We start from the raw sequence: 230686 nt of genomic DNA, 5'->3' as shown, positions 1-230686 counted from the left end.
TCCTGCTCGGGCTCTCCGTGCCGCCCTTCTCCACGACGTCGATGACCGTGCTCCAGGAGACCGTCGAGCCGGAGCGCCAGGGCCGGGTGTTCGGGTTCGTCGGCATCGTCATGGCCGTCTCGATGCCGCTCGGCATGGTCGTGTTCGGCCCGCTCGCGGACCGCTTCTCCGTCGAGTCGCTGCTCGTGGTCTCCGGCGTCCTCATGTTCGTCGTCGTGACCGTCGCCGTCGCGCTGCCCTCGGGACGGCGGGCGATGCGCGCCGCCGCCCAGCCCGGCTGACGGCAGGCAGACGGCGAGCTCGGCACCCGCGGTCGGGAACGGCAGTCGGTGCTACCGATCTCGACCTCGGGTGCCGAGCTCGGTCGGAGGTGCCGATCTCGGGACGCTCGTGCCGACCCCGGCCGGTCGCCGGGGTGGGACGCGCAGGTCAGTCGACGATCTCGCAGATGGCGGTGCCCGAGCTGACGCTCGCGCCCGCGGTCGCCGAGAGCGAACGGACGGTGCCGGCGCGGTGGGCGAGGAGGGGCTGCTCCATCTTCATCGCCTCGAGCACGACGACGAGGTCGCCCTCGGCGACCTGGGTGCCGTCGGCCACGGCGACCTTGACGATGGTGCCCTGCATGGGCGAGGCGAGCGTCGTGCCCGAGCCGCCGCCGTTGGACTTCGCGGCGCTGCGACGCGCGGGGCGTCGGGCGGCGTTGGCGGTGCGGGCACGCCCGGCGGCCATGCCGAGCCCGGCGGGCAGCACGACCTCGAGCCGCTTGCCGCCGACCTCGACGACGACGCGCTCGGTCGCGAGCGGCTCGTCGTCCTCGTCCGCGGGCGCCGCGGGAGCGGGCGCGAGCGTGGCGAGCCGGTCGGCGAACTCGGTCTCGATCCACCGGGTGTGCACGCGGAACGGCTCGTCGTCGGTGGGGACGAACGCCTCGGCGTCGAGCACGGCCCGGTGGAACGGGACGACGGTCGGGATGCCCTCGACCTCGAGCTCGCGCAGGGCGCGGCGGGCGCGCTGGACGGCCTGCTCGCGCGTGGCGCCGGTGACGACGAGCTTGGCGATCATCGAGTCGAACGCGCCGGAGATGGTGTCGCCCTCGACGACGCCGGAGTCGACGCGCACGCCCGGTCCGGACGGGAAGCGCAGGCGCGTGATGCGCCCCGGGGCGGGGAGGAAGTTGGCCGCCGGGTCCTCGCCGTTGATGCGGAACTCGATCGAGTGGCCGCGCACCTGCGTGGAGGTGTACCCGAGCGGCTCCCCGGCGGCGATGCGCAGCTGCTCGCGCACGAGGTCGATGCCGGTGACCTCCTCGGAGACGGGGTGCTCGACCTGCAGGCGGGTGTTGACCTCGAGGAAGGAGATGGTGCCGTCGGCGCCGACGAGGAACTCGCACGTCCCGGCGCCCACGTACCCGGCCTCCCGGAGGATGGACTCGGACGCCTTGTACAGCTCGGCCTCCTGCGCGGCGCTGAGGAACGGCGCGGGCGCCTCCTCGACGAGCTTCTGGTGGCGACGCTGGAGCGAGCAGTCGCGCGTGGACACGACGACGACCGTGCCGTGCTCGTCGGCCAGGCACTGGGTCTCGACGTGCCGGGGGGTGTCGAGGTACCGCTCGACGAAGCACTCGCCGCGCCCGAACGCCGCGGTCGCCTCGCGGACGGCGGACTCGTAGAGCTCGTCGATCTCGTCGGTGGTGCGTGCGACCTTGAGGCCGCGGCCGCCGCCGCCGAACGCCGCCTTGATCGCGATGGGCAGCCCGTGCTCGGCCGCGAACGCGTGGACCTCGCTCGCGTCGGCGACCGGGTCGGGCGTGCCGGGCACGAGGGGGGCGCCCGCACGGTGCGCGATGTGGCGGGCGCTGACCTTGTCGCCGAGCGCGTCGATCGCGGCGGGCGGCGGGCCGATCCAGACGAGCCCGGCGTCGAGCACGGCCTGCGCGAACTCGGCGTTCTCGGCGAGGAAGCCGTACCCGGGGTGCACGGCGTCGGCGCCGGAGCGGCGCGCGACGTCGAGGAGCTTCGCGATGTCGAGGTAGGTCTCGGCCGCGCGCGTGCCGCCGAGCGCGAACGCCTCGTCGGCGAGGTGCACGTGCAGGGCCTGGCGGTCGGGGTCGGCGTAGACCGCGACGGACGCGATGCCGGCGTCGGCGCACGCGCGCACGATCCGGACGGCGATCTCGCCACGGTTGGCGACGAGGACCTTGCTCAGGGGGCGGGTGGGGTTCGCGGGCACGGCTCACGGTAACGCGTGCGCACGGCGCGGTTCACGCTCCTGCGCGCGGTACCGGACAAGATTGGAGAACAAACCAAGCCGCGCCGAGGGCGGTTGTCGGAAACCTCCATAGCGGCCCGTCCCTGGGCTCCGAGAGGTGCGCGGCGTTGTCCGGCCTCGACAACGGGCGCCGCGCAGCGCGTCAGGCGCGCAGCGCGTGCCAGGCCACGCCGACCTCGCGCAGGAGCGACCGCACGAGCGGCAGGCTGATCCCGACGACGCCGTGGTGGTCGCCCTCGATCCGCTCGACGTACGGGCCGCCGAGGCCGTCGACCGTGAAGGCGCCGGCCACGTGGAGCGGCTCGCCGGTGGCGACGTACGCGTCGATCTCGTCGTCGGCGAGGTCGGCGAAGTGCACGACGGTCGAGCTCGTCGCGCCGACGGCGGCGCCCGTCCCCCCGGCGTCGGCCGGGCGCAGGTCCACGAGCCAGTGCCCGGTGTGCAGGACGCCGGCGCGGCCGCGCATGGCGCGCCAGCGGGCGCGCGCGTCGTCCGCGTCGGCGGGCTTGCCGAGCACCTCGCCGTCGAGCTCGAGCATCGAGTCGCACCCGACGAGCAGCGCGGCGTCGTCCTCCGGCGTCCCTGCGGCGGCCGGGTCGAGCGTGCGCACGACCTCCTCCGCCTTGGCGCGCGCGAGCACCAGCACGGCCTCGACGGGCGCGAGCCCGCCGCGCTCCGCGGCGGCGTCGCGCAGCACGGCGTCCTCGTCGACCCCGGACACGCGCACGAGCGGGTCGACGCCGGCCGCGCGGAGCGTCGCGAGGCGGGCGGGGGAGCGGGAGGCGAGGAGCAGTCGGAGCACCCGCGCAGACTACCCGGCGCGCCTCGCTGCCCCGGCTACGCGAGGAGCAGCGCGGCGACGAGGAGCACGACGGGCGAGCCGACCGTCGTGACGAGGATCGTGTCGCGCGCGAGGATCTCGCCGCGCCCGAACCGCGCCGCGTAGTTGTAGACGTTCTGCGCGGTGGGCAGCGCGGCGAGCGTCACCGCCGAGGCGACGGCCGCGTCGTCGAGCCCGAGCACGAGCCGGGCGACGACGAACGCGACCACCGGCATGACGACGAGCTTGGCGGCGCTCGCGACGCCCACGGCCGCGCGCGGCTCTCCGCGCCGCAGCGGGCGCGTGCCGTGCAGCGACATGCCGAACGCGAGCAGGATCATGGGGATCGCGGCCCCGCCGAGGATGTCGAGCGGGGCCATGACCGCGACCGGCGGCGTCCAGCCGCTCACGGAGACGACGGCGCCCGCGAGCGACCCGAGGATGATCGGGTTGCGCACGGGCTGGGCGAGGACGAGCCGCCACGACGCCCGTCCGCTCGTCGTCACGTCGAGCACGAGCAGCGTGACGGGCGCGAGCACGAGGAGCTGGAGCAGGATCACCGGCACGACGGCCGTCGCGTCGCCCAGCACGTAGACCGCGACGGGCAGGCCGATGTTGTTCGCGTTCACGTAGCCGGAGCCGACGGCGCCGACCGTCGCCTCGGGGGCGGGCAGCCGCAGCCAGAGCCGGTCGACGACGACGAACACGCCGGCCGTGACGACGGCGGACGTCGCGGCCACCGCGAGGGGCGCCTGGAACAGCGCGCCGACGTCGGCCCGGGCGAGGACGGTGAACAGCAGCGCCGGGCTCGCGACGAAGAACCCGACACGGTTGAGCGCCGTCCGCGCGTCGGGGCCCCCGATGCCCAGGCGCGCGGTGACGTACCCGGCGGCCACGACGACGGCGATGACGGCGAAGCCGGTGAGGACGGCGCCCACGGGTCAGGACGCCCGGACGCCGGCCGGCCCGGGACGGCGCGCCGCCGTCCCGGGCCGGTCGTGCGCGGGGGTCACGACGAGAGCGCGGCGCGCAGCACGTCGAGGCCCACCGAGCCGAGGTTGAGCGCACGCTCGTGGAACGCCTTCGCGTCGAACTGCTCGCCGCGCGACTGCGCCGCGGCGCGCGCGTCGTCGCGCGTGGCCTCCCACAGACGCTGCCCGACCTTGTACGACGGCGCCTGCCCCGGCCAGCCGAGGTAGCGGTCGAGCTCGAACCGCACGAACGAGTCGGGCATGTTGACGTTGGCGCGCAGGAACGCGAGCGCCTTGTCGGCGTCCCACGTGCCGCCGCCCCACTCCTGCGGCGCGGGGAGCCCGAGGTGCACGCCGATGTCGAGCACGACGCGCGCGGCACGCATGCGCTGCGCGTCGAGCATGCCGAGGCGGTCGCCGTCGTCGTCGAGGAACCCGAGGTCCGCCATGAGGCGCTCCGCGTACAGGGCCCAGCCCTCGCCGTGGCCCGAGACCCAGCACGCGAGGCGGCGCCACGTGTTGAGCGTCGCGCGCGCGTAGACGGCCTGGCCGCACTGCAGGTGGTGGCCGGGGACGCCCTCGTGGTAGACGGTCGTCTTCTCGCGCCACGTGTTGAACTCGGTGACGTCCGCGGGGACGGACCACCACATGCGGCCCGGGCGGGAGAAGTCGTCGCTCGGCGGGGTGTAGTAGATCCCGCCGGTCTGCGTCGGCGCGATCATGCACTCGAGGTCGAGCACCGGTGCGGGGATGTCGAAGTGGACGCCGTTCAGCGCGGTGACCGCGGCGTCCGACGTCTCCTGCATCCAGGCCTTGAGGGCGTCCTTGCCGAGCAGCTTGCGGCTCGGGTCGGCGTCCAGCGCCGCGACCGCGTCCTCGACGCTCGCGCCGGGACCGGCGATGCGGCGCGCGATCTCCTCCTGCTCCGCGACGACGCGCGCGAGCTCCTCCAGACCCCACGCGTACGTCTCGTCGAGGTCGACCTCGGCACCGAGGAACGTGCGCGAGAAGAGGGCGTACCGCTCGCGGCCGACGGCGTCCTCGGCGCGGGCCTGCGGGGCGAGGGTCGTCTCGAGGAAGTCCGCGAGCCGGCCGTACGCCTCGCGCGCGGCGGCGGCGCCGTGCTCGAGCTCCTTGCGCACGAGCGAGCACGCCGAGGAGTCGTCGAGGACGGCGTCGGCCTCGGGGCCCGAGACGAAGGTCGTGAAGAAGGAGCCCTGCGGGTCGGCGAGCTCGCGCGACTGCGCCACGCCGATCCGCACCTGGCGGATCGCGGCGACGTTGCCGCGCGAGGCCGCCTCCGCGAGCGACGCCATGTAGCCGTCGATCGCGCCGGGAAGGCCGTTGAGGCGGGCCGCGATGTTCTCCCACGCCTCGACGGTGCCCGTTGGCATGATGTCGAAGACGTCGCGCAGCTCCTGCACGGGCGACGCGATGTTGTTGAGGCTCGCGAGCGGCTCGCCCGCCTCGTGCAGCTCGAGCTGCAGGCCGATGCGCTCGCGCATCGCCGCGAGGGTGACGCGGTCGACGTCGTCGACCGGCTCGAGGCCGTCGAGCTCGCGCAGCACCGCGCGGTCGGCCTCGGCGCGCGCCTCGTGCCCGGCGGGGGACAGGTCGGTGACGAGGTGGTCGTAGCCGGACAGGCCCATCGAGGTGGCGGCCAGCGGGTCGAGCTCGGCGACCCGCGTGACGTACGCCTCGGCGACGGCGTCGATCGGCGTGGGGGTGCGGTCGGGGGTCCCGGCGGAGGCGCCGGCGGGGGTAGTGGTGGTGTCGCTCACCCGGACGAGACTACTCGGCGCGGGGCGGGGGCTCCGTGCGATCTTCCGGCTCGTCCGGCCAGCCCGGGTGTGCCCCGTCGTCCGCGGCCGGGACGCCCCCGCGCAGCGCGGCGAGCAGGTCGTCGGCCCAGTCGCGCTGGTAGCGGACGAGCAGCACGCCGGTCGCGTCCTCGTCGTCGGCCGCGTGCCAGACGGCGACCGGGTCACCCGGGCGCGGGGCCGCCGTGCCCGCGGGCACGACGACGCGCACCGGCCGTGCCGTCGCCACGCCCGATCCCGTCGTGACGACGAGCGTCCCGCGCACGTCGTGCGCACCGGGCTGCGGGGCGTCGGTGGCCGGCGCAGGCACGGTGAGCGTGCCCGTGGCCCGGACGGGGGCGGCGAGCAGCGCGTCGCGACCGCGCGCGAGGCGCGCGGCGGCGCGGTCGTCCAGGTAGCGCACGAGCGCGAGCACGGCCGTCAGCAGCAGGCCGAGGGTGGCGACGACGACGAGCGCCTCCGGCACGGGCCAGCCGCGCGCCGCGCCCGCGCGCTGGTAGACGAGGAGCGCGACCGTCGGCACGAAGGCGACCGCCCAGGCCCAGCGTCGCCACGCGGCGACGGGCGCGACCGGCGGCAGCGCCGTCGGGTCGGCCTCGACGGCGTCGGCCGTCGGAGCCTGCTCCACGAGCACCGCCCGCTCGGGCAGCCGCCGCACGCGCGGGGAGGGGCCGGCCGTCGTCACGAGCGCAGGCTCCAGCGCCAGGAGTCGGCGTTGTGCCGGCCCGCGCGCCCGCCGAAGCTCTTCGCCGTCGCGCCGTCGCCCGTCCCGCGCAGCACGCGCGCGCGGTTGGTCCACTCGTCCACGGGCGCGACGTCGTCGGGCTCGTCACCGGCCGCGGCCGCCGCCGCGAGCCCGGCCACGAGCGCGGCGACCTCGAGCTCGTCCGGGGCGCCGCGCACGACGCGCACGCTCGGGGTGGTGCCCACCTGCTGCTGCTCGCTCACGCGTCGTCCTCGTGCTCGTCCGTGCCGCGGCCCACGCCCCACTCCGGGACGTCGTAGCCCGCCTCGGTGAGGCGCGCCTGCGCCTCGTGGCCCCACGAGTCCAGCAGCCCGACGACGTCGTCCAGGTCCGGCCCGCCGGGGCGCGAGACGACGACGTACTCCAGGGTGAACGTGTCGTCCTCCAGGTCCGCGGGGGAGGCGTCCGCGTCGTCGGCCTCCTCGCCCTCGGTCGGCTCCCACACGGACGACGTGAGGTCGGGGTGGATGCCGAGCGCCTCGTGCAGCACGTCGAAGAGCTGGGCGTTGAGCGCGCCGACGCGCGCCTCGAGCGCGAGGACGCGCGGGTCCTCGTCCGCCTCCGACGCCCCGAACTCGGCGCGCACCCCCACGGCGGTGCCGACGTACTCGTGCAGCGCCGCGGCGAGCGCGTCGACCGCGGCGTGCATCGGTGCCGGGTCGACCGCGCCGAGCGGCGCAGGGCCGTGCGTGGCGTCCTCGTGGCTCATGACCGTCCTTCTCTCGGGCCGCTCGTGCGGCGGGTCGTCGGGTGCGTGCGGTCCGCGGCGCTCACAGGGGGATGTTGCCGTGCTTCTTGGGCGGCAGGCTCGCGCGCTTGGTCCGCAGGGCCCGCAGCGCGCGCACCACCTGCACGCGCGTCTCGGACGGGCGGATCACCGCGTCCACGTAGCCGCGCTCCGCGGCGTCCCACGGGTTGACGATCGCGTCCTCGTACTCGGCGACGAGGCGAGCGCGCTCCGCCTCGACGTCGTCGCCCGCGTCGGCCGTCCGCTTGAGCGCCGCGCGCTGCAGGATGTTCACCGCGCCGCCCGCGCCCATGACCGCGACCTGCGCCGTCGGCCACGCGAGGTTGACGTCCGCGCCGAGCTGCTTCGATCCCATGACGATGTAGGCGCCGCCGTACGCCTTGCGCGTGATCACCGTGACGAGCGGGACCGTGGCCTCCGCGTAGGCGTAGATGAGCTTCGCGCCGCGGCGGATGATGCCCTGGTGCTCCTGGTCGACGCCCGGCAGGAAGCCCGGGACGTCCACGAGCGTGAGCACGGGGATGTTGAACGCGTCGCACGTGCGCACGAACCGCGCCGCCTTCTCGGCCGCGTCGATGTCGAGCGTGCCCGCCATCGCGAGCGGCTGGTTCGCGACGACGCCGACCGACTGGCCCTCCACGTGCCCGAACCCGACCAGCACGTTCTTCGCGAACAGCGGCTGCACCTCGAGGAACGCGCCCTCGTCGAGCACGTGCTCGATCACCGTGCGCATGTCGTACGGCTGCGAGTCCGAGTCCGGGACGAGCGCGTCCAGCTCCTCGTCCTCCTCCGTGACCGCGAGCTCGACGTCGTCGGGCAGGAACGACGGCGCGTCCGACAGGTTGTTCTGCGGCAGGTACGACACGAGGTGGCGGACGTAGTCGATCGCGTCGTCCTCGTCGCTGCCCAGGTAGTGCGCGACCCCGGACTTCTCGTTGTGCGTCAGGCCGCCGCCGAGCTCCTCGAAGCCCACGTCCTCGCCCGTCACCGCGCGGATCACGTCCGGCCCGGTGATGAACATGTTCGACGTCTTGTCGGCCATGACGATGAAGTCCGTGAGGGCGGGGGAGTACACCGCGCCGCCCGCGCTCGGGCCGAGGATGAGCGAGATCTGCGGGATCACGCCCGACGACGCGACGTTGCGGCGGAAGATCTCCGCGAACTGCGTGAGCGCCGCGACGCCCTCCTGGATGCGCGCCCCGCCGCCGTCGGAGATGCCGATGAGCGGCACCCCGGTCCGCAGCGCGAGGTCCTGCACCTTGGTGATCTTCTGCCCGTGGACCTCGCCGAGGCTCCCGCCGAACACCGTGAAGTCCTGCGAGTACACGCACACCTGGCGGCCGTCGATCGTGCCGTGCCCGACGACGACGCCGTCGCCCGCCAGCCGCTTCTTCTCCAGGCCGAAGTTGTGGGAGCGGTGCTTCGCGAACGCGTCGAGCTCGACGAAGCTCCCCTCGTCGAGGAGCGCGTCGATGCGCTCGCGGGCCGTCTTCTTGCCGCGCGCGTGCTGCTTGGTCCGCGCCGCCTCCTCGGGCAGCCCGACCGCCTCCGCGCGACGGCGGTCGAGGTCGGCGAGCTTCGCCGCGGTCCCGGTGAGGCGGGGCGCGTCGGCGCTCTCGGTCGTCGCGGGCGAGGTCGTCGCAGAGTCCGTCACGCACCCGAGCCTAGTTGGAGGATCGCACCCACTCGATGCGGCCGCCGCCAGCACCGCGGGGGCCGGTGTTGGTGGGTCCCCACAACTCCGCCGGTCGCCGGTCGGCCGGTCCCCGCCTCGTGCGGCGCCCGCGCCGTGCGCGAGGATGGCGGGCATGGCGACCGCGCGCGACCCCGAGACCCCGTCCGGCGACGAGCGACCCCCGCTGCGGGCCGACTTCCTGCGCGAGCTGCTCGTGGCGCCCGCCGGTCCGCTCGCCCGGCTCGAGGTCGTGCCCGAGTCCGCGTCCACCAACGCGGAGCTCGCGGCCGCCGTCGCGCACGACCCGGCGGCGTGGCCCGCCCCCGCGCTCCTCGTCGCCGAGCACCAGCCCGGGGGCCGCGGCCGGCTCGGCCGCTCGTGGACGACGCCGCCCCGCACCGCCCTGCTCGGCTCCCTCCTGCTGCGGCCCGACGTGCCGCGCGAGGCCCTGAGCTGGCTCCCGCTGCTCGCCGGGCTCGCGACCGCCCGCGCGCTGCGCGCCACCGCCGGCGTCGAGGCCGTCGTCAAGTGGCCCAACGACGTCCTCGTCCCCGACCCCGGCGCGGGCGAGCCCGCACCGCTGCGCAAGGTCGCCGGCATCCTCGCCGAGGTGCTGCCCGACGGCGGGGTCGTCGTCGGCGTCGGCCTCAACGTCGCACAGCGGCGCGACGAGCTGCCCGTCCCGACCGCCACGTCGCTCGCCCTCGCCGGAGCCGCGACCACCGACCGGGAGGTCGTGCTCGTCGCGCTGCACGAGGCCTTCGGCGAGGTTCTCGCGCGCTGGCAGGACGCCGGGGGCGACGCGCACGCCGCCGGGCTCGACGCCGACTGCGCCGAGGTCAGCGCCACGCTCGGCACGCGCGTGCGCGTCGAGCGCGTCGCGGGCGGGGACGTCGTCGGGCTCGCGATCGGGCTCGCCCCCGACGGCGGCCTCGAGGTCCGCCTCGACGACGGCACGACGACCGTCCACCACAGCGGCGACGTGCACCACCTGCGCCCCCACGACTGACCGGCCCACGCCTGACCCGCCCCCGGACGGCCCCTCGAGATCGGCGGTCCGCGGCCGGATCGGCGGTCGTGCGTGCCGATCTCGCGTGCGCCCGCCGACGTCGACGAGCCCGGCCGAGGAATAGGATCGCCGGGTGCCAGTGGACCCGGAGAACGAGCTCGCCCCCGCACCGTCCGCGACGACCGCGGAGGACGGCGCGCCGACCACCGAGGCCGAGGCGACCGAGGCGGTGCTCGACGAGGCGCTCCTCGGCGGACCCCGCACCCTGACCGTCGAACGGCTCGCCGAGCGGGCTGGCGTCGACGAGGACCGCGTCCGCGCCTACTGGCAGGCGCTCGGCCTCCCGCTCACCGAGGGCGAGGAGCACGCCTTCACCGAGCGCGACGCGCAGGCGCTCGCGGACGTGTTCGCGTTCGCCGAGCAGGAGCAGCTCGACCAGCGCGCGCTCACGACGCTCATCCGCTCGACGGGGCACACGACCGAGCGCCTCGTGCTGTGGCAGGTCGAAGCGCTCGTCGAGCACCTCACGCGGCGGTTCGACCTCGACGACACGAGCGCGCGCCTGCTCGTGCTCGACCGGCTGCCCGAGCTCGCGCCCGTCCTCGAGGAACAGCTCCTGCACGCGTGGCGGCGCCAGCTCGCGGCCGTCGCCGGCAGGTTCGCGGTCGAGTTCTCCGACGCCCGCGCGACGGCGGTCGACGAGCACGAGCTCCCGCTGCCGCGCGCGGTCGGGTTCGCGGACATCGTGTCCTTCACGCAGCGCACGCGCGGCCTCGGCTCGAGCGAGCTCGCCGAGTTCGTGCAGCTCTTCGAGACGAGCGCGCGCGACGTCATCACCGCGGCGGGCGGTCGCGTCGTCAAGACGATCGGCGACGCGGTGCTCTACGTGGCCGACGACGTCGCGACCGGTGCGCGCGTCGCGCTCGGCCTGGCCGCGGCGGGCGGCCGCGAGGAGGACGTCGACGTGCCGCCCGTGCGCGTGAGCCTCGTGTGGGGCCGCGTGCTGTCCCGGTTCGGCGACGTGTTCGGCCCGAGCGTCAACCTCGCGGCGCGCCTCGTCGACATCGCCGACCCGACGACGGTGCTCGTCGACCGCGAGACCGCGGGCCTGCTCGCCGGCGACCAGCGGTTCGCGCTCACGGCGCAGCCCGAGACGGAGGTGCAGGGCCTCGGGACGATCGAGCCCGTGCGCCTCCAGTGGGCCTACCGCGGCTGACCGGCTGCGCCGGGCGCGCGGCCGCCGACGTCCGCGCGGCAGGACCCGTGCCGGTCAGACGGCCTCGAGGAGCCCCGGGCCGTCGTTCGTCACCGAGTTGACCAGGGTCGAGATCTCGCGCGCGACCATGGGGACGTCGTCGTGCGGGCCGCCGAGCCCGAGGAGGTCGGCGGCGCCCCGCGCGTCGACCGCCGGGTCGAGCCACGCGTCCCAGGCGTCGGACGGCAGGGCGAGCGGCATGCGGTCGTGGATCTCGGCGAGGTAGGGCGCCGCGTCGGTCGTGATGATGGTCGTCGAGACGAGCCAGCGGTCCGGGTCGTCGTCCGCCTTGGTGCGGTCGCGCCAGAACTCGTAGAGCCCCGCGAACGCGGCGCTGCGCCCGTCGCCGGGCGCGATCCAGTACGGCTGCTTGAGGACCTTGCCCCGGCGCGCCGGCGCGCCCGCCGACCCGGCGGGGGACGCGCCGTCGGGCAGGACGCGCCACTCGTAGTAGCCGTCGGCGGGCACGAGGCACCGGCGCACGCCGAATGGCTTGGCGAACGCCGGCTTGTCGAGGATCGACTCCGCGCGCGCGTTGATCATGCGCGCGCCGCCCTTCGGGTCCTTCGACCACGACGGGACGAGGCCCCAGCGTGCGAGCCGCAGCGAGCGGCGCACCTCGCCTGTGTCCTTCGCGGCGCGCTCGACGACGATCCGCACCGGGTCCGTCGGCGCGAGGTTCCACGACGGCGGGAGGAGGCGCGCGTCGTCGGCCACGTCGGCGATCGCGAACTCGTCCGCGAGGTCCTGGGCGTCCCGGAAGGAGGCATAGCGTCCGCACATGCCTCCAGGGTGCCGCACGCCACCCACGCTCGCGTCGGGCCGGTAGGCGGGCGCCCGGGGAGGGCCGCCGGGCTGTGCGCGTGACGCCGGGCCTGCGCCGGGGGAGAGCAGGGTCACGCCCGTGAGCCCGGTCCGCACGCGATCGAATCGTTACGATGGGAGTCATGCCACCCTCCTCGGTCGACCCCGCCGTGCCCCGACCGAGATCGTCCGCCCGCTGGGTCCTGCTCCTCGGCGCGCTCGCCACGCTGCCCGCGCTCACGGTGGACATGTACCTCCCGCTCCTGCCCGAGGTGGGCGCCGAGCTCGGTGCGCCCGACTCCCTCGCGCAGCTCACGCTGTCCGGCATGCTTCTCGGCGGCGCCGTCGGGCAGCTCGTCATCGGGCCGCTCTCCGACCGCTACGGCCGTCGTCTGCCCGTGCTCGTCGGGCTCTCGCTGCACGTCGTCACGTCGATCCTGTGCGCGTTCGCGCCCAACATCGGCATCCTCGTCGGCCTGCGCGTGCTCCAGGGGTTCTTCAACGCGTCCGCGTCCGTCGTCGCGATCGCCGCCATCCGCGACCGGTTCACCGGGTCCGAGGCCGCGCGCGTCCTGTCGCGCCTCATGCTCGTCATCGGGCTCGCGCCGCTCCTCGCGCCCTCCATCGGCTCGTTCATCGGCGCGCACGCCACCTGGCGGGCGGTCTTCTGGGTCCTCGCGCTCGGCGGCGTCGTGCTCGGCGCGATCGTCCTGTTCTTCATGCCCGAGTCCCTGCCGCTCGAGCGTCGTCGCCCCGCCGGAGCGCGCACCGTCCTGCGCGGGTACGCGGGCCTCCTGCGCGACCGGCACTTCGTCGCGCTCGCCGTGCTCCCCGGTCTCGGGCAGGCCGTGCTCATGAGCTACGTCGTCGGCTCACCCTTCGTCCTGCAGGAGGGGTACGGGCTCAGCCACGGGCAGTTCGCGCTCCTGTTCGCCGTGAACGGCATCGGGCTCGTGCTGTCGGCGCAGGCGAACGCCGCGCTCGTCCGCCGCGTCGCGCCCGTGCGGCTGCTCCGGACGGCGCTCGTGGTGCAGGGCGTGTTCGCCGTCGGCCTCCTCGTGGTCGCCCTGACGGGGGCGGGCGGCATCGTCGGGATCGTCGCCGCGCTGTTCCTCGTCCTGTCCATGCAGGGCCTCATTCCCGCGAACGCCTCCGCGCTCGCGCTCACCCGGCACGGCGAGATCGCCGGCACCGCCGCCGCGGTCATCGGCGCGTTCCAGGCCGGCGTCGCCGGGCTCGTGAGCCCGCTCGTCGGCGTCCTCGGCGGCGACGCCGTCGCGATGTCCACCGTCATGCTCGGGGCGGTCGTCGCGTCGATCCTCGTGCTCGGGCTCGCCACGCCCGCGTTCCGCCGCGGAGGCTGGCACACGCCCGTCTGACCCGTTCTTCGCCGCCCTTTCACACGTCCTCCTGCCGGTCCGGCGCACGTTTCCGCGCGCGACCCTCTACTCTCGGACCGTGCCGAAGTCCGCCCCCGCCTCGCCGCCCGCACGCGCGAGGTCCCGCGCGACGCAGGAGACGCGTTCCCGGGAGGGCGGGACGGACAAGCCCACCGGGGGCCCGCACCACGCCCGCGCGCTCCGTTCGCACCGCGTCGCGAGGGCGATCGGGCTCGTCCTCACCGGCGCGCTCGTCTTCGTCGCCGTCGGCGCGGGAGCCGTGTACCTCGACCTCAAGTCGAAGATCACCGTGAGCGACGTGTCCGAGTACGTGGTCGGCATGCCGACCGAGGAACCACCGAAGGACCCCTCCGACCCGTTCGCGGGCAAGGCGCTCAACATCCTCGTCATGGGCACGGACTACCGCGACGCCGAGAACGCCGCGCTCGCGGGCGAGGAGGAGGGCATGCGGTCCGACACCACGTTCATCGTGCACGTGTCCGGCGACCGCACGCGCATGGAGGTGGTGTCGATCCCGCGCGACTCGCTCGTCGACCTGCCCGCGTGCAAGCTGCCCGACGGGTCGATGTCCTCGCCCCGGCGCAACACCATGTTCAACGAGGCGTTCCAGATCGGGTCGGGCGGCGTCGACGACATGGACGCGGCCGCCGGCTGCACGATCTCGTCGGTCTACAGCCTCACGGGCGTGCCCATCACCAACCACGTCGTGGTGAAGATGACCGGGGTCATCGGCGTGGTCGACGCGATCGACGGCGTGACGATGTGCTTCCCGGAGCCGATCAAGGAGGATCCCCGGTACGGCACCCTCGACCTGCCCGCCGGCGAGCACACGCTCGACGGTCACGAGGCGATCGGCTTCCTGCGTGCGCGTCATGGCACGGGGATGGGCCTCGAGATGGGCTCAGACCTCACGCGCATCGCCCGGCAGCAGGCGTTCATCGACTCGGCGGTGCGCGAGCTGCTCTCGCAGAACATCATCACCAACTCGCCCCAGCTCTACGGGGTCATCGAGGCCGTGCTCGGCTCCATCAGCGCGGACCCCACGATCGCGGACCCGACGGCGCTCGCCGGGCTGGCGTTCAGCCTGCGGGCCATCAAGCCTTCCGAGGTCGTCTTCACCCAGGTCCCGGTCGTGGACGCGGCGAGCGACCGCAACCGCGTCGAGTGGACGGCGGAGGCCGACGCGATCTGGCAGCGGCTGATCGACGACGCGCCCCCGCCCGGCCACGAGCCCGTCACGGACCCGCGCGACGACGCCACGGCCCCCGCGGACGGTGCGACCGACCCCGGAGCGGGGACGGACCCGGGCACCACCGACCCCGGGACCGGAGCCGTCGACCCCGGCACGGGCGCGACGGACGCCGGTGCCGGGACCGACCCGGGAGCCGGCGCGACGGAGGAGCCACGCGACGGCGTGTGCGCCTGACCTCGCTCAGGGCCGCGACGCGCCGAGCGCGGCCAGGCGCCGCACCGCCTCGTGCAGGACGTCCTCGCGCTTGACGAACGTGAACCGGACGCGGGACGCGAGCGCGCGCGCCGTCGTCGACCCCGGGGTGCAGAACGCGCTCACGGGGACGGCCACGACGCCCGCGAGGGCGGGCAGCTCGCGGCACAGCGCGGTGCCGTCCTCGAATCCGAGCGCGGCGCCGTCGGCGATGACGAAGTACGTGCCCTGCGGCACGACGACGTCGAACCCCGCGCGGACCAGGCCCTCGCACAGCAGGTCGCGGCGTGCGGCGAGCGAGTCGGCGAGCGCGCGCGGGGTCTCGTCGTCCGCGAGCGCGTCGGCGATCGCCGGTTGGAACGGCGCGCCCGACGTGTAGGTGAGGAACTGCTTCACCGTGCGGACCGCCGTCACGAGCGGCTCGGGGCCGTGCAGCCACCCCACCTTCCACCCCGTGAACGAGAACGTCTTGCCTGCCGAGGAGATGGTGATCGTCCGCTGCGGCATCCCCGGCAGGGTCGCGATCGGCACGTGCCGGGCGTCGTCGAACGTCAGGTGCTCGTACACCTCGTCCGTGACGACCACGACGTCGTGCCGGCGCGCGACGGCGGCGATCGCGTCGAGCTCGTCGAGGTCGAGGACCGTGCCCGTCGGGTTGTGCGGCGAGTTCACGACGATCAGGCGCGTCCGGTCGGTGACGGCGGTGCGCAGCGCGTCCACGTCGAGCCGGAAGCGGTCGGGGCCGGGGAGCAGGGGGACCGTGACGTGCCGCGCGCCCGCGAGCGCGATGCACGCGGCGTGGGAGTCGTAGAACGGCTCCAGCGTCACGACGTCGTCGCCCGGCCCGGCGAGCGCGAGGATCGTCGCCGCGAGGGCCTCGGTGGCGCCCGTGGTCACGAGCACCTCGGTCTCCGGGTCCGGGTCCAGGCCGTAGTGGCGGAACTGGTGGCTCGCGACGGCGTTGCGCAGCTCGAGGATGCCCGGGCCCGGCGGGTACTGGTTGTGGCCGTCCTCGATCGCTCGCACCGCGGCGTGCTTCACCGCGGCCGGGCCGTCGACGTCCGGGAAGCCCTGCCCGAGGTTGATCGCCCCGGTGCGCTGCGCGAGCGCCGTCATCTCGGCGAAGATCGTCGCCGCGACCGCGCCGTCGGCGCCCAGGAGGCCCGTGGCGCGCGCGGCGGCCTGCCAGCGGCCGGGCGGGAGGTCCGTCATGGCCCGACCCTAGCCGTCGCGACGACCACGATGTGGGACGCCGGGAGGGAGGTCTTGCCTCGACGGCGCGGGATTCCGGGGCGCCCGCGACCTTGTCCACAGGGGCGGTTCACGGGGGCGCGTCCATGCCCTACTCTCTGGCGCAGATCGTTGACGACCGGCGGGGCAGCCGGCCGACGGAGCAGGGGGAATGCTCGACATGTCTACGGACACGCACGCCGTCGGCGTGCTCGAGGGCGAGGTGCGCGAGCTCGTCCGACGGCGCGGGGTGGACCCCGCGCGCGACCGCGCGGCCGTCGACCAGCTCGTGCGCGACGTCGTCGCGGACTACGAGACGCGCAGCGCGCTCGGGGTCGTCGCGCCACTCGCCGACCCAACCGCCGCCGGCCGCGCGGTCGTCGACGCCGTCGCCGGGCTCGGGCCGCTCCAGCCGTACCTCGACGACCCCGAGATCGAGGAGATCTGGATCTACAGATCTTCGCTGAACGGGTCTTACTTCTAGAGTAGACGCTGTCTACCCTGAGGTCTACCGTTTCATGTCTTTCACACTACCTTTCTCGACATGGTCAGAGGAACGGCAGTCATCTACGCCCGAATAAGTCAAGATCGGACCGGTAAAGAGCATGGAGTCGCGCGGCAGCGTGAGGACTGCTTGAAGCTCGCAGCGGAGAAGGGCCTCCGGGTCGTCGACGTCGTCGTGGACAACGATGTGTCGGCCTACTCCGGCAAGCGGCGAGAGGGCTGGCGTCGCGTCCTCGAGATGATCGACTCCGGCGAGGTCGACACGCTGATCGCGCATCACGTCGATCGGATGTACCGGCAGGTCAAGGATCTCCTCGAGCTCGTGGAGATCCTCAAGTACCGCGATGTTGGCGTGATCACGGTCAAATCGGGCGACATTGACCTCTCGACGTCGGCGGGTCGCATGCAGGCCGGGATCGGCGCGCAGATCGCTCAGACCGAGTCAGAGCAGAAGGCTGAGCGCATCGCCCGGGCGCACCTGCAACTCGCTGAGGCGGGCCAGCCAAAGGGCGGCCGTCGCCCCTGGGGGTACGGCATCGACCACATCACAATCGTCGAGCCCGAGGCCGAGGCGATCCGAGACGCCGCGGAGATGATCGTCGACGGAAGGACGCTTCGGGCCGCCGCGGATCACGTGACCGCGCGCATGTCGGAGCAGAAGGCGGAGCTCTCCGTACTCCTGCCGGATGGTGCCGTGAAGACGAACATGTCGAGGACGGCTCTTCGCGAGGTGCTCCTGTCGCCGCGTATCGCCGGATACCGCTCGCACCTTCCGCAGCGTGAACGGGAGCGTCTGAGGCGAATGCGCGCGCGGTCCGCCACCCGAGGTGGCTTCCCGTGGAACGACCTGGTGTGCTACCCGGCGGTGTGGAAAGGGATCCTCACCGAGGACATGTGGAGGGCGGTCCGGGGCATTCTCTTGGACCCGGAGCGCATCGGTGGAAAGAAGCGCCCGCGCCGGTCGATGCTGGCAAGTCTGCTCAGGTGTGGTCGGTGCCTCAAGGACATGGGCGAGGACGGCGAGCCAGTCGTCTCCACGCTCGGCTACGGCCCGAAGGGATACACGTGCGCTCGTTGCGGAAGCGTTTCCGTCCATCCCGCGCCGATCGAGAACCTCATCGCGACGAAGGTGCGGGAGCGCCTCGCTAGGTCGCCCGAGATCTTTCTGGAGGACCCGGGCTTGCAGTCCGAGGAGCACCTGCTCACTCGCCAGGAGCTCGCGGAGCGGAAGCGGCAGGGGCTCGTGGAGATGTACGTCAGGCATCCTGGCGCGACGACGGCGCTCGACGCTGGCCTCGCCCAGGTGGAGGCGGAGCTCGCAGCGATCTCGGCCGAGAGGGACGAGCGCGACCGGCAGATCCTCCTGCGCCGTCGCGCACACTCATTGCTCGACGCCTGGGACGAGTCCGACGCAGTCACGCGGGGCACGCTGATCGGCATCGCTGCCGACTACTTCGTCATCGAGCCGCTCGGCAGAACGGGTTGCTCCTTCCAGCCGGGAAGGGTGATCGCTCACTGGGCCGACGCACCGGATGAGCCCGAGAGGCTCGGGCCGCAGCCGAGGACGCAGGAGGACATCGCCAGGGAGAGGGCAGCGAGGGATGCCGAGAAGGAAGTGCTGCGCCTCGAGCGGGACAAGGCGGCGGAGTTGCGATACGAGGCGGAACTGGAACGGTTCCACCAGCGCGAGCGAGAACGAGAGGCAGAGCTCACAGCACAGCTGGGACGGGCGCCGGACCCGTTGGACTTGGCACGCCGTGGGCCTGCCAATCCTCCCAAGGAGCGACGCGGATCACGACGGAACGGGCGGCAGAGTCGCGGGTAGTCCGTTCTCTCGGTGCTTCAGCTAGAGGCTGGTGGCATCAGGTCGATCAGGTACATCGCATCACGTCTCGTGGTCCTGGGCGGGTCGTCGCCCAGGACCACCCTCGTCCCGTCGCCGTGATGGACTACCGATCGGAGTACGACCCACGGAGTGTCGTAGTCGACGCCCTTGCTGCCGAGCCGGACGTCACGCCCCAGGTGGCCTGCGTTCAACTCGGCGGCCAGGGCCACGCCGAGCATCCGGTCGTCGCGCTCCGCCTGCTCGGTCACGCCGGCCTGCCCAGGACGACTGTTCCCGTCAGTGGAAGAGCGATCAGACCGGCGTCCGTTGCAACCTCGATGGCATCGTCTCCTGCGCTCATGAAGACGGCCCGGATCTGACTCCACGAGTCGGGGCCGTAGGACTCCGGAAGGCGCATCTCGACTCCGATCTGAACGCCGCATAGCTCGCTCACCGGGAACTCGGTCATCGCGTACGACCGGAATCCGAAGATCCTCGACTCAACCTCGGTCATCTCTCACCCCGATAAGCGGACGGTGCTCGCGAGGAGTCTCGCGAACGACTCTATTCTCGCCCATTCTTATCGGGATTTCGACGTCCGGAGTGGCTGCTCGTGGAGAACGCGAGGATGGCCACCTGAGCGCCGATGGCGTCGCGTCGCTCGCGACGTACGTCTCGCGTCCGTTCGCGCTCCTGAGGGGCCCTCACGGGGCCTGGCGGGGCGTCTCTACGTCCACGACGTCCCTCGGTGCGAGCTCGACGACGATCGCGTCCGGCTGAAGGGTCGCGGTCACCCGTCCGGCGACCTGCTCCACCACCGTGATGAGGCGCCACGCCGTGTCACCGCGGCGCCGCATCAGCCGATGGAGGTGGTTCTGGCAGAGGTCGCCTGCCTCCACGGGCTCGAACTCCCGCACTACGAAGTTCCAGTCCCGGTCCAGGGTCGCCACATGGCCTCCAGCGCTCGCTCGCGCGGAAAGTAGCAACCGCCACCTCCGGTCGGAGATGGCGGACGCTCGGAGGTGGCTAGCAGACGCGTACGGCGGTGTCGGATGTGACCTCGATTTGCCGCCCGTCGCTCGTCGCGAGCGAGGTCGTACGTTCCTCGTGGGCGATCTCGACGACGGTCGGTGAGCCCGTCCACGTGATCATGTACGGCTCGACCTCGTCGTTGGCGACCCGGCGGCCGACGTGCTCGCCGGTCAGGTCGCCGGTCGTCAGGTACCCCGTCGATCGTCCTCGATCCGACACCCGGACCCGTGCGTGCGGAGCGAGGGTCACGTCGAGGACGCCGGTCTCGGGGCAGCCCGTGGCCAGTCGGACGGCGCCGGGGGAGTGCACGAGCTTGAGGATCCGACCAGTGTGCTCGCCTGGCAGATCCGAGACGGTCGCCTTGCACGTGACGTGCCTTGAGGAGAGGCGCGCGGCATTGACGAGCCTGGAGGCGGGTACCGAGTCCGACTGGGTGTCATCGATCGAGTTCATGCCGAGGATCCTGTGGCCACCTCGCGTGGCCAAGTCAGAGTCGTGTAAACCTGGGACGGTTGAAGCTAGCTGATCTCCTCCGGCGCCTCTGGCGTCTCGATGGACACCTTCTCGGTAGGCGCCAGTTGGTAGTCCGGTCGGCGTGCTGGCGCGCGCCAGAGGATGACGCGAAGGAGCGAGTAGTTGGGCCGATGAATGACCCGGGTGAGCATCCCCCAGCCCTCCCAGTGATCGACGTCCTCGGAGAGGACAAGTCGGTTGAGATGCTCTGCGGTGAGGTCACCGGCGCAGATGCTCTCGTAGCGCCCCGGGATCAGGGCGCCGCGGGAGTCAAATGGGCTCACTCCGCTTGCTCCTGTACTGGCCCAACGGCGATGTCGGATCTCCGTGCTCGACGCTCTTAGTTTCGAGAGTAGCCCCTCCCTCCGCGCAAATCCTAACCGGATGCTGTGAGCATGACGTCTGCTGAATAGGGCCCTTCGCCGCTGGGCTCCAGTGCCGGGGAGGGAGCACTGTCAGAAATCCGCTGTCGGAAGGGCAAAGTGCTCGCGACATGTGGGCGCGATGTGTGCGACCATCAACACCCTTGAACTCCGTCGAGCTCAAAGGCCGGAAGAGCAATTTCAGCCTCGCCTCAAATCGGCTAAACGCTTCTACTGGTCGAATTGCGGGTCCACGGTGAGCTTGGCGATCATCCATTGTGTATTCTCCCAGCAACTTCCCAACTTTCCGTCTACGCCAATTCGGACGCCTCCGTGTTCCGACACGTTGCCGGGCAGGACGTGTCCCTGATCTCCGCTTGGCCGGGTAGCGTCCCAAGCCCAGACGGCACCACTAGATTCCAGTTCGAGCTTCGCCGCGCGAGGAGATCGGACCACGACTGCGTCGGTCACCCAACTGGGATCCGAGTTGGTGGAAGTAAGCCAAGCGCGAACTGTGTGGTACGTACCCGTCTCGTCCGACCACGTCTTGAGATGCAGGCGGACATCCTCCGCAACCCGAACACCGCTTAGGTCGCTGCAATTGCTGCTGTGAGGATTTGCGCTATTGCTTGCCACGATCCTGACCTCGAGGCGCCCGCCTACGTCTGCAACTACATCCCTACTCCAGCCCGTATTTCGGTCGGAATTGTCTCCATCCACTGCCTTTACTCTTACGAATTTCCGTTCGTCCCCTTGGCTCGGCACCCCGGAGATGGCGTTCAAGACCACTCCGTCTGTCCCGACGGTGTCCTCTGCCTTGTATGGGACTGCTTCGCGCCCATTCGCGGCGTCGCTCCACCCGAGGTAGGCACTGGCCTCGCCCCATCCAACCGCAGAGGCGGGGGCCAGTCCGTCAAGTTCGCCGATGTAGGGCGCTGTCTCTGGCGGAAACCAAGTTTCCCGGACGAACTGGTACAGGGCGAGGGAGCCGCCCACGAGGCCTACCAGCAGGGCAACTCGTTGGACGGCGGTCCATGCAGGGTGATCCCGCGACTTTTCGCGTGCCGACATAGGCGAATCGTGGCAGTAGCCGGGCTCAGGCGCAACGCCGACCATGCCTCGAACGGGTGCCACCCGCGCCAGGTGGAAGCTTTTGCATCATGGCCATGCGATTACGGCGCCTCTACGCGTAATGGGATTCCAATCCACTGCCGGTTCTCCCAGCAGGCGCCGACCAGTCCCGCTACACCCAATTGCGTGCCACCCGAGTCGAGAATCTCGTCTGATACGATTCTGTTTTCGTAGCCCTGCGGGATCTGCATGTAGCTCGCGGATTGCTCAAGGTCGGGTACGAGTCTGGCGGGATCGGTCCGGACCGCGATTGCGTCCGTAATCCAGCGTGGCTCGGCGTTGTTGGCGCTTATCCACGACCGCACGGTGTGGTGCTTCCCGTCTTGCGAGGACCAGATTGCCAATCTGACCCTCGCGTTCTCGGCTACCGTCTCGCCTTCGAGGGCAGAGCAGTCGGGTTGTGGTGCGGCGTTGTTGTGAATGTAGATGCGCACCCGTACAAGCGAGCCAATCTGTGTCGACACATCTCGACTCAGAAAGTGCTCTGCAGCCCACGGATCCGCATTCTCGTCATCGAACGTGGAGGCACCCATGTACCTCCGTTCATCGCCACCGGCACCAGGTTGACCCGGAACGTCGACGAACGAGTTGAAGTATGGGTGTGACGAGGTAGCGGTCGTTCCCGCGTAGGGAACAGCCTCGCGACCTCCCACAGAGTCGCTCCAACCTAGTTGATTGCTCGGTGTTCCTGGTGCCGGCACAGTGCCAGCGATCACGTCGTCTGCCCCGCCTGTCAGAGGGGGTTCTGGCCAGACTGAGATCGCGAAGGAGACAGCGGCGATCGCAAGGCTCGTCCCGCTGATGGCCAGGGCTAGTTTGGAACGCCGTCGCGCGCGCGGGTCTTCCGTCACGTTGCCGATGCTCCCATACGCTTCCCGCTAGTAGGTCGCGGGGAACCGAATGTTCACCCGTCCTCTCGCTCGTGCGGAGCCGATGGTCTGCGCAAGGGATGGGGAGGACCTCGGGCTCTAGTCAGACGAGAGCATCGACTCGTTGAGCGGCATCACAGACTGCGGCCGTACGACTCGCAGGTGGTTTCCCGCGCCCCGCTCCACGTTGCCGTAGACCACGACCGTCTCCCGACGCCGCATCCACTCCGTCGCGAGCTCCCCGACGCTCATCGGGACGGTCACCCAGATCTCGGCTGGCCGCGAGTGTCTGACGGCCTGGATCTGCAGCTCCCAGAACGTGTCGTCCGACTCCCGGCGGATCCCGATCAGCGGTCCTATCAGCACCTCGGTGCCGGGCTTCTTGGTCGGGCTCAGGAGACGGCTCGCGACACGCTCGACCACCTCGGCCGCAGCGGACGGTATCTCGACCGCCGTCGGAACCGATCCGGGCGCCTCGATCGAAGGCGCCCAGTCGAAGGTCGTCGAGAAGGTCGACACAGCATCCTCTTGCAGCAGCTCCGAGAGGGCCCTCGCGAACTCGCGGCTCACGCCGGCGTTGACGAGTTGCATGACCTGTTCTCCGGTCGGCATCCGGTCTGGCTGGACGGCGACGCGGTCGATCATGTTCAGCGACTCGGCGAACGTCCGCATGACCCGCCGCTCCTCGGGCTCCGGAGCGACGTGCTCCATGCCCTCCAGGGCGTGCTGATCCTTCGTCTCTGGTACATCGGTCAAGGGCAGAAGGATGGGGATGACGTATGACCCGCGCTGGGTGTGCGCCATGCGCGCGTGCGCGATCGTCAGGTCACCCAGGCGGCTGTAATTGCCCTTGATCTGGGGTTTCGGTCCCCGAGCGGTCGTCGCCACGGCTCGGAGCATCCGCCAGGAGGAGTTGAGGAGTTGCGTCCCCGCCGCCAAGGGGATCGTGTCGTCGATCACGATGTCGTTGGCAGCACGTGCGTGCGCCACGTCGATCGACCAGTGCGTGATCTTGAAGGCGACAGTGGCCGGTGGCAGGCGGTCTACGTCGGCCAGGCGTCCGACGATCGAGTCCCACTCGTCGCTGCCGTACCGGATGTCGTGGGGGACCGGGATCATCATGCTCGTGTTCGGGCGTGCCCAGAGGTCGCCGTACGGCCCCGGGTTCCCGGACGGGCGCCAGCCCTGGGCGTCGAGGTACTCGCGGAGAGCGCGCTCGACCGTGCTCTCGGTTCCGATGCTCCCGATCCTCATGCGGCGCTCCCGCCCTGGAAGCGACCGAGGAAGTCCGAGCGCCACTGCGGAAGGGTCTCCGCCGTCAGCCGGGTCGAGACCTCGACCGACGGTCCCAGCGCGACGTTGTTGACTGGCGCCCAGTAGCCGAGCGCGGCGTGGCTCGTGAACCGGTCACCCGGTGTGCACCAACTCCGTGGGTCTGACGGCACCCGGACGTACACCAGGTACGCGGGGAGCAGTTTGTTGCTCCACTTGCGGACCCACTCGTCCGTCACCGGAACGCGAACGTGCCCGTTCCGAAGCTCGCGTGTTCCGCACTTCACCTGCACCAGCACCGATCCCTCCACGAAGCCCAGCGTCGCATCGACTGCCTCCGTGTCCTCGTCCGGCGAGGTCTCCTGGAGGCTCCAGCCAGCCTGGCTTGCGATCGCACGGAGGTACGCGACTCCGTAGCGCGCCTTGCGTGCGTTCAGGTGCAGGTTGGCACCTGCCACCCACGCTTCCTCGCTGGGCGCTGGGTCACTGCTCGACGGCATCCGGCTACGTCCCCCTCGGTCGTCCGTGCTCGTGGCGACACGATCCCATAGAGGTGTCACTGCAGCCATCGACGACTCGCGGGCGACGCGCACGGCCTCGGGCACCACCATGGGGGTCTTGAGGACGTCGACAGCCATTTCACCCGTCGTCGTCGACCCCAGAGCGTCCGGAAGGTGGCATCCTCTCGGCATGTCAGTGGGGACGCAGAGCAGGGTGGATACGGCGGCGAGCACGGATCTCGTCAGGGGAGTCGAGAGAGCGGCTCCGGGTAGCCGCGACTACCGAGCCTTCTGGACTGCCGACTCCTCCGTGGACGGGCTGCTGAAGACGGTCATCGACCAGACCCGGACCTGGCTGCGCGAGAAGAAGGACTGGGACGTCGACCTCAGCTGGACCGGGACGCTCCACCACCCCGACGGCCGTCGGCTGGACGTACGTCATCACGAGTCGAGCGGCGCGCGTGCCTTCCGGCTCGTCATGGAGGAGCGGAACGAGGCCGGTCGCTTCAGGACCAGGCTTACCTCGGTCGAGGGGCCCTCCGACGGGTGGGTCTCCCTCGACGTGCTTAACGACATGGGCAACTACGTTGCGACCCCCAACCTCGCGCGGTTCCTCCTCGCCTCGCTCCCGCTCGCGGACGGTCCTGCCGAACTGAGCGTCGCCCCCCGCAGGGTGCACGTGAGCGGCATCGAGGAGGTAAGGGAGCTCCTCGAGCATCCTCGCCGCCACGGTGTCTGCCTCATCGCCGGGACCGACGACCGGCTGCCGTACGACCGCTTCGCCGACCTTGTCGGGAAGTGGACCGACCAGGTTGTCGGACTCGGGCACGTCATCGTCCTCGACCCCGGCGCGACCGCCGACTTCTCCCGCGTCGTGGGCAGGGCGTGGGAGGCCCCGCCGTGGACCGTCCGCACGTACCTTCCCGGCATCGACCTCTCGCGGACGGCGGAGGCGCGAGCCAACCGCATCCTCGGGACCGCCAGGCTCGGCAACGTCAAGACGGGGTACCTCAAGTCCCTCCTCGGCGGGGTCGCTCGGCAGATCGGAGCGTCCCGGCCCACGCCGCCCGAGCTCGCCTCCTGGCGGCGCACGTTCGAGCGTCTGGAGACCGCTGCCGTCACCTCGGCCATGCGGGACTCGGCGCGCCCTGCGAGGACTCCGGGGCCGCCTCCGCCTCCGTCCGTTCCTGCACCCACGGCAGAGGCGACCGAGGCCGACCGACACCTCGCGGAGCTTCGACGGGTGCGGGAGACGCTCGGCGTGAAGGACCTCGACGAGGCCACCCTCCTGGAGGTCCTCGACCGAGCGACCTCAGGACCCTCGTCAGAGGCGATGGAGCAGGTCTCCAGCCGCATGGAGGCCCTCCAGGAGCAGGTCGATGCACTCCGGCTGGACGTCGAGCGCCGGAAGGAGGACCTCATCGAGGAACAGACCGACGTCCTTGAGCTGCAGGAGACCGTCGAGGTGCAGCAACGGCGGATCGCCTGGCTCGGCAGCCAGCTGGTGAAGCTGGAGCGGGCTGACCTCGCCTACGGTGTGGACCCCGACGAGCAGGACCCTGCGCCTGCCTCCTACGTGGAGCTGGTCGAGCGGCTTCCGAGCCTTGAGGAACGAGGAGTCGCCGTCCGTTGCGACGAGGACACCGTCCTCGGGCTCCAGGAGATCGACCATGCAAGCAAGGCGCTCCTACCGACGTGGCAGGCACTCATGGCGCTGGTGGACTTCGTCAGGGCACGTGCCGACGGCGTCGCAACGGGAGGCGTCCAGCAGTACCTGGAGGAGCAGCCCATGGGCTACCGCATGTTCCCGCACAACCGGCATGCGCCCACCGAGACCGGTACCACCATGGAGCGGTACGGCGAGGAGCGGAAGCTGCCTGTACCTGAACAGGTCTCGCCGACCGGGTTTGCCACGATGCGCGCCCACTTCAAGCTTGCACGCATCGCGCGGCACGACCCCCGCCTCTACTACCTCGACGACACTGCCGGCAGCGGCCTCGTCTGTGTCGGGTACATCGGGCGCCACCTCACGAACACCCAGACGTAGCGGTCGGTGCATGTCTCGGGTCCGCTCGCCGACGCCGTCCAGCCCCCGCAGCAGCCCCGCATCAGCGTCGCCGCAGGGCCCGCTCGCAGCGCCGTGCCTCGCCCGCGCGCAGAGAGATGTCGGCTCTCTTCTGGTGGGCGTGCCGTGGCCCCGAGGAGGCGATCGCGGCGGGCGGCTCTGTCTCTCGTCTGGATCTGTCTGAGGCGAGAGAAGAGGCGCCCGCCTGCGGCGCCGGAACGCCCGCGCTGCAGGCGCGGCGGGGGCCGGTCCGTCATGCATCGCGGAGCGATGCGGATGTCATACCGCAGACCGGATCGTGAGCGGCGCGGCAGCGACGCGGATGAGATCCGCGACTCGCCTCCAGATGGGCATTTACAGATAGAGGAATCTGGAGAGGAGGCGAGAGAGTAGTGCGCTGGCGGGTACCTGGAGATATCTCCTGCTACTAGTAGCGACGGGAAGGCGTCAGAGTCGGACCGTGGCGCCGGACTCCCGCTGAGGAACTTCACCCACCTCAACCTTGTCGCGCTGCGGGAGGTCCACGAGGATCCGAAGGTGACCCTCAAGCCGGACCTCCTGATGTTCACTTCGGAGGGGTCCCTCAACGACGATGGCGTGCGCTGGCTGGCCCGCAGAGATGCCTACCTCAAGGCAGCCTCTCGGAAGCGTTTGAGGAACACCCTGCTGATCGCTGCAGCGGTGCTGACGGGGGTCCTCTGGATGACCCGAGCGGACCTTGAGGCGGGCCTCAAGTTCGGGGGTGTGCTTGCCCTCGCGGTGGGCCTCGTCGGCGCCCTTGTGGTGATCGTCAGAGGGCGCGATGAGCGGGCGGTTGCGGAGACCCTCTACTGCGAGGTCAGGGACGCCGCCATGCTCATGTCAGACGCCGATCGGAGGCGCCTCAGGTGGAAGCGGCGCGGGCGATCCGCGGCGTCGTTGGTGACCGGTCTGCTGGGCGAGGTCATGGGCCTCGACCTGCCTCTAAGTGAGGACGAGTGACCTCCTCATCCAGCGAGGGTGTGTGCGCGCGGAGGTCGCATCGGATCTGGCCGTCGGAAACTCGCTTGCTTCCTCGGAGGTCTGATACGAAGAGTCGTTGTGACGACTGCCGCTGAGCCTGCGCCCCTCCTCCAGCTCTTCGATGCCACCGAGCGACCTCTCGCGGTCGCCCTCGATGCTGCAGAACCGAAGCCGGGCCCGAATGCGGACCGCGTGGAGGGCCACCTCCTGGCCAGAGCAGCAGAGTGAGGCGGAACTCGCCAGAGCCCATCAGAGGGCCGCAGGTCGTCTTTACGTACGTCGACGCGCGAACGACGTCAGCGGGCGCTGATGGTCCCCTCGCGGGTCTCCTGCTACCCCATCTGCTCTCGCGACTAGCGAGTGTCTCCAATTGTCGTGGCAGAAGGCCGCGATGTTGCGGAGTGCGGGTCGTGGATCGTGGCCGGGTGCTCCTGGGCTGCGCGCAAGGTCAGTCCTTATCGTCCTCGAGGACGTTGCTGATGTAGGTCTCGGCGTCGAGATCTGACGTCTCCGCTCGCTCACGATCTCGCCAGTTCAGGCCGCGGCGATCGCCATACCACTCGTGCTGCATCTGGCGCTTCGACTTGGACATGTCCGAGTCCGTGCCTCTGGGGGGACTCCACTTGTACGCATCTCGCCCAAAGAACCCGATCGATTCGAGATACGCGGGGACCTGCCGAAGTCGCCAGCGGCGCGCCTCGCGAATACCCACGACGCAGAGCAGCAATGCTCCGCCAAAGAACACCAAGAGGAAGAGGTGCAAGATCGGCCCCGGGCGCGGCTCGGACACCGACTCCAAGGGGATGGACGCCAACCCGGATGCCGTGAGCCACGCGGCGCACGTCCACAGGGTGGCGGGCATCTCCCTGACCCGCGGCCCAGGCCTCGACGACGACCCATGGTGCGGTGAGACCGCCCGGACCCGGTCGACGAACTCGCGAGCCTCATCCTTGGTCATGAGCCGCTGGTCATAGCCTTGCGCGCTGAGAGTCTTGCCGCGTGCCTTCTCGATGAGATCACTCGCGCCGTGTTTCTCCTTTAGGTGCGACCTCGCCCAGTTCTCGGCGGCCCTGCGTGAGCGGTCAGTCGTCCCGGCGACGGACTGCTTCCAGCCGCACGTGCACGCACACCACCACTTGCCCCAGCGGTCAGTCTGCGGCGGCGGACCGGCAGTTGCGGTGAAACTGTTCGCCATGGTTCAGACAGTACAACTGGGCATGTTCCATGCTCGGCAGCGAGCGCTGCATGAATCAAGCGCTATGGGAGCCTTCCGCCAGGGGAGTCGCTGCTCGGACAGCGCCCGGAGAGGAGGTCAGATCGTGCGGGTACTTCGAGGATGGGTCGCCGTTGCTCTGCTCGTCTTGGTAGGCGTCGTTGGGCCGCGGCGAAACGGCAGACGCCAGATCGCTGCAAGCTCCCAGCGAACTCCGCAGTCAAGTCGGGGCCTCCATCTCGTGCTGACCCTGGCCGTCGTGCTCGGAGGTCCGATGCTCTTCCTTGGGATGCCGAGCAGGGTAGAAAACTGCGCCGTGGTCAAGGCGGCTACCCAAGACGGCGAGGCCATCGATCTCTGCGTGAACGGGACGACGGCGCTGGGCGACGTGCTCGCGAGGGTCGGCGCGACTGCAACACTGCTCGGTGCGACCGTGCTGGTCGGCCTGGTGGTGGAGAAGCACCGGAATCCGAGCAACGTCCCGGAGCGGGAGGGGGCACTCGTTGAACTAGTGGCCGCAGTGGCAGCGATCATCGGGACGCTACTGGTCGTCTACGTGTAGTCGTTGCCGATCCACGGACCGGTATCGGGTGCCGGGGCTGCGCGGCGCAGCCACCAGTCCCGCCACGACCGGCGCCTCGGGGCGGTCCTCTTCGGGTCTCGAACTCGTCATGATCTGCAGATTCGTGCCATCGTGTGCGCGGAGGTGGCGCGATGACGATGGCGTGGGTTGTGCGTGAGGGCAAGTACGGGGAGCGCGAGGCGTGGTCCCTGGAGAACGGGCTCTCGGGAGGTGGATGGCCGGAGGTGCCGGACCTGACGGGCTGCGAGACGCGCCAGCACGTCGGGAAGCTGGTCGCGGACGCCTACGGTGACGCCAAGCCCGGCACGGTCACGAACTACACGGGACAGTTGTTCGCGCTGCGTCATCGGATCCAGCCAGGGCACCTGATGGTCCTCCCGGCGAAGGATGGGACGGTCGCGTTCGGGCGGGTGACCGGCGGCTACGAGTACCTGGCGGACGAGGCACCGGATCGTCGTCACGTCGTGCGGGTCGACTGGCAGCGAACCGACCTGCCGCGCAGCGCGGTGAAGCAGGACCTGCTGTACACGCTCGGGAGCGTGCTGACCGTGTACGCGCCGTCACGTCACAACTCCGTGGCTCGGTTGGAGGCGCTGCTCGCGACGGGCACGGATCCCGGGCAGCTCGGGAGCGTCGCTGAGAGTCCTGTCGTGGCGGCCGCGCAGGACGACGACTCGGTGGACGACCCCGAGGCTCAGACCGACATCGTGCAGGTGGCACGAGACCGGATCATGACTCGGATCGCGGAGGAGTTCGTCGGTGACGGACTGGAGCAGCTCGTGCTCGCGATCCTCGAGGCGGAGGGGTTCACCTGCCGGAAGTCGGCGATCGGGGCGGATCGGGGCATCGACATCATCGCCGGGCGCGGTGTCCTGGGCATGGAGTCCCCCAAGGTCGTCGTGCAGGTGAAGTCCGGCGCCCAGATCTCGGACAGCGTCGTGCGAGACCTCAGTGGCGTGGTGCACGAGCAGGACGCCGATCACGGCCTGCTCGTGGCGTGGGGCGGCCTGAGCAAGCAGGCCCGCGACTCCGTCTACAAGCAGCAGTTCCGAATCCGAGCGTGGACGGCAGACGAGGTCGTGGACGCCGTGATGAGGGTCTACGACCGGCTGCCCGACGACGTCCAGTCACGGCTTCCGCTGCAGCGCGTCTGGATGCTCGTCGAGTAGGTTCCGACGTCAGTCGCAGTCGCAGGCTCCCGAGAGCGACCGGATCTGATGGCACACGGGGCACTGGTCAGTCGTTTCCCGGAGGAGGGTCCGTCCTCCGCTTCCTCCGCGGCTCTGTGAGCCCGCGCAACTGGTGCAGGGATCGAGCGTATGCATCTGTTCCTCGCTGGCTCGATAGGGTGCCGGGCCGATGAGGTTCCCGCGGTCGTCGTGGTACCAGTGCCAGCAGTCCTCGTGGTGTCGCTTGGTAGGCCTATCGCCGTTGGGGAGGCCGGTCTCCGGATCGATCGGATCCTTGACCCACACGAGCCCGGGCGCGTCGATCATGTCGCTCATGGTCCGAAGCGTAGGCCGCTCAGCGGGTTGGACGTCGGGCGACGCGAGCCGCGTTCTCGACCGTGACGGTCCCGTCGTCGTGGAAGCGGAGGCGTGACCGGTCTCCGTCGGCGATGCGCAGGGCGTGGGCGAGCGCCGCCGGGTGGACGTTCTTCACGGTGACGTCGTGCCTGTCCGCAGGTTCTCGCTTGGGTGAGGGCATAGGTCAATGGTGCCCTGGGGCCGACCTGTCGTACGTCAGGGATGTCCGCGACGGCAGACTCGGCAGCGGCGCCGACCGTCTGCGTAGACCACAGTGTTGTGCTCGTCGTAGGGGTGGCCGGCTGGACAGTGAGTCTTGGCGACCTGATGAGCGCCGCGTGGGGTCAGTTCGGTGCTCCCGGTTCGGTACCACCGGTCGTAGTGCATCTTGCACCAGTCGCGGCCACGAGCGGTGCGGTCGCATCCGTCGACCGTGCACGTTCCGGGGACGTGATCTCGAACGGCCGCTGTGGCTGTGAAGTGGGCGCGCGCGGCAGCGGCGGTCTCGTCGTCGATCTCCCAAACAACCTCGAGCCTGATCGCGTTGGCGCGCAGCCAGCGTCGCACTACAGATGCTGAGATCCCGAACTCGCGGGCGAGGTCGCCGGGAGTGACTGGGCGGTCAGCCACGACCGAGGGCTCGCCGCACGCTGTCGGCCTGCTCGGCAGTTAGCTCCCAGCGGGTATCACCTCGCTCGGCGAGTAGTCCGTACTCGGCGCGCAGGACGTCGCGGATCTTCCTCGCGGAGACGCCGAGTTCGCGCTCGAGGTCGGCGGGGGTCACGGGGTCGCTCATGTGGGTGAGCGTAGTTGCGTGTCTGTCAGTTCCGCAGGGCAGTGGGAGCTCCACGTGCTCCCGCGACGGGACGTCGTCGAACGCGCTGGCGCCTCGATGCCGCTGACCTGGGTTACGGAGCGCGCTGGAGGTCCGACCCCGTACGTCGAGCTTGCTGACGCCGTCGCCGCTGCCGGGCGTGAGGTTGCCAGCGAGGACGGGTGAGCGATCAGGGCTGGTAGGTCTGCGAGTGTTCCCCGTCGAGGACGAGGATGGTCCACTCAGAGACGTCCTCCCCGAGGTCCTCGGCGATGAAGTCGCGCGCGCCCTGGATCGCCCCTTCCACGGCCCCGGGCCAGAACTGGCATACCGTCTCGCCGTCCCTGGACACCCGGCGCTCGGATCCCATCCAGCCCGGTACTGCCTCGGAGTCGTGGCTCCCGTCGCACGTCGCGACCGTCGGCCGGAGCACGTAGACCCCCTCCACGCCCCGCTCGCGCATCTCGGCAATGAAGTCCGAGCTGGCCGCGTGCGCCGTGTAGACGGCTTCGAGGTCGGTCGCGTCCTCGGGTAGCGATGCCGGTACAGCGAGGCCCTCGTTGAGCAGATCATCGACCACCGCGTCCGGGGTCCGATTCTCCTCGTCGATCACAACGAGGCGGCCGTCCTGCAGCTCATAGGCCCGCTGACCGGGAGGGAGGAGTTCCGCCTGCTCGGCCGTGATCTCGGCGCCCGCGGCGACGTCGGTGTATTCCGGACCGGTGTCCGACGCCGTGGGTCCAGGGTCGACGGGGCCGGTGGACGTGCAACCCACAGCGACGGACGCGACAGCGGCGATCGTGGCGGCGGTGACGGGCATGCGCTTCATGAGTGGAACCTCCTGTTTACGGGATCGGGAATCGACCGCTGCGTCCTACCAGCAGCCCGGCGACGGCACGGCACGCGCGTCGTACGTCCGCCAGGGGCCAGCACCGGTCAAGTTCACGCCGCGAACGCGGACCTGGGGCGACCCGACGCCTTCAGAGCTGCTGAAGACGCACCCGCCGACGATGGCCGTATCGCCTGCCATGGCGCCGGGACTGCTGCTCGGGTTCCAGCCGGACCAGCCGCCCGAGTCAAGGAAGCGGTACCGCCAGCCCACGTCGTACCGGGTAGCGGCCTCGGAGACCCCGAAGTTGACCTGGATGCCCGCGATGGACATGTAGTCGATGTCGTTGCCGGGCTGGGCCTGGCCGAACGTGGCCCCTGCACCGAACGCGGGAAGGCCCGGGATCGGAGGTGCCGGGGTGGTCGGGGCGCAGTCAGGGCCCCACTCGCTCCAGCCTGCCTGGTTCCCGGCTCGTGCCACGCCGGAGTACGTCGTGAGCGGGTCGATCCTCGGGTTCGGGTCCGTCCAGGTCGTGCCGGACGCCCCGGTGATGCCCTGGAACCGGACCTCCCACGACGCTGCCGCTGCCGGGTTCATGTAGACGGACCCGGTGTTGGCGCTGAGAGTGACGGAGTTCCAGGTCGTCGTCGCGCTGCAGGTCGGGGCGTTCGGACGGTGCCATGCCTGAGCGGTGGCACCGGACCAGTTCGACCAGCCCCCGCCGACCTCTCGCGGGCCGGAGGCGTCGATGTACGACCGGTACTGGTACTGGGCGAAGTCGCCGCGCCGCTTGTTCCCCTCGTTCGCCTGCCGAGCGGTCGTGCCGCCCCAGATCGTGGACCAGGACGCGCCGGTGGACGTGTTCCGGACGGCGACGTCGAAGGAGTCCGCGACCTGTGCGGTGCCCAGGTGCCAGGAGACCGTGTTCGTGCCCCAGCCCCCGTTATTGCTCACGGAGATGTTGGAGGCCGTGAGCTGGGCGGGCTGCGCGGAACGGAAGTACCGCGAGTAGGGACCGCAGGACTGAGGCGTCGCTGCCGGGTACGGGATCGCGTTGCAGGCACGGACCCGGTACTCCGTCCAGACTCCTGCTGGCCGGCCGGTGTGGGTGTACGACAGGGACTGCGTCCTGGTCGCGTCCGCCCAGGCCTGAGCGCCGTTGGCATCGACGATGCGAGCCTGGAGCTGGTACGTGACGCCCGGGGCGGGAGCGGTCCAGGAGACCTGGTTGACCCCGTTGCCCGTCGTCGTGACCGCGATCTCCGGGGACGCCGGGTAGGTCTTGATCCCGCGGTTGGCCGTGTCCTTCCCGGACTGGCCGGTCGCGTAGCCGCCGGAGTTGGACTCGACCGTCGTCCAGGGAGAGGCGCCGGTCGAGCCGAGGGCCTGGACGCGGAACTTGAACTCCCGGTTCCAGAGGACGCCGTCGATGTTCGAGACGGTCACGCTGGTGAGGTTCGGGTTCGTGTTCGCGCCCTCGGTGCCGGGGACGGTCCTCCAGGCCCCGGAGACCTCGTTGCCGGAGTCCGGGTTGATCTCCCACATCTGGACCTGGTAGCCGGACGCACGGGCTACGGGAGCGGTACCTGCGGCGCCGGAGCCCCAGCGGATGACGTACGACGGCGTCGTGGCTGGCTGCTCCCCGCCTCGGTTGCCGTCCCACCCGGCGGCGCCCACGGTCGTGGACGGAGCCGGCCCGGGCTGGACCTGGACCTGGAGGTTCGGCGGAGCCAGCTGGTCGGAGACCACGACAGGCGTGCAGGCCGCGGACGCTCCGGACGGGGTGATCGCGGAGACCGTGTACGTCAGGACGCCGGGGAGGGACTCGATGGTCTGCGAGTCGGTCCACGACGGGGAGTCCGTGGCGGGGATGGTCTGATTCAGGGTGACCGAGTTCCCCTGGGTCCGGACGATGGTGTACTGCGTGGCGCCGTCGATCGGGGTCCAGGACAGGGCTACGGCACCGCCAGCGACGGACGACGTGACGGAGGGGCAGCGAGGCGGAGGGAGTTCTTCGACCACGCCGGAGCCGGGCGTCCCGTTCCTGGGGACTGCCGTCGTCGTCAGGGTCACGTACCCGTCACGGACCGTGTAGGCCGTGATGACCATGTCCACGCGCGCGATGGCCTGCGGGCCGGCCGCTGGGTCCCAGACCTCCTGGTCGGCCGTGTAGTAGCCGAACAGCGGGACGCCGTCGGAGTCCGGGGCCACCCGGTTGACCAGCACCGTGGACGACCCGTTGCTGACGGCGTTGCCCTCGGGGTTCGGGGTCGGCGGAGCGGGCCAGGACGTGGGGTCGCTCGGGATGGGGCCGTCGTCGCAGGTCGGCTCGCCGGACCCCATGCTCTGCGTGATCAGGGATCGCTGGTCCCCGGCCCCGGTCAGCAGGTAGCGGAAGCCGACGCACTCTCCGTCACGCACCGTCTGCGTGATGACCTGGGAGGGCTCCGCGAGGAGCAGAGGATCTGCCGCGCCGATCTCGCGGGACATCTGCTTGAGGGCACCGGAGATGCCCGACTGCTGCTGGTTCTGGACCTGGCTCGCGGCAGAGGCCCCGACCGTCCTGGACAGCCAGGCCACCGCGATGGCCATCACCACGACGGTCACGATCACGCCGATGACCAGATCTTGAGTTCCAGCGTAGCCAGCGTCCGGTCGCCGCGTCGGGGGGCGGCGCACCGACTCAGCCCTCCTCGTCGACGACGAGCCGGAGCACTCGCGGCCGGTCGGTGAACGAGGTCTCGTCGGGGACCTCCACGAACGAGTTGCCCTGCGCGTCGAGGTACTCCTGGCGGCGCACGTCGTCGCAGAGTGCCCTGACGCGCTCCTCGACCAGTTCCTCGTAGCGCGACGCCAAGATGAGCCGATCGCCGGGGCGCAGCTCCTCATCCGGCGGGATGTGTCGACGCACTCGGGCGTCGATCTCCGCGTTGACCGTCAGATCGTCGATGTTGAAGTACGCCCTCCGCTCGAGCGGAAGCTGAAACTCTCGTACGTCGATCCGGTAGCGTCGCCGAGCCCCCTCCGTGAGGATCGACTCCACCTCGCGTGCCAGGAGCGTCAGGTATCGGGCGCGGACGTCCACCCACGCGTCGGCCTCGGTCAGGTCGTCGTCGACGTCGAGCCCGAGTGCGATCCGGACGTCGACCTCCGCGCCCGCCATCGTGGCGACGAGCATCTCCTCGCACGGTACGCACCGAGGCCGGTCGAGATGAGTAGCCGCGGAGTCCTCGCACCACCAGCTGCCGCACGGCTTCATGGCTGTCGCGCCGGGAGGGCCGGGATCGAAGTCCGAGGGCGGGGCCATCTCCGGGTAATGGGACGTATCGAGGTCCATGAACAGTCGCATGTAGTTCAGCTCGGATACCATCTTGCATTTCCTCTCTCGCCTCGAAGAATTGCTCTCGATAATAACTACTCTAGAAGGCGAATAGAGCAGCGTCTACTAGAATTAGAATCGCTACTAGAGAATGCGGAATTCCTATATTCAGGAGGCGGAGATGACTTCCTTGCTGGACGAACTTCCGGGCGTCGATCCGGAGCTCCCTGGCTACCGTCGGGGAAGGATGCGATCGGGTGCCCCGGGCCGGCGAAGGGCGCCGCACGGCATCCTTCACTCCCCGCGTCGGGTGCAGACGATCGTCGAGGACGCGACCTTCGTTCAGATCGCCGAGCTCGCGGAGGAGATGAACGTGTCCGAGAACGTCGTGATCAGGGAGTCGCTGAGGATCGCTATGGAGTCGGTCGACGACGTGAGGCGCGCCGTCGAGCGGATGTTCCAGCAGAGCGCCGCCACCGGGTCGTCGAGGTCGTGACGATCCGGTGGCGGCGCTCGGCCGGGTGAGTTCGCTATGCGTGCACGAGCAGCTCGCGGAGGCGGTCGGCCTCGGGAGTCCGTGCTGAGAGATCGCTGCCAGCGAGCAGCGCGTTGCGACCTGCGACGAGATCACGCATCGCGTGCCACGCGCATCCGCGCGCCGAGTCGCGGCCGAACTCCCAGACCCCCGAGTTGTAGTTGGGGAGCAGGAAGTAGCGCTGGAAGTGCGCGAGGATCACGAATGCCTCGAGTTCCTTGAGCGCTGTCTTCGTCCATCCAGGCAGCGGGTAGGCGGTCACGACCGCTCCGTACGCGCCGAGCCCGCGGAAGAGGTCGACGACGTTGCACTCGACGTCGAACAGGTCGGCAGCGGTCGCTACCTCGTGGGTGCCCCGGAGCTCGGTGCCCATGACCCGTCGGCGTAGGTCGAGCGCCTCCCCGACGTAGAGCGTGCTCGTCGGCGGTGCGGGAGTCGGGCTCGGGAATTCGTGGTCCGGGGCCACGAAGTGGTAGATCCCGGGCTCGGTGGGGATCCGCACCTCGCTCTCGTCGCGGTTCGCCCCCACAAGGACAGCCCGGGCGTCCGGCGCGGCCCATCGGATCGCCGCGTCGATCGCCTGCCAGCTGTCCAGGTTTGCCACAGTCGGAATCATGATGACCTCCTTGCCGGTCCGACCTGACCGTGTCGCATGGACACATCAACGAGGATGGCACTCGGGTCTGACAAGGCGCGGACCGTCGTTGAGCCCACGTGTCCCTGAGCCCAGGCTCCTGCTGGCCACGAGGTGCAACATGACCCTGCGTGATCGCTTCGGCGGGATGGCGGCCATCCCCATGGGCTCAGCTCGTCATTCTCGCCGAGACGACACGTTCGGAAGCAATGACGGCCGAGCGAGCAAGCCCTGCTCTTCTGTTCGGTGGCTCGACGAATGCTGCCAGGAGGCTCAATGCTCCCGACGAGCGGGATCGTCGTGGACGGTTGATGTGTTCGTGGCGACGCTGGCCGACGCGGCCACGCGCCGCCCGGAACTCTGGCGTGCCAGGTTCACGGACGTGTCAGAGGCGCATGGCACTCTGTCCCACCATGGTCACCGTTGTCGTGCCGTCCTGGATGTGGGGCGGGAAGCCGAAGGAGTACCTCCAGCGCGCGAGACTTCGCGCCCGCACGGCGAGCAAGGGCTTGAACCTCCAGACGTTCGAGGCCTATCGCCGCACGCGTCCGAACCTGGTCGAGAACGCGGTACTCGTGGACGAACGTGGACGGCCCGGGGCGGGCTCCGGTCTGACGTCGAGCCTTGCCGATCCCAAGATCGAGCGACCAATTCTTGCCGAACTCGCAGCGCGTGGACGGATACCGGCCGAGCCTGTGGACGACGACCTGCCCGCCCTGCTTTACCACCTTCGAGTCCAGTTGGCCACCGCAAACGAGCGCGACCTCGCTACGCGCACCCTCGAAGCGGCAGCTGCGCTACGGACGATCGTCTATTCCGAGGATGGAACGACCGTGCTGCCGCACGCCTCTGTCCACATGGTCCGGAGATCCGAAGCCCTGGTTCACCGCTTCAAGCTCATCTCGGTCCTCGTCAGAGTCTCCTACGACGAACGCCTCTCCAAGGGCGACCCCAGCCACGTAATGGCTCAACACGCTGAAGGCGGTCGAGCCTTCGACTCCTCAGGGGGACTATCTGACGGCGTATACGTGATCGATGCCTACGTCGCCCCACTCCTCGCTGCCCTGAGCCCTGGCATCTGGGCGTTGCCGGTCTACAGAGTGCACGGAACGGTGCTTCTTTCCCTTGGCCGACCGATATCTGGAACGCGCGAAGTCCAGAACGAGCTCATTCGCACCTTGACTACTGTCGGCCCCGAAGAAGGCGTGACCTTTGCGCCCTTTGGTGCGACGAACACACCGCAAGCCGCCATCACCTGGTGGTCCGAGCAGCTCGACTTGATGTTCGGCGTGCTCACCGACCCAGGCGCTTTCGCCAACCTAGCCGATGAGTTCCAGCCCACGATCGCGTTGCAGAACCTCCTTAGTGTCGAGCAGGTCTTTCGCCGAGTGAACTCGATACTTCTCGCTTACCACGACACTCATGCGCGCCGGCCCGCATTCTTTACGGTCATGGACACCATGATGACTCTAAACGGGCTCAGCCTGCTGACCATGTTCAATCACACCCATGCGCTCGCTGTGCTCACCCAGCTTGAGACCACCATTCCTGGCGACGCGCACGAGATCCTCCTTCCCGCAGCACGGCGCGGTGTGGAGGCCCTACGGCAAGTGCAGGACGGGTTCTTCATCCGCGAGCCGGACGGGAGGGTGCGACTCCGGCGCGACAAGCCACCCCTTGCCGCCGTCGACGCGGCAGCAAAGTACGTCGACATGCTTCGGGATGCGACCCACGGTTTCACTACAGTCCGAAGTAAGGCCGCGCAGCGCGAAGAAGTCGCAACGATGCTCGCCATACACGATGGCCGTGTTCCTCATGAACTCGGACTGGTTGCGTGGCTCTATCTCCTCGACTTTCTCAGCAATCCGGCTCGCCTTCGCCGCATCGTTAGTCGAACTGCGCGTCAGTAGCGGCCTCCCCGAGCAGCCAAGCGTGCCAGAGAGCCAGTATTCCGGTAGCTGCCCGTCAACGCACGCGTACTGGTGGATGTGGGCGGGTAGGGTACCGTATTCGTATGGTGCAGCGAGATCGAGAATGGTTCCGAGCGGGGCGCAAGCTGCACGAGCAAGTCTCGCCCGGCCGGGCGCGCTGCGGTGAGTTTGCTGGCGACGCCGAACGCTTCACCGATAAGGTGGCGATCGAAGTCTCTCGCGCTGAGGGCCGACCAATCTGTGGGAGTTGCGAGCGACTGCGCGAACTCGCGAAGCAGGGTGCCCCCGAAGCGAGCTCACCAGTCCCACCTGATCCGGAGATTGAGAGAAGGCGGCAACTGATCCTCGATCAACGTAGGAGGAATACCGATGCTCGGGCCGCGGCCGAGCGGGACGCGGCCACATCTCGTACGAGACCTTCGGTTAAGGAGGTCCGTGGCGGCCTGCCGGGCCTTGGTAAGCGACGGTAAACAGCGCAACGCGGGGCTCGACCCGCGGTTTGACTGGCGCGATGAATGTCCCCTTACTGAGTGGAGACCCAAAACCTGGCACGATTCCGCGGCGATAATCGCCGGGCACTGCAGCAATCTCTTCGCGCGCCGGCCGATGCCGGAATATGCTGATCGCGACATACCAGCGGCGTGCGCTCGGCCCCTTCCTGTGCCGGGCTGAGCGGGCAGTCAGAGACGCCAAGTTTCGTTGTAATCCGGATGCTCGGCAAAGAACATGCGGGCGAGTACACGCTGCGCGAAGTCCTCGTCAGCATGAGGGCTCGGCCTTGGCTCGGCCAAACTGCGCATGTCGGCGCAAAGGGCAAGTTCCGTCTCGTAGATGCGTAGACGCGCACGGTAGCGTTCGGCCAGGCCGTACTGGTGCGGCGCCGCATCCACGCGCTTGCAGTACTCCGCATCCTCGAGAGCGGCCGCCTCCCGCTCCGCGATTCGGGCCAGCAAGAACTCCGTCAGGGTCACGATGCCATTGTCGCGTCGGCCGGCCGTTCATGGAAGGCGCCTTGGCAGCCTGACCGTCGGTGTGCGCCGTCCAGCGACTGCGGGGCTGCGACCGTTCTACGACGGCAGGTAGCCGTAGACCGTCGTGCGTGGTGCGCCAATGCGTCGGGCGATCTCGGACACCCCGACCCCCCGCTCCCAGTACGTGGCGACCATCTCGGCCTCGGCGATGCTGAGGCGTCGCTTCCGTCCGCCCCGCCGACCCCTCGCTCTCGCGGCCTCCAGTCCGTCCCTCGTGTTGGCGACGATGATCTCCCGCTGCAGTTCCGCGAGGACCGAGAGCATCCCGAACATGGCCCTGCCCTCAGGGGTCGAGGTGTCGATGCCCTGCTCGAGGACTCGAAGGCCGATGCCACGGTCACGGAGCTCGACGCTCAGGTTGATGAGGTGCTGGACCGATCGCGACAGCCGGTCGAGTCGCGTCACCGCGATGACGTCGCCCTCTCGCAGCCGGCGCATGAGGATGTCGAACTCCGGTCGGGAGGCTCGGCTGCCACTGGCGTGGTCGACGTGGATGTCGTCGGGGGAGATGCCAGCGCGTAGTAGCGCGTCGACCTGGTGGTCCGGGTTCTGGTCCTTGGTCGACACCCGGGCGTACCCGAAGACGATCACGCTTCTATTCTATCGACCGCGTTATCGACAGTGTTTTTCGACGTTGATTCTCGACGCGAGTTCTCGTCGCAATTCAGCACTGAATCGGCGCCTCCGTGGAAGGCGTCGACAATCGGTCGTTTATCGACGCCAAGTTTCTTGCATTTAGAGACTGGTCGGGGAATAATTCTCGTATGGGTGCCTTGCATGAGTTGATTGCCGAAGACCTTCGTGCGCGCATCGACGCTGGCGAGTGGTTCACCGGGGAGAAGCTTCCCGGCGTCCACGTCCTGATGACTCACTACTCGACTTCGTTCGATGCTGTGCGTGCTGCACTGCAACTCCTTCAGCTCGACGGCGTGGTGCGAGATGAGCCGACCTCCGGTTGGTGGGTGACCTCCCGAGGCTCCCCGTGGGAGGTCAATGTGGTGGAGGCGCTGCACGCGGCTCACTCGGCCCTGGACCGCGTCCTCGCGGCTGCCGAGGCACAGCGCAAAGGCTCCGTGACGTTCGAGGTCGACAGCGCGACCTACTACGTGCTGACGACGGCGCTGCTGCAGTTCGTCCAGGAGGAACGTCTTCGGCTCGAGGAGGAGGGCGAGGAGTCTGCCTCGCGCGAGCACCTGGAGGTCGCGGAACAGCTGTACGCCGAGGTCGAGAATGCCTGAGCTCCGGCCGAAGGCGGGTTCTGGTCGGCCTACGGCCGTGAAGGTCTCAGGTCCGGATCCGGGTGGGTCCGCTCGACGAGTTCCGCTGGCGTCCGAGCAGCCGACCAAGCACCGCTCCGAGGACGATCCCGGGCGTCGCGACGATGACGTCGTCGACGGAAGAGACACGACCGAGCCCGAGGGCGAACTGCAGCACCTCGATGAGGACCACTGAAGCGATCCCGACCAGCACGCCGCGCGCTACGGGGAGTCGGAGCCGCGCCGTGAGCGCGAGTGTGAGCGGAAGGAACAGGACCGCGTTGCCGCCGATCTGGGAGAGTGGGACGGAGGCGCTGACGGAGTTGGAGAGCAAGTCTCCGATCTCACCGAAGGGGACGAGGCTCAGGGCCCGTTCGGGCGTCGTCGGAATCTGGTCGGCACGGAGCCCGGGGGCGAGGTCGACGATCGCGGGGTCGATCGCGCTGGACGGGTTTTTCGTGAGCGCGAGGAAGTAGATCGCAGCCGCGGATCCGATCGCGGCACCGTCCAGGAACCCTCGGTGAAGCCATCCCCGGCCGTGTGCGAAGTGCCGTTCCGCGAGCAGGGCCACGATGGTCGCCGTCGCGGTGGCCACGAGAACTGGCGCGACGTACGACCCGAAGCTGGCCATCAACTGACTGAACACGCCCGTCCCCCTGAACTCTGGTCGGTCTCTCCTACTCGCAGCCTCGCGATTCGAGAGTGCGACCTTCGGAGCCGGAGCGGCTCGCGAGACTATTGCATAATCCACTTATGCTTGAGCGTTCGCTCCTCTGCTACTGCAAAACCCGCAGCGATAGCCAGACTCGCGGCGCTGCTCGTCAAGGCGTCTTGGAGTCGGCGTGCCGCCACTTGCTAGGCGCCTCTCGGGGGCTGAGCTCCGCCACACCGCGCATGACGACCTAGAACGGCAGCGCAAGTCCCGGTCGTCGAGCGAGTACCCACACCGCGCGGCTTTCGACCTGCTTGGTTGACCCCGGGGCGCTCACGCTCGCCGACGTCCGGATCGCTCCGGTGCACTCGTGCGCGGAGGTGGAGCGGACTCGGAACACCGACTGCCGGCAGGGCCTTGTGCGCGCTTCATCGCATGGAAGCCGAAGCGGTACAGGTGCGCGACGATCCGCTCTACCGACGTGCCGAGATCACGCGCGAGGTCCGGCAGCGTAGATCCGGCGGCCAGCTCTCGCTGATACATCCAGGCCAGCTTGTAGTTCGCCAGCACCGGGGGCGAGTGGACCGGCATCGAGCGGGCGCGCGGCTGCACGAGCGCCTGCAGTTCAAGGATCTCCTCGCGCTCGGAGTCGCCGACCTGACGACGTCTGCGCATCGTCTCTGATCCGTCGCCCGGTCGAGGGACGTCGGACATGACCTCCTCGACCGACACCCGCGACTTCCTCGCGTTGACCGCCTGAACGGTCGTTCCGAACGCGTTGGCGATCGAGCGCAGAGACCAGCCCGCGTGGCAAAGCGACGCGATGTAAACGTTGGTCGCGTGACGAGTCTCGGGAGTCGACTCGGCGGCTCGCATCCTCCGAAGAGTTGTCTCGACGTCGTGCGGCACGGGGAGCGGCACCGTGTAGCGGCGGACCATCAGCCGGTCTCGCTCTGCCGCTGCGGACCGCCGTTCTCGAAACGGTCCGCGGGGTCCGCGTCAGCGCGTGTCGCCCCGGTCCAGCGCGCGCCATCCCACCAGCGAAGCCCGCTCGTACCCCTCGGGTCGGCGTACCACCCGGCTGCAGGCCTCCCTGCGGCTGGGTCCGAGCGCGAGGCCCTCCAGCGACCGACGAGCCAGATGACCAGGACGGCGAGGCCGGCCAGGACGATGAGTGGGAGGGCGTTCATGATCACGTGCACGACGAGGTAGACCAGCGCGACGACGACGAAGGCTCCGATGACGACGAGCCAGAGCATCCAGTTCGTCCCGCCGGACGAGCGCGTGGTCGCGCCGCTGGTGCGCGCCGACTGTTCCGCGCGCAAGGCTCGCGCGTTCGCACGGTCTCGCGCCTGCTCGCGCCACTTCGCTTCGGCTTCCCGCGCCCACTCTGCGGACTTCATCTGCTGCTCGTGCCAGTAGCGCTGCTCGTCGTGACGTCGTTCCTGCACGCACGAGTCGCACCACCCACGGAACACGACGTGATCGCAGATCGCCATCTACCTCGCCGCCTGCCGTCGCCCGTGCCCGCACACTGCCGTCTCTGGCCGCATTCGTCCCCCTGGTTCCCTGCATCTCCCCGGAGCAGCGAGAATATGGCTTACGTGGGTCACGTGTCTAGCACCTGCTATAGGGCAGATCAGTCGTTCGAGGGGGAGGAAACGTCTTGGCTGCGCGAACGGAGGGTGGCGTTCGTCGTCGTGGCGTGGATGATGGAGGCGTGCCGCCCGCGAATCCGCCAGTCAACCTCTGCCGCATGTCCGCGCCCGACGTGCCGCACCGCGTGTGGCGCGAGATCTCGGGATCACGATGGGAGGCGCCGGGCACGGTCTCGATGAGGGAGGCGATCCGCAAGGTCGGTCACGGCTCGACGGCCGGTGCCAAGCTGATCGCATCCGGAGTCCTGCCGACGGTCTCCGTCCCCGGGTACGTGAACCCGCGGGTCTCGCTCGCGACCCTTGATCTCCTGCACGGGATGCCCAGCCTGGATCGCCACGCACTCGGACCGTTCGCCTCGACACTGATCGTGAGGTGTGGGGGACCGCAGCGCGCGATGGCCGGAACGGACGCGGTCGACTGGGAGACCGGGCGTGCCTACTACGGCTTTCACACCTCGATGACGATGCGGACCGCCGTGCTGGCGACGGCGGGGTGGTGGACGCTGTCTCCTCGCATGCTCGGGACGTCGCGCGGCGCGATGACTCCCGGCGCGGTGATCGAGACGACGGTTGACAGGCTCTGGGTGACCGTGGGCGGCTTCATCGTCCTCGACGCGACGGTCGACGCGGTCCAGGTCTCGTACGAGCCCGCCCCGAGCGGGAGCCTCCCGCTCTCTGCTCTCTACGTGTCGGACGCTCCGAGCGACATGGTCGGACGATGGCTACCGCCCACCCGATCGGGCTCGGTCACCATGCTCGCGAGCGAGTGGTAGCCGACCTGCTAGATCGGGTGGTTGGCCTACTCGCAGCCGATGCTGTCAAGGTCGGAGTTGCTCGGCGTGTTCGCCTCCTGGGCGCAGCCCGGAAACTCGCCGGGTTCCATGGCTGCGCCCGCGGAACGTCAGTCGAGGGGGCGGGTGAAGAACGCTCTTACACTCTCGGAGTCGTCGGCCAGATCCGTCGTCTCGTACAACGTCCATCCCTCGGTCCCGCGCACAGAGATGACATCGCTGAGGTCATCCTGTGTGCAGTCCTGGTGCTCCAGGTCTGCCCACTCCACGTCGGAGATGCCGTGCACCTGAGCGACGGGGCTCCAGCCGCTCCCTCCACGTGTGTACAAGGTCCGAGCGTCGGGGTCGATCGCGAGGACGACAGCCTTTGAACTCAACGGTCGCCCGTTGGCGTCGCGGCCGCTGAGCATCCGCATCAGTCGGGCGTCCCACGTCTCACGATCGTGCGTCACGGTCGCGCGCATAGCGGTCTTCATGTTGGACAACACTAGTCGTGTGGACCCTCGAAGTGATGGGGGATCTTGCGTGACCTGCGGGGCGGCGTGCGGCTCCACGCAGGCCTGACGATGTGGACGGTGGCCCTACGCGAGTGATCCCCGGGATAGCGGCATGGGCTTGAGCGACTACAGTTCATCGCTTCCGCGGCCCGGGCAGTCGTGCCCGTTGAGGTGTCTAGCGCGCCGCGTAGTACCCCTTGTGGGTGTTTGACTTGATGAACTCCAGCAGGTGCTCACGGGAGACGTACTTGCGTGAGCCGACCAGTACCCACTCGATCTCCCCGTTCGTGGCCATCGTGTACAGCGTCGAGTAGGAGATGCCGAGCGCCTTGGCGGCGTCCTTGAGGCTGAGCAAGAGCGGGCCGCCCTCGGCCAGGTTCGCCGGATGGATGACCGTCGTCTGCTCGGCCTCCACGATGTCGACCTCGGAACTCGTCGTCTTCCAGGATCCGAAATAGCCGTACGGCCGGTCGAACTCGGCCTGCACCTTCTGCGCGGCGTCCTCCTCGCTCGTGGCCCGGACGAACCGCTCCGCGACCTGAACGCGCGTCACGACGACCTTGTAGCGCATGTACGTCTCCCTCGTCTCTCGCTTCGTCTGCCTGACCGGCGGCCTCCTCCGAGACGCCACGCGCCGCATCGCCCGAGCCGTCGTATCGGGCGGGGGAGCCTTCGGGTCGCGCTGGGTCCCGTCGCCCGTGCTCCGAGCGAGTGTGCGAGCCTCTGGAGCAGTCGAGCGCGGGGGCGGCGGGAGGGTGCCGTGAACGATGTAGTACCGGCCACGGTCCGTGAGCCGCGCGGACCACGGCCGGCTCTTGCTCTTGCGCGTCACTATGGCGAGCCCGCGGTTGGAGAGGGCATGCGCGCTGTGCTTGTGCGACTCGTCGGGCCAGTCCCGTTCCGGACACCCGTCCGCGATCCAGCGAAGGACCTCGATCTGCTTCGCGTTCAGCTGCTTCGGCAGTGCGGCCACGGCGAGTAGGGAACCACATCAGACGAGGCGAGCGCCACCATCGCTCCAGGTCAGCGATTGCTTGCCAGTCGCCCCTCTCGTGCGGATGCTGGACGCGTGGAGCTGGAACTCGTCGAGAAGCGGCCCGAGCCGGGCGAGCACATGTGGTATCCGTTCGGCCCGAACCGGGCGTTCACCGAAGAGTGGTGGAACGAGCTCGCCGAGGCCGACGATCAGAGCCGGTACATCGAGGTACGGGCGGACGGCGTGGAGGTCGCGCGCGTCGAACTTGATGAGAGCGTGAGTTTCGACTTCTACATCGGAGCGCCGACCCTCGGAAGGATGGCGCTCGAGGTGCAGTTCATCGAGGTAGCCGCAGACCACCGTCGTCGGAGGATCGGATTGAGCGTCGTGAACGCTCTCGCAGAGCGGCACCCAGATCGACGTCTCGTGGCCTTCAGTGAGGGCGCCGATCGCTTCTGGGCGTCGCTCGGATGGACTCGGTATGAGCATTCCGACGGGTGTTCGCGACCGCTCTTCATCCAGCCACGGTGAGACATCGACAAGACGGCTGTCGGCAACGATTCTCGTGCGCCGGAACGTACGACGTCGGATCGCAGGTGCGCGCTCAGGGTCGCGAGGTTCGCCTCTGGCGAGCGATCGGCTCTCTCGCGCTACGACGAGTCGTCGACGACGAGATCGGCCCCTCACGGGGCGTCAGCGACTTCCTGTCGGCGCCGCTCCGTACCCTCGGTGCCGTGACGATCAAGTGGGATCAGCTCGGGCAGCCGCAGTTCGACGTCGCCGTCGATCGGTTGCTCTTGGCCGAGTGGGGCGGACGCCCGGACGTGTCCGCGCACTCTCCGGACGGCCGGGGGTGGAGATGGCGGCATCGACTTCCGTGTCACGACCGCGCTCGGTGAGCTGACCGTCTACCAGTTCAAGTACTTCCCGGAGGGCGTCTTCGCCCGCTCCAGGGAGTCGCGGAAGCGGCAGATCCGCGACTCCTTCGCGAAGGCCATGGGGTCCAGCCCGAGTCGATGGGTGCTCGTCGTCCCGTGCAAGCTCACGCCGGCCGAGCGTGAGTTCGTCGAGTCCCTGGCGGGGGAGGGCTCTACGGTGGCGATCGAGGTCCTCGACGTCGTCGGTCTCGACCTCCTTCTGGCGCGGCACGACGACGTACGTCGCTATCTCGAGCGCGATCCCGTCCTCGAGGCGGTCGCCGAGTACCAGGTCAAGACCGCGGTCATCGAGGACGTCGACGACCTGACGCAGCGCGTGCGGGACCTGGCCGCCAGAGCCGCGGACCTGGACCCCTACTGGGCGCCCGACTACCGGATCGAGGGGCGAACCGTCTGGATCTCTGTGCGACCGAAGTCGCCGGACGCTGAGGCGAAGCGTCCGATCCTCACGCACTTCGAGCTGGACGAGGACTCCGCAACCGACGCGGACCGGGCGGCGTTCCGTCGGTCGATCGGGTTCGGCATCGGAGAGCCCGTGACTGTTCCGATCGTCGCCCGGAAGGAGAGCGGACCGGACTTCGTCCAGATCGACGGCCCCGGCATTCTCACCCTCGAGTACGGCAAGACTCCCCGGCCCGAGGAGCGCTTCACGGTCCGCCTCATCGCTCCGGACGGGAGCCAGCTGGGCACCCATGACGGCGTCGTTGCCCACGCAGGTGGTGGACCGGAGGGCGTGACGCTGGAACTCGACTTCTACGGAGGTCTGACGATCAGGTTCCTGCTCCCGCACGACAAGGCCCGGCCGGGTAACGCCGAGCTGAACCTCGAGGTCGGCGGGGTCATGGTCGCCGACGCGGCCGATGCGCTCACCCTGCGGCGCGTCCTGTGCCGGGAGACGGCTCGGGTGGAGATCCTCCGAGAGGGTCAGGTCGTCTCCGGCCTCACTCTCGACCCGTTCAACGATCCGGTAGACCCGGCCCTCGACGCCCTCGACCAGTTCGCGAACGACCTCGCGTTCGTGGAGCGGCATGCGGGCGGACGGCGTCGGTTCCCGGCAAGGTACACACCCTTCGATCGCCTCGTCGCCCGGATGGCGCGGCTCGCGCTCGAGGGACAGTGTGTCCTCGTCCCGCCGTTCATCAGCATCCATGCTCGGATCGAGGAGGATCTCCCGCCTGAGGGAGTTGATGAAGTCGGCATGGTGCTGGCGTCCCGGCGACCGATGCGGCACCAGCGGCCGTCCTTTGAGCTGGACTTCGGCGGGTTGGCGTACGACATCGGCCCCGTGCTGCTCTACTCGCCGAACGTGGGAATCGCGGACTCTGGCAGACTCCTCCGTCTCCTCGACGAGGGCAAGATCGGCGGCGAGCGGGTCACGTTCAGTCCCGACGAGGCTGAGCCCTGGCGGCTCGTGCACCTCCCGACCTGGGACGATCATGCCCGGCTCGTCCCGGTGCCCTGGGAGGCGGTCGGCATCGACGAGCACGGGTCGCTCGACCGGATCCGCGCGGCTGGGATCGCTGGCCGGGGCGTGCCCGCGATCGAGACCGCCTGAACCTGGCGTGGATACCGGGCCGGTCTGGAAAGGGAATGATCGGACGCCGCGGGAGACCGATGCAAGCTGTGTCATCATCTCCGCATGAGATGGGAAGACGTCTTGCGCCAGGAGCCTGGTAGTGCGTTGGGCATGGTGCTCGACGCCACCCGTGACGCCCGGAATGAGGCTGAGGGGCGAGTCTTTCTCACGACGGGAATGGCTGTCCTCGTCGAGTTGCGCGTCGTCGATGGAGCTGCGACTCAGTGGTTCGAGGTAAATAACTTTCTCCTCGCGTGGGAGATGCACGTGCAGTCTGGGAGGCCGATGGAGTTTGTGGTCCCGGCTAACTATCGAGAGTTCCAGGCGTTGGGCCTGCTATACGCCTCTATTGCTCTGCCGAGTGGTCAGTGGCTCGACATACATGGGATTCGCGACCCGTTCGATGTGGCAAGTAGCAAGGCCTGGGTTGCGGGCGGTGGAGTCTCGCAGTCGCAGTTCAACCTGGATGATCCCGACCACATGCACCTCCTTCTCGAGGCGCTCGGCTACATGCCAGGAACCAGCGTCGAGGCGAAGTTGGGAAACACGTACTCCGCCTTGGAGCGTGAGGTTGCACGCGATTTCGCGCGCCACCTCCTAGATGTGTTTGGATAGTTCGACAAGTCCGAGTCCCTCAATTCGAAAGTGCACGCGCGGTTTCCGTGATGGGTCGGGGGATAACTTCCGCGGTCGGAAATGGAGGGAATCCTCCATGGTCGCTGAACGGCTTGATGGTTACGATGATCCTGCGATGAGGAGTGAGTGTTGGGGTTCGCATGTGCGATCCCGAGGGTTGCGTCCGAGCGGCCGGCCGGCCGTCGCCCGGGGGCACGCCAGATCGTCTACCTGGGCGGAGGTCGTGCCTGAGAGGATCCTCCGGGGTCGCACCCTGGCCTTCCTGGTTGGCTACCGAAGCTCCGACGGGTGCCAGCTTGATTCTGACCTGACCCGTTGGCCTGGTTGCCTGTGGAGATGCCGCCCACCCTGAGACGGGCCTGAGCTGATGATCGGCCCTGCCTGGTGCGTGCTGACCCTGCGTAGACGGGCTGCTCCCCGAGGCTCTCGCTCGTGCTCGGCGCCCCTGCACGCTCTTTCCCCTGGGGGGAAAGAGCGTGGGAGAAATCCGTTCCCAAACTATCCCGAATCGGACATCCATTCTCGTTCCGCAGGGAGGTCACCCCGTCTGCCTCCTCGGGGACATGAGCGGTCATCCCGGTCACCGAGTAGGAGCGCACGAGGCCGTCGACCCTCTTGCCGTCCTCGAAGGTCGGGGCGAGGAAGTCCGCCTCCATGGTCAGGAGTCCGGCTCCCATGAGAGCGTTCAGGAGGTTCCCGCCCTGACGGGTAGATACCTCGGCTACCTCGCCCGCCTGAGCCCAGCCCACGTCGACGACCGGCCGCTGGACGCGATTGCAGAGATCGATGATCCACTCAAGCAGGTGGACGCGGCGATCCCACTCCGGCCACAGTTCCCTGGCCCGACGCAAGGCCTCCGCTCCGTCGAAATGAGTGACCTCTCGGTGGTGCCTCGTGAAGCTGGCGGTCTCGTATGCCTTGGTCGCTGACCTGGTCGCCACCGAGCGTCCGCGCTCGCCCGGGTGGTCGTGCCAGGCCCAGTAGGCCAGCACCGGCTCGTGGTCGTACGCGAGGCTCACGGCCTCCGCGACCGACAGGCCGCTGGCGAGGCAGACGTTCCAGAAGGAGCAGGCGAGGCGGCTGGCGCCGCTTCCCATCGTCGCCATGCGCGCGACCGTGAGGTCCCGCGCGTCGGCGATCTCGGCCGCGCGGCGAAGCGCCCGGAGTTGGGCGCCCAGACCGCCGTTGACGGGAGCCGGGGCATCTGACGTACGAGTGCGCTCACGGGTCGGAGCTGGAGGCTGCTCGGGTGCGGCCAGGAGCTCCAGCACGGCCTCCTCCCTGCGGAACGTACCCCAGGTGATGTGCGAGTTCAGTGCCTTGTACTCGTATCCGTCCCCGCGGTAGGACTCGGGCGCGACGACGAACTGATGGCTCCCCGCGGCCTCGTAGCGCAGATCGATGGCCGCGCGGGCCTCGCCGGGGATCGTCGGGACTCGGTACCTCTTCCCTGGATCGCACTGCAGGTAGACGTGGAAGCCCTTCGGTGTGACCTGCGTGTAGTGCTCCTCAAGGCGAATCCCCGTATGCCGGACGAGCCAGTCAGCAGCCTCCTGGTCGTCGATGTCGATCACGAGCAGGTTGCCCATCGGCCGGATCCCGAGGAACGCCGTGAGTTCGGGGCGTTCCTCCTCGTGGGCCGCGAGTGCGGCGGCTATCTGGTCGATGTCGCTGGTCGACCAGCTTGGGAGGCGCCAGAGCATACTGCATGCGACGTGACTGCAACGTCGGTTACCGGTGCACACCAGTGGGCGCTTGTCGGTCCCGGACTCGGAGACGAAGAGGGTGAGCTCGACCAGCGCGTTGTTGGGTACCCACTCGCCATTGTCCGCCTTCGCGTCTTCGGTGTCGTCGGGGTTGATCGCGAGGAACGCCTCGCCGGCAGACTCCAGGTATCCGTACTGGACCGAGTCTGCCGGCCGCGACGTCATCAGCGAACCGCGCCCGATCGACGCAGGCGCTGCTGGCGGCTAAGGACTCGCTGGAACTCGTCCAGCTGACGGGCCGTGAGCGGGCGACGGCTCGGAACGTCGTGCTCGGTGTGGTTCGCGCTCAAGTGACTCTCCTCGGTCGGAATCGGTTGTTTCGTCCGATCCGTCCGAGCGAATGAGGGTGCACTCAGGTACGGGTGGGCATGCTCACGCCCACCCGTTCAGGGGTGCTGTCGCTTTCGTCGGGTAGTCCCACTCCGGCCTAGAGCGGCGACTCGGTTCGAACGAGTGACGAACGTAGAACCGAGTCGGCGACTCAAGTTGGAGTGCGGAACACCTGATGGGCGACGATCTGGATCAACGCGCTCTCCCAGGTGTTCGTGGCGCGCGGCGGCTCGTCGGAGCTGACGACGACGATCCTCACGGCGCAGCAGGTGCGCGACCTCGTGGAGCAGATGCTGCGGTCGTCCGGGCGGCGGCTCGACCTGTCGAGCCCGTTCGTCGACGCGTGCCTCCCCGGCGGGGAGCGGCTGCACGTCGTCATCCCCGACGTCACGCGCAGCGAGTGGGCGGTGAACATCCGCAAGCACGTCGTCCGGGCGTCGCACCTGGACGACCTGGTCCGGCTCGGCGCGCTCCCGCCCCAGGCCGCCGCGTTCCTCGACGCGTCCGTGCGGGCCGGGCTGAACATCCTCGTCGCGGGAGCCACGCAGGCGGGCAAGACGACGATGATCAACGCCCTCGCCGGGTCGGTCCCGCCCGCGCAGCGCGTCGTCACGTGCGAGGAGGTGTTCGAGCTGCGCTTCGCCGTGCGCGACGTCGTGTCGCTCCAGTGCCGGCAGCCGAGCCTCGAGGGCACGGGGGAGATCCCCCTGCGGCGCCTGGTCAAGGAGGCGCTGCGCATGCGCCCGGACCGCATCGTCATCGGCGAGGTCCGCGAGGCGGAGAGCCTCGACCTGCTCGTCGCGTTGAACGCCGGGGTCCCGGGGATGTGCACGATCCACGCGAACTCCGCCCGGGAGGCGATCACCAAGATGTGCACGCTGCCCCTGCTCGCGGGCGAGAACGTCTCGGACCGCTTCGTGGTGCCGACGGTCGCGTCCGCGATCGATCTCGTCGTGCACCTGGGCGTCGACGCCGACGGGCGCCGCGGCGTGCGCGAGATCCTCGGTGTGACGGGGCGCGTCGAGCAGGGCGTCGTGGAGGCCGCGGAGATCTTCGTGCGTTCGGGCGACCGGCTGGTGCGGGCGGGGGGCTTCCCGCCGCGTGCCGAGCGCTTCGCACACGCGGGCATCGACCTGGCAGCGGTCCTGCGGCCGGGCCCGGCCAGTGCCGACGTGCTCGACGGCGCCGCGCCGACGAGGGTGGGCTGACCGTGGGCGTGGCGGTGGGCCTCCTCCTCGGCGCGGGGCTGTTCTGCGTCTGGTGGTCGTTCTGGGCGCCCGGGCCGCCGCGCGTGCGCCGTGCCGACGGGTGGGCGGCGCGTACGCAGGACCTGCTCGTCCAGGCCGGTGCACCGGCGGTGACGCCCGGTGCCCTGGTGGTCGCGAGCGTCGGCGTCGGGCTCGTCGTCCTCGTGGTCGGGACGGTCCTCGCGCGCTCGTGGACCATCGCGGCCTGCTTCGCCGTGATCGCCGCGGGAGCGCCCTCCCTCCTCGTGCGGTCCCGCGCCCGGCGGCGGCGTGCACGGCTGCGGGAGGTCTGGCCCGAGGTGCTGGACCACCTGTCCTCGGGCGTGCGCGCGGGGCTGTCGCTGCCCGAGGCCGTGGGCCAGCTCGGCGAGCGCGGTCCGGTCGAGCTGCGCGAGCCGTTCACCCAGTTCGCGCGGGACTACCGCGCGTCCGGCCGGTTCGGGGAGTGCCTCGACCTGCTCAAGGACCGGCTCGCGGACCCGGTCGCCGACCGCATCGTCGAGGCGCTCCGGATCACGCGGGACGTCGGCGGCACCGACCTGGGGCGCCTCCTGCGCACCCTGTCGACCTTCCTGCGCGAGGACGCCCGCACGCGCGGTGAGCTCGAGGCCCGCCAGTCGTGGACCGTGAACGGGGCACGGCTCGCGGTCGCCGGCCCGTGGGTCGTGCTCGGCTTCCTCGCGACGCGCCCGGAGACGGCGGCCGCGTACAACTCCATGGCGGGTGCGGTCGTCCTCGCCGCCGGCGCGGCGTGCTCCGCGGCGGCGTACCAGCTCATGCTGCGGATCGGGCGGCTGCCCGAGGAAGAGCGGGTGCTGCGATGAGCGCCGTCGACGTGTCCTGGACCGGTGCCGCGCTCGGCGCGCTCGGCGGGCTCGGTGTCCTCCTCGTGGTCGCCGGGCTCCGGGGGCGGTCGATCCGCCTCGACGAGCGGCTCGCGCCCTACCTGCGCACCCACGACCGCACGTCCGTCCTGCTGCGCGACCACCCCGTGCGATCACCCTTCCCGACCCTCGAACGACTCCTCGCGCCGCTGCTCGTCGACGCGGGCCGTGCGCTGGAACGGTTCGGCTCGACGGCGGCTGACGTCCGGCGCCGCCTCGACCGTGCCGGCCGCGGACGCAGCGTCGAGCAGTTTCGCGCACGGCAGCTCGTGTGGGGCGTCGTCGGGCTCGGCGGCGGGACGGCGCTCGCCGTGCTGCTCGCGGCGACGCGGGGGTCGTCCGTCGCCGCCCTGGTGATCCTCGTGCTGCTGTGCGGCGTCGGCGGGGTGCTCGCGTGCGACCACGCGCTGACCCGCGCCGTGCGACGTCGGGAGGAGCGCATGCTCGCCGAGTTCCCCACGGTCGCCGAGCTGCTTGCGCTCGCGGTGAACGCGGGCGAGGGGCCGGTCGCCGCGCTCGAGCGCGTCGCGACCACCGCGCACGGCGAGCTCTCCGGCGAGCTGCGCACGACCCTCGCGACCGTGCGTGCCGGGACCCCGCTCGCCCGGGCGCTCGAGCAGCTCGCCGACCGCACCGGGCTGCCGAGCCTCACCCGATTCGCGGAGGGGGTCGCGGTGGCCGTCGAACGGGGGACCCCGCTCGCCGACGTGCTGCGGGCGCAGGCGCAGGACGTGCGCGAGTCGGGACGCCGCGCGCTCATGGAGGCGGGCGGGAGGAAAGAGGTCGTGATGATGGTCCCCGTCGTCTTCCTCATCCTTCCCGTGACGGTGGTCTACGCCGTATTCCCGTCGCTCGCGACCCTGCGGCTCGGCTTCTGAGCAGCAGCCCACGACCGTCCGGCACGACCGTCCGGCACGACCGATCGAAACGACGACGAAGGAGAAGCATGCAGGGGTGGAGTCGAGGGAACCAGGCCGTGCGCGCCGCAGCGCGCGGCGCGCTCGGGCGGCTGACCGGTCAGGACCCGGAACGCGGTGACGTGCCGGGCTGGGTGCTCATCACCTTGATGACGGCGGGGCTGGTGATCGCCCTGTGGGCCGTCGCCGGGCCGGCGCTGACGGAGGCCTTCAGCAACGCCATCTCGAGCGTCGGCGCCCCCTGAGGTGGTGCGTCGCGGTGGCCCGGGAGTCGGCGTCGAGGACCCGGAGCGGGGCTCCGCCGTCGTCGAGTTCACCCTCGTCTCCGTCCTCGTGCTCGTGCTGTTCCTCGGGGTCGTCCAGGTCGCGCTCGCCGTCCACGTGCGCGCGACGCTGGTGGACTGCGCGGCGGAGGGCGCCCGCGTGGCGGGCCGTGCCGACCGTGGCCCGCACGACGGCGCGGCCCGCACGCGCGACCTCGTCGTGTCCGCGCTCTCGGCGCGGTACGCGCAGGACGTCGTCGCGCGCCAGACCGTCGTGGACGGTCTGCCCGTCGTCGAGGTCACGGTGACCGCGCCGCTCCCGGTCGTCGGGCTGCTCGGCCCGGCCGGAGCACTCACCGTCCGCGGTCACGCGCTGGAGGAGGCTCCGTGACGCGCCTGCTCGCTCGGCTCCGCGCGAGGCTGACGGGGCAGCGCTCGGACCGGGGGAGCGCGGTCGTCGAGTTCCTCGGCGTCGCGCTCGTCCTCCTCCTGCCGGTCCTCTACCTCGTGCTCACGGTGGGTCGGGTGCAGGCCGCGACGTTCGCCGTGGAGGGCGCCTCCCGCGAGGCGGCGCGCGCGTTCGTCACGGCACCGTCGAGCGACGACGGCGCCCGGCTCGCCTCGGCGGCCGTGGCCCTGGCGCTCGGCGACCAGGGGTTCGCCCCGAGCGCGGGTGGTCTGACGATCGCCTGCTCGTCACATGTCTGCCTGGAGCCGGGCGGCGAGGTGACGGCGCACGTCCGGCTCGACGTGCCGCTCCCGCTCGTGCCCGAGCTCGTGCGGGGGGTCGTCCCCCTCGCGGTCCCCGTGGAGGCGCGGCACGTCGCGTCCGTCGACGCGTACGCGGCGCGGCGGCCGTGAGCGCCCCGTCGCCCGCGAGCGCCGCGTCGCCCATGAGCGCCCCGACACCCATGAGCACCCCGTCGCCCCTGGGCGCAACGACACGCGGAGGCACGCCGGTACCCGTCGGCACGCCGGCACCCGTAGGCGCCCTGACCCCCGCGGGCACCTCGACACCTCCGAGCACGGCGGCACCTCGGGGCACCCCGACATCCGGGGGCGCACCCGGACGCGCTCCCGAGCGGCGGTCCGGCGCGGTCGTGCGCGGGTCGACGGCGCTCGTCGCGCGGCTCCAGGGCTCGGACGAGCGGGAGGAGGACGGCCGCATCCTGCTGCTCACGAGCGCGTTCGTCGCGTTCGCGCTGCTCCTCGTGACGGTCGTGGTGAGCGCCACGGAGGTGCACCTCGAACGCAAGCGGCTCTACGCGCTCGCGGATGCGCTCGCTCTCACGGCGGCCGACTCGACGACCCCTGAGACGTTCTACTCCGGCGGCGCCGCGCCGCCGGTCGAGGGCGCCGTCCTCACGCTGACCGACGCCGGGATCCGCGCAGACGTCGACGACTATCTCGCCCGGAACCCCGCGGCGCTCGCCGGTCTGAGCGAGGTCGTGGTGACCGACGCGTCGACCGGCGACGGGCGCACGGCGTCGGTCGGCCTCGCCGCGCGGGCGCGACCCGCGATGATCAGCTGGGTGACCGGGGCGTGGAGTGATGGCATCATCGTGCGTGCAGAGTCACGTGCCAGAGCGTGGTGAGCACCTGTTGCTGTTCGACGAAGAACGTCCAGGGAAAGGAATACCGCAACGTCGCGTGAGCGCGCTCGCGCGCCTTTGTTCACTTTCTTAACTTTGGATGGCCACTTCTGGTTCGGCCCTGTCAAAACCCCAGGTTCGCCGCTATGGTGATCCGGTCCGACAACAACTCCAACGATGGAGAGCTACAACATGAACGCACGAGCAACGAAGAAGCTCGTCGCCGGGGGTGCCCTCGGTGCGATGCTCATCGGCACGGTCGCCCTCGCGTCCGCCGCCTCCGCCGACCCGGTGGACGGCACCGACGTCGACGTCTCCGTGGAGATCGAGTCCAACGTGGAGCCGGGCAACCTCGCTCTCAGCGTCGCCTCGAACTCGACCGAGCTGACCGAGGCCGACGAGTCGTCGGTCGAGGGCACGCGCGAGTTCAACGGTGCGCTGCCGGAGGTCACCGTCACCGACACGCGGACCGAGGTGCCCGAGGGCGCCTACTGGTACGTGCTGGGCAGCGCGTCGGCCTTCACGGGCGACGCGGGCGAGATCGGTGCCGACAACCTCGGCTGGGCCCCGACCCTCGTCGACGGTGGCGACACCGGGCTGGTCTCCGAGGGCGAGCCGGTCGAGCCCTCCCTCGAGGACGGCCCGGGTCTCGTCGACCAGGAGCTCCTGGTCTCGACGTTCGACTCGACCGAGGTCAACCCCGGTTCCTGGACCGCCGGCGCCAACCTCACGCTGCGCACGGGCGAGGACGTCGCGCCGGGCGCGTACAACTCGACCATCACGCTGTCCCTGTTCGAGGACTGAGCCGTCCCGACGTCCCGGTGACCGGTTCCGGCCGGGCACCGACCGAGTAGTCACACGACGGGTCGCACCGTCCCGCACGACCACGGTCGTGCCGGGCGGGCGACCCGTCGTCGTACGGAGAGAAGCCCCTGCGTGATCCCCGCACCAACGCACCCCGCCCGCACCGGGTCCCCGTCCCGCGGTCGCGGGCGTCGTCTCGTCCTCGCCGCGACCGCCCTCGCCGTCGGCCTCCTGCCCGCGACCCCGCTCGCCGTCGCCGCGTCCGCGACGACCGCCGCCACGAGCGCGCACGCCGGCGCCGCGAGCGCGCAGGCCGACGTCGTGAGCGCTCTGCCGACGGTGATGCCCCTCGACACCGAGGAACGCATCACGTGGGGCGCCAAGCCCGCGGACGCGAACGGTCCCGACGGGCGTCGCGGCGTCGACCTCGTCGCCGACCCGGGCACGACGGTCGAGGAGCACATCGCCGTCTCGAACTTCAGCGACGTGCCGGCCACGTTCGCGCTCAAGGCCGCGGACGGCTACCTCACCGCCAACGGGCGCTTCAACATGCTCTCCTCGGACCAGGAGTCCACCGAGGCGGGGACGTGGTTCACCGTCCAGGAGAGCGTCGAGGTGGGCCCGAAGGAGACCGTGGTCGTCCCGTACACGATCACGGTCCCCGAGAACGCGACCCCGGGCGACCACCCGGCGGGCATCGCCGCGTCGGTCACGAGCACGGGCGGCGGCGAGGGCGGTACGAGCGTCGGCGTCGAGAGCCGTGTCGGGTTCCGCGTCACGACGCGCGTCACCGGCGAGATCCAGCCCGCGCTCGCCATCGAGGACGTCAAGGCCTCCTACGCGCCGTCGTGGAACCCGTTCGCCGCGGGCGACCTCAGCGTCTCCTACGACGTCGCCAACGACGGCAACGTGCGCCTCGGCGCCGAGGGCCAGGTCGCGACGTCCGCCCTCTTCGGCGCCGTGACGGACGAGGCGACGGCGGAGCCGCTCGGGGAGGTCCTGCCGGGCGGATCCCTGCGGAGCAAGGTCGCGTTCGCCGACGTCTGGCCGCTCGGGCCGGTCAGCACGACGATCACCGTGACGCCGACCGTCGTCGGCGACGACCAGGTGGACGCGCCGCTCGAGCCGGTCACGGTCACCGTCACCACGTGGGCGGTCCCGTGGCCGCAGCTCCTGCTCCTCGCGATCGTCGTGGTCGTGATCGTGGGCGTCCGGGACGACCGCCGACGCCGGCGCCAGCGCCTCGAGGCGATGCTCGCGAAGGCGCGCGACGAGGGCCGCCAGCAGGCGACGACCGCCGAGCCGGCGCCGTCGACCGCGGGCGGCTCCGCCCCGCAGGGCGGCACGAAGGACTGACGGCGACGCGCCGTCGGGCGGCCCTCGCCCGGCGGCGCCGAACCCCCGCGCCGACCCCCGCGCCGTCGCCCGCGGCGGCCCGCGCGCGGACCCCGCGAGGAGACCCCGCGCTGATCCCTCGCGGTGACCTCGCGCGACGGCGCCGACCGCGCGCGGGGTCGCGTAACCTTGAACCTCGTGGCCACCATCGACTTCCCGTCCGAGATCAAGGCGCTGCGGAGCACGCTCGAGTCCATCGAGAGCGTGAGCGACCCGGAGGAGCTGCGCGCGACGATCGCGAACCTCTCGGAGAAGGCGTCGGCGCCCGACCTGTGGGACGACCCCGACGCGGCGCAGAAGGTGACGTCGGCGCTCTCCGCCGCGCAGTCGGAGCTGGACCGGGTGAAGAAGCTCGGGCAGCGCATCGCCGACGTCGAGACCCTGGTCGAGATGGGCCAGGAGATGGAGGACGAGGACACCCTCGTCGAGGCCGAGAACGAGGTCGCCGCCATCCGCAAGGACCTCGACCAGCTCGAGGTTCGCACCCTCCTCGCAGGCGAGTACGACGCGCGCGAGGCCGTCGTGACGATCCGCGCGGGCGCCGGTGGCGTGGACGCGGCCGACTTCGCCGAGATGCTGCTGCGCATGTACCTGCGCTGGGCGGAGCGCCACGGCTACCCGACGACGGTCCTCGACACGTCGTACGCCGAGGAGGCGGGGCTCAAGTCCGCGACGTTCGAGGTGAAGGCGCCGTACGCGTTCGGCCACCTGTCGGTCGAGGCGGGCACCCACCGCCTCGTGCGAATCTCACCGTTCGACAACCAGGGCCGCCGCCAGACGTCGTTCGCGGCGGTCGAGGTGATCCCGCTCATCGAGCAGACGGACTCGATCGAGATCCCGGAGTCGGAGATCAAGGTCGACGTGTTCCGGTCCTCGGGCCCGGGCGGGCAGTCGGTCAACACGACGGACTCCGCGGTGCGCATGACGCACATCCCGACGGGCATCGTCGTCTCGATGCAGAACGAGAAGTCGCAGATCCAGAACCGCGCCGCCGCTCTCCGCGTGCTCCAGTCCCGCCTGCTGCTCGTGCGCCAGGAGGAGGAGAACGCGAAGAAGAAGGAGCTCGCGGGCGACATCAAGGCGAGCTGGGGCGACCAGATGCGCTCCTACGTGCTGCAGCCGTACCAGATGGTCAAGGACCTGCGCACCGAGCACGAGGTGGGCAACCCCTCGGCGGTGTTCGACGGCGACATCGACGACTTCATCGAGGCCGGGATCCGCTGGCGCCGCGGGGTGCAGAAGGAGGCCTGACCCTCCGCGGCCGCCCCGGGCCGATTGATCCGAGCAACGGATCGATGCACCCGGGCGCGGCGTGTCCGCCCCGCCGGGCCGCAGACGCATGCCTACCCTCGGGATCGTGCGACGAACCCTGTTCGTCCACGGATCGACCCCCGACCCGAGGAACGTGCCGCTGTGATCCGCTTCGAGAACGTCACCAAGGTCTACGCGCGCGGCGCGAGGCCGGCCGTCGACGACGTGTCGTTGGAGGTCCGGCGCGGCGAGTTCGTCTTCCTCGTCGGTGCGTCCGGCTCCGGCAAGTCGACGTGCCTGCACCTCGTCCTGCGCGAGGAGCGCCCGACGAAGGGCAAGGTCTTCGTCGCGGGCCGCGACCTCGGGTCGATGTCGAGCTGGAACGTCCCCAAGCTGCGCCGCCAGATCGGGGTGGTCTTCCAGGACTTCCGCCTGCTGCCCAACAAGACCGTGTTCGAGAACGTCGCGTTCGCGCTCCAGGTGATCGGCAAGCCGCGTCACACCATCGCGATCACCGTGCCCGAGACGCTCGAGATGGTGGGCCTCGCGGGCAAGGAGAAGCGTCGCCCGCACGAGCTCTCCGGCGGTGAGCAGCAGCGCGTCGCCATCGCGCGCGCCATGGTCAACCGCCCGCCGATCCTGCTCGCCGACGAGCCGACCGGGAACCTCGACCCCACGACGTCCCTCGGGATCATGCGCCTGCTCGACCGCATCAACCGCACCGGCACGACCGTCGTCATGGCGACGCACGACGAGGAGATCGTCAACCAGATGCGCCGCCGCGTCGTCGAGCTCGACACCGGCACGCTCGTGCGCGACCAGGCGCACGGCTCGTACGGCGCGCGCGGCCAGGTCATCCCCGACCCGACGACCGGCCCGGCGCCCGAGTCGGCGCCGACCGCCGTCGTGCGCCGGACCGCGCGCCCGTCCGCGGCGCCCGACCCGGCGCCGTCCTCGACGCAGGACCCGGCCGAGGCGCCGGACCGGACGCCGGCGACCGGCGCGACGCCCGCGGTCGACGCGTCGAGCCGGCCCCCGCTGCCCCGGCGACGCTCGACGCGTCGCCACGTCGAGGCGACGGCGGGGGAGTGAGCGGCGTGCGACTCCAGTTCATCCTCGCGGAGCTCGGCCAGGGCCTGCGGCGCAACGTCTCCATGGCCGTCTCCGTCGTGCTGGTCACCTTCGTCTCGCTGACGTTCGTCGGGTCCTCGCTGCTGCTCCAGGCGCAGATCGGCAAGCTCAAGGACGACTGGTACGACAAGGTCGAGGTGTCCGTCTTCCTCTGCCCGGCCGGGTCGCCGTCGCCCACGTGCGCGGCCGGCGAGGCCACGCCCGACCAGATCGCGGCGATCGAGGACCTGTTCGACACCGAGCTCGGCGACGAGATCCAGACGGTCTACTTCGAGTCCAAGGACGACGCGTTCGCGGCGTTCACCGAGCGCTACCCCGACGGGTACCTGGGCACGCAGCTCACGGTGGACGACATGCAGGCGTCCTTCCGCCTCAAGCTCACCAACCCGGAGAACTACGAGGTCGTCAACGACGTCGTGACGGGGCGGCCGGGCGTCGAGGTGGTCGAGGACCAGCGCCGCATCTTCGACTCGCTGTTCCTCGCGCTCAACCGCGCGTCCCTGCTCGCGGCCGGTCTCGCGGCGGTCATGCTGCTCGCGGCCGTGCTGCTCATCACGACGACGATCCGCCTCTCCGCGCTGAGCCGACGGCGCGAGACGGGCATCATGCGGCTCGTCGGGGCGTCGAACCTGTTCATCCAGCTCCCGTTCCTCCTCGAGGGCGCGATCGCCGCCGTGCTCGGCGCGGTCCTGGCGGTCGGCGGGCTCTGGGTCGGCGTGAAGTACCTCGTCACGGACTGGCTGTCCCAGTCCGTGACGTGGGTGGCCTACGTCGACGAGGCGGACGTGCTGCGCATCGCACCCGTGCTCGTCGGGATCGCTTTCCTGCTGGCGGCCGTGTCCTCGGTCGTCACGCTCAACCGCCACACGAGGGTGTGAGATGACCCGGGACCTCCGCCGCGCGACAGCGGCTCTGATCGCCACGACCCTGCTCCTCGTGGGCGGTGTCGCCTCGGCGTCCGCCGACGACATCGACGACCGCCGGGCGGCGGCGGAGCGTCGCCAGTCCGAGATCCTCGGCAACCGCGAGCAGCTCCAGTCCGAGCTCGAGGACACGGACGCGGCGCTCGCGCAGGCCGTCGTCGACCTCCAGGCCATCGAGGCACGGCTGCCCGTCGCGCAGGCCGAGCTCGACGCGGCCCAGGCCGAGGTCGAGCGGACGCAGCGCGAGGCGGAGCTGCTCGCGCAGCGGCTCGAGGACGCGCTGGGCCAGGAGGCCGCGATCAGCGCCGAGATCGAGCGCGGCGCGACCGAGGTGGCCGACGCCAAGTCGAGCATCGCCGAGATGGCGCGCCAGGCGTACCGCGGCCAGGGCGACGTCTCGAGCCTCGGCATCGTCACGGGTGCGCAGAGCACCGAGGAGTTCATCGCGGAGTACGCCGTCTCCTCGACGGCGGCGCGCAGCCAGTCCCGCTCGCTCCAGGAGCTGCTCGAGGCCGAGTCGGTGTCGCGCAACCGCGAGGCGCGCCTCCAGGCGGTGCGCGAGACGGTCACCGACCTCAAGCAGCAGGCGGACGAGAACCTCGTCGCCGCCGAGGCGGCGCGCACGGCCGCGGCCGACCGCAAGGCCGAGGTCGAGCAGCTGATCGTCGACCAGCAGGCCAAGAAGGCGACGATCGAGGAGCGCAAGTCCGCGGCCGAGGCCAAGGTCGCCGAGAACGAGGCCGCGCAGCAGTCCCTGCAGAGCGAGATCAAGGGCATCATCGCCGAGCAGGCCGAGCGTGACCGCAAGGCCGCCGAGGAGGAGGCACGCCGCCAGCAGCAGAGCCAGCAGTCCGGTGGTGGAGGCGGCGGTGGTGGAGGCGGTGGCGGTGGCGGGTCGTCCTCCGGCGGGGGCGGCGGCGGAGGTGGCGGTTCGTCCTCCGGCGGCGACCGCGGCAGCATCTCGAGCTTCCTGTCGTACCCGACGGCGGTGCCCTACGTGACCTCGAGCTACGGGATGCGCCTGCACCCCATCCTCGGTTACTACCGCCTGCACGCGGGGACGGACCTGCGCGCCTACTGCGGCACGCCGATCATGGCGGCCGGGCCCGGGACGGTCGTCCACGCCCAGTGGCGCAACGGTTTCGGCAACCAGGTGCTCGTCAACCACGGCACGGTGGGCGGCAAGAACCTCATGACGAGCTACAACCACCTCACGCGCTTCGCGGTGTCGTCCGGCCGGACCGTCAACAAGGGTGACGTCATCGGCTACTCGGGCAACACCGGCCTCTCGGGGGCGTGCCACCTGCACTTCGAGGTGTACGTCAACGGGTCGACGATCGACCCGATGTCCGTGCTGCGCTGACCGGGCCGGGTCGCGCTCCGGGCGTCGCGCCCGACCCGCCCCGGCCCCCGCGCGACCGCACCCGAGGGATAATCGGTACCGGGCGCCGTCGGGCACCCGTACGCTGGGGCGCCCGCACGGCTCGGGGCCGGCGCACGGACGGTGCCCCGGACGAGCACCCCGGGCGACAGCACCGACAGCAGAGAAGGACGGTAGGACACGGATGGCGAAGGACAGCGGCCGCAAGGTCGTCGCCAGCAACCGCAAGGCACGCCACGACTACGTGATCGAGGACGTGTACGAGGCGGGGATCGTCCTGTCCGGGACCGAGGTCAAGGCGCTGCGGATGGGCAGGGCGTCGCTCGTCGACGGCTACGTCGCGGTCGACCGCGGCGAGGCCTGGCTCGAGAACGTCCACATCCCCGAGTACACCGAGGGCACGTGGAACAACCACGCCCCGCGCCGCAAGCGCAAGCTGCTCCTGCACAAGGAGGAGATCCTGCGGTTGGAGTCCAAGACGCGCGAGAAGGGGCACACGATCGTGCCCCTCGCGCTGTACTTCCTCGACGGCCGCGCCAAGGTCGAGATCGCGCTCGCGCGCGGCAAGAAGGAGTACGACAAGCGCCAGGCGCTCCGCGAGAAGCAGGACAACCGCGAGGCGCAGCGCGCCATGCGGCAGCGCGAGCTGCGCTGACGCCGCGCGGGGCGTCCCGCACGCGGTCCCGTGCCCGACGTCGGCCCCACCCGCTGGTGATGCCGTCGCCCTCGACGTACGGTCGAGGGCGAGACGACGACCGCGAACCAGGAGGCCCCATGGTCAAGCTCCGCCAGTACATCCCGCGCCTCGCGGCGGGGGCGTACATCCTCAACTCCGGCCTGAGCAAGCGCGGTGCCGACGAGGAGACCGCGCAGGGACTGCACGGGATGGCCGCCGGCACGTACTCGTTCCTCGGGGACGTCGAGCCGAAGCAGTTCACCAAGACCCTGTCGACCGCCGAGATCGCGCTCGGCGCGGCCCTCGTGGCGCCCTTCGTCCCGACCGGTCTCGTCGCCGTCGGGCTCGGCGTCTTCTCGGCCAGCCTCGTCGGCATGTACCTCAAGACGCCGGGCATGACGCGCGAGGACGGGGTGCGACCCACCGAGCAGGGGACCGGGCTCGCGAAGGACGTGTTCCTCCTCGGGATCGCCGGCGGGCTGCTCGTCGACTCGCTGAGCCGGAAGAAGTAGCCGCGACGCGGGTACCGGCGGCGCACGACCGCCGGTACCCGGCCGCGCGGAAATATCCGTGCGGGGCACGGCGTTGATCGCGTAGGCTGGACCTGCTGCACGAGGTCCGGGTCCGCCCGGGCGCCGCGCAGTGCTTGACAACTGCACAGGGGGTGATCGGTTTCGACGGTGGTCGTGCTTCGAGGAGAAGCGGGCCGAGGATGCAGGCTTATCTCGTAAACGATGTCTGCAAAACACAGGTGCCGATAACAAGCGCACCGACTTCGCCCTCGCCGCCTGAGCGAGCCCCGAAGTCCGTCAGCCCGAGCTAGCTCTCGACTCGGATCCTGGCGTCATCTAGAGAGCCACTGCTCGCAGTCCTCGTCACCGGGGCTGCGGGGACTTTCAGGTGACTGAGCCCGTCCGCATCTTGTCTGCGTGAGTGCGGGGGCCGAGAAAAACGACAGCAGACTGCGCCCGGAGAAGTCCTCGATCGGCGTCACCGGACCGGGGTTCGATTCCCCGCACCTCCACCCCTGCGGCGACGGCCCGCACCCCTCTCGGGGTGCGGGCCGTCGCCGTATCGGCGCTCTGTGCGGTCACCAGCCGTGGCGCTCCCAGGCTGCCGCAGCCTCGTCGCCGTCGAGCCACTCGAGGCGCAGCCGCCGCCCCCGCACCTCGAGCCGGTCGTCGTCGTCACGGGGGAGCGGGGGCGCGCCGGGGTCGTCGCTGTACAGGTCCTCGTCGTCGCCCGCGCCGTCGAGGTGGGCCCGCCACTGCACGCGCGGCTCCGGGTTGACGTGCCGGGGGAACGTCTGCGGCCCGACCGTGTCCCAGTGCGTGCACACGCGCGTCACGAGGTGACCGGCGAGCCGGGCCGTGCCCTCGTCGTCGGCCCACAGGCGCGCGACGCGACCGGTGCCCTCGGGGGTGACGGGCTCAGTCACGGGCGGACGCCCCGACGAGCGGAGCCCGTCCCGACGACGGCGCCTGCGGGTCGTCGTCCGGCCCCGTGCCGCCGTCGTCGGCCGGGGGAGCACCGCCGTCCTGCGCGCGACGGCGCACCCGGCGCAGCACCCAGCGCACGACGAGCAGGACGAGGCCGACCACGACGAGCCACGGGAGCAGCGCGCCGAGGACGACGACCAGGCCGTTGAGCGTGGTCAGCAGAGCGTTCCAGCCGTTCTGCAGCCCGCCGAGGAAGCCGCCGGGGGCGAGCTGCTCGGCCGGCACCACCTGCACGACCGTGACGTGCAGCGTCGACATCGAGACCTGGTCCGTGAGCGCGGCGCGCTGAGACTGGAGCGACTCGAGCTCCGCCTGGCGCGTCGTGAGCTCCTGCTCGGCGGCGAGCAGGTCCGCGGTCGTCGCGGCGTCGCCCATGAGCGTCCGCAGGCGCTCGACCGACGTGGTGAGCGCCGCGACGCGGGCGTCGAGGTCGCGCGCGGTGCCGGTCACGTCGACCGCCTCGATCGCGAGGTCGCGCACCTCGCCGACCTGACCGAGCGCGTCCACGGTCGCGGTCGTCTGGGCCGCCGGCACGCGCACCGTCAGCTCGGCCGTGGGCCGCGCGTCGCCCTCGGGCTCGGACTGCCGCCGGCTCTCGACCCGCCCGCCCACGCTCTCCGCGAGCTCGGCGACCTGCTCGGCGGCAGCCGACGGGTCCTTCGCGACGACGGTCACCGAGCCGGTCGTGACGATCTCGCGGTCCGCCTCGACCACGGCGTCCTCGTCGCCGGTCGTGATCCCGGCCGGGGCGCCGGACGAGGTGTCGGTGCCGTCGACCACCGCCGCCTCGGACCCCGCGCCGGAGTCGAGGGCGGCGTCGCCGGCGCCCGGCGTCGCGGAGCAGCCGGCCAGGAGCGCGCCGCCGAGCACCAGCGCGGCGACGACGGCGAGAGGGCGAGTGGTCCGCATGCTGCGAGGGTAGGGGGCCAACCGCGCGAACCGGACAGCCGCACCCACATCGTGACCGTCTTGTGAACTGTCCGTGATCCGACCGTCGCCCGGCGCGCTGCGGACGTGCCGGTCCGCGCGCGAGGATGGGCGCGTGCTCGTGTGCTGCGGACTCGTGACCCTCGACGTCGTCCAGGTCGTCGACGCCCTGCCCGGACCCGACGAGAAGGTCGTCGCGCGGTCCCTCGCCGCGACGTTCGGCGGCCCGGCCGCGAACGCCGCGGCCACCGCCGTCGCGCTCGGCGTCCCGCCGACCCTCGTGACCGCCGTGGGCCACGGGCCCCTCGCCGCGGTCGTGCGGTCCGAGCTCGAGTCCTCCGGCGTCGCGCTCGTCGACGCGGTGGACGGTGCGGCCGGGGTCGCCGGGGCGGCCCAGCCCGCGGTCTCGACGGTGCTGGTCACGCGCGCGACCGGCGAGCGTGCGGTCGTGAGCACCAACGCCTCCGGCTTCGGCGACCTCACCGATGCGCGGCTCGTCGCGCCGGGTCGCACGACGGACCTGCTGGGCGAGCTCGGCCCCGGGGACGTGCTGCTGCTCGACGGCCATCACCCGGGGCTCGCGCTCCGGGTCGCGCGCCGCGCGCGGGAGCGCGGGTGCGCCGTCGTGCTGGACGGGGGCTCCTGGAAGCCCGACGCGCCCGCGATGATCGGGCTGTGCGACGCCGTCGTCGTGTCGGCGGACTTCCGGCCGCCCGGCGTCGCGACGGGCGACGTGCTCGACGCCGTCGCCGCGCTCGGACCGCGGTTCGTCGCGCGGACCCGCGGTCCGCGGCCCGTCGAGGTGCTCGACAAGGGGGAGAGGTACGAGGTCGCGGTCCCGCGGCCGGGCCGCGTGGTCGACACCCTGGGTGCGGGCGACGTGGTCCACGGCGCGTTCGCCGCGGCGGCGGCGCGTGGGTCGTCGTGGCGCGCGGCGCTGGCGGACGCCGTGGTGGTCGCGTCCCGCTCGGTCGAGCACGCCGGAGCGCGGGGCTGGATCGCCGCGACGTCGTGACGTGCGGGTCCGTGGGACCAAGGTCCCGGGTCGCGGCCTCCTCGGCTACATTTCGGTCACGAAGCCGGGAGAGAGTTGACAGTCACTTAGTAAAGGCAGTCTACTAACAAACATGACAACGGCAGTCACCGGCACCGGCGCACCGAGGAGGCGACTGAGCACAGGGCTCAGGCCGACCTCGAAGGTGCTCCCCGAGCACGCTCGGGCCCACAACCGGTCGCTCGTGCTGCAGCACCTGTTCCACGAGGGGCCCACGTCGCGCGCCGACCTCGCGCGCGCCACGTCCCTCACCCGCGTGACCATCTCCGACCTCGTCTCCGTGCTCATCGCCGAGGGCTTGGTCGAGGAGCTCGGCGTCCGCCCGGGCCAGCGCGTGGGCAAGCCCGCGATCCTCGTCGGCATGCGCACGAGCGCGTACCAGATCGTCTCCGTCGACCTCACCGACGACGAGGTCCTGCGCGGCGCCGTCGTCACGCTCACGGGCGACTTCGTCGTCCGGCAGAGCCTCGCGGTGGACGGCCGCACCGGCACCGAGCTCGTCGACCTCCTCATGCGCTTCTGCCGCGGCCTCATCGCGTCCGCGACCCAGCCGGTCATCGGCGTGGGGATCGGGTCGCCCGGCGTCGTCGACGCCGAGGGCCGCGTCATCGAGGCGCCGAACCGCCGCTGGTACGACGTCCCGCTCGCCGCCCAGCTCACGGAGCGGCTCGGGCTCGCGGTCCACGTCGCCAACGACGCCAACATCGCCGCGCTCGGGGAGTTCACGTTCGGGGGAGCGGCCGGGGACGGCCTGCTCGTCCTCACGGTGGGCGAGGGCGTGGGCGCCGGCATCATGGTCGACGGTGCGCGCGTGCACGGGCACGCCGACGCCGCCGGCGAGCTCGGCCACGTGACCGTGGTCGAGGACGGCGAGCCGTGCGCCTGCGGGCGCCGCGGCTGCCTCGAGACCGTCCTGTCCGTGCCGGCGCTGCGCCGCGCGGTGGACGGGCTCGACACCGAGGCTTCCGACGCCGTGCTGGCGTCGGTGGGCAGGACGCTGGGCATCGCCCTGGCCCCTGTCGTCAGTGCGCTCAACCTCGCGGAGGTGCTCGTGAGCGGTCCTGCGGACCTGCTCGACGGCCCCCTGCGCGAGTCGGCGTTCGAGACCATCCGCTCCCGCACCATGCCGGTCATCGGCAGCGGGCTGCAGGTGCGGATGGCCACGCTCGACGAAGACGTCGTCCTCGCTGGGGCCGCCGTCCTCGTCCTCTCCGGACAGCTGGGGGTCTCGTGAGCCGACGACGCTCCGCCTGACCCGCTCTGCCCGACCGGGGCGCGGGCCACGACCCGCCCCTCACGACCTCCTGGGACCCCCAGTGCAGCACCCCCCAGGAACGCAGTAACACAGCAGCACCCCTGCACACGCTCGATTACGCAGGACTCCTGCCACACCTCCGGTGGGGGCATCGCCGCCACCACCAAGAATCACCGAGAGGAAGCACCCAGTGAAGAGGAACCGTCTCGTCGCCGCCTCCGTGGCGTCGACGATCACCCTGGCGCTCGCGCTGACCGCCTGCAGCACCGGCGGGAACGAGAACAACGGCTCCGGCGACGGCGAGGCCGCCTCCGGCGACATCCGCGTCTGGCTCGTGGGCTCCGACACCCCCGACGCGGCCCGCGACTACCTCAAGACGACGTTCGAGGAGGAGAACCCGGGCAGCACTCTCACGATCGAGGAGCAGTCCTGGACGGGCCTCGTCGACAAGCTGACGACCTCGCTCTCGGGCTCTGACAGCCCTGACGTCGTCGAGGTCGGCAACACGCAGTCCGCCGCGTTCACCTCCGCGGGCTACTTCCGCGAGATCACCGCCGACGAGTTCGAGTCCTACGGTGGCGACGACCTCCTGCCCGCCTTCGTCGAGGCCGGCACGTGGGAGGACAAGCACTACGCGCTGCCGTACTACGCGGGCTCCCGCGTGGTGTTCTACTCGCCCCAGGTCACGGGCGGCGCCGCGGTGCCGACCACGCTCGACGAGTACGTCGCGAGCGCCAAGGCCCTCACGACCCCGGACGTGTCCGGCCTCTACTGGCCTGGCCAGGACTGGTACAACGCTCTCCCCTTCATCTGGGAGAACGGCGGCTTCATCGCCGAGCAGGGCGAGGACGGTACCTGGGAGGCGGGCTTCTCCTCGGAGGGTGGCCTCAAGGGCATGGAGCAGGTCGCCGACCTGATGGCCAACGCCTCGCACGCCCCGAAGGACGGCCAGGAGACCGACCTCCAGGTGCCGTTCTGCGAGGGCAAGGTCGCGTACCTCTCCGCCCCGACGTGGATCCAGTGGTCCATCAAGGCTCCGGAGGACGCGGAGACGCCGGGCTGCGAGTCGACCTACGGCTCCGACCTCACCGCGCTCCCGCTGCCCGGCAAGGACGGCGGCACCGCGACGGTCTTCGGCGGTGGCTCGAACCTCGCGGTCGCGTCGAAGTCGAACAACCCCGAGCTCGCCGTCAAGGCCTACGCCATCATGATGAGCGACGAGTACCAGACGATCCTCGCCGAGAACGGCCTGATCCCGGCCAAGACCTCGCTCGCCGAGAAGGTGCCGACGGACAACCCGATCGCCCAGGCCGGTGTGGATGCCGCGATGAACACGCAGGTCACGCCGGTGTCGCCGAAGTGGGCTGACGTCGAGGCGCAGAACGTCCTCCAGACGGCCTTCACGCGCATCGCCAACGGCGACGACGTGAAGACCGTCGCCGAGGAGCTCGACGCGAAGATCGAGCAGATCCTCAACAGCTGAGCCGGCCCGGTGCCGCCCCGGGTCCGCCCGGGACGGCACCGGACGCTCGTCAGGGGTGGGGATCTCTCCGGGGTCCCCACCCTTCGCACGACGCGTCCCGCACGTCATCACTGCGCACCACCGCGCACCATCCGACGGAGTGAGGAAATGAGCTCTACCACTCTCGAGCCCCGGACAGCGCCCCCGCGCGCGTCCGTGCGGCCCCCCAAGAAGCGGCGTCCACCGGTCCTGCCGTGGTCGCTGCTGGTCCCCACGCTCATCCTGCTGGGCATCATGGTCGGCTACCCGCTGGTCCAGCTGTTCGTCATGTCCTTCCAGGAGTACGAGCGCGCCCAGCTCATGGGCGTGCCGGCCGAGTGGGTGGGCTTCGACAACTACGTACAGGTCCTCACCGACGTCGACGGGTTCTGGACGGTCCTGCTCCGCAGCTTCGTCCTGATGGTCGTCTGGGTCGCGCTGACGATGCTGTTCGGCACGCTCGTGGCGCTGCTCATGATGCGTCTCAACAAGGGCTTCCGCCTCCTCGTGTCCATCGGGCTGCTGCTCGCGTGGGCGATGCCGCCCCTCGCCGGCACCATCGTCTGGGGCTGGCTCTTCGACACCGAGTACGGCGTCGTCAACAACTTCCTCACGAAGATCACCGGGGACAACTGGATGGGCCACTCGTGGCTCCTCGACCCGATGCAGTTCTTCCTCATCCTGACGCTCATCATCGTGTGGGGCGCGATCCCGTTCGTGGCGTTCACGCTCTACGCGGGCCTGACGCAGGTGCCGGGCGAGGTCCTCGAGGCCGCGCAGCTCGACGGCGCGACGCCGTTCCAGCGGTTCCGGCTCATCATGGTCCCCTACGTGCGGAGCATCTACACGGTGCTGATCGTGCTGTCGATCATCTGGGACCTGCGCGTCTTCACGCAGGTCTACGCCCTGCAGGGCATCGGCGGCGACCGTGAGAAGACGAACACGATCGGCGTGTACATCTACCAGATGGGCATGGCCCAGGGGCACTACGGTGTCGCCGGCGCGATCGCCGTCATCTTCGTCTTCATCATGCTCGGCATCTCGTTCTACTACGTGCGCCGGACCGTCCGGGAGGAAGAACTGTGAGCACCATCTCCACCCCGACGATCCCCGTCTCCCGCGCCGCGGTCCCCGACCGCGGTGGCCGGAAGACGCGGCGCGAGGGACAGAGCAAGAAGCGCGCGGCGAACGTCGTCTACTCGATCATCGCGATCGTCGTCTTCGTCGCGTCGGCGTTCCCCGTCTACTGGATGATCAACACGTCGTTCCTGCCGACGAACCTCATCCGTGGGACGGACCTGCACTTCTTCCCGACCCCCGACGTCTTCACGCTGAACAACTACGTGAACGTGTGGACCGACGACCGTCGTGCGCCGCTGCCGCCCGCGATGGTCAACTCGATCACCGTCACGCTCATCACGCTGGTCGTCTCGATGATCCTGGGCTTCCTCGCCTCGCTCGCGATCACGCGCTTCTCGTTCAAGGGCCGCAAGTCGTTCATCGTCGCGCTCCTCGTGATCCAGATGATCCCGGGCGAGGCCATGATGATCTCGATCTTCCGGATCATCGACGGCTGGCAGATGCTCAACACGATCACCGGGCTGGCGTTCGTCTACATCTCCGCGGTGCTGCCGTTCACGATCTGGACCCTGCGAGGCTTCGTCCAAGGCGTGCCCGCGGAGCTGGAGGAAGCGGCCATGATCGACGGGTGCTCGCGACCGAAGGCGTTCTGGAAGGTGACGTTCCCGCTGCTCGCGCCCGGCCTCGTCGCCACCGGTGTCTTCGCGTTCATCCAGGCGTGGAACGAGTTCCTCATGGCGCTGATCATCATGTCCCGGCCGGAGTCCATGACGCTGCCGGTCTGGTTGCGCACGTTCCAGCAGGCGACGATGGCGACGAACTGGGGAGCGCTGATGGCCGGCTCGGTCATCGTGGCGATCCCGGTGGTCATCTTCTTCGTCATCGTCCAGGGCAGGATGACCGGTGGCCTCGTCTCGGGTGCGGTGAAGGGCTGACGTGAGCGACCTGAGCACGGCTGCCTCGCTCGACGGCGAGGCGGCCGCAGCCCTGGCCGGACGCCCCGGCCCCGGGACCGCGTCACGACGCGGTCCCGGGGGCCCGGGCAGCGCGGTGGGCCTCGACATCGGCGGCACCAAGGTGCTCGCGGCCTTCCTCGGCTCCGACGGGGTCGCGCGCGAGACCCTGCGCCTGCCGACGGTGCGCGGACCGGAGGGCGTCGTGTCCAGCGCGGCGCGCGCGGTCCGCGAGGTGGTCCGGCGCGCCTGCGGTGACCTCGCGGACGTCGACGGCGTCGGCGTCGGGGTCCCCGGGCTGGTGGACCCCGCCGACGGTTCCGTCGTGCACGCGGTGAACCTCGGCATCGAGGGCGGACGCTTCGCCCTCGCCGAGGCGCTGTCCGCGGAGCTCGGCGGCGTCCCGGTCCAGGTCGACAACGACCTCAACGTGGCCGCCCTCGGTGCCTCGCACCTGCGGGGCGCGGAGGGGGAGGACCTCGCGTTCCTCGCGCTCGGCACCGGGCTCGCGGCCGGCATCGTGCTCGGCGGCGAGCTCCGCCGGGGCGTGAGCGGCGCGGCGGGGGAGATCGGGCACATCCCGATCGACCCGCGCGGGCCCGAGTGCGCGTGCGGGCAGCGCGGGTGCGTGGAGGTCTACGCGTCGGGCTCCGCCGTGTCGGCGCGCTGGCCGTCGCGCCACGGTCGGCCGGCCCCTGCCGAGCTCTTCGAGGCCGCGGCCGCGGGCGACCCGGACGCGATCCGGATCAAGGACGAGTTCGCGTCCGCCGTCGCCTCCGCCGTGCGGATCCTCGAGCTGACGGTGGACGTGCGCCACGTGGTGCTCGGCGGCGGCGTGTCCGCGCTGGGCCAGCCGCTGCTGGACGCGGTCCGCGACGCGCTCGACGCGCAGTCGAGCACGTCCCCCTTCCTGTCCTCGTTGCGTCTGTCGGAGCGGGTCTCCCTCGCGCCGCCGGACGTCCCGGTCGCCGCCGTGGGCGCTGCTCTCGTCGGCCGTCGAAAGGTGTTGTGATGGAGGTCGTGATCGCTCCGGCGGAGCGGTTGGCGGTGCTGGCTGCGGATGCCGTGGAGGCGGTGGTGCGGTCGGGGCCGGGGGCGGTGCTGGGGTTGGCGACGGGGTCGTCGCCGTTGAAGGTGTACGACGAGCTGGTGCGGCGTCATGTGCAGGAGGGGTTGTCGTTCGCGGGGGTGCGGGCGTTCATGCTGGACGAGTACGTGGGGTTGCCGGTCGATCATCCGGAGCGGTACCGCAACGTGATCGAGACGGAGATCGCGTCGCGGGTGGACTTCGCTCCGGGTGCGGTGCAGGGTCCGGACGGCAACGCGGAGGACCTGGTGGCGGCGTGCGCGGCGTACGAGGAGTCGATCGTGGGGGCGGGGGGTGTGGACCTGCAGATCCTGGGGATCGGGACGGACGGGCACATCGCGTTCAACGAGCCGGGGTCGAGCCTGGCGTCGCGGACGCGGATCAAGACGTTGACGGCGCAGACGCGCGAGGACAACGCGCGGTTCTTCGGTGACGACGTGGAGCGGGTGCCTCGGCACTGTCTGACGCAGGGTCTGGCGACGATCATGTCGGCGCGGCACCTGGTGCTGCTGGCCACGGGCAAGGGCAAGGCGGAGGCGGTGCACCAGCTGGTGGAGGGCCCGGTGAGCGCGATGTGGCCCGCGACGATCATGCAGATGCACCCGCACGCCACGGTCCTGGTCGACGACGCGGCGGCCTCGCGCCTGCAGCTGGGCGACTACTACCGCCAGACGTACGCGTCCAAGCCCGACTGGCAGGGCCTCTGACCCGACGGGTCGACGACACCTCGCGGGAGCTCCCGCGACACCGAGCCGCCCGTCGGCGCGCGGTCCACGCCCCTGGACCGTGTGTCGGCGGGCTTCGTCGTCTCCCGTCCCCGCGGCCCGTGGTCCGCGCGGCGGGTGTCGCACGGCGCGCGGACCTGCCGCGGCGACGGCCGCCCGACGTGTGGGCGTCGCGACGTAGACTTCACTCCATGATCGAACTCCGCGCGAGCACGCCACCCGGGGGTCCCGAGGACCCGTTCCGGACTCCTGCGACCGAGCCGACGACCGGCACGTCGACCGGGGTGCTCGAGCGCGAGGAGACGCGCGAGCAGACCGAGCCCGGCGACCACGAACGCTTCGCGCACTACGTGCGCAAGGAGAAGATCATGCAGTCGGCGCTCTCCGGCAAGCCGGTGATCGCGCTGTGCGGCAAGGTCTGGGTGCCCGGCCGCGACCCGAACAAGTTCCCCGTGTGCCCCACGTGCAAGGAGATCTACGAGGGACTGCGAGACCCGCAGGACGGCGAGGGTGACTCCGGCAAGTGAGCGCGGAGCACCACACGACGTCCACCGGTCACTCCGCCCCCGACTCCCGTAGCAGGACCTCGCCGCCGGCACCCCAGAGCCCGTCCTCCGCGGCGGCGTCGCACCTCTCGCCCGCGTTCCCGCGGCGCGCCCCGTGGGGCTCGGCGTCCAAGCTGCGCGCCTGGCAGGCCGAGGCGCTCGAGCTGTACCGCACGCGCGCGCCGCGCGACTTCCTCGCCGTCGCGACGCCCGGCGCGGGCAAGACGACGTTCGCGCTGCGTGTCGCGACCGAGCTCCTGGAGCAGGGCGTGGTGCGGCGCGTGACGGTCGTCGCCCCGACCGAGCACCTCAAGCACCAGTGGGCCGACGCGGCGGCGCGCGTCGGCATCCGGATCGACCCGAACTTCCGCAACAGCCAGGGCCGGCACGGCGCGCACTACGACGGCGTCGCGCTCACGTACGCGCAGATCGCCGCGAAGCCGGCGCTGCACGCGGCGCGCACGACGGCCGACCGCACGCTCGTCATCCTCGACGAGGTGCACCACGGCGGCGACGCGCTGTCGTGGGGCGACGCGGTGCGCGAGGCGTTCGAGGACGCGACCCGGCGCCTCGCGCTCACGGGCACGCCCTTCCGCTCGGACACCGCGGCCATCCCGTTCGTCGAGTACGAGCGCGGTCCCGACGGCATCCGACGATCGCGCGCCGACTACACCTACGGGTACGGCGACGCGCTGCGCGACCACGTCGTGCGTCCGGTGCTGTTCCTGTCCTACTCGGGCAACATGCGCTGGCGCACGAAGGCCGGCGACGAGGTGAGCGCGCGTCTCGGCGAGGCGCTCACCAAGGACATGACGGGCCAGGCGTGGCGCACCGCGCTGGACCCGAACGGCGAGTGGATCCCGTCGGTCCTCGCGGCCGCGGACAAGCGGCTGACCGAGGTCCGGCGGGCGATCCCCGACGCGGGCGGCCTCGTCATCGCGACCGACCAGACGGACGCGCGCGCGTACGCGGGCCACCTCGCGCGCATCACCGGGAAGTCGCCGACGGTCGTCCTCTCGGACGACGACGGCGCGAGCAGCCGCATCGAGGAGTTCTCCGACGGCGACGCGCGCTGGATGGTCGCCGTCCGCATGGTGTCGGAGGGCGTCGACGTCCCGCGGCTCGCGGTGGGCGTGTACGCGACCTCGACCGCGACGCCGCTGTTCTTCGCGCAGGCCGTCGGACGGTTCGTGCGTGCCCGCAAGCGCGGCGAGACGGCGTCGGTGTTCCTGCCCAGCGTGCCGCACCTGCTCGAGCTCGCGAACGGGCTCGAGATCGAGCGCGACCACGCGCTGGACCGGCCGCTCACGGCGGAGGAGCAGGGGGAGGGGTTCAACCCCGAGGACGCGCTGCTCGCCGAGGCGAACCGCGAGGACAAGGCGTCGGGCGAGCTCGTCCAGGGCTCGTTCGAGGCGCTCGAGGCCCAGGCGTCGTTCGACCGCGTGCTGTTCGACGGCGGCGAGTTCGGCACGGGCGCGGACGTCGGCTCCGACGAGGAGCTCGACTTCCTCGGGCTGCCCGGTCTGCTCGACGCGGACCAGGTCACGACCCTCCTGCGTCAGCGGCAGGCCGACCAGATGAGCGCGCGCTCGCGCACCACGCAGTCCGCGGAGCGCGAGCGGGCCGAGATGGACCACCGGCGCGCCGCGGAGCTTCGCAAGGAGCTCCAGCAGCTCGTCTCGGCGTGGTCGCGACGCAGCGGGCAGCCGCACGGGTCGGTGCACACCGAGCTCCGGCGCCGTTGCGGCGGGCCCGAGGTCCCGCTCGCGACGGTCGAGCAGCTCGACGCCCGGGTCGCGACGGTGCGCGGCTGGTTCGTCGGGAAGCGGTAGCCCGCGCGCCCCGGCGGCCGGGCGCGCACGCCCGGCCGCGACCGGGTCGCGGCCCGGTCAGGGAAGTCAGGACAGCGTGTGCACGACCGTCGGGATCGCCGGGTCGCCGGCGGAGAGGCGGCGCGCGCCGCGGGGCAGCTCGGCGCGGGCCTCGCGGTGGCGGTGCGCGGCGTTCTCGACGCCGTACGACCCGACCCAGCGCGAGTCGACGGCGCCGTCGACGACGAGGGGCACCTGGAGCCGGCGCAGGTCGACGTCGTCGGGCTCCCACTCCTGCACGGCGAGGTCGGCACCCGTGACGACGACCTCCTCGACCGCGCGCCCGTCGGCGTCGTAGCGGCGGGCGGCGCACTTGCGGCCACCCGTGCTCGTCTTGGCGGTCGACGCCTTCGCGACGGGCTGGAGCACGCCGCTGGAGTCGGCGCGGGCGACGAGCTTGTAGACCATGCCGCACGTGGGGGCGCCGGAGCCGGTGACCAGGGAGGTGCCGACGCCGTAGGAGTCGACGGGCGCGGCGGCGAGCGACGCGATGGCGTACTCGTCGAGGTCGGAGGTCACGGTGATCTTCGTGTCGTGCGCGCCGAGGGAGTCGAGCTGGCGGCGCACCTCGACGGCGAGGACGCCGAGGTCGCCGGAGTCGAGGCGTACGGCTCCGAGACGGCCGCCGGCCGCCTCGACGGCGTTCTCGACGCCGCGGCGCACGTCGTAGGTGTCGACGAGCAGCGTGGTGCCGGGGCCGAGGGACGCGACCTGCGACGCGAAGGCGGACTTCTCGTCGTCGTGCAGGAGCGTGAACGCGTGCGCGGCGGTGCCGATGGTCTCGAGGCCGTACCGGCGGCCCGCCTCGAGGTTCGACGTCCCGGCGAAGCCGCCGACGACGGCGGCCCGCGCCGCGGCGACGGCCGCCTGCTCGTGCGCGCGCCGCGCGCCCATCTCGAGGCACGGGCGCTCGACGGCGGCGCTCGTCATGCGGGACGCGGCGGACGCGACGGCCGAGTCGTAGTTGAGGATCGACAGGACGAGGGTCTCGAGCAGCACCGCCTCGGCGAACGTGCCCTCGACCGTCATCACCGGCGACTGGGGGAAGAAGACCTCGCCCTCGGGGTAGCCGGTGATCGTGCCGGTGAAGCGGTAGCCGGCGAGGAACTCGAGGGTGCGGTCGTCGACGACGGACTGCGCGTGCAGCCAGTCGAGCTCGGCCGCGGAGAAGCGGAACGACGACAGCGCCTCCAGGACCCGCCCGGTCCCGGCGAGGACCCCGTACCGCCGACCCGGCGGGAGGCGGCGCGTGAAGACCTCGAAGAGGCAGTGCCGGCCCGCGGTGCCGTCGGCGAGCGCCGCCTGGAGCATCGTCAGCTCGTAGCGGTCGGTGAGGAGCGCGGTCGACGCACCGGGCTGGTACGTCGGCTGGTACGACGGCCGCTGCGTCGGCGAGGCGGAGGGGGCAGCGCTGTCGGTCGCGGGGAGGGCGACGCTGCCCGGGTCGGCGAGGCTCATGCGGAATACCGTAGGGCAGCGACCGCCGCGGTGGGCGCCGACAGGCCCGCGAATAGAGTGGTGACGTGAGACCCCACCCGATCTTCACCCGCCCCGCTGCCGCGCGGGCGTCCCTGACCGTGCCCGAGGAGGCGGTCCGCACCGAGGAGGGGACCCGGCTCGACAGCCCGTGGGTCACCCTCGTGTGGAACGACCCGGTCAACCTCATGAGCTACGTCGCGTACGTGTTCGAGTCGTACTTCGGGTACTCCACCGCGCGCGCCCACGAGCTGATGATGCAGGTGCACCAGGAGGGCCGGGCCGTCGTGTCGACGGGCGACCGCGAGCGGATGGAGGTCGACGTGCAGGCGATGCACTCGTTCGGGCTGTGGGCGACGCTCCAGAAGGACGGCGAGCAGTGAGGCCGTTCCGCGCGGAGGCGCACGGGTACGTCGCCGAGCTCGAGCCGTCGGAGCGGATCGTGCTGGCGCAGCTCGCGGGCGACGTCGCGCAGATGCTCCAGGAGGGCGTCCCCGGGCGGGCGTCGGACGCGCCGGGCCGGTCCGGGCCCGACGACGCGTGGTCGCCCCCGGGATGGACGGGCCCGACGCCCGGTGGGGGCGGGTCGGACGCGACGCCGCCCCCGGACCCGGCCGTGCGCCGTCTGCTCCCGGACGCGTCGGACGACGTCGAGGTGGCGCACGAGTTCCGGCGCTTCACGCAGGACGACCTCGCGGCGCGCAAGGTCGGTCGGCTGGTGCTGCTCGCCCGGATGCTCGTGGACTCCGAGCCGGCCGAGGCGGCGCCGTTCGTCGTCGGGCGCGAGGAGGCGCAGGACGTCGCGGGCGCCCTGACCGACGTGCGCCTCGTCCTGGCCGAGCGCCTGGACCTGCGCACCGACGAGCAGGTCGAGGGCCTGTACGACGAGCTCGACCGGGAGGGCGACGACGGCCCGGACGACGGCGAGGTGGGGGGTGCGCCGCGCCGCTTCCTCGTGAGCGTGTTCCTCCTCACGGGGCTGCTCCAGGAGTCGCTCGTCGACGGCATGCTCGCGGACCTGCGGGCGGGGCGGGGCGGTCCGCGCCCCGAGCCGCGGGGCTGAGCGTGCCGCGGACCTGTGGGCGCTGCCACAGCGGCGTGCGCGTGGTTCGAGGCGCCTCGCGCGGGGCGGCGACAGTAGGCTCGGCCGGGTGAACGACGCTCCCATCGGGATCTTCGACTCGGGCGTGGGTGGCCTGACCGTGGCACGCTCGATCCTCGACCAGCTCCCGAACGAGGCCCTCCTCTACATCGGGGACACCGCGAACAGCCCGTACGGGCCGAAGCCGCTCGCGGCGGTCCGGGCGATGGCGCTGGCGATCATGGACCAGCTCGTCGACGACGGCGTGAAGATGCTCGTCATCGCGTGCAACTCCGCGTCGTCCGCGGTGCTGCGCGACGCGCGCGAGCGGTACACGCAGCGCCACGGGCTCCCGGTCGTCGAGGTGATCCTCCCGGCGGCACGTCGGGCCGTGGCCGCGACGCGGTCGGGCCGCATCGGCGTCATCGGGACGCGGGCCACGATCACGTCGCGCTCGTACGAGGACGCGTTCGCCGTGACCCCGGGCCTGACCCTGACGACGCAGGCGTGCCCCGAGTTCGTGCCGCTGGTCGAGCAGGGCGTGACGTCGGGCCCCGAGGTGCTGGAGGTCGCGCACCGCTACCTGGACCCGGTGAAGGCCGCGGGCGTGGACACGCTCGTGCTCGGGTGCACGCACTACCCGCTGCTGACGGGCGCGATCTCGTACGTGATGGGCGACGAGGTCACGCTCGTGTCGAGCGCGGAGGAGACCGCGAAGGACGTGTACCGCACGCTCGTCGCGCACGACCTCGAGCGCTCGCGCGACGCCGGGCCGCCGCGGCACCGGTTCCTCGCGACGGGGAGCGCGGAGCCGTTCGAGCACCTCGCGCGCCGGTTCCTCGGTCCCGAGGTGCTGAGCGTGGAGGCGGCCTGATGCGTCTCGTCACGGTCGGGTGCTCGGGGTCGTTCGCCGGCCCGGCGTCGCCCGCGTCGTCGTACCTCGTCCAGGTGCCGGCCGCGGAGGCCGCGGCCGCGGGGCTCGAGGCGCGCGACTGGAACGTCGTGCTGGACCTGGGCAACGGGTCGTTGGGCGCGCTGCAGCGGTTCGTCGACCCGCTCGACGTCGACGCGGTCGGGCTGTCCCACCTGCACCCCGACCACTTCGTCGACGTGTGCGGCCTGTACGTGTACCTGCGCTACCACCCGGTCCGCGGCTCGACCCGCACGGGCGTGCCGAGCCGGCTCACCGTGCTGGGCCCGGCGGGCACGGCCGCCCGCATCGAGGCCGCGTACGGCGCGGAGCCGGGCGACGGCGTGACGGAGGAGCTCGACGTGCGCGCGTGGGAGCCGGGCGCGCCGGTCCGGGTCGGCCCGCTCGTCCTCGAGCCGTACCGCGTGTTCCACCCCGTCGAGGCGTACGGGGTGCGCGTCACCGGGCCGTCGACGCTGCGCCCGGGGGAGAGCGCCGTCCTCGCGTACACGGGGGACACGGACGCGTGCGACGGCGTGGTCGAACTCGCGCGCGACGCCGACCTGCTCCTGTCGGAGGCGGCGTTCCACGAGGGCCGCGACGACGGCGTGGAGCGGGGCATCCACCTCACGGGGCGGCGCGCGGGCGAGGTCGCGACCGCGGCCCGCGCGCGCCGGCTCGTGCTCACGCACCTGCCCGCGTGGAACGACCCCGAGCGCTCGCGCGCCGAGGCGCGCGAGACGTACACCGGCCCGGTCGACGTCGCCACGACGGGCGCGGTCTTCGACCTCTGACCGCTGAGCGCGGGGACGGGTCGCCGTCGGCCCCGTAGACGCGACCATCCACCGCGCTCAGCGGTGGGCCGGGGGTCGGTAGGGTGGCGGCATGACCATCCCCTCCTCGTCTCCGGGCACGGCCGCGCCCCTCCGCGCCGACGGCCGCACGCCCGACCAGCTCCGCCCCGTGACCATCACCCGCCACTGGCTCGACCAGGCCGAGGGCAGCGTGCTCGTCGAGTTCGGCCGCACGCGCGTGCTGTGCGCGGCGTCGTTCACCGAGGGCGTGCCGCGCTGGCGCAAGGGGTCGGGCGAGGGCTGGGTCACCGCCGAGTACGCGATGCTGCCGCGTGCGACGAACGAGCGCAGCCAGCGCGAGTCGGTCAAGGGCAAGATCGGGGGGCGCACGCACGAGATCTCGCGCCTCATCGGCCGGTCCCTGCGCGCGATCATCGACGTCTCCGCGCTCGGCGAGAACACGATCGTGCTCGACTGCGACGTCCTCCAGGCCGACGGCGGCACGCGCACCGCCGCGATCACCGGCGCCTACGTCGCGCTCGCCGACGCCGTCGCGTGGGGCCAGCGGCACGGCCACATCAAGGGCGGCAAGCCCGTGCTGACCGACTCCGTCGCGGCCGTGAGCGTCGGGATCATCGACGCCACGCCCATGCTCGACCTCCCGTACGTCGAGGACGTCCGCGCCGAGACGGACATGAACGTCGTCGTCACGGGCTCCGGGACGTTCGTCGAGGTGCAGGGCACCGCGGAGCACGCCCCGTTCGACCGCGCCGAGCTCGACGCGCTGCTCGACCTCGCGGTGGCCGGCACCGCCGACCTCACCGCGATCCAGCGCGCGGCGCTCGCGGCGGACCCTCGATGAGCGGCACGTCCGAGACGGCAGGCGTCGTCGTGCCCGACGGCGCACGCCTCGTCCTCGCGACGCACAACCCGGGCAAGATCGCCGAGCTGCGCGCGATCCTCGCGGCCGAGCTCGACGCGCACCCGGGGCTCGAGCTCGCGCCGGAGGCGATCGTCGGCGCGGGCGACGTCGGCGCGCCCGAGCCGGTCGAGGACGGCGTGACGTTCGCCGAGAACGCGCTCATCAAGGCGCGCGCCCTCGTCGCGGCCACCGGGCTGCCGGCCGTCGCGGACGACTCCGGCCTCGCCGTCGACGTGCTGGGCGGCGCGCCGGGCATCTTCTCGGCGCGCTGGGCGGGGCGGCACGGCGACGACGTCGCGAACCTCGAGCTCCTGCTCGCGCAGCTCGGCGACGTGCGTGCCGAGCACCGCGCGGCCGGTTTCGTGTGCGCGGCGGCGCTCGTCACGCCCGACGGCACCGAGGTCGTGCGGACGGGGGAGATGCGCGGGACCCTGCTCACCGCGCCGCGCGGCGCGAACGGGTTCGGCTACGACCCGATCCTCCTGCCGGACGAGCAGCCCGGTGCGGGGACGGCCCGCTCGGCGGCCGAGCTGAGCCCGGCGGAGAAGAACGCGATCAGCCACCGCGGCAAGGCGTTCCGCGCTCTGGCGCCGGACGTCGTCGCGGCGCTCTCAGCGCGGTAGGGGGCGGCCGGCGAGCTCGCGCTCGCGGCGTCGGCGGTCGCCCGGCCGCAGCACGCCGACGAGCGCGACCACGCCGCGCCAGCCGAGCATCGTCACCGCGAGGAACCCGAACGACACGAGCTGGAACGCCGGGGCCACGCCTTGGTCGGTGAGCACGCGCAGCAGGACGCCCAGCGCCCAGGTGCAGCCCCAGACCACGACGCCCGTCGGCCACAGGGCCCACGGGCGGCGCCACGCGCGCGTGACGAGCCAGCCCAGCGCGGCGCCCGCGGCGAACGGCCACGCCACGACGAGCAGCCGGGTCAGACCCTCGTCGGCGGAGTGCGTCGCGAGGCCGCCGGTCGCGAGCGCAAGGACGCACGCGACGTCGGCCAGCGCGGCGAGCACGACGAGCCCGGGGCGACGAGGACGCGGTCCGGTGGGCGCGAGGTCGGTCATGCTCCCGACGGTACCCCGCCCGCGGGACCGTCCCCGCACGGCCCGGACCGGCCCCGGCGGGTCGATCCCGGGACGCGGAGGGTCGATCCCCTGGAACATAGGGTGGTCCCCGTGCACCTCGCCGCCGACGACCTCGCCTTCGCCTACCCAGGACGCCCCGTCCTCGACGGGGTCGGGCTGCGCGTCGCCGCGGGGACGCGGCTCGGGGTCGTGGGGGAGAACGGCACGGGCAAGTCGACGCTCCTGCACGTGCTCTCCGGCGACCTCGCACCCGCCCGCGGGGAGGTGCGCCGCGCGGGCTCGCTCGCGCTCGTCGAGCAGGAGCTCGCCATCGCGCCGGGCCAGACGGTCGGCACGCTCGTCGCCGCGACGCTGAGCGGGCTGCGGGCGGTCGCCGCCGAGCTCGAGGCGGCGGCCCGGGACTTCGACCACGAGGCGGGCGACCTCGCCGAGCTCACGGAGATCCTCGCCCGCGCCGAGCACCTCGCCGTGTGGGACGCGGACCGCCGGGTCGACGTCGCGCTCTCGCGCCTCGGTGCGTGCCGCGACCGGGACCGCGAGCTCGCGACCCTGTCCGTCGGCGAGCGCTACCGCGTGCGGCTCGCGTGCCGGCTCGCCGAGCGCGCCGACCTGCTCCTCCTCGACGAGCCGACGAACCACCTCGACACCGGCGGGATCGACTTCCTCACCGGCGAGCTCGTCGCGTGGCGGGGCGGCGTGGTGATGGTCACGCACGACCGGCAGCTGCTCGACGACGTCGCGACCGAGATCCTCGACCTCGACCCGGCGATGGACGGGAAGCCGGTGCTCTACGGGCAGCCGGGGTACCTCTCCTACCGGTTCGCGAAGAACCAGGCGCTGCACCGGTGGCGGCAGCGGTTCCGGGCGGAGCAGAAGCGTGCGGAGAAGCTCGCCGCGGTGCTCGACGCGTCGTACGAAGGGCTGTCCGACGAGTGGCGCCCGCCCAAGGGCAGCCAGAAGCACCGCCGCGCGACGCGCGCCCGGATCCACGTCAAGGCCGCGGACCGGCGCCTCCAGCAGCTCGAGGCCGAGGCCGTCGAGGTGCCCGTGCCGCCGCTCCAGCTCGTGTTCCCCGAGCTCCCCGCGATGTCGCCCGGTTGGGAGCCGGGCGACCCGGTGCTCGAGCTGCGCAGCCCGCGCGTCGGGCCCGACGGCGGCGCGCGCCTCGACCTGCCCGGGACCCGGGTCGCGCTCCCGCCCTCGGGACGCCTCCTCGTGACCGGGCCGAACGGCAGCGGCAAGTCGACGTTCCTCGCCGCGCTCGCGGGCCTGGTGCCTCTCGACCGCGGCACGCGGTCCGTGGTCGACGGCGCGCGGCTGGGCGTCGTCGCGCAGGAGGGCCCGGCGCTGCCCCCGGAGGCGGAGGACCGCACCGGGTTCGACGAGTACGCGCGCGAGGCGCTCGACCTGCTCGACGCCGGTCGCCTGGACCCGGACCATCTCGTGCCCGTCGCGTTCCTCGGCCTGCTCACGGAGGAGGACCTGGAACGCCCGCTGCGCGAGCTGTCCGCGGGGCAGCGGCGACGGTTCGACCTCGCTCGCGCGCTCCTCGCGGCGCCGCACGTGCTGGTGCTCGACGAGCCGACCAACCACCTGTCGATCGACCTCGTCGACGAGCTCACCCAGGCGCTGCGCGTCACGCCCGCGGCGGTCGTCGTGGCGACGCACGACCGCCGCATGCGCGAGGACCTCGACGACTGGCCCCGGCTCGAGCTCGGCTGACCCGCAGCGCCCTCAGCGCCGGACCGGCCGGAGCGTCGTGGCCAGGGGGCGGGCGGGCCCGGCTGGTCAGCGGCCCTCGGCCGGGCTCTCCGCCGGGACGAGCACCTTGCCCAGCGCGCGACCCCACGCGCGCGCCCGGTCGAGCTCGCCGTCGTCCAGGGGTCCCTCGACGTCGCCGACGTAGAACGACGCGGACGGGACGACGAGCCGGAACCCCGCGCGGCGCATCGCCCTGGCGGCGCCGCGGGCTGCCGAGCCCGGGAGCGAGCGGACCTTCGTCGCGCGCGTGTCGAACGTCGCGGCGAGCCGCCCCTCCTCCTGTGGCGGGAGGGACTCCACCCACTCGCGCAGCCCGGTGGCCCGGTCGGAGACCGGGCCCGTCGCGCGCTGCACCGCCTCGGCGCGGGTCGCGGGGCGCGTCATGCCCAGGGCGTGCGTCGGGCCGCCGGCGACCACCAGCTGCACGTGGCGCAGGGCGTCCGGGTGGGCGGCCGGGTCGGTCACGTCGACGACCTCGACGCGCACCGTCTCGCACAGCCCCTCCGCGATGGCCTGCGCGACGCGTTCGCTGTTGCCGTACATCGACTCGTAGACCACTGCGGCGTCCATCGCGCTCACCCCTTCGTCGACCGCCCGTCCGGACCGGACGGGTCCCCTCCCTCCAGCGTCCGGCTCCGAGGGCGCGAGGCCCAGGGCCGACGGGAACGAGCGTGCGGGCCCTTGGTCCCGGGCGCACTGCCGGGGCGCGAGAGGGTCAGGGCGCGGGGCGCAGGCGGGAGTCGACGAGACGCACGACCCACGCGAGGGCGAGGAAGACGACCGCCACGACGGCGGTGTTGACGAGCGCCCGGCCGAGGCCGAGCTCGCCCACGTCGAGGAACGGGTAGGGGTACCAGCTGACGACGGCGCCCCGGACGAACGTGTACGCGATCCACGCGAGCGGGTACGCGACGGACCACCAGACCGTCGCGGCGTCGACCCGCGGGCGCGGGCCCACGAGTCCCCACGCGGCCACCGCGAGCAGCGGCGCGACGAGGTGCAGCAGGAGGTTCGAGACCTGGCCGGCGCTCGTCAGGTCCTGCAGACCGCGCAGCACGGTGTTGTAGACGATCCCGGTCACCGCGATGCACAGCAGCGCGTCGAGGCGCGCGACGCGGAAGACGGTCCCGTCGCGCGCGGGTCGCGCCGCGAGCAGGACGGAGACGACCCCGACGAGCAGGTTCGACTGGATCGTGAAGTAGGAGAACAGGCGCACGAGGCGCTCGGCCTGGCTCGGGGCCGTGCCGGGACCGTCGACGAGCGCGATCGCGACCTCCAGGACGACGCCCGTGAGCGCCGCGACGGCGACGAGCGTGTGCAGGGTGCGGGCCACGACGTGCCGGCCCGCGTCGACCCGGACGCCTGGCGCGTCGGTCACGGCAGGCGGCCGACGTACGCCATCGCCTGGCGCAGCAGCACCCCCTGGCCGCCGCGCATCTCGAGCTGGACCTCGTCGCTGCACGCCTGCTCGGGCGTGAGCCACGCGAGCTCGAGGGCGTTCTGCTGCGGCCGGCAGTCGCCCGTCACCGGCACGACGTACGCGAGCGAGACCGCGTGCTGGCGGGGGTCGTGATAGGACGTGATGCCCGGCGTCGGGAAGTACTCGGCGACCGTGAAGGGCTGCGGGGACGCGGGCACCTGCGGCAGCGCGACCGGGCCGAGGTCCTTCTCGATGTGGCGCAGCAGCGCGTCGCGGATGCGCTCGTGGAACATGACCCGCCCGGAGACGAGGGCCCGCGTCATCATGCCCTCGGGCGTCACGCGCAGCAGGAGCCCGACCGCGACCACGTCGCCCGAGTCGTCGACCCGGACGGGGACGGCGTCGACGTAGACGAGCGGGAGCTGGGCGCGCGCGACCGCGATCTCCTCGGCGCTGAGCCAGCCCGCGGGGCGCGGGTTGTCGTGGGAGAAGTCGTCGGGCGGGAAGTCGGCGGTGTCGGTCACGCGACTGTTCTACCCCGAGCGGTGCGGCGGGGCGAGTCCGCCCCGGGCGCCACTGCCCGGTCGTGCGGCCGTCACGCCGTGCCGGGCGCCTCGGCGTGCGGCTCGGAGACGCGCGCCACGATCTCGACGAGCGCCTGCTCCGCGACCGGTGCGGGCAGCACCTCCATGAGGGCCATGAGCGGGGCGAGGCGGTCGGGCAGGACCGACGCCAGCGGCCCCCGGTCGTCGTCGCCCTCGGGCCCGCCGTCGTCCGCGGCGAGCACCCCGACGAGCGCGCCCCACATCTCGTCGGCGGTGGGGGCGTCGGCCCTCGGTGCGAACTCACCGGCGAGCGCGGCGAGCACCCCGCTCACGTCGGGGCGCCCGGCGCCGCGGACGGCGTCGGCGCCCGCGCCGAGCGCGGCGACGAGGCCGTCGAGACCGGCCTCGGTGACGGGCGTGATGGTGAGGTGGGTCGTGTGCGGCAGGCGCGTGCCGTCGTCCTGGACGAGCCCGGGCTGCGGCTGGAGCACCCACCCGAGGGACCGGACGGCGTCGGCCCAGAGGTGCGGGTCGACGCGCCGCTCGGGCGGCACGGACCCGTCGGTCGCCACGGCGACGAGCGGGCCGGTGGGGCGGCCGACGACGCGGAGCCCGTCGATCGCGTCCACCGCCGCGCGCAGGGCGTGCGTCGCGCGCACGCACCGCGCGGTGAGGGCCGTGTACCCCGCGGTGCCGAGTGCCTGGCTCACGGCCCATGCGGCGGCGAGCGGCGCGGCGGAGCGCGACCCGGACAGCGTGGGGTTGACGACCGGGTACCCCGGCCAGCCCGTCGTCGCGAAGAACTGCCGGCGCTGGCGGTCGCGCCCGCGCACGAGCAGGACGGACGCGCCCTTGGGCGCGTAGCCGTACTTGTGCACGTCCGCGGAGATGCTCGTCACGCCCGGTACGGAGAAGTCGAACGGCGGCACCGCCTCGCCCCCGGCCGCGGCCCAGAACGGCAGCACCCAGCCGCCGACGCACGCGTCCACGTGCACGGGCACGCCGCGCGCGGCGGCGGCCTCGGCGACCTCGGCGACCGGGTCGACGACGCCGTGCGGGTACGACGGGGCGGACACGACGACGAGCGCGACGTCGTCGGCGTCGAGCGCCGCGACGAGGTCGGCGGCGGCGGGCGTCCCCGTCGCCGGGTCGACGGGGACGAGCGTGAGGTCCACGTCGAGGTGCTGAGCGGCCTTGCGGAACGCGGCGTGCACGCTCACGGGGGCCACGACGCGGGGGCGCACGTCCGGGTGCTCGGCGCGGAACGCCTCGCGCGCGATCTTCACCGCGAGCAGGCAGCTCTCCGTCCCGCCGGACGTCACCGAGCCCACGACGGCGTCGGGCCCGTCGGCCGGGCCGTGCAGCATCGTGCGCGCGAACCCGAGGAGCTCGCCCTCCATGACGGCGACCGACGTGAACGTCGTGGGGTCGAGCCCGTTGACCGGCTGGACGGCCCGCGCGGCGGCGGCGGCGAGCTCGTCGAGCTCGGCGAGACCGGGGTCGTAGACGTAGGACAGGACGCGTCCGCCGTGCGTCGGGGCGTCGGCCGCGCGGAGCGCGGCGAGCCGGTCGAGGATCCCGTCGGTGCGCAGCGGCACCTCGTCGGCGGGCCGCGGCAGGGCGCCGGGGGCGGTCGATCCCGCGTCAGTCACGGGCTCGGTCGGTCGGGGCGTGGTCACGCGGCAGCTCCGGTGCTGTGTCGTCGATGTCCCCCCTGCGCAGACCGTATCGCACGAGCGGGACGAGGCTCAGCAGGACGAGCGCGGCGGGCACGACCGAGAAGGAGAGCGCGATCCCGTCCACCGCGGCGGCCGGCTGGGCGACCGTCTCGCCCGCCCGCGTGGACACGTACCCGGTGATCCCGAGGACGAGCGAGAGCACCGCGGCGCCGAGCGCCATGCCCGTCGTCTCGCCCGCCGTCCACACGCCGCCGAAGGCGCCGCCGCGGCCCTCGCCGTGCGTCCGCGCGTCGTGCGCGATGGCGTCGGGGAGCATCGCGAGCGGCAGCGCCTGCATGCCCGCGTACGCGACGCCGGCGAGCGCGGTGGGGACGTAGACCCACGCACCGGGTGCCCACACGAGCGGGACCATCCCGAGCGCGGCGACCGCGAAGAGCACCGTCGCGACGACGAACCCGCGCTCCTTGCCGTCGCGGCGCGCGAGCCGGGTCCACAGCGGCATGCAGAGCAGCGCGGGCGCGACGAGCGCCGCGAAGAGGTAGCTGACGGCCGCCTCGTCGCGCAGCACGTACCGCGCGACGTACGCCGCCCCGGCGAGCATGAGCCCCGTCGCGACGGCCTGGAGCACGAACGCGGCGAGCAGCGTGCGGAACGGGCGCGAGCGGCGCAGGGCGTCGACCGCCTCACGCACCGCGAGGGTCCAGGCGCGCGACGCCGAGGCCGGCGCCGTCGAGCCCGTGGCGGTGCCGGGTGAGGCGGTGGTCGCTCCGGCCGAGGCCGTGGTCGTGCCGGCCGGGGGAGCGGGCGTGCCGGCGCCGCGGGGTGCACGCGGGGCGACCCGCGCGGCGACGAGCATCCCGGCACCGATGACGGCACCCGACACGACGCCCATGACGAGGTACCCCGTCGTCGAGTCCCCGCCTCCGCGCAGCGCCGGTCCGCCCGCCCCGAACAGGAGGATCGCGAACGCGAGCGTCGCGACGCGCCACGCGAGCAGGCGGGTGCGGCCGTCGTACGTGGGGTCGAGCTCCGCGGGGAGCGCGATGTACGGCACCTGGAACAGCGAGAACGCGGTTGCGGCCAGCAGGAACGCGACGAGCACCCAGATCGCGGCGGCGGTCGGGCCCGCGGCCGCCGGGACCGCGAACGTCAGCGCGAAGAGCACGGGCAGCGTGAGGGCGCCCAGCGTCATGAAGCGACGGCGCGACCCGGTGCGGGCCAGGTCGCGGTCCGACCCGTAGCCGATGAACGGGTCGACGACGACGTCCCACACCTTGGCGCCCGTGACGATGAGCCCGGCGGCCGCCGCAGGCACCGCGAGCGCGTCGGTGAGGTACACGAGCAGGACCAGGCCGGGCAGGGTGCCGAACCCGCCGGTGCCGACGGACCCGGCGGCGTAGCCCGCGATCGTGGTGCGCGAGAGCCGGTGCGCGGTGGTGTCGTGCGTCACAGGGGCAGCGTAGAGGGTGCGCCGGCCGGACCTGCGCGGTCGTGCGCGGGGAATACTCCGGGCAGGGTGTGTGCTCTACGTAGCAGACCCCCAAGCCCCCAGGAGGAACATCCATGGCCACGCAGACGCTCACCGAGTCCACGTTCGAGCAGACGATCAAGGAGAACGACATCGTCCTGGTCGACTTCTGGGCCGACTGGTGCGGACCGTGCAAGATGTTCGCGCCCGTCTTCGAGGCGTCGTCGGAGGAGAACCCGGACGTCGTGCACGGCAAGATCGACACCGAGGCCGAGCGCGGCCTGGCGGCCGCCGCCAACATCACGTCGATCCCGACGCTCATGGCGTTCCGCGAGGGCATCCTCGTGTTCTCCCAGCCCGGCGCGCTCCCGGCCCCGGCGCTCAAGCAGGTCGTCGACGCCGTGAAGGGCCTCGACATGGAGGACGTGCGTCGTCAGATCGCCGCGGCGAGCGACGGCTCCCCGGCGCAGGACGCCTGAGCCTGCACGACACCACGACGGCCCGGCACCCTCGGAGGGTGCCGGGCCGTCGTCGTGTCATGGGCCGTCTCGCGCGCGGGCGCTGCGTGGCAGGTGTGGAGCCGGTGCCCGTACCGGCAGGGGGCAAGTGGTGCGGGCACCGGCTCTGCCACCACGGTAGACGCCGAACTGGACGGTCGTCCAGGTCGGGTGCGGGTGAATCCGGGGAGTGCTGCCGCGCCGTCACGACGGGGACTCCGGAAGGGCCGGGGAGGGTGCGCGAGGCGGGACTCGAACCCGCACGTCCGAGGACACCAGGACCTAAACCTGGCGCGGCTGCCAGTTACGCCACTCGCGCGCGGTGGTCAGTCTACGGCGCGGGCGGCGCGGCCCTGGCGGCCGGTGCGCGTCGCTCGACGCGCACCGGGCCAGGGCGGCGCCGCCCGGGTGCGCTACCTCGGGTCGATGCCGAGGTCGCGACGGAGCTTCGCGACGTGGCCCGTGGCCTTGACGTTGTACTGCGCGAGCTCGACCTTGCCCTCCGGGTCGACGACGACCGTCGAGCGGATGACGCCCACGACCGTCTTGCCGTAGAGCTTCTTCTCGCCCCACGCGCCGTACGCCTCGAGGACGGACCTGTCCTCGTCCGACACGAGCGGGAAGGTCAGGTGCTCGGCCTCGACGAACGCGGCGATCTTGTCGACCGGGTCGGGGGAGACGCCGACGACCGAGTACCCCGCGCCCTGGAGCGAGGCGAGGTTGTCGCGGAAGTCGCACGCCTCCGTCGTGCAGCCGGGCGTGCCGGCTGCGGGGTAGAAGTAGACGACGACGTGCTTGCCGCGCAGGTCGGAGAGCGTGACGGTGCTGCCGTCGGCGGCGGGCAGGGAGAAGTCGGGAGCGGTGTCGCCGACGGTGAGGCGCGTGGACATGGATCTCCTTCGGTCCGGCCAAGGTGTGGTTCGAGCGTAGGTGAGGGTGGGCGGCACCGGTAGCGTTGTCGCTGTGAGCAAGACGACGTCCGCCCCCGCCACCGCCTCGTCCCGCCCGTCGCCGTCCCGGTCGGCCGCCCGCGACCTCCCGATCCGGATGCTGCACGACCGGCTGCTCGTGGACCCGGAGGTCGACGCGAGCGAGCGGCAGAGCTCGGCGGGGCTCGTCATCCCCGCGACGGCCGTGGGCCCGAAGCGGCTCGCGTGGGCCGTCGTCGTCGCGGCCGGTGAGCACGTGCGACAGGTCGCGGTGGGGGACCGCGTGCTGTTCGACCCGGACGAGCGCGCCGAGGTCGAGCTCGGCGGCAAGGACCTCGTGCTGCTGCGCGAGCGGGACGTGCACGCCGTCTCGCAGGAGGTCGAGGAGGACGGCCCGACGGGGCTGTACCTCTAGCCGGGGCCGCTGCGCGGGCTCGCCGGGCCGTGTCGCCGACGTCACACGAGGGCGGGCGGAACGGATTTTCCCGGCGCGCCCGCGGCTGCTAGTGTTTTCTCTCGCGCGCCATTAGCTCAATTGGCAGAGCAGCTGACTCTTAATCAGCGGGTTCGGGGTTCGAGTCCCTGATGGCGCACCACCACCGATCGGGCCGTCCGCATGGCGGGCGGCCCGAGCCGTGCCGGTCGAGAGCCGGCACGGCGGGCGGGCCCGGTCTCCTCGCGGAGATCGGTGGTCCCGGCCGCTGGTAGTGTTCACTCTCGCGCGCCATTAGCTCAATTGGCAGAGCAGCTGACTCTTAATCAGCGGGTTCGGGGTTCGAGTCCCTGATGGCGCACCCTTCCTGACCAGGCCGTCCACCTCCGGGTGGGCGGCCTTCGTCGTCCGCCGCCCGGGCGACCCGCCCTCCCGCTCCCGTGCCGGTCGCCCGCCGCAACCGTCGCCGTCCGTTTCGCCGGAGTTCGCCCGCTGCCGTCCTCCCGTTCACCCCCGCCGGGAAGGGTCCGGTGCGGGCGTCGTCGCCGCTCGGCAGCGCCGCCCGTCGACCCGTTCGCCACGGAAGGGAACCACGATGGACACGTCCGTGCCCACGCACAGGACTTCGCGACGCGCCGAGAGACGCACCGACAGACGGACCGACGGTGGGGCGCGGCGCCGCGCCACGGTCGCCGGGGCGCTCGGGGCGGTGCTGGTCGCCGGCCTGCTCGCGCCCGGCGCCGCCGCCGCGACCGCCCCGGGAGCCTCCCCGACCCTCGACCGGACGGCCGCCCGGTCCACCGGGGCCGGCCCGGAGACGCGGCCGGTGCTGAGCCCGACGACCGGCACGTTCCTCGACGGCACGGTGCGCGTCGCGGCCGACCCGGTCCGCGCGGGCGACGCCGTCACGGCGCTCGCGGTCGACGGCACCGCCCTCGACGCCTCCCCGACGCCCGCGACGGCGCGCCTGCTGTTCGACGTCGGCAGCAACTCGATCGAGAAGCGGTACGGCAGCCACGTGCTCGTCAACGGCGAGCGCCTCGAGCTCGACCGGGACATGGTGTCCGAGCGCGTCGCGCTCGACGTGCCCGCGCGGTGGCTCGTGCCGGGCGAGAACCGGGTGCGGTTCGTCGTCGGTGCGGTCACGACGTCGTGCGGCACGAACTACGACGACTACGACCTCACGGACGTGTCGCTCGAGCTCCTGGGCGAGACGGCCGACGGCTCCGCCAACAGCTTCTCCTACGCGTTCGGCGACGGCTCGTGCGGCACGAACACGGCGCGCGTCCTCTCGGCGGACCTCACGTTCGACCTCGACCAGGACCCGGCCGCCACGACCGGCCTCGCCGCGGAGCTCGACACCACGACGCTCGAGAACGGCGCGCACACGCTCACCGCGACGACCGCGTCGGGCGCGACCGCGACGAGCGCGGTCACCGTGAACAACGGCGCCCCGGGGGCGCCCGTGATCCGCCCTGCGGACGGCGCGCTGCTGCACGGCCCGCAGACCGTGCTCGCCACGCCGCCCGCCGGGGGCGAGCCGCCCGTCGGCATCGAGCTGGACGGCGCCCCGCTGACCACCGTCGCGACGCTCGGCACCGGCTCGTCGCGGTTCGTCTTCACCGTGGGCTCGAACTCGATCGAGGCCCGCTACACCAACCACCTGCTCGTCAACGGGCAGCGCATCGACCTCGTGGACCGCGACTACGTGAGCGAGACGGTCCGGATCGACGTCCCGAACGCCTTCCTGTCCCCGGGTCGCAACGTCGTGCGGTTCGTCACGGGCACGTACCCGACGGCGTGCGGCGACAACCGCGACGACTTCGCCATCTCCGGGATCGCGCTCGACGTCACCGACGGCACGGCGACCGGCGTGGGCATCGCGCCGTCGTACTCGATGGGCGACGGAGACTGCGGCACGAGCACGACGAAGCCGCGCGAGGTCGACCTCGCGTTCGACGTGACGCGCGACGCCGACGCGCCCGCGACCGGCCTGCGGGCCGACGTCGACACGACGACGCTCGCCGACGGCGAGCACACGATCACGTCGGCGACCGCCGCGGGTGCGGCCGCGCGCCGGACGGTGACCACCGACAACACCGGTCCCGCGATCGTGTCCAGCACGCCGGCGGCGGGCGCGGAGCTCGCGAGCGCGACGAGCCTCGCAGTCGAGCTCGCGGACGCGTCCGGCGTCCTGTCCGGGCCCGACGTCACGCTCGACGGCGAGCCGCTCGAGCTCGGCGCGCCCGTCGGCCCGGGGCTCGCCCCGGGTGCGCACACGCTCGTCGTCACCGCGACGGACGTGCTCGGGAACGCGAGCACGCACGAGATCGCGTTCACGAGCCTCGGCGTGCCCGACGTCCCGACCGACCTCGCGCCCGCGCACGGCACGCGCGACGTCGCGGGGAGCGTCGACCTGTCCGCGCGCGTCGCGGCGCCCGGCGGCGGCGACGTCACCGCCACGTTCTCCCGCGCCGACGTCACCGCCCCCGCGCTCGTCGCGCAGGGCGAGTCGGCCGAGGTCCCGACGACGCTCCCGGTCGAGGGCGAGCAGCCCGCCGCGGCGGACGCGCTCGCCCCGGGCGACGACCTGACGCTCGACTCGCCCCAGAGCCGCGACGTCACCTACCAGCGCTTCGAGCTGCCCGCCGAGGGCTCGACCGCCGGCCAGGTCGTGCGCTGGGAGGGCGTCGTCGACCCGCAACGGCTCGCCACGCTGCACCTGTGGGACGGCGAGCGGTGGGAGCCGCTCGCGTCCGCGCGCGGCGCGGTCGAGGGCACGACGTCGCTGAGCACCGTGCTCCGCGACAGCGCCGCCACCGACGGGACCGTGCACGTCCTCGTGACGGGCACCGACCCCTTCGCCGACGACATCGCCGCGGGCGGGTCGCGCGACGAGACCGACTTCGCGCCCCGCGAGGACTACGACTTCTCCCTGGTCCACCTCACCGACACGCAGTACCTCACCGAGGGCGCGGTCGAGCAGGAGACGGCCGAGGAGCGCGCGGTGTGGGCGCAGGCCTACACGGACCTCACGCAGTGGGTCGTGGACAACGCCGAGGCGCGCGGGATCGCGTACGTGGGCCACACGGGCGACGTGAACGAGAACTACACGCGCCTGCCCGCCGACGACGCGATGGCCGCCCAGGTCCGGGGCGAGTACGCGTTCTCCTCGTCCGCGCAGCAGATCCTCGACGACGCGAACATCCCGAACGGGGTCCTCGCCGGCAACCACGACAACCTCACGGGCCAGGACAACGGGCCCGGGGCGCTCTTCAACGAGTTCTACGGCCCCGAGCGCTACGAGGCCCTGTCCGCGGGGTGGGAGAACGCGTCCTACGGCGGCCCGTGGCGCGAGGGCGACAACCAGAACCACTACGACCTGTTCAGCGCGGGCGGGCTCGACTTCGTCGCCGTGTACCTGTCGTACGGGGTGACGGACGAGGAGGCCGCGTGGGCGGACGGCATCCTCAAGCAGTTCCCCGACCGCAACGCGGTCGTGCTCACGCACGACTACCTCGTGCCGAGCTCGAACCCCGACGGTCGTGACTCCGAGATCTCGACGCCCGACGGCCGCCTCGTGCACGCCAAGGTCGTCGAGCCCAACCCGAACGTCTTCCTCGTCCTCGCGGGGCACCGGCACGGCGTGGGCATCAACGTGCGCCAGGACGTCGGGACGCCGGGCAGCGGGGTCGTCGAGCTGCTGGCCGACTACCAGTTCTACGAGGTCACGGCCGAAGAGGCGGGGCTCACGGAGATCGGCGGCTACGCGCCCGACGAGGGCCTGCGGCTCGGCGCGAGCTTCCTGCGCCTGCTCCAGTTCGACGTCGACCGCTCCGAGATGATCGTCGACACCTACTCGCCGTGGCTCGAGAACTTCGGCGCCACCGAGTACGACGACGAGCAGCGCTACGACGGCCGCGAGGACGACTTCACCGTCCCCGTCGACCTCACCTCGCGCGTCACGAGCCTGGCGACCGACGCCGTGTCGCTCTACGCGCCGGGCGAGGAGGTCGGCAGCGTCACGGTGCCGTCGGGGGAGGTCGCGACCGTCACGTGGGACGGGCTCGAGCCGGGCGCCGCGCACGCGTGGACCGTCACGGCCACCAGCGCGGGCGGCGGCACCGCCGTCTCGCCGGTCAGCACGTTCACCACGGCGCCCGCCGAGGACGGCCTCGTCGTCGAGACGACGGCGCGAACGCAGTGCCTCGCCGGCACGGCCTACGTCGCCGTCCGGGCCCGCAACGCGGACACCGTCCCGGTCGACGTCACGCTCAGCACGCCGTTCGGCGAGCGCACCGTCACGGGCGTGCGACCCGGCGCGTCGGCGTACCAGGCGTTCTCCGTCCGGGCGTCCGACGTCGCGGCGGGCGCCGCGCACGTCGGCGCGAGCGGGGACGGCCGGTCCTTCGCGGCCGACGCCGCGTACGACGCGCTCGCGTGCGGCTGACACGGCGCTGACGCGCTGCCGACGCGCCGCTGACGCGGTGCCGACGGCACGAGGGCGGCCCCCGGACCGGACGGTCCGGGGGCCGCTCCGTCGCTCGCCCGGCTGCCAGGGGAGCGGGGACGGTCAGACGGCGGCCCACCCGCCGTCGCTGTGCAGGACGGCGCCCGAGACGTTGGCCGAGTCGTCCGACAGGAGCCACGTGATCGCCGCGGCCAGCTCGTCGGCGCTCGCTGCCGGCGGGACCGTCGTCGCCATGACCGGTCCGAGCCGCTCGCCCGCGTACTGCGAGCGGAAGGGCGCCTCGATGCTCGTCGCGACGGCCCCGGGGGCCACGACGTTCGCCCGCACGCCGCGGGGCGTGTAGAAGAACGCGGTGCTCTTCGTGAAGCCGATGACCGCGTGCTTCGACGTCGCGTACGCGGTGCCCGACGCCGACGCGCGCGAGCCCGCCTCCGACCCGACGTTGACGATCGAGCCCTTCCCCGCCTCGAGCATGAGGGGCAGGACCGCGCGCGTGAGGCGCATGACCGCGGTGACGTTGACGGTCATGACGAGGTCCCACGTCGCGTCGTCGACCTCGGCGCTCGGCAGGAAGCCGTCCATGATTCCGGCGACGTTGGCGAGGGCGTCCACCCGGCCGCCCGCGGCGGCGACCACCGCGTCGACCGTGGTCTGCGCGCTCACGTCGCCCGCCACGGTGACGAGAGCGTCCGTGCCGACGTCGGCGACGAGCTTGTCGAGGCGGTCCTCCCGCACGTCGGTGGCGACGACGCGCGCGCCCTCCGCGAGCAGCCGCTCGACCGTCGCGCGGCCGATGCCGGCGCCCGCGCCGGTGACGATCGCCGTGCGGCCCTCGAACCTGCCCGGGACGTGGTTGCTGACCATGACGGCTCCTTCCGTCCGCGCCGGCACTGCCGTCGACCGGCGTCTGCTCCCATCCCAGCGCCCGCGCGCCCGCGCGCGCGAGAGCCCATCGTCCTCGCCCGGGCGCCGGTGGTCCCGAGCGTGCGGGCGGGGGTAGGGTCGCCCTCGTGACGCACCCGTCCGTGACCCCCTGGTGGCCGGCCGCCTGACGGCCGGTGACCTCATCCGGCCGTGCCCCGACGACGTGGGCGGCCTCGGTGAACCCGGTGCGCGCGTCGTCGGCCCAGCGGCCGTCCCCCTGAGCTGGAGCCGAGCATGACGACACCGCAGACCCCGCCGACGGCCCTGCCCGTCCGGTCCCTCGAGCCGACGGGCGCCGAGGTGCCCTCGACCGTCCCGACGCACTGGTACAACCTCGCGGCCGACCTCCCCGAGCCGGTGCCCCCGCACCTGCACCCGGGCACGCGCGAGCCCCTCACGCCCGACGACCTCGCGCCGTTGTTCCCGCTCGCGCTCGTCCAGCAGGAGGTGACGACGGAGCGCTACGTCGAGATCCCGCAGACGATCCGCGAGATCTACGCGCTGTGGCGGCCGTCGCCGCTCGTGCGCGCGCGACGCCTCGAGCGGGCCCTGGGCACGCCGGCCCGCATCTACTACAAGTACGAGGGCGTGAGCCCGGTCGGCTCGCACAAGCCGAACACCGCCGTCGCGCAGGCGTACTACAACGCGCTCGAGGGCACCACAAGGCTGACGACCGAGACCGGCGCGGGCCAGTGGGGCGCCTCGCTGTCGTTCGCGGGCGCGCTGCTCGGGCTCGACGTCGAGGTGTGGCAGGTGCGCGCGTCGTACGACGCCAAGCCGTACCGGCGCGCGCAGATGGAGGTCTACGGCGGGATCTGCCACCCGTCGCCGTCGGACCTCACGGAGGCGGGGCGCGCGATGCTCGCCGCGGACCCCGAGACGACCGGCTCGCTGGGCATGGCGATCAGCGAGGCGGTCGAGACGGCCGCGAAGGACCCCGCGGCGCACTACGCGCTGGGCAGCGTGCTCAACCACGTGATGCTGCACCAGAGCGTCATCGGCCAGGAGGCGCTCGTCCAGCTCGACGAGGCGGGCGAGGGCGCGCCGGACGTCGTGTTCGGCTGCGCGGGCGGCGGGTCGAACCTCGCGGGCCTGACGTTCCCGTTCCTCGGCCGCAACCTGCGCGAGGGCACGACGACGCGGCTCGTCGCGTGCGAGCCGGCCGCGTGCCCGTCGCTCACGCAGGGCGAGTACCGCTACGACTTCGGCGACGTCGCGGGCCTCACGCCGCTGCTCAAGATGCACACCCTCGGCAAGGACTTCGTCCCGCCGGCGATCCACGCGGGCGGCCTGCGGTACCACGGTATGTCGCCGATGGTGTCGCACGCGGTGCACCTCGGGCTCATGGACGCCGTCGCCGTCGACCAGGACGAGGCGTTCACGGCCGGGACGCTGTTCGCGCGCAGCGAGGGCATCATCCCCGCGCCGGAGTCGACGCACGCCGTGGCGGCGGCGGTCGCGCACGCGCGCGCGGCGACGGAGCCCGAGGTGATCGTCCTCGGGCTGTCGGGCAACGGGGTGCTCGACCTGCCCGCGTACGCGGCGTACGTCTGACGGGCCGGGCGCCTCGCGCGGCACGACCCCCGCGAGGCGCCCGTACCCTAGTGCGGTGCCCGAACCGACCCCCGAGACCCTCGACGAGCCCGTGACCGGCGCCCCCTCCGCGACCCCGGGGACCGGCGACGCCCCACCGCGCTACCGCACCCAGCCCGTGTCGTTCGTGCGGCGCAGCGGTCGCCTCGCGCCGCGCCAGCAGCGTGCGTGGGACGCGTACCGGGACCGCTACGTCGTCGACGTGCCGCGCGACGTCGCGCGGACGTCCGTGGACCCGGACCACGTGCTCGACGTCGCGGCCACCTTCGGACGCGACGCGCGCCTCGTCGTCGAGATCGGCTCGGGCCAGGGCGAGGCCGTCGTCGCCGCCGCCGAGCGCGAGCCGGGCACGGACTTCCTCGCCGTCGAGGTCTACGCGCCCGGGCTGGCCCAGACCGTGCTGCGCGCGTCGCAGCGCGACCTGACGAACGTGCGGCTCGTCCAGGCGAACGCGGCCGAGGTCCTCGCCACCACGCTGCCCGCGGGGAGCGTCGACGAGCTCTGGGTCTTCTTCCCCGACCCCTGGCACAAGTCCCGCCACCACAAGCGCCGCCTCGTGACGCCGTCGTTCGCGGTGCTCGCCGAGCGCGTTCTGCGCGCGCCGGGGGAGGGCGACGACGGCCGCACCGGCGGGACGCTGCGGCTCGCGACCGACTGGGCCGAGTACGCGGAGCAGATGCTCGAGGTGCTGGACGCCGCGCCGGGGCTGCGCAACGTGCACGGGCCGGGGAACGCCGCGCCGCGCTTCGAGGGCCGGGTGCTCACCGGGTTCGAGCGCAAGGGCGAGGCCGCGGGGCGCGTCATCACCGACCTGGAGTACGTGCGCGTCTGACGCGCGGCACGGCGTCGCGACGGGCCGCGCGCGGTCCTTGCGGACAACAGTGATCTACGGCACATTGTGCCGGGGGTGGAAGGTCGCCCCGGGCACGCAGTGTCGCGTGCGGTCGCGTCGACAGGCGACCGTCCGCGGGGTGCGGGCTCTCTGTCTGTCCACGGAATGAGCCAACGGAGGCGTCATGACCGACGTGACGGCCGCCCCCGGACCGGGGCCCGCCGAAGAGACCGACTACCAGCGGGTGCAACGCTCGCCCGAGTTCCAGGACCTGCGCCGACGCTTCCGGAACTTCGTGTTCCCGATGACCGCGCTGTTCCTCGTGTGGTACTTCGTCTACGTGCTGCTGGCGAACTACGCGCACGACCTCATGAGCGTCCGGGTGTGGGGGAACGTCACCGTCGGGCTGCTCCTCGGGCTCGGCCAGTTCGTGTCCACGTTCGCGATCACCATGATCTACGCGCGCTGGGCCAACAAGCGCTTCGACGCCCAGGCGGACGAGCTCCGCCGCGAGATCGAGGAGGACGAGCTGTGAGCGCGCACCTCCTGGCCGCCGAGGCCACGGACGTCGGGAACCCCGTCGTCAACGTCGCGATCTTCGCCGTGTTCGTCGCCGTGACCCTCGTCATCGTGCTGCGCGCGTCCCGGCAGAACAAGTCCGCCGCGGACTACTACGCGGGCGGACGGTCGTTCACCGGGCCGCAGAACGGGACCGCCATCGCGGGCGACTACCTGTCCGCCGCGAGCTTCCTCGGGATCTGCGGCGCCATCGCGATCAACGGCTACGACGGGTTCCTCTACTCGATCGGCTTCCTCGTCGCGTGGCTCGTCGCGCTGCTGCTCGTCGCCGAGCTCCTGCGCAACACCGGCAAGTTCACGATGGCCGACGTGCTGTCCTTCCGGCTCAAGCAGCGGCCCGTGCGCATGGCGGCGGCGCTCGCGACCCTCGCCGTCGTGTTCTTCTACCTGCTCGCGCAGATGGCCGGGGCCGGCGGGCTCGTGGCGCTGCTGCTCGGCGTGGACTCCACGGCGGGCCAGAGCGTCGTCGTCGCGGTCGTCGGCGCGCTGATGATCCTCTACGTGCTGGTCGGCGGGATGAAGGGCACCACCTGGGTCCAGATCATCAAGGCCGTCCTGCTCATCGCGGGTGCCGCCGTCATGACCGTGTGGGTCCTCGCGAAGTTCGGCTTCAACCTGTCCGACCTGCTCCAGGGCGCGATCGACAAGGCGGGCCCGGGCGGCGAGGCGCTCATCGAGCCCGGCAAGCAGTACGGCGCCACCGGCACCACGAAGCTCGACTTCCTGTCGCTCGCCCTCGCGCTCGTGCTCGGCACCGCCGGCCTGCCGCACGTCCTCATGCGCTTCTACACCGTGCCCTCCGCCAAGGAGGCCCGCCGGTCGGTCGTGTGGGCGATCTGGCTCATCGGCATCTTCTACCTGTTCACCCTCGTGCTCGGGTACGGGGCGGGCGCGCTCGTGGGGCCGGAGACGATCAGCTCCGCACCAGGGGGCGTGAACTCCGCGGCACCCCTGCTCGCGTTCGCGCTCGGCGGCGAGATCCTCCTCGGCTTCATCTCCGCCGTCGCGTTCGCGACCATCCTCGCCGTCGTCGCCGGGCTCACCATCACGGCGGCGGCGAGCTTCGCGCACGACATCTACGCCAACGTCATCAAGCGCGGCGAGGTCAAGCCCGACGGCGAGGTCAAGGTCGCGCGCATCACCGTCGTCGTCATCGGGATCCTCGCGATCCTCGGCGGCATCTTCGCGCAGGGTCAGAACGTCGCGTTCCTCGTGGCGCTCGCGTTCGCCGTCGCGGCGAGCGCGAACCTCCCGACGATCCTCTACTCGCTGTTCTGGAAGCGGTTCAACACCGCGGGCGCGCTGTGGAGCATGTACGGCGGCCTGATCTCGTGCGTCGTGCTCATCGCGTTCTCTCCCGTCGTGTCCGGGAAGGTCGACCCGGTGACGGGCGCGAGCCTGTCGATGATCAAGAACACGGACATCGACTTCGCGATCTTCCCCCTGAGCAACCCCGGGATCGTGTCGATCCCGCTCGCGTTCCTCCTCGGGATCGTCGGGACGCTCCTCAGCAGGGAGAAGCCGCACCCCGAGAAGTTCGCCGAGATGGAGGTGCGCTCGCTCACCGGGGCGGGCGCCGAGAAGGCGACGGTGCACTAGCCCGACGGCGGCCCCCGCGCCGCGTGCGGACGCCCCCGGCCCGGACCGGGGGCGTCCGCACGCGCGGCAATTCCGTCGCGCGGCGCGCGGACGACGCCGTACGGTCGCGCCGTGACCTCCGCTACCCCGGCCCCCGTCGTCCCGGGCGAGGAGACGCCGGTCCTCGTCGTCACCGGGGCGATGGCCTCGGGGAAGTCCACGGTCGCCGACGCGCTCGCCCGCACGTTCCCGCTCGCCGCGCACGTGCGCGGAGACCAGTTCCGGCGGTTCGTGGTCAGCGGCCAGGCGTCGACGGCACCGCCCCTGACCGGCGCGGCGCGGGCCCAGCTCGACCTGCGGCAGGCGCTCGCGGCGCAGGTTGCCGACACGTACGCGGCCGCGGGCGTCACGGCCGTGGTCCAGGACATCCTGCTCGGCCCCGACCTCGCGCGGTTCACGGCGCGCGTGCGCACCCGACCCTGCTACGCCGTCGTGCTGACGCCGGACGCCGCCACGCTCGCCGCGCGCGACGCCGGCCGCCACAAGCAGGCGTACGGCGCCTGGACCCCGGAGGAGTTCGCCGCCGCGGCCCGCGCGACGCCCGGCGGGCTGCACGTCGACACGACCGGGTGGACCGTCGCGCAGACCGTCCGGCACGTGCTCGACCGGCTCGACGAGGCCCGGGTCGCCTGACCCGCCGTCGCACCGCCGCGCGGCGACCGGGCCGTCGCGCGAGGATGGGCCCATGACGTCCGACGCGCAGCCCGAGACCACCCCTGACGAGACGTACGACGTGATCGTGATCGGCGGCGGGCCCGTCGGCGAGAACGCCGCCGACCGCGCGTCGCGCACCGGCCTGAGCGTGGCGCTCGTCGAGGCCGAGCTCGTGGGCGGCGAGTGCTCGTACTGGGCGTGCATGCCGTCCAAGACGCTCCTGCGCCCGGGGGCCGTGCGGGCCGAGGCGCGGGGCGTCCCGGGCGTCACCGTCGGCGACGACCTCGACGTCGCCGCCGTCCTCGCGCGGCGCGACCAGATGGTCTCGGACTGGGACGACTCCGGCCAGGTCTCGTGGGTCGAGGGCGCGGGCCTCACGCTCGTGCGCGGGCTCGGGCGGATCGTCGGCCCGCGGCTCGTGGAGGTCGTCGCCGAGGAGCCCGACGCCGACCCGGACGACCTGCCGCGCGCCCGCCGGCTCGCCGCCCGCCACGCGGTGATCGTGGCGACCGGCAGCGTGCCGGTCCTGCCGGACGTCCCCGGGCTGGCCGACGCGAACCCGTGGACGAGCCGCGAGGCGACCGCGGTCGAGGACGTGCCCGAGTCGCTGGCGATCGTCGGCGGGGGAGTGGTCGCGACGGAGATGGCGGTCGCGTTCGCCGACCTCGGGGCGCGCGTGAGCGTGCTCTCGCGGGGCGGCCTGCTCGGGCGCACCGAGCCCTGGGCCGGCGAGGCGGTCGCCGCGTCGCTGCGGGACCTGGGGGTCGACGTGCGGCTCGGCGTGTCGACGGAGGCCGTCGAGCCGCTGCCCGACGGCGGCGCGCGCCTCGTCCTCGCGGCGACCGGTCCCGCGGACGGCGGGGACGCGCCCGACCTGGCGCCCGTCACGGCCGAGCGCGTGCTCGTCGCGACGGGCCGCGTGCCGCGCACCCAGGACCTCGGGGTCGACTCCGTCGGGCTCGCGCCCGGCCGCGCGCTGGAGGTCGACGACACGATGCTCGTCCAGGGGCTCGGGTCGGAGGCCGGCACCGGGTGGCTGTACGCGGCGGGCGACGTCACCGGTCGCGTCGCGACGACCCACCAGGGCAAGTACCAGGGCCGCGTCGCGGGCGACGTCGTCGCCGCGCGCTTCGGCGACCCCGACGCCGAGGACGCCCCGACCGCGGGCGAGCGGCCGCCCGCCGTCGGCGCCGACCCCGAGCCGTGGTCGCGGTTCGCCGCGACCGCCGACGCCGTCGCCTCGCCCCAGGTCGTGTTCACGCGGCCCGAGGTGGCGGCCGTCGGGCACACCGAGTCGTCCGCGCGCGACGCGGGCCTCGACGTGCGCGTCGTGCGCTACGACCTCGCGAACATCGCGGGCTCCTCGGTGCGCTCCGCCGACTACGCGGGCAGCGCGCAGCTCGTGGTCGACGCCGCGCGCGAGGTCGTCGTCGGCGCCACGTTCGTGGGCCCCGACGCGGCGGAGATGCTGCACGCCGCGACGATCGCCGTCGTGGGGGAGGTCCCGATGCGCAGGCTGTGGCACGCCGTGCCGTCGTACCCGACGGTGAGCGAGGTGTGGCTGCGGCTGCTCGAGGAGTACGGGCTGTAGGGACCACCCGGCGCAGGCCCGGCGCCCGCGCCGCGGCCCGGTCGCCTAGGCTCGGGGGCGTGACGACCGAGACCACCGCCCCGCGCGTCGCCCTCGCGACGTGCTCCGTCCTCCCGCAGCTCGACCCCGACGACGCGCCGCTCGTGCGGGCGCTCGACGCCCGGGGCGTCGCGGCGCAGCCCGCCGTCTGGGACGACCCCGACGTGGACTGGGCCGCGTTCGACGCCGTCGTCGTGCGCTCGACCTGGGACTACTCGGCCCGGCGCGACGAGTTCGTCGCGTGGGCGAGCCGGGTCCCCCGCATCCTCAACGCGGAGCAGGTGCTGCGCTGGAACACCGACAAGGGCTACCTGCGCGAGCTCGAGGGCGCGGGCATCCCCGTCATCCCGACGCTGTGGCTCGACCCGGCGCGCAACCTCTCCTCGCGCGCGATCCACACGCGCCTGCCCGCCCAGGGCGACTTCGTCATCAAGCCCGTGGTCAGCGCGGGCGCGAAGGACACGGGCCGGTACCAGGCGGGCGAGGCGCACTCGCGCGGGCTCGCGATCCAGCACGCCAAGAACCTGCTCGTCTCCGGGCGCGAGGTCATGGTGCAGCCCTACGTGACGAGCGTCGACACCGCGGGGGAGACGGGCCTCGTCTTCGTCGACGGCGAGTTCTCGCACGCCGTGCGCAAGAACGCCCTGCTCACCGGCCCGCACCGCCCGACGCGCGGCCTCTACCAGCAGGAGGAGATGAGCCCGTTCACCGCGTCCGACGAGCAGCTCGACGTCGCGCGCCGCGCCCTCGCCGTGGCGGCCGACGCCGTCGGTGGCGGGGACCCGGCGAGCTTCCTCTACGCGCGCGTGGACGTCGTGACGGGCAACGACGACGGCGGCGTCGTCGTCATCGAGCTCGAGCTCACCGAGCCGTCGCTGTTCCTCGCGCTCGCCCCGGGCTCGCTCGACCGGTTCGCCGACGCGATCGCGGCTCGCGTCGCGCGCTGACCCGCGCCACCGGGCGGCCGAGCAGGACGACCCGCAGCGACGCGGCGATGCGTCCTCGGCGGTGCTGCTCCGGCCCCACGCACGACGACGGCGGCCCGTCCCGGAACCGGGACGGGCCGCCGTCGTGCGACGCGGGCCCGCTCAGGCGAGACCGTTCTCCGAGAGCCAGTCGGCGGCGATGTCCTCGGGCGAACGCTGGTCGACGGTGGACTCCACGTTGAGGGCGACGAGGCCCTCGGGCGTGAGTGCCTCGCTCACCGGGTTGATGACGTCCGCGATCTCGTCGGCGATGTCCGCGTTGACGAGCGGCACGACGTTCGAGGCGAGGAACAGGCCCTCCGGGTCCTCGAGCGTGACGAGCTTCTCCGTCTGGATGCGCGGGTCGGCGCTGAACACGTTCGCGATGTTCACCGTGCCGGCGACGAGGTCCTGGACGGTCGTGTCGCCCGTCGCGACGAACGACACGTCGACGCCGTACACGTCCTTGAGCCCCTGCGGGCCGTACGGGCGCTGCTCGAGTTCGGCGGGGCCGCCGAGCGTGAGCGGCACGTCGAGACCGGCGAGGTCGGACAGGCTGGTGAGGTCGTGCTCCGTCGCGAACGCCTCGGTGACGTTGTAGGAGTCCTGGTCGGTCGCGGTCGACTGGTCGAGGACCGTGAGGCCGTCGGGCAGCGCCTCCTGGAGCGCCGCGTACACGTCGTCGGGCGACGTCGCCGTGGTCTCCGGGTCGAAGAACTGCAGCAGGTTGCCCGTGTACTCCGGGAAGACCTGCACCTCGCCGCTCTCGAGCGCGGGCATGTACGCGTCGCGCTGACCGATCGAGAAGTTGCGCTCGACCGTGAAGCCCTCGGCCTCGAGCGCCTGCGCGTAGATCTCCGCGATGATCTCGTTCGAGTAGTAGGCCTGCGAGCCGACGACGATCGTGTCGGACGAGGCGCTGCCGCCGCCGTCGGCGCTCGTGGTGTCCTCGGCGAGCGGGTCGGACCCGCCGCCGCAGGCGGTGAGGGCGAGGACGGCGGTCGCCGCGGTGGCGACGAGGGCGGCGGTGCGTCGGGTGGTGCGCATGTGTCTGCCTTTCTGAGGGCCGTCCCGGAGACCGGGAGGGATCGGTTCGGCGCGTGCGGCGGGGGAGCGGCCGTCCGCGTCAGGCGGTGGTGGGTTCGGGGGCGCGGCGGCGCCGCCGGGACGGGGAGTCCTCCACGGACCGTCCCGCCGTGACGCCGCGCGGCACGACGACCCGTTGGAGGATCGCGAACAGTGCGTCGAGCACGACGGCCAGCACGACGATGACGAGGGCCGCCCCGAGGATCTGGGAGAAGTCGCGGATCTGGATGCCCTGCACGATGTAGAAGCCGAGTCCCCAGTTGCCGACGTAGCCGGCGAGCGTCACGGTGGCGACGACCTGGAGCGTCGCGGACCGCAGCCCGCCGATGAGCAGCGGCAGCCCGAGCGGCACCTCGGCCTTGAGGAGGACCTGCCACCCGGTCATGCCGACGGACCGCGCGCCGTCGACCACGCGCCGCTCGACGGCCTCGATACCGGCGTACGCCCCCGCGAGGATGGGCGGGATCGCGAGGAGCACGAACGCCGTGACCGACGCGGCGATCTTGTGCGTCACCCCGAGCACGAGCACGAGCAGCAGGACGAGCCCGAACGAGGGCACGGCGCGTGCCGCGCCCGACAGGGCGACCGCGACCTCCCGCCCGCGCCCGGTGTGTCCGATCGCCCAGCCCGCGGGGATCGCGATCGCCGCGGCGATCAGCACCGCGACGAACGTGAACGCGAGGTGGGTCCAGATCGCCTCGGGCAGCGGGAGCGCGCCCGTGAGCCGGTCGGGGGAGAAGATCCAGGCGACCGCGTCGGAGAAGACGTTCATGCGCGCACCTTCCGGGACCAGGGCATGACCGCTCGTCCGGCGAGCACGAGCAGCAGGTCGACGAGCAGGGCGATCACGACGACGGCGACGACGCCCGAGAGGATCTCGGCGACGATCTGTCGCTGGTAGCCGTTGGTGAAGAGGTAGCCGAGGTTGTCGATCCCGATGAGGATGCCGACCGTCGCGAGCGAGATGGTCGAGACGGCCGTGACGCGCAGCCCGGCGAGCACCACCGGGCCGGCGAGCGGGAGGTCGACCTGCCAGAAGCGTCGCCACGGCCCGTACCCGACGGCGAGGGCCGCCTGCCGGACGGTCGGGTCGACCGACGCCAGGGCGTCGGCGACGAACCGCGTCATGATCGCCACCGCGTAGATCGTCAGCGCGACGACCAGGTTGACCTCGGACAGAAAGCTGATGCCGAGGAGCGGCGGGAGCAGCGCGAAGAGCGCGAGCGACGGGATCGTGTAGAGCAGCCCGACGAGCGTGAGCACGAGACCCCGCGTGAGGCGGAACCGGAACGCGAGCCAGCCCAGCGGGATCGAGACGACGAAGCCCAGGACGATCGGCACGACGCACTGGCGCAGGTGCTCGACGGTCAGGCGGCCGATGAGGTCGAGGTTGTCCAGGACCCAGGTCATGCGCCGTCCTCGGGGGCGTCGCCGACGAGCACGCCCTGGGTCCGGCCCGCGCCGTCGACGAGGACCGTGCCGTGGTCCGTCCGCTTCGTGCGCAGCGCACGACGGCCGCGCTCGGCGCCGATGAAGCTCGCGACGAACTCGCTCGCGGGGTTCTCGAGGATCTCGCTCGGGGACCCGATCTGCGCGATCTGCGCCCCCTTCTCGAGGATCACGACCTGGTCGCCGAGCAGGAAGGCCTCGTCGACGTCGTGCGTGACGAAGACGACCGTCTTCTCCAGCTCCCGCTGCAGCCGGATGGTCTCGGTCTGGAGCTCGGCCCGCACGATCGGGTCCACCGCGCCGAACGGCTCGTCCATGAGCAGGATGTTCGGGTCCGCGGCGAGCGCGCGAGCGACGCCCACGCGCTGCTGCTGGCCCCCCGAGAGCTGGCTCGGGTAGCGGTCCGCGAGCGCGCGGTCGAGTCCGACGGTGTCGAGGAGCTCGAGGGCGCGCTCGCGCGCCTGTCGCCGGGGCGTGCCCTCGAGGCGCAGGACCGTCGTCACGTTGTCGACGACCTTGTAGTGGGGGAGCAGCCCGCCGTTCTGCAGGACGTACCCGATGCTGCGCCGCAGCTTCACCGGGTCGCGGTCGAGGACGGAGCTGCCGTCGATCTCGATCGTGCCCGACGTGGGCTCGACCATCCGGTTGATCATGCGCAGGAGCGTCGTCTTGCCGCTCCCGGAGGAGCCGACGAGCACCGTGGTGCGGTGGGGTGGGATGACGAGGTCGAAGTCGGCGACCGCGGCCGTGCCGTCGGGGTACGTCTTCGTGACCGATCGGAACTCGATCATGGGGTGCTGCCTCCCGACAGTCGGTGAACGGCCTCCACCCAACCACGACCGCGGTTCGGCTCGTCGAGCGCAGTGCCGCGCGTCTCCCAGACCGTACGACGAACCACCGACACGCCGCACCCGGACCACCGGGCCGTCCGCCCCGACGGCCCGCTCCGTGCCCGGCCCCGTGGCCCGCTCGACCCCGCGTCCGAGCGGCGGGCCCGGATTCGCCCGTGACGCGCGTCACGCCCCGTCCTATCGTGGCGCTGTGCCGCACCTCGACGCCCTCCTCGCCTTCGCGCTCGCCTCCCTCGTGCTCGTCGCGATCCCGGGCCCGAGCGTGCTCTTCGTCGTCGGCCGCTCGCTCACGCTGGGCCACCGCGGCGGCGTGCTCAGCGTGCTCGGCAACGAGCTGGGCGCGCTCACGCTCGTGGTCGCGGTGGCGCTCGGGGTCGGGACGGTCGTCGCGACGTCGGTCGCGATCTTCACGGTCGTCAAGCTCGTCGGTGCCGCGTACCTCGTGTGGCTCGGCGTCCAGGCGATCCGCCACCGGCGCGACGGGACCGTCGCCGTCGACGACGCCCCCGTCCGCGAGCCCTGGTGGCGCGTGGTGCGGCAGGGCTACGTCGTGGGGGTGACCAACCCCAAGACGATCGTGTTCTTCGTCGCGGTGCTGCCGCAGTTCACCGACTTCCACGCGGGCCGCGTGCCCGGGCAGATGATGGTGCTCGGGCTCGTCTTCACCGTCATCGCGTTCGTGTGCGACAGCGTCTGGGCGCTGGCAGCGGGCGCGGCCCGGTCGTGGTTCGCGTCGTCGCCCCGGCGCCTCGGCACGGTGCGGGCCGCGGGCGGCGGGATGATGATCGGCCTCGGTGGCGTCCTCGCCGTCGCGTCGCACCGCGCGCCGTGAGCAGCCCGGAGCGCGCCGACGGAGGGCGCGTCGGGCCCGGGACGCGACGAGGGCCGGTCTCCGTGCGGAGACCGGCCCTCGCCGTCTGGGGTGAGTAACGGGACTTGAACCCGCGACCCCCTGGACCACAACCAGGTGCTCTACCAGCTGAGCTATACCCACCATGTGAGCCGTGCTCACGGACCGGCGCCTGGAGCACCGGCCGTCGAAAAGTGTACCCGGTCCGCGGGGTGCTCCTGGACGCCTTTCTCGCGTCAGGCCTCGCCGGCCCCTGTGACGGTCGCCACGGCCGGGTCGTCGGAGGCGTCCGCGCCCTCGGCGGGGCGCGTGCGCCCCCGGGTCACGCTCGTCGTGACGACCTGCTCCGCGATCTTGCGGGCGGTCGCCGAGTCCGGCCCCGGCGCGGGCACGAAGACGGCGGCGCGGTAGTAGCGCAGCTCGTCGATGCTCTCGAGGATGTCGGCGAGCGCGCGGTGCCCGCCGTGCTTCTCGGGAGAGGAGAAGTAGGCGCGCGGGTACCAGCGGCGCGAGAGCTCCTTGACGGAGGAGACGTCGATGATCCGGTAGTGCAGGTGGCTCATGAGGGCCGGCATGTCGCGGTCGAGGAACGCCTTGTCCGTCCCGACGGAGTTCCCGGCGAGGGGCGCCTTCCCGGGCTCCGGCACCCAGGTGCGGACGTAGTCCAGGACGCGCTGCTCGGCCTCGGCCAGCGTCAGGCCCTCGTCGAGCTCGTCCAGCAGGCCGGACGTCGTGTGCATCTGGCGCACGAAGTCGCCCATCTGCTCGAGGGCCTCGGCCGGGGGGCGGACGAGGACGTCGACCCCGTCGCCGAGCACGTTGAGCTCGGAGTCGGTGACGACCGCGGCGACCTCGACGAGGGCGTCGGCGCCCAGGTCGAGCCCGGTCATCTCGCAGTCGATCCAGACGATGCGTTCGTTCGCGTTCACAGGGCTCACGCCCACAGCCTAGTCGCGCACGAGGAAGGCCCCGGCGGTCCGGTCCACGGAGGGTCCGGACGGCCGAGGCCTTCGACGGGTCGCGCTCTCGCCCGGCGGGGTGCGCCCCCGGCGTGACGAGCGCTCGGTGCGCGTCATGCGGTGCGGCGCGACAGGCGGGCCTGCCGGGTGTGCGCCGGGACGCGGGTCGTGGTGCGGCGCAGCTGCGACCGGCGCAGGGTCTGCTCCTGCAGCTGCTCGCGACGGCTGAGGGCCGCCACGTCGTACGTGATCAAGGGATGCATGGTGCTGCTCTCGTGACGCTGGGTTCGTGGGTCTGGCCGGACCCTCCACCGCCCGGTACGGACCGGACGGACGCCACCGCGGTGTGTGCTCATACGACCACGCCGGGCGCCGGGGGCGCACGGGATTTTCGCCAGGACCGCCCGGGGGCCCGTCCGGTCCGTCGGAGGGTCGGCCCGGGACCGTGCCGCGCTGCGTCGTCGGCCCGCGTTCCGTAGCCTCCGGGGATGGGTGCGACGACGAGCGGGTCGAAGGAGGGCACGTCGCCGCGGGCGGTGCTCGTGAGCGTCTGGCCGGGGGTGCTCCTGGTCCTGGTCGGCGTCCTGGGCTTCGCCGGCCTGCTGGACTCCGTCCGGGAGCGGGACGACCTCTGGCGGTTCGACGAGCCGCTGCTGGCCTGGATGGTCGCGCACCGGACTCCCGTCGCCACGGGGGTGCTGACGGTCGTGACGAACGTGTTCGGCCCGTTCGTGCTGCCCGTCCTCGTGGCGGTGGGGTGCGTCGTGTGGGCCCGCCGCTCGGGGACGTGGTGGGAGCCGGGCCTGCTCGCCGGGGCGATGGTGCTCGCGACCCTCGTCTCGAGCGTGCTCAAGGCCGTGATCGCGCGACCGCGCCCCCCGGACGTCTCGATGGTCGTGGCTGGGGTGGAGCGGTCGTTCTCGTTCCCGTCGGGCCACACGATCGGCGCGGCGGCGCTCGTGCTCGTCGGGGGCTACCTCGTGTGGCACCGCCACCGCGACGCGCGCGTGCTCACGGTCTGGGGCGTGGCGTCGGTGCTCGTCGTCGGGACCGTGGCGCTGAGCCGGCTCTACCTCGGGTACCACTTCCTCACGGACGTCCTCGCCGGGCTCTGCCTGGCCGTGGCCGTGCTCGGCGTCGTGGTCGCGGTCAGCCGGGTGCACGACCTGCTGGCTCGACCGGGGGCATCCCCGTGGCCCGCCGAGGCGCCGCCCGAGGAATCGTAAGAAAGAACTCTTGCGCAAGATATCTTTCGTAACATAGCGTCGTCGCCATGACGACCGCTGCCGACCGCCCCGCGCCGGGCACCCCCGCGAGCACGATCCCGCCGGAGCCGGTCGTCGCGACCGACCCGGCGAGCATCCGCGCCCTCGCGCACCCCCTGCGCCTGCGGATCCTCGCGCTGCTCGACGACGAGGGCGAGGTCACGGCCACGCGCTGCGCCGAGGTCACGGGCGAGTCGGTCGCGAGCTGCTCGTTCCACCTGCGCATGCTCGCGAAGTACGGCTACGTCGAGGCCGCCGAGCGGCGCGGCAAGGAGCGCCCGTGGCGGACGGTCGGGCGCGGGCGCCAGACCCGCTTCGACCCCGACGTGCCCGAGTCGCTGCCCGCGGCGAGCGCCGTGGCCGACCTCGTGCTCGGCCAGGAGGCGGCGCGCGTGCGAGCGTGGCTCGCCTCCGCCGCGGCGGAGGACCCGCGGTGGCTGCTCGCCTCCACGCTCAGCGCGTCGTCGTTCTACGCGACGCGCGAGGAGCTCGACGCGCTCGCGCGCGAGGTCGAGGCGCTCACCGACCGGTTCGCCGGGCGCTGGGAGGACCCGGGGCTGCGCCCCGAGGGCGCGCGACCGGCGCGGCTGTTCGCCGTCGTCAACGCCGACCCGCCCGCGGACCACCGGTGACCACCCCGCCCGAGCCGACGGCCGCGGCACCGACTGCGGACACCGCACCGACCGCAGCGGCCGCCGCACCGACCGCGGCGGGCGCGCCGCGGAGCGAGGTCACGCCGCCGGGAGCGGACGCGCGGGCCGCGCTCCGCGGGCGACCGTTCCGCCTGCTCTCGGTCGCGTGGGGGTTCACCAACTTCGCCGACTCGGTGCTCGCGATCATCCTCGCCGTGTGGGTCAAGGACCTCACGGGATCGAACGGTGCGGCCGGGCTCGTGTTCGCCGCGCTGGGCCTGCCCGCCCTCGCGTCGCCGTTCCTCGGCCAGCTCGCCGACCGGGTGTCCCGCCGCCGGATGCTCGTCGCGACGTACCTCGTCGGCGCGGCCGTGCTGCTCGCGCTCCTCCTCGTCCGCGGGCCGGGTCAGGTGTGGCTCGTGCTCCTCGTGACGGTCGTGTACTCGGGGGTCGGGTTCGCGACGTCCGCGGCGCAGTCCGGGCTCGTGCGCGACATGCTGCCCGACGACGCGCTCGCCGCCGCGAACGGCCGCCTCACGACGATCGACCAGGTGTTCCGCCTGCTCATGCCCGTCGTCGGCGCGGGCGTCTACGCGGTGGCCGGCGTGTGGCCGCTCGTCCTGGCCGCGTCGGGCGCGTTCGTCGTCGCGGCCGCGGTGGTGACGCGCGTGCGGGTGCGCGAGACGGCGCCGGCCGACGAGCGCGAGCCGTACCTCGCCGAGGTGACGGCGGGCTTCCGGCACCTCGCGCGGACGGCCCCGCTCGGCGTCCTCACCGTCGCGCTCGTCGTCGCGTTCGGGGCGGTGGGCCTGCTCAACGCCGTGAGCCTCGCGATCGTCGAGGACGGCCTCGGCCTGCCCGCCGCGCTGCTCGGCCCGGTCTCGTCCGTCCAGGCCGTGACCGCGATCGTGGCCGGCCTCACCGCCGCCCGGCTCGCGGCCCGGTGGGGCGCGCAGCGCCTCGTCGCGCTGGGGCTGGTCGTGCTCGCGCTCGGCATCGTCCCGGCGACCGGCACCAGCGTGGTGGCGGTCGTCGTCGGGCTCGGCGGCGTCGGCCTCGGTGTCACGTGGGCGATCGTCGGGTTCGTCACCGAGCGCCAGCTCCGCACGCCGCCCGCGCTCCAGGGCCGGGTGGCCGCGGCGAGCACCATGCTGCTCAACGTGCCCCAGCTCCTGCTCACCGTGGTGGGGGCCGCGCTCGTCGGGGTCGTGGACTACCGGGCGCTGCTCGTCGTGACCGTGGCGGGCATCGCCGTCGCCGCGGCGCTCGCCCTGCGCGGCCGTCGCGCCGTCGTCGGCGCACGCTAGCGCTGCGGACCGGCGGGCACAGCGGCGGGGCGCAGCGGCGGGGCACGTCGGCAGGGCACGGCACCGGTCCTCCCGGCGAGACGACGCGCGGGCGGCCTCAGTCGTCGAGGCCGCGGGCGCGCAGCGCGTCGCCGAGCGCGTCCGCCTGGCGCAGGGCGCCCACGACGAGCGGGACGGCGAAGGCCCGGACGTCGTGCTCCCGGCCGCGCGCGCGGCACGCGTCCCGCACGCGCTGCGCGAGCGCCGCGACCACCGGGACGGAGCGCACGGCGAGCGAGAGGACGAGCGCGACCCGGCCGACGTCGACCCCCACCCGGCCGAGCGGGCGCAGGCCGCGCTCGATCGCCGCGAGCACTGCCGCCGTGCGGGTCGTGAGCAGCACGAGACCCGCGAGCGCGACGAGCGCCACGAGGCGGGTCGTGAGGACCACCGCGGCGGCGGGACCGAGCGCGAACCACTGCACCGCGAGGAGCACCGGCACGACCAGCCGCAGCGGTCGGACCTGCTCCCACGCCGCGCGGGCCCCCACCCCCGCGAGCGCGTAGAGCGCCGCGACCACGACGACCACGACCCCCACCGCGACCGGTGACGACACGAGCAGCACCGCGCCCGACGCCGTCGCGAGGCCGACGAGCTTCGCCCCGGCCGGGAGGCGGTGCAGCACCGAGGTGCCCGGCCGGTAGCCGCCCGGCGTCATCCCGGCCCCGCGTCGACCAGGCGCCGGTAGTGCGCGACGGCCGGGCCCGGCGCGTCGTCCGCGACGACCCGCCCGCCGTCGACCACGAGCACGCGGTCCATCGCGTCCATGAGCGCGAGGTCGTGCGAGACGAGCACGACCTGCTGGGGGAGGGACGCGAGCTCCGCGGCGACGCGGCGCGTGTTGCGCAGGTCGAGGAGCGTGGTCGGCTCGTCGGCCACGACGAGGCGCGGACCCGCCGCGAGCACGGAGGTGAGCGCGAGGAGCTGCTTCTGGCCGCCCGAGAGCAGGTGCGCGGGATGGTCCGCGTGCTCGGCGAGGCCGCGCGCGGCGAGGGCGCGCCGCACGACCGCGGCGCGCTCGTCCGCGGGGACGCCGCGGAGCGAGTACGCGACGTCCTCCGCCACGGTCGGCATGACGATCTGTGCGTCCGGGTCGGTGAAGACGAACCCCACGCGCCGCCGCACCGCCGCGCCCTGGCGGCGCGTGTCGAGACCGTCGACGAGCACGCGCCCCGCCGTGGGCACGACGAGCCCGTTGAGCAGGCGGGCCAGGGTGCTCTTGCCCGAGCCGTTCGCACCGACCACCCCGACCCGGCGCTCGCGCAGCTCGAGGCTCACGCCGCGCAGGACGTCGCGCTCGCCGAGCCGCACGTGCACGTCCTCGAGCCGCACCACGCAGCCCGCTGCGCCGTCTCGCGGCGGGAGCTCGGGCGCGGGTGCCGCGACCTCGGCCGGGCGGTCCCGGCGTCGCCCCCGCAGGGCGCGCGCCGCCCGCGCGATCACCGCGTCACCTCCACGAGCACCGCGACGCCCTGGCCGCCGCCGACCGCCGCCGTCGCGAGCCCGAGCGTCCCGGCCCGCGCGCCCCCGCGCACGAGCCGGGAGAACAGCCGGACCACGGCCACCGCGCCGCTCGCGCCCCACGGGTGGCCCAGCGCGAGCGCGCCGCCGTCGGCACACACGCGGGCGTCGTCCGCCGGGTCGCCCAGCGGGTCGAGGCCGAGCGCGTCGGTGACCGCGAGCACCTGGGCCGCGAACGCCTCGACGACCTCGACCGCGGCCACGTCGTCGAGCCGCGCGCCGGCGCGGTCGAGCACCACGCGCACCGCGGGCACCGGGCCCCACCCGGGCAGCGCCGGGTCGCAGCCCACGGTGGCCGACGCGACGACCCGCAGCCCCGCGAGCCCCCGGTCGCGGCGCACCGCCTCGGGGACGACCGCCACGACGGCGGCGCCGTCGCTCACCGGGCTCGACGTCGCCACCGTGACCGTCCCGCCGGGGGTGAACGCGGGGGAGAGGCGCGCGACGACGGCCGGGTCGAGGCGGCGCGCGCGCTCGTCGCGCTCCAGGCCACGGCCCGGCCGGCCGACGCGCACGGTCTCCGCGGCGAACCGCCCGGCGTCGTGCGCCGCGAGGGCGCGCGCGTGGCTGCGCACCGCGTACGCCTCCTGGCGCTCGCGGGTCACGCCGCGGCGCCGCGCGAGCTCGTCGGCGGCGGCGCCCATCCCCGGGTCCGCCCACGGCACGGGCGCGAACGCCGCGCGCGCGTACGGGACGTCGCCCCAGGGCGTGCGGTGGGCCCGCGCGGGGGAGCGCGTCGCGCTCTCGGTGCCGCCCGCGAGGACGAGCGCCGCCTCGCCCGCGCGGACCTGCTGCGCCGCGACGAGCACGGCCGCGAGGCCCGACGCGCACTGCCGGTCGACGGTGAGCCCCGGCACGCGGGCGCCCGCTCCCGCGGCGAGCGCCGCGACGCGCGCGACGTCCCCGCCGGGGCCCGTGCAGCACCCGAGCACGACGTCCGCGACGTCACCGTCGACGCCGTGCGCCCGTGCGTCGTCGAGGGTCGCGCGCAGCGCCCCGGCCGCGAGGTCCACCTCGGTGAGCGCCCGATGCCCGTGGCCCGCGGTGCCGATCCACGTGCGGCGTGCGGCGACCACCACGGGCGTCGCGTCCGTCGTGCCGCGCGTCGACGTGCTCGGGTGCCGGGTCACCGCAGCGGCTCCAGGCCCGACCGCGCGAGGTCCGTCCCGCCGAGGGCCTCGCTCACCGCGCCGCGCGCGGGCTTCCCCGACGGCGTCCGCGGCAGCGCGCGCGTGCCGTACCAGCGCCGCGGTCGCTGGGCCGGCGCGAGCGCCGCGCGGGCGACCCGCTCGAGGTGCGCACGCAGCCCCGACCGGTCGTCGCACTCCACGACGGCGGTCACGACGGCCCCGAGGCGCCGGTGCGCCGTGCCGAGCACGACGACGTCGCGCACCCCGGGCACGGCCCGCAGCACGACCTCGACGTCCTCGGGCACGACCGTCGAGCCCCCCGAGAGGATCGCGCCGTCGCCCCGGCCGCGCAGCACGAGCGGCTCCGGCCTCGGGTCGGCGAGGTCCCCGACGGTGTGCCACGCGCCGTCGCGCCGCAGCGGCCCCGTGGCGCGCGCGAGGTAGCCGCGCGACACCCATGGCGAGCGGACCCACACCTCGCCGACGCTCGCCGACGGCAGGGGGCGCACCGCCAGGTCCACGCCGGGGAACGCGCGCAGCCCCGACCCGTCGGGGTCGTAGGCGACGAACGACAGCTCGACGGCGCCGTAGTACGCGAGCACGTCGACTCCGAGGCCCCGCGCCCGCTCCCGCGCCCCGGGCGCGAGCGACGCCCCGCCGACGACCGCGTGCCGCAGCCGGGACGGCGCGCCCGCGGCGACGGCGTCGAGCACGTCGTCGAGGACCTGCGGCACGAGGTGCACGACGTCGCTCGTCGCGAGCGCCGCCGTCGTCGCGGCCGGGGTGCGCGTGAGGACGGCGCACGCCCCGACGGCGAGCGTGTGCACGGCGGCGAAGCAGTACAGCGACGACGCGAGCGGGCCGGGGACGAGGACGGCGTCGGTGGGTCGCAGCCCGAGGAGCCGCGTGACCGCGTCGAACGACCCCGCCCACGACGCGCGCGTGCGCACGACCGCGCGCGGGCGGCCGGTGCTCCCGGACGAGAACCCGGCCCACGCGAGGTCGTCGGGACCGGGGACGTGCGGTGGCGTCGGCTCCGCGCCGTCGGCGGTGCCGGTCCCGCGCGGCAGCGGCACCTCGACGAACGTGCGCGGCGCGAGCGTGCGCAGCACCTCGGCGCGGTGGGCGCGCGGCCAGGCGGCGTCGCACACGAGCGGCGTCGCGCCCAGGTGGTCGACGGCCAGCACCGCCGTGAGCAGGTCGAGCGGGTCCGGCAGCGACACGGCGACGAGGTCGCCCGGTCGCGTGCCCGACGCGCGCAGGTGCGTCGCACCCGCGCGCACGTCCGCGGCGAGCGCGGCGTAGGTGCGCGACCGCTCGGGCGTGCGCAGGGCGGGACGGTCGCGCACCGCCGGGTCGGCGGCGTGCGTCAGGACCTGGTGGGCGACGGGCACGCGGACACTCTCGCAGGTGTTCAGGAGGCGGGGCGGCCGTCGGCCGCGGCACGGTCGACGCGGCCGGTGCGCCCGACCGGACGGGCCGCGGGGTAGGCCCGCACGACGCCCACCGTGATCGCGGCGGCGGCGAGCGCCTTGAGCAGGTCGCCGGGCAGGAACGCGAGCGAGAGCTGCGCGGTCGTGGGCAGCGGCACGCCCGTGACGAGCGCCTGCACCGGGATGCCGACGGCGTAGACGACCGCGATCCCGCCGACGACGCACGCGACGAGCACGGGCGCGAACGTGACGCGCCGGAGCCGGTCGACGAGCAGACCGACGACGGCCGCGCCGGCGAGGAACCCGACGAGGTAGCCCGCGGACGGCCCGACGAACGCCCCGAGCCCGCCGCGCCCGCCCGCGAGGACGGGGAGCCCGGCCGCGGCGAGCGCGAGGAACGTCGCGACGGCGAGCGAGCCGCGCCACGCGCCGAGGATCGCCCCCGCGAGCATGACGCCCAGCGTCTGGAGCGTCACGGGCACCGCGTTGCCGAACAGCGCGATCGAGCCGGGCAGGCCGAGCGCGGCCAGGAGCGCGGCGAACGTCGCGACCCGCGCGGCGTCGCCGGCGTCGAGCGCGAACCGGCCGCGGCGACGGTCGGGCACGTCCCGCGGTGCGTCGCGCAGCACCTCCGGGGCGGTGGGCGCCGTGGCGGACGGGGTGGCGGCGGGCGTCTCCGTGCGGGCGTCGGTCATCGCGGGCTCCCTGCTGTCGGTGGTCGGGCGTGTCCACTCTGGCCGGGACGGCGGTCGTCGGGCGACGGCGCTCGCGACCACCTCCGCGGCCCGCCGTGCACGGATCGCACAAGGCGTTGGAGGGATCCTCCAACCGCGCCGGGGCGCGGGCGCGGGGTCGGTGTGGGAGCCGCACAACCCGGCCTGTCCGGCCGGGCGACACGGCGCGTCGCACCTCTTGGCACTCGCGGGGGGAGAGTGCTAAAACAGGAGCTGTAGCCGCCCGCGGGGTGCCTGCCTCGCGGGAGCACCGACCGGTCCCGGACCGTCCGGGACCGTGCGACGAGGAGGTGAGAGGTGTGGCTGCGATGACCGACCCCTTCACGAGCACCTTCGACGCGATGGACCGTCTGGTCGGCCAGCTCGCGTCCGGCGCCCGCGCGACCGCGGCCTCGGCGGCCTCGGGCGGCATGCCGCTCGACCTGTTCCGCGCCGGGGACCACTACGTGCTGACGATGGACCTCCCGGGCGTCGATCCCGGCACGATCGACGTGTCCGTCGAGGACCGCACGCTGACCATCCGCGCCGAGCGCAGCCCCCGGACCGACCCGGACGTCCAGTGGCTCGCCCGCGAGCGGCCGTCCGGCACGTACGCACGCCAGCTCACGGTGGGGCGCGGCCTGGCGCTCGACAAGATCACGGCGTCGTACGAGGACGGCGTGCTGACGCTGACGATCCCGGTGGCCGAGGAGGCCCGGCCCCGCCGGATCGAGGTCGCGCACCGCGCGGGCGGCGCGGCGACCCAGATCACGGCCGAGGCCGAGCCTCAGACGTCGGAGGGCTGAGCCGGGCTCACGCCTCGCCCGGGAGCGCCTTGCGGACGACGAGGCGCGTCCACGCCCCGAGGTACACGCGGTCCCCGTCGGCCAGCTCGCGTCGCTGGCCGGCGGGGATCGGGTCCGTCGGGAGCGGTTCGCCCGCGGGGCTCACGTAGGTGCCGTTCGAGGACTGCAGGTCCTCGACCCACCAGCGCTGCCCGTCCGTGCTGAGCTGGCAGTGCCGTCGCGAGACCCCGGTGTCCGCGCCGCAGTCGACCTGCGGGTGGATGCCGCGCGAGACCGACGGGCGCCCCACGAGCACGCTGCGCTCGCGCAGCACCACGAGCCCCGGCAGGCCCGCCGACGGCATGGGGTCCTCGGGCTGCTGGGCCGCGTACCAGTCCGGGTCGATCCAGATCTCGACGACCCACTGGTCCGGCCCGGGCACGGGCGGCGTCGGCAGGTGCGCGCCCGACGGCGCGGGGCCGGCCGGATCGTCGGGCTGCGCACCCGCGGCGGTCCCGGCGGCCGGCGTCGACGCCGGAGCCTCGAGCGGTGCGGAGGCGCCCGGCGGCGGGGTGGCCGCGGACGCCGGCGACGCGGCCGGAGCGGGGAGCGGGGGCGGCGTCGCGCCCGACGCGAGGCCCGCCTGCGGTGCGGCCGGGGCAGCGGCGGGTGCGGCCGGGGTGGCCGGCGTGGGGCGCGACGGCGGGTCGAGCGAGAGCGCCGACGCAGGCTCCACCGGGTCGGGCAGGGCGCCGGTGGTGAAGTCGTAGCCGCAGTTCTCGCAGAACAGCGCACCGGCCGGAGCCGGCGAGCCGCAGTTCGGGCACTCGAGCGCCTGCGCCGGTGCGGAGGCCCCGCCCGGAGCAGGCGCCGCGCCTGCCGCGGGCGTCGCGGGTGCCGACGCCGCGGCGATGGGCTCGCCGCACACGTCGCAGTAGTCGGTCGACTCCGAGGGGTGCCCGTTGGGGCAGACGACGGCGCTCACCGACGCACCCGCGTCGTCTTCGTCGAGGCGGTGTCGAGCGCCATCTCGTCGAGCGTCGAGGTGTTGCGCTTGAGCCGCACGGTGCCGTGCTCCTCGTCGTCGATCTCGACGACCTTGCGCAGGCGCGACGTCGCCTCCTCGTTCCCGGTCTGCTGCGCGAGCTGGACGGCGCGGCCGAGCTTGACGGTCGCCGTCGCCTCGTCGCCCGACGCCTTGGCCGCGAGGCCCTCCTGGATCGCCGCGGCGAGCTCGGTCTGGCCGGTGTAGTGCGCGACCTCGGGGTTGATGCGCGTGGTGAGCGACTCGTCGTCGGACCACTTCGCCTTGACCAGGCCCGAGGACACGACCTCGCCGTTCACGGCGAGCTGGACGCGCGCCGCGAGCTGCTCGGAGCCGACGGGCTTCGAGGCCACGCGCACCGCGACGTGGTAGTCGCGCGACTCGTCGCCCCACGACCCGGTGGGGTAGGCGCCCGTGAGCGGGTTGACCTCGGCCCGGCGGTGCGTGAGGTCCTCGACGGTCGGGGCGACCTGGCGCACGAACAGCACCTGCGAGCCCTGCGGGGCCCACACGCGCAGGTCGGCCGCGGCGACGCCGCGCGCCATCGACGTCTGCATGAGCTTCTCGAAGTCGGCGGCGATCTCGTTCGGGTCCGCGATGAGGTCCACCGTGCCGAGCAGCGCGGTCGAGATCTCGCGCAGCTCGTCGACCTGCCAGCGCGAGCCGACGCCGCGCGCGTCGCACTGGAAGTGGCCCGTGACGTCCCGCACCGCGGCCGAGAGGTTGGCGCGGGGCTCGGACTCGTTCTTGCCGTCGGTGAGCAGGATCGCGTGCCGCTGCGTCGCCTGCGGCACCGTCGCGAAGAGCTGGTCCGCGAGACGCAGCCACGTGCTCATCGCCGTGCCGCCGCCGGGCGTGAGCATCGAGATCGCGCGCTTCGCCTCGGCGCGCGCGCCCGGCTCCATCTGCACCATGGCCATGCGGGCGTTCGGGTAGGGGAACGCACGGTTCGCGACGTGGCTGCCGCCGACGATCGCGAACCACGTGCCGTCGAGGATCTGGTCGACCGCGACCTGGGCCGCGTGCTTCGCGGCCTCGATGTTGCGCCCCGACATCGACCCCGACGTGTCGACCATGATGATCTCGGCCACCCCGCCCGCGCCGCCGGCGCTCCCCGCGCTCCCGGCGCCGCGGCACGTCACGGTGACGATCGCGTGGACGTCCGTCGCGCCCTCGGACAGGAACTCGTTCTGGTAGACCTCGGCGGCGAACTCGGCCATGGGGGCTCCTTCGGTGGTGCGGGTGTTCGTGCAGGCTATCGGGTCGTCGGGGCCCGACGCGCGGTGCGCGTCAGGCCGTGGCGGGGTCCGCCGGGGGCGGCGGGGTGGCGGACGACGCCCGGGAGAACCGGGCGAGCGTCGTCGTGATGTTGTCCCGGCCGCCCTGGGCGTTCGCCCAGTCGACGAGCGCGCCCGCGAGCACCTGCGGGTCGTCGCCGACGCGGTCCTGCGTGCTGCGCACGAGGGCCGCCAGGTCGGCCGCGGGGGAGCAGTAGTTCCACAGGCCGTCCGAGCACACGAGCAGCCAGCCGTCGCGGTCGGGCAGGGTCGCGGCCGTGCGGGCCACCGGGTCGGGGGCGTCGGGGCCGAGCCAGCGCGTGATCGCGTGCGCCTGCGGCGACGTCTCCGCCTGGGCGCGCGGCACGCCCTGCGCGATCATCTCCTGCGCCCACGAGTCGTCCACGCTGAGCTGGTGCGCGTCGCCGTCGTCCGGGATCCAGTAGGCGCGCGAGTCGCCGACCCAGCCCGCCACGACGAGCGGCCCGTCGACGACGGCCGCGACGAACGTGCACGACGGCGGGTTCTCGCGGTCGGCCATCGTGCCCACGGTCGCGAGGATGGCGTCCTGCGCGGCGCGCGACGCGTCGCCGAGGAGCGCGGACCACGCGCCCATGCGCGCCGAGGCCTCGCCGGTCACGGGGTCGGGCCCGTCGGGGCCGCGCGCCGCGAGCACGTCGCGCGCGGCGCGCGCCGCGGCGAGGCTCGCGACGTCGGAGTCGGGCGCGGAGGACACGCCGTCGCACACGACGAGCGCCGCGAACGCCCGCTCGGCGGTCGCGGACGGGCTCGCCGCCAGGGCCATCGCGTCCTCGTTGCGCGAGTGCCGCACGCCGCGGTCGCACACGCCCGCGACCCAGCTCGCGGGCCGCTCGGCCCAGTGGTCGCGCTCCGACGCCGCGGGCTCGCCGCACTCGGTGCAGTACCCGTCCTCGGCGACCCGGCCGCCGCAGCGCACGCAGGGGCGCGCGCCGCTCTCGGTGCCGTCGGTCTCGGCGGAGGCCTCGCCGGACGGCACGGCGGTCCCGGTGTCGGTCCCGGCGTCGGGACCGGGCCCGCCGTCGCCGGTCCCGGCTGCTGCGGGGTCCCTCGCGGCGTCGGTCGCGAGGTCCGCGGCAGCTCCGGACCCGGGGGCCGGGTCCGTCGCCGTCGGGAGCGGGGCGAGCGGGGTGCCGCACGCCTCGCAGAACCGGGCGCCCTCGGGCGACGGCTCCCCGCACGCCGGGCACGCGAGCACGCCGCTCGGCTCCGCGACCGTGCCGCCGGGCGCGGGTGCGGGCGCGGGGGAGTCGCTCATCGGATCGTCCACCGGCGCACCTCGTTCGCGCGGTCCACGAGCGTGATGCGCTCGTCCCGCGAGTCGGTGAGCGACGCGAGCTCGCGGTACGCGCCCTCGAGCGCGTCGCGCAGCGCGGGCTCGTCGGCGGGCACGCCCGCGATGCGCGTGGTCGGCTCCGGGCCGGAGGCCGTCACGGTGTCGAGCGCGGAGCGCAGGACGCCCACCGCGAGCTCGGCCCGCTCGCGCGGCGCGATCGCGACGGTCGAGACGCTCGCCATGGCGTCGGCGAGCGCGGGCAGCCCGCGGCCCGAGGCGGCGAGCAGGTGCGCGCGGAGCGTGCGGGACTCGACGTACGACCCGCGCGTCGGGCCGACGAGGTCGAGCGCGTGCAGCGCGCCGTCGAGGTCGCCGCGCGCCTCGCGCACGCGCATGAGCCCGAACGCGGCCGGCGCGGTGTAGTTCGCGTCGGTGCGCGCGCAGATCACGTAGAGCGACTCCGCGATGTCGGGCTCGCCGCTCAGCTCGCAGGCCGCGGCGAGCGCGAGCTTGGGCGCGAGCTCGCCCGGCACCTGCCCGTAGACGGCGTTGAACGACGCGCGCGCCGCGACCGGGTCGCCCTGCGCGAGCTCGCCGAGGCCGCCGATCCACGCGGCGCGCCACTCCCACGGGTCGTCCGCGAGGATGGTCGCGATCGTGTCGCGCAGCACGTCGAACCGCTCCGCCTCGATCGCGGCGCGCGCCCGGGCGAGGCGCACCTCGACCGTGTCCTCGGGCGCGTCGGCGAGCGCGGCGAGGCGCGCGTCCGGGTCCACGACGTTGACCCCGGCGAGCCAGCTCGCCATGGGGTCGTGGTCGTCGCGCCGCAGCGTCGGCAGCTCGTCCCAGGCGAGCGGGCGGGACGCGACGTCCGCGACCGGCGCCTCGAACAGGACCGAGGCCGCGGAGTGCAGCGCCGGGTTGCCCGGGCCGGCGTCCGCCGCCACGACCTCGCGCAGGACGCCGAGGAGCTGGGTGCGCATCTCGTCCGCGGTCGCGAACCGGTCGGCCGGGTCGAGCGCGCACGCCTTGGCGAGGAGGCGGTAGAACGAGTCGTACTGCTGGAACACCGGGGTGTCCGCGACGGGCGGGAGCGACGCGACGTACGTCGTCGTGTTCCCGCGGAAGTCGAGGACGAGCGTCGCGAGGGTGCGGCCGATCGTGTAGATGTCGGACGCGACCGACGGCCCGACCTCCGCGACCTCGGGCGCCTGGTAGCCGACGGTGCCGAAGATCGCGGACGTGAGGTCGTCGGTGCGGCGCACGCCGCCGAGGTCGATGAGCTTCACGCCGTCGCCCTGCTGGATGACGTTCTCCGGCTTGAAGTCGCAGAACAGCAGGTTGTGGTCGTGCAGGTACGCGAACGCGGGCAGGATCGCTAGTACGTAGGCGAGGGCCTGGTCCACGGGCATCGGGTCGATGACGCCGTTGTTGTCCTCCCGGCGCTGCTGGAGGATCTCCTTGAGCGACTCGCCGCCGACGTACTCCATGACGGTGTAGCCGGCGCCGTCGTGCATCGCGAAGTTGTAGATCTCGACGATGAGCGGGTGCTCGACCTCCGCGAGGAACTGGCGCTCCGAGATCGCCGCCGCGTAGGCGTCGGGGTCGCCGGAGTTGAGCAGGCCCTTGAGCACGACCCACCGGCCGGACACGTTCTGGTCGCGCGCGAGGTAGATCCAGCCGAGGCCTCCGTGAGCGAGGCAGCCCACGACCTCGTACTGCCCGCCCACGAGGTCGCCCGGCTTCAGCTGCGGCGTGAAGTCGAAGCGGTTGCCGCAGTGGGGGCAGAACCCGGAGGTGCGGCCGGGCTGCCCGTCGCGCCCGCGGCCCACCTTCTCGCCGCACGCGGGGCAGAAGCGCTTGCGCTCGGCGACCTCGGGCACGGCCATGACGGACTGCAGCGGGTCCCGGACGGGCACCGACGGGACCGTCGTGAGGCCCGCGCCGAGGCCACGGCCGCGCAGGCGCGTCGAGGACGTCCCGACGCGGCGGGTCGCCTTGGAGCCGGTCGCGGCGGTGCGCGCGGAGCCGAGCGCGGTCGACGCGAGGCGGCTCGAGCTCGTGCGGCCGGTGCGCGTGGAGCGCTCGGCGTCGGGGTCGCCCGCCCCGGCGGTGCCCGGGCGGCCCTGCACGAACCCGGTGCCGAGCATGGCGGACGGCGAGGCGGCGGCCGCGCTCCCGGGCGCGGGCACGCCGGTGGTGCCGCTCGCGGCGGGCGTCGGCGTGGTGCCGGAGCCGCCCGCGGGCGCGCCGCAGACGTTGCAGTAGCCGTCCTCGATGGTGCCCGGGCAGCCGGGCTCCGAGCACGGGACGGTCGCGGTGGTCGTCACGACGACGCTCCTTCCGGGGTGGGCAGGTCGCGGGTGAGGAACTGGTACTGCTCGACGAGGAACCGCGCGAGCGTCACGTCGCACGGCGTCGTCTCGACGGCCTCGCGCGCCTCGGCGAGGCCCGAGCGCACCGTGGGGGACGCCGAGCGGCCGTTCGCGTCGGCCCGCGCGGCGAGCCGCTCCAGGCTGTACCGCAGCTCGGCGCGGGCACGCAGGGGACGGGTGTAGGCGTCCTCGACGGTCTCGACGGCGCGGGCCACGGTCGCGAGCCGGGCCGCGTAGGCGTCGAGCTCGAACCGCGAGTCGGGCACGGGGCCGAGGCGCGAGACGTCGGGGACGGCGAGCCGCGGCGGGTGCGCGATCTCGCGGCGGCAGCGCGCGACGAGCTCGCGCAGCGCGGGCTCGCGCGCCTCGAGCGCGGCGCGCTGCTCCTCGGTGCGGGCGCGGTCGCGGCGCAGCTCGCGACGCTGCGCGGACGCGACGATGAGGTCGCGCTCGGCGCGCGCGACCTCGGTCTCGAGCTCCGCGAGCGGGCCCGACACGTCGGCGCCGCGCGCGGCCTGCGCGACGAGGTGGTCGAGGCGACCGCGGAGGGTCTCGACGCGTCCGCGCGCGTCGACGTCCGCGCCGGCGAGGTCCTCGCAGCGCACGAGCTCGGCGCGCACGCCGCGCAGCCGCGCCACCTGGTCGGCCGTGTGCGGGTCGAAGGACAGACGCGTGCGCAGCTGCACGACGAGCGCGTCGCACAGCTTGACCGCCTCGACGAGCGAGACGAGCGCGGCGCCCGAGCCCGAGTCGAGCCGGCCCCACAGGAGCTGGGAGATCTTCTCGCGCGCGACGGCGTCGGCCCGGCCCGAGTCCCACACGGGCCGGATCTCGTCGGCGCGCGAGCGGATCGCCTGCCACAGCGACAGCGCGAGCACGAGGTCGGCGGTGTAGGCGTCGGGCGTCGCGGCGGCCTGCGCGGCGGCGTCGAGCCGGTCGAGCTCGGTGCGGCGCTCGTCGAGCCAGGTCTCGAGCGCGCCGAGGTACGCCAGGAGGTCGGCGGCGGGGATCGCCTCGCCGAGCCGTCCCGGCGCCTCGGGTGCGGGGGAGCGCATCACGGCGTGCGGCCGTACACCGCGGCCGGCGGGGTCGGGGCCGGGCCGAGGCCGCCGAGCCACTCGCCGTAGATCGCGGCCCAGCGCCCGTCGGCCTTCATCTGCTCCAGCACGCCGTTGACGAACCGCACCATGTCGACGTTCTGCGCCGGGATGCCGATGCCGTAGGGCTCGTCGCTGATCGCCTCGCCGACGACCTTCGCGTACGGGTCCTGGGCCGCGAAGCCCGCGAGGATCGTGTCGTCACCCGTGATCGCGTCGACCTTGCCCTGCTGGAACAGCACGAGGCACTGCGTGTGCGTGGTCGCCGGGACGGGCTCGATGCCGGAGAACTGCTCGAGGCGCGTGAGCGTCGTCGTGCCCTCGGGCGCGCACACGCGCTGTCCCTCGAGGTCCGCGATCCCGTTCGCGGTCGAGTCGCGCGTGACGAGCACCTTCTGCCCCGCGTGGTAGTACTCCGCGGAGAACGCGATGGACTCCCAGCGCTCGCAGTTGATGGTGAACGCGCGCGCGACGAGGTCGACCTCGCCGTTCTCGAGCACCTCGAGCCGCTGCCCCGACGTGATGACGCGGAACTGCAGCCGGTCGGGGTCGCCGAAGATCGCGCGCGACACCTCGTGCAGCACGTCGATGTCGAAGCCCTCGATCTGGCCGGACAGCGGGTTCCGCGCGCCCATGAGCAGCGTGTCCGCCGAGACGCCGACGACGAGCGCGCCGCGGTCGCGGATCGCGGCCATGGTGCTGCCGCCGGGCAGGGCGTCCGGGCCGGGCAGAGCGCCCTCGGGCGCGTACGAGGCGAGCGGGTCGGCGCACTCGGCGGGTGCGGCGGGCGCCGCGGGGGACTCCGTGGCCGACTCGTCCTGCGGGGTGGTCGTCAGGCGGAGGTCCTCCGCGCCGGACGGCCCGGAGCACGCACCGAGCGTCAGCAGCGCGACGAGCGCCGAGGCCAGCCCGGTCGTGACGACGCCGCCGCGGCGCGCGCGCGTGCCGGTGCGGCGGGTCCCGGCGGGCCGGGCGTGGGGGGCGGGCGTCGTGGTCACCGGTACTCCTCCAGTCGTGCCGTCACGCCGCGCCACGCGAGCAGCGCCGCGACGAGCCCTGCCGCGAGCAGCAGCCAGCCCGCGACGGTGGCCGTCGTCGCCGCGCCGTCGAGGCGGTCGCTCGTCGCGGCGGCGTGGGTCTCGATGTCGTCGCGCGCCGCGGCCGAGAACGCGTCGAACGCGGCGTTGGGGCTCTCGGGGTCGGTCGCGGTCGCGAGGGCGACCGCGTCGTCCCACTGGCCCGCGTCGTCGAGCGCGCGGATCTCGGCGTGCCGCGCGACCCAGGCGTCCAGCGCCTGCGCCGTCGTCCCGTCGAGGTTGCCCTCGGCCGCCGCGGTGTCGAGGCGTGCCGCCGCGTCGTCCGTGGCCGCGATGAACGACTCCTCGTACGTCTGGCCCGACCCGCGCTTGATGAGCGTGAACGCCTCCATGGACTTCGCGTCGTTCGCGAGCGAGTACGCCTGCGACGCGGCGAGCGTCGCGGCGTACGGGCCGGTCCGTACGTCGTGCGCGCGGGCGCTCGCCTGGGAGAGCAGGACCGTCGAGACGACGCCCACGACGAGCAGCACGGCCGTGGCGACGGCGAGCCCCACGTTGAGCACGCGGTGCGTGCGCCGCGCGAGCCAGACCTGGCTCGCGAGGAGCACGGCGAGGGCGAGCAGGCCCGCCGCGAGCACCCACAGCGCGTTGCGCACGCCCGAGAAGTCCGCGGCGACGCGGTCGGCGTCGTCGAGCACGACCTCGTCGAGCGCGGGGAGCATCTGCTCGCGCAGGATCGTCGAGGCCTGGTCGAGGTACGCGGACCCGACGGGGAAGCCCTGCCGGTTGGTGGCGCGCGCCTGCTCGACGAGGCCCGTGTAGACCGTGAGGTCGGCGGCCACCTGGCCCAGCAGCGCCGCGTCCGCCTCGTTGCTGCCCGAGAGCGTGGCGAGGCGGTTCGCGGCCTGGTCGACGAGCTCGTCGTACCGCGCGCGCTGGTCGGCGGGCTCGAGGCCCCCGACGAGGAACGCCCCGGTCGCGGTCGCGTCCGCGGCGACGAGCGCGTTGCGGACCTCCTGGACCCCGACGAGCTGGGCCGCGTCCTCGCTCGCCGCGGCGAGGGCGCGCGACTGGAGGCTGCCGGCCTGGAACCCGAGGACGCCGAGCGCGAGCGCGGCGAGCACGCACAGCGCCATGACGAGGCGCAGCTTGCCGGGCGTCCGTCGCAGCGCGCCGCGCGCGCGGGACACGGCGGCGCTCTGCGACCCCTGCGGGACGACGGCGCCCCCGCTCGGGGCGGTCAGGGCACCGCCCGGCGCGGGTCCGCCGGCCGGGACGATCTGCTGGCCCGCCGGGCGGACCGGGGTGGTCGTCATGCGTTCTCCTCGGCGCTGGAGGGTGCGGTGTCTGGTGCGTCGTCGGTGCCGTCGGTGCCGTCGGTGGTCTTGGTGGCAGAGGGCTCGGCCGGCGCGTCCTCGGGTGCGGGCGGCTCGAGCGTCGCGAGGAGCGCGGGAGCGCCCTCGCCGTCCACGAGGTCGACGGGCAGGAGCAGGCGCAGCTCGTCGATCGTCGGGGCGTCGACGTCCTTGAGCCGCCACGCGTGGCGCGCGATCGCGGCGTCGAGCACGTTGCGGGCCCAGCGCGCGTTGCCGAACCCCTCGGTGCGCGGCTGCGCCGCGGCGAGCCGGGCGAAGACGTCGAGCGCCTCGGGGGTCGGCTCGAAGTCCGCCCGGGAGGCCATGCTCGCGAAGATGTCGCGCAGCTCGGCGTCGGCGTAGTCCTCGAACGTGATGGTCGTGGAGAACCGCGACTCGAGGCCGGGGTTCGTCGCGAGGAAGTCGGCCATCGGGCCGGGGTAGCCCGCGACGATGACCACGAGCTCGTCGCGGTGGTCCTCCATGTCCTTGACGAGGGTGTTGATCGCCTCGGCGCCGTACTGGTCCTCCGCGAGCCCGTACGCCTCGTCGACGAACAGGACGCCGCCGAGCGCGGTCGCGACGACCTCCGACGTCTTCACGGCCGTCTGCCCGAGATAGCCCGCGACGAGCTCCGAGCGGTCGACCTCGACGAGGTGGCCCTTCTCGAGCAGCCCGAGCGCGCGGTAGATGCCCGCGACGAGCCGCGCGACCGTCGTCTTGCCCGTGCCCGGGTTGCCGAGGAACACGAGATGGCGCGTGAGCGTCGGGCGGGTCAGGCCCGCCTCGGTGCGCAGCTTCTCGACGCGCAGCAGCTCGGTCTGGCGGTGGATCTCGTCCTTGACGCGCGTGAGACCCGTGAGCGCGTCGAGCTCGGCGAGCAGCTCCTCGATCGAGCGCGCGGGCTCCTCCGCGACCGCCGCCTCGCCGGCGGTCTCGGTGGCCGTCTCCGCGCTCCCGGCGGTCGCGTCCGCCGTCGTGCCCGACGCCGGGGCGTGCGTCGTGCCGGACGGCGCGCTCCCGGGCCCGCTCCCGCGCGCCCCGAGCGCGTCGAGGATCGACGCGACGGACGGCACTTCGGGGGCCGGGCGGCGCAGCGCGTCGAGCGAGCCCTGCGCGGCGAGCAGGTCGCCGAGGTCGAACGGGTCTGCACCGCCCGTCGTGCGGGGCGCGGCGAGCGGGCCGCCCGCGGCGGGCGTCGGGCCTGATGGCGCGTGGGTCGCAGCGGGGGCGGCCACCGGGCCGGCTCCGGCCTGCTGGACGGCGGCCGTCGCGGCGGCGGCCCCGGCGACGTGCGGGCCGGGGGAGCCGAGGCGCGCGGCCGCGCGGGCGACGTCGGCGAGCGCCTGCCCGTACGCGGTCGCGTGCTTCGAGCGCGCCGCCCCGAGGGCGGCGAGGACGTCGGTCGGGGACGTGCGCCAGCGCCGGGCGCTCGACGCCGCGGTGAAGAACGCGCCCGTGGCCGCCGGGTCGTGGCCCAGCGCGGCGAGCCACGCCGCCGGGGCGCCGGGGGAGGACTCGGCGACGGCCGCGGCGAGGCGCGCGCCCTCGTCGCGGGCGGCCTCCTCGTCGACGCCCGCGGCACGCGCGGCGGCGTCCAGCGCGTCGAGCGCCGCCGCGAGGGTCGGGGTGTCCGGGGTGGTCACGGTGCCTCCAGTCGTCCGGGCTCCGACGGCGGACCAGGCTGCGGCGTGCCCCGGCCGGCGCCGGGGTCCAGCGCGATCGACGAGTCGCGGAACTTCTCCGCGAGGAACGCGCCGTGCGCGACGAGGGCCGCGGCGTCGGCCCGCGAGACGGCGTCGGAGATCTTGTCGAGCGTCACGCCGAGCAGGTCGAGCTGGTCGCACAGCAGCATGAGCGACGTCTTGCCCTGCGCGACGACCCGCCGGTCGGCGAAGTCGCGCGGCAGGCGCAGGTAGGCGCCGACGGCCTCGGGCAGGTAGCTCGTCGCCGTCGCGACGACCGTGTGCGCCTGCTGCGACCCGCCGCCGAGGCGGTCGAGGCGCGGGACCATCTCCTCGACCGTGCCGGTGATGCGGTGCACGCGCGCCGTCACGGCGGGCGGCACGCGCCCCTCGATCTGCTGCTCGACCCGCTCGACCGACGCGAGGATGTCGGTCGACGTCGGCGGGGCCGGGAGCTCGTGCTCGGGCTCGGGCGCGGAGGACCGGCCGCCGAGGCGGCCGATCACGTCGGAGAACCAGCCCATCTAGCTCGGGGTCCGATCTGTGGTGCGGGGAGGGGTGGTCGGGGGACGGCGCGTCACAGCCGACCGATGTCGAGCGAGCCGCTGCCCGCCTGCGACTGGTCGGAGCGGCGCGCGCGGTCCAGGTACTCGTTCGCCTTCGTCGTCTCGGTCTCCAGGACGCCGATCGTCTGCGCCATGGAGTCGAGGGCCTGCGTCTTGAACGTCGAGATCGAGTCGAGCGTCGCGTAGATGTTGGCGAACGCCTGCTGGAGCTGCGGGAGGCCGACGGTCGCGCTCGCGGCCTGCTGCTGGATGCTCGCCGACTGGTCCGCCAGCATCTTCGAGGTCGACGCGATCATGTTCGACGTCGTCGTGTTGAGCGCCGTGATCTGGTCGAGCACGAGCTTCTGGTTCGCGAGCGCCTGCGCCACGATGACGGCGGTGCGCAGCGCCGAGATCGTCGTGGTCGTCGCGCGGTCGACGCCCTTGATGAGCTCGAGGTTGTTCTTCATGATGATGTCCATCGCGAGGTAGCCCTGGATGGACACCGCGAGCTGCGTGAGCAGGTCCTGGTGCTTCTGGCGCACGTAGAACAGCACGTCCTCGCGCAGCGCCTGGGCCCGCTCCGGGTCGCTCGCCTCGATCTCCGCGATCTTCGTGGACAGCTCGGTGTCGAGGCGCTCGGCGATGAAGATGTACTGGTTGAGCCGCGCCATCGTGTCCCAGAGGTTCTGCTTCTCCAGGTTGAGCGCCGCGTTGTCCTTGCGGAGCTCGTCCTGGCCGTTGTACAGCGACTGGACGATCGCGTTGAGCTGCTTCTGCGAGCTCTCGTAGCGGCGGAAGTAGTCCTGGAGCTTCCCGCCGAACGGGATGAGGCCCAGGAACTTCTTGCCGACGCTCGCCTCGCTCGGGTCGAGGTCCTCCACGGTGCGGCGCAGCTCGAGCAGCGACTTGCTCACCTTCGAGCTGTCGGACACGCCGCCCTCGCGCAGCTCCTTGACCGGCATCTCCAGCATGCGGTTGGAGACGTCGGCCGCGGCGCGGATGTCCTTGTCGCCCATCTTGCGGACGTCGTCCGCCTTCGCGCCGAACTCGGGGGAGCGGGTGTCCGTGGTCAGGAGCTGGTCGAGGTAGGACGACACCTTCGACTCGAGACCCGGGATGGCTGCCTCGTCGATGCGCGGCGCGAGCGCCGGTGCCTGGGTCGCCGCGACGGGCTTGACGGGCTCCGGGGCGCTGAGCGTGAGCGTCTCCGTCGGGGCGGGGGGCTGGAGCGGTGCTGCCTCGGTCATGTCGGTCCTTCGCTCGTGCGTGCCGTCGGACGCCGTCGGTGGCGGGTGGAGGACGCCCTCGCGGGCTCCCCCTCGACCCGGGCGAACCGGGTGGAACCGGCCTGCGCCGGTCGGGCGAGTATATCTACGACCGGTGGCCGGATCTTTACCCTTTCCGGGGATCGGGAGGGTGAGAACTCCCCATGTCAGACCAACGTTCGGGCCGTCCGCGAGTTCCGCCCCTCGGCTCGTGCGTCGGTGCGTCGGGGTGCTCGGCGAGAGCGTGCGCGCGTCCTCAGCCGGGCGGCCGAAGGAAGTCCGCGGCGAGCTCTGCGGGGGTGGCGCCGGTGAACCCGGTGCCGTCCAGCGGTCGCGTGAGCTCCTGGGCGCGGGCGCCGTCGGTGATCGTCACGTGGAGCGTGTCCTCGTGCCAGCGGATCCGCGCGTAGGCCAGCGGCTGCCCGAAGTCGCGGAGCAGGTCCTCCCAGGTCCCCAGATCGACCAGGTAGGCGGCCCATCCGAGGCGCCGCGACCAGGGCGTGAAACCGCTCGCCCCCACTCCCGGGGCGGTCGGGCGTAGCCCGGGGACGCCGGCCGCGAGCGCGGCCCGGACGGCCCGCGAGTCCTGCGCCACGAGCAGGTCCACGCTCCCGCCCTGCACGGTCCGGACGCGCACGCCGCCCGGGAACGGCTCGAGCGCGAGCGTGACCGGGTCGGGGCCAGGCTGGCCCGCCTCGATCCGGCCGACCGTGGCGATCAGATCCCCGAGCGTGCTCACGTCCCTCTCCGTCCTGCGCCTCGCGCCGTCGCCGACCATGACCGGGTCCCGTGTCCCGTGTCCCGTCGTCCGTTCGGCGTCGGTGACCGCATTCTCCGCCTCGCCGGCCGAGGGTGAGTCCTGTCGCTGCGGGCTCGTGAAGGCCCCGATCACGAGCTCCGCCGCGCGCACGTTCTCCTGGGGCACGTGCCCGTCGTAGAACCAGGTGCGGCCTTCCCCGTCGAGCACGTGGCCGAGCTAGTGCCGCACCGTGGTGCGAACGTGCTGCTCGAGCATCTCTCCGTCGACGGTGTCGCCGTCGTCCGTAGGCGGCGACGTCCTCGACGATCCAGACCCGCAGCGCCTCCCCGGGCCGCACGGTCGCGTCGGAGAGCCCCACCACCCGACGCCGTGCGGGACGAACCGCCACCGCGTGTCGCACACCGGCAGCCCGCGTGTCCAGAGCCGCTCGATCTCCTCCCACGCGATCGCGTTGACGACTCCCGCGACGTCGTCGGGCACGCACGACGTCCCGGGCGTCACGGGGGAGTAGGCGGCGAAGCGGGGGACGGGACGGTCGCGGGCAGATCGGCGCTCGCGGTCGAGCCGACGGTCGTGGCCGGGACAGCCAGGACGAGCTGGCGCAGGCTCTGGGAGTGTCCCGGGTGCGGGGCGACCGCCGCGGCGGGGTGCGCCGACATCGGCCGATAGCAGTCCCACACGACCCCGATCGGCGGCCCCTTCGCGGCATTGGTCCGTCCGTCCAAGGGCGGCTAGATGAGTGCGATGAGTGCCGCACACACCGCACCGCATGTGCCGGCCCCGAGAACGGCCCATCGCTCGAAGGCCTCTCCGGTCGCCGACGCCACGTTTCGCCGACCCGATCTGCTCCTTCTCTCGAGGAGCTCAGTGACGAGCACAAGCACGGCGAACGCGCCGCAAGAGGCCCAGGCGAAGCCGCGCCCGAGTGGGGATCCCAGCAGGACGGCGAAGCCGACGAGCCATCCTCCAAGGCCTACGAGGATGAAGAGCGCCCCGACCACGTACATGGCAGCGACGGAACGTGGCCCGCGAAGCGACTTGACCCAGTAGCTTCCCACCCCGAAGAAGCCGAGTCCGCAGAGCGTCAGCCCTGTCACGGCAACGGCCTGGACGACGACCACCGACGACTTCCTCACCACATCAAACTCGCACGTTGCAGAAGGTCCTAGCGCGTCTGCCGAACACGATCGTGGTCCGTCCGTCCGTCCGCACGAGCACGGCTAGACCTCGGTGCACTCCTCGCCGTTCGACGTAGCAGATCGCCAGCAGCGGGCACTCCTGCGTGCCTCAGTGGTTCGGTGCTCGAGCCCTCGAACTGCTGGGATTCCGACGGTTCCGCGTGGTGCCCCGAGCAGGACTCGAACCTGCAACCTACGGATTAGAAGGCCGTTGCTCTATCCATTGAGCTATCGAGGCGCGCGCCCATCGTAGTGGGAGCCGGGCGTGCTCGGGAGGTGGGGCCGCGGTGGTGGAGCCGCAGGTCGGGTGGTCGTGCGTCGTCCGGCGCGTGCGTTTGGCGGGGCCCTCGACAGCGGTCACTATGAACCAGTGAGAACCCCAGACGCCGCCACGAGCGACGCGAGCGCCACCTCGGCCGGCCGGTCGCCGGGCTCGTGGCGTCCCGCTCAGGCGACCGAGGAGCTCGGTGTCACGGTCTTCGACGTCGCGCGCGACCTGCGCCGCGACGTGGCGGACGTGCGCCTCCCGCTCGCGATCGACGGCGCGACCGAGGCCGACGCCTCGCGCCGCCGTCTCCTCACCCAGCTCGACGAGCACCTGCTGCCGCGGCTGCGGGAGCTGTCGTCGCCCGCGATCGTGGTCATCGCGGGGTCGACGGGGGCGGGCAAGTCGACGCTGTACAACTCGCTGCTCGGCGAGGAGGTGTCGCAGGCCGGCGTGCTGCGGCCCACCACGCGCGAGCCGGTGCTCGCGTTCAACCCGCTCGACGCGGACGTCATCGTCGAGGGTCCGGTAACCCGCGTGGCGCGCGTGATCGACCACGACGGCGTGCCGCGCGGCACGGGCCTGCTCGACGCCCCGGACCTCGACTCGCTGCTGTCGGAGAACCGCGACACGGCCAGCCTGCTCCTCGAGGCGGCGGACCTGTGGCTGTTCGTCACGACGGCGTCGCGCTACGGCGACGCGCTGCCGTGGCAGGCGCTGTCGCGCGCGAAGGAGCGCGGGGCGAGCGTCGCGATGGTCCTCAACCGCGTCCCGCGCGAGACGCTCACGACGATCCGCGGCGACCTGCTCCAGCGGCTGCGCGACCACGGCATGGACGGCGTGCCGCTGTTCGTCGTGCCCGACGTCGGCCCGCACGAGGGTCTGCTCGACCGCTCGGTCGTCGCGCCGGTCGCGCGCTGGCTGACGATGCTCGCGGGCCCGGACCGCTCCCGCGCGGTGATCGTGCGGACGCTCAAGGGGTCGCTCGCGGCCCTGCCCGACTGGGTCACCGGCGTCTCGGACGCGGTGGAGGAGCAGGTCGAGGCCGCGGCGGACCTGCGTTCCGCCGTCGAGCGGGCGCTGCCGCCGGTGCAGGACGCCGTGCGCCGCACCGCGCTGGACGGCGCCGTCGCGCACGGGTCGCTCGAGGCGCGCTGGGCCCAGGTGACGGGCGCCGGGCGCGTCGACCGCGTCAAGGTGCGGGGCGGCGTCGTGCGGTCGTCGCGCCGCCGGGGCCGCGCGCGCGACCTGGTGCTCGCCCCGCTGCTCGACGAGACGCGCGACGCGGCGCGGCGCACGCTCGCCGCGGACGGCGTCCTCGCGTACGAGGCGCTGCGGGCGGCGCTCGACGGCGACCGCCCGCTGCCCGGCGGGGCCGACGTCCTGCCCGCCGAGGACGCCGCCGCCGCGCGCCGTGAGGCGTCCGCGACGACCCAGGTGCAGCAGTGGGCGACGCGCGCCGAGCACGTGGTGGCCGCGCTCGGGGCGCCGTCGGCGTCGGAGGCGGGCCGTGCCGCGGTGAAGGCGTTCGGGGAGACGGGCGTCGCGGCGCTGCTCCTCGCCGGCGCGGCAGGGAACGACGACGCCGCCCGGCTCGTGCGGACCGTGCTCGCCGACGAGGGCGACGAGGCGGTCGCCGCGCTGCGCGACGACATTGCCGACCGGGCCGCGACCATGGTCGAGCGGGAGGCGGAGCCCGTCCTCACGACGCTCGCCGACCCCGCGCTCGCCGCGGACGCCGCCGTCGGCCTGCGCCTACGACTCGCCGAGCTGAGGAGGCTCATGTGACGTCACACGACGCCCAGCTGCGCGCCCGGGTCGACGACCTCGCGCGCGCGGTGGACCTCGCGGGCGACCGCCTCGACCCCGCCGTCGCGGCCCAGGTGCGCGACGCGATCGGCGGCGTGCGCGAACGCCTCGCGCTCGGCGTCGACCACACCGTCGTCGCGCTCGCGGGCGGCACCGGGTCGGGCAAGTCGAGCCTCTTCAACCGGGTGTCGCGCCTCGACTTCGCGGACGTCGGCGTCAAGCGGCCCACGACGGCCCGGGTCACGGCGTGCTCGTGGAGCGACGCCGCGACAGCGCTGCTCGACTGGCTCGACGTCGACCCCGAGCGTCGCATCACGCGCGACGGCGAGCTCGACGCCGAGGACGAGTCGGCGCTCGGCGGCCTCGTCCTGCTCGACCTCCCGGACCACGACTCGATCGAGCCCGCCCACCGCGCGGTCGTCGACCGGGTGCTGCCGCTCGTCGACCTGCTCGTGTGGGTCGTCGACCCGCAGAAGTACGCCGACGACGCGCTGCACTCGGGCTACCTGCAGAAGTCGACGGGGCTCGAGGGCTCCATGGTCGTCGCGCTCAACCAGATCGACACCGTCCCCGGGGCGCGCCGCGCGTCGCTCGTCGAGGACATGGACCGCCTCCTGCAGGAGGACGGGCTCGACGGCGTCTACGTCACCACCGTCTCCGCGCGCACCGGCGAGGGCCTGGACGAGCTGCGCTCGCTGCTCGAGCAGGCGGTCGCGCGACGCAGCGTCGCCGCGAGCCGCGTCGCGGGCGAGCTCGACCGCGCCGGGGCGCTCCTGCTGGAGCAGCTCCCGGGCGACGTCCCGTGGACGATGAGCACGGCCGTCGAGGAGGAGGTCGACGCGCTCGCCGACGCGACGGGCCTCGCCGCGGTCGCGGGTCAGGTCGGCGCGGCCGTGCGCAACGGGTACGGGCGGCCCGAGTTCTCGCCGCCGCAGCCCGACGCCGTCGCCCTGTCGCGCTCGCGCTGGCTCGCGCGCGCGGGGCGCTCGCTGCGGTCCGGCTGGCAGAAGGCCCTCGACGAGGCCGTCGCGCCGTCTCCGCGCGTCGCCGAGGCGACGCGGTCCGCGCTCGCGAAGATCCCCCTCGACACGCGCGGGCCGTCGTCCTCGCGCCCCACGCGGCGCGCGGCCTGGTCGGCGCTCGCGGTCGGGGTCGTGGCGGGGGTCCTGGCGGTGCTCGGGTCGCTGCGCGTGCTCGACCTCGGGCGCACGCTCGTCACGGTGTGCGCGGTCGTGGCGGCGGTCGCCGTCCTGGGCGCCGTGGTCGCGTTCCTCGTCGCGCTCCAAGTGCGGCGCACGCTCGCCCGACGCCGGGAGCAGCAGGTCCTCGCCTCGGGGCGCGGTGCGATCGAGCGCGTCGTGCAGGACGCGATGGGCCGGCCCACCCAGGAGCTCCTCGACCTGCACCGGCAGGTGCGCGAGCTGGCGCAGTCCGCGCGGGACAAGACGCCCGCCGCGCCGCTCACCGGGGCGCTACGGCTACCCCCAGGCATGGACGGCGCAGGCTCGTCCACAGGCGAGGGCCCGACGCCGGACGGCACCGCCGCTCCCACCGCACCCTGAGGCGGTGGCCGGGACCAGCCCGGCCGTCGACCTCAGGAGGAACCATGCCCGGTGACGTCACGGTCACGCTGTCCGGCTTCGTCGCGACCACGCCCACGCTGTTCCGCTCGCAGTCGGGCAACGACTTCACGAGCTTCCGGATCGCCCAGACCCGGCGCTACCTCGACCGCGAGCGCGGCGAGTGGGTCGACGGCCGCACGCTGTGGTTCACGGTCAAGGTGTGGAAGAACACCGCGCGCAACGTCGCGCTCTCGCTCCACAAGGGCGACCCGGTCGTCGTCACGGGCCGGCTCTCGCTCGACGAGTGGGACGGCCCGGACGGCCCGCGCACGAGCCTCGTCGTCGAGGCGACGGCGCTCGGCCCCGACCTCACGCTCGGCGAGGCGCGGTTCACCCGCACGGTGCACCGCCGCGACGACGACGCCACGCGCCGCACCGAGGGCGGCCCCGCCGACGCGGTCGACGGCGTCCCACCCGCTGCGGCCGGCACGCTCGACCCGAGCGGCGTGCCTGACGCCGCGGGTGGGGGCGAGGCGGGCGCGGGGCCGGGCGCCGGCGGCGGTGAGCTCGATCCGGGTGATCCCGTGCGCGAGGAGCCCCCGGCCGACGACCCCTGGGCGACGGCGGACGTCGCGGCGGCGCTGGGCGGGGAGCCCGACGCGTCGGGCGCCCGTGCGCCGCGTGCTCGCACCGCCCGGAAGGGGAGCGCGACGGCGGCCGCCTGAGCCGTGGGACGGGGCGGCGTCGTGACCTTCGACCGGTCGCGGCGCCGTCGGGCGCGTCCCGGCGGCCCGACCGCGTAGGCTGAGTGGTCGACGAATCCCGTACCTCTCCCGACCGAAACGGTGGAACGACAGGCTGTGGCTGAGTTCATCTACTCCATGTACAAGGCGCGCAAGGCGCACGGAGACAAGGTCATCCTCGACGACGTCTCCCTGAACTTCCTGCCCGGCGCCAAGATCGGCGTCGTGGGCCCCAACGGCGCCGGGAAGTCCACGATCCTCAAGATCATGGCCGGCCTGGACACGCCGTCGAACGGTGAGGCGCGGCTCTCCCCGGGGTACAGCGTCGGCATCCTGCTCCAGGAGCCGCCGCTCAACGAGGAGAAGACGGTGCTCGGCAACGTCCAGGAGGCCGTGGCCGACATCCTCGCCAAGAAGCAGCGCTTCGACGAGATCTCCGCGCTCATGGCGGAGCCCGACGCGGACTTCGACGCGCTCCTCGCCGAGATGGGCACGCTCCAGGAGGCGATCGACGCCGCCGACGCGTGGGATCTCGACTCGCAGCTCGAGCAGGCGATGGACGCGCTGCGCTGCCCGCCGCCGGACGCCGACGTGTCGGTGCTCTCCGGTGGTGAGCGACGCCGCGTCGCGCTGTGCAAGCTCCTGCTCGAGAAGCCGGACCTGCTGCTGCTCGACGAGCCCACGAACCACCTGGACGCCGAGTCCGTGCTCTGGCTCGAGCAGCACCTCGCGACGTACCCGGGCGCGATCCTCGCCGTCACGCACGACCGCTACTTCCTCGACCACGTCGCGGAGTGGATCTGCGAGGTCGACCGCGGGCGCCTCTACCCGTACGAGGGCAACTACTCGACGTACCTGGAGAAGAAGCAGGAGCGTCTGCAGGTCCAGGGCAAGAAGGACGCCAAGCTCGCCAAGCGCCTGAAGGACGAGCTCGAGTGGGTCCGCTCGAACGCGAAGGGCCGCCAGACCAAGTCGAAGGCGCGTCTCGCCCGCTACGAGGAGATGGCTGCTGAGGCCGAGCGCACGAGGAAGCTCGACTTCGAGGAGATCCAGATCCCGCCGGGCCCGCGCCTGGGCAACCTGGTCCTCGAGGCGTCGAACCTCCAGAAGGGCTTCGACGGCCGCCAGCTCATCGACGGCCTCAGCTTCACGCTGCCGCGCAACGGCATCGTCGGCGTCATCGGCCCGAACGGCGTCGGCAAGACGACGCTGTTCAAGACGATCGTCGGGCTCGAGCCGCTGGACGGCGGCGAGCTCAAGGTCGGCGAGACCGTGTCGATCTCCTACGTCGACCAGTCGCGCGGCGGCATCGACCCGAAGAAGACGCTGTGGGAGGTCGTGTCCGACGGCCTCGACTTCATCAAGGTCGGCAACGTCGAGATCCCGTCGCGCGCGTACGTCGCGTCGTTCGGGTTCAAGGGCCCGGACCAGCAGAAGCCCGCGGGCGTCCTGTCCGGTGGTGAGCGCAACCGCCTCAACCTCGCGCTGACGCTCAAGCAGGGCGGCAACCTCCTGCTGCTCGACGAGCCGACGAACGACCTCGACGTCGAGACCCTGGGCTCGCTCGAGAACGCGCTGCTCGAGTTCCCCGGCTGCGCCGTCGTGGTGTCCCACGACCGGTGGTTCCTCGACCGCGTGGCGACCCACATCCTCGCGTACGAGGGCACCGAGGAGAACCCGGCGAGCTGGTACTGGTTCGAGGGCAACTTCGCCTCCTACGAGGAGAACAAGGTGGAGCGTCTCGGCGCGGAGGCGGCCCGTCCGCACCGCGTGACGTACCGCAAGCTCACGCGCGACTGACCACCGTCGTCGCACGGCTCGGCCACGACGCCGGGCGGGACCCGTTCCCGCCCGGCGTCGGCGCGTCCGGGCCCGTCCTGGCCGCCGCCCGAGGAGGTGCTGGGGCGTCACCCTCTGCCGCGCGACGTCGAGCCCGACGCCGTGACCTCCTACCTCGCCGCGCTGACCGGCTACTTCCTCAAGTCCTCGCTCGACCCGGCGCCGCCGGGCATCCCGCACCTGCGCGCGTTCCAGCGGGCGCAGGCCGAGGTCGGGGTCGCGTGGCTCCGGCACCGCCTGGGGGAGTGACCCTCCGCGAGACCGGCTCGTGCGGTCGCGGTCGACCCTCGCAGGGGCGGTCTCGACCCTTGCGCGTCGATGTCGGGGGGTGCGGGGACGGTCCTCTCGTGTCCCATCGGGCCTGGCCAGCGGCATTCCGGCAGACTGACGGGATGACGGCCAGCGGTGACTCCGGAGACGACGCGGTCCGTCCGGACGCGCCGACCCCCGACGGCACGCGCCCCGACGGACCGCGCGCCGGCGGGGTCGCGGCGAGCGCCTCGGCGACCACGGGGCTCGTCGAAGCGCTGGAGATCCTGCGGGGGCGGCTCGCCGCCACGCGGCTCCCGCTCGACCTGCCCGGCGCGGCGCTCGCGCGCGAGGACCTCGGCCTCGCGGTCCACCAGCTCGACGACTACCTGCTGCCCCGGCTGCGCTCGCACGCGGCGCCGCTGCTCGTCGTCGTCGGCGGGTCGACCGGAGCGGGGAAGTCGACGCTCGTGAACTCGCTCCTCGGCGAGCACGTCTCAGCGCCCGGCGTGCTGCGCCCGACGACGCGCGCGCCCGTCCTCGTCCACCACCCGCTCGACGAGCGCTGGTTCTCGACCGACCGCGTGCTGCCCGGGCTCGCGCGCGTGAGCGAGCACGGCACCCGGTCCGCCGCCCCCGGCACCCCGACCGGCACCGCGACCGGTCCCGGTACCGGGACCAGGCCCGGCGAGCCCGCCACGCCGCCCGACCCGACGCGCACGCTGCGCCTCGTCGCGAGCGACGCGCTGCCGCAGGGCCTCGCGCTCGTGGACGCGCCCGACGTCGACTCCGTGGAGACGGCGAACCGCGAGCTCGCCGCGCAGCTCCTCGCCGCGGCCGACCTGTGGCTGTTCGTCACGACAGCCGCCCGCTACGCCGACGCCGTCCCGTGGGACCTCCTGCACCGTGCCGCCGAGCGCCGCGCGCAGGTCGCGATGGTCCTCGACCGGGTCGACCCGGGCACCGAGGCCGTCGCGGACGACCTGCGCCGGATGATGGACGAGAACGGCCTCGACGCCGCGACGCTCTTCGTCGTGGGGGAGTCCGAGCTCGTCGACGGCTTCCTCCCCGAGCGGGCGGTCGCCGCGGTGGCGTCGTGGCTCTCCGCGCTGGGTGCGGACGGCGACGAGCGGGACCGGGTCGCGACCGCGACGCGCGACGGGGTCGTGGACGACCTCGTGCGCCGGGCGGTCCTCGTGGCGGGCGCGGCCGACGCGCAGGCGGCGTCGGACGCGCGCCTGCGCGGCGTCGTCGAGCGCGCGTACGACGAGGCGGCGACGACCGTGGACGCCGCGACGAGCGACGGCGCGCTGCTGCGCGGCGAGGTGCTCGCGCGCTGGCAGGACTTCGTGGGCACGAGCGAGCTGTTCCGCTCCGTCGAGCAGGGCGTCGGCCGGGTCCGCGACGCGCTCGCGGCGTTCTTCCGCGGGCGTCCGGCGCAGGCGCCGCAGGTCGAGCAGGCGATCGCGCACGGGCTGGAGGCGGTGATCCTGGACGCGACGGACGTCGCGGCCGAGCGCGCCTACGGCGGGTGGCGCGCGGACCCCGCGGGGTCGGCCCTGCTCGACGGGCTCGACCTGGCGCGGTCGTCCGCGGGCGTGCGGGCGCGCGTCGCGGAGGAGATCCGGGGCTGGCAGTCCGACGTCCTCGACCTCGTGCGCGAGCAGGGTGCGGGCAAGCGCGGCGCCGCGCGGGCGCTGTCCTTCGGGATCAACGGGCTGGGGCTGAGCCTCATGGTCGTCGTGTTCGCCTCGACCGGCGGCCTGACGGGCGCCGAGGTCGGGATCGCGGGCGGGACGGCGATCCTCGCGCAGAAGCTCCTGGAGGCCGTGTTCGGCGACGACGCGGTGCGGCGCCTCACGCGGACCGCGCGCGAGCGGCTCGCGGAGCGGGTGCGCGTGGTGCTCGACGACGAGTCGCTGCGCTACACCGCGCAGCTCGACGCCCTCGGGACGGCCGACGCCGACGAGACCGCCCGCTCGGTCCTCGAGGCGGCGCGCGCGGTCGAGGCCGCGGCCCGGGTCGAGCGGTCCGCACGCCCCGCCGTCGCGGCCGGTGCGGACGGCGGCCGGACCGCCGTGGGTCGGCACGCCGCGCGTCTCCTGCGCGGCGCGGGGTGGACCCCGCCGCCTCCGGACGAGTCCGCGGTCGCGCCGGGGGACGAGGCGGCAGAGCCGGCCCGGCGGCCGGGGTTCTGGCGCCGCCTGCTGGGGGGTGAGCAGGCATGACGATCGACCTCGCGGCGCGCACGACCGCGCTGGAGACCGCCGTGCGCGCGGGGGAGGGGCGCGTCGACGCCGACCTGCTCGCCGACGCGCGGACCGTCGTCGCCCGCGCGCGCGAGCGGGCCGGGCTGTCGGCCGACCACACCGTCGTCGCGCTCGCGGGTGCGACCGGCTCCGGCAAGTCGTCGGTGTTCAACGCGCTCGCGGGCACCGAGCTCGCGACGGTCGGGGTGCAGCGGCCCACGACGTCCCACCCGCTCGCCGCGGTGTGGGGCGCGTCGGGACCCGCCGCCGGCCCGGCGGGACCGGCCGCCCTCCTCGACTGGCTCGAGGTGCGGCGACGGCACGAGATGGGCACCCCGCTCACCTCCGGGGACCCGGGCGACGCGCGCGCGGGCGGCGGCCTGCGCGCGCTCCTGCGCGGTCGCCGCGCGGGCGAGCTGACGAGCGGCCTCGTGCTGCTCGACCTGCCCGACCACGACTCGGTCGTCGTCGAGCACCGCGTGCGCGCGGAACGCCTCGTCGAGCGCGCCGACCTGCTCGTGTGGGTCGTCGACCCGCAGAAGTACGCGGACGCCGCGCTGCACGAGCGCTACCTGCGCCCGCTCGCGGGGCACGGGTCGGTCGTCGTCCTCGTGCTCAACCAGGTGGACCGGCTCACGCCCGCCGACGCCGACGCGTGCCTCGCCGACCTGCGCCGGCTCGCGGCCGAGGACGGGCTCGCCGACGCGCGCGTGCTCGGTGTCTCGGCCCGCACCGGCCAGGGCCTGGACGAGCTGCGGGGGCTGCTCGCGGACGCCGCGGCCCGGCGTCGTGCGTCCAACGACCGGCTCGCGGCCGACGTGCGCGCGGTCGCGCGCCGCGTCGCGGCGGCGTGCGGGGAGCCCGTCCCGGAGCGCGCGGCGCGACGGGCACGTGACGGCCTCGTCGACGCCCTGGAGGCCGCGGCGGGCGTCCCGACGGTCGTCGCCGCCGTGCGCGGCTCGGCCGTGCGGGACGCGCGCGCCGCGACGGGCTGGCCCGTGACGCGCTGGGTCGGCCGGTTCCGGCCCGACCCGCTGCGCCGCATCGGGCTGCGCACCGGGCCCGCCCCGGGCTCGGCGCGCGCGCGGGCGGCGAAGGAGCTGGGCACGGCCGAGACCGCGAGCCGGCCCGAGCTCGCGCGGACCTCGCTCCCGGCGGTCGGTGCCGCGCTGCGGGCCGGCGCGCAGACGGCGGTGCGCGACTACGCGGCCGAGGCCACCGCGGGCGTGCCGGACGACTGGGCGCTCGCCGTGCGCCGTCGGGCGTCCGAGGGCGCGGCGGACCTCGCCGACGCGCTCGACCAGGCCGTCGCGGGGACCGAGCTCGAGGCGGCCCGCCGTCCGGTGTGGTGGCGCGTCGTCGGCGCGTTCCAGTGGCTCGTGCTCGCGGCGCTCGTCGTGGGCCTGCTGTGGCTCGCCGCGCTGTGGGGGTTCACCTACCTGCGCCTGCCCGAGCCGCCGACGCCGGTCCTCACGCTCGGCGGCCCGGGCGCCCCGGAGCTGCCGTGGCCGACGCTGCTCGCCCTCGGCGGGATCGTCGTGGGCGTGCTCGTCGCGCTCGTCTCGCGCGCCGCGGCCGCGGTGGGCGGACGACGGCGGGCGGCGCGCGCCCGACGGCGGCTGCGCGACGCCGTCGGCCAGGTGGCCGACCGACTCGTGCGGCTCCCCGTGGGCGAGGAGCTCTCCGCGCTAGCGAGCTGCCGCGCCGCGGCTCTCGTCGCCGCGTCCTGACCGTCCGACCTCCAGTCGCCGAGCACGAGGTTGCTGTCGTCCTGGGCGCCAGGACGACGGCAACCTCGTGCTCGGCGCGGAGGAGCCTCGTGGTCGGCGGGCCGGTGGAGAATGGACCCGGTCCGGTGACCGGGGCACCTGTCCCGCCGGTCGCGCCGGGCCGCACCGTCGAGCGAGAGGACCCTCCATGACCCGTCTGCACGTCCCCGTCTCCCTGCGGTGGTCGGACCTCGACGCGTACGCGCACGTCAACAACGTCGAGATGTTCCGCCTGCTGGAGGACGCCCGCATCACCGCGTTCTGGACCCACCCGGACGCGGGCGAGGACGCCTGGCCGACGGCCGTCCTGGAGACCGGCCCCCACGCGACGAGCCACACGCTCGTCGCGCGCCAGGAGATCGAGTACCTGCGCCCGCTCGGCTTCACGCGCACGCCCGTCCGCGTCGAGCTGTGGATCGGGCACCTCGGCGGGGCCAGCCTGGAGGTCTGCTACGAGGTGCACGACGGCGCAGCGCGCTTCGAGCGTACCGGCCCCACCTCGGGCGGCGCCCCGTACGCGAAGGCCGCGACGACGATCGTCGTGGTCGACGCCGCGACGGGCTCGCCCCGGCGCATCAGCGAGGCCGAGCGCGCCGCGTGGGAGCCGTTCGTCGAGGAACCGCTGACGTTCCGCCGCCGCCGCTGAGCCCCCGGAGCGGCGGCGTGCGTCGCCGCTCCGGTCAGCCCGGCTCTCGGTCGTCCCGCGGCCGGTCCGCGGAGGGGCGACCGCTGCGCGCGGCGCGCTCGGCGGCCTCGGCGACGTTGCGCTGCATCCCGCCGAACACCACGCCGTGGAACGGCTTGACGGCCCACCAGTAGAGCTGGCCCGCGAGCCCGTGCGGGTGGAACAGCGCGCGCTGCGCGAAGTAGGTCCGGCCCGGCCCGCTGGCGTCCTCCGGCGAGGGACCCGGCGCGTCGGGGTCCGTCGCGTCGGGGAGCTCGGCCGCCGCCTCGTCGACGCGCAGCTCGAGCCACGCGAGGCCCGGGAGCCGCATCTCGGCACGCAGCAGGAGCCGGCGCCCGGGCTCGATCGCCTCGACGCGCCACCAGTCGAGCTCGTCGTCCACGCGGAGGTAGCGCTCGTCGCGCCGGCCGCGGCGCAGGCCCGGCCCGCCGACGACCCGGTCCATGAGGCCCCGCACGCGCCACGCGAGCGACCACGAGTACCAGCCGCCCTGCCCGCCGATCTCCTCGATCACGCGCCAGAGCACCTCGCGCGGCGCGTCCACGACGGTGCGGCGCTCGTCCACGTAGAGCGAGCCGCCCGCCCAGTCCGGGTCGCTCGGCAGCGGGTCCGACGGCGCCCCGGGCACCGACGCGGACGACCAGCGCGTCGTGACCTCGCCGTCGTGGATGCGCTCGAGCGCGAGCTCGACGGCCCGGTCGAACCCGATGAGCCCTTCGGGCGGGTCGGGCACGTACTGCGCGATGTCGTGCTCGTGGCACACGACCTCGTGCTGGAGCGACTCGACGAGGGGTCGGGCGATGCCGCTCGGCACGGGCGTGACGAGCCCGACCCAGTGCGACGACAGCCGGGGCGTGAGCACCGGCACGCTGACGATGCGCCGCCGGGGGAGGTTCGCCACGCGCGCGTACCGCTGCATCATGTCGCGGTAGGTGAGCACGTCGGGGCCGCCGATGTCGAAGCCGCGCGACACGTCGTCGGGCATCGAGGCCGAGCCGACGAGGTAGCGCAGCACGTCGCGGATCGCGATCGGCTGGATGCGGTTGTCGACCCACTTCGGGGTCGTCATGGCCGGGAGCCGCTCGGTGAGGTACCGCATCATCTCGAACGACGCCGAGCCCGAGCCGAGGATGACCGCGGCGCGCAGGACCGTCGTCGGGACGCCCGACGCGAGCAGGATCTCCCCGACCTCCTTGCGCGACGCGAGGTGCGGCGACAGCTCGCCCTCCGGCACGTCGGGGAACAGCCCGCCGAGGTAGACGATGCGCCGCACGCCGGCCTCGCGCGCCGCGCGCGCGAACGTCAGCGCGGTGCGCCGGTCGCGGACCTCGAACGTGCGCCCGGTGCCGAGCGAGTGCACGAGGTAGTACGCCACGTCGGCGCCCTCGAGCGCCGCCCGGATCTGGTCCAGGTCGCTCGCGTCCGCCTCGACGAGCTCGACGTCGTCCGCCCACTCGCGGCCCGCGAGCCGCTCGGGGTGCCGGGCGAGCGCACGGACCTCGAAGCCGGCGCGGAGCAGCTCGGGCACGAGCCGCCCGCCGACGTACCCGGTGACCCCGGTGACCGCGGCCCTCATCCGAGGAGCTCCAGGACCTCGCGCTCGGCGCGCGTCTGCGAGCGCGTCGACCCGATGGTCTCGCCCCGCTCCCACAGGTCGAACAGCCGCGGGTCGATGTACGACGACCGCGCCACGGCGGGCGTGTTCCCGAGCTCCTCCGCGACGTCCTTGACGACCCCCGTGACGACCCGGCGCCGGGCGCGATCGGACGCGGGCGCCGTGCCGGCGTCGGCCAGGGCACGCGCCGCGAGCACCGTCGCGTGCCACGTGCGGAAGTCCTTGGGCGTCGCGTCGTCGCCCAGGCGCTCCTTGATGCCGGCCTGGACGTCGGCGCTCGTGACGTCGTGCCACACCGCGCTGCCGGTCGCGTCCGCGTCGCGCCACGCGAGCAGCTCGACGCCGCCCCGGCGTCGCTTGAGCGTCGTCACGAGCTCGGCGACCACCGGGTCCTCGACGACCACGTCACGCACCTGGCCCGACTTCGCCGGGTAGTGGAAGTGCACGCTCCCGTCGCGGCGGACGCGCGCGTGCTCCTTGCGGATCGTGGCGAGGCCGTAGCTGTTGTTCTGCTTCGCGTAGATCTCGCCGCCCGCCCGGAAGTACGCGAGGTCGAGCAGCCGGAACGCGAGCGCCAGCACCTTCTCGCGCGGCATGCCGGGGAGCTCGAGCTCGCGCGCGACCCGGCGCCGGGCGGCAGGCAGGCGACGGCCGACGTCGAGCACGTGGTCGTGCTTGCGGCGGGCCCGCCGCACCTGCCACTGCTCGTGGTAGAGGTACTGGCCGCGCCCGGCGACGTCCCGGCCGAACGCCTGGATGTGCCCGTTGGGGTACCGGCAGATCCAGACGTCGGACCACGCGGGCGGGACGGCGAGGCGCTCGCAGCGCGCGACCTCCTCCTCGTCGGCCAGGGGCAGGCCCTCGACGTCGAGGAACACCCACGCGTCGCCCTTCGGGCGGCGGGTGTACCCCGGCGAGGTCACGGTCACGCGGCGCAGTCGCACCAGGACAGTGTCGGGCCGACGCGCGTCCGTCGCCCGTCAGAGCGCGGGGAGGCGGACCATTCCCTCCTGGGCGATCGACGCGACGAGCGTGCCGTCCTGCGCGAACACCCGCGCGGCGCCGAGCCCGCGGCCGCCCTGGGCGCTCGGGGCCGACTGCACGTAGAGCAGCCACTCGTCCACGCGCACGTCGCGGTGCCACCACATCGCGTGGTCGAGGCTCGCGATCGACATGTCGGGCGTGACCCAGCTCGTGCCCGCCTGGCGCAGGATCGGCTCGAGCATGACCTGGTCGCACGCGTACGCCATGAGCGCTCGGTGCAGCAGCTGGTCGTCGCCGACGTCGCCCCGCGCCCGCATCCACACCATCTGGTGGTCCTTGGGCTCGTGGTCCGGGTGCAGGTAGAGCGACCCGCCCACGTGCCGCAGCTCGAACGCCGAGTGGTGCGACCAGAACCGCGCGATGGGGTGGTCGATGCCGCCGAGCACGTCGAGCGCGGACGGCACCTCCTCGGGGGCCGGGGCGTCGGGCATCTCGGACGCGTGCTCGATGCCGCCCTGCTCCTCCTGGAACGAGGAGATCATCGACAGGATCGGCTTGCCGTGCTGGATCGCGTGCGTCCGGCGGGCGCTGAACGAACGCCCGTCGCGCAGCCGCTCGACCGCGAAGTCGATCGGCACGTCGAGGCCGCCGGGTCGCAGGAAGTACCCGTGCAGGGAGTGGGGGAGCCGGCCCTCGGGGACCGTGCGGCCCGCGGCGAGGACCGCCTGCGCGAGCACCTGCCCGCCGTAGACGCGGCCCGTCGGCTGGTGCACGGAGACCCCGCGGAAGTGCTCCGGGTCGGCGGCCGACCCGTCGCCGTCGCCGACCCGCTCGAGGCGCAGCACGTCGAGGAGGTGGTTCAGCGGGTTCGGGACCTGCTCGCGCGGGGCGGCGTCCGACGTCGGGCCGGGGGAGGCCGAGGAGGTCGACGGCGGGGTGGGCTCGGGGGTCACGGGTGGGGGCTCCTTCGCTCGGGCGGCGGGTCGGTCAGTCCTCGAAGGTGTTGAGGAGGGAGTGCGCCGCGCGCTCCAGATAGTCCCACAGCGTCGCCTCCTGGATCGGCGGCAGGTCCAGGGTGTCGACGGCGGCGCGCATGTGCGCGAGCCAGCGGTCGCGCGCGTCGGGGTTGACCTTGAAGGGCGCGTGCCGCATGCGCAGGCGCGGGTGGCCGCGCTGCTCGCTGTACGTCGTCGGGCCGCCCCAGTACTGCTCGAGGAACGCGGTGAGCCGCCAGCGCGCCGGGCCGAGGTCCTCCTCGGGGTACATGGGCCGCATGACCGGGTCGTCCGCGACGCCCTCGTAGAACGCGTCGACGAGGCGCACGAACGTCTCGTGCCCGCCGACCTCGTCGTAGAACGTGCGGCTCGGGCGGACCGGCGCGGTCGCGCCCGCGGGGCCGGCCGGCGCGCCGTTCGACAGTCCGGCGACGGGCAGCGTCGGGCGGGGGGTGGGCTCGGTCGTCACCGGCCCATCATCGCACCGGCGGCGGCGCGCTCCCGAGCCCGGAGCCGCCGCCCGGGGCGGTCCGGGCGCACGTCACAGCCCGAGCTCGGCGAGCACCGGCAGGTTCTCGCGCACGACGGCGCGCGCCTGGGCCGCGCTCTCCGCGTCGACCGCGAGGCGCGCGAGCCGGCGGCACTCGTCGACGTCGACCTCGCGCAGGAGCGCCGCGACGTCGGGGATCGCACGCGCTGTCATGGACAGCGACGACACCCCGAGCCCGACGAGCACGACGGCGAGCACCGGCTGGGACGCCGCCTCGCCGCACACGCCCACGGGCCGGCCCTGCTGGGCCCCGCCCGCGCACGTCGCCTCGACGAGCCGGAGCACGGCGGGCTGCCACGGGTCGCTCAGCTCCGCGAGCGACCCGAGGAGGCGGTCCGCGGCCATCGTGTACTGCGTGAGGTCGTTGGTGCCGATCGACGCGAACGCCGCGCGCGCGAGGATCGGCCCGGAGAGCAGGGCGGCGCTCGGGACCTCGACCATGACGCCCGCCACGTCGAGGCCGTGCGCGCGGCAGCGCTCGACGAACCACTCGGTCTCCCCGACGGTCGAGACCATGGGCGCCATGACCCACACCTCGGCCTCCTCGGCCGCGGCGGCCTGCGCGATCGCGTCGAGCTGCTGCTCGAGCAGCTCCGGCCAGCGCGCGGCGGTGCGCAGCCCGCGCACGCCGAGCGCCGGGTTCTCCTCGTCGTCGACGGTGAGGAAGTGCAGCGGCTTGTCCGCGCCGGAGTCGAGGGTGCGGATCACGACCTTGCGCCCGCCGAACTCGCGGAAGACGGTGCGGTAGGCGGCGACCTGCTCCTCGACCGTCGGCGGCTGCTCGCGGTCGAGGAAGCAGAACTCGGAGCGGAACAGCCCGACGCCCTCGGCGCCGGACGCGGCCGCCGCCGCGGCGCCCGCCGGGTCGCCGACGTTCGCGAGGAGCTGCACCCGGTGCCCGTCGCGCGTGCGGCCCGTGCCGTCGAACGTGCGCACCTGCTGCGAGCGGGCCCGCGCCGCGGCCACCTGCTCGGGCGACGGGTGCACGACGACCGTCCCGGCCGCGCCGTCGACCAGCACGACGTCCTCCGGTGCGAGCGCCGCGCTCGCTCCCGTGGCCGCGACGACCGCGGGGATGCCCTTGGCGTTCGCGACGATCGCGGTGTGCGACGTCGGCCCGGCGCTGTCGGTGACGATCGCCAGCACGCGCGCGGGGTCGAGCGCGGCCGTGGCCGACGGCGCGAGGTCGTACGCGACGAGGACGAACGGCTCGGTGTGCTCGGGCACCCCGGGCGCGGGACGGTCGGTGAGGGCCGCGACGAGCCGGTCGCGGACGTCTGCGACGTCGCGGGCGCGCTCGGCGAAGTACCCGCCGAGCTCGGTGAACTGCCGCACGACCTCCTCCGCGGCCTCCCACACCGCGCGCTCGGGGACGAGGTGCTCGTCGAGCACGCGGCGCCGCGCGTCGGCCGCGAGCGTGGGGTCGGCCGCCATGGCCGCCGTCGCCTCGAGGACGTCGCGCGCGTCGCCGTCGGCGGCGTCCGCGGCGCGCTGGAGGTCGCCCGCGACCTGCTCCGCCGCGGCGTCGACGCGCCGCGCCTGCGCCTCGTGGTCCTCGCGCGGGCCCATGCGCAGCCCCGGTGCCGGCTCGTCGATCGCCTCCGGCATGAGCACCACCGGCCCGACGACCGTGCCGGGGCACACGCCGATGCCCGTGATGACCTGCCGTGCCTCGTCCTCGGTTCCGCCCGTCACGACCCTCGCTCCTCGTCCGCCTCGGGCGTGCGACCCGGGTGCCCGGGCCGGTGCGCACGCGTGCCCGTCACGGTCCGACCGCCAGGCCGCCGTGCACGTCCCTGTTGCGGGGGCGTTGCGGGGCCGCGTCGATCCGGTGACAACCTCGCCAGGAGACTAGGCTGTTCCCAGGTGCTCGGCACCCCGACACCCCGGATCCCCCGCGCGGATCCCCACCCGCGACTCGCCTCAGGAGACACTTTCGATGAGCACCCCCTCGGACCAGAAGGCACAGAACATCCTCGACGCCCTCGGGGGTCAGGGCAACGTGGTCGACCTCGAGCCGTGCATCACGCGCCTGCGCGTCGAGGTCACGGACCCGCAGCTCGTCGACGAGGCGCGCCTCAAGGCGACGGGCGCGTTCGGCGTCGTGCGCTCGGGCCGCGTCGTCCAGGTCATCGTCGGCCCGGAGGCCGACAACCTCGCCGCGGAGCTCGACGGCCTGCGCTGAGTCCCCCCGGGTCCCTCCGTACGGAGGGACCGGCGCCGTCGTGGTCGTGCCCGACGGCGCCACGCGGCTCAGGACGCCGGGCCGCCCGCCACGTCCTGCACCACGGTCGCCGCGGCGGCGCCGCGCCTCTCGCGGGCCGCCTGCGCGGACCGGTCACCCGTGTCGTCGGGACGGTCGTCGGGCCGCGCGTCGGTTCGGTCGTCGGCCCGGTCGTCGGGCAGCGACGGCGAGTGGTCGAGGACGACCACCTGCTGCGCCCCGGCCAGCGGGACGCGGGCGTCGGACAGCGACTGCCGGACGCGCGAGCGCAGCGCGCGCGCCACCTCCCACTGCATCGCGGCCTGCGTCTTGACCTGCACCCTGAGCTGCAGCGCCTCGGCCGTCATGGCCTCGATGCCCGTGACCTCGGGCGGCTCGAGGAAGTACGTGCCGAGCACCGGGTCGCTCCCGACCTCCTCCGCGGCCGCGAGCAGCGCCGCGCGCACGGCCTCGACGTCGGCCCAGTACGCGACGCGCACGTCCACCACCGCGCGACCCCACTCCTGGGTCTTGTTGCCCGTCCGCAGGATCTCGCCGTTGCGGACGAACCACAGCGTGCCGTTGCCGTCGCGGACCTTCGTCACGCGCAGCGCGACCTCCTCGACGGTGCCCGTGACCTCGCCGAAGTCGACCGTGTCCCCGACGCCGTACTGGTCCTCGAGGAGCATGAACGTGCCCGAGAGGAAGTCCTTCACGAGGCTCTGCGCGCCGAAGCCCAGCGCGACGCCCGCGATGCCGGCCGACGCGAGGAACGGCGCGATGTTCACGCCGAGCTCGGTGAGCACCATGAGCACGATCGTCGCGCCGATGACGATGTTCGCGGTCGAGCGCAGCACCGAGCCCACGGTCCGCGCCCGCTGGGCCCGGCGGGCGCTCGCGAGCGGGTTCGCGCGCAGCAGCACGCTGCCGACCTCGGAGCCACCGAGGCCCTTGAGCCGCTTGCCGCGGAGCGTGGGCGTGCCCTCGGCGATGTGCTCGGAGACGCGGCGGATGAGCCGGCGCACGACCGCGAGGACGAGCGCCCCGATCACGACGATGAGCAGCACGCGCAGCGGGAGGCCGACGAACCACTCGAACCAGTCGTCGGGGTTGCTCGCGTCGAAGCCGTTGGCGAGCTCCTCCGGGACCTCCGCGGGCGCGCGCACGGCAGGAGCGAGAAGGGGGAGGGACATGCGGGCAGGGTACCCGGGGCACATGAGAGCGACCCGGGCACGCCGGGCGATCGTCCTGCCCGCAAGGCCCTGGTCTGGCAGGATGCAGGCGTGAGCGAACCCCCGCAGACGGACCTGCCCGAGCCGTTGGTGCAGCTGGCCGACGCCCACGGTGTCGCGTCCGACTTCTGGGACTTCGACGGGACGCGCCGCCAGGTCCGGGCCTCGACCCTCGTCGCCGTGCTGGAGGCCCTCGGCGTCCCCGCGTCGTCCCCGGAGAAGGTCGCCGTCAGCCTCGAGCACTCGCGCGACGACGCGTGGCGGCAGATGCTGCCCCCGACCGTCGTCGTCCGGCAGGGCGACGCCGTGCCGGTCCCCGTGCACGTGCAGGACGGCGCCGCCGTCGACGTCTGGGTCGAGCTCGAGGCGGAGCAGGGCCGCTCCGGCGTCGCCGGGCACCACGCCGCGCGCGCCCCCCGGGAGCGCCGCCACCTCGGCCAGCTCGACGTGTTCGTCGAGCCGCGCACCGTCGACGGCCGGCGCGTCGGCCGCGCGACGTTCGAGATCCCGGCCGACCTGCCCCTCGGGTGGCACGACCTGCACGCCGAGAGCGACGGCGCCCACGCGCGCGCGACGCTCGTCGTGACGCCGCAGCGGCTCGAGCTGCCCGCCGCCGTCGCGGAACGGCGCGCGTGGGGCTTCATGGCCCAGCTGTACTCGGTGCGCTCGCGCGCGTCGTGGGGCGTCGGCGACCTGGCCGACCTCGCCGACCTCGCCTGGCTCGCCGCGCACGAGGCCGGCGCGGACTTCGTCCTCGTCAACCCGCTGCACGCCGCCGAGCCGCGCACGCCGATGACGCCCTCGCCCTACCTCCCGACGAGCCGCCGCTTCGTCAACCCGCTGTACATCAGGGTCGAGGACATCCGCGAGACGGGGTACCTGTCCGCGGCCGACCGCTCGCTGGTCGAGTGGGCGTTCGACCCGGTGCGCGACCTCGACACCGACCCCGGTCCCATCGACCGCGACGCCGCGTGGGAGGCCAAGAAGGCGGCGCTGGAGGTCGTGTTCACCGCGCCCCGGTCCACCGCCCGCCAGGCGTCGCTCGACGCGTTCCGCGCCGAGCAGGGCAAGGGGCTCGAGGACTTCGCCACGTGGTGCGCGCTCGCCGACCACTACGGCGACCGGGACTGGCCGCCCGGCGCGTCCGACCCGAACGGCCCGACCGTCGCGGCGCTGCGCGAGCAGCTCGCCGACCGCGTCGAGTTCTACTGCTGGCTCCAGTGGGTCGCCGACGAGCAGCTCCGCGTCGCGCAGCGCACCGCGCGCGAGGCGGGCATGTCGGTGGGGATCATGCACGACCTCGCGGTCGGCGTGCACCCCGAGGGCGCCGACGTCTGGTCGCACCGCGGCGTGCTCGCCACCGGGGTGTCCGTCGGGGCGCCGCCGGACATGTACAACCAGCAGGGCCAGAACTGGTCCCAGCCGCCGTGGCACCCGCGGGCGCTCGCGCGGGCCGGGTACGCCCCGTACCGCGACATGCTGCGCACCGTCCTGCGGCACGCGGGCGCGATCCGGATCGACCACGTCATCGGCCTGTTCCGGCTGTGGTGGATCCCGGGCGGGGCGCGTGCCGACGCGGGCGCGTACGTCCGCTACGACCACGAGGCCCTCGTCGGCATCCTGTGCCTCGAGGCGCACCGCGCGGGCGCGATGGTCATCGGCGAGGACCTCGGCGTGTTCGAACCCTGGGTCCGTGACTACCTCGCGGACCGCGGCGTCCTCGGCACGTCCGTCCTGTGGTTCGAGAAGACCGACGACGGCCGTCCGCTGCCCCCGGAGGACTACCGGCGCCTCGCGCTCGCGACCGTCACGACGCACGACCTGCCGCCCACGGCGGGTTACCTCGCGGGCGAGCACGTCGAGCTGCGGGACCGTCTGGGCGTGCTCACGGAGGACGTCGCCGACGTGCGGCGGGCCGCGCGCGCCGAGCGGGACGCGATGATCGCGTTCCTGCGCGAGCGGTCGCTCGTGGGCGAGGACCCGTCCGAGCGCGAGCTCGTCGAGGCCCTGCACCGCCTCGTCCGCAGCACCCCGGCGGTGCTGCTCGGCGTCTCGCTGGCCGACGCCGTGGGGGAGCGCCGCTCGCAGAACCAGCCGGGCACGGACCAGGAGTACCCGAACTGGAAGGTGCCCCTCGGCGACTCGTCGGGCAACCTCGTCCTGCTCGAGGACCTTTTCGACTCCGCCCGCCTGCGCTCTCTCGCCAAGGCGATGAACGACTCCCTCTGACCGGCCGAGCAGGCCGTCCTGGCCCGTCCCGCTCGCCGCACGCGCCGGGATCGCCTGCTCGCCGCGCCGGTACCACCTGGTCGCGGACCCGCGCGGGACGACGAGCGCCGGGCCGCTCCGTCGGACGGAGCGACCCGGCGCGCGGTCGTGAGGGGTGCTGACCGAGGGGTCAGGCGTCGGCGGCCTGGGCCGCGAGGGCGCGCTCGACGCCGGCGAGGTTCTCCACCACGAGCCGGCGCAGCGCCGGGGCGGCGTCGGCGTTGGCGTCGAGCCACTCCTGCGTCGCGTCGCGCAGCACGGTGCTCGCGAGCGGGGCCGGGTAGAGGCCCGTGACGAGCGCCTCGGCGATGTGGTACGACCGCTGGTCCCACAGGGGGAGCAGCGCGTCGAAGTACGCGCCGACGAGCGGGGCGAGCGACTCGGGGTCGTTGACGTGCTGGAAACCGAGCGTGGTGGCGCGGACGATCGCGTTGGGGGCGTCGTCCGAGCCGACGAGGCGGTCGAACGCGGCGCGCTTCGCCGCGGCGGTGGGCACCGTCGCGCGGGCCCGCGCGGCGGACTGCTGGCCCGTCGCGGTCGAGTCGGCGTCGAGCGTCGCCTCGATCTCGGCGTCGTCCGCGAGGTCGAGCAGGACGAGCCCCTCGAGGATCTCCCAGCGCAGGTCGGTGTCGATCTCGAGCCCGTCGAGGGCAGCGGAGCCGTCGAGCAGCGACCGGAGCGCCTCGCCGTGCGCGGGCGTCGACGCGAGGTGCGCGAAGAACTTCACGAGCTGGAACTGCAGGTCCGAGCCGGGGGCCGCGTCCTGCGCGAGCGACCAGAGCACGTCGCCGACGTGCGCGAGCGTCTCCTCGCGGCGCTCCGGGGCCACGTACGTCTTCGCGGCGAGCGCGAGCTGGTTGAGGGTGGTGCGGATCGTCGTCGACTCGGTCTCGCGGGCGATGTTGCCCAGCACGAGGCGCACGTAGTCGCTGGCCGGCGTCTCGCCGTCGCGCGTCGCGTCCCACGCGGAGCCCCAGACGAGCGAGCGGGCCAGCGGGTCGGCGAGGTCCGCGAGGTGCTCGGTCGCGACCTGGAGGGACGCGGGGTCGAGGCGGATCTTCGCGTACGCGAGGTCGTCGTCGTTGAGCAGGACGAGCTGCGGGCGGTCGAGGCCGAGCAGCTCGGGGATCTCGGTGCGCGGCCCGGCCACGTCGACCTCGGTGCGGTGCACGCGCGTGAGCACGCCGTCAACGAGGTCGTAGAAGCCGATCCCGAGCCGGTGCGGACGCAGCGTCGGGTGGTCGGCCGCCGCCGTCTGCACCACGGAGAACGTGGTGAAGCGGCCGTGGGCGTCGAGGTCGAACTCGGGCCGCAGGGTGTTCACGCCCGCGGTCTCGAGCCACAGCGCGGACCACTCGGTGAGGTCGCGGCCGCTCGTGGCCTCGAGCTCGACGAGCAGGTCGCGCAGCTCGGTGTTGCCCCACGCGTGCTTGCGGAAGTACGCCGCGACGCCGGCGAGGAACTGCTCCTTGCCGACCCACGCGACGAGCTGCTTGAGCACCGACGCGCCCTTGGCGTAGGTGATGCCGTCGAAGTTGACGAACACGTCCTCGAGGTCGTTGATCGTCGCGACGATGGGGTGCGTGGAGGGCAGCTGGTCCTGGCGATAGGCCCAGGACTTCTCCATCGCGGCGAACGTCGTCCACGCCTCGCGCCACTCGGTCGCCTCGGCGGTCGCGAGCGTCGACGCGTACTCCGCGAACGACTCGTTGAGCCACAGGTCGTTCCACCACTTCATGGTCACGAGGTCGCCGAACCACATGTGCGCGAGCTCGTGGAGGATGGTCACGACGCGACGCTCCTTGACGGCGTCGGTGACCTTGGACCGGAACACGTACGTCTCGGTGAACGTCACGCACCCGGCGTTCTCCATCGCGCCCATGTTGTACTCGGGCACGAAGAGCTGGTCGTACTTGTCGAACGGGTACGGGTGCTCGAACGCGGACTCGAAGAACGCGAAGCCCTCGCGCGTCTTGTCGAACACGTAGTCGGCGTCCATGTGGTCGGCGAGCGACGCGCGGCAGAAGACCCCGAGCGGGATCGTGCGGCCGTCGGACGACGTGAGCTCGCTGCGCTCCACGACGTACGGCCCCGCGACGAGCGCGGTGATGTACGACGAGATGCGCGGCGTCGGCTCGAACGCCCAGCGCGCGACCTCGACGTCGCCGGCGCCCGTGCCGGTCGGGTCGGCCTTCGTGCCGAGCGCCTCGGGCGCGGGCGTCGGCTGGTTGCTCACGACCTCCCACGCCGCGGGCGCGGTGACCGTGAACGCGAACGTCGCCTTGAGGTCGGGCTGCTCGAAGACGGCGAACACGCGCCGCGAGTCCGGGACCTCGAACTGCGTGTAGAGGTAGACCTCGCCGTCGACCGGGTCGACGAACCGGTGCAGGCCCTCGCCCGTGTTGGTGTACGCGCAGTCGGCGACGACGCGCAGCTCGTTGTCGGCCGCGAGGCCGTCGAGCGCGATGCGCGAGTCGGCGAACACCTGCGCCGGGTCGAGCGCACGGCCGTTGAGCACGACCTCGCGCACGGTCGGCGCGACGAGGTCGACGAACGTGCTCGCGCCCTCGGTCGCGGTGAACCGCACCACGGTCGTCGACGCGAACGTCGTCGCCCCCGTCGTGAGGTCGAGGTCGACCTCGTAGGACTGGATGTCGACGATCGCCGCGCGCTCGCTCGCCTCGGCGCGGGTGAGGTTCTCTCCGGGCACTGCATCTCCTCGGTCTCGTGGTCGGGCCGGTCGGCCTCGACGGCGGCCTGTGGGCCACGGACGATCATCCCACGCGTGCCCGCGCCCGCTCCCGGGAATACGCTGCGGTCGCGCGGTGTCGGAACGGGGTGGGGACGCCGTCGGCCCGGCCGCCGCGCCCCGGCGACCCGGACCCCGGGCGCGCCCGACGACGAAGGAGACCGCCCCGTGACGCTCACCGCGACGACCGACCCCACCGCTACCGAGGACGACCTGCGCGTCGCCGACTTCTGGTTCGACCCCGTGTGCCCGTGGGCGTGGATGACGAGCCGCTGGATGGGCGAGGTCGAGCAGGTGCGCGACGTCACCGTCCGCTGGCACGTGATGAGCCTCGCGGTGCTCAACGAGGGCCGCGACCTGCCGGAGGAGTACCGCGAGCTCATGGCGAAGGCGTGGGGCCCGGTGCGCGTGGTCACCGCCGCGCGCGTCGAGCACGGCGAGGATGTCGTCAAGCCCCTCTACGACGCGATCGGGACGCGCCTGCACCCGGGCGGCCGCACCGACTACGACGCGGTGCTGCTCGAGGCGCTCGCGGAGGTGGGCCTGCCCGCGTCGCTCGCCGACGCCGCGGGCTCCGACGCCTACGACGAGCAGCTGCGCGCGTCGCACGCCGAGGGCATCGGTCGCGTCGGCGAGGACGTCGGGACGCCCGTCGTCGCGTTCGGCGGGACGGCGTTCTTCGGTCCCGTCGTGACGCCCGCGCCGAAGGGCGAGGCCGCCGGGCGGCTGTGGGACGGGTGCGTCCTGGTCGCGAGCACGCCGGGCTTCTTCGAGCTCAAGCGCACGCGCACCCAGGGTCCGGTCTTCGACTGACGTCGGGCACGGCGCCGCCGTCGCGCGGACGCCGTGCGGACGTCGTGCAGACCCCGGGGGCGAGGGCGTCGTGGGGCTCCCGGGGTTCGACCGGTGCGGGTGGCTCGTGCCATGCTTCGTCAGTTCGCGGGCGGTGTCAGGAGCGCCCGCCGCCCGGTCGCGCCGGGCGAGTCCGCCGAGGAAGCCCGCGAGGAGCCGAGCATGTCCCCGAACGCACCCGTGCCACCGCCGCCGCCGCCCCCCGGCGGCGTCCCGGGGGCCGCGGTCGGTCGTGACGACGCCCAGCCGACCACGGCGTTCGCCCCCGTGCCCGCGCACGCGACCTCGGGGCCGCCCTCGTTCGCCCCGACGAGCGGCCCGACGGCCCAGGCGCCGCGCGCGACGCCCGCGGACGGCCAGCCGACCGTCGTCGCGTCGGCGGCGTCCTTCCAGGCGACGACGGTCCAGCACGTGACGCCGATCACCCAGCTCCCGACGGCCGCGCAGCCCGCGGTCCCGGCGCCCTCGCCGTCACCGGTGCCGCCGCAGCGCGTGCGCTACGCGACCGAGCAGAACGGGTTCGGCGTCGCGGCCCCGGTCGGGACGGCCGCGGGCCGTCCCGGCTACGCGCCGGGTGACACGGCAGCCGGTCACGCCGCGGCCGGTCCGTACGCGGGCGGGACGGCGGCGTACGAGCCGACCGCCCAGCCCGCCTACGCGGCCGCCACGCCGCCCGCGCAGCAGCCCGCCTACCACCCGCCGGCCTCGGCAGCCCCGGCCGCCGCCGCCCCGCGAGCCTCGTCGGGAGGGACGGGCGCCCCGTCCGGCCCGTCGACCGGTCGGCGCGACGGGCGCGGCGGGGACGGCGGCGGTCGCGGCTCGAACCGGCTGGGCGCGGGGTGGATCGCGTTCATCGTCGTCGACGCGCTGCTCGTCCTCGGGGCGATCGTCTTCGCGATCTCGCTGCTCGGCGGCGGCGACGAGGAACCGCTCGGCGGGGCGTCGACGTCCCCGGCGGCGACCGCCACGGACGGTGCCGAGGAGCCGGCGCCTGCCGAGCCCACGGTGTCCGAGACGTTCGCGTCGGAGTCGCGGAACATCACGTGCGAGGTGACCGACGTCAGCGCGACGTGCGTGATCGCCCAGCTCGGCACGCAGCCCGCCCCGGTGGACGGGTGCGACGGCACGGTCGGCTACAAGGTCGTCCTGGACGCCGACGGCAGCGTCGACCAGCCGTGCGTGCCCGCGGCCGAGCAGCCGCAGCCCGCGCCGGGGGACACCGCGATCCTCGACTACGGCACCTCCAAGACGGTCGGCCCCTTCACGTGCGACAGCGCCGAGACCGGCATGACGTGCCGCGACGACGCCACGGGCAAGGGCTTTACGATCGCGCGCGCGGGCATCCGGACGCTCTGACCGGCCCGACCACCACGCAGGAGGGCCCGCGGCGGGACGACCCGCCGCGGGCCCTTCGTGCGTCCGGCGTCACCAGATGCGCACGCGCTCCTCGGGGGCGAGGTAGAGCGCGTCCCCCGGCTGCACGTCGTAGGCGTCGTAGAACTCGTCCACGTTGCGCACGACCCCGTTGCAGCGGAACTCGTTGGGCGAGTGCGGGTCGGTCGCGATGCGGCGCACGACCTCCTCGTCCCGGCCCTTCGACTGCCACACCTGGGCCCAGCCGAGGAACACGCGCTCGATGCCCGTGAGCCCGTCGACGACGGGCGCGTCCTCCAGGGGACGGCCGAGCGCGATGCGGTACGCCTTGAGCGCGATCGACAGGCCGCCGAGGTCGCCGATGTTCTCACCGATGGTCAGCGCGCCGTTGACGTGCGGGCCGTCCTCGCCGAGCTGGGCGGGGCGGTACGCGTCGTACTGGGCGACGAGCGCCGTCGTGCGCTTCTCGAACTCCTCGCGGTCGCGCGCCGTCCACCAGTCCTCGAGGCGGCCCGCGCCGTCGTACTTGGAGCCCTGGTCGTCGAAGCCGTGACCGATCTCGTGGCCGATCACCGCGCCGATGCCGCCGTAGTTCACGGCGTCGTCGGCCTCGGGGTCGAAGAACGGGGGCTGCAGGATCGCGGCGGGGAAGACGATCTCGTTCATGCCCGGGTTGTAGTAGGCGTTGACCGTCTGGGGCGTCATGAACCACTCGTCGCGGTCGAGCGGGCGCCCGATCTTGCCGAGCTCGCGGTCCTGCTCGAACGCGTGGGCGCGGCGCACGTTGCCCACGAGGTCGTGCGCGTCGACGACGAGCGCCGAGTAGTCGCGCCACCGCACGGGGTAGCCGATCTTCGGCGTGAAGGCCTCGAGCTTGGCGAGCGCCTTCTCCTTCGTCTCGTCCGTCATCCAGTCGAGCGTCGTGATCGACTCGCGGTAGGCGGCCACGAGGGAGGCGACGAGCTCCTCCATGCGCGCCTTGTGCGCGGGCGGGAAGTGCCGCGCGACGTACTGCGCGCCGACGGCCTCGCCGAGCGCGCCCTCGACGACGGAGACGGCGCGCTTCCAGCGCTCGCGCACCTCCTGCGCGCCCGACAGCGTGCGCCCGTAGAAGTCGAAGTTCGCCTCGACGAGGTCGTCGGAGAGGTAGGGCGCCCGGGCGGTGACGAGGTGGTACACCATCCACAGCTTCCAGTCCTCGAGCGGCTCGCTCGCCCAGAGCTCGGCGAACCCGGCCGCGAAGTCCGGCTCGCGGACCACGACGTCGTCGAGCGAGCCCTGCGGCGCGCCGAGCGCGAGGACCCAGGCGCGCCAGTCGAACCCGGGGGCCTCCTCGACGAGCGCGGCGAGCGTCCGCGGGTTGTACGTGAGGTCGGCGTCGCGGTCGCGCACGACGTCCCAGTGCTTCGCGGCGAGCCTCGTCTCGAGCGCCATGATCCGCTCGGCGGCGTCCTCGGGCGTCGCGCCCCACGTCTCGGACGTGACGCCCGCCAGCGCGAGCATGCGCGCGACGTGCGGCACGTACTTCTCGCGGACGGGGGCGTACTGGTCCTCGCGGTAGTACGCCTCGTCCGGCAGGCCGAGCCCGGACTGGTAGAGGTAGGCGACGTACCGCTCGGGGTCCTTCGCGTCGTTGTCGACCCAGAAGCCGACGGCGCCCGCGCCGCCCGTGCGCTGGAGGGCGCCGAGCGCCCCGGTGAGCTCGGCCTGCGTCGTGGCGGACGCGATGAGCGCGAGGTCGGGCTGCAGCGGCGTGGTGCCGAGCGCCTCGATCCGCTCGGTGTCCATGAAGCTCGCGTAGAGGGCCCCGACCTTCGCCGCGTCCGGCCCGACGTCCGCGCCGCCCGCCGCGACCTGCTCCCCGAGGTCCGTGATGATCTCGCGGACGTGCACCTCGGCCTGGTCGTGGAGCGCCCGGAACGCGCCGTCCATCGCGCGGTCGGCGGGGATCTCGTGCGTCGCGAGCCAGCGGCCGTTGACGTGGCGGTACAGGTCGTCCTGCGGGCGGACCGCGGGGTCCAGCGCGTCGAGGTCGATGCCGGAGCGCGCCGCGTCGGCCGGGCCGGACGAGGACGGAGGCGTGGACGTCGGGGAGGTCTGTGTCATGCGTCTCAGGCTACGGCCTCACCCCGGCGGCGAGGGGGCCCGCTGGGGCATGATGAGCCCATGCGCGTTCACATCGCCGCGGACCACGCCGGCTACGAGCTCAAGACCCATCTCGTCGAGCACCTGGGGGCGGCGGGTCACGACGTCGTCGACCACGGTGCCCACACCTACGACGCGCAGGACGACTACCCGTCGTTCTGCTTCGCGGCGGGCGAGGCGGTGGCGGCGGAGCCCGGCTCGCTGGGCGTCGTCATCGGCGGCTCGGGCAACGGCGAGCAGATCGCGGCGAACAAGGTCGTCGGCGTGCGCGCGGCGCTCGCCTGGAACCTGGAGACCGCGCGCCTCGGGCGCCAGCACAACGACGCGAACGTCGTCGCGGTGGGCGCGCGCCAGCACTCGGTGGACGAGGCGGTCGCGCTCGTCGACGCGTTCCTCGCGGAGCCGTTCAGCGGCGACCCGCGCCACCAGCGCCGCATCGACCAGCTCGCGGCGTACGAGGCGGCGCGCGGCACCTCGGCCTGACGTGCCCGAGGGCCACACCGTCCACCGCCTCGCGCGCGCCTTCGGCGAGCTGTTCGCGGGCGAGCCGCTCGCGGTGAGCAGCCCGCAGGGCCGGTTCGCCGCGGGAGCCGCCCTGCTCGACGGCCGCGTGCTCGTCGCGAGCGAGGCGTGGGGCAAGCAGATGTTCCTCGGCTTCGCTGGGCCGGGCGGCGCGTCCGACGACGTCCGCTGGCTCCGCGTGCACCTCGGCCTCTACGGGGCGTGGACGTTCGCGGGCGACGGCAGCACCGCCGTCGTGCACGCGATCGGCGCGCCGCGGCGCCGGATCGGTGAGCGCGAGACCGTCCCGGCGGGCCCGGGGGAGGTGCCCGGCGCGCCCGACGACGGCTGGTCGCCCCCGCCGCCGCGCGGCGCCGTGCGCGTCCGGCTCGTCGGCGCGCACGCGGTCGCGGACCTCACCGGCCCGACGGCGTGCGAGGTCGTCACGGACGACGAGAAGCGTGCGGTCGAGGACCGGCTCGGGCCGGACCCGATCCGCGACCCGGGCCCCGGCGAGCCCGACCCGCGCGACGCGTTCGTCGCCGCGGTGCGGCGCTCGCGCAGCCCCGTCGGGCTGCTCCTCATGAACCAGGACGTCGTCGCGGGCGTGGGGAACATCTACCGCGCGGAGGCGCTGTTCCGGGCCGGGCTCGACCCGATGCGCCCCGGTCGCGACGTGCCCGCGGAGGACCTGCGGACGTTGTGGGACGACCTCGTCGTGCTCATGCACGACGGCGCGCGCACCGGCGCGATCGTCACGACGCGCCCCGAGCACCGCGACGACGGCGCGGGGGAGGCCCCCGACGAGGCGGCGACCGGGCGGCGGCGCGTGCGGCAGAACACGGACGTCGCTCCCGGCGCCGTGCCCGCGGACGAGGCGTTCTACGTGTACCACCGCGACGGGCTGCCGTGCCGGGTGTGCGGCACGCCGGTGCTCCTCAAGGAGCTCGCGGGGCGCAACCTCTTCTGGTGCGGCGTCTGCCAGGCGTGACGGCGGGCGCACCCGGGACCCGGGTGCGCCCGACCGGTCAGAACACCCAGCTGCACACCGGGGCGACGGGCCAGCCGAGGGCCGCGCTCGTGCGCGCGAGCGCGCCGGGGGAGTGCTCGGTGACGAGACCTGCCGCGCCGAGGGCCGCGAGCGACGTCCCGCCCAGGTAGGTCGCGCCGAGCTCGCGCACGTCGAGGGAGACGTCCGCCGCGTCGTCGGTCCGCTCGGCCGTCGCCGGGCCGAAGGCCTCGGCCCGCAGCCGCCAGCGCCCCGCGTTGTCGGGCAGGCGCTCGTCGGTCACGTGCAGCACGACGTCGACGTCCGCCGCGTACCGGCGCGCGGCGAGCGCGCCGGGCACGTCCACGACCCGCACCCAGAGGTTGTCCGCGAGGCGCGGCGACGCGGAGCGCGGGTCCACGAGCAGGCTCGTGACGACGTCGTCCACCGGCAGCATGAAGGGCGTCACCTCGTGCGTGAGGTCGAGGTCGGTGAGCACGCCCCACAGAGCGCGGGCGGCCGCGGCGTCGAGCGCGACGACCTCGCCCGTGCTCACCGGGCCGCGCGGGCCCGTGGCCTCCCACGAGAGCTTGCGGTGGAAGCGCGCGTACCCGCGCGGCTCGCCGTCGAGCTCGACGATCGCGATGCGCGTGGGCTCGCGGTCCTTGCGCCAGACCTTGGCGTCGTCCCAGAACGTCGCCTGGAGCTCGGGGGTCTCACGCGTCGCCCACCCCGGACGGTTGATCCCCGCGCCCTGGCCCGTCGGGTCCGCGCCCGCGCGCTCGTGGATCGACGCGACGAGCTCGCCGTGCCGCGCGCGGTCCGCGCGCTCGATCCGGACGGTGTGCCGCTCCGCGCCCGGGACGTCGCGCAGCGCGACGCCGCGCGGGACGGTGAGGCGCACGTCGTCGGCCGCCTTGCCGTACCCGAACCGGCCGTAGATCGCGGCCTCCGCCGCGAAGAGCGCCGAGACCGGCTCGCCCCGCTCGCGGCACCGGGCGAGGTGCGTGTCGATCATCGCGCTGAGGATGCCGCGCCGCCGGTGCGCGGGGTGGACGCCCACCCAGGTGAGGCCCGCGACCGGCGCGGTCGCGCCGGGGACCGGGAAGCGCGCGAACGGGTACGACGCGTGCATCCCCACGAGCTCGCGCCGCACGGGGCGCGCGCCGTCGACGGGCGGCGTGTCCGCGTCCTCGCGCTCGACCGTCACGCCGAGCGCGCGCTCCCAGGTCAGCGGGAACGGGAGGTCGACGAGCTCGTCGACCTCGACGGGCGAGGGGAACGTGGTGGTGTCGAGGTCGAGCACGTCGCGCAGGTCGGCGGACGTGAGGGGGACGAGCTCGTAGCCGTCGGGGAGGCGTGCGGGTCGGTGGTCGCTCATGCCCCCGATCCTCCTGTCCCGGGCCGTGCTCGCGCCAGGACATTCGCGACGGCTAGGGTCGGGCGCCATGGCACGACGCACCCCCGGACGCGGCGGCGACGACGACCGCGCCGACCCGCGCGCGCTCGCGCAGGAGTACGCGACCGCGGTGCTCGACCTCGTGCGGCGCGTCCCGCCCGCACGGGCCATGACCTACGGGCTCGTCGCGGAGATCGTCGCGGAGTCGCTGGGGCGGGGCGGCCCGCGCCAGGTCGGGCAGGTGCTCGCCGGGTCGTCCGGGGTGGACGACGACGGCGCCCCGGTGCCGTGGTGGCGGATCGTCAACGCGGCGGGGTCGCCGCCCGCGCACCACCTCGACGCGGCGCTCGCGGAGCTCCGCGCCGAGGGGTGCCCGCTGTCGCGAGACGGGCGTCGCGTGGACCTGCGCCGGGCCGTGTGGTTCCCGGACGCCGACGGCTGACCGCGCGGCGCCCGTCCGGTCAGCCCGGGGTCGGTGCCGCGAGGAGCGGGGCGAGCGTCTGCACGGCCGTCGCGTCGCCCTGGACGAGGAGCGTCGTCACCGCCGTCTCCCGCCACGCCGCGAGGTCGCGCGCGATCTTCTCGGGCGGGCCGACGAGCGCGACGTCCTCGACCATCGCCGTCGGGACGGCGGCGGCCGCAAGGTCCTTGCGGCCCGCGAGGTAGTGCGCCTGGATCTCGTCGCACGCCTCGGCGTACCCGAGGCGGTCGAGCGCGTCGCGGTGGAAGTTCGCCCCCTTGGCGCCCATCCCGCCGACGTACAGCGCGAGGAACGGGCGCACCTGGTCCGCGGCCTGCTCGACGTGCTCGCGCACGACGACGGGGACGGTCGCGCTCACCTCGAACGCGGACTCGGGCGAGCGCTCCGGCGCGCGGCGCGCGAAGCCGTCCGCGAGGAGCTCGCGGAACGTCGCGTCCATGCGCGGCGAGTAGAACAGCGGGAGCCACCCGTCCGCGATCTCGGCGGCGAGCGCGATGTTCTTGGGCCCCTCGGCCGCGAGGTGGATCGGGAGGTCGGCGCGCAGCGGGTGGACGGTCGAGCGCAGCGGCTTGCCCAGTCCCGTCCCGACGCCGTCGGGCAGGGGGAGGGGGTAGTGCGGGCCGGACGACGTCACGGGCGCCTCCCGGCGCAGGACGTCGCGCACCACCTGCACGTACTCGCGGGTCCGTGCGAGCGGCCTCGCGTACGGCTGGCCGTACCAGCCCTCGACCACCTGCGGCCCGGAGACGCCGAGGCCGAGGACGAACCGGCCGCCCGAGAGGTGGTCCATCGTCAGCGCGGCCATCGCCGTCGCGGTCGGGGTGCGCGCGGAGACCTGCGCGACGGCGGTCCCGAGGCGGATGCGGGTCGTGCGCGAGCCCCACCACGCCAGCGGCGTGAACGCGTCGGAGCCGTAGGCCTCCGCGGTCCAGACCGAGTCGACGCCGAGGCGGTCGGCCGCGACGACCGCGTCCTGGATGCCGTCGGGGGGACCGGCGGACCAGTAGCCGGTGTGGATGCCGAGGCGCATGCGCGCTCCTCCTCGTCGAGGGTCGTGGTGCCGGGACCGGCTGCCACGGACGGGCGGCTGCGGCCGGCGGTGAGCGGGCGGTACCCGAGGACGCACCGGGCAGGGGGTATCCGGTACGCGCGGTCTCAGGTACCGCCCACGACCACACTAGCCGATCCGGGGCCGCCCCCCGGCGTCCTCCTCAGATGACGTACTCGATGAGGAGCGAGGGGTCCTCGACGGCCTCCCGCGCGGCGGGCGCGCCCGCCGGCATCCGGACGGTGGCCGGCACGCCGACGGCGACCGCGCCCGCGGGCACGTCCTTGACGACGACGGCGTTGGCCCCGACCTGGACGTCGTCGCCGACCCACACCGGGCCGAGGATCTTCGCCCCGGCGCCGACGACGACCCGGTCGCCGAGCGTGGGGTGCCGCTTGCCCCGCTTCATCGAGCGCCCGCCCAGCGTCGACGTGTGGAACAGCACGACGTCGTCGCCGACCACGGCCGTCTCGCCCACGACGACGCCCATCCCGTGGTCGATGAACAGGCGTCGGCCGATGCGCGCGCCGGGGTGGATCTCCACGCCGGTGAGTGCACGCGCCGCCTGCGACACGAGCCGCGCCGGCAGGCGCAGCAGCGGCTCGCGCCACATGCGGTGCGCGAGCCGGTAGGCCCACACGGCGTGCACGCCGGGGTACGCGAGAGCGACCTCGAGGCGGCTGCGCGCGGCGGGGTCCCGCCGTCGGGCCGCCTCGAGGTCCTCGCCGAGCACGCGCACGAACCGGCGCAGCCGGTGGCCGGCCGTCCGTGCGCGGGGGTGGGGGTCGGTCACGTCAGTCCAGCAGGTCGGCGTAGAGGACGGAGGACAGGTAGCGCTCGCCGAACGACGGGATGATCGTCACGATGAGCTTGCCCGCGTTCTCGGGACGCGCGGCGAGCTGCAGCGCGGCCGCGATCGCGGCGCCCGACGAGATCCCGACGAGCAGGCCCTCCTCCTTGGCGGCGCGGCGCGCGTACTCGACGGCGGTCTCGGCGTTGACGTCGATCACCTCGTCGTAGACCGAGGTGTCGAGGATCTCGGGCACGAAGTTCGCGCCGATGCCCTGGATCTTGTGCGGGCCGGGCTGGCCGCCGTTGAGGATGGCCGACTCCTCCGGCTCGACGGCGACGATCTGCACGCCGGGCTTGCGCTCCTTGAGCACCTGGCCGACGCCCGTGATGGTGCCGCCCGTGCCGATGCCCGCGACGACGATGTCGACCGCGCCGTCGGTGTCGGCCCAGATCTCCTCGGCCGTCGTGCGGCGGTGGATCTCCGGGTTCGCCTCGTTCGCGAACTGGCGGGCGAGGATCGCGCCCTCGCGCTCGGCGACGATCTCGTCCGCGCGGCTGACCGCGCCCTTCATGCCCTCGGAGCCCGGCGTGAGGATGAGCTCGGCGCCGAACGCGCGCAGCAGCGCGCGGCGCTCCTTCGACATCGTCTCCGGCATCGTGAGCACGACGTCGTACCCGCGCGCCGCACCCACCATCGCGAGCGCGATGCCGGTGTTGCCGGACGTCGCCTCGACGATCGTCCCGCCCGGCTTCAGCTCGCCGGACGCCTCGGCGGCGTCGATGATCGCGACGCCGATGCGGTCCTTGACCGAGTTGGCGGGGTTGTAGAACTCGAGCTTGCCCACCACGGTGGCGCCGAGGCCCTCGGTGAGCTTGTTGAGCCGGACCAGCGGGGTGTTGCCGACGAGCTGCGTGACGTCGTCGTAGATGCGTGCCATGTCTTCCTCTTCTGTCGACGGCTCGGGGTGAGCCGGGTGGGGGGTACCGATGGGGGGCGGGACGCGCCCGGTGGCCGGGGTCCAGCGTCTCGCGGGGGCGGCGCGGGCGCGCGCGGGCGACGGGACGGGCTCGGGCGGGACGAGGGGCGTGCGCGAGCGTGCCGGGGCACGCGGGGACGGCCGTCGTCAGCGGCAGCCGAGACAGCGACAACAGGAGGTGCGCGGCGCGGCGCGGTGCAGCGATGCAGGACGCGCGGTCGTCGCGGTCATTCCTCGCTCCTCCTGGTCGGTCGCGCCGGGGGAGTCGCCCGGAGCTCCGGGCGGGCCGACGGCGCGCGTGCCCCGAGGCTATCGGTCCGCGGCGCGGCCCTGCAACGCCGTCCGCGGCGCCCGGGAACGACGACGGGCGCCGCGCCGGGGAGGCGGGGCGCCCGTGGGGTCGTGGGACGAACGGAGCGGGCGACGGGAATCGAACCCGCGTAGCCAGTTTGGAAGACTGGGGCTCTACCATTGAGCTACGCCCGCGCGGGCCTCGGCTCGCCCGGCGGTCGGCCTGTGCGGCCGCCCGGGACGGCGTGCCACCGACCTGCGGCCGCCACCCTAGCAAACGTCGGCGGGCCGCCCGTGCCGCGGCGTTCCCCGCGCGGCGGCCCGTCGGTCGCGCCCCGTCCCGCCAGTACACTTGCCCCTGGTCCGCGCGCCGTGGCGGACGACGGGGTGTGGCGCAGGTTGGTAGCGCGTCCGCTTTGGGAGCGGAAGGTCGCAGGTTCAAATCCTGTCACCCCGACCTTCGCGCGGCGCCCTGCGGGGCGCCGCGGGACGTCGTCGACGTCCGGGCCGCCCTGGCGGTCCCGTCCCCGGGGAGGTGCCCGTTGACCCCGTCCTCCGCGACCGCCGGTCCGGCGGCCCGCGTGACCCTCGCCGCGCTCGTCGCCGCGGGCAGCGGTGCGGTCCTCTCGCTCCAGGGACGCCTCAACGGCGACCTCGGGGCGGCGGGCACGGGGCCCGTCCTCGCCGCGTGGCTCTCCTACGTGGGCACCCTCCTCGCGACCGTGCTCGTGGTGGTCGCCCGCCGCCGCGTCCGGTCCACGCTCGCCGTCGTGCGCTCGTCCGCCTCGTGGTGGTGGTTCGCCGTCGGGCTGTGCAGCGTGCCGATCGTCGTCGCCATGGCTGCCGGCATCCCCCTCGTCGGGGTCGCGGTCGCGTCCGTCTGCTCCGTGGCCGGCCAGACCGTCGCCGGGCTCGCGCTCGACGCGCGAGGCGTCGGGCTGCCCGCGCCGCTGCGGCTCACGCCGCGCCGTGCGGGCGCCGGCCTCGCGGCGCTCGCCGGTCTGGGCATCGCGGTGCTCGGGAGCAGCGCGGGCGGTCCCGGGTGGGCGGTCGTCGCGGCCGGTGCGGCGCTCTTCGTGGGCGGCGCGGTGCTGTGCGGGCAGCAGGCGGGCAACGGCCGCGTCACGCAGCTCACGGGCGACCCGGTCGTGGCGACCCTCACCTCGGTCACGGGCGGGCTCGCCGGGATCACGCTCGTGTGCGCGCTCGGCGTCCCGTTCGGCGTGCTCGACGGCGTCGTGCTGCCCCCGCAGTGGTGGCTCTACCTGGGCGGGCCGCTCGGGACGGTCGTCACCGTCGCGGCCGCGTTCGCCGTGCGCCACCTCGGCACGTTCGTCCTGACGCTGACCGTCGTCGGGGGCCAGATGGTCATGGCGGTCCTGCTCGACGTGCTCGGCGTCGTGGGGCTGCGCTGGCCGACCGTCGTCGCGACCGCGGTCGTCGCGCTCGCGGTGCTGCTCGTCGTGCCCCGGCCGGGACCACGGCCCGGATCGGGGTGAGGATCGAGGTCGGGATCGAGGGCAGGGTCGGGGTCAGGATCGAGGTCGGGTCCGCGCGTCGGGCGCGCTTGACCGCTCGCGTACGATGGGACGGTTGCCCGTACGCCCGCGTGCGGTGCCGTCCCCGGCCGCCCGCGGCCCGCCCCGATCAGTTGGAGATCATCGAAGTGAAGAGCGCCGTCGAGACCCTGGACCCCACCAAGGTCAAGCTGACCGTCGAGGTGGAGTACGACGAGCTCAAGCCGAGCATCGACCACGCCTACAAGCACATCGCGGAGCAGGTGAACATCCCCGGCTTCCGCAAGGGCAAGGTCCCGCCCCGCGTCATCGACCAGCGCGTCGGCTGGGGCGCCGTGATCGAGCACGCCGTCAACGACGCGCTCTCCGGCTTCTACCGCCAGGCCGCGAGCGAGGAGAACCTGCGCCCCCTCGGCCAGCCCGAGGTCGAGGTCACCGAGATCCCGGCGAAGGCCGGCGAGGGCCAGCTGGTCTTCACCGCCGAGGTCGAGGTCCGCCCCGAGATCACGCTGCCCGCGCTCGACTCGCTCGCGATCACCGTCGAGCCCGCCGAGGTCACGGACGAGGACGTCACCGAGCGCCTCGACGCGCTGCGCGAGCGCTTCGGCACCCTCGTCGGCGTCGACCGTCCCGCGGCCGAGGGTGACTTCGTCGTGCTCGACCTGAAGGCCGAGATCGACGGCGAGGAGGTCGACTCCGTCTCCGGCGTGAGCTACCAGATCGGCTCGGGCAACATGCTCGAGGGCCTCGACGAGGCGCTCACCGGCCTGTCGGCCGAGGAGACGACCACGTTCAACGCGCCGCTGGCCGGCGGCGAGCACGAGGGCAAGGAGGCCGCGGTCACCGTCACCGCCACCTCCGTGAAGCAGCGCGACCTCCCCGAGGCCGACGACGACTTCGCCCAGCTCGCCTCCGAGTTCGACACGCTCGAGGAGCTCACGGCGGACCTGCGCGAGCAGGTCGCGAGCATCAAGACGTCGAACCAGGCCGTCGCCGCGCGCGACGAGCTCCTCAAGGCGCTCAACGACGCCGTCGAGATCCCCGTCCCCGCGGGCGCCGTCGAGGCGGAGGTGCACCGCCACCTCGAGTCCGAGGGCCGCCTGGAGGACGACACGCACCGCGCCGAGGTCACGGTCGAGGCGACCGACGCCCTGCGCAACCAGATCCTGCTCGACACCCTCGCCGAGCAGCTCGAGATCAAGGTCGCGCAGAACGAGCTCCTCGAGTACCTCGTGAGCGCCTCGCGCCAGTACGGGATGGACCCGAACCAGTTCATCCAGTCGCTCGACCAGGGCGGGCAGATCCCCGCGATGGTCGGCGAGGTCGCGCGCTCCAAGTCGCTCGCCGTCGCGCTGCGCCAGATCGAGGTCAAGGACACCGCCGGCAACGTCGTCGACCTGACCGAGTTCATCGGCTCGGACGACGAGGACGCCGCCGCGGACGAGCCCGTCGAGGACGTCGCGGGCGAGCCGGTCGAGGAGGCGCTCGTGGACGACTCGGCCGCCCCCGCCGCCGACGCCCCGGTCGAGGACGACGAGAAGGACGCGACGAAGGCCTGACGCGTCGCCGGCCCCCGGCCGGACGGTCCCCACGACGGCCCGCACCCTCCGCGCGAGGGTGCGGGCCGTCGTCGTCGGCGAAGGGCGTGGTGCCTGGTGCGCCGTCAGCGAAAACGCGGCCTGCCGGGACGAACGGCGGGCACGGACCGCGTTAGGGTCACTGCAGCACGGCTGGACCGGGACGCCGTCCCGGCCGGCCAGGGCAGCGCAGGCGGGGGCGACCCGCGGGAGCGACGAAGGAGATGGATGTGAACGAGCTGTACCTGCCGTCCGACGCGACGGCCCCGGTGAACCGCGCCGAGGGTCCGGGCCTCGGACTCAACGACTCCATCTACAACCGGCTCCTCAAGGAGCGCATCATCTGGCTCGGCTCGGAGGTGCGCGACGAGAACGCGAACGCCATCTGCGCCCAGATGATGCTGCTCGCCGCGGAGGACCCGGACAAGGACATCTGGCTCTACATCAACTCGCCCGGCGGCTCGATCACGGCCGGCATGGCGATCTACGACACGATGCAGTACATCCAGCCCGACGTCGCGACGATCGCCATGGGCATGGCGGCGTCGATGGGGCAGTTCCTGCTCTCGTCCGGCACCAAGGGCAAGCGGTACGCGACGCCGCACGCGCGCGTCATGATGCACCAGCCGTCCGGCGGCATCGGCGGCACGGCGACCGACGTGCGCATCAACGCGCAGCTGATCATGCACATGAAGCAGGTGCTCTCCGAGCTCACGGCCGAGCAGACCGGCAAGCCGCTCGAGCAGATCCTCAAGGACAACGACCGGGACAGCTGGTTCACCGCGCAGGAGGCGCTGGAGTACGGCTTCATCGACCACGTCGTCACCAACGCGTCGTCCGTGACCGGCGGCGGCGGCACCACGGGTTCCTGACCCCGCACCGGACACCAGACTTCACCGAGGAGAACCCGTGAGCTTCAGCGCCGAGTCCCAGTACCTGTCCACCGCCCAGCGCCTCGCCGGCCCTGCGGCCCGCCCCGGCGGCATCGCCCTGCCGGGCGGTGCGCCATCCGCCCGCTACGTGCTCCCGCAGTTCGAGGAGCGCACCGCCTACGGCTTCAAGCGCCAGGACCCCTACACCAAGCTGTTCGAGGACCGCATCATCTTCCTGGGCGTCCAGGTCGACGACGCGTCCGCGGACGACGTCATGGCCCAGCTCCTCGTGCTCGAGAGCCAGGACCCGGACCGCGACGTCATCCTCTACATCAACTCGCCGGGCGGGTCGTTCACTGCGATGACCGCGCTCTACGACACGATGCAGTACATCAAGCCCCAGATCCAGACGGTCTGCCTCGGCCAGGCGGCCTCCGCCGCGGCCGTGCTGCTCGCCGCGGGCCAGCCGGGCAAGCGGCTCGCGCTCCCCAACGCGCGCGTGCTCATCCACCAGCCCGCGATGGAAGGTGGCGGCTACGCGCAGGCGTCCGACATCGAGATCCACGCGAACGAGCTCATCCGCATGCGCGAGTGGCTCGAGGACACCCTCGCGCTGCACTCGGGCAAGTCGGTCGAGCAGGTCCGCCAGGACATCGAGCGCGACAAGATCCTCACCGCCGAGCAGGCGAAGGAGTACGGCCTCGTGGACCAGGTCCTCGAGAGCCGCAAGGCTGTCGCGGTCAACAAGCCGTGACCCGGTCCGCCTGACCACGCGCCGCGCCGCCGTCCCCGCCGGGGTCGGCGGCGCGACACGTTGCGCCCCGTCCGGAGAGCCCACCTGACAACGGGGGCCCCGTGGTGTGGAATGGGGAGCAGGACCCGCTCGGCCGTGCCCGGGCCCCGCGCCGTCGAACCCGACGGGCGGAGGACCGGTCACCGGGACAAGGAGACGCGTAGTGGCTCGTATCTCAGACGGTGCCGACCTGCTGAAGTGCTCGTTCTGCGGCAAGTCGCAGAAGCAGGTCAAGAAGCTCATCGCGGGCCCCGGCGTGTACATCTGCGACGAGTGCATCGACCTCTGCAACGAGATCATCGAGGAGGAGCTCGCCGAGGCGACGGAGCTCGGTCTCACGGAGCTGCCCAAGCCCAAGGAGATCTTCGAGTTCCTCGAGCAGTACGTCATCGGCCAGGACGCCGCGAAGCGGGCCCTGGCCGTCGCCGTCTACAACCACTACAAGCGCGTGCAGGCGGGCGAGCAGGCCAAGCCCTCGAACCCGGACGACGCGGACTACGTGGAGCTGGCGAAGTCGAACATCTTGTTGATCGGTCCGACGGGGACGGGCAAGACGTATCTGGCGCAGACGTTGGCGCGGATGTTGAACGTGCCTTTCGCGATCGCGGACGCGACGGCGCTCACCGAGGCGGGGTATGTCGGTGAGGACGTGGAGAACATTCTGCTGAAGCTGGTGCAGGCGGCGGACTTCGACGTGAAGAAGGCTGAGACGGGCATCATCTACATCGATGAGATCGACAAGGTGGCGCGGAAGGCGGAGAACCCCTCGATCACGCGGGACGTGTCGGGTGAGGGTGTGCAGCAGGCGTTGTTGAAGATCATCGAGGGCACGTCGGCGTCGGTGCCGCCGCAGGGTGGTCGTAAGCATCCGCACCAGGAGTTCATCCAGGTGGACACCTCGAACGTGCTGTTCATCGTGGCGGGGGCGTTTGCGGGGTTGGACGACATCGTGGCGGCGCGGGCGCGCAAGCGGGGTGTGGGTTTTGGTGCGCCGATCGAGACGGGTGCGGGGGAGGACCTGTTCGCGCAGGTGCGCCCGGAGGATCTGCACCGGTTCGGGTTGATCCCGGAGTTCATCGGGCGCCTTCCGGTGATCGCGTCGGTGGCGGCGTTGGACCGGGAGGCGTTGGTGCGGATCCTGACCCAGCCGCGGAATGCGTTGGTGAAGCAGTATCAGCGGATGTTCGCGATCGACGGGGTGGAGCTGGAGTTCACCGAGGGTGCGGTCGAGGCGGTCGCGGAGCAGGCGTTGTTGCGGGGGACGGGGGCGCGGGGGTTGCGCGCGATCATGGAGGAGGTGTTGCAGCAGGTGATGTTCGACGTGCCGTCGCGTGATGACGTGGAGCGGGTCGTGATCACGCGCGAGGTCGTGCTGGACAACGTCAATCCCACGATCGTGCCGCGCACCACGACCGCGCGCGCCCGCACCCCGCGCGAGAAGTCCGCCTGACCCCGACGACCGCCGACCAGGCGATGTAGCTCGGCCGAGCAGGTGGTCCTGGTCCGTCCGGTCACCCGGACGCACCAGGACCACCTGCTCGGCCCGTGACCGGGGCCGACGGTGGGGCTTCAGGCGTCGGCGGCGACCTTCGAGCCGTAGAGCGTGTCGATCGTGTCGGCGAAGTCGTCGATGACCAGGCGGCGCTTCACCTTGAGCGACGGCGTGAGGTAGCCGTTCTGCTCGGTGAAGTCCGTCGTGAGCACGGTGATCTTGCGGATCGACTCGGCTCGGGAGACGGCCTCGTTGGCGTGCGCGACGGCGCGGTCGAGCGCGGCGAGCACGTCGGCGTCGTGCGCGGCCGTCTCGACGTCCATCGGACGCAGGCCGTGCGTCGCGAGCCAGCCCGGCAGCATCTCGGCGTCGAGCGTGACGAGGGCGCCGATGAAGGGGCGCTGGTCGCCCACGACGACGACCTGGCTCACGAGCGGGTGCGCGCGCAGCCGGTCCTCGAGCACGGCCGGCGCGACGTTCTTGCCGCCGGCGGTCACGATGATCTCCTTCTTGCGGCCGGTGATGCGCAGGTAGCCGTCGTCGTCGAACGCGCCGAGGTCGCCGGTGCGGAACCAGCCGTCCTGGAGCGCCTCGGCGGTGAGCTCGGGCTGGTTGCGGTAGCCGCGGAAGATGTGGTCGCCCTTGACCAGGAGCTCGCCGTCCGCGTCGATGCGCAGCGACGTGCCGGGGAACGCGGGCCCGACCGTCCCAATCTTCGTCAGGCCGGGCAGGTTCACGGCCGTGGGGGCCGTGGTCTCGGTGAGGCCGTAGCCCTCGAGGATGCGCAGCCCGACACCGCGGTAGAAGTGGCCGAGCCGCTCGCCGAGCGGCGCGCCGCCGGAGATGGAGTACGTGAGCCGGCCGCCCATCGCGGCGCGCAGCGTCGAGTAGACGAGCCGGTCCGCGACGGCGTGCTGGAGGCGCAGCCCGAGCGCGGGGCCGCCCGGGGCGTCGAGCGCCCGGGACCAGGTGATGGCGACCTTGGCCGCCCAGTGGAAGATCTTGCGCTTGGCGCCGGTCCCGGTCTTCTGCTCGGCGGTGTTGTAGACCTTCTCGAACACGCGCGGCACGGCGAGCAGGAACGTCGGGTGGAACGAGCCGAGGTCCGCGACGAGGTTCTTCGTGTCCCAGGAGTGCGCGAGGACCGCGTTCGACGCGACGACGACGACCTGGATGAACCGGGCGAACACGTGCGCGAGCGGCAGGAACAGCAGGGTGCGTGCGCCGTCGGCGTCGAGGATCTCGGCGAGGCCGGCCCGGCCGTTGAGCGCGAGGTGCACGAAGTTGCGGTGGGTGAGCTCGACGCCCTTGGGGCGCCCGGTCGACCCGGACGTGTAGATGACCGTCGCGAGGTCGTCGACGCGCTGCGCGGCCCGACGGCGCTCGACCTCCGCGGCCGGGACGTCGGCCCCGGCGGCGCGCAGGGCGTCGACGGCGCCGTCCTCGACGACGAGGACGTCCTCCAGGCCGGGCAGGCGGTCGCGCACGGTCGCGACCTCGGCCGCGTGGGCGGCCGTCTCGACGACGGCGAGCCGGACGCCCGCGTCCGACAGGATCCAGTGCACCTGCTCGGCGGACGATGTCTCGTAGACGGGGACGGGCACGGCACCCACGGCCCAGGCGGCGAAGTCGAGGAGGGTCCACTCGTAGCGGGTGCGCGACATGATCGCGACGTGGTCGCCGGGCTCGATGCCGCGCGCGAGGAGGCCGCGGGCGACCGCGACGACGTCGTCCTCGAACTCCTGCGCGGTGACGCGCTCCCACGGACCGTCGGCGGTGGTGCGGCGCTCGACGAGCGTCGCCCGGGGGTCGCGCGCGACACGGTCGGTGAGGAGGGTGCTGATGGTCGCCGTGGGGGAGACCTCGACGAGGCTCGGCGACGTGTGTTCCGTCATGAAACTCTCCGCTGAGTGGGACGGTAGGGAGGGACGGCGAGCCACTTTACTCCGTACTCCGAGTATCGAGTTCCTCGACGCCCGACGGGCACCCCTAGGATCGGTGGGTGACGAACGACCCCGGGCAGCCCGCCGTCCCCGACGAGATCCTCCGCCTGCGCGACAGCATCGACAACATCGACGCGGCGCTCATGCACCTGCTCGCGGAGCGGTTCAAGTTCACGCGCCGCGTGGGCGAGCTCAAGGCGCAGGGCGGGCTCCCGCCCGCCGACCCGGACCGGGACCGCCAGCAGATCGCCCGGCTCACGGGCATCGCGAGCTCCGCCGGTCTCGACCCGGAGTTCGCCGAGCAGTTCCGCGCGTTCATCGTCCACGAGGTCCTCCGCCACCACGAGCGCATCGCCGCCGAGCACGCCGCCGCGGGCGAGGGGACCCCGGTCCTCGACACCTACTCCTGACGGCCCGGCAGCGGGCCGGGCGAGGGTCCGGAGGCCGGCGCGAGGCGCCTCCCGGGCCCGACGCGCGGTGGCGACCCCCGTCGATCTGACGGACCCTGGTGGGGACCCAGGGCGGGCCCCCGGCGTCGGCACCGCCGCGTCGGGCGGCCCTCCCGCCACGCCGACGGACGTCATGAGGTGTTCGCATGAAGATCGATTGGCTCAAGCCCCTCCTCGGCCATCCTGGCCCCTTCGCGACGGTGTACATCGACGCGACGCGCGCCAACGAGGCCGGGGACCGCGAGGTCGAGAACCGCTGGAAGGGAGTGCGGCGCCAGCTGCACCAGGAGGGCGCGCCGGACGCGGTCCTCGACGACCTCGAGGAGGTGGTGCTGCGGCCGACGCGGGTCGGGGGCACCCACGGGCGCGTGCTGATCGCCGACGACACGGGCGTGCTCGTCGACCGGGTCGTCAAGGACCCGCCGGCGCTCACGAAGGGCTCCTGGGGGCCCGTGCCCGCGCTGCTGCAGGCGGCCCGCGCGGCGGACGAGTCGGTCGACTACGTGCGCGTCGTCGTCGACCGGCAGGGCGCGGACCTCACGTGGTCCGTCGCGGGCGGCCACCTGCCCTACTCGGAGCCGGAGACGGTCGAGGGTGGCCACGACGTCATCAACAAGGTCCGCACGGGCGGGCTCTCGCACAAGCGCATCGAGTCCCGCGCGGAGGACTCCTGGGAGCGCAACGCCGAGGCGGTCGCCGCGGAGCTGGAGCGCCAGGCGGCCGAGTACCGGCCCGAGCTCGTGCTGCTCACCGGTGACGTGCGTGCCGTGCCGCTCGTGCGGGGCGCGCTCGGGCACGCGATCTCCGAGCTCGTGGTCGAGGTCCCGGGCGGCGGCCGGGGCGCGGGCATCAACGAGGCCTCGTTCGAGGCGAACGTGGCCGACGCGCTCGACAGCTACCGGGAGCGTCGCCGCGAGAAGGTCCTCGCGGAGTTCCGCCAGGAGCAGGGCCGTGAGTCCGGCGCGGTGACGTCCGTGGAGGACGTCGTCGCGGTGCTCGCGCGCGGCCAGGTCAAGGAGCTCGTGCTGGCCGACGAGTACGGGCAGGACGGCGCGCTCGACGGCCGCTCGCTGTGGATCGGGCCCAGCCCGCTGCACATCGCCGCGACCCGCGAGGAGATCGAGTCCCTCGGCGTGACCGACGGCCTGGAGAAGCTGCCCGCCACGGTCGCGCTCGTGCGGGCCGCCGTCGGGCAGGACGCCGGGCTGACGTTCGCGCCCGAGGGCAGCGTCGAGCTCATCGAGGGCGTGGGCGCCACGCTCCGCTGGGCGGACGAGGGGACGCCGCGCGAGGTCGCGGCGACGATGTCCGGCGACGACTCGAGGCTGCGCGGCGAGATCATCTAGGCCCGCCGCCACCGACGACGACGCCCTCCCGGCCGCGGCCGGGAGGGCGTCGTCGTGCTGTCGTCGTGCGGGGTCAGCCCTTCTTGCGGGCCTCGGGCTCGCCGAGCTCGGAGGAGACGACGACGATCCCGCCCTGGACGGCCGGGTCGCCCTGGCCCTCGGCCGCCGCGACGAGGTCGAGCGTGCCGGTGACGCGCCCGCCGTTGCGGACGTCGACGACGGACGCCTCGACGCCGGGGAGCGACGCCGCCGGCACCGCGACCTGCGCCGCGAGGATCGGGGTGCGCATCGACACCTTCGCCTCGGACTTGACCTTGCGCAGCGCCGCGAGCGCGTGGCCCGCCGCGGTGAGGACGGCCGGGTCGGCGTCGCCCGCGGCCGAGCGCGCGACGTCGGGCGTGGGCCACGGCGCGCGGTGGATCGAGCCCTCCGACGCGCGCCACCACGACCACACCTCCTCCGTCGCGAACGGCACGAACGGCGCGAACAGGCGCAGGAGCGTGTCGAGGGCGATGGCGAGCGCGACGCGCGCGGACCGGGTCTCGGGGGAGACGTCGGAGGCCGCGGCGCCGGCGCCGTACGCGCGGTCCTTGACGAGCTCGAGGTAGTCGTCGCAGAACGTCCAGAAGAACGTCTCGGTGACCTCGAGCGCGCGCGTGTGGTCGTACGCCTCGAACGCCTCGGTCGCCTTCTCGACGACGGTCGCGAGGCCCGCGAGCATCGCACGGTCGAGCGTCTCGGTGACGAGCGCCGGGTCGAGGACGATCTCGCCCGTCCCGGTCTCGGCGTCGATCCCGAACGACAGCGCGAACTTCGACGCGTTGAGGATCTTGATCGCGAGGCGACGGCCGATCTTCATCTGCCCGACCTCGAACGCCGCGTCCGTGCCGAGGCGGGCCGACGCCGCCCAGTACCGCACGGCGTCCGACCCGTGCTCCTCGAGCAGGCCCATGGGCGTGACGACGTTGCCCTTGGACTTCGACATCTTCTTGCGGTCGGGGTCGAGGATCCAGCCGGAGATCGCGGCGTTCTTCCACGGCAGCGAGCCGAACTCGAGGTGCGAGCGCACGACCGTGGAGAAGAGCCACGTGCGGATGATGTCCTGGCCCTGCGGGCGCAGGTCCATGGGGAAGACGCGCTCGAACAGGTCGGGGTCGACCTCCCAGCCGCCCGCGATCTGCGGCGTGAGCGACGACGTCGCCCACGTGTCCATGATGTCGTTCTCGCCGACGAACCCGCCCGGCACGCCGCGCTGGTCCTCGGTGTACCCGGCCGGCACGTCGGACGACGGGTCGACGGGCAGCGCGTCCTCGGACGGCACGATCGGGTGGTCGTGGTCGACCTCGCCCGACTCGAGCACGGGGTACCACAGCGGGATCGCGACGCCGAAGAAGCGCTGGCGCGAGATGAGCCAGTCGCCGTTGAGACCGCCGACCCAGTTCTCGTAGCGCACGCGCATGAAGTCGGGGTGGAACGCGAGCTCCTTGCCGCGGTTCAGCAGCTCCTGGCGCAGGTCGCGGGTCGTGCCGTCGGCCGTCGTCCAGTCGCGGCCGCCGTTGCGGATGTACCACTGGCGCGACGTGACGATCTCGAGGGGCTTGTCGCCCTTCTCGAAGAAGTTCGCCTTGCGCTGGGTCGGCACGGGCTCGCCGTCGAGGTCGCCCGCGTCGCGCAGCGCGTCGACGACGACCTGGCGCGCCGAGAACGTCGTCTTGCCCGCGAGCTCGGCGAACACGCCCTGGCCGGCGTGCGAGGTGATCCAGTCCGGCGTCTCGCGCGTGATCCGGCCGTCGCGCGTGATGATCGAGCGCGTCGGGAGCTGCAGCTCGCGCCACCACTGCACGTCGGTCAGGTCGCCGAAGGTGCAGCACATCGCGATGCCCGCGCCCTTGTCGCGCTCGGCGGCCGGGTGGGCCAGGACGGGCAGCTCGACGTCGAACAGCGGCGAGCGCACCGAGGTGCCGAACAGGTGCTGGTACCGCTCGTCGTCGGGGTGCGCGACGAGCGCCACGCACGCCGCGAGCAGCTCGGGGCGCGTGGTCTCGATGAAGACGGGTGCGCCGTCGTCCGGGGTGCCCGGCGCGACGCGGTGGAACGCGACCTTGTGGAAGTGGCCCGGGTACTCGCGCGCCTCGAGCTCGGCCTGCGCGACCGCGGTCTGGAACGTCACGTCCCACAGCCCGGGGGCCTCGGCCTGGTACGCCTCGCCGCGCGCGAGGTTGCGCAGGAACGCGCGCTGCGCCGCGGTGCGGGAGCGTGCGTCGATCGTCTGGTAGTGCTGCGCCCAGTCGACCGAGAGCCCGAGCCGGCGCCACAGCGCCTCGAACTGCTTCTCGTCCTCGGCCGTGAGCCGCTCGCAGAGCTCGATGAAGTTGCGGCGGCTCACCGGCACCTGGTCGGCGGCCTTGACGGACTTGCCCTCGCCGCCCTCGTGCGGGGGCTCGAAGCCCTCGACGTAGGGGAGCGTGGGGTCGCAGCGGACGCCGTAGTAGTTCTGGACGCGCCGCTCGGTGGGCAGGCCGTTGTCGTCCCAGCCCATGGGGTAGAACACCTCGAGGCCGCGCATGCGCTGGAACCGCGCGACGACGTCGGTGTGCGTGTAGGAGAACACGTGGCCCACGTGCAGCGAGCCCGAGACGGTCGGCGGCGGGGTGTCGATGGAGAAGACCTGCTCGCGGGTCTTCGAGCGGTCGAACGCGTACGTCCCCTGCTCGGCCCAGCGCGCGTCGTAGGTGTCCTCGAGCCCGTCGAGGCTCACCCGGTCGGGTACTCCCGCGACCACCGCGCGGACGACGTCACCGGCTACGTGCCCGGCGGAGGAGGTCGTTGCTGCAGCGGGTTCGGCCGCGCCCGTCGGCGCGTTCGTCGGGAAGTCGCTCATGGTCGCCCATTCTCCCAGATCCCGGGGCCGTGCCGGACGCCGTCTCGGCGTCCGGCGGGCGTCGCCGCGGCCGTCCGCGGCGTGCGGACCGAGACGGGTCGAAGGTCCCTGGGTCGAATGGTCATCGAGTCGTAATCTGCACGCAAAGCGACAGGTGCTCGTGGGCGCACCTCGACCCGATCCCCGCGCCGACCCCTGGAGCACCCATGACCGCCACGACCACCGACCGCACGCGCGCCGACGGGGCGATCCCGCCCGGCGTCGTCCTGCCGCCCGCCCTCGCCGCCGCCCTCGCGGCGTGCCCGCGCCTCGTCGTCCCGGCGTCGCGCGACGAGCTCTACCGCCTCGCGCTCGGGCCCGACGGCGGCCCGCGGTTCGCCGTCGAGTACGACGCCGGGGGCGAGCGCGTCGTCGAGGCGGAGGTCGTGCGGTGCCGCAACGGGATCGCGGTGAACTACCCCGAGGACTACATGCGCCGCCGGGACCCGGACTGCATGCGGATCGCCGACGACCTGCCGACCGACAAGCCGCGCTACCGGGACGTCTTCGGTGCGGAGTTCGGCCCGGTCAAGGACGAGACGCTCGCGTGGCTCGCGGCGCAGGAGCTCGTCGTCGTGCCGTTCCGCGCCGGCGGGCGCACGCACGGCTACCCGTCGCTCGCCGTCTGCCCCGTCAACGCGGCGTTCTTCGCGCTCGCCCTCGTCGACCTCCAGGGCTGGGCCACGTTCGACGAGCTCGGCCCGTTCGCGCCGCGCTCGATCCTCTACGTCGCGCCGCCGCTGCGCCACACCCGGTTCGGCGGGCGCCAGGTCGTCGTGCACGACCGCTCCGAGACGCTCCACGAGGTGTTCGCCTACAACCTCTACCCCGGGCCGAGCGCCAAGAAGGGCGTGTTCTCGGTCCTGCTCGACGTCGGCGAGCGGGAGGGCTGGGTCACGGCGCACGCGTCGTCGGTCCGCGTCACCACGCCGTACGAGAACGAGACCGTGATCATGCACGAGGGGGCCTCGGGCGGCGGCAAGTCGGAGATGTGCCAGGACCTGCGGCGCCAGGAGGACGGCAGGATCCTGCTCGGCACGAACGTCGTCACGCGCGAGCCCTACGTCATCACGCTGGGGGAGACGAGCGCGCTCGCCCCCGTCACCGACGACATGACCCTGTGCCACGCCGCGCTCCAGACCGGCGACGGCCGCCTCGTGGTGACCGACGCCGAGGAGGGCTGGTTCGTGCGCGTCGACAACCTCACCGGGTACGGGCAGGACGCGCACCTCGAGCGTGCGTGCATCCACCCCGACGTGCCGCTCGTGTTCTTCAACATCGACGGCGTCCCCGACGCGACCGTGCTGCCCTGGGAGCACTCGCTCGACGCCGACGGCCGACGCTGCCCCAACCCGCGTGTCGTCGTGCCGCGGCACCTGCTCACCGACGTCGCCGGGCCGGCCGAGGTCGACGTGCGCACGTTCGGCGCCCGCATGCCGGCCTGCACGCGCGACCACCCCACCTACGGGATCATGGGCATGACCCACGTGGTGCCCGCGGCGCTCGCCTGGATCTGGCGGCTCGTCGCGCCGCGCGGCGACAAGAACCCGTCGATCGGCGAGTCGCGCACGGCGACGGAGGCGCTCGCCCACGGGGGCATGGTCGCCGAGGGCGTCGGGTCGTACTGGCCGTTCGCGACGGGGACGAAGGTCGCGGCGGCGAACCTCCTGCTGCGCCAGCTCGTGGAGACGGACCGGACGCGCTACGTGCTCACCCCCAACCAGCACATCGGCGCCTACCGGGTGGACTTCGCGGCCGAGTGGCTCACGCGCGAGTACCTCGCGCGCCGCGGCGGGGGCCGGCTGCGGCCGGACGAGCTCACGCCCGCCCGCTGCCCGCTGTTCGGCTACACGCTCACGGAGATGAAGATCGACGGCCAGCTCGTGCGCCCGACCTTCCTGAGGCCCGAGCTGCAGTCCCAGGTGGGGGTCGAGGCCTACGACGCCGGGGCGCGGATCATCACCGACTTCTTCGCGAGCGAGCTCCGGCAGTTCCTCACCGACGACCTCGACCCGCTGGGTCGGCGGATCATCGAGGTCTGCCTGCGCGGCGGCTCGGTCGAGGAGTACGCGGACCTGACGCCGCTGTACGTCTGAGGCGCACCGGTCCGGTCCTCGCCCGGCGAGGGCCGGACCGGTGCGGGACGGGCGCCGGCGCCCGCTCGCCCAGGACGGTCCGCGGAGGGTTAAGGTCGGCCCATGGGTCTGACGATCGGCTACGCCGCCATGCTCGAGCAGTTCCACCCGACCGAGGCCGTCGCGCTCTCGGCCTACGCGGAGGAGCACGGCTTCTCCGGGACCATGGCGGCCGACCACTTCCAGCCGTGGGTCCCGGCGCAGGGCGAGTCGTCGTTCGTGTGGAACGTGCTCACGGCGCTCGGCGAGCGGACCCGGGGCGACCTGGGCCCCGGCGTCACCGCGCCGACGTTCCGCTGGCACCCCGCGATGGTCGCCCAGGCGTCCGCGACGCTCGCCGCGATGTACCCCGGCCGGCACTGGCTCGGGCTCGGCTCCGGCGAGGCGCTCAACGAGCACGTCGTCGCGGGCTACTGGCCCGAGGCGCCCGAGCGCATCAACCGCATGTTCGAGGCGATCGACGTCATCAAGAAGCTGTTCCAGTCCGGGCTCGACAACAAGGACGTCAAGCACTCCGGGCAGTTCTACAAGATGGAGTCCACGCGGCTGTGGACCATGCCCGAGGTCGCGCCCGAGATCCTCGTCGCGACCGCCGGCCCCGTGACCGCGAAGCGCGCGGGCCGCCACGCCGACGGCCTCATCACCGTGGGGGCGCCGCTCGAGAAGATCTCCATGCTGTTCGGCAAGTTCGACGACGGCGTGCGCGAGTCCGGCCGCGACCCCGAGGCGATGCCCAAGGTGCTCCAGCTCCACCTCTCCTGGGCCGCGACCGACGAGGAGGCGCTCGCGAACGCGATGACCGAGTGGCCCAACGGCGGCATGAAGTTCCCCAAGGCGGACATCCGCTCGCCGCACGACTTCGAGCAGATGGCCAAGCTCGTGCGCCCGGAGGACTTCGAGGGTCGCATGGTGATCTCCGCCGACCCGGACGAGCACCGCGCGTACATCCAGAAGTTCGTCGACCTCGGGTTCGACCGCATCTACCTGCACAACGTCGGCCGCAACCAGCGCGAGTGGATCGAGGTCTTCGGTCGCGAGGTGCTCCCGAAGCTCGCGCGATGAGCGAGCACGACGCCGCACCCGGCGGGCCCGACGGCGGCGCGGGCCCCGATCGGTCCGCGCGCCTCACGGTGTGTGCACCCGAGGGCCTCGGCGAGGTCCGGCCGGGCGACGACCTCGCCGCGCTCGTGGGTGACCTGCTGGCGGGGGAGGCGCTCGTGGACGGTGACGTCGTCGTCGTGACGAGCAAGATCGTCTCGAAGGCCGAGGGCCGCGTCGTCGCCGCGGCGGACCGCGAGCAGGCGATCACGGACGAGACGGTGCGCGTCGTCGCGACGCGCGAGCGTCCCGGCCAGCCGCCGCTGCGCATCGTCGAGAACCGGCTCGGCCTCGTCATGGCCGCGGCGGGTGTCGACGCCTCGAACACCCCGGAGGGCACGGTCCTGCTGCTCCCGCTCGACCCCGACGCCTCCGCGCGGGCGCTGCGCGGCGCGCTCCGCGAGCGGTTCGGCCTCGACCGGCTGGGCGTCGTCGTGACGGACACCTCCGGCCGGGCGTGGCGCGACGGCCTCGTCGACATCGGCATCGGGGCAGCGGGGGTCGTCGTCGCGGAGGACCTGCGCGGCGGCGTGGACTCCCACGGGCGGCCGCTGTCGGTGACCGTGACCGCCGTCGTCGACGAGGTGGCGGCCGCGAGCGAGCTCGTGCGCGGCAAGGCGGCGGGGCGACCCGTCGCCGTGGTGCGCGGGCTCGGCCGGTACGTCGGGAGCGAGGACGGTCCGGGCGCCCGCGTGCTCGTGCGCGGCTCGGGCGACGACCTGTTCCGCGAGGGCAGCGCCGAGGCGTACGCCCGCGGGCAGGCCGACGCGCGCCGCGAGCAGGGGGACGACGCCGCGCGGGAGGCCGCGTACGCCGACGGCTACCGGGCCGGGTTCGCCGAGGGGTACCGCGAGGGCTCCGGGAACGAGCCGGTCGCGGACTGAGGCGGGGCGCGCCCGCGGCGGCGAAACCCCTGGCGTGCGCCCCGTCGTCGCCGCTAGCCTGCCCGGATGCTCCCCTCCGACTGGATCGCGCACCGCCGCCCCGACGACCGCGAGCACGTGGGCTGGATTCGCCCCGAGGGCGACGCCTGGGTGGCCGTGTCGCTGCTCGGGCACGAGCTCACCGGCCCGGTCGACTGGCTCGAGGCGGAGGAGGCGCTCGACGCGAGCAGCCTCGCGTGGCTCGCCGACGTCTGGGTGCTCGAGCAGGACGACGCGCCGCCGCTGCGGGTCCGGCTCGTCGAGGTCACGCCGGACGGCGTCGTCGTGCAGACGGACGACTTCGGGGCGATCGACGTCCCCGTCGAGCGCTACGACCTCCCGTGGCCGCCCCCGCCCACGCTGCGGCCGCGCCGGCCCGACGACCCGGACGGCCGCGTGCTGTCGCCCCGACCCTGACGGCCGTGCGGCTGCGCGCCGCGCGCGGTCAGCCCGCGTCCGTCGTGCCCTCGTAGAGACCGATCTGGTTCCCGTCGGCGTCCTCGAACGCGGCCCACCACGAGGTGGGGCTGATCTCCGACTTCTCCAGCACGACCCGCCCGCCGAGCTCACGGACCTTGGCGAGCGTCTCCTCGATGGAGTCGACCTCGACGTAGCTGCGCGGGCTCGTGAACCCCTCGGACCGCGGGGCGAGGCCGCCGCCGCTGATCTTGTTCGGGGCCTGCCACATGGGGTAGCCCTCGAAGCCGGGCACCTCCGCGATCTCCCAGCCGAAGAGCTCGCCGTAGAACTGCGTGGCCCTGCCGTTGTCGCTCACCGGGATGTCGATGTGCGTGATGTCTCCGTGCGCCATGGTTCCTCCCCGTGCCGGTGACGGGCGGACACCCGCCGAGCACCAGCCTAGGGAGGGCGGTGGCGCGCGCACCAGGGCCCGGGGCGGACCGTGCGGCGGGGATCAGCGCTCGTCCGGCGCGGGGGAGCGCTCGACGGCGGAACCCTCAGGCTCCACCTGAGGGTCGGCCTCGGGGCCCGCGGGCTCCGCCGGGGCGGCGTCGTCCTCGTCCGGCACGGCGTCGGCGGCGGGAGGGGAGCCCGTGCCCCGCGGGTCCTCGGCGGGCCGCGGCGCGTCGTCCCCGGAGAGCCAGCGCAGCCAGCCCGAGCCCGGGTCGGGCTCCAGCACGAGGGCCCGGACGAGCAGCGTGAGCGGGATGGCGAGGATCGCGCCGAGCGGCCCGATGACGAACGTCCAGAAGACGACGGAGACGAAGCTCAACGTGAGGCTGAGGTTCACCGCGTCGGCGACGAACTTCGGCTGGACGAGCACCTGGAGCACGACGTTCACCACGCAGTAGACCGCGACGACGGCGAGCGCGAGCTGCCAGCCCCCGACGACGAACGCCATGACGACGGGCGGCACGAGCCCCAGGACGAAGCCGATGTTCGGGATGAAGTTCGTGACGAACGCGAGGATCGCCCACACGGTCGGGGCCGGGACCGACAGGAGCCACAGGGCGACGCCGTCGATCACGGCGACGACGGCGCCGAACGACGCGTTGACCACGAAGTAGCGGCGCACCCCGCCGCTGAACCGCGTCGCCCGGTCGACCGTCGCGGCGCGCTCGGCGCCGAACACCGAGCCGGCGGTGGAGTACCGCGCGGCGTCGGCGGCCATGAAGATCGCGTAGGCGAGCACGAAGAAGAACGCGGTCGCGATGCCCAGGGCCATGCCGGACACGTTGCCCGCGAGGCTGACGACGCGTCCCGGGTCGAGCCACGACGTGGCCGCCTCGGCGATGTCCGTGTCGATGCCGACCGCGGCGAGCTGGTCCACCACGTCGTCGACCGTGCGCACGAGGGCCGGGAGGTACTCGCGGACGAGGTCCACGAACCGGACGCCCGCGAACGCGAGCATCGCGACGAGCGCCGCGAGGATGAGGTACGCGACCGTGACGACGGCGGCCGTCGCTGCCCACCGCGGCCAGCCCCGGCGCTCCAGGGGGAAGCGCACGGGGTGGCAGATGATGACGATGACCGCCGCGAGGAACATCGGGGCGAGGACCTCGCGGGCGGCGTGGACCCCGGCGAGGACGACGACGCCGGCGGCGAGGGCCAGGAGCGTGCGCGTGGCGGGAGGGAGCCCCGGGGCGGGAGGCGTCGTCGTGGTCACGCGCCGACGATAGCCGCCGGGGTGCGTCGCGCACCCGGGCGTCCGCGCGCGGCGCGGCGGGTCAGCCCTTCGCGGCCTTGGCGGCGGCCTTCTGGGCCTTCTTGAACGTGCGGACCTCGGCGAGCGACTCGGGGCTCGTGACGTCGGCGATGGACCGGCGCGAGCCCTCGTCCCCGTAGTGACCGGCGGCCTCGCGCCACCCCGCGGGACGCACGCCCCGCTGCTTGCCCAGGAGCGCGAGGAAGATGCGCGCCTTCTGGTCGCCGAATCCGGGCAGCGCCCGCAGGCGCGCGAGCACCTCCGCGCCCGTCGGCTCGCCGTCCGCGCCCGGCGCGGTCCAGATCCGGGTCGCGTCGCCGTCGTACTCCTCGACGACGACGCGCGCGAGCTCCTGCACCCGGCCCGCCATCGAGCGCCCGTAGCGGTGGATCGCGGGCGGCGTCGTGGCGAGCGTGACGAACGCGTCGGGGTCGGTGTCCGCCACGGTGCGCGGGTCGATCGAGCCGAGGCGGTCGCGGATCTTGCGGGGCCCGGCGAACGCGTGCTCCATCGGGTACTGCTGGTCGAGCAGCATCCCCACGAGGAGCGCGAACGCGTCGTCGCTGAGCAGCGCGTCCGCGTCGGGGTCGCCGGTGATCCAGAGCTGGTCGGTCATGCCCCCATCATGGCAGCCGGCTGGCCGGGTGCCCGGCGCAGCCGTCCGGTCCGGAACTCGTCGACGCCCGCGCGCCGCAGGATCGCGCTCGTCCAGCCGGGCAGGAGCCGCAGGCCGTCCGCGCCGGTCACGCGACGCACGTCGTCGACGACGTACTCCACGCCGCGGCGCTCGAGGACGAACTCCCCGGCCGCCTCGACGTTGCGGACCCAGTCCACGTCGGGGCCGTACGTGAGGGCGAACGCGACGCGGACCGGACCGGTCGGGCCGTCGCGGTAGGCGAACGCGAAGACCGGGGTGCGGTACTCGCGCCCGCTGCGCCGCCCGACGTGGCGGACGACGGCCATCGGCCCGACGCCCGTCGCGACGCGAAGCATGACGGGGTTGAGGAAGCGCCTGTTGCTGCGGGCTACCCAGCGCGGGATCGGCATGGGCCCATCGTCACCCGGCGTGCCCCGGGACCGCGACCTATCGTGGCGGCGTGCCCACCCGACTCCTCCTGCTCAGCGACACGCACGTCCCGGTCCGCGCCCGGGCGCTCCCCGACCAGGTGTGGCGCGCGGTCGACGACGCGGACGTCGTCGTGCACGCGGGCGACTGGGTGAGCGCCGACCTGCTCGACGCGCTGGAGGCGCGCGCGGCGCGCCTCGTCGGGGTCGCGGGGAACAACGACGGCCCCGACCTGCACGCGCGCCTGCCCGAGGTGGCGTGCACCACGGTCGAGGGGCTGCGGCTCGCCGTCGTGCACGAGACGGGCGGGAAGGACGGGCGCGAGCGCCGTGCCGACGCTGCGTTCCCCGACGTCGACGTGCTCGTGTTCGGGCACAGCCACATCCCCTGGGACACGACGTCGCCGGGCGGCCTGCGCCTGCTCAACCCCGGCTCGCCGACGGACCGCCGTCGGCAGCCGGTCGGGACGTTCCTCACGGCCGTCGTCGACGACGGCGCGCTGCGGGACGTCGAGCTCGTGCCCGTCGCGCGCTGAGTGCTCACGCCGCGCCGGCGCGCGCCCGGTGCTCCGCGGGGCTCACGCCGCGCACGCGCTTGAACGCGGCGCTCAGCGCGAACGGCGTCGCGTACCCGACGGCGCGCGCGACCGCGGCGAGCGTCGCGTCCTGCTCCAGGAGGAGGTCGGCGGCCAGGTCGAGCCGCCAGCCGGTGAGGTAGCCCATCGGCGGCTCGCCGACGAGCGCCGTGAAACGGCGCGAGAACGCCGCGCGCGACAGCCCCACCTCCCGCGCGAGCGCGTCGAGCGTCCAGGCGCGCGCCGGGTCGTGGTGGATGAGTCGCAGCGCGGCCCCGACGACGGGGTCGGCGTCGGCGCGGTACCAGCCCGGCGCGTCGTCGCGCGAGAGCCACGTGCGCAGGCACGAGATGAGGAGGAGGTCGAGGAGGCGGTCGAGCACCGCCTCCTGCCCCGGGAGGTCCTGCACGACCTCCCGGGCGAGCATCTCGACGAGCGTCCCGTCCACGTCCCCGCGGCGCAGGACCACGCGCTGGGGCAGCACGCGCAGCACCCGGCGCCCGACCTCGCCGTCGAGCGGGTACGTGCCCGTGACGATGACGGTCTCGCCGTCCGGGTCGTTGCCCCACGACCGCACGCCGAGCACGGTCATGGGGGAGGGGCCGCCGTCGACCGCCCGGCACATGTCGGACGCCGGGCCGACGACGACCTGGGGCGCCGTGGTCGGCGCGTCGGCGACGACGTAGTGGTCCGGGCCGCGCAGGAGCACGACGTCGCCCGCGGCGACGTGCTCGCCCGGGTCGGGCGACGTGCCGTCGGCCCCGGGGCCGACCCACCCGGACCCTCGCAGGACGGGCACGATCGTCAGCGGCGCCTCGTCCTCGATGCGCATGCCCCACGGCGCGCGCAGGTGGCTCCGCAGGAGGAAGGCGCCGCGGGCGCGCGGCCCGTCGAGCAGCCCGGCGACGACGTCCATCGCGCCAGCGTACGCCGGGGCGCGGCGAGACGATCGCGTATGCGTGCGAGCCGGTCGGCCATGGAACGTCTCGCGGCGCGACGGTTGGGTGGGACCCGTACCGCTCCATTACTCGCACCTCGGGAGACACCATGCCTGCCTCGACCCCGCCCACCGCCGCCCCGTCGGCGGCGCCCGCCCGCACGTCGGCACCGACCGCCGCACCGGCACCTGCGCCCGGCACCGTGCTGGTGCTCGGCGCGACCGGCAAGACCGGCCGCCGCGTCGCCGACCGGCTCGACGCGGCCGGCGTCCCCGTGCGCCGGGCGTCGCGCTCCGGCGACGTGCGCTTCGACTGGGACGACGACGCCACCTGGGGGCCCGCGCTCGCGGGCGCCGCGGCCGTGTACGTCGCGTACGCGCCCGACCTCGCGGTCCCCGGGGCCCCGGAGACCGTGGCCCGCCTCGCGGCCCGCGCGCGCGACGCCGGCGCGCACCGCCTCGTGCTGCTCTCGGGGCGCGGCGAGGAGGAGGCGCAGCGCGCGGAGGAGCTCGTCGGCGCGGCGTTCCCGGCGCGCACCGTCGTGCGGTGCGCGTTCTTCGACCAGAACTTCAGCGAGAGCTTCCTCCTCGAGCCCGTGCTCGACGGCGTCCTCGCGCTCCCGGTCGACGACGTCGCGGAGCCGTTCGTCGACCTCGAGGACGTCGCCGACGTCGCGGTCGCGGCCCTCACGGACGATGCCCTCGCGGGGCGCGTCCTCGAGCTCACCGGGCCGCGCGCGCTGACGTTCCACGAAGCGGTCGCGGAGATCGCCGCCGCGAGCGGGCGCGACGTCCGCTACGAGCCCGTCGCCATGGAGGCGTTCGTCGCGGGCCTCGCTGCGGCCGGGCTGCCCGACGACGTCGTCGACCTCATGCGGTACCTCTTCACCGAGGTGCTCGACGGGCGCGGGACCCCCGTGACCGACGGCGTCCGCGTCGCGCTCGGCCGCGAGCCGCGGGACTTCCGCGAGTACGCGGCGCGCGAGGCGGGCGCGTGGGCCGCGGGAACCGGCGCCGGAACGCGCACGGTGGAGACCACGCCATGACCGCGTTCGCGACCCTCGTCGTGGCGGCCGCCGTCGCGACGGGGCTCGCGGGCGGCGTGCTCTTCGCGTTCTCGACGTTCGTGATGGGTGGGCTGCGCCGCCTCCCGCCGGGCGAGGGCGGCGCCGCGATGGTCGCGATCAACCGCGACGCGCTCCGGCCGCCGCTGATGCTCCTGCTCGCCGCGAGCGTCCTGCTCCCCGCGGCGGCGGCCGTCGTCGGGCTCGTCGGCGGCGCGGCCCGGGCGGGGTGGGCGCTCGCGGGCGCGGTCGTCGCGCTCGTCGGGATCCTCGGCGTGACGGCCGTGGGCAACGTCCCGCTCAACGAGCGGCTCGACGCCGCGGCGCGCGAGGGCGACCTGGCGGCGGCGTGGACGGCGTTCCTGCCGCGCTGGCTCGCGTGGAACCACGTGCGGACGGTTGCCGGTGCGGCGTCGAGCGCGCTGCTCGCCCTCGCGCTGGTCTGAGGTGCGCGGGCGCCCGCGCCGGGTCCCGCCGCGGAATAGCCGCGGGCGGGACCCGGTTGCGCACGACATGAGCGACGTCACAGCGGCCGTGCCGGCCGACGAGCAGGACACCGTCCGTCGGGTCCTGGAGGGCACCGAGACCTGGGCCGTCGTCGGCCTGTCGAACAACACCGCGCGCGCCGCGTACGGGGTCGCGCGCGTGCTGCAGCAGCACGGCAAGCGGGTCGTGCCCGTGCACCCGTCGGCGGAGACCGTCCACGGCGAGCAGGGGTACGCGAGCCTCGCGGACGTCCCGTTCCCCGTCGACGTCGTCGACGTGTTCGTGCGGTCCGAGCTCGCGGGCGACGTGGCCGACCAGGCGATCGCGATCGGCGCGAAGGCGGTGTGGTTCCAGCTCGACGTGATCGACGAGGACGCCGCGCGGCGCGTGCGCGACGCGGGCCTCGACATGGTGATGGACCGCTGCCCCGCGATCGAGCTGCCGCGCCTCGCGGCGGCCGAGGAGGCCTGATGCCGGCGGTCGACACCACGACGCGCCTCGGCTCACGCGCTGCGGCGCGGCTCGCCGACGAGCAGGTCGTGTGGCTCGTCACCGTGGACCCGCACGGCACGCCGCAGCCGACGCCGGTCTGGTTCCGCTGGGACGGTGCCGACGAGATCGTCGTGAAGTCCCAGCCGCGCACGGCCAAGCTGCGCAACGTCCGTGCGAACGCCCGCGTCGCGGTGCACCTCAACAGCACCCCGTCGGGCGGGGACGTCGTCGTGCTCACCGGCACGGCGTCGGTCGACGACGACGGTCTCTCGGCCGCGGAGCGCGCGGCGTACGACGCGAAGTACGACGACGGCATCCGCGGCCTCGGCACGACGCCCGACGGCTTCCACGACGACTACGCCGTGACGCTGCGCGTGCGCCTCGAACGGCTGCGCGGCTTCTGAGGCTTCCTCAGGCCGGGGGCTCGAACGTCAGCACCGGCCTGCCGGTGCGCGGGTGCGTGAGGACCTCGCACCGCACGCCGTAGACCGGGTCCAGCACGTCGGGCACGAGCACGTCGTGGACGTCGCCCGCCGCGACGACGCGGCCGTCCGCCAGCACGACGACGTGGTCGCACGTCTGGGCCGCGAGGTTGAGGTCGTGGAGCGCGGCGAGCACGGTGACGCCGTCGTCCGCGAGGTCGCGCAGGACGCGCATCGTGTCGAGCTGCGCGGCGATGTCGAGGTGGTTGGTCGGCTCGTCGAGCAGCAGGAGCGCGGGCTCCTGCGCGAGGGCGCGCGCGAGGTGCACGCGCTGGCGCTCGCCGCCGGAGAGCGTCGCGACCTCACGGTCCGCGAACCCCGCCATCCCGACGCGGGCGAGCGCCGCCCGGGCGAGGTCGCGGTCGGTCGCGGAGTCGCCCGCGAGGAGCGAGCGGTGCGGGATGCGGCCGAGCAGCACGGCGTCGAGCACGGAGAGCGGGAGGTCGGTCGTCGCGTCCTGCTCGACGAGCGCGAGCACCCGCGCCCGCTGGCGGCGCGGCAGCGCGAGCAGGTCGGCGCCGTCGAACCGCACGCGGGCGCCGTCCCGGCCCGGGCCCGCCGACGGCGCCCGGACGCCGGCGAGCACACGCAGGAGCGTGGACTTCCCGGAGCCGTTCGGGCCGAGCAGCCCGCTCACCGCACCCGGGGGCGCGGTGCAGTCGACGCCGTCGAGGACGAGGCGACCGTCGACCGACCACGACACGCGCTCCGCGTCGAGCCCGGTCGTGCCCACGACGGCGGGGGCGCTCACGCGGTCCTCCGTCCGCGCCACAGCAGCAGGGCGAACACCGGGGCGCCGATCGCGGCGGTGACGATGCCGACGGGCAGCTCGCGCGGCGCGAACATCGTGCGCGCGAGCGTGTCGGCCCAGACGAGGAACGTCGCGCCGAACAGCGCGGAGAGCGGCAGGAGCAGCCGGTGCCGCGCGCCGGTGAGGAGCCGGACCGCGTGCGGCAGGATCAGGCCGACGAACCCGATGGACCCCGACTGGGACACGAGCGCGCCGGTGAGCAGCGCGACGCCCACGAGGAGCGTCCAGCGCACGCGCGCGACGTCGACGCCGAGCGCGGAGGCCGCCGTGTCGCCGAAGGTGAAGGCGTCGAGCACCGAGCCGGTCGACGCGAGCAGCGTCCCGAGCACGAGCGTCGCGCCGCCCGCGACCGCGACCGAGGTCCACGTCGCGCCCGCGACGGAGCCCATGAGCCACGACAGGATCTCGCGGTACGAGTCGCCGGTGGCCGACCAGAAGATGACGAAGCTCGTCGCGGCCGCAGCGAGCTGGCTCACCGCGAGCCCGGCGAGCACGGTCCGTGTGGGCGTGAGCGCCCCGAGCGCGCCCGCGAGGCCGAGCGCGGCGACGAGCGCGAGCACCGCGCCGCCGAACGCCGCGACGGGGAGCAGGACCGTCCAGCCCGCGACCAGGACGAGCACCGCGCCGAGCGACGCGCCGGAGGACAGCCCGAGCAGGTAGGGGTCGGCGAGCGGGTTGCGCGTGAGCGACTGCATGACGACGCCGCACACGGCGAGCCCGGCGCCCACGGCCGCCGCCGTGAGCACGCGGGGGAGCCGCAGCTGCCACACCATGCCGTCCTGCAGGGCGCCGAGCGGCTCCAGGCCCAGCGGCCCGCCGAGCCCGAGGTGCGTCGCGACCGAGCGCCACACCTCGCCCACGGCGAGGTCCGCCGGCCCGATCGTCACCGTGACGAGCACCGTCGCGACGAGCGCGACGACGCCGGCCGGCACCCACCAGGCCGCGCCGCGCCGCGCGCGACCGGCCGGGTCGGTGCCGTCCGGGCGACGGTCGGCGGCGGCGGGCGCGGGCCGGGTGCGCAGGGTCGTCACAGGTCGAGCGCCTCCAGCTGCGCGGCGAGGTCCACGACGGCGTCGACGTTGCGCACGCCCGCCTCGGTCGCCGGGAACGGGATCGTCAGGTAGCGGCCCTCGCGGACGGCCGTCATCTCGGCCGTGGCCGGGTTGGACTCGAGCCGCTCGATCTTCGCCTCGGCGGTGTTCCAGGCGGCGTCGACGAGGACGAGCACGTCCGGGTCGGCGGCGACCGCCTCCTCCCACGCGTACGACGTCCAGGTGTCGTGCACGTCGCCCGCGACGTTCTCGAGCCCGACGGCGTCCATGATCATCTGCGGCGCGCCGATGCCCGCCCCGACGTACGGGATGTCGTCGCCCGACGAGTACCACAGGGCGGTCAGGCCGCGGTCGTCGCGGACGACGCCGTCGAGCGTCGCGCGCTGCTCCGCGACGAGGTCCGCCGCGGCGTCCTGCGCGTCGAAGATCGTGCCGACCTCGGTGATCTCGGCGAACACGTCGTCGAACGTCAGCGGGTCCGGCATGTACTCCGGCGCCTTGCACGCGGCGGGGGAGACGTAGGTCGCGACGCCGAGCTGCGCGAGGGTCTCGCGGTCGCCGGCGCCGTCGGCCGTGAGGTTGGACTCCCAGCCCGCGTAGACGAGGTCGGGCTCGGTCTCCAGGACCGCCTCGGCACCCGGGACCTGGTCCGAGAGCGGCTCCACGACGGCGGGGACGTCCGCGGCGGCGTCGGCCAGCGAGTCGGGCACCGGCCCGTCGGCGAACGCGCTCGCGACGATCCGGTCGCCGAGCCCGAGGGCCAGGAGCATCTCCGTGGTGCTCGACTTGATCGTCACGACGCGCTCGGGCGCGGCGTCGAACGTCACCTCGAACCCGCAGTCGTCGAGCGTGAGCGGGTACGCGGTGCTCCCGGGCGTGCTCGACGACGTCGCGCCGCCCGCAGAGGTCGGGTCGCCCCCGGGCGTCGTGCCGGACGAGCAGGCGGCGAGCACGAGGGCGAGGGCCGACGCGCCGACGGCGGCGCGGACGGGTCGGCGGGAGACGGGGGACGGCGTGAGGCGCGAGGGCACGGAGCTGCTCCGGGTGCGAGGCGGGGAGAGAGCCGGACGGCTGCCCCCGGGCGGGGACGCGGGCTCTCCAGGGTCGGACGCGCCATCTCGCGTCGGGCGGACCCGCGACCCAAGGACGAGGTCGCTCCGGCGAACGATCGAGGGGTTCGCGGTCCGTCGTCCAGCCTACACACGCGGCCGTGACAGAGTGTGCGTCGTGACCGAGACGTCGTACCCGCCCGCCCCCGCCCCTGCGACCTCGCCCCTGCGCGCCGTGGTGACCGGCGCGTCGTCGGGCATCGGGGAGGCGTGCGTGCGGTTCCTCCGCGCACGGGGCTGGGACGTCGTGGCGTTCGCGCGCCGCGCGGACCGGCTCGCCGAGGTCGCGGAGCGCACGGGCGCCCACCCCGTGGTGGGCGACGTGACCTCCGACGACGACGTCGCGCGCCTCGTCGCCGAGGCGGGCGCCCGCGGGCCCGTGCACGCGCTGCTCAACATCGCGGGCTTCGGCCTCGGCGTCGACCCCGTCGACGAGGCGAAGATCGACGAGTGGCGCGCGATGTACGAGACGAACGTGCTCGGCACCGTGCGCGTGACCCGGGAGTTCCTGCCGCTCCTGCGCGCGTCGCGCCGCGGCGACATCGTGCTCATGACGTCGACCGCGGGCCACGACACCTACGTCGGCGGCTCCGGCTACGTCGCGTCCAAGCACGCGCTGCTCGGCGTCGCGAAGACGCTCCGCCTCGAGCTCGTGGGCGAGCCGATCCGCGTCATCGAGATCGCGCCGGGCCTCGTGCACACGCCCGAGTTCTCGCTCAACCGCTACCACGGGGACCAGGCCGGGGCCGACGCCGTCTACGCGGGCGTCGTGGACCCGCTCACCGCCGACGACGTCGCCGACGTCGTGACGTTCGCCGTCACGCGCCCGCACCACGTGAACATCGACTCGCTGATCCTGCGGCCCGTCGCGCAGGCCTCCACGTACTCCCTGTGGCGCGCGCCGCTCGTCCCGAAGGGCATGGAGCCCGCGCCCGACGCCGACGCGTCGGCCGGCTGACCCCGACCCGTCCGGGAGCGGAGCCGCTCCGAACCGGCGATGGCGCCCGGGGCCGGCCCGGCGTCTACTGGATCACGGGAGGACGCGCATGACGGGGCAGCGGCAGGCAGCCGGGCACGCGGGTGGCCGGGCGGCGCTCGCGGGCGTCGTCGCGGCGGCCGTCGGGTTCGCCCTCGCCGAGCTCGTCGCGGCCGTCGTCGCGCCCGGGTCGAGCCCGCTGTTCGCCGCCGGTGCGGGCGTCGTCGACGCGGTGCCGGGGCCCCTCAAGGACCGGGCCGTGGCGACCTTCGGCACCGCGGACAAGGCCGTGCTGCTCGGGGTCATGGGCGTCGTGCTCGCCGCGGGCGCGGCCCTGAGCGGCTGGCTCGAGCTGCGCCGTCCGCCGTCCGGCACGCTGCTGCTCGCCGCCGTCGGGGCGGTCGGGGCGGTCGTCGCCGCCGCCCGGCCGGGCGGGGACGTGGCCTGGGCGCTGCCGAGCCTGGTCGGCGTGGGGGTCGCCGTGCTGCTGCTGCGCGCGACGCTGACGACGCTGCGCGGCCCGGCCGCGCTCTCCGGCTCCGACGACGCGACGACGACGTCCGGCGGCGTCGACCGCCGCCGGTTCCTCCTCGTCACGGGCCTGGCGGCGGCGGCCGGCGTCGTCGCGCTCGCGACGTCGCGCGCGGTGTCTGCCGGCTCGCGAGCCGTGACGGCAGCGCGCGACGCGTTGCGGCTGCCCGCCCCCGCGACCCCGGCCCCCGCCGTGCCCGCCGGGGCGGACCTGCGCGTCCCCGGGCTCGCGCCGTACGTCACCCCGAACGCGGACTTCTACCGCATCGACACGGCGCTGCGCGTGCCGCAGGTCGACCCGGCGTCGTGGACGCTGCGCGTCTCGGGGCTCGTCGACGACCCGTTCGAGATCACGCTCGAGGAGCTGCTCGCGCTCCCGCTCGTCGAGCACGATCTCACGCTCACGTGCGTGTCCAACGAGGTCGGCGGGGACCTCGTGGGCAACGCGCGGTGGCTCGGGTACCCGGTCCGCGAGCTGCTCGCGCGCGCCGGAGTGCAGGACGGCGCCGACATGGTGCTCTCCACGAGCGCCGACGGGTGGACGGCGAGCACGCCGCTCGACGCCCTCACCGACCCCGACCGGGCGAGCCTGCTCGCCGTCGGGATGAACGGCGAGGCGCTGCCGGCCGAGCACGGGTTCCCCGCCCGGCTCGTCGTGCCCGGGCTGTACGGCTACGTGTCCGCGACGAAGTGGGTCACCGAGCTCAAGGTCACGACCTTCGCCGACGACGTCGCCTACTGGTCCACGCGCGGGTGGTCGGAGCGCGGGCCGATCAAGCTCGCGTCGCGCGTGGACACGCCGCGCGACGGCGCGGCCGTGGACGCGGGGGACGTCGTCGTCGCGGGCGTGGCGTGGGCCCAGCACACGGGCGTCGAGGGCATCGAGGTGCGCGTGGACGACGGCCCGTGGCGCGCCGCGACGCTCGCCGCGACGGTCGGCCCGGACACGTGGCGGCAGTGGTCGTACGCGTGGGACGCGACGCCGGGGGAGCACCGGCTGACGGTCCGCGCGACCGACGCGGACGGGCGCACCCAGACGGCCGACGTCGCCCCGCCCGCGCCCGACGGCGCCTCGGGCTGGCACGAGGTCGCCGTCCGCGTCCGGTGACCGGCCCGGCCCCTGCCGGAGACAGGGGAGCAGGCGAGGGGTTCCGGGGGACCGGAGGTTGTCCCGCGACGGGCGTGCTGGCACCATGTGCGGGTGACCTCCGCGCGCCCCACGAGCAGCCCGCTCGTCCTCGCGCGCCCGCGGGTCCTCATCGCCACCTGTTGTTGAGGGCTCGCGGCGCCCTGCGCAGCCTCGACCTGGTGTCCGCGAGCAGCCTCCCGCCCCTCCCTCCCTGCGACGGGGCGTGACGGTCGCCGGTCCCGCGCCGCGGCTCAGCGATGAGTCCGACGCCACGACCGGGTCTGCACCCACGGACGCCAGCCGAGCACAGGACGCGAGACCACCATGTACGTTCCCCCGCACTTCCCCCGCTACCGCCCGACCACGGTGCCGTCGTCGGCACCCGCCCTCCCCGCCGCTCCCGCCCCGTCGGCCGCCGCCGGACCGCCGCTCACGCTCGAGTGGCTCGTCGCGCGCGACATCGACGCCTACACCGCGCGCCGCCGGACGGCGGCTACCATGGAGGCACAGGCGTCGACCCGGCCATCACCGGCGAGCCTCCGGAAGAACGGGAACCCCGCCGCGGGGCAGGCCTGACGGCCCGCGGCAGGTCCTCACTAGACCCGGACGGGTGGGCCCGTCACAGCCTGCGACGAGCGGTCGGCGACCGCCCGTGGTGCCCGACGCCGTCGGGCACCTGCGGGCACGGCGCCGGCAAGCGAGGTGGTACCGCGGCGAACCCGCCCCAGGTGGGGGAGTCGTCCTCGCAGGAGAGCACGACCGACCCGTACCACCACGGCGGACACCCCGCCGACCGCTACCTCACCGGAGTCCTCGAGACCATGGCCTACCCGCTGCACCGCGCACCCTCGTCCGCCGCCGACGCGCACCCCGGAGCCGCGTTCGGCGTCCCCGCCTCCCCGGACCTGCCCGCGATCGAGCGCGAGGTCCTCGCCTACTGGGAGGCGGACGACACGTTCCGCGCCTCGGTCGAGCGCAACCCCGCCGGGGAGAACGGCAGCAACGAGTTCGTGTTCTACGACGGCCCGCCCTTCGCCAACGGCCTGCCCCACTACGGGCACCTGCTCACGGGCTACGCGAAGGACGTCGTGCCGCGCTACCAGACGATGCGCGGCAAGCACGTCGAGCGTCGCTTCGGCTGGGACACGCACGGCCTGCCCGCCGAGCTCGAGGCGATGGACCAGCTCGGGATCAAGACCAAGGAGGAGATCCTCGAGCTGGGGATCGAGCGGTTCAACGACGCGTGCCGCGCGTCGGTGCTCAAGTACACGAGCGAGTGGCAGGACTACGTGACCCGCCAGGCGCGCTGGGTCGACTTCGAGCACGACTACAAGACGCTCGACCCGACGTTCATGGAGTCGGTCCTGTGGGCGTTCAAGCAGCTCTACGACAAGGGCCTCGTCTACGAGGGCTTCCGCGTGCTGCCCTACTGCTGGAACGACCAGACGCCGCTGTCCAACCACGAGCTGCGCATGGACGAGGACGTGTACCAGGTCCGCCAGGACCCGGCGGTCACCGTCGGCTTCCGGCTCGAGACGGGCGAGCTCGCGCTCATCTGGACGACGACGCCCTGGACGCTGCCGTCCAACCTGTTCGTCATGGTCGGCCCCGACGTCGAGTACGTCGTCGTGGAGTCGTCGTTCACGGGCGTCAAGGAGCGCTACGTGATCGCCGCGGAGCGCCTCGAGGCGTACGCGCGCGAGCTCGCCGACGAGGGCGTCGAGGACGTGACGACGCAGGTCGTCGAGCGGCTCACGGGCGCCGACCTCGTCGGGCGGTCGTACACGCCGCCGTTCTCCTACTTCGCCGGGCACGCCGGTGCGCACCGGGTCGTCGAGGCCGACTTCGTCACGACCACGGACGGCACCGGTCTCGTGCACAACGCCGGCGCGTTCGGCGAGGAGGACAAGGTCGTCTCCGACCGCGAGGGCGTCGAGCCGGTGCTGCCGGTCGCGTCCGACGGCAAGTTCGTCTTCCCCGTCGTCGACTACGAGAGCCTCCAGGTCTTCGACGCGAACGCGCTCATCATCGACCACCTCAAGGGCCGCACGCGCCACGACGCCGCGGCCGCGCAGGGGGAGGAGACGCCGGACCTCCCGCTCGGCGCGACGAGCCCCGGCACGGTGCTGCTGCGCCGTGAGTCGTACGCGCACTCCTACCCGCACTGCTGGCGCTGCCGCAAGCCGCTCATCTACATGGGCGTGTCGTCGTGGTTCGTCGCGGTGTCGAAGTTCAAGGACCGCATGGTCGAGCTCAACGAGCAGATCTCGTGGACGCCCGACCACATCCAGCACGGCCAGTTCGGCAAGTGGCTGGAGAACGCGCGCGACTGGTCGATCACGCGCAACCGGTTCTGGGGCAGCCCGGTGCCCGTGTGGCGCTCGGACGACCCGCAGCACCCGCGCGTCGACGTGTACGGCTCGTTCGCCGAGATCGAGCGGGACTTCGGCACCCTCCCGCGCAACGAGAAGGGCGAGCCGGACCTGCACCGGCCGTTCGTCGACCGCCTCACGCGCCCCAACCCGGACGACCCGACGGGCCGCTCGACCATGCGCCGCGTCGAGGACGTCATGGACGTCTGGTTCGACTCGGGGTCCATGCCCTACGCGCAGGTGCACTACCCGTTCGAGAACACCGACTGGTTCGAGCACCACAACCCCGGCGACTTCATCGTCGAGTACATCGGCCAGACGCGCGGCTGGTTCTACACGCTGCACGTGCTCGCGACCGCGCTGTTCGACCGCCCGGCGTTCCGCTCGGCCGTCTCGCACGGCATCGTGCTGGGCTCCGACGGCCGCAAGATGAGCAAGTCGCTGCGCAACTACCCGGACGTCAACGAGGTCTTCGACCGCGACGGCTCCGACGCGATGCGCTGGTTCCTCATGAGCTCGCCCATCCTGCGCGGCGGCAACCTCGTCGTCACCGAGGACGGGATCCGCGACGCGGTGCGCCAGGTGCTGCTGCCGCTGTGGAGCACGTACTACTTCTTCACCCTGTACGCGAACACGTCGAAGGCTCAGGCGCGGGCGGGCGAGCCCGTCGAGCCCGCCGGGTACGTCGCGCAGAAGGTGGCCCCCGAGCGCGTGGCCGGGCTCCCGGCCCTCGACCGCTACCTGCTCGCCCGGACCCACGACCTCGTCGTGCGCGTCACGGGGCAGCTCGACGCGTACGACATCGCCGGCGCGTGCGAGACCGTGCGCGAGCACCTCGACGTCCTGACCAACTGGTACGTGCGCACCCAGCGCGACCGGTTCTGGGCGGAGGACGCCGACGCGTTCGACACGCTGTACACGGCGCTCGAGACGCTCACGCGCGTCATGGCGCCGCTCGCCCCGCTGCTCGCGGAGGAGGTGTGGCGCGGCCTGACCGGCGGGCGCTCGGTCCACCTCACGGACTGGCCGGCGTCCACCGAGGAGGTCGGCGAGCGGTTCGTCGGCGAGGACGGCTCGTCCGCCGTGGCCGTGCGTCACGTCCCGGACGCGTCCCTCGTCGCCGACCCGGCGCTCGTCGCCGCGATGGACGAGGTCCGCGCCGTCGCGTCGGCCGCGCTCGGCCTGCGCAAGGCGCACCAGCTCCGGGTGCGCCAGCCGCTCGCGCGGCTCACGGTCGTCGTGGACGACCCGGGGGCGCTCGCGCCGTACACGGACCTGCTGGCGCGCGAGCTCAACGTCAAGGCCGTCGAGCTCGAGCCGACCGACTCGGACGCCGCGGAGCGCTTCGGCATCACGCAGCGCCTCGCGGTCAACGCCCGCGCCGCGGGCCCGCGCCTGGGCCGCGGGGTCCAGGCCGTCATCAAGGCGGCGAAGGCCGGTGCGTGGCGCGTGGACGAGGCCGGGGAGGTCGTCGTGACGACGGACGACGGCGACGTCGCGCTCCTGCCCGCGGAGTACGAGCTGACGACGGTGGTCGCCGACCGCGGCGTCGCCGAGGGCGAGGCGCCGAGCGTCGCCGCCGCGGTGCTCGCGAGCGGCGGGTTCGCCGTCCTCGACCTCGCGCTCGACGACGCGCTGCTCGCCGAGGGCTACGCACGCGACGTGATCCGCGACGTGCAGGACGCGCGCAAGGCCGCCGGGCTCGACGTCGCCGACCGCATCCGGCTCTCGCTCGACGTGCCGGGCGAGTGGCTCGCGGCCGTCGAGGAGCACCGCGACCTCGTCGCGCGCGAGACGCTCGCGGTCGAGGTCGTCGTCGAGACGTCGCCGACCGACGTGCGCTCCGTGCGCGTCGAGAAGGCCGACGGCACCGTCCCGGACACGGCGGTGATCCTGTGAGCGCCCCGCGCAAGGACCCCGGCGCCGCGCGACGGCAGAGCGCGAAGGACGCACGCGCGGCGGCGGAGGACGCCGCCGCGCAGGCGGACCTCGAGCGCGTCTACCAGCACATCGTGTCCCGTGCCCCCGAGCACGACTTCGACCCGACGATCGACCGGGTGCGGCGCCTGTTCGAGCTGCTGGGCGACCCGCAGCACGCGTTCCGGACGATCCACCTCACCGGGACCAACGGCAAGACGAGCACCGCGCGCGTCGCCGAGCGCCTCGTGCGCGAGCACGGCCTGCGCACCGGCCTGTTCACGAGCCCGCACCTGACGAGCGTCACCGAGCGGATCGTCGTCGACGGCGAGCCGCTCTCGCCGCGCCGGTTCGTCGAGGTGTGGGAGGACGTCTACCCCTACGTGCAGGTCGTCGACGCCGAGCTCGCGGAGACCGGGCAGTCGCAGCTGAGCTTCTTCGAGGTCCTCACGGGCGTGGCGTTCGCCGCGTTCGCGGACACGCCCGTCGACGTCGCGATCGTCGAGGTCGGCATGGGCGGCGAGTGGGACTCGACCAACGTGGTCGACGCGGAGGTCGCCGTCGTGACGCCCGTCGCGCTCGACCACGAGCGGTGGCTCGGGAGCACGCTCGAGGAGATCGCGACGGTCAAGTCGGGCATCGTCAAGGAGGGCGCGACCGTCGTCTCGGCGGCGCAGCGCCCCGAGGTCGAGGAGGTGCTGCGGGCCCGGGCGGAGCGCGTCGGCGCCCGCCTGCTGCGCGAGGGCGTCGACCTCGACGTCGCCGAGCGCCAGGTCGCGGTCGGCGGCCAGCTCCTCGACCTGCGCACGCCCGCGGCGCTCTACACCGAGGTGTTCCTCCCGCTGCACGGCGAGCACCAGGCGCACAACGCGCTGCTCGCGCTCGGCGCGGTGGAGGCGTTCCTCGGCGGCCGTGCGCTCGACGGCACGCTCGTCGAGGCGGCGTTCGCGGACGTCACGTCGCCGGGCCGGCTCGAGGTCGTGCGGTCCAGCCCGACCGTCCTCGTCGACGCGGCGCACAACGCCGCGGGGGCCGAGGCGCTCGCGACGGCGCTCGGCGAGGCGTTCGACCTGCGCCACCTCGTCGGCGTCGTCGCGATCATGGCCGACAAGGACGCCGAGCCGCTCCTCGCGGCGCTCGAGCCGGTGCTCGCGGAGATCGTCGTGACGCGCAACAGCTCGGAGCGCTCGGCCGACCCGACGGAGCTCGCCGAGCTCGCGGCCGACGTCTTCGGCGAGGACCGCGTGCACAGCACCGAGCGCCTCGACGAGGCGCTCCAGGTGGCGGTCGACCTCGTCGAGCGCGACGACGCCGTGGGCGTCGGCACGGGCACGGGCGTCCTGGTCACGGGCTCGGTCGTGACGGTGGCCGACGCGCGCGTCCTGCTCGGTCGCGGCTGACGCCCGGACGCCGCGCGGCGCGCGGCGGCCGGGTGTTTGATGGAGGCGACGACGGCGGCGGGCGCGCCGGGCGCGCCCTGCCGACGTCGCGGGGGCTGTCGGCGCCCGGAGGACCGGGCGCACGGACCGATGGAGGGATGACCGGTGAAGAAGCTGCTCAACGATCCCCAGGACGCGGTGACGGAGTCCCTCGAGGGCTTCGGCCAGGCGCACGCCGACCTCGTGCAGGTGCACCTCGCGCCCCCGTACGTGTCGCGCGCCGGCGGCGCGGTGGCCGGCAAGGTCGGGCTGGTCTCGGGCGGCGGCTCGGGCCACGAGCCGCTGCACGCGGGCTTCGTCGGGCCGGGGATGCTCGACGCCGCGGTGCCGGGCGCCGTGTTCACCTCGCCGACGCCCGACCAGATCGTCCCGGCGATCCTCGGCGCCGACTCGGGCGCCGGCGTGCTCGCGATCGTCAAGAACTACACGGGCGACGTGCTGAACTTCGAGACGGCGGTCGAGCTCGTCGAGGCCGAGGGCACCCAGGTCACGAGCATCCTCGTCAACGACGACGTCGCGGTCGAGGACTCGCTCTACACCGCGGGCCGGCGCGGCGTGGCGGGGACGGTCGCGGTCGAGAAGATCGCGGGCGCGGCGGCCGAGCGCGGTGACGACCTCGGGACCGTGACGGAGATCGCCGGGCGCGTCGTGGCGAACGTGCGCTCGATGGGCGTCGCCCTCACGGCGTGCACCGTGCCGCACGTGGGTCGGCCGAGCTTCGACCTCGGCGACGACGAGGTCGAGATCGGCATCGGGATCCACGGCGAGCCCGGGCGGCACCGGATCCCGCTCGCGTCGGCGGACGAGATCACGCAGCGGCTGGTCGATCCCGTGGCCGACGACCTGGGCCTCGCCGACGGCGAGGACGTGTTGCTGTTCGTTAACGGAATGGGCGGTACCCCGCTGTCCGAGCTGTACGTCGTCTATCGTCAGGCTAGGAGGCTGCTCGAAGGGCGCGGCGTACGCGTGACGCGCTCGCTCGTCGGCAACTACGTCACGTCGCTGGAGATGCAGGGTGCGTCGGTCACCGTGCTGCGCCTGGACGACGAGCTCACCGCCCTGTGGGACGCTCCCGTCCACACGGCCGCGCTGCGCTGGTGAGCGGGTGCCCTTTCGTGCAGTCTCCGGGAGCCGGCGCACCGCCGGCTCGACGGCGAGGAGAGGTGGGGCATGACGCTGGACGTGGCCTGGGCCGAGCGATGGACCCGGCTGAGCGCGGAGCGGATCGCGGCGGCACGGGACGAGCTGACGGAGCTGGACCGCCAGATCGGTGACGGCGACCACGGCGAGAACCTCGACCGGGGTTTCCGCGCGGTGGTCGCCAAGCTCGACGGGGCGGCCGCCGGGGACCAGCCGCCCGGTCAGATCGGCGACGTGCTCAAGCTCGTGGCCACGACGCTCATGTCGTCCGTCGGCGGCGCCTCGGGCCCGCTCTACGGGACCGCGTACCTCCGTGCCGCGAAGGTGACCGGTCTCGCGGAGCTCGACGCGCACGGCGTCGTGGCGCTGCTCGAGGGCGCGCTCGAGGGCATCTCCGCGCGCGGCAAGGCGCAGGTCGGCGAGAAGACCATGGTCGACGCCTGGCAGCCCGCGGTCGACGCGGCGGAGGCCGCGGCCGACGCCGGCGGCTCGACGGCCGACGTCCTCGCGGCCGCCGCCCGGGCCGCGCGCGAGGGCGCCGAGGCGACCGTGCCGCTCGTGGCGACGAAGGGCCGGGCGAGCTACCTCGGCGAGCGCAGCGCGGGCCACCAGGACCCGGGCGCGACGTCGACCGCGATCCTGCTCGAGGCCGCGCGCGACGCGGCGGCGGCGTGAGCGGCGTGGCCGGACCGGTCGGCACGCGGGCCCGGGTCGCGCTCGTCCTCGTCTCGCACTCGCAGCGCCTCGCGCAGGGGGCCGTCGAGCTGTCCGCGCAGATGGCGCCCGGCGTCCTGCTGCTCGCGGCGGGCGGGACGGACGACGGCGGCCTCGGCACGAGCTACGACCGCGTCTCCGGGGCGATCGAGGAGGCGCTGCGCGTCGCGGACGGCGTCGTCGTGCTCGCGGACCTGGGCTCGGCCGTGATGACGGTCGAGTCGGTGCTGGACCTGGAGGACGGCTTCGACGGGCGCGTGCTGCTCGCGGACGCGCCGTTCGTCGAGGGCGCCGTCGCGGCGGCCGTCACCGCGCACGGCGGCGGCGACGTGGCCGAGGTCCTCGCGTCCGCGGAGCACGCGGGCGGCACGTTCGCCGTCCCCGCCGCGGCACCGGAGGCGGGGGAGGAGAACCCTGCGGACGGCGCCCCGCCGGCGGGGGAGGCCCGCGCCGTCGTGACGTTGCGCAACCCGCTCGGCCTGCACGCCCGGCCCGCCGCGGTGCTCGCGCGCCTGGTCGCGGGGTTCGACGCGAGCGTCGCGATCGACGGCGTCAACGGGGCGAGCGTCCTCGAGCTCATGAAGCTCGGCGCGACCGGCGGGCAGGAGCTCACGGTCACGGGGGAGGGCCCGCAGGCCGCGGACGCCGTGCGCGCGGTGGTCGAGGCCGTGGAGAGCGGGTTCGGAGAGGTCTGACGCCCACGCCGGTGTGACCTCCGTCACCCGATATTGCAGTTGATGCAAAATTGCAGAGGATGCAAGAATGGTCCTCGTGCCGACGACTCCGCCTGACGTGCCCGATCGCCCCTCCGTGGCCGAGCGGGCGGCGGCGTGCGTCGCGCCGTCGCCGGGCGGGCTGCGGGAGCGCAAGAAGCGCGCGCGCCGCGAGGCCCTCGTCGACGCCGCGCAGACCCTCGTCCTCGACCGCGGCCTCGACGCCGTGACGGTCGAGGACATCTGCGCGGCCGTCGGCGTCTCGCCCCGCACGTTCTTCAACTACTTCCCCGCGAAGGACGACGCCGTGCTCGGCCTCGAGGACTTCTCGGTCCGACCCGACGTCGTCGCGGCCTTCGTCGCCGGCGGCCCGACGGGCGCGCTCCTCGACGACCTCGAGGTCGTGGTGGCCGACGTGCTCGCGCACGAGGTCGTCACCCCCGAGCGCATGGCGCGCACGCTCGAGCTCGTGCAGCGCGAGCCGCACCTCGTCGCGCGGCACGTCGCGTGGGTCGAGGGCCACCGCGCGGAGCTCGTCGAGATGCTCGTCGCACGTCGCGCGGTCCGGCCGTTCGTCCCGGACCCCGAGCTCTTGGCGCTCGTCGTCATGAGCCTCCTGCGCGCGAGCACGGTCGAGTGGCAGCAGCGGGGCCGGGAGGGCGAGCCGGTGGACCACCTGCCGGGCGTCGTCGACCAGCTCCGCGCGCTGCTCCGCGACACGCGCGCCCCCGATCCCGCGGCCACCTGACCGCACCCCTCGCTCCGCGCGAGGACTCCACCGGCTCGGGCCCCCACCCGACCGGCCGCACCTCCAGCCTCCACCCGACGACGGGCCGCGCCCGTCGGCGCGCGCCCGCCCGTCCCGACCGAACCGGATCCTCATGGCCTCCTCCACCGCAGCACCGCCCGTCGACGGCGGCAAGCCGCTCGTCGTGCTCACCCCGCGCACCGTGTGGGTGATCTTCGGCGCGCTCATGGCGTCGATGTTCCTGTCCTCGCTCGACCAGTCGATCGTCGGCACCGCGATGCCGACGATCGTCGGCGAGCTCCACGGCGTCGAGCACCAGGGCTGGGTCATCACGGCCTACATCCTGGCGATCGCCATCGTCATGCCGCTCTACGGCAAGTTCGGCGACCTCTGGGGCCGCCGCTGGCCGTTCCTCGTCGCGATCGGCCTCTTCACGGTCGCGTCGGCCGGCGCCGGGTTCGCGCAGTCGTTCCCCGAGCTCGTCGCCTGGCGCGGCGTGCAGGGCCTCGGCGGCGGCGGCCTGATGATCCTGTCGCAGGCGATCATCGCCGACATCGTCCCCGCCAAGGACCGCGGCAAGTACATGGGCCCCATGGGCGCGCTCTTCGGCATCGCCGCGGTCATCGGGCCGCTCCTCGGCGGCTGGTTCACCGAGGGCCCGGGCTGGCGCTGGGCGTTCTGGATCAACGTGCCCATCGGCGTCGCCGCGTTCGTCGTGGCGTGGGTCGCGCTCAAGCTCCCCTCGCACCGCGCGGGCCGCAAGATCGACGTCGCGGGCATCTTCTTCCTCGTCGTCGCGACGTCCGGCATCGTCCTGGTCACGAGCTGGGAGTCGCTGACGACGTCGTCCGGCTACGACTGGTCCGACCCGTGGCTGCTCGGCCTCGTCGCGGCCGTCGTGGTGTCGGTCGTCGCGTTCGTCCTCGTCGAGAACCGCGCCGAGGAGCCGCTGCTCCCGCTGCACCTGTTCAAGAACCGGACCTTCACCATCGCGACGCTGATCGGTCTCGTGCTCGGCATGGGCATGTTCTCGGCGCTCGCGTTCCTGCCGACGTTCCTGCAGATGTCCACGGGTGCCGGGGTCACCGAGTCCGGGTTCCTCATGCTCCCGATGATGGTCGGCGTCATGATCACGGCCATCGGGTCCGGTATCGCCATCACCAAGACCGGGCGGTACAAGATCTACCCGGTGGTGGGTCTCGCGATCACCGCGGCGGGGATGGTCTGGCTCACGCGCATCACGGGCGACATGTCGATGTGGCTCTTCGGCGCAATGATCTTCGTCATGGGCGCCGGGATGGGCCTCGTCATGCAGACCATCGTGCTCGCCGTGCAGAACTCGGTCGACCCGCACGAGATCGGGACCGCCACGAGCGCGAACAACTTCTTCCGCGAGATCGGCGCGGCCGTCGGGACGGCGCTGTTCAGCACCATCTTCACGTCGCGGCTCGCCGACAACCTCGAGGGCGTCTTCGCGGGCGTGCCCGGAGGTGCGGCCCCCGCCGGCGCGGAGGGCTCCTCGCTCACGCCCGAGATGGTGCAGCAGCTCCCGGAGCCGATCCACACGGGCGTCGTCGACGCGTTCACCGACGCGCTCGCCCCCGCGTTCTGGTACCTGGTCCCGCTCGTCCTCGTCGGGTTCGTGCTCGCGCTGTTCCTGCGCGAGGTCAAGCTCTCCGACGTCGCCGGGATGGTCGCGCGCGGCGAGGCCGTCGCCGACCACGGCGACCTGCGCGAGGACGCCCCCGCGACCGGCGAGGCTGAGGGCGCCGCGGTCGTCGTGCCCGCGGGCGGCCGGGGACCGGACGACGAGCGCCCCGGGAGCCGGGACCGCGACGGCGCGCCGGTATCCTGACCGGGTGAGCACCTCGCCGTCGCAGCCCGCCGCGCAGCCGTCCCGCCACGGCCGCGCGGCGGGCCCGGTGCGCCCGTCCCCGGGCGACCGCATCAAGCCCAAGAAGCCCGCGAAGGTCCAGTTCGCGTCGACCACGCTCCTGCTCGAGGCGTTCCTCGTCGTGTTCGCGACGCTCGTGGCCTACGGCCTGCGCGACGTGCCGTACTCGCGCGGCCCGCTTGAGCTGCCCTCCGCGACGTCGATCTGGGTCGTGGGCGGGGTGCTCGCCGTCGTGCTCGTCGTGCTGTCGCGCATGGTGGGCACGCCCGGCGGGTACGTCGCCGGGTCCGTGGTCCAGGTGCCCGTGCTCGCGCTCGGGCTGGTGGTGCCCATGATGTTCCTCGTGGGCGGCCTCTTCGTCGTCCTGTGGATCGTCTCGATCCGCCTCGGCGGGCGCATCGACCGCGAGCGCGCGGCCTACGACGCCGAGCACCCCGAGACCGCGCCCAACGCCGGCTGACGGCGCGGCGCGCACGCGGCCGGGCGGCCGCCCGCCGGGCGCGGCGCACGGGCCCGCGGCCGGTAGGCTCGGCGACCATGACCGACGTCGCACCCGCACTGACCGAGACCATCGAGCGCACCCTCATCCTCGTCAAGCCCGACGGCGTCCGCCGCGGCCTGTCCGGCGAGATCCTCCGGCGCGTCGAGGCCAAGGGCTACACGCTCGCCGCCGTGCGCCTGCTCGACGCGACGCCCGAGCTGCTCGCCGCCCACTACGCCGAGCACGAGGGCAAGCCGTTCTTCCAGCCGCTCGTCGACTTCATGCTCTCGGGCAAGATCCTCGCGGTCGTGGCCGAGGGCCAGGGCGTCGTCCCCGGCTTCCGCTCGCTCGCCGGCGCGACCAACCCGACCGAGGCGCTGCCCGGCACGATCCGCGGCGACCTCGGCCGCGACTGGGGCCTCAAGGTCCAGCAGAACCTCGTGCACGGGTCGGACTCGCCCGAGTCCGCCGCGCGCGAGATCGCGCTCTGGTTCCCCGAGCTCGGCTGACCCGCACGCGCACGTCCGCCCCGTCCCGGGCCTCCGGGGCGGGGCGTTCGCGTGCCCGCCGCGGTGTGCGCGGTCCGCCACGGCCGGTCGCGGACGTCCGCAGGATCGTGGGAGCGCCGCACTAGGCTCGGGTCCGTGCACCTCAAGACCCTGACGCTGCGCGGCTTCAAGTCGTTCGCGTCCGCGACGACGCTGAGCTTCGAGCCCGGCGTGACGTGCGTCGTCGGGCCGAACGGCTCGGGCAAGTCGAACGTCGTCGACGCGCTCGCGTGGGTGATGGGGGAGCAGGGCGCCAAGACCCTGCGCGGCGGCAAGATGGAGGACGTCATCTTCGCCGGCACGTCGGGCCGGCCCCCGCTCGGGCGCGCCGAGGTGTCCCTGACGATCGACAACACCGACGGCGCCCTGCCGATCGACTACACCGAGGTGACGATCTCCCGCACGCTGTTCCGCAGCGGCGGGTCCGAGTACGCGATCAACGGCAGCGCGTGCCGCCTGCTCGACATCCAGGACCTCCTCTCCGACTCGGGCCTCGGCCGGGAGATGCACGTGATCGTCGGCCAGGGGCAGCTCGACGCCGTCCTGCGCGCGACGCCCGAGGACCGCCGCGGCTTCGTCGAGGAGGCCGCGGGCGTCCTCAAGCACCGCAAGCGCAAGGAGAAGGCGCTCCGCAAGCTCGACGCGATGCAGGCCAACCTCACGCGGCTCGCGGACCTCACGACGGAGATCCGGCGCCAGCTCGGCCCGCTGGGGCGGCAGGCGGAGATCGCGCGCAAGGCCGCGACGATCCAGGCCGACCTGCGCGACGCGCGGGCCCGGCTCCTCGCCGACGACCTCGCCCAGCTCACCGCGACGCTCGAGCAGGAGATGGCCGACGAGGCGGCCCTGCGCACGCAGCAGGCGGAGGTCGAGCGCGCGCTCGCGACGGCGCGCGACACGCTCGGCCGGCTCGAGCGCGAGGCCGCGGAGGCCGCGCCCGCCCTCGGGGCCGCGACCGACGTCTGGTTCCGGCTCTCGTCGCTGCGCGAGCGGCTGCGCGGCACGCGCACGCTCGCCGAGGAGCGCGTGCGTCTCCTCGGGCGCCCCGAGGCGGCGCCCCGCGGGCAGGACCCGGACGAGCTCGAGGCGCAGGCGGAGCGCGTGCGCGCGACCGAGGCGGAGCTCGAGGCGGAGGTCGCCCGCGCGCGGGACGCGCTCGCCGCCGCGGTCGCCGACCGGGAGGACTCCGAGCAGGCCGCGGGGGAGGCGGAGCGGGCCGTCGCGACGCTGCTCCGCGGTGCCGCGGACCGCCGCGAGGGTCTCGCGCGGCTCGCCGGGCAGGTCGCGGCGCAGCGCACGCGCATCGAGGCCGCGGAGGCCGAGATCGGGCGGCTGCGCGAGTCGCTCGCGGAGGCCGAGCACCGGGGCACGCAGGCGCGCACCGAGTTCGCGGTGCTCGAGACCCAGGTGGTCGGCGCCGAGGAGGGCGAGGAGGGCCTCGACGCCGAGCACGAGGCCGCGGCGGACGCGGTCGAGCGCACGACCGCCGCCGTGACGGGCCTGGAGGCGGACGCGTCCGCCGCGGACCAGGAGCGCGCGACATGGAGCGCGCGCATCGAGGCCCTCGAGCTGAGCCTCGACCGCAAGGACGGCGCGGGCGCGCTGCTCGCGGCGGACGGCGTCGGCGTCGTGGGGTCGCTCGCGGCCCTGCTCGGCGTCGAGGCGGGATACGAGGACGCGGTCGCCGCGGCGCTGGGCCCGGCCGCCGACGCGGTCGCGGTCGAGTCGGTCGACGCCGCGGTCGACGCGCTGCGGTACCTGCGCACGGAGGACGCCGGGCGCGCGGGCCTCGTCGTGGCGACCGCGGAGCCCGGCCCGGGCCCCGCCGCCGTCGACCTGCCCGACGGCGCGCGCTGGGCCGTCGACGTCGTCACCGCCGCCGGGGGCGTCGGCCAGGCGGTGCGGTCTCTGCTGGCGGGGGTGGCCGTCGTCGACGACCTGGGCCAGGCGCGCGCGCTCGTGGCGCGGCACCCGGGCGTCGCCGTCGTGACGCGGGGCGGGGACCTCCTCGCGACGACGCGCGCGTGGGGTGGGTCGGCGTCGGCGCCGAGCGTGCTGCACCTGCAGTCGGCGCTCGACGAGGCGCGCACCGCGCACGCCGACGCGACGGCCCGCGCCGAGCGTGCCCGGTTCGCGCTCGTGGGCGCGCGCGAGGCGGCGCAGGAGGCGCGGGCCCGGTACGAGGACACGCTCGACCGGCTCAACGAGTCCGACGCGCAGCTCGCCGCGGTCGCGGAGCAGCTCGGGCACCTGGGGGCGACCGCGCGCTCGGCCGCCGCGGAGGCCGAGCGCGTGCGCGCGTCGCTGGAGCGGGCGTCCCAGGGTCTCGACGACGCGCGCGAGACGCTCGCCGGGCTCGTCGAGCGGCTCGAGGTCGCCGAGACGGCGCCGGAGCAGTCCGAGGACGCGGTGGCGGAGGCGAGCGCCGAGCGCGACCGCCTCCTCGCACGTGCTTCGGCGGCACGCACGGCCGAGACCGAGGCACGGCTCGCCCTGCGCACGAGCGAGGAGCGCTCGCGGGCGGTCGCGGGCCGGGCCCAGTCGCTGGCCCGGGCGGCCGCCGCGGAGCGCGACGCGCGCGAGCGGGCCGCGCGGCGCGAGGCGGCGCGGGTGCGGCAGGCGGGCCGAGCGTCCGCGGTGCGCGACGGCGCGACGCTCGCCCTCGCCGCGATCGACCGGTCGCTGGCCCGGGCGGGCGCGGAGCGGGACGCCGCGGAGGCGGCACGGGCCGAGCGCGACACCGCGGTGACCGCCGCGCGCCGCGAGGTCGACGACCTGGCGGCGCGCCTGCGCGAGCTGACCGACGTCGCGCACCGCGACGAGGTGGCGCGCGCCCAGCAGCAGCTGCGCATCGAGCAGCTCCAGGCACGCAGCGTCGACGAGCTCGGGCTCGACCCGGCCGTCCTGGTCGAGGAGCTCGGCCCGCACCGCGAGGTCCCCGTCCCCTCCAACGACGGCGAGCCCCGCACGGTCCCGTACGACCGCGCCCAGCAGGAGAAGCGCCTGCGTGCCGCGGAGCGTGACCTCGGCCGCCTCGGCAAGGTGAACCCGCTCGCGCTCGAGGAGTTCGCCGCGCTCGAGGAGCGGCACAAGTTCCTCGCCGACCAGCTGGCCGACCTCAAGAAGTCGCGCGCCGACCTGCTGGAGATCGTCAAGGAGATCGACGAGCGCGTCGAGCGGGTGTTCTCGGACGCGTACCGCGACACCGCCGAGCAGTTCGAGCGCGTGTTCGCCCGCATGTTCCCGGGCGGCGAGGGGCGCCTGGTCCTCACCGACCCGGACGACATGCTGACCACGGGCATCGAGGTCGAGGCCCGTCCCGCGGGCAAGAAGGTCAAGCGCCTGTCCCTGCTGTCCGGCGGCGAGCGCTCGCTCACGGCGGTCGCGCTCCTCGTCGCGATCTTCAAGGCGCGGCCCTCGCCGTTCTACGTCATGGACGAGGTCGAGGCCGCCCTGGACGACGTGAACCTCGGTCGCCTGCTCGAGATCTTCCGCGAGCTCCAGGAGGACTCGCAGCTCATCGTCATCACGCACCAGAAGCGCACCATGGAGATCGCCGACGCGCTCTACGGCGTGACGATGCGCGGCGACGGCGTCACGACGGTCATCAGCCAGCGCATGTCCGAGGCGCGCGAGGAGGTCTCCGCCTGACCGGCGCGGGGCGGTCCGTCCGCCTCGTCCGCACCTGGGCGGAACCTCCAGGATCGTTGCAATTCCGGGCCTTGTGAAGATGTGGTGCTGATCGCCGAGCCCCGGCGTGGCTGCGGTCGCGACGCATTCCGGCGCCCGGATACTGGAGGGCATGGTCTGGATGTTCGTGTGGCTGGGGCTCACGCTCGGCGTCGCCGCCGTCGTGTTCCTGTTCGCGAGCGTCGTCGCGCGCGCCGAGGCGCAGTCGACCGGTGCGACGGGTGACCGACGGGACGGCGAGCAGGGGATGCGCGCCTTCTGGCGCGACTTCCGCTCGGGGCTGCGGCGGCGTCGCCGCCGGGGCGACAACCCGGGCCAGCACGTCGCGACCGTGCGCATGCCGCGGCCGGTGGACACGAGCATCGACGACTTCTTCACGGCCACGCAGGTGTCGTCCAACGCGTACGTCGACGCCGAGGAGCTCACCGACGTCCTGCACCGCGCGCGCGAGCGCGTGCGCCCGCTGCACCCGGGGGAGCGCCCTCCCGAGGCGTGAGCACCGCGTCGGTCTGAGAGACTTCCGGGGTGAACGACCTCCTCCCGCTCTGGATCGTCCTCGGCGTCCTCCTGGTCGTCGGCCTCGTCACCGCCGGGACCGTGTCGGTCCGTCGCCGCGGTCGCCGCGACATCGTCGAACCCCCGCCCACGGCCCCTGCCGCGCCCCCCGCGACGGCGCCGGACGCCGTGGAGGCGCCGCCCGGCACGGCGACCGTGGAGGCGCCGCCGGAGCCCGACGTCGCCGCCCCGCCCGCGCTCGAGCGCCCGGAGCCGGTCGGTGGTCGGCTCGTCCGGCTGCGCGAGCGCCTGGCGCGCTCCGGGTCTCCGCTCGGTGCCCGCCTGCTGTCCGTCCTCTCGCGGGACCACCTCACCGAGGACGACTGGGACGAGCTCGAGGAGACCCTCCTCCTCGCGGACGTCGGCGCCGGGCCGGCCGGCGAGCTCATCGACGCGCTGCGCACCAAGGTCCGCGTCCTCGGGGTGCGCGACGCCGCGAGCGTGCGCGACCTCCTGCGGACCGAGCTCGTCGCGCTCGTCGACCCGACGCTCGACCGCTCGCTCGCGACGTCCCCGCGCACCGCCGAGGACGGGTCGACGGTGCCCGCCGTCGTGCTGGTCGTGGGCGTGAACGGCACCGGCAAGACGACGACCGTCGGCAAGCTCGCGCGCGTGCTCGTCGCCGAGGACCGCAGCGTCGTGCTGGGCGCGGCCGACACGTTCCGCGCCGCGGCCGCCGACCAGCTCGAGACCTGGGGCTCGCGCGTCGGCGTCCCGACCGTGCGGTCCGACCGTGACGGCGCCGACCCGGCGGCGGTCGCGTTCGACGCGGTGCGCCGCGGCCGCACCGAGGGTGCGGACGTCGTGCTCGTCGACACCGCCGGGCGCCTGCAGAACAAGCAGGGCCTCATGGACGAGCTGGGCAAGATCCGGCGCGTCATCACCAAGGAGGCCCCGCTGTCGGAGGTCCTCCTCGTGCTCGACGCGACGACGGGGCAGAACGGCCTCAACCAGGCACGCGTCTTCGGCGAGGTCGCGGGCGTCACGGGCATCGTCCTGACGAAGCTCGACGGCACCGCGCGCGGCGGCATCGTCGTCGCGGTCCAGCGCGAGCTGGGCGTGCCCGTCAAGCTCGTCGGCCTGGGGGAGGGGCCCGACGACCTCGCCCCGTTCGACCCGGAGCAGTTCGTCGACGGGCTCCTCGGCGCCTGAGGCACGGGCGCGGCCGGGCGCGACGCCCGGCCGCAGTGCCCGGCAGGGTGCCCCGCCGGGTGCCGGTCCGGGTCGCCCCGCCGGGTCACGGTCGTGTCACGGCGCGATCACGGCACGGTCGCGGCGCCGCGCTCCAGGCGCCCGCGCGGTGCGACGAAACCGAACGTTTACGTCCAGCCTGCCCTTGTCACGCCGGCGTAACGCGGCGACACCGCCGGGGAAACCCGCCCGCACCACCGTAGTCCCCGACCGGCCGCCCGGCCGGCGAGGGGAGATGATCCGATGGAGTGGGACACCGGGGCGACCGCGTGGATGCTGACCTCAGCATCCCTCGTGCTCCTGATGACGCCCGGACTGGCGTTCTTCTACGGCGGCATGGTCCGCGCCAAGTCCGTGCTGAACATGATGATGATGTCCTTCGGCGCGATGGCCGTCGTGGGCGTCGTCTACGTGCTGTGGGGCTGGTCCATGTCCTACGGCGAGGCCGGCACGGGTGGCCTGTTCGCCAACCCGTTCGCGCAGTTCGGTCTCTCGGGGGCGATCACGGACGCCGACGGCAGCGCCGTCGCGAGCACGCTCGGCAACTACCCGAACGTGGTCGACATCGCGTTCCAGGTGACGTTCGCGATCATCACGGTCGCGCTCATCTCGGGTGCGCTCGCCGACCGCGTCAAGTTCGGCACGTGGCTGACGTTCACGGCGATCTGGGTCACGGTCACGTACTTCCCGCTCGCCCACATGGTGTGGGGCGGCGGCTTCCTCTCGGCCAACGAGAACGGACTCGCCGCGAAGGTGTTCGGGGTGACCGACGGCGCCGCCACGGTCGCACCGATCGACTTCGCGGGCGGCACCGTCGTCCACATCAACGCCGGTGTCGCGGCGCTCGTGCTCGCGCTCCTCATCGGCAAGCGCAAGGGCTTCGGCACCGAACCGATGCGCCCGCACAACCTGCCGTTCGTCATGCTGGGCGCGGCCCTGCTGTGGTTCGGCTGGTTCGGCTTCAACGCGGGCTCGGCGTTCGGCGCGAACGAGACGGCCGGCCTCGCCTGGATCAACACCACGAGCGCCACGGCGGCCGGCATCATCGGCTGGCTCGTCACGGAAAAGATCCGCGACGGTCACGCCACGTCGCTCGGCGCCGCGTCCGGCGTCGTCGCTGGCTTGGTGGCGATCACGCCCGCGGCCGGCGCGCTCAACCCGGTCACGTCGATCGTCCTGGGCCTCGTCGCCGGCGCGCTCTCCGCGCTCGCGGTCGGCCTGAAGTACCGCTTCGGCTACGACGACTCGCTCGACGTCGTCGGCGTCCACCTCGTCTCCGGGCTCTGGGGTACCGTCGCGATCGGCTTCCTCGCGACCGACACGGGCCTCTTCTTCGGGGGCGGCGCGCAGCAGCTCGTCGTCCAGGTGCTCATCGCGCTCGTCGCGATCGTCTTCACCGCGATCACGACGACGGTCATCGGCCTGATCCTCAAGGTCACGATGGGCTGGCGCGTGAGCGAGGACGCGGAGGTCGGCGGCATCGACCTCGCGGTCCACGGCGAGACGGCGTACGAGTCCATCCAGCAGGGCAGCGTCATCAGGGAGGTGCGGGCATGAAGCTCGTCACGGGAATCATCCAGCCGCACCGGCTCGACGACGTGAAGTCGGCGCTCGAGGCCGCGGGCGTGCGGGGCATGACGGTCAGCGAGGCCAGCGGGTACGGCCGCCAGAAGGGCCACACCGAGGTCTACCGGGGCGCCGAGTACACGGTGGACCTGGTCCCCAAGGTCCGCATCGAGGTCCTCGTCGACGACGCCGACGCCACCGCGGTCACCGAGGTGATCGTCAAGGCGGCGCAGACCGGCAAGATCGGCGACGGCAAGGTCTGGACGGTGACCGTGGACGACGTCGCCCGGGTGCGCACGGGCGAGCACGGCCCCGGCGCCCTGTGAGGAGACGGACCCTCGGATGACCCACCACGCCGACACCCCGACCACGGGCGGGGTCGCAGGGGGATCGGCGGGGCGCCCGGCAGGGCCGGGAGAGCACGGCACGCAGGTCCCGCACCCCGACGGGGTGCGGGACCTGCGTGCGCGGATGCTCGACGTCGCGCGGTCCATGAGCGGACCGGGCCGCAGCGGGGTCGCGCGCCGCGCCGCCGTCGTCGACCTCGTCACGTCCTCGCTCGCGGGCCTCTGGCTCGAGGCGACCGACGGCGTCGCGCCCGAGGGGCTCGCGCTCGCCGCGGTCGGCAGCCTCGGGCGGGGCGACATGGGCCCGGCGAGCGACCTCGACCTCGTCCTCGTCCACGACGGCCGCACCCACACCGCCGACGACGTCGCGCGCGTCGCCGAGCGGCTCTGGTACCCGCTGTGGGACGCGGGCGTCGACCTCGACCACGCGGTGCGCTCCCTGTCGCAGTGCCGCCAGGTGGCGTCGAAGGACGTCCCCGCCGCCGTCGGGTGGCTCGACGTGCGCGCGGTCGCGGGGGACGCGCTCGTCGTGCACCGCGCGTCCTCCGCGGTGCTCACCGACTGGCGCTCCGCGTCGCGCCGCCGCCTGCCCGACCTGCTCTCCTCGACGCGCGAGCGCGCGGAGCGGTCCGGCGAGCTCGCGTACCTCATCGAGCCCGACCTCAAGGAGTCGCGCGGCGGCATCCGGGACGCGGTCGTGCTCTCGGCGCTCGCGGCGACCTGGCTCACCGACCGCCCGCACGGGTCGGTCGACCGCGCGCACTCCCACCTGCTCGACGTCCGCGACACGCTCCAGGTCGTCACCGGTCGGCACACGAGCCGCCTGCTGCTCGCCGACCTCGACGAGGTCGCCGCGCTGTCCGGGTACGACGACCCCGACGAGCTGCTCGCGAGCCTCGCCGCGGCGGGCCGCGAGATCTCCTACGCGCTCGACACCACGGTCCGCCGGGCCCGCCAGGCGCTCCAGCGGCCGTCGGTCGCCCGGCGCCCGGTGCTCGTGCGGGGACGTCGCGCGGCGCCGCGGCTGCGGCCGGTCGGCGACGGGCTCGTCGAGCACGACGGCGAGCTCGTGCTCGCCGTGGACGCCCACCCGGAGTCGGACCCGCTCCTGTCGCTGCGCGCCGCGGCGACCGCGGCGCGCACGGGCCTGACGCTCTCGCCCGTGTCCGTCGCCAGCCTCGCGCGCTGCCCCGCCCTGCCGGAGCCGTGGCCGCGCGCCGCGCGGTCAGCGTTCCTCGCCCTGCTCGGGTCCGGCCAGGCCCAGGTCGCGGTGTGGGAGGCGCTCGACCTCGCGGGCGTCGTCACGACGTGGATCCCCGAGTGGGCGGGCGTGCGCAACCGGCCGCAGCGGGCGGCCGTGCACCGGCACACCGTCGACCGGCACCTCGTCGAGGTCGTGGCGCGCGCCGCGCGCGCCCGCAAGGAGGTCGAGCGCAGCGACCTGCTGCTGCTCTCCGCGGTGCTGCACGACATCGGCAAGCGGGCCGGCGCCGCCGACCACTCCGTCGAGGGCGCGCGGCTCGTGCCCGCGATCCTCGGCCGCATGGGCTTCGAGCCGGACGTCGTGGCCGACGTCGAGCGCCTCGTGCGCCACCACCTCACCCTCTCGCGCCTCGCCGTGAGCGAGGACCCCGACGACCCGGCGACGGTCGCGGAGCTCGCGGACGCCGTCGACCACCGCGCCGACCTGCTCGTGGTGCTGCGCGCGCTCACGGAGGCGGACGCGTCGTCGCTCGGCCCGAGCGCGTGGACGGCATGGCGCGCGCGCCTCGTGGACGACCTCGTGGGCGAGACGCTCCGTGCGCTGGGCGCCGTGCCGGGGGGACCGGGCGCCGCCGGGTAGGCTGGACCCTCGCGGACGGCCCGTCCCGTGCCCGCTCCACGTCTGCCGGGGAGCGGGGACGACGGAGGGCCGACGCGCACGAGACTTCCGACGACTGGTGAGGATGACGCGGTGTTCAACACGCTGTCGGACCGACTGACTTCGACCTTCAAGAACCTGCGTGCGAAGGGCCGGCTGTCCGAGGCGGACATCGACGCGACGATCCGGGAGATCCGGCGCGCGCTGCTCGACGCCGACGTCGCGGTGCCCGTCGTGCGCGAGTTCAGCGCGACCGTGCGCGAGCGCGCGCTCTCGGCCGAGGTCTCGGGGGCGCTCAACCCGGCGCAGCAGGTCGTCAAGATCGTCAACGAGGAGCTCGTCGGCATCCTCGGCGGCGAGAGCCGCGGGCTGCGCTTCTCCAAGACGCCCCCGACCGTCATCATGCTCGCGGGCCTCCAGGGCGCGGGCAAGACGACGCTCGCGGGCAAGCTCGCCCTGCACCTGCGCGAGCAGGGGCACACGCCGCTCCTCGTCGCCGCCGACCTGCAGCGCCCGAACGCCGTCACCCAGCTCTCGGTCGTCGCGGAGCGCGCCGGCGTCCCCGTGTTCGCGCCGCACCCCGGCAACCAGAGCGGCGTCGAGGTCGACGACGTGATCGGCGACCCGGTCGCCGTCGCGCGCGAGGGCGTCGAGACGGCGCGGCAGCGCCAGCACGACGTCGTCATCGTCGACACCGCGGGCCGCCTCGGCCTGGACGCCGTCCTCATGCAGCAGGCGTCGGACATCCGCGACGCCGTGCAGCCCGACGAGGTCCTGTTCGTCATCGACGCGATGATCGGTCAGGACGCCGTCGCGACCGCGAAGGCCTTCGAGGAGGGCGTCGACTTCACGGGCGTCGTGCTCACCAAGCTCGACGGCGACGCGCGCGGCGGTGCCGCGCTGTCGGTCCGCGGGGTCACCGGTCGCCCGATCCTGTTCGCGTCCACGGGCGAGAAGCTCACCGACTTCGAGGCGTTCCACCCGGACCGCATGGCGTCGCGCATCCTCGACATGGGTGACGTCCTCACGCTCATCGAGCAGGCCGAGAAGGCGTTCGACGCCGAGCAGGCCGCGAAGATGGCCGAGAAGGTCGCCACGGGGCAGGACTTCACGCTCGCGGACTTCCTGGTGCAGATGCAGCAGATGAAGAACATGGGCTCGATGAAGAAGATGCTCGGCATGCTGCCGGGCATGGGCCAGATGCGCGAGGCCATCGAGAACTTCGACGAGCGCGAGGTCGACCGCATCGAGGCCATCATCCGGTCGATGACCCCCGCGGAGCGGGACAATCCGAAGATCATCAACGGCTCGCGGCGCGCGCGCATCGCCCGCGGCTCGGGTGTGACGACGAGCGACGTGAACCAGCTCCTCGAGCGCTTCGCGGGCGCCCAGAAGATGATGCGGCAGATGAGCCGCGGCGGCGGGATGCCGGGGATGCCGGGCATGGGCAGCCTCCCGGGCATGGGCGGCAAGAAGGCGCGGGGCCGCCAGGCGCCGCAGCGCAAGGTCAAGGGCAAGTCGGGCAACCCGGCGAAGCGAGCCGCGCAGGAGCGCGCGGCTGCCGCGCGCGCGGCGGGGGAGCTCACGGGTCCCGCGGCGCCGTCGGGCTCCGCGTTCGGCGTGGGGGGCACGGACGCGCCGTCCACCCCGACGCCGGACGACCTCCAGCTCCCGCCCGGCTTCGAGAAGCTGCTCGGCGGCCGCTGAGCCGCGGCCGTCCCGGACGGCCGTCCTCGAGCCCGGGTGCGACCCGCAGCCGCCCGGGCGCTAGGTTATGTCCGTGGCACCGCCCGGTGCCGCACCGCGCCCCCGACCGGGCCGTCTCCCCGTCCCGTCCGTCCTCACCCAGGAGCCGCATGTCCGCGCTGGAAGGCCCCACGCTGCACGTCCGCGGCCACGTCATCGTCGGCGACGACCGCGAGGTGGGCGACCTGTGGGTCAAGGACGGGCGGATCAGCCTCACCCGGCCGTCGGCGCAGGGCACCAACATGGTCGAGCTCGAGGGCTGGGCCCTGCCCGGCCTCGTCGACGTGCACTGCCACGTCGGTCTGGGCGCCCAGGGCGCCGTCGACGCGACGACCGCGCAGGAGCAGGCGCTGACGGACCGGGACAGCGGGGTGCTCCTGGTGCGCGACGCCGGCTCGCCGCTCGACACCCGGTGGGTGCACGGCCGTCGCGACCTGCCGCGCCTCGTGCGGGCGGGGCGCCACCTCGCCCGGCCCAAGCGCTACCTGCGGCACTACGGGCTCGAGCTCGACGACGTCGCCCAGCTCCCCGAGGCCGTGCGCCGCGAGGCGCGCCAGGGCGACGGGTGGGTCAAGATCGTGGGGGACTGGATCGACCGCGACCTCGGTGCCCAGGGCGACCTGCGGCCGCTGTGGCCCGACGACGTCCTCGCCGAGGCGGTCGCGGCCGCGCACGCGGAGGCCGCCCGTGTGACCGTTCACGCGTTCTCCGACGAGGTGATCCCGTCGCTGCTCGCCGCGGGCGTCGACGGCATCGAGCACGGGACGGGGATCCACCCCGACCTCATGTACGAGATCTCCGAGCGGGGCGTCGCGGTCACCCCGACGCTGCTGCAGATCGGGCAGTTCGAGAGCATCGCGCGCCAGGCGGACGCCCGGTACCCGGTGTTCGCGGCCCGCATGCGGCGCCTGCACGAGCGCCGGTACGAGCAGGCCCGGGCGCTGTACGAGTCCGGCATCCAGATCCTCGTCGGCACCGACGCGGGCGGGACGATCGGGCACGGCCGCCTCGCCGACGAGTGCGCCGAGCTCGTCGCCGCGGGCATCCCCGACGCCGCCGTCGTCGCGGCCGCGAGCTGGCAGGGCCGCGAGTACCTCGGCTACACGTCGCTCGTCGAGGGCGCGTCGGCCGACTTCGTCGTCTACCCGCAGGACCCGCGCAAGGATGTCGGCGTCCTGCGCGCCCCCACCGCCGTCGTGCTGCGCGGCGAGATCGTCGCGCCCGCCGCCTGACGCGGTCCGGCGCCGCCCGCAGGTTGGTCGATGCCCTCGCCGTCTGGCACAATGTCCCGGTACTCGGCGTGCCCCGGCCCCTCTCTCCGGCGCGTGCCGTGTCCTGAACCCCTTCCTCGTCCTGTCCCCACGGGACGATCGCGGGTTCGCCCGAACCAGAACCAGGAGAGACCACCACTGTGGCCGTCAAGATTCGTCTGAAGCGTCTCGGCAAGATCCGTGCGCCGTACTACCGTGTCGTCGTCGCCGACTCGCGCACCAAGCGCGACGGTCGTGTGATCGAGGAGATCGGCAAGTACCACCCCACCGAGGAGCCCTCGTTCATCGAGATCACCTCGGACCGCGCCCAGTACTGGCTCGGCGTCGGCGCGCAGCCGACGGAGCAGGTGCTCGCGCTCCTCAAGGTCACCGGCGACTGGCAGAAGTTCAAGGGCCTGCCCGGCGCCGAGGGCACGCTCAAGGTCAAGGGCGAGAAGGTCGACCCGACCGCCGCCATCGAGGCCGCCGCCGCGGACGCCGAGAAGGTCAAGGCCAAGGCTGCCGAGAAGAAGACCGAGGCTCCGGCCGAGGAGACCGCCGACGCGGCCGACGAGGCCGCTGCCGACGAGCAGGCCTGATGATCGCCGAGGCCCTCGAGCACCTCGTGCGCGGCATCGTGGACAACCCGGACGACGTCCGCGTGGCCACGAAGACGCTGCGTCGCGGTGACCTGCTCGAGGTCCGGGTGCACCCGGAGGACCTCGGCCGCGTCATCGGTCGCGGCGGGCGCACCGCCCGTGCCCTGCGCACGGTCGTCGGCGCGCTCGCGACCGACGGGCCGGTCCGTGTCGACGTCGTGGACGTCGACCGCCGCTGAGGCCCGCACCGACGACGCCCCGCGAGGGGCGACGGGCAAGGCCCGGCCCGCCACCGGCGGGCCGGGCCTTCCTGCGTCCGTCGCCGGAGGACCGGCGTGCACCGTCCCATCCAGCACCACACGAGGAGTCACGACGATGGAGCTGACCGTCGCGCGCGTCGGCAAGGCGCACGGGCTGCGGGGCGAGGTAGCCCTCGACCTGCGCACCGACGACCCCGAGGAACGCCTCGCGGTGGGTGAGCGTCTGGAGACGCGGCCCGCCGACGCCGGCCCCCTGACCGTCGCCACCGTGCGCGTCCACCAGGGCCGCTGGCTCGTCGGGTTCGAGGGCGTGCGCGACCGCACGGGCGCCGAGGCGCTGCGCGGCGTCGAGCTCGTCGTCGAGGCCGAGGCGTCCGACGAGGAGGACGCGTGGTACCCGCACGAGCTCGCCGGGCTGCGCGCCGAGGGGACGGACGGCCGCGTGCTGGGCCGCGTCGAGGGCCTCGAGCACCTGCCCGCGCACGACGTCCTCGTGCTGCGCGAGCCGGACGGCGCCCGCACGCTCGTGCCCTTCGTCCGGCAGATCGTGCCGGTCGTCGACGTGGCCGGCGGCCGGGTCGTGCTCGACCCGCCCGGCGGGCTGCTCGCGTCGGACGCGGAGCACCTGGAGGTCGCGGCGCCGAGCGCCGGCGACGCGGCGGGCGGGCCCGGGCTGCAGGACGCCTCCACCGACGGCGAGGCCTGACGTGCGGATCGACGTCGTCACGATCTTCCCCGACTACCTCGCCGCGCTGGACCTGTCGCTCGTCGGCAAGGCCCGCACGGCCGGGATCCTCGACCTGCGCGTCCACGACCTGCGCGACTGGACGACGGACCGGCACCGCACGGTCGACGACACGCCGTTCGGCGGCGGCGCGGGCATGGTCATGCGCCCCGACGTGTGGGGGCGGGCGATCGACGACGTGTCCGGTCTGTCGACCGACGCGGTCGCGGGAGAGGCGAGCGCGGTGCACCTGGTCGTGCCGACGCCGTCGGGCGCGACCTTCACCCAGCGCACCGCCGAGGAGCTCGCGACGGAGGAGCACCTCGTCGTCGCCTGCGGACGCTACGAGGGCATCGACGCGCGCGTGGCCGAGCACTACCGTGCCGCCGGGATGCGCGTCAGCGAGCTCTCGATCGGTGACTACGTGCTCAACGGCGGCGAGGTCGCGGCGCTCGTGATGATCGAGGCCGTCGGGCGCCTGCTGCCGGGCGTCGTGGGCAACCCGGAGTCGCTCGTCGAGGAGTCGCACGGGGCCGCGGGGCTCCTGGAGTACCCGGTCTACACGAAGCCGCCCGTGTGGGGCGACCTCGAGGTGCCCGACGTCCTGCTGTCCGGGCACCACGCCCGGATCCGGCGCTGGCGCCGGGACCAGGCCCTGCGTCGTACCGCCCGCCGCCGCCCGGACATGGTGCGTGCGCTCGACGTCGCAGCGCTCGACCGGCACGACCTGGAGGTCCTCGCGGGGGCCGGCTGGGGCGTCGTCGACGGCCACCTGGAGCGCACCGCCCCGGCCGACGGCTGAGCGGGGACCCTCCCGGCGCGCGCCCGCGGCCCGCGAGGACTGCCGCCCGGGCCGACGGGTGTGGCAGAATGGTCGATCGGTGTGTGCCGCCCCGGACCTCTGCCACAGGGGAGCCCGCGCCCGATCCTCGGGCGGACTGGCACGACGGACCCGACGACCGCGAGGTCGACGACCGTCCACGCGCAGCACGGCACACCCCACCGATACGACGACGGCCCGGTCTGCCCGGGCCACGAGCACGCGTCCGACCTGTGGCGGGCGAGGAGAAGCACCATGCACACGCTGGACAGCGTCGACGCAGCATCGCTGCGCAGCGACGTCCCGGAGTTCCGCCCCGGTGACACGCTCAAGGTCAACGTCAAGGTCGTCGAGGGCACCCGCTCCCGCGTCCAGGCGTTCCAGGGTGTCGTCATCGCCCGTCAGGGCAGCGGCGTCCGCGAGACGTTCACGGTCCGCAAGATCAGCTTCGGCGTGGGTGTCGAGCGCACGTTCCCCGTGCACTCGCCGTCCATCGAGTCCGTCGAGGTCGTGACGCGCGGTGACGTGCGTCGCGCCAAGCTGTACTACCTGCGCGCGCTGCGCGGCAAGAAGGCGAAGATCAAGGAGAAGCGCGAGACCGCGCCCAACCGCTGATCGGCTGTCGGCGACACCGCCGCTCCGCTCGTTCCGACGGCGGCCGTCCCTCCCGGGACGGCCGCCGTCGGCGTACCCGGGGGGCGCTGTCCGCGGGCCGGTTCCGTTTCCCGGATCGCCCCCCGAGGTGGCATTGTGAACGCGTGACCGACAGCGCCCCGCCCCGCGGCCCGCACCCCGACGCCGGCACCGAGCGCGCGGCGCTCGGCCCCGAGGACGACGGGCGCCCCCCGCACGGCCAGCACCTCGCGGCCGAAGGGGACGAGGTCGCCCCGCGCGAGCGCCCGCGCAGGTCGTCGCTGCTGCGCGAGACCGCGATCATCGTGGTCAGCGCGCTGGTGCTGTCCCTGCTCATCAAGACGTTCCTCGTCCAGGCGTTCTTCATCCCGAGCGCCTCGATGGAGGACACGCTCGTCGAGGGCGACCGCGTGATGGTGTCCCGCCTCGTGCCCGGCGCGTTCGACGTGCACCGGGGCGACGTCGTCGTGTTCAAGGACCCGGGCGGCTGGCTGCCGCCGCAGGAGCCTCAGGACCAGAGCGCGGTGTCCGAGGCCGTCCGTGCGGCGCTGACGTTTGTCGGCCTCCTGCCGCAGGACACGGGGGAGCACCTCATCAAACGCGTCATCGGCGTGCCGGGCGACCACGTCGTGTGCTGCGACGCCGAGGGCCGCGTGAGCGTCAACGACGTGCCGATCGACGAGACGTACATCAAGCCGGGGTCGATCCCCAGCCAGGACGCGTTCGACCGCACGGTCCCCGCCGACATGCTGTTCGTCATGGGCGACAACCGGCAGAACTCCCTGGACTCGCGCTACAACACGGGCAAGCCTGGAGGCGGGTTCGTGCCGATGAGCAACGTCGTGGGGACGGCGTTCGTCAAGGTGTGGCCGCTGTCGCACGTCGGTCTGCTGCGTAACCCCGGCGACGTGTTCGCCGACGTCCCCGAGGTGGAGCCGTGACGCTCGACGCCGTCGCGCGTCCGGAGCCCGCGCGGGCACCGGCGCGCCGGGCACCCGCGCGTCGTCGGCCGGACCTGCGCCAGGAGCGCGCCATGCTGCGCGACGGCGCGCGGCTCGTCGCCGGGATGGACGAGGTCGGTCGCGGCGCGCTCGCCGGGCCGGTGTCGGTCGGGGTCGTGGTCGTCGACCTCGCGACGAAGCCGTGCCCGCCCGGGCTCACGGACTCGAAGCTCCTCACCGCGGCGGCGCGCGAGGCGCTCGTGCCCCTCGCGCGGTCGTGGTGCGTCGCGTGGGCGGTGGGCCACGCGGGTCCGGCCGAGATCGACGCGCACGGGATCGTGGGCGCGCTGCGGCTCGCGGGCCGCCGTGCGCTCGCCCAGGTGCGCCGGACGGTCGGCGACGTCGATGCGGTCCTGCTCGACGGCAAGCACGACTGGCTGAGCCGCCCCTCGGCGGTGGACCTCTTCGAGGCGTTCGACCTCGACCCGCACGACGACGTCCGGCTCGTCGACCCGCGCGTGCGCACGCTCGTCAAGGCGGACCTGCAGTGCGCGTCGGTCGCCGCCGCGAGCGTGCTCGCGAAGACCGAGCGCGACGGCCTCATGACGAGCCTGGCGCGCCAGTACCCCGCCTTCGGGTGGGACCAGAACAAGGGCTACGGGGCGGCGGCGCACGTCGAGGCCCTGCGCGAGCACGGCCCGACGCCGCAGCACCGGCGGTCCTGGCGCCTGCCCGAGCGCGGTGACGAGGGCATCGGCGTCCCGGCGTACGGCGACCCGGTCGACGTGCTCGAGCTCGACCCCGAGGCCGGTCTGCCGACGAGCTGACCGGTGCCCTCCGTCCGGTCCGGTGGCCGCCGATGGTCCATGATGGAGCCGTGAGCGCCGAAGACCTGGAGAACTACGAGACCGAGATGGAGCTCGCGCTGTACCGCGAGTACCGCGACGTGGTGGGCCTGTTCTCGTACGTGGTGGAGACCGAACGCCGCTTCTACCTGGCGAACCAGGTCGACCTGCAGGTGCGTTCCGCCGCCGGTGAGGTCTACTTCGAGCTGCGGCTCGCCGACGCGTGGGTCTGGGACGTGTACCGCTCCGCGCGGTTCGTGAAGTCCGTGCGCGTCGTGACGTTCAAGGACGTCAACGTCGAGGAGCTCGCGAAGGCCGAGCTCCAGCTCTGACGCCGTTTGTGGCCGTGCACAGGACCACTGGCTGACGGCGGTCCCACAGGCCGCCCGGCGCCCCTGGCGCCGCTCCCGCGCCGTGCCCCACGGTGGGCCGCGGAGGTGAGCCCATGGGAGCGAACGACGCCGTCGGGCGGTACGGGGAGAAGGTGGCCGCGGCCCACCTGGTCGAGGCGGGCTGGACGCTCCTCGACCGCAACTGGCGCGGGACGCGCGGCGAGCTCGACGTCGTCGCGCTCGACGGCGACGTGCTCGTGGCCGTCGAGGTCAAGACCCGGCGCGGCACGGGGTTCGGGCACCCGGCGCAGGCCGTCACGCCCGCGAAGCTCGGCCGTCTGCGCCGGCTCACGGGGGAGTGGCTCGCGACGCACGACGTCCGCGCCCGGTCGGTCCGGATCGACGTCGTCGCGGTCCTCGTGGCGCGCGCCGGCGCGGCACGGGTCGAGCACCTCGTCGGGGTGAGCGCCTGATGGGGCTCGGGACCACGCGCGCGGTCGCGCTCGTCGGGCTCTCCGGCCACGTCGTCGAGGTGCAGGCCCACCTCGCGGCGTCCGTCCCCGGCTTCGTCCTCGTCGGGCTGCCGGACACCGCGCTGAGCGAGTCGCGCGACCGCGTGCGCGCGGCCGTGACGTCGTCGGGCATCGCCTGGCCCCAGCGCAAGGTCACGATCAACCTGTCGCCGGCGGCGCTGCCGAAGTCCGGGACGGGCTTCGACGTCGCGATCGCCGTCGCGCTGCTCGCCGGTGCCCAGGTGCTGCCCGCGGGCGCGGCGGACGGCGTCGTGCACCTCGGCGAGCTGGGCCTCGACGGCCGGCTCCAGCCCGTGCGCGGCGTCCTGCCCGCCGTGGCGGCCGCGGTCGCGGCCGGGTTCCCGGACGTCGTGGTGCCGGCGGCCGACGTGGCGGAGGCGCGCCTCGTGCCCGGGGCCCGGGTGGTCGGGGCGGCGAGCCTCGCGGACGTCGCGCGGCTCCACGGCGCGTCGCTCGAGGGCGCGGACGAGTCGGCCGTGCCGGTCGTGGTCCCGCGCCCCGTCGTGCCGGTGGCCCGTCCGGGGGATCTCTCGGAGGTCGTCGGCCAGGACGAGGCGCGGCACGCGCTCGAGGTGGCGGCCGCGGGCGGCCACCACCTGCTCCTCGTCGGGGCGCCGGGCGCGGGCAAGACGATGCTCGCGTCACGGCTTCCCGGGATCCTGCCGGACCTCACGGAGAGCGAGGCGGTCGAGGTCACCGCCGTCCACTCGGTGGCCGGGGTGTTCGACCCGGGCGCGGGGCTGGTCCACCGCCCGCCCTACGAGGACCCGCACCACACCGCGACGCCCGCCGCCATCGTCGGCGGGGGCAGCGGCCTGCCCCGACCCGGGGCCGCGTCGCGGGCGCACCGGGGGGTGCTCTTCCTCGACGAGGCGCCCGAGTTCGGCGCGCGCGTGCTCCAGACGCTGCGCCAGCCGCTCGAGCACGGCGAGCTCGTCATCCACCGGGCGGGCGGGACGGCGCGCTACCCCGCCCGCTTCCAGCTCGTGCTCGCCGCCAACCCGTGCCCGTGCGGCCAGGGCGTCGGCAAGGGGCTCGAGTGCACGTGCTCGTCGGTGGCGCAGCGACGGTACTTCGGTCGGCTCTCCGGCCCGCTCCTCGACCGCGTGGACGTGCAGGTCGAGGTCCGGCCGGTGACGCGGGTCGAGCGCGCGCGAGCCGCCGCCCCCGAGCCGAGCGCGGTCGTCGCGGCCAGGGTCGCCGCGGCCCGGGAGGCGGCCGCGTCCCGGCTCGCCGGCACGCCGTGGCGCACGAACGGCGAGGTGCCCGGCACGTGGCTGCGCGAGCAGCTCGGCCCCGACGCGGGCCTCCTGGCCGACGTGGACCGCGCGCTCGACCGCGGCACGCTCAGCCTGCGCGGCGCGGACCGCGTCCTGCGCCTCGCCTGGACCGTCGCCGACCTCGCCGGGCGCGCCGCGCCCACGAGGGCGGACGTCGGGACCGGGCTCGCGCTGCGCACGCGGGGCTACCGTGCCTGAACGCGGGTCCGGGGACGGGCGTCCCGTGTTCGACGTCCTCGACGAACGCCTCGCGCGCGCGGCGTGGTCGCGCGTCGCGGAACCGGGGGACCAGGTCGCGGTCGCGCTCGTCGACCAGCTCGGCGCCGGTCCGGCGCTCGAGTGGCTCCACGAGGCGGCCCGTGACCCGGCCGGCGCGCGCCGCGCGCTGGTCCGGCTCGCCGACGACGGCGCGCCGGGCGGTGCCGCTCCGGCACGGGAAGGACCGACGGGCGTCCCCGTGGTCGGTCCCGCTCCCGGCGCCCGCGAGGACGCGCCCGACCCGGCGGCACGGTCGACCGGCCGGCGCGCGGCTGAGCACGACGCGGTGGGACGGTCGACCGACGCACGCGTGGCGGACCACGACCCGCGCGCCCGGTCTGTGGCGCGGCTCCTGCGGGCCGTCGGGCGCTGGGCTCCCCGCCTCGACGGGCTGGACCCGCGCCGCGAGCTGCGTGTGCTCGAGCGCCTCGGCGGCACGCTCGTCGTGCCGGGCGACGACCGGTGGCCGTCCGGCCTCGACGACCTCGGGCCCGTGCGCCCGCTCGCACTGTGGGTGCGGGGGAGCGCAGCGGTGCAGGACCTCGCGGCGCGCTCGGTCGCGGTGGTCGGCGCCCGCGCCTGCACCGACTACGGCCGCCACGTGACGGGCGAGATCGCGGCGGGCCTCGCGGCGCGAGGGTTCACCGTCGTGTCCGGGGGCGCGTACGGGATCGACGCGGCGGCGCACCGGGCCGCGATCCTCTCGGGCGGACCGACGGTCGCGTTCCTCGCGGGGGGCGTGGACCGGTTCTACCCGGCCGGGAACGTCGAGCTGCTCCGCTCGGTCGTCGAGTCGGGCGGCTCGGTCGTCTCGGAGGTCCCGCCCGGGTCCGTCCCGAGCCGGGTGCGGTTCCTGCTGCGCAACCGGCTCATCGCGGCGTTCGCGCGGGCGACGGTCGTCGTCGAGGCGGCCTGGCGCTCGGGCTCGCTGAGCACGGCGTCGCGCGCCGCGGAGCTCTCGCGGCCGGTCGGTGCCGTGCCGGGCCCCGTGACGTCGATGGCGTCGACCGGGTGCCACCGGCTGCTGCGCGACGGCGTGGCGGTGTGCGTCACCGACGCGGACGAGGTCGTCGAGCTCGCGGGCGACCTCGCGCGGGACGCGGCACCCGCCGCTCCCGCCGCGACCTCGTGGCGCGCACCCCACGACGCCCCGTACGACGACCTGGACCCCGTCGAGACGCGCACGTGGGACGCGCTCCCGCTGCGTGCGGGAGCCTCGACCGAGGCGATGGCCCGGGCCGCAGGTCTTGCCGTGGCGGACGTGGTCGGTGCGCTGGGGAGGCTCGAGGCCCGGGGGCTCGCCGAGCGCGTGCCCGGCGGTTGGCGGCGCGTGCGTGAGCCCTGAGTCACGAGCCGTGCGAGGTGTGCCGAGCCGGCGTGAGCCATGAGTCATGGGACGTGCGAGGCGCGCTGAGCGTGCGTGGGCCCTGAGCGGCGAGCAGAGCGGAGCGCCTCCCCGAGCCAGGGCTCGTCGCGCGCGAGACTGGGGGCGTGACACGAGCAGACACCTCCGAGGAGCACCCCGCGGACGAGCGCGTCGCCGAACCCGCCGTCGCGCTGCCCGAGGCGATGCGTGCGGCGCTCGCGGACTTCGCGGTGCACCTCGAGGTGGCGCAGGGGACGTCGGCGCACACGGTCCGCGCCTACACCGGCGACGTCGAGTCGCTGCTGCGGCACGCCGTCCGCCACGGCGCGTCGGCCCCGCGCGACGTCGACCTCACCGCGCTGCGTGCGTGGCTCACGACGCAGTCGGAGCGCGGGCTGGCCCGGGCGACCCTCGC

215 protein-coding genes, 7 tRNA genes, 1 other RNA gene and 2 pseudogenes (2 of these 225 only partly in view) are annotated in these 230686 nt (G+C 73.6%); 131 read left to right on the top strand and 94 right to left on the bottom strand.

The window, feature by feature from the left end; all coding sequences use genetic code 11:
- A protein-coding gene (locus tag B8281_RS16130; protein WP_369824905.1) for an MFS transporter crosses the window boundary here: on the top strand, nt 1-281 show its end. Its footprint begins 1018 nt before the window's first position; only the last 281 of its 1299 coding nucleotides appear in the window; the start codon falls outside the window, past its left edge; its stop codon occupies nt 279-281.
- 148 nt (nt 282-429) lie between these two features.
- Here the strand turns inward: B8281_RS16130 and B8281_RS16125 are convergent, their stop codons facing one another.
- From B8281_RS16125 to B8281_RS16090, 8 genes are all read right to left on the bottom strand, one after another.
- On the bottom strand, nt 430-2229 hold the full coding sequence (locus B8281_RS16125; RefSeq protein ID WP_232322595.1) for a biotin carboxylase N-terminal domain-containing protein: 1800 nt from the start codon (nt 2227-2229) through the stop codon (nt 430-432).
- A 181-nt stretch (nt 2230-2410) separates the two neighbouring features.
- Nucleotides 2411-3070, bottom strand: a complete 660-nt coding sequence (locus B8281_RS16120; RefSeq protein WP_043651310.1) for a nucleoside triphosphate pyrophosphatase — start codon at nt 3068-3070, stop codon at nt 2411-2413.
- A gap of 35 nt (nt 3071-3105) precedes the next feature.
- A complete protein-coding gene (locus tag B8281_RS16115; protein ID WP_043651312.1) occupies nt 3106-4026 on the bottom strand; it encodes an AEC family transporter in 921 nt (306 codons plus the stop codon).
- A gap of 71 nt (nt 4027-4097) precedes the next feature.
- A complete protein-coding gene (locus tag B8281_RS16110) occupies nt 4098-5840 on the bottom strand; it encodes a DUF885 domain-containing protein (RefSeq protein WP_051027485.1) in 1743 nt (580 codons plus the stop codon).
- Nucleotides 5841-5850: 10 nt separating this feature from the next.
- Nucleotides 5851-6564 carry a hypothetical protein gene (locus B8281_RS16105; protein ID WP_085388244.1) on the bottom strand — a complete coding sequence of 238 codons (714 nt, stop codon included), beginning with the start codon at nt 6562-6564 and terminating at the stop codon, nt 5851-5853.
- Nucleotides 6561-6827, bottom strand: a complete 267-nt coding sequence (locus tag B8281_RS16100) for an acyl-CoA carboxylase epsilon subunit (RefSeq protein WP_232322594.1) — start codon at nt 6825-6827, stop codon at nt 6561-6563. The genes B8281_RS16105 and B8281_RS16100 overlap by 4 nt, the downstream gene beginning before the upstream one ends.
- Nucleotides 6824-7333 (bottom strand): hypothetical protein, encoded by a 510-nt coding sequence (locus B8281_RS16095; protein WP_085388243.1) that lies wholly within the window; start codon nt 7331-7333, stop codon nt 6824-6826. The genes B8281_RS16100 and B8281_RS16095 overlap by 4 nt, the downstream gene beginning before the upstream one ends.
- A gap of 61 nt (nt 7334-7394) precedes the next feature.
- Nucleotides 7395-9026 (bottom strand): acyl-CoA carboxylase subunit beta, encoded by a 1632-nt coding sequence (locus B8281_RS16090; RefSeq protein ID WP_085388242.1) that lies wholly within the window; start codon nt 9024-9026, stop codon nt 7395-7397.
- A 154-nt stretch (nt 9027-9180) separates the two neighbouring features.
- On the opposite strand from B8281_RS16090, the gene B8281_RS16085 reads away from it, so the two are divergent.
- Together B8281_RS16085 and B8281_RS16080 are read left to right on the top strand one after the other, a co-directional pair.
- Nucleotides 9181-10056, top strand: a complete 876-nt coding sequence (locus B8281_RS16085) for a biotin--[acetyl-CoA-carboxylase] ligase (RefSeq protein WP_085388241.1) — start codon at nt 9181-9183, stop codon at nt 10054-10056.
- Nucleotides 10057-10189: 133 nt separating this feature from the next.
- Nucleotides 10190-11272, top strand: a complete 1083-nt coding sequence (locus tag B8281_RS16080) for an adenylate/guanylate cyclase domain-containing protein (RefSeq protein WP_369824877.1) — start codon at nt 10190-10192, stop codon at nt 11270-11272.
- A 54-nt stretch (nt 11273-11326) separates the two neighbouring features.
- On the opposite strand, the gene B8281_RS16075 is transcribed toward B8281_RS16080, so the two are convergent.
- Nucleotides 11327-12094: an SOS response-associated peptidase gene (locus tag B8281_RS16075; protein WP_043651325.1), complete on the bottom strand. Its 768-nt coding sequence runs from the start codon at nt 12092-12094 to the stop codon at nt 11327-11329.
- Between the two features lie 164 nt (nt 12095-12258).
- On the opposite strand from B8281_RS16075, the gene B8281_RS16070 reads away from it, so the two are divergent.
- Together B8281_RS16070 and B8281_RS16065 are read left to right on the top strand one after the other, a co-directional pair.
- Nucleotides 12259-13494: a multidrug effflux MFS transporter gene (locus B8281_RS16070; protein ID WP_085388240.1), complete on the top strand. Its 1236-nt coding sequence runs from the start codon at nt 12259-12261 to the stop codon at nt 13492-13494.
- 79 nt (nt 13495-13573) lie between these two features.
- Nucleotides 13574-14941: an LCP family protein gene (locus B8281_RS16065; RefSeq protein ID WP_232322593.1), complete on the top strand. Its 1368-nt coding sequence runs from the start codon at nt 13574-13576 to the stop codon at nt 14939-14941.
- 6 nt (nt 14942-14947) lie between these two features.
- On the opposite strand, the gene B8281_RS16060 is transcribed toward B8281_RS16065, so the two are convergent.
- The gene (locus B8281_RS16060) at nt 14948-16171 is read right to left on the bottom strand and encodes a pyridoxal phosphate-dependent aminotransferase (protein WP_085388239.1); all 1224 of its coding nucleotides are present in this window, start codon (nt 16169-16171) and stop codon (nt 14948-14950) included.
- Between the two features lie 190 nt (nt 16172-16361).
- Between B8281_RS16060 and B8281_RS16055 the strand changes: the two genes are divergently transcribed.
- Entirely contained in the window at nt 16362-16673 is a 312-nt protein-coding gene (locus B8281_RS16055; RefSeq protein WP_085388238.1) for a hypothetical protein, read from the top strand.
- A gap of 60 nt (nt 16674-16733) precedes the next feature.
- Nucleotides 16734-18518: a recombinase family protein gene (locus B8281_RS16050; RefSeq protein ID WP_085388237.1), complete on the top strand. Its 1785-nt coding sequence runs from the start codon at nt 16734-16736 to the stop codon at nt 18516-18518.
- A gap of 17 nt (nt 18519-18535) precedes the next feature.
- Here the strand turns inward: B8281_RS16050 and B8281_RS16045 are convergent, their stop codons facing one another.
- The 7 genes from B8281_RS16045 to B8281_RS16015 all read right to left on the bottom strand — a co-directional run bounded on the left by B8281_RS16045 (nt 18536) and on the right by B8281_RS16015 (nt 24335).
- Nucleotides 18536-18787: a hypothetical protein gene (locus B8281_RS16045; RefSeq protein WP_085388236.1), complete on the bottom strand. Its 252-nt coding sequence runs from the start codon at nt 18785-18787 to the stop codon at nt 18536-18538.
- Nucleotides 18784-19032 (bottom strand): hypothetical protein, encoded by a 249-nt coding sequence (locus B8281_RS16040; protein ID WP_085388235.1) that lies wholly within the window; start codon nt 19030-19032, stop codon nt 18784-18786. Before B8281_RS16040 ends, B8281_RS16045 begins: the two co-directional genes overlap by 4 nt.
- Before the next feature lie 190 nt (nt 19033-19222).
- Entirely contained in the window at nt 19223-19468 is a 246-nt protein-coding gene (locus tag B8281_RS16035; RefSeq protein WP_085388234.1) for a hypothetical protein, read from the bottom strand.
- A gap of 76 nt (nt 19469-19544) precedes the next feature.
- A complete protein-coding gene (locus B8281_RS16030; protein WP_085388233.1) occupies nt 19545-20003 on the bottom strand; it encodes a hypothetical protein in 459 nt (152 codons plus the stop codon).
- A 65-nt stretch (nt 20004-20068) separates the two neighbouring features.
- Nucleotides 20069-20347, bottom strand: a complete 279-nt coding sequence (locus B8281_RS16025; RefSeq protein ID WP_085388232.1) for a hypothetical protein — start codon at nt 20345-20347, stop codon at nt 20069-20071.
- A 2177-nt stretch (nt 20348-22524) separates the two neighbouring features.
- The gene (locus B8281_RS16020) at nt 22525-23679 is read right to left on the bottom strand and encodes a hypothetical protein (RefSeq protein WP_085388231.1); all 1155 of its coding nucleotides are present in this window, start codon (nt 23677-23679) and stop codon (nt 22525-22527) included.
- Entirely contained in the window at nt 23676-24335 is a 660-nt protein-coding gene (locus tag B8281_RS16015) for a DUF4365 domain-containing protein (RefSeq protein WP_198163083.1), read from the bottom strand. The genes B8281_RS16020 and B8281_RS16015 overlap by 4 nt, the downstream gene beginning before the upstream one ends.
- Nucleotides 24336-24387: 52 nt before the next feature.
- Here B8281_RS16015 and B8281_RS16010 point away from each other — a divergent pair, with 52 nt between their 5' ends.
- Nucleotides 24388-26244 (top strand): hypothetical protein, encoded by a 1857-nt coding sequence (locus B8281_RS16010; RefSeq protein WP_157446658.1) that lies wholly within the window; start codon nt 24388-24390, stop codon nt 26242-26244.
- A 555-nt stretch (nt 26245-26799) separates the two neighbouring features.
- The gene (locus B8281_RS16005) at nt 26800-27243 is read left to right on the top strand and encodes a hypothetical protein (protein ID WP_085388228.1); all 444 of its coding nucleotides are present in this window, start codon (nt 26800-26802) and stop codon (nt 27241-27243) included.
- Nucleotides 27244-27712: 469 nt separating this feature from the next.
- Here B8281_RS16005 and B8281_RS16000 read toward each other — a convergent pair whose 3' ends face one another.
- Complete coding sequence (locus B8281_RS16000) at nt 27713-28459, bottom strand: hypothetical protein (protein ID WP_157446657.1); 747 nt, start codon at nt 28457-28459, stop codon at nt 27713-27715.
- A gap of 259 nt (nt 28460-28718) precedes the next feature.
- On the opposite strand from B8281_RS16000, the gene B8281_RS15995 reads away from it, so the two are divergent.
- Entirely contained in the window at nt 28719-29039 is a 321-nt protein-coding gene (locus B8281_RS15995; protein ID WP_157446656.1) for a hypothetical protein, read from the top strand.
- Between the two features lie 152 nt (nt 29040-29191).
- Nucleotides 29192-30229: a restriction endonuclease gene (locus B8281_RS15990; protein WP_085388225.1), complete on the top strand. Its 1038-nt coding sequence runs from the start codon at nt 29192-29194 to the stop codon at nt 30227-30229.
- Nucleotides 30230-30238: 9 nt separating this feature from the next.
- Here the strand turns inward: B8281_RS15990 and B8281_RS19330 are convergent, their stop codons facing one another.
- The 6 genes from B8281_RS19330 to B8281_RS15970 all read right to left on the bottom strand — a co-directional run bounded on the left by B8281_RS19330 (nt 30239) and on the right by B8281_RS15970 (nt 35599).
- Entirely contained in the window at nt 30239-30565 is a 327-nt protein-coding gene (locus tag B8281_RS19330) for a hypothetical protein (RefSeq protein WP_157446655.1), read from the bottom strand.
- A 19-nt stretch (nt 30566-30584) separates the two neighbouring features.
- On the bottom strand, nt 30585-30767 hold the full coding sequence (locus B8281_RS19325) for a hypothetical protein (protein ID WP_157446654.1): 183 nt from the start codon (nt 30765-30767) through the stop codon (nt 30585-30587).
- Between the two features lie 441 nt (nt 30768-31208).
- A complete protein-coding gene (locus B8281_RS15985) occupies nt 31209-31382 on the bottom strand; it encodes a hypothetical protein (RefSeq protein WP_157446653.1) in 174 nt (57 codons plus the stop codon).
- A 208-nt stretch (nt 31383-31590) separates the two neighbouring features.
- Nucleotides 31591-32229, bottom strand: coding sequence for a hypothetical protein (locus B8281_RS15980; RefSeq protein ID WP_085388223.1), 639 nt, complete (start codon nt 32227-32229; stop codon nt 31591-31593).
- A 45-nt stretch (nt 32230-32274) separates the two neighbouring features.
- Nucleotides 32275-34842 (bottom strand): hypothetical protein, encoded by a 2568-nt coding sequence (locus B8281_RS15975; RefSeq protein WP_085388222.1) that lies wholly within the window; start codon nt 34840-34842, stop codon nt 32275-32277.
- Between the two features lie 70 nt (nt 34843-34912).
- A complete protein-coding gene (locus B8281_RS15970) occupies nt 34913-35599 on the bottom strand; it encodes a hypothetical protein (RefSeq protein WP_085388221.1) in 687 nt (228 codons plus the stop codon).
- A 259-nt stretch (nt 35600-35858) separates the two neighbouring features.
- On the opposite strand from B8281_RS15970, the gene B8281_RS15965 reads away from it, so the two are divergent.
- Entirely contained in the window at nt 35859-36044 is a 186-nt protein-coding gene (locus B8281_RS15965) for a hypothetical protein (protein WP_085388220.1), read from the top strand.
- 34 nt (nt 36045-36078) lie between these two features.
- Here B8281_RS15965 and B8281_RS15960 read toward each other — a convergent pair whose 3' ends face one another.
- Nucleotides 36079-36699: a hypothetical protein gene (locus tag B8281_RS15960; protein WP_085388219.1), complete on the bottom strand. Its 621-nt coding sequence runs from the start codon at nt 36697-36699 to the stop codon at nt 36079-36081.
- A gap of 431 nt (nt 36700-37130) precedes the next feature.
- On the opposite strand from B8281_RS15960, the gene B8281_RS15955 reads away from it, so the two are divergent.
- Complete coding sequence (locus tag B8281_RS15955) at nt 37131-38627, top strand: hypothetical protein (protein WP_085388218.1); 1497 nt, start codon at nt 37131-37133, stop codon at nt 38625-38627.
- Between the two features lie 701 nt (nt 38628-39328).
- Here the strand turns inward: B8281_RS15955 and B8281_RS15950 are convergent.
- Together B8281_RS15950 and B8281_RS15945 are read right to left on the bottom strand one after the other, a co-directional pair.
- Nucleotides 39329-39619, bottom strand: a complete 291-nt coding sequence (locus tag B8281_RS15950; RefSeq protein WP_085388217.1) for a hypothetical protein — start codon at nt 39617-39619, stop codon at nt 39329-39331.
- A 96-nt stretch (nt 39620-39715) separates the two neighbouring features.
- Complete coding sequence (locus B8281_RS15945) at nt 39716-40270, bottom strand: recombinase family protein (protein WP_198163082.1); 555 nt, start codon at nt 40268-40270, stop codon at nt 39716-39718.
- Between the two features lie 95 nt (nt 40271-40365).
- Here B8281_RS15945 and B8281_RS15940 point away from each other — a divergent pair, with 95 nt between their 5' ends.
- Nucleotides 40366-40917, top strand: coding sequence for a winged helix-turn-helix domain-containing protein (locus tag B8281_RS15940; protein WP_157446652.1), 552 nt, complete (start codon nt 40366-40368; stop codon nt 40915-40917).
- Nucleotides 40918-40963: 46 nt separating this feature from the next.
- Here the strand turns inward: B8281_RS15940 and B8281_RS15935 are convergent, their stop codons facing one another.
- The 3 genes from B8281_RS15935 to B8281_RS19570 all read right to left on the bottom strand — a co-directional run bounded on the left by B8281_RS15935 (nt 40964) and on the right by B8281_RS19570 (nt 43086).
- Nucleotides 40964-41566 (bottom strand): VanZ family protein, encoded by a 603-nt coding sequence (locus tag B8281_RS15935; RefSeq protein ID WP_157446651.1) that lies wholly within the window; start codon nt 41564-41566, stop codon nt 40964-40966.
- Between the two features lie 354 nt (nt 41567-41920).
- The gene (locus B8281_RS15930) at nt 41921-42463 is read right to left on the bottom strand and encodes a hypothetical protein (RefSeq protein ID WP_157446650.1); all 543 of its coding nucleotides are present in this window, start codon (nt 42461-42463) and stop codon (nt 41921-41923) included.
- A gap of 62 nt (nt 42464-42525) precedes the next feature.
- Nucleotides 42526-43086, bottom strand: coding sequence for a DUF2510 domain-containing protein (locus tag B8281_RS19570; RefSeq protein ID WP_198163081.1), 561 nt, complete (start codon nt 43084-43086; stop codon nt 42526-42528).
- A gap of 167 nt (nt 43087-43253) precedes the next feature.
- Between B8281_RS19570 and B8281_RS15920 the strand changes: the two genes are divergently transcribed.
- Nucleotides 43254-44018 carry a hypothetical protein gene (locus B8281_RS15920; RefSeq protein ID WP_157446649.1) on the top strand — a complete coding sequence of 255 codons (765 nt, stop codon included), beginning with the start codon at nt 43254-43256 and terminating at the stop codon, nt 44016-44018.
- A 128-nt stretch (nt 44019-44146) separates the two neighbouring features.
- Here B8281_RS15920 and B8281_RS15915 read toward each other — a convergent pair whose 3' ends face one another.
- Both B8281_RS15915 and B8281_RS19565 read right to left on the bottom strand, forming a co-directional pair.
- On the bottom strand, nt 44147-44512 hold the full coding sequence (locus B8281_RS15915; protein WP_157446648.1) for a hypothetical protein: 366 nt from the start codon (nt 44510-44512) through the stop codon (nt 44147-44149).
- 196 nt (nt 44513-44708) lie between these two features.
- On the bottom strand, nt 44709-45086 hold the full coding sequence (locus tag B8281_RS19565; protein ID WP_198163080.1) for a helix-turn-helix domain-containing protein: 378 nt from the start codon (nt 45084-45086) through the stop codon (nt 44709-44711).
- Between the two features lie 516 nt (nt 45087-45602).
- Here B8281_RS19565 and B8281_RS15905 point away from each other — a divergent pair.
- From B8281_RS15905 to B8281_RS15890, 3 genes are all read left to right on the top strand, one after another.
- Nucleotides 45603-46040: a hypothetical protein gene (locus B8281_RS15905; protein WP_198163079.1), complete on the top strand. Its 438-nt coding sequence runs from the start codon at nt 45603-45605 to the stop codon at nt 46038-46040.
- A gap of 489 nt (nt 46041-46529) precedes the next feature.
- The gene (locus tag B8281_RS15895) at nt 46530-48002 is read left to right on the top strand and encodes a hypothetical protein (protein ID WP_085388209.1); all 1473 of its coding nucleotides are present in this window, start codon (nt 46530-46532) and stop codon (nt 48000-48002) included.
- Between the two features lie 132 nt (nt 48003-48134).
- Nucleotides 48135-48638, top strand: coding sequence for a hypothetical protein (locus tag B8281_RS15890; protein WP_085388208.1), 504 nt, complete (start codon nt 48135-48137; stop codon nt 48636-48638).
- 227 nt (nt 48639-48865) lie between these two features.
- On the opposite strand, the gene B8281_RS15885 is transcribed toward B8281_RS15890, so the two are convergent.
- Nucleotides 48866-50590 (bottom strand): bifunctional DNA primase/polymerase, encoded by a 1725-nt coding sequence (locus tag B8281_RS15885; protein ID WP_085388207.1) that lies wholly within the window; start codon nt 50588-50590, stop codon nt 48866-48868.
- Between the two features lie 350 nt (nt 50591-50940).
- Between B8281_RS15885 and B8281_RS15880 the strand changes: the two are divergent.
- The 16 genes and pseudogenes from B8281_RS15880 to ssrA form a co-directional block, all read left to right on the top strand.
- Nucleotides 50941-51963, top strand: a pseudogene (locus B8281_RS15880) (CpaF family protein); the annotation flags it as partial.
- Nucleotides 51964-51965: 2 nt separating this feature from the next.
- Nucleotides 51966-52826 carry a type II secretion system F family protein gene (locus B8281_RS15875; RefSeq protein WP_021482885.1) on the top strand — a complete coding sequence of 287 codons (861 nt, stop codon included), beginning with the start codon at nt 51966-51968 and terminating at the stop codon, nt 52824-52826.
- On the top strand, nt 52823-53764 hold the full coding sequence (locus B8281_RS15870) for a type II secretion system F family protein (protein WP_085388206.1): 942 nt from the start codon (nt 52823-52825) through the stop codon (nt 53762-53764). The genes B8281_RS15875 and B8281_RS15870 overlap by 4 nt, the downstream gene beginning before the upstream one ends.
- A gap of 68 nt (nt 53765-53832) precedes the next feature.
- Nucleotides 53833-54048, top strand: coding sequence for a hypothetical protein (locus tag B8281_RS15865; RefSeq protein ID WP_369824876.1), 216 nt, complete (start codon nt 53833-53835; stop codon nt 54046-54048).
- A gap of 4 nt (nt 54049-54052) precedes the next feature.
- Complete coding sequence (locus tag B8281_RS15860) at nt 54053-54457, top strand: TadE/TadG family type IV pilus assembly protein (protein ID WP_031317226.1); 405 nt, start codon at nt 54053-54055, stop codon at nt 54455-54457.
- Nucleotides 54454-54927 carry a TadE/TadG family type IV pilus assembly protein gene (locus tag B8281_RS15855; RefSeq protein ID WP_085388205.1) on the top strand — a complete coding sequence of 158 codons (474 nt, stop codon included), beginning with the start codon at nt 54454-54456 and terminating at the stop codon, nt 54925-54927. Before B8281_RS15860 ends, B8281_RS15855 begins: the two co-directional genes overlap by 4 nt.
- 239 nt (nt 54928-55166) lie before the next feature.
- Nucleotides 55167-55661, top strand: coding sequence for a hypothetical protein (locus B8281_RS15850; RefSeq protein ID WP_051027493.1), 495 nt, complete (start codon nt 55167-55169; stop codon nt 55659-55661).
- Between the two features lie 189 nt (nt 55662-55850).
- Nucleotides 55851-56462, top strand: a complete 612-nt coding sequence (locus B8281_RS15845; protein ID WP_034653958.1) for a hypothetical protein — start codon at nt 55851-55853, stop codon at nt 56460-56462.
- 132 nt (nt 56463-56594) lie between these two features.
- A complete protein-coding gene (locus tag B8281_RS15840; protein WP_085388204.1) occupies nt 56595-57818 on the top strand; it encodes a WxL protein peptidoglycan domain-containing protein in 1224 nt (407 codons plus the stop codon).
- 177 nt (nt 57819-57995) lie between these two features.
- Nucleotides 57996-59108: a peptide chain release factor 2 gene (gene prfB / locus B8281_RS15835; protein ID WP_031316541.1), complete on the top strand. Its 1113-nt coding sequence runs from the start codon at nt 57996-57998 to the stop codon at nt 59106-59108.
- A gap of 162 nt (nt 59109-59270) precedes the next feature.
- Nucleotides 59271-59951, top strand: a pseudogene (ftsE, locus tag B8281_RS15830) (cell division ATP-binding protein FtsE); the annotation flags it as partial.
- A gap of 254 nt (nt 59952-60205) precedes the next feature.
- A complete protein-coding gene (gene ftsX, locus B8281_RS15825; protein ID WP_021483124.1) occupies nt 60206-61117 on the top strand; it encodes a permease-like cell division protein FtsX in 912 nt (303 codons plus the stop codon).
- A 1-nt stretch (nt 61118) separates the two neighbouring features.
- Nucleotides 61119-62525, top strand: a complete 1407-nt coding sequence (locus B8281_RS15820; protein WP_043652586.1) for a M23 family metallopeptidase — start codon at nt 61119-61121, stop codon at nt 62523-62525.
- A gap of 202 nt (nt 62526-62727) precedes the next feature.
- Nucleotides 62728-63198 (top strand): SsrA-binding protein SmpB, encoded by a 471-nt coding sequence (smpB, locus tag B8281_RS15815; RefSeq protein WP_021482407.1) that lies wholly within the window; start codon nt 62728-62730, stop codon nt 63196-63198.
- A gap of 119 nt (nt 63199-63317) precedes the next feature.
- Nucleotides 63318-63731, top strand: coding sequence for a hypothetical protein (locus B8281_RS15810; protein WP_085388202.1), 414 nt, complete (start codon nt 63318-63320; stop codon nt 63729-63731).
- Between the two features lie 148 nt (nt 63732-63879).
- Nucleotides 63880-64246: a transfer-messenger RNA gene (gene ssrA / locus B8281_RS15805) on the top strand.
- Between the two features lie 63 nt (nt 64247-64309).
- Here ssrA and B8281_RS15800 read toward each other — a convergent pair.
- A complete protein-coding gene (locus B8281_RS15800) occupies nt 64310-64657 on the bottom strand; it encodes a hypothetical protein (RefSeq protein WP_085388201.1) in 348 nt (115 codons plus the stop codon).
- The gene (locus B8281_RS15795) at nt 64650-65627 is read right to left on the bottom strand and encodes a DUF4349 domain-containing protein (protein WP_085388200.1); all 978 of its coding nucleotides are present in this window, start codon (nt 65625-65627) and stop codon (nt 64650-64652) included. Before B8281_RS15795 ends, B8281_RS15800 begins: the two co-directional genes overlap by 8 nt.
- A gap of 73 nt (nt 65628-65700) precedes the next feature.
- Here B8281_RS15795 and B8281_RS15790 point away from each other — a divergent pair, with 73 nt between their 5' ends.
- From B8281_RS15790 to B8281_RS15750, 9 genes are all read left to right on the top strand, one after another.
- Nucleotides 65701-66660, top strand: coding sequence for a PfkB family carbohydrate kinase (locus B8281_RS15790; protein WP_232322592.1), 960 nt, complete (start codon nt 65701-65703; stop codon nt 66658-66660).
- A gap of 112 nt (nt 66661-66772) precedes the next feature.
- Nucleotides 66773-67933: an ROK family transcriptional regulator gene (locus tag B8281_RS15785; protein ID WP_051027709.1), complete on the top strand. Its 1161-nt coding sequence runs from the start codon at nt 66773-66775 to the stop codon at nt 67931-67933.
- 211 nt (nt 67934-68144) lie between these two features.
- The gene (locus tag B8281_RS15780) at nt 68145-69437 is read left to right on the top strand and encodes an extracellular solute-binding protein (RefSeq protein ID WP_085388198.1); all 1293 of its coding nucleotides are present in this window, start codon (nt 68145-68147) and stop codon (nt 69435-69437) included.
- 147 nt (nt 69438-69584) lie between these two features.
- On the top strand, nt 69585-70541 hold the full coding sequence (locus tag B8281_RS15775) for a carbohydrate ABC transporter permease (protein WP_034652155.1): 957 nt from the start codon (nt 69585-69587) through the stop codon (nt 70539-70541).
- A complete protein-coding gene (locus B8281_RS15770; protein ID WP_034652152.1) occupies nt 70538-71470 on the top strand; it encodes a carbohydrate ABC transporter permease in 933 nt (310 codons plus the stop codon). Before B8281_RS15775 ends, B8281_RS15770 begins: the two co-directional genes overlap by 4 nt.
- Before the next feature lies 1 nt (nt 71471).
- Nucleotides 71472-72500 carry an ROK family protein gene (locus B8281_RS15765; protein ID WP_232322591.1) on the top strand — a complete coding sequence of 343 codons (1029 nt, stop codon included), beginning with the start codon at nt 71472-71474 and terminating at the stop codon, nt 72498-72500.
- A complete protein-coding gene (gene nagB / locus B8281_RS15760) occupies nt 72500-73282 on the top strand; it encodes a glucosamine-6-phosphate deaminase (RefSeq protein ID WP_043652579.1) in 783 nt (260 codons plus the stop codon). The genes B8281_RS15765 and nagB overlap by 1 nt, the downstream gene beginning before the upstream one ends.
- A 209-nt stretch (nt 73283-73491) precedes the next feature.
- On the top strand, nt 73492-73827 hold the full coding sequence (locus B8281_RS15755; protein ID WP_021482851.1) for a DUF3039 domain-containing protein: 336 nt from the start codon (nt 73492-73494) through the stop codon (nt 73825-73827).
- Complete coding sequence (locus B8281_RS15750) at nt 73824-75677, top strand: DEAD/DEAH box helicase (protein WP_043652576.1); 1854 nt, start codon at nt 73824-73826, stop codon at nt 75675-75677. The genes B8281_RS15755 and B8281_RS15750 overlap by 4 nt, the downstream gene beginning before the upstream one ends.
- 66 nt (nt 75678-75743) lie before the next feature.
- On the opposite strand, the gene B8281_RS15745 is transcribed toward B8281_RS15750, so the two are convergent.
- Nucleotides 75744-77174 carry a nicotinate phosphoribosyltransferase gene (locus B8281_RS15745; RefSeq protein ID WP_085388197.1) on the bottom strand — a complete coding sequence of 477 codons (1431 nt, stop codon included), beginning with the start codon at nt 77172-77174 and terminating at the stop codon, nt 75744-75746.
- Nucleotides 77175-77287: 113 nt separating this feature from the next.
- On the opposite strand from B8281_RS15745, the gene clpS reads away from it, so the two are divergent.
- The 6 genes from clpS (at nt 77288) to rdgB (ending at nt 81522) form a co-directional block, all read left to right on the top strand.
- Nucleotides 77288-77575, top strand: a complete 288-nt coding sequence (clpS, locus tag B8281_RS19560; RefSeq protein WP_051027713.1) for an ATP-dependent Clp protease adapter ClpS — start codon at nt 77288-77290, stop codon at nt 77573-77575.
- On the top strand, nt 77572-78255 hold the full coding sequence (locus tag B8281_RS15735; RefSeq protein WP_085388196.1) for a DUF2017 family protein: 684 nt from the start codon (nt 77572-77574) through the stop codon (nt 78253-78255). Before clpS ends, B8281_RS15735 begins: the two co-directional genes overlap by 4 nt.
- Before the next feature lie 88 nt (nt 78256-78343).
- Nucleotides 78344-79147 (top strand): glutamate racemase, encoded by an 804-nt coding sequence (murI, locus tag B8281_RS15730; protein ID WP_031316087.1) that lies wholly within the window; start codon nt 78344-78346, stop codon nt 79145-79147.
- A complete protein-coding gene (locus B8281_RS15725) occupies nt 79147-79977 on the top strand; it encodes an MBL fold metallo-hydrolase (RefSeq protein ID WP_034655785.1) in 831 nt (276 codons plus the stop codon). Before murI ends, B8281_RS15725 begins: the two co-directional genes overlap by 1 nt.
- A gap of 91 nt (nt 79978-80068) precedes the next feature.
- Nucleotides 80069-80839: a ribonuclease PH gene (gene rph, locus B8281_RS15720; protein ID WP_085388195.1), complete on the top strand. Its 771-nt coding sequence runs from the start codon at nt 80069-80071 to the stop codon at nt 80837-80839.
- Entirely contained in the window at nt 80836-81522 is a 687-nt protein-coding gene (gene rdgB, locus B8281_RS15715) for an RdgB/HAM1 family non-canonical purine NTP pyrophosphatase (RefSeq protein ID WP_051027707.1), read from the top strand. The genes rph and rdgB overlap by 4 nt, the downstream gene beginning before the upstream one ends.
- On the opposite strand, the gene B8281_RS15710 is transcribed toward rdgB, so the two are convergent.
- Nucleotides 81511-81960, bottom strand: coding sequence for a DUF3054 domain-containing protein (locus B8281_RS15710; protein ID WP_081896078.1), 450 nt, complete (start codon nt 81958-81960; stop codon nt 81511-81513). The two genes, rdgB and B8281_RS15710, sit on opposite strands and share 12 nt — an antisense overlap.
- Nucleotides 81961-82071: 111 nt before the next feature.
- Between B8281_RS15710 and B8281_RS15705 the strand changes: the two genes are divergently transcribed.
- Nucleotides 82072-83703: an ABC-F family ATP-binding cassette domain-containing protein gene (locus tag B8281_RS15705; protein ID WP_085388812.1), complete on the top strand. Its 1632-nt coding sequence runs from the start codon at nt 82072-82074 to the stop codon at nt 83701-83703.
- Nucleotides 83704-83769: 66 nt separating this feature from the next.
- On the opposite strand, the gene B8281_RS15700 is transcribed toward B8281_RS15705, so the two are convergent.
- The 5 genes from B8281_RS15700 to B8281_RS15680 all read right to left on the bottom strand — a co-directional run bounded on the left by B8281_RS15700 (nt 83770) and on the right by B8281_RS15680 (nt 88836).
- Nucleotides 83770-84312 (bottom strand): flavodoxin domain-containing protein, encoded by a 543-nt coding sequence (locus B8281_RS15700; protein WP_034655787.1) that lies wholly within the window; start codon nt 84310-84312, stop codon nt 83770-83772.
- Between the two features lie 145 nt (nt 84313-84457).
- Nucleotides 84458-85120, bottom strand: coding sequence for a Pr6Pr family membrane protein (locus B8281_RS15695; protein ID WP_051876963.1), 663 nt, complete (start codon nt 85118-85120; stop codon nt 84458-84460).
- Nucleotides 85117-85686 carry an NUDIX hydrolase family protein gene (locus B8281_RS15690; RefSeq protein WP_009863909.1) on the bottom strand — a complete coding sequence of 190 codons (570 nt, stop codon included), beginning with the start codon at nt 85684-85686 and terminating at the stop codon, nt 85117-85119. The genes B8281_RS15695 and B8281_RS15690 overlap by 4 nt, the downstream gene beginning before the upstream one ends.
- 71 nt (nt 85687-85757) lie before the next feature.
- Nucleotides 85758-87386: an aminotransferase class V-fold PLP-dependent enzyme gene (locus tag B8281_RS15685; RefSeq protein WP_085388194.1), complete on the bottom strand. Its 1629-nt coding sequence runs from the start codon at nt 87384-87386 to the stop codon at nt 85758-85760.
- On the bottom strand, nt 87352-88836 hold the full coding sequence (locus B8281_RS15680; protein ID WP_085388193.1) for an MFS transporter: 1485 nt from the start codon (nt 88834-88836) through the stop codon (nt 87352-87354). Before B8281_RS15680 ends, B8281_RS15685 begins: the two co-directional genes overlap by 35 nt.
- Nucleotides 88837-88949: 113 nt before the next feature.
- Between B8281_RS15680 and trxA the strand changes: the two genes are divergently transcribed.
- Nucleotides 88950-89333, top strand: a complete 384-nt coding sequence (gene trxA, locus B8281_RS15675; protein ID WP_021482401.1) for a thioredoxin — start codon at nt 88950-88952, stop codon at nt 89331-89333.
- A 255-nt stretch (nt 89334-89588) separates the two neighbouring features.
- Here the strand turns inward: trxA and B8281_RS15670 are convergent.
- Nucleotides 89589-89670 (bottom strand) — tRNA-Leu (locus B8281_RS15670).
- Between the two features lie 94 nt (nt 89671-89764).
- Nucleotides 89765-90241, bottom strand: coding sequence for a thioredoxin-dependent thiol peroxidase (gene bcp / locus B8281_RS15665; protein WP_061268538.1), 477 nt, complete (start codon nt 90239-90241; stop codon nt 89765-89767).
- A 73-nt stretch (nt 90242-90314) separates the two neighbouring features.
- On the opposite strand from bcp, the gene B8281_RS15660 reads away from it, so the two are divergent.
- From B8281_RS15660 to B8281_RS15645, 4 genes are all read left to right on the top strand, one after another.
- A complete protein-coding gene (locus B8281_RS15660) occupies nt 90315-90695 on the top strand; it encodes a co-chaperone GroES (RefSeq protein ID WP_031316090.1) in 381 nt (126 codons plus the stop codon).
- 105 nt (nt 90696-90800) lie between these two features.
- Nucleotides 90801-90876: transfer RNA gene (locus B8281_RS15655), tRNA-Lys, on the top strand.
- Between the two features lie 125 nt (nt 90877-91001).
- A tRNA-Lys gene (locus B8281_RS15650) sits at nt 91002-91074 on the top strand.
- A gap of 348 nt (nt 91075-91422) precedes the next feature.
- Entirely contained in the window at nt 91423-95163 is a 3741-nt protein-coding gene (locus B8281_RS15645) for a metallophosphoesterase (protein ID WP_085388192.1), read from the top strand.
- A gap of 123 nt (nt 95164-95286) precedes the next feature.
- On the opposite strand, the gene B8281_RS15640 is transcribed toward B8281_RS15645, so the two are convergent.
- On the bottom strand, nt 95287-96048 hold the full coding sequence (locus B8281_RS15640; protein ID WP_085388191.1) for an SDR family NAD(P)-dependent oxidoreductase: 762 nt from the start codon (nt 96046-96048) through the stop codon (nt 95287-95289).
- Between the two features lie 294 nt (nt 96049-96342).
- On the opposite strand from B8281_RS15640, the gene B8281_RS15635 reads away from it, so the two are divergent.
- From B8281_RS15635 to B8281_RS15605, 7 genes are all read left to right on the top strand, one after another.
- Nucleotides 96343-97662, top strand: coding sequence for a TrpB-like pyridoxal phosphate-dependent enzyme (locus tag B8281_RS15635; protein WP_085388190.1), 1320 nt, complete (start codon nt 96343-96345; stop codon nt 97660-97662).
- A gap of 55 nt (nt 97663-97717) precedes the next feature.
- On the top strand, nt 97718-98533 hold the full coding sequence (gene trmB, locus B8281_RS15630; protein WP_085388189.1) for a tRNA (guanosine(46)-N7)-methyltransferase TrmB: 816 nt from the start codon (nt 97718-97720) through the stop codon (nt 98531-98533).
- A 184-nt stretch (nt 98534-98717) separates the two neighbouring features.
- A complete protein-coding gene (locus B8281_RS15625) occupies nt 98718-99068 on the top strand; it encodes a DUF485 domain-containing protein (protein WP_021482757.1) in 351 nt (116 codons plus the stop codon).
- Entirely contained in the window at nt 99065-100711 is a 1647-nt protein-coding gene (locus tag B8281_RS15620; protein ID WP_021482756.1) for a cation acetate symporter, read from the top strand. Before B8281_RS15625 ends, B8281_RS15620 begins: the two co-directional genes overlap by 4 nt.
- Nucleotides 100712-100822: 111 nt before the next feature.
- Complete coding sequence (locus tag B8281_RS15615) at nt 100823-101383, top strand: AAA family ATPase (RefSeq protein ID WP_232322590.1); 561 nt, start codon at nt 100823-100825, stop codon at nt 101381-101383.
- A 52-nt stretch (nt 101384-101435) separates the two neighbouring features.
- Complete coding sequence (locus B8281_RS15610) at nt 101436-102995, top strand: NAD(P)/FAD-dependent oxidoreductase (protein WP_085388188.1); 1560 nt, start codon at nt 101436-101438, stop codon at nt 102993-102995.
- A 59-nt stretch (nt 102996-103054) separates the two neighbouring features.
- Nucleotides 103055-103981: a RimK family alpha-L-glutamate ligase gene (locus tag B8281_RS15605; protein WP_085388187.1), complete on the top strand. Its 927-nt coding sequence runs from the start codon at nt 103055-103057 to the stop codon at nt 103979-103981.
- 141 nt (nt 103982-104122) lie between these two features.
- On the opposite strand, the gene B8281_RS15600 is transcribed toward B8281_RS15605, so the two are convergent.
- The 4 genes from B8281_RS15600 to B8281_RS15585 all read right to left on the bottom strand — a co-directional run bounded on the left by B8281_RS15600 (nt 104123) and on the right by B8281_RS15585 (nt 107325).
- The gene (locus B8281_RS15600; protein ID WP_085388186.1) at nt 104123-105046 is read right to left on the bottom strand and encodes an ABC transporter substrate-binding protein; all 924 of its coding nucleotides are present in this window, start codon (nt 105044-105046) and stop codon (nt 104123-104125) included.
- Nucleotides 105047-105125: 79 nt separating this feature from the next.
- The gene (locus B8281_RS15595) at nt 105126-105857 is read right to left on the bottom strand and encodes an ABC transporter permease (RefSeq protein WP_085388185.1); all 732 of its coding nucleotides are present in this window, start codon (nt 105855-105857) and stop codon (nt 105126-105128) included.
- Nucleotides 105854-106495, bottom strand: a complete 642-nt coding sequence (locus tag B8281_RS15590; protein ID WP_085388184.1) for an ABC transporter permease — start codon at nt 106493-106495, stop codon at nt 105854-105856. The genes B8281_RS15595 and B8281_RS15590 overlap by 4 nt, the downstream gene beginning before the upstream one ends.
- Complete coding sequence (locus B8281_RS15585) at nt 106492-107325, bottom strand: ABC transporter ATP-binding protein (protein WP_034654058.1); 834 nt, start codon at nt 107323-107325, stop codon at nt 106492-106494. The genes B8281_RS15590 and B8281_RS15585 overlap by 4 nt, the downstream gene beginning before the upstream one ends.
- A gap of 250 nt (nt 107326-107575) precedes the next feature.
- Between B8281_RS15585 and B8281_RS15580 the strand changes: the two genes are divergently transcribed.
- Nucleotides 107576-108217, top strand: coding sequence for a LysE family translocator (locus B8281_RS15580; RefSeq protein ID WP_232322589.1), 642 nt, complete (start codon nt 107576-107578; stop codon nt 108215-108217).
- Between the two features lie 86 nt (nt 108218-108303).
- Here B8281_RS15580 and B8281_RS15575 read toward each other — a convergent pair.
- The 3 genes from B8281_RS15575 to B8281_RS19320 all read right to left on the bottom strand — a co-directional run bounded on the left by B8281_RS15575 (nt 108304) and on the right by B8281_RS19320 (nt 109448).
- Nucleotides 108304-108379 (bottom strand) — tRNA-His (locus tag B8281_RS15575).
- A 92-nt stretch (nt 108380-108471) separates the two neighbouring features.
- The gene (gene orn / locus B8281_RS15570; protein WP_369824976.1) at nt 108472-109125 is read right to left on the bottom strand and encodes an oligoribonuclease; all 654 of its coding nucleotides are present in this window, start codon (nt 109123-109125) and stop codon (nt 108472-108474) included.
- 182 nt (nt 109126-109307) lie between these two features.
- Nucleotides 109308-109448, bottom strand: a complete 141-nt coding sequence (locus B8281_RS19320) for a hypothetical protein (protein WP_157446647.1) — start codon at nt 109446-109448, stop codon at nt 109308-109310.
- 234 nt (nt 109449-109682) lie between these two features.
- Here B8281_RS19320 and B8281_RS15565 point away from each other — a divergent pair, with 234 nt between their 5' ends.
- The 3 genes from B8281_RS15565 to B8281_RS15555 are packed head-to-tail and all read left to right on the top strand — an operon-like array spanning nt 109683 to nt 112398.
- Nucleotides 109683-110420: a phosphatase PAP2 family protein gene (locus B8281_RS15565; protein ID WP_085388182.1), complete on the top strand. Its 738-nt coding sequence runs from the start codon at nt 109683-109685 to the stop codon at nt 110418-110420.
- Between the two features lie 47 nt (nt 110421-110467).
- Nucleotides 110468-111091, top strand: a complete 624-nt coding sequence (locus tag B8281_RS15560; protein ID WP_085388181.1) for a helix-turn-helix transcriptional regulator — start codon at nt 110468-110470, stop codon at nt 111089-111091.
- Nucleotides 111088-112398 carry an MFS transporter gene (locus B8281_RS15555; protein ID WP_198163077.1) on the top strand — a complete coding sequence of 437 codons (1311 nt, stop codon included), beginning with the start codon at nt 111088-111090 and terminating at the stop codon, nt 112396-112398. Before B8281_RS15560 ends, B8281_RS15555 begins: the two co-directional genes overlap by 4 nt.
- Nucleotides 112399-112495: 97 nt before the next feature.
- Here B8281_RS15555 and B8281_RS15550 read toward each other — a convergent pair whose 3' ends face one another.
- The 5 genes from B8281_RS15550 to B8281_RS15530 all read right to left on the bottom strand — a co-directional run bounded on the left by B8281_RS15550 (nt 112496) and on the right by B8281_RS15530 (nt 117216).
- Complete coding sequence (locus B8281_RS15550; RefSeq protein WP_085388179.1) at nt 112496-113095, bottom strand: energy-coupling factor transporter transmembrane protein EcfT; 600 nt, start codon at nt 113093-113095, stop codon at nt 112496-112498.
- The gene (locus tag B8281_RS15545) at nt 113092-113772 is read right to left on the bottom strand and encodes an energy-coupling factor ABC transporter ATP-binding protein (RefSeq protein WP_061268581.1); all 681 of its coding nucleotides are present in this window, start codon (nt 113770-113772) and stop codon (nt 113092-113094) included. Before B8281_RS15545 ends, B8281_RS15550 begins: the two co-directional genes overlap by 4 nt.
- Before the next feature lie 104 nt (nt 113773-113876).
- Nucleotides 113877-115088 (bottom strand): thiolase family protein, encoded by a 1212-nt coding sequence (locus B8281_RS15540; RefSeq protein WP_232322588.1) that lies wholly within the window; start codon nt 115086-115088, stop codon nt 113877-113879.
- Complete coding sequence (locus tag B8281_RS15535; protein ID WP_085388178.1) at nt 115085-116482, bottom strand: class I adenylate-forming enzyme family protein; 1398 nt, start codon at nt 116480-116482, stop codon at nt 115085-115087. Before B8281_RS15535 ends, B8281_RS15540 begins: the two co-directional genes overlap by 4 nt.
- Nucleotides 116483-116502: 20 nt before the next feature.
- Entirely contained in the window at nt 116503-117216 is a 714-nt protein-coding gene (locus B8281_RS15530) for a biotin transporter BioY (protein WP_085388177.1), read from the bottom strand.
- A 338-nt stretch (nt 117217-117554) separates the two neighbouring features.
- Between B8281_RS15530 and B8281_RS15525 the strand changes: the two genes are divergently transcribed.
- Nucleotides 117555-118040, top strand: a complete 486-nt coding sequence (locus B8281_RS15525; protein WP_369824872.1) for an Hsp20/alpha crystallin family protein — start codon at nt 117555-117557, stop codon at nt 118038-118040.
- 7 nt (nt 118041-118047) lie between these two features.
- Here B8281_RS15525 and B8281_RS15520 read toward each other — a convergent pair whose 3' ends face one another.
- The 13 genes from B8281_RS15520 to B8281_RS15455 all read right to left on the bottom strand — a co-directional run bounded on the left by B8281_RS15520 (nt 118048) and on the right by B8281_RS15455 (nt 133194).
- Entirely contained in the window at nt 118048-119004 is a 957-nt protein-coding gene (locus B8281_RS15520; RefSeq protein WP_085388176.1) for an FHA domain-containing protein, read from the bottom strand.
- The gene (locus B8281_RS15515; RefSeq protein ID WP_085388175.1) at nt 119001-120284 is read right to left on the bottom strand and encodes a VWA domain-containing protein; all 1284 of its coding nucleotides are present in this window, start codon (nt 120282-120284) and stop codon (nt 119001-119003) included. The genes B8281_RS15520 and B8281_RS15515 overlap by 4 nt, the downstream gene beginning before the upstream one ends.
- A gap of 70 nt (nt 120285-120354) precedes the next feature.
- On the bottom strand, nt 120355-121638 hold the full coding sequence (locus B8281_RS15510; protein ID WP_085388174.1) for a PP2C family serine/threonine-protein phosphatase: 1284 nt from the start codon (nt 121636-121638) through the stop codon (nt 120355-120357).
- Nucleotides 121635-123986 (bottom strand): serine/threonine-protein kinase, encoded by a 2352-nt coding sequence (locus tag B8281_RS15505; protein WP_085388173.1) that lies wholly within the window; start codon nt 123984-123986, stop codon nt 121635-121637. Before B8281_RS15505 ends, B8281_RS15510 begins: the two co-directional genes overlap by 4 nt.
- Entirely contained in the window at nt 123983-125086 is a 1104-nt protein-coding gene (locus tag B8281_RS15500; protein WP_085388809.1) for a hypothetical protein, read from the bottom strand. The genes B8281_RS15505 and B8281_RS15500 overlap by 4 nt, the downstream gene beginning before the upstream one ends.
- Nucleotides 125086-126126 carry a glutamate ABC transporter substrate-binding protein gene (locus tag B8281_RS15495; RefSeq protein ID WP_232322587.1) on the bottom strand — a complete coding sequence of 347 codons (1041 nt, stop codon included), beginning with the start codon at nt 126124-126126 and terminating at the stop codon, nt 125086-125088. Before B8281_RS15495 ends, B8281_RS15500 begins: the two co-directional genes overlap by 1 nt.
- The gene (locus tag B8281_RS15490) at nt 126123-127481 is read right to left on the bottom strand and encodes a hypothetical protein (RefSeq protein WP_085388172.1); all 1359 of its coding nucleotides are present in this window, start codon (nt 127479-127481) and stop codon (nt 126123-126125) included. Before B8281_RS15490 ends, B8281_RS15495 begins: the two co-directional genes overlap by 4 nt.
- Nucleotides 127478-129166 (bottom strand): AAA family ATPase, encoded by a 1689-nt coding sequence (locus tag B8281_RS15485; RefSeq protein ID WP_085388171.1) that lies wholly within the window; start codon nt 129164-129166, stop codon nt 127478-127480. Before B8281_RS15485 ends, B8281_RS15490 begins: the two co-directional genes overlap by 4 nt.
- Nucleotides 129163-129729: a hypothetical protein gene (locus B8281_RS15480; RefSeq protein WP_061268560.1), complete on the bottom strand. Its 567-nt coding sequence runs from the start codon at nt 129727-129729 to the stop codon at nt 129163-129165. The genes B8281_RS15485 and B8281_RS15480 overlap by 4 nt, the downstream gene beginning before the upstream one ends.
- Before the next feature lie 53 nt (nt 129730-129782).
- A complete protein-coding gene (locus tag B8281_RS15475) occupies nt 129783-131000 on the bottom strand; it encodes a toxic anion resistance protein (protein ID WP_021482025.1) in 1218 nt (405 codons plus the stop codon).
- A 274-nt stretch (nt 131001-131274) separates the two neighbouring features.
- Nucleotides 131275-131757, bottom strand: coding sequence for a hypothetical protein (locus B8281_RS15470; protein ID WP_144722776.1), 483 nt, complete (start codon nt 131755-131757; stop codon nt 131275-131277).
- Nucleotides 131758-132509: 752 nt separating this feature from the next.
- Nucleotides 132510-132899, bottom strand: coding sequence for a hypothetical protein (locus tag B8281_RS15460; protein ID WP_043659524.1), 390 nt, complete (start codon nt 132897-132899; stop codon nt 132510-132512).
- A 219-nt stretch (nt 132900-133118) separates the two neighbouring features.
- Nucleotides 133119-133194: transfer RNA gene (locus tag B8281_RS15455), tRNA-Arg, on the bottom strand.
- Nucleotides 133195-133326: 132 nt separating this feature from the next.
- Between B8281_RS15455 and B8281_RS15450 the strand changes: the two genes are divergently transcribed.
- From B8281_RS15450 to B8281_RS15415, 8 genes are all read left to right on the top strand, one after another.
- Nucleotides 133327-135009, top strand: coding sequence for a GTPase (locus tag B8281_RS15450; RefSeq protein WP_085388167.1), 1683 nt, complete (start codon nt 133327-133329; stop codon nt 135007-135009).
- A complete protein-coding gene (locus B8281_RS15445; RefSeq protein WP_043658887.1) occupies nt 135006-136592 on the top strand; it encodes an ABC transporter in 1587 nt (528 codons plus the stop codon). The genes B8281_RS15450 and B8281_RS15445 overlap by 4 nt, the downstream gene beginning before the upstream one ends.
- A 44-nt stretch (nt 136593-136636) precedes the next feature.
- The gene (locus B8281_RS15440) at nt 136637-137317 is read left to right on the top strand and encodes a single-stranded DNA-binding protein (RefSeq protein WP_051028524.1); all 681 of its coding nucleotides are present in this window, start codon (nt 136637-136639) and stop codon (nt 137315-137317) included.
- Nucleotides 137318-137452: 135 nt separating this feature from the next.
- The gene (gene ettA, locus B8281_RS15435) at nt 137453-139135 is read left to right on the top strand and encodes an energy-dependent translational throttle protein EttA (RefSeq protein ID WP_021483138.1); all 1683 of its coding nucleotides are present in this window, start codon (nt 137453-137455) and stop codon (nt 139133-139135) included.
- Nucleotides 139136-139276: 141 nt separating this feature from the next.
- A complete protein-coding gene (locus B8281_RS15430) occupies nt 139277-139423 on the top strand; it encodes a hypothetical protein (RefSeq protein ID WP_157446645.1) in 147 nt (48 codons plus the stop codon).
- A 143-nt stretch (nt 139424-139566) separates the two neighbouring features.
- Nucleotides 139567-141651 carry a GTPase domain-containing protein gene (locus B8281_RS15425; protein WP_085388166.1) on the top strand — a complete coding sequence of 695 codons (2085 nt, stop codon included), beginning with the start codon at nt 139567-139569 and terminating at the stop codon, nt 141649-141651.
- The gene (locus tag B8281_RS15420) at nt 141648-143402 is read left to right on the top strand and encodes a GTPase (protein ID WP_085388165.1); all 1755 of its coding nucleotides are present in this window, start codon (nt 141648-141650) and stop codon (nt 143400-143402) included. Before B8281_RS15425 ends, B8281_RS15420 begins: the two co-directional genes overlap by 4 nt.
- Nucleotides 143403-143589: 187 nt before the next feature.
- The gene (locus B8281_RS15415; RefSeq protein ID WP_043658693.1) at nt 143590-144087 is read left to right on the top strand and encodes a thioesterase family protein; all 498 of its coding nucleotides are present in this window, start codon (nt 143590-143592) and stop codon (nt 144085-144087) included.
- A gap of 34 nt (nt 144088-144121) precedes the next feature.
- On the opposite strand, the gene B8281_RS15410 is transcribed toward B8281_RS15415, so the two are convergent.
- The 5 genes from B8281_RS15410 to ptsP all read right to left on the bottom strand — a co-directional run bounded on the left by B8281_RS15410 (nt 144122) and on the right by ptsP (nt 149878).
- Complete coding sequence (locus B8281_RS15410; protein ID WP_043658691.1) at nt 144122-145702, bottom strand: SDR family oxidoreductase; 1581 nt, start codon at nt 145700-145702, stop codon at nt 144122-144124.
- Nucleotides 145699-146688, bottom strand: a complete 990-nt coding sequence (locus B8281_RS15405; protein WP_085388164.1) for a DNA topoisomerase IB — start codon at nt 146686-146688, stop codon at nt 145699-145701. The genes B8281_RS15410 and B8281_RS15405 overlap by 4 nt, the downstream gene beginning before the upstream one ends.
- 33 nt (nt 146689-146721) lie before the next feature.
- Entirely contained in the window at nt 146722-147570 is an 849-nt protein-coding gene (locus tag B8281_RS15400; protein ID WP_232322803.1) for an acyl-CoA thioesterase II, read from the bottom strand.
- A gap of 142 nt (nt 147571-147712) precedes the next feature.
- Nucleotides 147713-148144: a globin gene (locus B8281_RS15395; protein ID WP_044144497.1), complete on the bottom strand. Its 432-nt coding sequence runs from the start codon at nt 148142-148144 to the stop codon at nt 147713-147715.
- Between the two features lie 117 nt (nt 148145-148261).
- Nucleotides 148262-149878, bottom strand: coding sequence for a phosphoenolpyruvate--protein phosphotransferase (gene ptsP / locus B8281_RS15390; protein WP_232322802.1), 1617 nt, complete (start codon nt 149876-149878; stop codon nt 148262-148264).
- Nucleotides 149879-150209: 331 nt separating this feature from the next.
- On the opposite strand from ptsP, the gene B8281_RS15385 reads away from it, so the two are divergent.
- Nucleotides 150210-150455: a glucose PTS transporter subunit EIIB gene (locus tag B8281_RS15385; protein ID WP_043658687.1), complete on the top strand. Its 246-nt coding sequence runs from the start codon at nt 150210-150212 to the stop codon at nt 150453-150455.
- A 68-nt stretch (nt 150456-150523) separates the two neighbouring features.
- On the opposite strand, the gene B8281_RS15380 is transcribed toward B8281_RS15385, so the two are convergent.
- On the bottom strand, nt 150524-151666 hold the full coding sequence (locus tag B8281_RS15380) for a mechanosensitive ion channel family protein (protein ID WP_085388807.1): 1143 nt from the start codon (nt 151664-151666) through the stop codon (nt 150524-150526).
- 90 nt (nt 151667-151756) lie between these two features.
- Here B8281_RS15380 and malQ point away from each other — a divergent pair, with 90 nt between their 5' ends.
- Nucleotides 151757-153934 (top strand): 4-alpha-glucanotransferase, encoded by a 2178-nt coding sequence (gene malQ / locus B8281_RS15375; RefSeq protein ID WP_085388161.1) that lies wholly within the window; start codon nt 151757-151759, stop codon nt 153932-153934.
- A gap of 169 nt (nt 153935-154103) precedes the next feature.
- Here malQ and pepN read toward each other — a convergent pair whose 3' ends face one another.
- Nucleotides 154104-156683, bottom strand: coding sequence for an aminopeptidase N (gene pepN / locus B8281_RS15370; RefSeq protein WP_085388160.1), 2580 nt, complete (start codon nt 156681-156683; stop codon nt 154104-154106).
- Between the two features lie 300 nt (nt 156684-156983).
- Between pepN and B8281_RS15365 the strand changes: the two genes are divergently transcribed.
- Nucleotides 156984-157535, top strand: a complete 552-nt coding sequence (locus B8281_RS15365) for a disulfide bond formation protein DsbA (protein WP_232322801.1) — start codon at nt 156984-156986, stop codon at nt 157533-157535.
- Nucleotides 157536-157654: 119 nt separating this feature from the next.
- Here B8281_RS15365 and B8281_RS15360 read toward each other — a convergent pair whose 3' ends face one another.
- Nucleotides 157655-157999, bottom strand: a complete 345-nt coding sequence (locus B8281_RS15360) for a hypothetical protein (protein WP_085388159.1) — start codon at nt 157997-157999, stop codon at nt 157655-157657.
- Here B8281_RS15360 and B8281_RS15355 point away from each other — a divergent pair.
- Complete coding sequence (locus B8281_RS15355) at nt 157986-158930, top strand: hypothetical protein (protein ID WP_085388158.1); 945 nt, start codon at nt 157986-157988, stop codon at nt 158928-158930. The genes B8281_RS15360 and B8281_RS15355 overlap by 14 nt on opposite strands.
- 69 nt (nt 158931-158999) lie before the next feature.
- On the opposite strand, the gene B8281_RS15350 is transcribed toward B8281_RS15355, so the two are convergent.
- A complete protein-coding gene (locus B8281_RS15350) occupies nt 159000-161054 on the bottom strand; it encodes a M13 family metallopeptidase (RefSeq protein WP_085388157.1) in 2055 nt (684 codons plus the stop codon).
- A 60-nt stretch (nt 161055-161114) separates the two neighbouring features.
- On the opposite strand from B8281_RS15350, the gene B8281_RS15345 reads away from it, so the two are divergent.
- Nucleotides 161115-161576, top strand: a complete 462-nt coding sequence (locus B8281_RS15345) for a ribose-5-phosphate isomerase (RefSeq protein WP_021482425.1) — start codon at nt 161115-161117, stop codon at nt 161574-161576.
- A gap of 1 nt (nt 161577) precedes the next feature.
- A complete protein-coding gene (locus B8281_RS15340) occupies nt 161578-162585 on the top strand; it encodes an Fpg/Nei family DNA glycosylase (protein WP_085388156.1) in 1008 nt (335 codons plus the stop codon).
- A gap of 37 nt (nt 162586-162622) precedes the next feature.
- Here the strand turns inward: B8281_RS15340 and eis are convergent, their stop codons facing one another.
- Nucleotides 162623-163963, bottom strand: a complete 1341-nt coding sequence (gene eis / locus B8281_RS15335; RefSeq protein ID WP_085388155.1) for an enhanced intracellular survival protein Eis — start codon at nt 163961-163963, stop codon at nt 162623-162625.
- Between the two features lie 67 nt (nt 163964-164030).
- Here eis and B8281_RS15330 point away from each other — a divergent pair, with 67 nt between their 5' ends.
- Nucleotides 164031-164423 carry an MGMT family protein gene (locus tag B8281_RS15330; RefSeq protein ID WP_085388154.1) on the top strand — a complete coding sequence of 131 codons (393 nt, stop codon included), beginning with the start codon at nt 164031-164033 and terminating at the stop codon, nt 164421-164423.
- Nucleotides 164424-164442: 19 nt separating this feature from the next.
- On the opposite strand, the gene B8281_RS15325 is transcribed toward B8281_RS15330, so the two are convergent.
- The 4 genes from B8281_RS15325 to B8281_RS15310 all read right to left on the bottom strand — a co-directional run bounded on the left by B8281_RS15325 (nt 164443) and on the right by B8281_RS15310 (nt 167765).
- A complete protein-coding gene (locus tag B8281_RS15325) occupies nt 164443-165492 on the bottom strand; it encodes an LLM class F420-dependent oxidoreductase (protein WP_085388153.1) in 1050 nt (349 codons plus the stop codon).
- 181 nt (nt 165493-165673) lie between these two features.
- The gene (gene epsC, locus B8281_RS15320; RefSeq protein ID WP_051028395.1) at nt 165674-166303 is read right to left on the bottom strand and encodes a serine O-acetyltransferase EpsC; all 630 of its coding nucleotides are present in this window, start codon (nt 166301-166303) and stop codon (nt 165674-165676) included.
- A 1-nt stretch (nt 166304) separates the two neighbouring features.
- Nucleotides 166305-167240, bottom strand: a complete 936-nt coding sequence (gene cysK, locus B8281_RS15315) for a cysteine synthase A (RefSeq protein WP_021482934.1) — start codon at nt 167238-167240, stop codon at nt 166305-166307.
- A 454-nt stretch (nt 167241-167694) separates the two neighbouring features.
- A tRNA-Gly gene (locus tag B8281_RS15310) sits at nt 167695-167765 on the bottom strand.
- A gap of 188 nt (nt 167766-167953) precedes the next feature.
- On the opposite strand from B8281_RS15310, the gene B8281_RS15305 reads away from it, so the two are divergent.
- The 6 genes from B8281_RS15305 to clpX all read left to right on the top strand — a co-directional run bounded on the left by B8281_RS15305 (nt 167954) and on the right by clpX (nt 173779).
- Nucleotides 167954-168027 (top strand) — tRNA-Pro (locus B8281_RS15305).
- An 85-nt stretch (nt 168028-168112) separates the two neighbouring features.
- Nucleotides 168113-169069: a DMT family transporter gene (locus tag B8281_RS15300; protein WP_085388152.1), complete on the top strand. Its 957-nt coding sequence runs from the start codon at nt 168113-168115 to the stop codon at nt 169067-169069.
- 167 nt (nt 169070-169236) lie between these two features.
- A complete protein-coding gene (gene tig / locus B8281_RS15295; RefSeq protein WP_085388151.1) occupies nt 169237-170646 on the top strand; it encodes a trigger factor in 1410 nt (469 codons plus the stop codon).
- Nucleotides 170647-170888: 242 nt separating this feature from the next.
- Nucleotides 170889-171536 carry an ATP-dependent Clp protease proteolytic subunit gene (locus tag B8281_RS15290; protein WP_044144211.1) on the top strand — a complete coding sequence of 216 codons (648 nt, stop codon included), beginning with the start codon at nt 170889-170891 and terminating at the stop codon, nt 171534-171536.
- A 37-nt stretch (nt 171537-171573) separates the two neighbouring features.
- On the top strand, nt 171574-172290 hold the full coding sequence (locus B8281_RS15285; protein WP_021482022.1) for an ATP-dependent Clp protease proteolytic subunit: 717 nt from the start codon (nt 171574-171576) through the stop codon (nt 172288-172290).
- Between the two features lie 202 nt (nt 172291-172492).
- Nucleotides 172493-173779 carry an ATP-dependent Clp protease ATP-binding subunit ClpX gene (clpX, locus tag B8281_RS15280; RefSeq protein ID WP_085388150.1) on the top strand — a complete coding sequence of 429 codons (1287 nt, stop codon included), beginning with the start codon at nt 172493-172495 and terminating at the stop codon, nt 173777-173779.
- Between the two features lie 119 nt (nt 173780-173898).
- Here clpX and B8281_RS15275 read toward each other — a convergent pair whose 3' ends face one another.
- Nucleotides 173899-175716, bottom strand: a complete 1818-nt coding sequence (locus B8281_RS15275) for a long-chain fatty acid--CoA ligase (RefSeq protein ID WP_085388149.1) — start codon at nt 175714-175716, stop codon at nt 173899-173901.
- A 107-nt stretch (nt 175717-175823) separates the two neighbouring features.
- On the opposite strand from B8281_RS15275, the gene B8281_RS15270 reads away from it, so the two are divergent.
- On the top strand, nt 175824-176174 hold the full coding sequence (locus B8281_RS15270) for a chorismate mutase (RefSeq protein WP_085388148.1): 351 nt from the start codon (nt 175824-175826) through the stop codon (nt 176172-176174).
- 185 nt (nt 176175-176359) lie between these two features.
- Nucleotides 176360-177559: a Vms1/Ankzf1 family peptidyl-tRNA hydrolase gene (locus B8281_RS15265; RefSeq protein WP_034655925.1), complete on the top strand. Its 1200-nt coding sequence runs from the start codon at nt 176360-176362 to the stop codon at nt 177557-177559.
- A gap of 73 nt (nt 177560-177632) precedes the next feature.
- On the opposite strand, the gene valS is transcribed toward B8281_RS15265, so the two are convergent.
- Nucleotides 177633-180440 (bottom strand): valine--tRNA ligase, encoded by a 2808-nt coding sequence (gene valS, locus B8281_RS15260; RefSeq protein ID WP_085388147.1) that lies wholly within the window; start codon nt 180438-180440, stop codon nt 177633-177635.
- 206 nt (nt 180441-180646) lie between these two features.
- On the opposite strand from valS, the gene B8281_RS15255 reads away from it, so the two are divergent.
- The 4 genes from B8281_RS15255 (at nt 180647) to B8281_RS15240 (ending at nt 185052) form a co-directional block, all read left to right on the top strand.
- Complete coding sequence (locus tag B8281_RS15255; RefSeq protein WP_085388146.1) at nt 180647-182575, top strand: DUF4914 family protein; 1929 nt, start codon at nt 180647-180649, stop codon at nt 182573-182575.
- A 102-nt stretch (nt 182576-182677) separates the two neighbouring features.
- On the top strand, nt 182678-183676 hold the full coding sequence (locus B8281_RS15250) for a TIGR03557 family F420-dependent LLM class oxidoreductase (RefSeq protein WP_085388145.1): 999 nt from the start codon (nt 182678-182680) through the stop codon (nt 183674-183676).
- Nucleotides 183673-184596 carry a coenzyme F420-0:L-glutamate ligase gene (gene cofE, locus B8281_RS15245; RefSeq protein ID WP_085388144.1) on the top strand — a complete coding sequence of 308 codons (924 nt, stop codon included), beginning with the start codon at nt 183673-183675 and terminating at the stop codon, nt 184594-184596. The genes B8281_RS15250 and cofE overlap by 4 nt, the downstream gene beginning before the upstream one ends.
- A 66-nt stretch (nt 184597-184662) precedes the next feature.
- Nucleotides 184663-185052 (top strand): hypothetical protein, encoded by a 390-nt coding sequence (locus B8281_RS15240; protein ID WP_085388143.1) that lies wholly within the window; start codon nt 184663-184665, stop codon nt 185050-185052.
- A gap of 28 nt (nt 185053-185080) precedes the next feature.
- Here the strand turns inward: B8281_RS15240 and B8281_RS15235 are convergent, their stop codons facing one another.
- The 4 genes from B8281_RS15235 to B8281_RS15220 form a co-directional block, all read right to left on the bottom strand.
- Nucleotides 185081-185446, bottom strand: a complete 366-nt coding sequence (locus tag B8281_RS15235) for a VOC family protein (protein ID WP_085388142.1) — start codon at nt 185444-185446, stop codon at nt 185081-185083.
- A gap of 102 nt (nt 185447-185548) precedes the next feature.
- On the bottom strand, nt 185549-186760 hold the full coding sequence (locus B8281_RS15230; RefSeq protein ID WP_085388141.1) for an AI-2E family transporter: 1212 nt from the start codon (nt 186758-186760) through the stop codon (nt 185549-185551).
- Nucleotides 186761-186821: 61 nt separating this feature from the next.
- Entirely contained in the window at nt 186822-187415 is a 594-nt protein-coding gene (locus B8281_RS15225) for an HhH-GPD-type base excision DNA repair protein (protein WP_043654769.1), read from the bottom strand.
- Nucleotides 187412-187846: a hypothetical protein gene (locus tag B8281_RS15220; protein ID WP_043654772.1), complete on the bottom strand. Its 435-nt coding sequence runs from the start codon at nt 187844-187846 to the stop codon at nt 187412-187414. The genes B8281_RS15225 and B8281_RS15220 overlap by 4 nt, the downstream gene beginning before the upstream one ends.
- Nucleotides 187847-187896: 50 nt before the next feature.
- On the opposite strand from B8281_RS15220, the gene B8281_RS15215 reads away from it, so the two are divergent.
- The gene (locus B8281_RS15215; RefSeq protein WP_085388140.1) at nt 187897-188400 is read left to right on the top strand and encodes a metallophosphoesterase; all 504 of its coding nucleotides are present in this window, start codon (nt 187897-187899) and stop codon (nt 188398-188400) included.
- Between the two features lie 4 nt (nt 188401-188404).
- Here B8281_RS15215 and B8281_RS15210 read toward each other — a convergent pair whose 3' ends face one another.
- Nucleotides 188405-189355: an AraC family transcriptional regulator gene (locus tag B8281_RS15210; RefSeq protein WP_085388139.1), complete on the bottom strand. Its 951-nt coding sequence runs from the start codon at nt 189353-189355 to the stop codon at nt 188405-188407.
- A 131-nt stretch (nt 189356-189486) separates the two neighbouring features.
- Here B8281_RS15210 and B8281_RS15205 point away from each other — a divergent pair, with 131 nt between their 5' ends.
- The 4 genes from B8281_RS15205 (at nt 189487) to B8281_RS15190 (ending at nt 191822) form a co-directional block, all read left to right on the top strand.
- Nucleotides 189487-190422 (top strand): NmrA family transcriptional regulator, encoded by a 936-nt coding sequence (locus B8281_RS15205; protein ID WP_232322586.1) that lies wholly within the window; start codon nt 189487-189489, stop codon nt 190420-190422.
- A complete protein-coding gene (locus B8281_RS15200; protein ID WP_085388138.1) occupies nt 190419-190886 on the top strand; it encodes a DUF1772 domain-containing protein in 468 nt (155 codons plus the stop codon). Before B8281_RS15205 ends, B8281_RS15200 begins: the two co-directional genes overlap by 4 nt.
- A 67-nt stretch (nt 190887-190953) precedes the next feature.
- Nucleotides 190954-191397, top strand: a complete 444-nt coding sequence (locus tag B8281_RS15195; protein ID WP_021483339.1) for a CoA-binding protein — start codon at nt 190954-190956, stop codon at nt 191395-191397.
- Nucleotides 191397-191822, top strand: a complete 426-nt coding sequence (locus B8281_RS15190) for a TIGR03667 family PPOX class F420-dependent oxidoreductase (RefSeq protein ID WP_085388137.1) — start codon at nt 191397-191399, stop codon at nt 191820-191822. Before B8281_RS15195 ends, B8281_RS15190 begins: the two co-directional genes overlap by 1 nt.
- Nucleotides 191823-191829: 7 nt before the next feature.
- Here the strand turns inward: B8281_RS15190 and B8281_RS15185 are convergent, their stop codons facing one another.
- Genes B8281_RS15185 through B8281_RS15175 form a run of 3 tightly spaced genes read right to left on the bottom strand, consistent with a single transcriptional unit; the run spans nt 191830 to nt 194794 of the window.
- A complete protein-coding gene (locus tag B8281_RS15185) occupies nt 191830-192651 on the bottom strand; it encodes a putative F420-0 ABC transporter ATP-binding protein (RefSeq protein ID WP_076406592.1) in 822 nt (273 codons plus the stop codon).
- On the bottom strand, nt 192648-193742 hold the full coding sequence (locus B8281_RS15180) for a putative F420-0 ABC transporter permease subunit (RefSeq protein WP_186325287.1): 1095 nt from the start codon (nt 193740-193742) through the stop codon (nt 192648-192650). Before B8281_RS15180 ends, B8281_RS15185 begins: the two co-directional genes overlap by 4 nt.
- A complete protein-coding gene (locus B8281_RS15175; protein WP_034651349.1) occupies nt 193739-194794 on the bottom strand; it encodes a putative F420-0 ABC transporter substrate-binding protein in 1056 nt (351 codons plus the stop codon). The genes B8281_RS15180 and B8281_RS15175 overlap by 4 nt, the downstream gene beginning before the upstream one ends.
- A gap of 196 nt (nt 194795-194990) precedes the next feature.
- Between B8281_RS15175 and B8281_RS15170 the strand changes: the two genes are divergently transcribed.
- The 32 genes from B8281_RS15170 to B8281_RS15015 all read left to right on the top strand — a co-directional run.
- Complete coding sequence (locus B8281_RS15170) at nt 194991-195830, top strand: SDR family oxidoreductase (protein WP_085388804.1); 840 nt, start codon at nt 194991-194993, stop codon at nt 195828-195830.
- Between the two features lie 88 nt (nt 195831-195918).
- Nucleotides 195919-197487 carry a molybdopterin-dependent oxidoreductase gene (locus B8281_RS15165; protein WP_085388136.1) on the top strand — a complete coding sequence of 523 codons (1569 nt, stop codon included), beginning with the start codon at nt 195919-195921 and terminating at the stop codon, nt 197485-197487.
- 345 nt (nt 197488-197832) lie between these two features.
- Nucleotides 197833-198084, top strand: coding sequence for a hypothetical protein (locus B8281_RS15160; RefSeq protein WP_085388135.1), 252 nt, complete (start codon nt 197833-197835; stop codon nt 198082-198084).
- A 245-nt stretch (nt 198085-198329) separates the two neighbouring features.
- Nucleotides 198330-201779, top strand: a complete 3450-nt coding sequence (ileS, locus tag B8281_RS15155) for an isoleucine--tRNA ligase (protein WP_085388803.1) — start codon at nt 198330-198332, stop codon at nt 201777-201779.
- Nucleotides 201776-203197: a folylpolyglutamate synthase/dihydrofolate synthase family protein gene (locus B8281_RS15150; protein ID WP_085388134.1), complete on the top strand. Its 1422-nt coding sequence runs from the start codon at nt 201776-201778 to the stop codon at nt 203195-203197. Before ileS ends, B8281_RS15150 begins: the two co-directional genes overlap by 4 nt.
- 144 nt (nt 203198-203341) lie before the next feature.
- Nucleotides 203342-204337: a dihydroxyacetone kinase subunit DhaK gene (gene dhaK / locus B8281_RS15145; protein ID WP_043658407.1), complete on the top strand. Its 996-nt coding sequence runs from the start codon at nt 203342-203344 to the stop codon at nt 204335-204337.
- Nucleotides 204338-204406: 69 nt separating this feature from the next.
- Nucleotides 204407-205051, top strand: coding sequence for a dihydroxyacetone kinase subunit DhaL (gene dhaL, locus B8281_RS15140; RefSeq protein WP_085388133.1), 645 nt, complete (start codon nt 204407-204409; stop codon nt 205049-205051).
- Nucleotides 205048-205785, top strand: coding sequence for a dihydroxyacetone kinase phosphoryl donor subunit DhaM (gene dhaM, locus B8281_RS15135; RefSeq protein ID WP_085388132.1), 738 nt, complete (start codon nt 205048-205050; stop codon nt 205783-205785). Before dhaL ends, dhaM begins: the two co-directional genes overlap by 4 nt.
- Nucleotides 205786-205882: 97 nt before the next feature.
- Nucleotides 205883-206551 carry a TetR/AcrR family transcriptional regulator gene (locus B8281_RS15130; protein ID WP_232322585.1) on the top strand — a complete coding sequence of 223 codons (669 nt, stop codon included), beginning with the start codon at nt 205883-205885 and terminating at the stop codon, nt 206549-206551.
- Nucleotides 206552-206684: 133 nt separating this feature from the next.
- On the top strand, nt 206685-208406 hold the full coding sequence (locus B8281_RS15125) for an MDR family MFS transporter (protein WP_085388130.1): 1722 nt from the start codon (nt 206685-206687) through the stop codon (nt 208404-208406).
- Between the two features lie 4 nt (nt 208407-208410).
- The gene (locus B8281_RS15120; RefSeq protein WP_306303334.1) at nt 208411-208905 is read left to right on the top strand and encodes a DUF4233 domain-containing protein; all 495 of its coding nucleotides are present in this window, start codon (nt 208411-208413) and stop codon (nt 208903-208905) included.
- 77 nt (nt 208906-208982) lie between these two features.
- A complete protein-coding gene (ndk, locus tag B8281_RS15115; RefSeq protein WP_031317103.1) occupies nt 208983-209435 on the top strand; it encodes a nucleoside-diphosphate kinase in 453 nt (150 codons plus the stop codon).
- A gap of 135 nt (nt 209436-209570) precedes the next feature.
- On the top strand, nt 209571-213125 hold the full coding sequence (gene smc / locus B8281_RS15110; RefSeq protein WP_198163076.1) for a chromosome segregation protein SMC: 3555 nt from the start codon (nt 209571-209573) through the stop codon (nt 213123-213125).
- A 151-nt stretch (nt 213126-213276) separates the two neighbouring features.
- Nucleotides 213277-213660, top strand: coding sequence for a hypothetical protein (locus B8281_RS15105; RefSeq protein ID WP_043660617.1), 384 nt, complete (start codon nt 213277-213279; stop codon nt 213658-213660).
- Between the two features lie 29 nt (nt 213661-213689).
- A complete protein-coding gene (gene ftsY / locus B8281_RS15100) occupies nt 213690-214871 on the top strand; it encodes a signal recognition particle-docking protein FtsY (protein WP_085388129.1) in 1182 nt (393 codons plus the stop codon).
- Between the two features lie 282 nt (nt 214872-215153).
- A complete protein-coding gene (locus B8281_RS15095) occupies nt 215154-216467 on the top strand; it encodes an ammonium transporter (RefSeq protein WP_085388128.1) in 1314 nt (437 codons plus the stop codon).
- A complete protein-coding gene (locus B8281_RS15090) occupies nt 216464-216802 on the top strand; it encodes a P-II family nitrogen regulator (protein ID WP_021483028.1) in 339 nt (112 codons plus the stop codon). The genes B8281_RS15095 and B8281_RS15090 overlap by 4 nt, the downstream gene beginning before the upstream one ends.
- Before the next feature lie 16 nt (nt 216803-216818).
- Entirely contained in the window at nt 216819-218666 is a 1848-nt protein-coding gene (locus B8281_RS15085; protein ID WP_085388127.1) for a [protein-PII] uridylyltransferase, read from the top strand.
- 111 nt (nt 218667-218777) lie between these two features.
- Complete coding sequence (gene ffh, locus B8281_RS15080; RefSeq protein ID WP_034652454.1) at nt 218778-220391, top strand: signal recognition particle protein; 1614 nt, start codon at nt 218778-218780, stop codon at nt 220389-220391.
- 149 nt (nt 220392-220540) lie between these two features.
- A complete protein-coding gene (locus tag B8281_RS15075; RefSeq protein ID WP_085388126.1) occupies nt 220541-221662 on the top strand; it encodes an amidohydrolase family protein in 1122 nt (373 codons plus the stop codon).
- Between the two features lie 179 nt (nt 221663-221841).
- A complete protein-coding gene (rpsP, locus tag B8281_RS15070) occupies nt 221842-222279 on the top strand; it encodes a 30S ribosomal protein S16 (RefSeq protein WP_021482888.1) in 438 nt (145 codons plus the stop codon).
- Nucleotides 222279-222518: an RNA-binding protein gene (locus tag B8281_RS15065; protein ID WP_021482889.1), complete on the top strand. Its 240-nt coding sequence runs from the start codon at nt 222279-222281 to the stop codon at nt 222516-222518. Before rpsP ends, B8281_RS15065 begins: the two co-directional genes overlap by 1 nt.
- A 136-nt stretch (nt 222519-222654) precedes the next feature.
- A complete protein-coding gene (gene rimM, locus B8281_RS15060) occupies nt 222655-223245 on the top strand; it encodes a ribosome maturation factor RimM (RefSeq protein WP_085388125.1) in 591 nt (196 codons plus the stop codon).
- Between the two features lies 1 nt (nt 223246).
- Nucleotides 223247-224065, top strand: a complete 819-nt coding sequence (gene trmD / locus B8281_RS15055) for a tRNA (guanosine(37)-N1)-methyltransferase TrmD (RefSeq protein ID WP_085388124.1) — start codon at nt 223247-223249, stop codon at nt 224063-224065.
- A 273-nt stretch (nt 224066-224338) separates the two neighbouring features.
- Entirely contained in the window at nt 224339-224698 is a 360-nt protein-coding gene (gene rplS, locus B8281_RS15050; RefSeq protein ID WP_021483307.1) for a 50S ribosomal protein L19, read from the top strand.
- 143 nt (nt 224699-224841) lie between these two features.
- Nucleotides 224842-225657: a signal peptidase I gene (gene lepB / locus B8281_RS15045; RefSeq protein WP_170982093.1), complete on the top strand. Its 816-nt coding sequence runs from the start codon at nt 224842-224844 to the stop codon at nt 225655-225657.
- Nucleotides 225654-226484, top strand: a complete 831-nt coding sequence (locus B8281_RS15040; protein WP_369824901.1) for a ribonuclease HII — start codon at nt 225654-225656, stop codon at nt 226482-226484. Before lepB ends, B8281_RS15040 begins: the two co-directional genes overlap by 4 nt.
- A 50-nt stretch (nt 226485-226534) precedes the next feature.
- Entirely contained in the window at nt 226535-226834 is a 300-nt protein-coding gene (locus tag B8281_RS15035; RefSeq protein ID WP_024840525.1) for a DUF2469 domain-containing protein, read from the top strand.
- A 113-nt stretch (nt 226835-226947) separates the two neighbouring features.
- The gene (locus tag B8281_RS15030) at nt 226948-227307 is read left to right on the top strand and encodes a YraN family protein (protein ID WP_021483325.1); all 360 of its coding nucleotides are present in this window, start codon (nt 226948-226950) and stop codon (nt 227305-227307) included.
- Nucleotides 227307-228845: a YifB family Mg chelatase-like AAA ATPase gene (locus B8281_RS15025; RefSeq protein WP_043653248.1), complete on the top strand. Its 1539-nt coding sequence runs from the start codon at nt 227307-227309 to the stop codon at nt 228843-228845. Before B8281_RS15030 ends, B8281_RS15025 begins: the two co-directional genes overlap by 1 nt.
- A gap of 25 nt (nt 228846-228870) precedes the next feature.
- The gene (gene dprA / locus B8281_RS15020) at nt 228871-230250 is read left to right on the top strand and encodes a DNA-processing protein DprA (protein WP_085388123.1); all 1380 of its coding nucleotides are present in this window, start codon (nt 228871-228873) and stop codon (nt 230248-230250) included.
- A gap of 224 nt (nt 230251-230474) precedes the next feature.
- Nucleotides 230475-230686: the 5' portion of a tyrosine recombinase XerC gene (locus B8281_RS15015; RefSeq protein WP_085388801.1), read on the top strand. It continues 685 nt past the right edge of the window; only the first 212 of its 897 coding nucleotides appear in the window; its start codon is at nt 230475-230477; its stop codon lies beyond the right edge, outside the window.

It is taken from the genome of Cellulosimicrobium sp. TH-20 (assembly GCF_002105775.1).
Classification (GTDB): Bacteria; Actinomycetota; Actinomycetes; order Actinomycetales; family Cellulomonadaceae; genus Cellulosimicrobium; species Cellulosimicrobium funkei.
This window is presented reverse-complemented; position numbering and strand designations above follow the sequence as displayed.

What these genes read in the sequence shown, in the direction of transcription:
- B8281_RS15325 (WP_085388153.1), bottom strand. Translation starts at nt 165,492, where the DNA reads ATGCGCCTCGGCATCCACACCGGCTACTGGTCCGCCGGTCCCCCCGAC.
- orn (WP_369824976.1), bottom strand. Translation starts at nt 109,125, where the DNA reads ATGACCGGGCTCGACCTGGGCGCCGACGCCCTCGTCGAGGTCGCCGCG.
- B8281_RS15510 (WP_085388174.1), bottom strand. Translation starts at nt 121,638, where the DNA reads ATGAGCGACTCCCCCGCGCCCGCACCCGCGCCCGGCGGCACGGTCGCG.
- B8281_RS15350 (WP_085388157.1), bottom strand. Translation starts at nt 161,054, where the DNA reads ATGACACAGACCTCCCCGACGTCCACGCCTCCGTCCTCGTCCGGCCCG.
- B8281_RS19330 (WP_157446655.1), bottom strand. Translation starts at nt 30,565, where the DNA reads ATGAGCGACATGATCGACGCGCCCGGGCTCGTGTGGGTCAAGGATCCG.
- nagB (WP_043652579.1), top strand. Translation starts at nt 72,500, where the DNA reads ATGGAGGTCGTGATCGCTCCGGCGGAGCGGTTGGCGGTGCTGGCTGCG.
- B8281_RS15725 (WP_034655785.1), top strand. Translation starts at nt 79,147, where the DNA reads ATGCGTCTCGTCACGGTCGGGTGCTCGGGGTCGTTCGCCGGCCCGGCG.
- B8281_RS15935 (WP_157446651.1), bottom strand. Translation starts at nt 41,566, where the DNA reads ATGGCCAGCTTCGGGTCGTACGTCGCGCCAGTTCTCGTGGCCACCGCG.
- rimM (WP_085388125.1), top strand. Translation starts at nt 222,655, where the DNA reads ATGGAGCTGACCGTCGCGCGCGTCGGCAAGGCGCACGGGCTGCGGGGC.
- B8281_RS15475 (WP_021482025.1), bottom strand. Translation starts at nt 131,000, where the DNA reads ATGACCGAGGCAGCACCGCTCCAGCCCCCCGCCCCGACGGAGACGCTC.
- B8281_RS15515 (WP_085388175.1), bottom strand. Translation starts at nt 120,284, where the DNA reads ATGGCCGAGTTCGCCGCCGAGGTCTACCAGAACGAGTTCCTGTCCGAG.
- B8281_RS15915 (WP_157446648.1), bottom strand. Translation starts at nt 44,512, where the DNA reads ATGAAGACCGCTATGCGCGCGACCGTGACGCACGATCGTGAGACGTGG.
- B8281_RS15030 (WP_021483325.1), top strand. Translation starts at nt 226,948, where the DNA reads ATGGGAGCGAACGACGCCGTCGGGCGGTACGGGGAGAAGGTGGCCGCG.
- ndk (WP_031317103.1), top strand. Translation starts at nt 208,983, where the DNA reads ATGACCGACGTCGCACCCGCACTGACCGAGACCATCGAGCGCACCCTC.
- B8281_RS15090 (WP_021483028.1), top strand. Translation starts at nt 216,464, where the DNA reads ATGAAGCTCGTCACGGGAATCATCCAGCCGCACCGGCTCGACGACGTG.
- B8281_RS15500 (WP_085388809.1), bottom strand. Translation starts at nt 125,086, where the DNA reads ATGCGCTCCCCCGCACCCGAGGCGCCGGGACGGCTCGGCGAGGCGATC.
- ptsP (WP_232322802.1), bottom strand. Translation starts at nt 149,878, where the DNA reads ATGCCGGAGGCGATCGACGAGCCGGCACCGGGGCTGCGCATGGGCCCG.
- B8281_RS15980 (WP_085388223.1), bottom strand. Translation starts at nt 32,229, where the DNA reads ATGAAGCGCATGCCCGTCACCGCCGCCACGATCGCCGCTGTCGCGTCC.
- B8281_RS15870 (WP_085388206.1), top strand. Translation starts at nt 52,823, where the DNA reads ATGAGCGCCGTCGACGTGTCCTGGACCGGTGCCGCGCTCGGCGCGCTC.
- B8281_RS16095 (WP_085388243.1), bottom strand. Translation starts at nt 7,333, where the DNA reads ATGAGCCACGAGGACGCCACGCACGGCCCTGCGCCGCTCGGCGCGGTC.
- dhaL (WP_085388133.1), top strand. Translation starts at nt 204,407, where the DNA reads ATGACGCTGGACGTGGCCTGGGCCGAGCGATGGACCCGGCTGAGCGCG.
- B8281_RS16010 (WP_157446658.1), top strand. Translation starts at nt 24,388, where the DNA reads ATGTCAGTGGGGACGCAGAGCAGGGTGGATACGGCGGCGAGCACGGAT.
- B8281_RS19325 (WP_157446654.1), bottom strand. Translation starts at nt 30,767, where the DNA reads ATGCCCTCACCCAAGCGAGAACCTGCGGACAGGCACGACGTCACCGTG.
- B8281_RS15845 (WP_034653958.1), top strand. Translation starts at nt 55,851, where the DNA reads ATGAACGCACGAGCAACGAAGAAGCTCGTCGCCGGGGGTGCCCTCGGT.
- B8281_RS15795 (WP_085388200.1), bottom strand. Translation starts at nt 65,627, where the DNA reads ATGCGGACCACTCGCCCTCTCGCCGTCGTCGCCGCGCTGGTGCTCGGC.
- B8281_RS15440 (WP_051028524.1), top strand. Translation starts at nt 136,637, where the DNA reads ATGCCCGGTGACGTCACGGTCACGCTGTCCGGCTTCGTCGCGACCACG.
- B8281_RS15710 (WP_081896078.1), bottom strand. Translation starts at nt 81,960, where the DNA reads ATGACCGACCTCGCGCCCACCGGACCGCGTCCTCGTCGCCCCGGGCTC.
- rdgB (WP_051027707.1), top strand. Translation starts at nt 80,836, where the DNA reads ATGAGCGGCACGTCCGAGACGGCAGGCGTCGTCGTGCCCGACGGCGCA.
- trxA (WP_021482401.1), top strand. Translation starts at nt 88,950, where the DNA reads ATGGCCACGCAGACGCTCACCGAGTCCACGTTCGAGCAGACGATCAAG.
- B8281_RS15960 (WP_085388219.1), bottom strand. Translation starts at nt 36,699, where the DNA reads ATGATTCCGACTGTGGCAAACCTGGACAGCTGGCAGGCGATCGACGCG.
- B8281_RS15095 (WP_085388128.1), top strand. Translation starts at nt 215,154, where the DNA reads ATGGAGTGGGACACCGGGGCGACCGCGTGGATGCTGACCTCAGCATCC.
- cysK (WP_021482934.1), bottom strand. Translation starts at nt 167,240, where the DNA reads ATGGCACGCATCTACGACGACGTCACGCAGCTCGTCGGCAACACCCCG.
- B8281_RS15220 (WP_043654772.1), bottom strand. Translation starts at nt 187,846, where the DNA reads ATGCCGATCCCGCGCTGGGTAGCCCGCAGCAACAGGCGCTTCCTCAAC.
- B8281_RS15195 (WP_021483339.1), top strand. Translation starts at nt 190,954, where the DNA reads ATGAGCGACGTCACAGCGGCCGTGCCGGCCGACGAGCAGGACACCGTC.
- B8281_RS15490 (WP_085388172.1), bottom strand. Translation starts at nt 127,481, where the DNA reads ATGACGACCACCCCGGTCCGCCCGGCGGGCCAGCAGATCGTCCCGGCC.
- B8281_RS16060 (WP_085388239.1), bottom strand. Translation starts at nt 16,171, where the DNA reads ATGACGGACCTCCCGCCCGGCCGCTGGCAGGCCGCCGCGCGCGCCACG.
- B8281_RS16040 (WP_085388235.1), bottom strand. Translation starts at nt 19,032, where the DNA reads ATGACCGAGGTTGAGTCGAGGATCTTCGGATTCCGGTCGTACGCGATG.
- B8281_RS16070 (WP_085388240.1), top strand. Translation starts at nt 12,259, where the DNA reads ATGCCACCCTCCTCGGTCGACCCCGCCGTGCCCCGACCGAGATCGTCC.
- B8281_RS15885 (WP_085388207.1), bottom strand. Translation starts at nt 50,590, where the DNA reads ATGACGTCGCGGCCGGCAGACTCGGTCCAGTACGGATACCTGGAGTCT.
- B8281_RS15275 (WP_085388149.1), bottom strand. Translation starts at nt 175,716, where the DNA reads ATGACGGAACACACGTCGCCGAGCCTCGTCGAGGTCTCCCCCACGGCG.
- B8281_RS16015 (WP_198163083.1), bottom strand. Translation starts at nt 24,335, where the DNA reads ATGGCTGTCGACGTCCTCAAGACCCCCATGGTGGTGCCCGAGGCCGTG.
- B8281_RS15810 (WP_085388202.1), top strand. Translation starts at nt 63,318, where the DNA reads ATGGTCAAGCTCCGCCAGTACATCCCGCGCCTCGCGGCGGGGGCGTAC.
- B8281_RS15985 (WP_157446653.1), bottom strand. Translation starts at nt 31,382, where the DNA reads ATGAGCGACCCCGTGACCCCCGCCGACCTCGAGCGCGAACTCGGCGTC.
- B8281_RS15600 (WP_085388186.1), bottom strand. Translation starts at nt 105,046, where the DNA reads ATGCGCACCACCCGACGCACCGCCGCCCTCGTCGCCACCGCGGCGACC.
- B8281_RS15990 (WP_085388225.1), top strand. Translation starts at nt 29,192, where the DNA reads ATGACGATGGCGTGGGTTGTGCGTGAGGGCAAGTACGGGGAGCGCGAG.
- B8281_RS15160 (WP_085388135.1), top strand. Translation starts at nt 197,833, where the DNA reads ATGTACGTTCCCCCGCACTTCCCCCGCTACCGCCCGACCACGGTGCCG.
- B8281_RS15190 (WP_085388137.1), top strand. Translation starts at nt 191,397, where the DNA reads ATGCCGGCGGTCGACACCACGACGCGCCTCGGCTCACGCGCTGCGGCG.
- B8281_RS15890 (WP_085388208.1), top strand. Translation starts at nt 48,135, where the DNA reads ATGGTGCTCGACGCCACCCGTGACGCCCGGAATGAGGCTGAGGGGCGA.
- B8281_RS15105 (WP_043660617.1), top strand. Translation starts at nt 213,277, where the DNA reads ATGGTCTGGATGTTCGTGTGGCTGGGGCTCACGCTCGGCGTCGCCGCC.
- B8281_RS15165 (WP_085388136.1), top strand. Translation starts at nt 195,919, where the DNA reads ATGACGGGGCAGCGGCAGGCAGCCGGGCACGCGGGTGGCCGGGCGGCG.
- B8281_RS15635 (WP_085388190.1), top strand. Translation starts at nt 96,343, where the DNA reads ATGACGACACCGCAGACCCCGCCGACGGCCCTGCCCGTCCGGTCCCTC.
- B8281_RS15425 (WP_085388166.1), top strand. Translation starts at nt 139,567, where the DNA reads ATGACGGCCAGCGGTGACTCCGGAGACGACGCGGTCCGTCCGGACGCG.
- B8281_RS15240 (WP_085388143.1), top strand. Translation starts at nt 184,663, where the DNA reads ATGCTCCCCTCCGACTGGATCGCGCACCGCCGCCCCGACGACCGCGAG.
- B8281_RS19570 (WP_198163081.1), bottom strand. Translation starts at nt 43,086, where the DNA reads ATGGCGATCTGCGATCACGTCGTGTTCCGTGGGTGGTGCGACTCGTGC.
- B8281_RS15290 (WP_044144211.1), top strand. Translation starts at nt 170,889, where the DNA reads ATGGATGTGAACGAGCTGTACCTGCCGTCCGACGCGACGGCCCCGGTG.
- B8281_RS15225 (WP_043654769.1), bottom strand. Translation starts at nt 187,415, where the DNA reads ATGACCGACCAGCTCTGGATCACCGGCGACCCCGACGCGGACGCGCTG.
- B8281_RS15700 (WP_034655787.1), bottom strand. Translation starts at nt 84,312, where the DNA reads ATGGACGCCGCAGTGGTCTACGAGTCGATGTACGGCAACAGCGAACGC.
- B8281_RS15265 (WP_034655925.1), top strand. Translation starts at nt 176,360, where the DNA reads ATGAAGATCGATTGGCTCAAGCCCCTCCTCGGCCATCCTGGCCCCTTC.
- B8281_RS15415 (WP_043658693.1), top strand. Translation starts at nt 143,590, where the DNA reads ATGACCCGTCTGCACGTCCCCGTCTCCCTGCGGTGGTCGGACCTCGAC.
- B8281_RS15365 (WP_232322801.1), top strand. Translation starts at nt 156,984, where the DNA reads ATGACGAGCCGCTGGATGGGCGAGGTCGAGCAGGTGCGCGACGTCACC.
- B8281_RS15255 (WP_085388146.1), top strand. Translation starts at nt 180,647, where the DNA reads ATGACCGCCACGACCACCGACCGCACGCGCGCCGACGGGGCGATCCCG.
- B8281_RS15385 (WP_043658687.1), top strand. Translation starts at nt 150,210, where the DNA reads ATGAGCACCCCCTCGGACCAGAAGGCACAGAACATCCTCGACGCCCTC.
- B8281_RS15590 (WP_085388184.1), bottom strand. Translation starts at nt 106,495, where the DNA reads ATGACCTGGGTCCTGGACAACCTCGACCTCATCGGCCGCCTGACCGTC.
- B8281_RS15235 (WP_085388142.1), bottom strand. Translation starts at nt 185,446, where the DNA reads ATGGCGCACGGAGACATCACGCACATCGACATCCCGGTGAGCGACAAC.
- B8281_RS15480 (WP_061268560.1), bottom strand. Translation starts at nt 129,729, where the DNA reads ATGGGCTGGTTCTCCGACGTGATCGGCCGCCTCGGCGGCCGGTCCTCC.
- B8281_RS15610 (WP_085388188.1), top strand. Translation starts at nt 101,436, where the DNA reads ATGACGTCCGACGCGCAGCCCGAGACCACCCCTGACGAGACGTACGAC.
- B8281_RS15025 (WP_043653248.1), top strand. Translation starts at nt 227,307, where the DNA reads ATGGGGCTCGGGACCACGCGCGCGGTCGCGCTCGTCGGGCTCTCCGGC.
- B8281_RS15210 (WP_085388139.1), bottom strand. Translation starts at nt 189,355, where the DNA reads ATGGACGTCGTCGCCGGGCTGCTCGACGGGCCGCGCGCCCGCGGCGCC.
- B8281_RS15420 (WP_085388165.1), top strand. Translation starts at nt 141,648, where the DNA reads ATGACGATCGACCTCGCGGCGCGCACGACCGCGCTGGAGACCGCCGTG.
- B8281_RS15820 (WP_043652586.1), top strand. Translation starts at nt 61,119, where the DNA reads ATGACCCGGGACCTCCGCCGCGCGACAGCGGCTCTGATCGCCACGACC.
- B8281_RS15755 (WP_021482851.1), top strand. Translation starts at nt 73,492, where the DNA reads ATGATCGAACTCCGCGCGAGCACGCCACCCGGGGGTCCCGAGGACCCG.
- eis (WP_085388155.1), bottom strand. Translation starts at nt 163,963, where the DNA reads ATGAGCGACCACCGACCCGCACGCCTCCCCGACGGCTACGAGCTCGTC.
- B8281_RS16000 (WP_157446657.1), bottom strand. Translation starts at nt 28,459, where the DNA reads ATGGCGAACAGTTTCACCGCAACTGCCGGTCCGCCGCCGCAGACTGAC.
- B8281_RS16055 (WP_085388238.1), top strand. Translation starts at nt 16,362, where the DNA reads ATGCTCGACATGTCTACGGACACGCACGCCGTCGGCGTGCTCGAGGGC.
- B8281_RS15085 (WP_085388127.1), top strand. Translation starts at nt 216,819, where the DNA reads ATGACCCACCACGCCGACACCCCGACCACGGGCGGGGTCGCAGGGGGA.
- B8281_RS15565 (WP_085388182.1), top strand. Translation starts at nt 109,683, where the DNA reads ATGGGTGCGACGACGAGCGGGTCGAAGGAGGGCACGTCGCCGCGGGCG.
- B8281_RS15970 (WP_085388221.1), bottom strand. Translation starts at nt 35,599, where the DNA reads ATGGTATCCGAGCTGAACTACATGCGACTGTTCATGGACCTCGATACG.
- B8281_RS15585 (WP_034654058.1), bottom strand. Translation starts at nt 107,325, where the DNA reads ATGATCGAGTTCCGATCGGTCACGAAGACGTACCCCGACGGCACGGCC.
- B8281_RS15930 (WP_157446650.1), bottom strand. Translation starts at nt 42,463, where the DNA reads ATGCGAGCCGCCGAGTCGACTCCCGAGACTCGTCACGCGACCAACGTT.
- ileS (WP_085388803.1), top strand. Translation starts at nt 198,330, where the DNA reads ATGGCCTACCCGCTGCACCGCGCACCCTCGTCCGCCGCCGACGCGCAC.
- B8281_RS15330 (WP_085388154.1), top strand. Translation starts at nt 164,031, where the DNA reads ATGGCACGACGCACCCCCGGACGCGGCGGCGACGACGACCGCGCCGAC.
- B8281_RS16075 (WP_043651325.1), bottom strand. Translation starts at nt 12,094, where the DNA reads ATGTGCGGACGCTATGCCTCCTTCCGGGACGCCCAGGACCTCGCGGAC.
- valS (WP_085388147.1), bottom strand. Translation starts at nt 180,440, where the DNA reads ATGAGCGACTTCCCGACGAACGCGCCGACGGGCGCGGCCGAACCCGCT.
- smpB (WP_021482407.1), top strand. Translation starts at nt 62,728, where the DNA reads ATGGCGAAGGACAGCGGCCGCAAGGTCGTCGCCAGCAACCGCAAGGCA.
- B8281_RS16050 (WP_085388237.1), top strand. Translation starts at nt 16,734, where the DNA reads ATGGTCAGAGGAACGGCAGTCATCTACGCCCGAATAAGTCAAGATCGG.
- B8281_RS15625 (WP_021482757.1), top strand. Translation starts at nt 98,718, where the DNA reads ATGACCGACGTGACGGCCGCCCCCGGACCGGGGCCCGCCGAAGAGACC.
- B8281_RS16020 (WP_085388231.1), bottom strand. Translation starts at nt 23,679, where the DNA reads ATGAGGATCGGGAGCATCGGAACCGAGAGCACGGTCGAGCGCGCTCTC.
- B8281_RS15125 (WP_085388130.1), top strand. Translation starts at nt 206,685, where the DNA reads ATGGCCTCCTCCACCGCAGCACCGCCCGTCGACGGCGGCAAGCCGCTC.
- bcp (WP_061268538.1), bottom strand. Translation starts at nt 90,241, where the DNA reads ATGTCCACGCGCCTCACCGTCGGCGACACCGCTCCCGACTTCTCCCTG.
- B8281_RS15955 (WP_085388218.1), top strand. Translation starts at nt 37,131, where the DNA reads ATGGTCACCGTTGTCGTGCCGTCCTGGATGTGGGGCGGGAAGCCGAAG.
- B8281_RS15785 (WP_051027709.1), top strand. Translation starts at nt 66,773, where the DNA reads ATGACAACGGCAGTCACCGGCACCGGCGCACCGAGGAGGCGACTGAGC.
- B8281_RS15065 (WP_021482889.1), top strand. Translation starts at nt 222,279, where the DNA reads ATGATCGCCGAGGCCCTCGAGCACCTCGTGCGCGGCATCGTGGACAAC.
- B8281_RS15775 (WP_034652155.1), top strand. Translation starts at nt 69,585, where the DNA reads ATGAGCTCTACCACTCTCGAGCCCCGGACAGCGCCCCCGCGCGCGTCC.
- B8281_RS15595 (WP_085388185.1), bottom strand. Translation starts at nt 105,857, where the DNA reads ATGAACGTCTTCTCCGACGCGGTCGCCTGGATCTTCTCCCCCGACCGG.
- B8281_RS15250 (WP_085388145.1), top strand. Translation starts at nt 182,678, where the DNA reads ATGGGTCTGACGATCGGCTACGCCGCCATGCTCGAGCAGTTCCACCCG.
- B8281_RS16085 (WP_085388241.1), top strand. Translation starts at nt 9,181, where the DNA reads ATGGCGACCGCGCGCGACCCCGAGACCCCGTCCGGCGACGAGCGACCC.
- B8281_RS15200 (WP_085388138.1), top strand. Translation starts at nt 190,419, where the DNA reads ATGACCGCGTTCGCGACCCTCGTCGTGGCGGCCGCCGTCGCGACGGGG.
- B8281_RS15865 (WP_369824876.1), top strand. Translation starts at nt 53,833, where the DNA reads ATGCAGGGGTGGAGTCGAGGGAACCAGGCCGTGCGCGCCGCAGCGCGC.
- B8281_RS15380 (WP_085388807.1), bottom strand. Translation starts at nt 151,666, where the DNA reads ATGTCCCTCCCCCTTCTCGCTCCTGCCGTGCGCGCGCCCGCGGAGGTC.
- B8281_RS15560 (WP_085388181.1), top strand. Translation starts at nt 110,468, where the DNA reads ATGACGACCGCTGCCGACCGCCCCGCGCCGGGCACCCCCGCGAGCACG.
- B8281_RS15205 (WP_232322586.1), top strand. Translation starts at nt 189,487, where the DNA reads ATGCCTGCCTCGACCCCGCCCACCGCCGCCCCGTCGGCGGCGCCCGCC.
- B8281_RS15410 (WP_043658691.1), bottom strand. Translation starts at nt 145,702, where the DNA reads ATGAGGGCCGCGGTCACCGGGGTCACCGGGTACGTCGGCGGGCGGCTC.
- B8281_RS15550 (WP_085388179.1), bottom strand. Translation starts at nt 113,095, where the DNA reads ATGACGCCGGGCGGCTACCGGCCGGGCACCTCGGTGCTGCACCGCCTC.
- B8281_RS15345 (WP_021482425.1), top strand. Translation starts at nt 161,115, where the DNA reads ATGCGCGTTCACATCGCCGCGGACCACGCCGGCTACGAGCTCAAGACC.
- B8281_RS16030 (WP_085388233.1), bottom strand. Translation starts at nt 20,003, where the DNA reads ATGAACTCGATCGATGACACCCAGTCGGACTCGGTACCCGCCTCCAGG.
- rph (WP_085388195.1), top strand. Translation starts at nt 80,069, where the DNA reads ATGACCATCCCCTCCTCGTCTCCGGGCACGGCCGCGCCCCTCCGCGCC.
- B8281_RS15075 (WP_085388126.1), top strand. Translation starts at nt 220,541, where the DNA reads ATGTCCGCGCTGGAAGGCCCCACGCTGCACGTCCGCGGCCACGTCATC.
- B8281_RS15640 (WP_085388191.1), bottom strand. Translation starts at nt 96,048, where the DNA reads ATGGTCAGCAACCACGTCCCGGGCAGGTTCGAGGGCCGCACGGCGATC.
- cofE (WP_085388144.1), top strand. Translation starts at nt 183,673, where the DNA reads ATGAGCGAGCACGACGCCGCACCCGGCGGGCCCGACGGCGGCGCGGGC.
- B8281_RS15530 (WP_085388177.1), bottom strand. Translation starts at nt 117,216, where the DNA reads ATGACCGACGCCCGCACGGAGACGCCCGCCGCCACCCCGTCCGCCACG.
- B8281_RS15745 (WP_085388197.1), bottom strand. Translation starts at nt 77,174, where the DNA reads ATGAGCCTCGCCGACCCGGGCAGCGTCGCCCTCCCCGCGACCGACAGC.
- rplS (WP_021483307.1), top strand. Translation starts at nt 224,339, where the DNA reads ATGCACACGCTGGACAGCGTCGACGCAGCATCGCTGCGCAGCGACGTC.